The 205,555-nt window shown below is 46.2% G+C and carries 202 protein-coding genes, 6 tRNA genes, 1 pseudogene and 1 riboswitch (1 of these 210 running past the window's edge); of the genes and pseudogenes, 79 read left to right on the top strand and 130 right to left on the bottom strand.

Annotated features, from left to right (window positions below; translation table 11 throughout):
- The first annotated feature begins 190 nt into the window (after nucleotides 1-190).
- Nucleotides 191-382 (top strand): CPXCG motif-containing cysteine-rich protein, encoded by a 192-nt coding sequence (locus RJ32_RS07800; RefSeq protein ID WP_034820882.1) that lies wholly within the window; start codon nucleotides 191-193, stop codon nucleotides 380-382.
- Between the two features lie 17 nt (nucleotides 383-399).
- On the opposite strand, the pseudogene RJ32_RS07795 reads toward RJ32_RS07800, so the two are convergent.
- Nucleotides 400-959, bottom strand: a pseudogene (locus RJ32_RS07795) (FMN-dependent NADH-azoreductase).
- Nucleotides 960-1,073: 114 nt separating this feature from the next.
- Between RJ32_RS07795 and RJ32_RS07790 the strand changes: the two are divergent.
- Entirely contained in the window at nucleotides 1,074-1,985 is a 912-nt protein-coding gene (locus RJ32_RS07790) for a LysR family transcriptional regulator (protein WP_034820879.1), read from the top strand.
- A 376-nt stretch (nucleotides 1,986-2,361) separates the two neighbouring features.
- Here the strand turns inward: RJ32_RS07790 and RJ32_RS14875 are convergent, their stop codons facing one another.
- On the bottom strand, nucleotides 2,362-2,538 hold the full coding sequence (locus tag RJ32_RS14875; protein WP_158511975.1) for a hypothetical protein: 177 nt from the start codon (nucleotides 2,536-2,538) through the stop codon (nucleotides 2,362-2,364).
- A 374-nt stretch (nucleotides 2,539-2,912) separates the two neighbouring features.
- Between RJ32_RS14875 and RJ32_RS07785 the strand changes: the two genes are divergently transcribed.
- Together RJ32_RS07785 and fabA are read left to right on the top strand one after the other, a co-directional pair.
- Nucleotides 2,913-4,829, top strand: a complete 1,917-nt coding sequence (locus RJ32_RS07785) for a Lon protease family protein (protein WP_034820877.1) — start codon at nucleotides 2,913-2,915, stop codon at nucleotides 4,827-4,829.
- A gap of 83 nt (nucleotides 4,830-4,912) precedes the next feature.
- Nucleotides 4,913-5,425, top strand: coding sequence for a 3-hydroxyacyl-[acyl-carrier-protein] dehydratase FabA (gene fabA / locus RJ32_RS07780; protein WP_034820875.1), 513 nt, complete (start codon nucleotides 4,913-4,915; stop codon nucleotides 5,423-5,425).
- Nucleotides 5,426-5,499: 74 nt separating this feature from the next.
- Here fabA and rmf read toward each other — a convergent pair whose 3' ends face one another.
- The 5 genes from rmf to rlmKL form a co-directional block, all read right to left on the bottom strand.
- The gene (gene rmf / locus RJ32_RS07775; RefSeq protein WP_011234532.1) at nucleotides 5,500-5,676 is read right to left on the bottom strand and encodes a ribosome modulation factor; all 177 of its coding nucleotides are present in this window, start codon (nucleotides 5,674-5,676) and stop codon (nucleotides 5,500-5,502) included.
- Between the two features lie 174 nt (nucleotides 5,677-5,850).
- Entirely contained in the window at nucleotides 5,851-7,596 is a 1,746-nt protein-coding gene (locus tag RJ32_RS07770) for a DUF3466 family protein (protein WP_034820873.1), read from the bottom strand.
- A 3-nt stretch (nucleotides 7,597-7,599) separates the two neighbouring features.
- On the bottom strand, nucleotides 7,600-9,546 hold the full coding sequence (locus RJ32_RS07765) for an ATP-binding cassette domain-containing protein (protein WP_034820872.1): 1,947 nt from the start codon (nucleotides 9,544-9,546) through the stop codon (nucleotides 7,600-7,602).
- On the bottom strand, nucleotides 9,543-9,782 hold the full coding sequence (locus RJ32_RS07760) for a glutaredoxin family protein (RefSeq protein ID WP_011234529.1): 240 nt from the start codon (nucleotides 9,780-9,782) through the stop codon (nucleotides 9,543-9,545). The genes RJ32_RS07765 and RJ32_RS07760 overlap by 4 nt, the downstream gene beginning before the upstream one ends.
- 3 nt (nucleotides 9,783-9,785) lie before the next feature.
- A complete protein-coding gene (rlmKL, locus tag RJ32_RS07755; RefSeq protein WP_034820871.1) occupies nucleotides 9,786-11,900 on the bottom strand; it encodes a bifunctional 23S rRNA (guanine(2069)-N(7))-methyltransferase RlmK/23S rRNA (guanine(2445)-N(2))-methyltransferase RlmL in 2,115 nt (704 codons plus the stop codon).
- Between the two features lie 202 nt (nucleotides 11,901-12,102).
- Between rlmKL and RJ32_RS07750 the strand changes: the two genes are divergently transcribed.
- A tRNA-Met gene (locus RJ32_RS07750) sits at nucleotides 12,103-12,179 on the top strand.
- 112 nt (nucleotides 12,180-12,291) lie between these two features.
- On the opposite strand, the gene RJ32_RS07745 is transcribed toward RJ32_RS07750, so the two are convergent.
- The 16 genes from RJ32_RS07745 to RJ32_RS07670 all read right to left on the bottom strand — a co-directional run bounded on the left by RJ32_RS07745 (nucleotide 12,292) and on the right by RJ32_RS07670 (nucleotide 33,398).
- Entirely contained in the window at nucleotides 12,292-12,846 is a 555-nt protein-coding gene (locus RJ32_RS07745; RefSeq protein ID WP_011234527.1) for a cell division protein ZapC domain-containing protein, read from the bottom strand.
- 64 nt (nucleotides 12,847-12,910) lie between these two features.
- Nucleotides 12,911-13,915: a quinone-dependent dihydroorotate dehydrogenase gene (gene pyrD, locus RJ32_RS07740; RefSeq protein WP_034820869.1), complete on the bottom strand. Its 1,005-nt coding sequence runs from the start codon at nucleotides 13,913-13,915 to the stop codon at nucleotides 12,911-12,913.
- The gene (locus RJ32_RS07735; protein ID WP_034820867.1) at nucleotides 13,915-18,762 is read right to left on the bottom strand and encodes an NAD-glutamate dehydrogenase; all 4,848 of its coding nucleotides are present in this window, start codon (nucleotides 18,760-18,762) and stop codon (nucleotides 13,915-13,917) included. The genes pyrD and RJ32_RS07735 overlap by 1 nt, the downstream gene beginning before the upstream one ends.
- A 196-nt stretch (nucleotides 18,763-18,958) precedes the next feature.
- On the bottom strand, nucleotides 18,959-19,186 hold the full coding sequence (locus tag RJ32_RS07730; RefSeq protein WP_034820865.1) for a DUF2835 domain-containing protein: 228 nt from the start codon (nucleotides 19,184-19,186) through the stop codon (nucleotides 18,959-18,961).
- Nucleotides 19,187-19,209: 23 nt separating this feature from the next.
- Nucleotides 19,210-21,801, bottom strand: a complete 2,592-nt coding sequence (gene pepN / locus RJ32_RS07725; RefSeq protein WP_034820863.1) for an aminopeptidase N — start codon at nucleotides 21,799-21,801, stop codon at nucleotides 19,210-19,212.
- Nucleotides 21,802-21,860: 59 nt separating this feature from the next.
- Nucleotides 21,861-23,315 (bottom strand): Na+/H+ antiporter NhaC, encoded by a 1,455-nt coding sequence (nhaC, locus tag RJ32_RS07720; RefSeq protein ID WP_034820862.1) that lies wholly within the window; start codon nucleotides 23,313-23,315, stop codon nucleotides 21,861-21,863.
- Nucleotides 23,316-23,328: 13 nt separating this feature from the next.
- Nucleotides 23,329-24,714 (bottom strand): sodium-dependent transporter, encoded by a 1,386-nt coding sequence (locus RJ32_RS07715; protein ID WP_034820859.1) that lies wholly within the window; start codon nucleotides 24,712-24,714, stop codon nucleotides 23,329-23,331.
- Between the two features lie 110 nt (nucleotides 24,715-24,824).
- Complete coding sequence (gene prc, locus RJ32_RS07710; protein ID WP_034820855.1) at nucleotides 24,825-26,882, bottom strand: carboxy terminal-processing peptidase; 2,058 nt, start codon at nucleotides 26,880-26,882, stop codon at nucleotides 24,825-24,827.
- Nucleotides 26,883-26,891: 9 nt separating this feature from the next.
- Nucleotides 26,892-27,518: an RNA chaperone ProQ gene (gene proQ / locus RJ32_RS07705; protein ID WP_011234519.1), complete on the bottom strand. Its 627-nt coding sequence runs from the start codon at nucleotides 27,516-27,518 to the stop codon at nucleotides 26,892-26,894.
- Nucleotides 27,511-27,801: a hypothetical protein gene (locus RJ32_RS07700; protein WP_011234518.1), complete on the bottom strand. Its 291-nt coding sequence runs from the start codon at nucleotides 27,799-27,801 to the stop codon at nucleotides 27,511-27,513. The genes proQ and RJ32_RS07700 overlap by 8 nt, the downstream gene beginning before the upstream one ends.
- A 1-nt stretch (nucleotide 27,802) precedes the next feature.
- Entirely contained in the window at nucleotides 27,803-28,276 is a 474-nt protein-coding gene (locus tag RJ32_RS07695) for a GAF domain-containing protein (protein WP_034820852.1), read from the bottom strand.
- Complete coding sequence (locus tag RJ32_RS07690; RefSeq protein WP_034820849.1) at nucleotides 28,273-28,572, bottom strand: YeaC family protein; 300 nt, start codon at nucleotides 28,570-28,572, stop codon at nucleotides 28,273-28,275. Before RJ32_RS07690 ends, RJ32_RS07695 begins: the two co-directional genes overlap by 4 nt.
- 3 nt (nucleotides 28,573-28,575) lie before the next feature.
- On the bottom strand, nucleotides 28,576-28,905 hold the full coding sequence (locus tag RJ32_RS07685; protein WP_011234515.1) for a Zn-ribbon protein: 330 nt from the start codon (nucleotides 28,903-28,905) through the stop codon (nucleotides 28,576-28,578).
- 130 nt (nucleotides 28,906-29,035) lie between these two features.
- Nucleotides 29,036-30,712, bottom strand: coding sequence for a sodium:alanine symporter family protein (locus RJ32_RS07680; protein WP_034820845.1), 1,677 nt, complete (start codon nucleotides 30,710-30,712; stop codon nucleotides 29,036-29,038).
- 45 nt (nucleotides 30,713-30,757) lie between these two features.
- Nucleotides 30,758-31,885: a M14-type cytosolic carboxypeptidase gene (locus RJ32_RS07675; RefSeq protein WP_034820843.1), complete on the bottom strand. Its 1,128-nt coding sequence runs from the start codon at nucleotides 31,883-31,885 to the stop codon at nucleotides 30,758-30,760.
- A 67-nt stretch (nucleotides 31,886-31,952) separates the two neighbouring features.
- Nucleotides 31,953-33,398 carry a glyceraldehyde-3-phosphate dehydrogenase gene (locus RJ32_RS07670; protein ID WP_034820840.1) on the bottom strand — a complete coding sequence of 482 codons (1,446 nt, stop codon included), beginning with the start codon at nucleotides 33,396-33,398 and terminating at the stop codon, nucleotides 31,953-31,955.
- A gap of 138 nt (nucleotides 33,399-33,536) precedes the next feature.
- Here RJ32_RS07670 and RJ32_RS07665 point away from each other — a divergent pair, with 138 nt between their 5' ends.
- A complete protein-coding gene (locus tag RJ32_RS07665; RefSeq protein WP_235598929.1) occupies nucleotides 33,537-34,343 on the top strand; it encodes a DUF2989 domain-containing protein in 807 nt (268 codons plus the stop codon).
- Here the strand turns inward: RJ32_RS07665 and msrB are convergent.
- The gene (gene msrB, locus RJ32_RS07660) at nucleotides 34,325-34,726 is read right to left on the bottom strand and encodes a peptide-methionine (R)-S-oxide reductase MsrB (protein WP_034820836.1); all 402 of its coding nucleotides are present in this window, start codon (nucleotides 34,724-34,726) and stop codon (nucleotides 34,325-34,327) included. The genes RJ32_RS07665 and msrB overlap by 19 nt on opposite strands.
- A gap of 103 nt (nucleotides 34,727-34,829) precedes the next feature.
- Between msrB and pyk the strand changes: the two genes are divergently transcribed.
- Entirely contained in the window at nucleotides 34,830-36,260 is a 1,431-nt protein-coding gene (gene pyk / locus RJ32_RS07655) for a pyruvate kinase (RefSeq protein ID WP_034820833.1), read from the top strand.
- On the opposite strand, the gene RJ32_RS07650 is transcribed toward pyk, so the two are convergent.
- From RJ32_RS07650 to RJ32_RS07635, 4 genes are read right to left on the bottom strand one after another with little or no spacing between them, the layout of a single operon-like run.
- On the bottom strand, nucleotides 36,257-37,102 hold the full coding sequence (locus tag RJ32_RS07650; protein ID WP_034820830.1) for a DUF6279 family lipoprotein: 846 nt from the start codon (nucleotides 37,100-37,102) through the stop codon (nucleotides 36,257-36,259). The two genes, pyk and RJ32_RS07650, sit on opposite strands and share 4 nt — an antisense overlap.
- Nucleotides 37,103-37,104: 2 nt before the next feature.
- Complete coding sequence (locus tag RJ32_RS07645; protein WP_034820827.1) at nucleotides 37,105-37,923, bottom strand: LytTR family DNA-binding domain-containing protein; 819 nt, start codon at nucleotides 37,921-37,923, stop codon at nucleotides 37,105-37,107.
- On the bottom strand, nucleotides 37,920-39,014 hold the full coding sequence (locus tag RJ32_RS07640) for a sensor histidine kinase (RefSeq protein ID WP_034820824.1): 1,095 nt from the start codon (nucleotides 39,012-39,014) through the stop codon (nucleotides 37,920-37,922). Before RJ32_RS07640 ends, RJ32_RS07645 begins: the two co-directional genes overlap by 4 nt.
- Nucleotides 39,014-39,703 (bottom strand): flagellar brake protein, encoded by a 690-nt coding sequence (locus tag RJ32_RS07635; protein WP_034820821.1) that lies wholly within the window; start codon nucleotides 39,701-39,703, stop codon nucleotides 39,014-39,016. Before RJ32_RS07635 ends, RJ32_RS07640 begins: the two co-directional genes overlap by 1 nt.
- Nucleotides 39,704-39,779: 76 nt before the next feature.
- Here RJ32_RS07635 and RJ32_RS07630 point away from each other — a divergent pair, with 76 nt between their 5' ends.
- On the top strand, nucleotides 39,780-41,549 hold the full coding sequence (locus tag RJ32_RS07630) for a M61 family metallopeptidase (RefSeq protein ID WP_034820818.1): 1,770 nt from the start codon (nucleotides 39,780-39,782) through the stop codon (nucleotides 41,547-41,549).
- On the opposite strand, the gene RJ32_RS07625 is transcribed toward RJ32_RS07630, so the two are convergent.
- From RJ32_RS07625 to RJ32_RS07615, 3 genes are read right to left on the bottom strand one after another with little or no spacing between them, the layout of a single operon-like run.
- On the bottom strand, nucleotides 41,546-42,367 hold the full coding sequence (locus RJ32_RS07625; protein WP_034820816.1) for a M23 family metallopeptidase: 822 nt from the start codon (nucleotides 42,365-42,367) through the stop codon (nucleotides 41,546-41,548). The genes RJ32_RS07630 and RJ32_RS07625 overlap by 4 nt on opposite strands.
- Nucleotides 42,360-43,244: a 6-carboxytetrahydropterin synthase gene (locus RJ32_RS07620; protein ID WP_034820813.1), complete on the bottom strand. Its 885-nt coding sequence runs from the start codon at nucleotides 43,242-43,244 to the stop codon at nucleotides 42,360-42,362. Before RJ32_RS07620 ends, RJ32_RS07625 begins: the two co-directional genes overlap by 8 nt.
- Before the next feature lie 59 nt (nucleotides 43,245-43,303).
- Nucleotides 43,304-43,951 carry a LysE family translocator gene (locus RJ32_RS07615; RefSeq protein ID WP_227016295.1) on the bottom strand — a complete coding sequence of 216 codons (648 nt, stop codon included), beginning with the start codon at nucleotides 43,949-43,951 and terminating at the stop codon, nucleotides 43,304-43,306.
- An 80-nt stretch (nucleotides 43,952-44,031) separates the two neighbouring features.
- Here RJ32_RS07615 and RJ32_RS07610 point away from each other — a divergent pair, with 80 nt between their 5' ends.
- From RJ32_RS07610 to alkB, 6 genes are all read left to right on the top strand, one after another.
- On the top strand, nucleotides 44,032-44,916 hold the full coding sequence (locus RJ32_RS07610; protein ID WP_235598928.1) for a LysR family transcriptional regulator: 885 nt from the start codon (nucleotides 44,032-44,034) through the stop codon (nucleotides 44,914-44,916).
- Between the two features lie 108 nt (nucleotides 44,917-45,024).
- Nucleotides 45,025-45,543: an acyloxyacyl hydrolase gene (locus tag RJ32_RS07605; RefSeq protein ID WP_034820805.1), complete on the top strand. Its 519-nt coding sequence runs from the start codon at nucleotides 45,025-45,027 to the stop codon at nucleotides 45,541-45,543.
- A gap of 75 nt (nucleotides 45,544-45,618) precedes the next feature.
- Nucleotides 45,619-45,909 (top strand): PepSY domain-containing protein, encoded by a 291-nt coding sequence (locus tag RJ32_RS07600; RefSeq protein WP_034820802.1) that lies wholly within the window; start codon nucleotides 45,619-45,621, stop codon nucleotides 45,907-45,909.
- 22 nt (nucleotides 45,910-45,931) lie between these two features.
- Nucleotides 45,932-46,462 carry a cytochrome b/b6 domain-containing protein gene (locus tag RJ32_RS07595; RefSeq protein ID WP_034820799.1) on the top strand — a complete coding sequence of 177 codons (531 nt, stop codon included), beginning with the start codon at nucleotides 45,932-45,934 and terminating at the stop codon, nucleotides 46,460-46,462.
- On the top strand, nucleotides 46,446-47,054 hold the full coding sequence (locus tag RJ32_RS07590) for an N-acetyltransferase (protein WP_034820798.1): 609 nt from the start codon (nucleotides 46,446-46,448) through the stop codon (nucleotides 47,052-47,054). Before RJ32_RS07595 ends, RJ32_RS07590 begins: the two co-directional genes overlap by 17 nt.
- Complete coding sequence (alkB, locus tag RJ32_RS07585; RefSeq protein ID WP_034820795.1) at nucleotides 47,054-47,707, top strand: DNA oxidative demethylase AlkB; 654 nt, start codon at nucleotides 47,054-47,056, stop codon at nucleotides 47,705-47,707. Before RJ32_RS07590 ends, alkB begins: the two co-directional genes overlap by 1 nt.
- Nucleotides 47,708-47,712: 5 nt before the next feature.
- Here alkB and RJ32_RS07580 read toward each other — a convergent pair whose 3' ends face one another.
- Entirely contained in the window at nucleotides 47,713-49,023 is a 1,311-nt protein-coding gene (locus RJ32_RS07580) for a hypothetical protein (RefSeq protein WP_034820791.1), read from the bottom strand.
- A gap of 406 nt (nucleotides 49,024-49,429) precedes the next feature.
- Here RJ32_RS07580 and RJ32_RS07575 point away from each other — a divergent pair, with 406 nt between their 5' ends.
- Genes RJ32_RS07575 through RJ32_RS07565 form a run of 3 tightly spaced genes read left to right on the top strand, consistent with a single transcriptional unit; the run spans nucleotide 49,430 to nucleotide 52,342 of the window.
- Nucleotides 49,430-51,772, top strand: a complete 2,343-nt coding sequence (locus RJ32_RS07575; RefSeq protein WP_227016297.1) for a YdbH domain-containing protein — start codon at nucleotides 49,430-49,432, stop codon at nucleotides 51,770-51,772.
- Nucleotides 51,773-51,784: 12 nt separating this feature from the next.
- Nucleotides 51,785-51,970: a YnbE family lipoprotein gene (locus RJ32_RS07570; protein WP_011234492.1), complete on the top strand. Its 186-nt coding sequence runs from the start codon at nucleotides 51,785-51,787 to the stop codon at nucleotides 51,968-51,970.
- Between the two features lie 18 nt (nucleotides 51,971-51,988).
- Nucleotides 51,989-52,342, top strand: coding sequence for a YdbL family protein (locus RJ32_RS07565; protein WP_034820785.1), 354 nt, complete (start codon nucleotides 51,989-51,991; stop codon nucleotides 52,340-52,342).
- Nucleotides 52,343-52,580: 238 nt separating this feature from the next.
- Here RJ32_RS07565 and RJ32_RS07560 read toward each other — a convergent pair.
- The 10 genes from RJ32_RS07560 to RJ32_RS07515 all read right to left on the bottom strand — a co-directional run bounded on the left by RJ32_RS07560 (nucleotide 52,581) and on the right by RJ32_RS07515 (nucleotide 58,747).
- A tRNA-Leu gene (locus RJ32_RS07560) sits at nucleotides 52,581-52,667 on the bottom strand.
- 25 nt (nucleotides 52,668-52,692) lie between these two features.
- Nucleotides 52,693-52,766: transfer RNA gene (locus RJ32_RS07555), tRNA-Cys, on the bottom strand.
- A gap of 6 nt (nucleotides 52,767-52,772) precedes the next feature.
- A tRNA-Gly gene (locus RJ32_RS07550) sits at nucleotides 52,773-52,848 on the bottom strand.
- 96 nt (nucleotides 52,849-52,944) lie between these two features.
- Nucleotides 52,945-53,493, bottom strand: a complete 549-nt coding sequence (gene pgsA, locus RJ32_RS07545; RefSeq protein ID WP_011233905.1) for a CDP-diacylglycerol--glycerol-3-phosphate 3-phosphatidyltransferase — start codon at nucleotides 53,491-53,493, stop codon at nucleotides 52,945-52,947.
- Nucleotides 53,494-53,516: 23 nt separating this feature from the next.
- Nucleotides 53,517-55,355, bottom strand: coding sequence for an excinuclease ABC subunit UvrC (uvrC, locus tag RJ32_RS07540; protein WP_034820782.1), 1,839 nt, complete (start codon nucleotides 55,353-55,355; stop codon nucleotides 53,517-53,519).
- On the bottom strand, nucleotides 55,352-56,002 hold the full coding sequence (locus tag RJ32_RS07535) for a response regulator transcription factor (protein WP_034820779.1): 651 nt from the start codon (nucleotides 56,000-56,002) through the stop codon (nucleotides 55,352-55,354). The genes uvrC and RJ32_RS07535 overlap by 4 nt, the downstream gene beginning before the upstream one ends.
- Nucleotides 56,003-56,209: 207 nt before the next feature.
- Nucleotides 56,210-56,803, bottom strand: a complete 594-nt coding sequence (locus tag RJ32_RS07530; protein ID WP_034820777.1) for a DNA-3-methyladenine glycosylase — start codon at nucleotides 56,801-56,803, stop codon at nucleotides 56,210-56,212.
- A gap of 7 nt (nucleotides 56,804-56,810) precedes the next feature.
- A complete protein-coding gene (locus RJ32_RS07525) occupies nucleotides 56,811-57,605 on the bottom strand; it encodes a thioesterase family protein (RefSeq protein ID WP_034820774.1) in 795 nt (264 codons plus the stop codon).
- 1 nt (nucleotide 57,606) lies between these two features.
- On the bottom strand, nucleotides 57,607-58,536 hold the full coding sequence (locus RJ32_RS07520; RefSeq protein WP_034820772.1) for a DUF3667 domain-containing protein: 930 nt from the start codon (nucleotides 58,534-58,536) through the stop codon (nucleotides 57,607-57,609).
- Between the two features lie 119 nt (nucleotides 58,537-58,655).
- Nucleotides 58,656-58,747 (bottom strand) — tRNA-Ser (locus RJ32_RS07515).
- Nucleotides 58,748-58,992: 245 nt separating this feature from the next.
- Here RJ32_RS07515 and RJ32_RS07510 point away from each other — a divergent pair.
- The 5 genes from RJ32_RS07510 to RJ32_RS07490 all read left to right on the top strand — a co-directional run bounded on the left by RJ32_RS07510 (nucleotide 58,993) and on the right by RJ32_RS07490 (nucleotide 61,000).
- On the top strand, nucleotides 58,993-59,661 hold the full coding sequence (locus RJ32_RS07510; RefSeq protein ID WP_011233911.1) for a Bax inhibitor-1/YccA family protein: 669 nt from the start codon (nucleotides 58,993-58,995) through the stop codon (nucleotides 59,659-59,661).
- 66 nt (nucleotides 59,662-59,727) lie between these two features.
- A complete protein-coding gene (gene tusD / locus RJ32_RS07505; RefSeq protein WP_011233912.1) occupies nucleotides 59,728-60,072 on the top strand; it encodes a sulfurtransferase complex subunit TusD in 345 nt (114 codons plus the stop codon).
- Nucleotides 60,072-60,395, top strand: a complete 324-nt coding sequence (locus RJ32_RS07500; RefSeq protein ID WP_011233913.1) for a DsrE family protein — start codon at nucleotides 60,072-60,074, stop codon at nucleotides 60,393-60,395. Before tusD ends, RJ32_RS07500 begins: the two co-directional genes overlap by 1 nt.
- Complete coding sequence (locus tag RJ32_RS07495; protein ID WP_011233914.1) at nucleotides 60,392-60,661, top strand: hypothetical protein; 270 nt, start codon at nucleotides 60,392-60,394, stop codon at nucleotides 60,659-60,661. Before RJ32_RS07500 ends, RJ32_RS07495 begins: the two co-directional genes overlap by 4 nt.
- A gap of 9 nt (nucleotides 60,662-60,670) precedes the next feature.
- Complete coding sequence (locus tag RJ32_RS07490; protein ID WP_011233915.1) at nucleotides 60,671-61,000, top strand: TusE/DsrC/DsvC family sulfur relay protein; 330 nt, start codon at nucleotides 60,671-60,673, stop codon at nucleotides 60,998-61,000.
- Between the two features lies 1 nt (nucleotide 61,001).
- On the opposite strand, the gene serS is transcribed toward RJ32_RS07490, so the two are convergent.
- The 6 genes from serS to lrp form a co-directional block, all read right to left on the bottom strand.
- The gene (gene serS, locus RJ32_RS07485; RefSeq protein WP_011233916.1) at nucleotides 61,002-62,294 is read right to left on the bottom strand and encodes a serine--tRNA ligase; all 1,293 of its coding nucleotides are present in this window, start codon (nucleotides 62,292-62,294) and stop codon (nucleotides 61,002-61,004) included.
- A gap of 7 nt (nucleotides 62,295-62,301) precedes the next feature.
- A complete protein-coding gene (gene crcB, locus RJ32_RS07480; RefSeq protein WP_011233917.1) occupies nucleotides 62,302-62,691 on the bottom strand; it encodes a fluoride efflux transporter CrcB in 390 nt (129 codons plus the stop codon).
- On the bottom strand, nucleotides 62,684-64,024 hold the full coding sequence (locus tag RJ32_RS07475; RefSeq protein WP_034820770.1) for a replication-associated recombination protein A: 1,341 nt from the start codon (nucleotides 64,022-64,024) through the stop codon (nucleotides 62,684-62,686). The genes crcB and RJ32_RS07475 overlap by 8 nt, the downstream gene beginning before the upstream one ends.
- A gap of 5 nt (nucleotides 64,025-64,029) precedes the next feature.
- Entirely contained in the window at nucleotides 64,030-64,632 is a 603-nt protein-coding gene (gene lolA, locus RJ32_RS07470) for an outer membrane lipoprotein chaperone LolA (RefSeq protein ID WP_011233919.1), read from the bottom strand.
- A 3-nt stretch (nucleotides 64,633-64,635) separates the two neighbouring features.
- On the bottom strand, nucleotides 64,636-67,041 hold the full coding sequence (locus RJ32_RS07465; RefSeq protein WP_034820767.1) for a DNA translocase FtsK: 2,406 nt from the start codon (nucleotides 67,039-67,041) through the stop codon (nucleotides 64,636-64,638).
- A 94-nt stretch (nucleotides 67,042-67,135) separates the two neighbouring features.
- A complete protein-coding gene (gene lrp / locus RJ32_RS07460; protein ID WP_235598934.1) occupies nucleotides 67,136-67,630 on the bottom strand; it encodes a leucine-responsive transcriptional regulator Lrp in 495 nt (164 codons plus the stop codon).
- A gap of 140 nt (nucleotides 67,631-67,770) precedes the next feature.
- Between lrp and ald the strand changes: the two genes are divergently transcribed.
- The 5 genes from ald (at nucleotide 67,771) to infA (ending at nucleotide 71,680) form a co-directional block, all read left to right on the top strand.
- Nucleotides 67,771-68,898 carry an alanine dehydrogenase gene (ald, locus tag RJ32_RS07455; protein ID WP_034820763.1) on the top strand — a complete coding sequence of 376 codons (1,128 nt, stop codon included), beginning with the start codon at nucleotides 67,771-67,773 and terminating at the stop codon, nucleotides 68,896-68,898.
- A gap of 146 nt (nucleotides 68,899-69,044) precedes the next feature.
- The gene (gene trxB / locus RJ32_RS07450; protein ID WP_034820762.1) at nucleotides 69,045-70,004 is read left to right on the top strand and encodes a thioredoxin-disulfide reductase; all 960 of its coding nucleotides are present in this window, start codon (nucleotides 69,045-69,047) and stop codon (nucleotides 70,002-70,004) included.
- A 9-nt stretch (nucleotides 70,005-70,013) separates the two neighbouring features.
- Nucleotides 70,014-70,724, top strand: coding sequence for a leucyl/phenylalanyl-tRNA--protein transferase (gene aat / locus RJ32_RS07445; RefSeq protein ID WP_034820761.1), 711 nt, complete (start codon nucleotides 70,014-70,016; stop codon nucleotides 70,722-70,724).
- The gene (locus RJ32_RS07440) at nucleotides 70,724-71,452 is read left to right on the top strand and encodes an arginyltransferase (RefSeq protein WP_034820759.1); all 729 of its coding nucleotides are present in this window, start codon (nucleotides 70,724-70,726) and stop codon (nucleotides 71,450-71,452) included. The genes aat and RJ32_RS07440 overlap by 1 nt, the downstream gene beginning before the upstream one ends.
- 9 nt (nucleotides 71,453-71,461) lie before the next feature.
- Nucleotides 71,462-71,680, top strand: a complete 219-nt coding sequence (gene infA, locus RJ32_RS07435; protein WP_008489926.1) for a translation initiation factor IF-1 — start codon at nucleotides 71,462-71,464, stop codon at nucleotides 71,678-71,680.
- Nucleotides 71,681-71,749: 69 nt separating this feature from the next.
- Here infA and clpA read toward each other — a convergent pair whose 3' ends face one another.
- Complete coding sequence (gene clpA, locus RJ32_RS07430; protein WP_034820757.1) at nucleotides 71,750-74,020, bottom strand: ATP-dependent Clp protease ATP-binding subunit ClpA; 2,271 nt, start codon at nucleotides 74,018-74,020, stop codon at nucleotides 71,750-71,752.
- A gap of 27 nt (nucleotides 74,021-74,047) precedes the next feature.
- Nucleotides 74,048-74,356 carry an ATP-dependent Clp protease adapter ClpS gene (gene clpS, locus RJ32_RS07425; RefSeq protein WP_034820755.1) on the bottom strand — a complete coding sequence of 103 codons (309 nt, stop codon included), beginning with the start codon at nucleotides 74,354-74,356 and terminating at the stop codon, nucleotides 74,048-74,050.
- Between the two features lie 217 nt (nucleotides 74,357-74,573).
- Here clpS and cspD point away from each other — a divergent pair, with 217 nt between their 5' ends.
- Nucleotides 74,574-74,789, top strand: a complete 216-nt coding sequence (gene cspD, locus RJ32_RS07420; protein ID WP_011233928.1) for a cold shock domain-containing protein CspD — start codon at nucleotides 74,574-74,576, stop codon at nucleotides 74,787-74,789.
- Nucleotides 74,790-74,866: 77 nt separating this feature from the next.
- Here the strand turns inward: cspD and yejK are convergent, their stop codons facing one another.
- Nucleotides 74,867-75,910 (bottom strand): nucleoid-associated protein YejK, encoded by a 1,044-nt coding sequence (gene yejK, locus RJ32_RS07415; protein WP_011233929.1) that lies wholly within the window; start codon nucleotides 75,908-75,910, stop codon nucleotides 74,867-74,869.
- Between the two features lie 67 nt (nucleotides 75,911-75,977).
- Between yejK and RJ32_RS07410 the strand changes: the two genes are divergently transcribed.
- Nucleotides 75,978-77,612: a DUF3413 domain-containing protein gene (locus tag RJ32_RS07410; protein ID WP_034820752.1), complete on the top strand. Its 1,635-nt coding sequence runs from the start codon at nucleotides 75,978-75,980 to the stop codon at nucleotides 77,610-77,612.
- An 86-nt stretch (nucleotides 77,613-77,698) separates the two neighbouring features.
- Nucleotides 77,699-77,775, top strand: a tRNA-Pro gene (locus tag RJ32_RS07405).
- Nucleotides 77,776-77,803: 28 nt separating this feature from the next.
- Here RJ32_RS07405 and RJ32_RS07400 read toward each other — a convergent pair.
- The 3 genes from RJ32_RS07400 to RJ32_RS07390 all read right to left on the bottom strand — a co-directional run bounded on the left by RJ32_RS07400 (nucleotide 77,804) and on the right by RJ32_RS07390 (nucleotide 79,836).
- Complete coding sequence (locus RJ32_RS07400) at nucleotides 77,804-78,859, bottom strand: Fic family protein (RefSeq protein ID WP_034820749.1); 1,056 nt, start codon at nucleotides 78,857-78,859, stop codon at nucleotides 77,804-77,806.
- A gap of 68 nt (nucleotides 78,860-78,927) precedes the next feature.
- The gene (locus RJ32_RS07395; protein ID WP_034820746.1) at nucleotides 78,928-79,332 is read right to left on the bottom strand and encodes an HIT domain-containing protein; all 405 of its coding nucleotides are present in this window, start codon (nucleotides 79,330-79,332) and stop codon (nucleotides 78,928-78,930) included.
- 3 nt (nucleotides 79,333-79,335) lie between these two features.
- On the bottom strand, nucleotides 79,336-79,836 hold the full coding sequence (locus tag RJ32_RS07390) for an alpha/beta hydrolase (RefSeq protein ID WP_034820743.1): 501 nt from the start codon (nucleotides 79,834-79,836) through the stop codon (nucleotides 79,336-79,338).
- A gap of 115 nt (nucleotides 79,837-79,951) precedes the next feature.
- On the opposite strand from RJ32_RS07390, the gene RJ32_RS07385 reads away from it, so the two are divergent.
- Nucleotides 79,952-80,794, top strand: coding sequence for a TIGR02285 family protein (locus tag RJ32_RS07385; protein ID WP_034820741.1), 843 nt, complete (start codon nucleotides 79,952-79,954; stop codon nucleotides 80,792-80,794).
- Here RJ32_RS07385 and RJ32_RS07380 read toward each other — a convergent pair.
- From RJ32_RS07380 to asnA, 5 genes are all read right to left on the bottom strand, one after another.
- Entirely contained in the window at nucleotides 80,791-81,174 is a 384-nt protein-coding gene (locus RJ32_RS07380; protein WP_034820738.1) for a glutathione S-transferase N-terminal domain-containing protein, read from the bottom strand. The two genes, RJ32_RS07385 and RJ32_RS07380, sit on opposite strands and share 4 nt — an antisense overlap.
- An 84-nt stretch (nucleotides 81,175-81,258) precedes the next feature.
- Nucleotides 81,259-82,242 carry an LLM class flavin-dependent oxidoreductase gene (locus RJ32_RS07375; RefSeq protein WP_034820735.1) on the bottom strand — a complete coding sequence of 328 codons (984 nt, stop codon included), beginning with the start codon at nucleotides 82,240-82,242 and terminating at the stop codon, nucleotides 81,259-81,261.
- A 6-nt stretch (nucleotides 82,243-82,248) separates the two neighbouring features.
- A complete protein-coding gene (locus RJ32_RS07370; RefSeq protein ID WP_034820734.1) occupies nucleotides 82,249-82,986 on the bottom strand; it encodes an SDR family oxidoreductase in 738 nt (245 codons plus the stop codon).
- 20 nt (nucleotides 82,987-83,006) lie between these two features.
- Complete coding sequence (locus RJ32_RS07365) at nucleotides 83,007-83,597, bottom strand: TetR/AcrR family transcriptional regulator (RefSeq protein WP_016341287.1); 591 nt, start codon at nucleotides 83,595-83,597, stop codon at nucleotides 83,007-83,009.
- 56 nt (nucleotides 83,598-83,653) lie between these two features.
- Complete coding sequence (asnA, locus tag RJ32_RS07360; RefSeq protein WP_034820733.1) at nucleotides 83,654-84,634, bottom strand: aspartate--ammonia ligase; 981 nt, start codon at nucleotides 84,632-84,634, stop codon at nucleotides 83,654-83,656.
- Between the two features lie 150 nt (nucleotides 84,635-84,784).
- On the opposite strand from asnA, the gene asnC reads away from it, so the two are divergent.
- The 9 genes from asnC (at nucleotide 84,785) to RJ32_RS07320 (ending at nucleotide 96,931) form a co-directional block, all read left to right on the top strand.
- Nucleotides 84,785-85,255, top strand: coding sequence for a transcriptional regulator AsnC (gene asnC, locus RJ32_RS07355; RefSeq protein ID WP_034820730.1), 471 nt, complete (start codon nucleotides 84,785-84,787; stop codon nucleotides 85,253-85,255).
- A 182-nt stretch (nucleotides 85,256-85,437) separates the two neighbouring features.
- Nucleotides 85,438-88,056, top strand: a complete 2,619-nt coding sequence (locus RJ32_RS07350; RefSeq protein ID WP_034820728.1) for a M14 metallopeptidase family protein — start codon at nucleotides 85,438-85,440, stop codon at nucleotides 88,054-88,056.
- Between the two features lie 135 nt (nucleotides 88,057-88,191).
- A complete protein-coding gene (locus tag RJ32_RS14520; protein ID WP_016341288.1) occupies nucleotides 88,192-88,365 on the top strand; it encodes a DUF1328 domain-containing protein in 174 nt (57 codons plus the stop codon).
- Between the two features lie 122 nt (nucleotides 88,366-88,487).
- Nucleotides 88,488-90,167 carry a carbon starvation protein A gene (locus RJ32_RS07345; RefSeq protein WP_011233949.1) on the top strand — a complete coding sequence of 560 codons (1,680 nt, stop codon included), beginning with the start codon at nucleotides 88,488-88,490 and terminating at the stop codon, nucleotides 90,165-90,167.
- A gap of 20 nt (nucleotides 90,168-90,187) precedes the next feature.
- Nucleotides 90,188-90,460, top strand: coding sequence for a cory-CC-star protein (locus tag RJ32_RS07340; protein WP_011233950.1), 273 nt, complete (start codon nucleotides 90,188-90,190; stop codon nucleotides 90,458-90,460).
- Nucleotides 90,461-90,495: 35 nt separating this feature from the next.
- On the top strand, nucleotides 90,496-91,506 hold the full coding sequence (locus RJ32_RS07335) for an ArsA family ATPase (RefSeq protein ID WP_034820726.1): 1,011 nt from the start codon (nucleotides 90,496-90,498) through the stop codon (nucleotides 91,504-91,506).
- 73 nt (nucleotides 91,507-91,579) lie between these two features.
- Nucleotides 91,580-92,596 (top strand): zinc-binding alcohol dehydrogenase family protein, encoded by a 1,017-nt coding sequence (locus RJ32_RS07330; RefSeq protein ID WP_034820724.1) that lies wholly within the window; start codon nucleotides 91,580-91,582, stop codon nucleotides 92,594-92,596.
- Between the two features lie 69 nt (nucleotides 92,597-92,665).
- Nucleotides 92,666-93,817, top strand: a complete 1,152-nt coding sequence (locus RJ32_RS07325) for an efflux RND transporter periplasmic adaptor subunit (RefSeq protein WP_034820722.1) — start codon at nucleotides 92,666-92,668, stop codon at nucleotides 93,815-93,817.
- Nucleotides 93,818-93,829: 12 nt separating this feature from the next.
- Nucleotides 93,830-96,931, top strand: a complete 3,102-nt coding sequence (locus RJ32_RS07320) for an efflux RND transporter permease subunit (RefSeq protein WP_034820720.1) — start codon at nucleotides 93,830-93,832, stop codon at nucleotides 96,929-96,931.
- 72 nt (nucleotides 96,932-97,003) lie between these two features.
- On the opposite strand, the gene RJ32_RS07315 is transcribed toward RJ32_RS07320, so the two are convergent.
- The 5 genes from RJ32_RS07315 to RJ32_RS07295 all read right to left on the bottom strand — a co-directional run bounded on the left by RJ32_RS07315 (nucleotide 97,004) and on the right by RJ32_RS07295 (nucleotide 102,197).
- Nucleotides 97,004-98,047: a bifunctional glycosyltransferase family 2/GtrA family protein gene (locus RJ32_RS07315; protein ID WP_034820717.1), complete on the bottom strand. Its 1,044-nt coding sequence runs from the start codon at nucleotides 98,045-98,047 to the stop codon at nucleotides 97,004-97,006.
- A gap of 21 nt (nucleotides 98,048-98,068) precedes the next feature.
- Nucleotides 98,069-98,437, bottom strand: a complete 369-nt coding sequence (locus RJ32_RS07310; protein WP_034820714.1) for a hypothetical protein — start codon at nucleotides 98,435-98,437, stop codon at nucleotides 98,069-98,071.
- Nucleotides 98,438-98,512: 75 nt separating this feature from the next.
- Nucleotides 98,513-100,186 (bottom strand): M28 family metallopeptidase, encoded by a 1,674-nt coding sequence (locus RJ32_RS07305; protein WP_034820711.1) that lies wholly within the window; start codon nucleotides 100,184-100,186, stop codon nucleotides 98,513-98,515.
- A 41-nt stretch (nucleotides 100,187-100,227) separates the two neighbouring features.
- Nucleotides 100,228-100,722, bottom strand: coding sequence for a DUF192 domain-containing protein (locus tag RJ32_RS07300; protein ID WP_034820708.1), 495 nt, complete (start codon nucleotides 100,720-100,722; stop codon nucleotides 100,228-100,230).
- A gap of 68 nt (nucleotides 100,723-100,790) precedes the next feature.
- Entirely contained in the window at nucleotides 100,791-102,197 is a 1,407-nt protein-coding gene (locus RJ32_RS07295; RefSeq protein ID WP_034820706.1) for a YdiU family protein, read from the bottom strand.
- 106 nt (nucleotides 102,198-102,303) lie between these two features.
- Between RJ32_RS07295 and yvcK the strand changes: the two genes are divergently transcribed.
- Entirely contained in the window at nucleotides 102,304-103,200 is an 897-nt protein-coding gene (gene yvcK / locus RJ32_RS07290; RefSeq protein WP_034820704.1) for a uridine diphosphate-N-acetylglucosamine-binding protein YvcK, read from the top strand.
- Here yvcK and dcd read toward each other — a convergent pair.
- Nucleotides 103,197-103,784, bottom strand: coding sequence for a dCTP deaminase (gene dcd, locus RJ32_RS07285; protein WP_034820701.1), 588 nt, complete (start codon nucleotides 103,782-103,784; stop codon nucleotides 103,197-103,199). The genes yvcK and dcd overlap by 4 nt on opposite strands.
- A gap of 45 nt (nucleotides 103,785-103,829) precedes the next feature.
- Nucleotides 103,830-104,816 carry an iron-sulfur cluster carrier protein ApbC gene (gene apbC, locus RJ32_RS07280; RefSeq protein WP_235598927.1) on the bottom strand — a complete coding sequence of 329 codons (987 nt, stop codon included), beginning with the start codon at nucleotides 104,814-104,816 and terminating at the stop codon, nucleotides 103,830-103,832.
- 105 nt (nucleotides 104,817-104,921) lie between these two features.
- Between apbC and metG the strand changes: the two genes are divergently transcribed.
- The gene (gene metG, locus RJ32_RS07275; RefSeq protein WP_034820698.1) at nucleotides 104,922-106,955 is read left to right on the top strand and encodes a methionine--tRNA ligase; all 2,034 of its coding nucleotides are present in this window, start codon (nucleotides 104,922-104,924) and stop codon (nucleotides 106,953-106,955) included.
- 12 nt (nucleotides 106,956-106,967) lie between these two features.
- On the opposite strand, the gene RJ32_RS07270 is transcribed toward metG, so the two are convergent.
- On the bottom strand, nucleotides 106,968-107,270 hold the full coding sequence (locus tag RJ32_RS07270) for a PilZ domain-containing protein (RefSeq protein ID WP_034820696.1): 303 nt from the start codon (nucleotides 107,268-107,270) through the stop codon (nucleotides 106,968-106,970).
- Nucleotides 107,271-107,368: 98 nt separating this feature from the next.
- Here RJ32_RS07270 and hspQ point away from each other — a divergent pair, with 98 nt between their 5' ends.
- Entirely contained in the window at nucleotides 107,369-107,680 is a 312-nt protein-coding gene (hspQ, locus tag RJ32_RS07265) for a heat shock protein HspQ (RefSeq protein WP_011233965.1), read from the top strand.
- Between the two features lie 61 nt (nucleotides 107,681-107,741).
- Nucleotides 107,742-108,110: a histidine triad nucleotide-binding protein gene (locus RJ32_RS07260; RefSeq protein WP_011233966.1), complete on the top strand. Its 369-nt coding sequence runs from the start codon at nucleotides 107,742-107,744 to the stop codon at nucleotides 108,108-108,110.
- A 5-nt stretch (nucleotides 108,111-108,115) separates the two neighbouring features.
- Here the strand turns inward: RJ32_RS07260 and RJ32_RS07255 are convergent, their stop codons facing one another.
- Both RJ32_RS07255 and ggt (RJ32_RS07250) read right to left on the bottom strand, forming a co-directional pair.
- On the bottom strand, nucleotides 108,116-108,556 hold the full coding sequence (locus RJ32_RS07255) for a hypothetical protein (RefSeq protein WP_011233967.1): 441 nt from the start codon (nucleotides 108,554-108,556) through the stop codon (nucleotides 108,116-108,118).
- Nucleotides 108,557-108,562: 6 nt separating this feature from the next.
- A complete protein-coding gene (gene ggt, locus RJ32_RS07250; protein WP_034820693.1) occupies nucleotides 108,563-110,302 on the bottom strand; it encodes a gamma-glutamyltransferase in 1,740 nt (579 codons plus the stop codon).
- Between the two features lie 77 nt (nucleotides 110,303-110,379).
- On the opposite strand from ggt (RJ32_RS07250), the gene rrtA reads away from it, so the two are divergent.
- On the top strand, nucleotides 110,380-110,949 hold the full coding sequence (rrtA, locus tag RJ32_RS07245) for a rhombosortase (protein WP_034820692.1): 570 nt from the start codon (nucleotides 110,380-110,382) through the stop codon (nucleotides 110,947-110,949).
- An 8-nt stretch (nucleotides 110,950-110,957) separates the two neighbouring features.
- Here the strand turns inward: rrtA and RJ32_RS07240 are convergent, their stop codons facing one another.
- The 14 genes from RJ32_RS07240 to pspA form a co-directional block, all read right to left on the bottom strand.
- The gene (locus RJ32_RS07240) at nucleotides 110,958-113,441 is read right to left on the bottom strand and encodes a prolyl oligopeptidase family serine peptidase (protein ID WP_034820691.1); all 2,484 of its coding nucleotides are present in this window, start codon (nucleotides 113,439-113,441) and stop codon (nucleotides 110,958-110,960) included.
- Nucleotides 113,442-113,471: 30 nt separating this feature from the next.
- Nucleotides 113,472-114,110, bottom strand: a complete 639-nt coding sequence (maiA, locus tag RJ32_RS07235) for a maleylacetoacetate isomerase (RefSeq protein ID WP_034820690.1) — start codon at nucleotides 114,108-114,110, stop codon at nucleotides 113,472-113,474.
- Nucleotides 114,110-115,135: a fumarylacetoacetate hydrolase family protein gene (locus RJ32_RS07230; RefSeq protein ID WP_034820689.1), complete on the bottom strand. Its 1,026-nt coding sequence runs from the start codon at nucleotides 115,133-115,135 to the stop codon at nucleotides 114,110-114,112. The genes maiA and RJ32_RS07230 overlap by 1 nt, the downstream gene beginning before the upstream one ends.
- A 6-nt stretch (nucleotides 115,136-115,141) precedes the next feature.
- A complete protein-coding gene (locus RJ32_RS07225) occupies nucleotides 115,142-116,272 on the bottom strand; it encodes a homogentisate 1,2-dioxygenase (protein WP_011233973.1) in 1,131 nt (376 codons plus the stop codon).
- Nucleotides 116,265-117,338 carry a 4-hydroxyphenylpyruvate dioxygenase gene (hppD, locus tag RJ32_RS07220; protein ID WP_034820687.1) on the bottom strand — a complete coding sequence of 358 codons (1,074 nt, stop codon included), beginning with the start codon at nucleotides 117,336-117,338 and terminating at the stop codon, nucleotides 116,265-116,267. The genes RJ32_RS07225 and hppD overlap by 8 nt, the downstream gene beginning before the upstream one ends.
- A 190-nt stretch (nucleotides 117,339-117,528) precedes the next feature.
- The gene (gene tyrR / locus RJ32_RS07215) at nucleotides 117,529-119,109 is read right to left on the bottom strand and encodes a transcriptional regulator TyrR (protein ID WP_034820685.1); all 1,581 of its coding nucleotides are present in this window, start codon (nucleotides 119,107-119,109) and stop codon (nucleotides 117,529-117,531) included.
- Between the two features lie 115 nt (nucleotides 119,110-119,224).
- Nucleotides 119,225-119,566 (bottom strand): 4a-hydroxytetrahydrobiopterin dehydratase, encoded by a 342-nt coding sequence (locus RJ32_RS07210; RefSeq protein ID WP_034820683.1) that lies wholly within the window; start codon nucleotides 119,564-119,566, stop codon nucleotides 119,225-119,227.
- Nucleotides 119,567-119,585: 19 nt separating this feature from the next.
- Complete coding sequence (phhA, locus tag RJ32_RS07205) at nucleotides 119,586-120,380, bottom strand: phenylalanine 4-monooxygenase (protein ID WP_034820680.1); 795 nt, start codon at nucleotides 120,378-120,380, stop codon at nucleotides 119,586-119,588.
- A gap of 69 nt (nucleotides 120,381-120,449) precedes the next feature.
- On the bottom strand, nucleotides 120,450-121,676 hold the full coding sequence (locus RJ32_RS07200; protein WP_034820676.1) for a PLP-dependent aspartate aminotransferase family protein: 1,227 nt from the start codon (nucleotides 121,674-121,676) through the stop codon (nucleotides 120,450-120,452).
- Nucleotides 121,677-121,783: 107 nt separating this feature from the next.
- Nucleotides 121,784-122,773: a YcjF family protein gene (locus tag RJ32_RS07195; protein WP_034820673.1), complete on the bottom strand. Its 990-nt coding sequence runs from the start codon at nucleotides 122,771-122,773 to the stop codon at nucleotides 121,784-121,786.
- The gene (locus RJ32_RS07190) at nucleotides 122,770-124,143 is read right to left on the bottom strand and encodes a YcjX family protein (RefSeq protein WP_034820671.1); all 1,374 of its coding nucleotides are present in this window, start codon (nucleotides 124,141-124,143) and stop codon (nucleotides 122,770-122,772) included. The genes RJ32_RS07195 and RJ32_RS07190 overlap by 4 nt, the downstream gene beginning before the upstream one ends.
- Entirely contained in the window at nucleotides 124,140-124,523 is a 384-nt protein-coding gene (gene pspC, locus RJ32_RS07185; RefSeq protein ID WP_034820668.1) for an envelope stress response membrane protein PspC, read from the bottom strand. Before pspC ends, RJ32_RS07190 begins: the two co-directional genes overlap by 4 nt.
- The gene (gene pspB / locus RJ32_RS07180) at nucleotides 124,520-124,762 is read right to left on the bottom strand and encodes an envelope stress response membrane protein PspB (protein ID WP_011233982.1); all 243 of its coding nucleotides are present in this window, start codon (nucleotides 124,760-124,762) and stop codon (nucleotides 124,520-124,522) included. The genes pspC and pspB overlap by 4 nt, the downstream gene beginning before the upstream one ends.
- 15 nt (nucleotides 124,763-124,777) lie before the next feature.
- Nucleotides 124,778-125,452 (bottom strand): phage shock protein PspA, encoded by a 675-nt coding sequence (gene pspA, locus RJ32_RS07175; protein ID WP_034820665.1) that lies wholly within the window; start codon nucleotides 125,450-125,452, stop codon nucleotides 124,778-124,780.
- Between the two features lie 190 nt (nucleotides 125,453-125,642).
- Between pspA and pspF the strand changes: the two genes are divergently transcribed.
- The 8 genes from pspF (at nucleotide 125,643) to ggt (RJ32_RS07135) (ending at nucleotide 135,414) form a co-directional block, all read left to right on the top strand.
- Nucleotides 125,643-126,719 carry a phage shock protein operon transcriptional activator gene (gene pspF / locus RJ32_RS07170; RefSeq protein ID WP_034820662.1) on the top strand — a complete coding sequence of 359 codons (1,077 nt, stop codon included), beginning with the start codon at nucleotides 125,643-125,645 and terminating at the stop codon, nucleotides 126,717-126,719.
- Nucleotides 126,712-128,337: an ABC transporter substrate-binding protein gene (locus tag RJ32_RS07165; protein WP_034820659.1), complete on the top strand. Its 1,626-nt coding sequence runs from the start codon at nucleotides 126,712-126,714 to the stop codon at nucleotides 128,335-128,337. Before pspF ends, RJ32_RS07165 begins: the two co-directional genes overlap by 8 nt.
- A complete protein-coding gene (locus RJ32_RS07160) occupies nucleotides 128,334-129,362 on the top strand; it encodes an ABC transporter permease (RefSeq protein ID WP_034820656.1) in 1,029 nt (342 codons plus the stop codon). Before RJ32_RS07165 ends, RJ32_RS07160 begins: the two co-directional genes overlap by 4 nt.
- Nucleotides 129,349-130,242 (top strand): ABC transporter permease subunit, encoded by an 894-nt coding sequence (locus tag RJ32_RS07155; RefSeq protein WP_034820655.1) that lies wholly within the window; start codon nucleotides 129,349-129,351, stop codon nucleotides 130,240-130,242. The genes RJ32_RS07160 and RJ32_RS07155 overlap by 14 nt, the downstream gene beginning before the upstream one ends.
- Nucleotides 130,242-131,234: an oligopeptide/dipeptide ABC transporter ATP-binding protein gene (locus tag RJ32_RS07150; RefSeq protein ID WP_011233988.1), complete on the top strand. Its 993-nt coding sequence runs from the start codon at nucleotides 130,242-130,244 to the stop codon at nucleotides 131,232-131,234. Before RJ32_RS07155 ends, RJ32_RS07150 begins: the two co-directional genes overlap by 1 nt.
- Nucleotides 131,231-132,043: an ATP-binding cassette domain-containing protein gene (locus RJ32_RS07145; RefSeq protein ID WP_011233989.1), complete on the top strand. Its 813-nt coding sequence runs from the start codon at nucleotides 131,231-131,233 to the stop codon at nucleotides 132,041-132,043. The genes RJ32_RS07150 and RJ32_RS07145 overlap by 4 nt, the downstream gene beginning before the upstream one ends.
- Nucleotides 132,044-132,066: 23 nt before the next feature.
- Nucleotides 132,067-133,599 carry a sodium/proline symporter PutP gene (gene putP, locus RJ32_RS07140; RefSeq protein ID WP_034820653.1) on the top strand — a complete coding sequence of 511 codons (1,533 nt, stop codon included), beginning with the start codon at nucleotides 132,067-132,069 and terminating at the stop codon, nucleotides 133,597-133,599.
- A gap of 105 nt (nucleotides 133,600-133,704) precedes the next feature.
- A complete protein-coding gene (gene ggt, locus RJ32_RS07135; protein WP_034820652.1) occupies nucleotides 133,705-135,414 on the top strand; it encodes a gamma-glutamyltransferase in 1,710 nt (569 codons plus the stop codon).
- Nucleotides 135,415-135,482: 68 nt separating this feature from the next.
- Here the strand turns inward: ggt (RJ32_RS07135) and rssA are convergent, their stop codons facing one another.
- A complete protein-coding gene (rssA, locus tag RJ32_RS07130) occupies nucleotides 135,483-136,460 on the bottom strand; it encodes a patatin-like phospholipase RssA (protein ID WP_034820650.1) in 978 nt (325 codons plus the stop codon).
- An 80-nt stretch (nucleotides 136,461-136,540) separates the two neighbouring features.
- Between rssA and RJ32_RS07125 the strand changes: the two genes are divergently transcribed.
- The gene (locus RJ32_RS07125; RefSeq protein WP_034820648.1) at nucleotides 136,541-137,863 is read left to right on the top strand and encodes an anti-phage deoxyguanosine triphosphatase; all 1,323 of its coding nucleotides are present in this window, start codon (nucleotides 136,541-136,543) and stop codon (nucleotides 137,861-137,863) included.
- A gap of 62 nt (nucleotides 137,864-137,925) precedes the next feature.
- Here RJ32_RS07125 and recA read toward each other — a convergent pair whose 3' ends face one another.
- Together recA and RJ32_RS07115 are read right to left on the bottom strand one after the other, a co-directional pair.
- Nucleotides 137,926-139,044, bottom strand: a complete 1,119-nt coding sequence (recA, locus tag RJ32_RS07120; protein WP_034820647.1) for a recombinase RecA — start codon at nucleotides 139,042-139,044, stop codon at nucleotides 137,926-137,928.
- 99 nt (nucleotides 139,045-139,143) lie between these two features.
- Nucleotides 139,144-139,650 carry a CinA family protein gene (locus tag RJ32_RS07115; RefSeq protein WP_034820645.1) on the bottom strand — a complete coding sequence of 169 codons (507 nt, stop codon included), beginning with the start codon at nucleotides 139,648-139,650 and terminating at the stop codon, nucleotides 139,144-139,146.
- Nucleotides 139,651-139,680: 30 nt separating this feature from the next.
- On the opposite strand from RJ32_RS07115, the gene mutS reads away from it, so the two are divergent.
- Nucleotides 139,681-142,296, top strand: a complete 2,616-nt coding sequence (mutS, locus tag RJ32_RS07110; protein WP_034820642.1) for a DNA mismatch repair protein MutS — start codon at nucleotides 139,681-139,683, stop codon at nucleotides 142,294-142,296.
- 31 nt (nucleotides 142,297-142,327) lie between these two features.
- On the opposite strand, the gene rpoS is transcribed toward mutS, so the two are convergent.
- From rpoS to ftsB, 9 genes are all read right to left on the bottom strand, one after another.
- A complete protein-coding gene (gene rpoS, locus RJ32_RS07105) occupies nucleotides 142,328-143,296 on the bottom strand; it encodes an RNA polymerase sigma factor RpoS (protein ID WP_011233997.1) in 969 nt (322 codons plus the stop codon).
- Nucleotides 143,297-143,374: 78 nt separating this feature from the next.
- The gene (locus RJ32_RS07100; protein ID WP_034820639.1) at nucleotides 143,375-144,292 is read right to left on the bottom strand and encodes a peptidoglycan DD-metalloendopeptidase family protein; all 918 of its coding nucleotides are present in this window, start codon (nucleotides 144,290-144,292) and stop codon (nucleotides 143,375-143,377) included.
- Nucleotides 144,293-144,877, bottom strand: a complete 585-nt coding sequence (locus RJ32_RS07095) for a YqaA family protein (RefSeq protein ID WP_034820636.1) — start codon at nucleotides 144,875-144,877, stop codon at nucleotides 144,293-144,295.
- Complete coding sequence (locus tag RJ32_RS07090) at nucleotides 144,874-145,515, bottom strand: protein-L-isoaspartate(D-aspartate) O-methyltransferase (RefSeq protein WP_370543297.1); 642 nt, start codon at nucleotides 145,513-145,515, stop codon at nucleotides 144,874-144,876. Before RJ32_RS07090 ends, RJ32_RS07095 begins: the two co-directional genes overlap by 4 nt.
- Nucleotides 145,515-146,267, bottom strand: a complete 753-nt coding sequence (gene surE, locus RJ32_RS07085; protein WP_011234001.1) for a 5'/3'-nucleotidase SurE — start codon at nucleotides 146,265-146,267, stop codon at nucleotides 145,515-145,517. Before surE ends, RJ32_RS07090 begins: the two co-directional genes overlap by 1 nt.
- A complete protein-coding gene (gene truD, locus RJ32_RS07080) occupies nucleotides 146,264-147,316 on the bottom strand; it encodes a tRNA pseudouridine(13) synthase TruD (RefSeq protein ID WP_034820632.1) in 1,053 nt (350 codons plus the stop codon). The genes surE and truD overlap by 4 nt, the downstream gene beginning before the upstream one ends.
- Nucleotides 147,316-147,795, bottom strand: coding sequence for a 2-C-methyl-D-erythritol 2,4-cyclodiphosphate synthase (gene ispF, locus RJ32_RS07075; protein ID WP_034820631.1), 480 nt, complete (start codon nucleotides 147,793-147,795; stop codon nucleotides 147,316-147,318). Before ispF ends, truD begins: the two co-directional genes overlap by 1 nt.
- A 14-nt stretch (nucleotides 147,796-147,809) precedes the next feature.
- A complete protein-coding gene (ispD, locus tag RJ32_RS07070; RefSeq protein WP_034820629.1) occupies nucleotides 147,810-148,571 on the bottom strand; it encodes a 2-C-methyl-D-erythritol 4-phosphate cytidylyltransferase in 762 nt (253 codons plus the stop codon).
- Between the two features lie 18 nt (nucleotides 148,572-148,589).
- Complete coding sequence (ftsB, locus tag RJ32_RS07065) at nucleotides 148,590-148,871, bottom strand: cell division protein FtsB (protein ID WP_011234005.1); 282 nt, start codon at nucleotides 148,869-148,871, stop codon at nucleotides 148,590-148,592.
- 92 nt (nucleotides 148,872-148,963) lie between these two features.
- On the opposite strand from ftsB, the gene RJ32_RS07060 reads away from it, so the two are divergent.
- Both RJ32_RS07060 and RJ32_RS07055 read left to right on the top strand, forming a co-directional pair.
- Nucleotides 148,964-149,686 (top strand): sulfite exporter TauE/SafE family protein, encoded by a 723-nt coding sequence (locus tag RJ32_RS07060; RefSeq protein ID WP_034820627.1) that lies wholly within the window; start codon nucleotides 148,964-148,966, stop codon nucleotides 149,684-149,686.
- Nucleotides 149,687-149,726: 40 nt separating this feature from the next.
- Nucleotides 149,727-152,216 carry an EAL domain-containing protein gene (locus RJ32_RS07055; RefSeq protein ID WP_034820625.1) on the top strand — a complete coding sequence of 830 codons (2,490 nt, stop codon included), beginning with the start codon at nucleotides 149,727-149,729 and terminating at the stop codon, nucleotides 152,214-152,216.
- Between the two features lies 1 nt (nucleotide 152,217).
- Here the strand turns inward: RJ32_RS07055 and RJ32_RS07050 are convergent, their stop codons facing one another.
- The gene (locus RJ32_RS07050; protein ID WP_011234008.1) at nucleotides 152,218-152,484 is read right to left on the bottom strand and encodes a DksA/TraR family C4-type zinc finger protein; all 267 of its coding nucleotides are present in this window, start codon (nucleotides 152,482-152,484) and stop codon (nucleotides 152,218-152,220) included.
- 107 nt (nucleotides 152,485-152,591) lie between these two features.
- Here RJ32_RS07050 and RJ32_RS07045 point away from each other — a divergent pair, with 107 nt between their 5' ends.
- Nucleotides 152,592-152,894 carry a DUF2007 domain-containing protein gene (locus RJ32_RS07045; protein WP_034820623.1) on the top strand — a complete coding sequence of 101 codons (303 nt, stop codon included), beginning with the start codon at nucleotides 152,592-152,594 and terminating at the stop codon, nucleotides 152,892-152,894.
- A gap of 31 nt (nucleotides 152,895-152,925) precedes the next feature.
- Nucleotides 152,926-153,348: an MAPEG family protein gene (locus tag RJ32_RS07040; protein WP_034820621.1), complete on the top strand. Its 423-nt coding sequence runs from the start codon at nucleotides 152,926-152,928 to the stop codon at nucleotides 153,346-153,348.
- Nucleotides 153,349-153,374: 26 nt separating this feature from the next.
- Here the strand turns inward: RJ32_RS07040 and RJ32_RS07035 are convergent, their stop codons facing one another.
- Nucleotides 153,375-154,031 carry a Fe2+-dependent dioxygenase gene (locus RJ32_RS07035; protein ID WP_034820619.1) on the bottom strand — a complete coding sequence of 219 codons (657 nt, stop codon included), beginning with the start codon at nucleotides 154,029-154,031 and terminating at the stop codon, nucleotides 153,375-153,377.
- 88 nt (nucleotides 154,032-154,119) lie between these two features.
- Here RJ32_RS07035 and RJ32_RS07030 point away from each other — a divergent pair, with 88 nt between their 5' ends.
- The 11 genes from RJ32_RS07030 to thiH all read left to right on the top strand — a co-directional run bounded on the left by RJ32_RS07030 (nucleotide 154,120) and on the right by thiH (nucleotide 164,338).
- Complete coding sequence (locus RJ32_RS07030; protein WP_034820616.1) at nucleotides 154,120-154,914, top strand: hypothetical protein; 795 nt, start codon at nucleotides 154,120-154,122, stop codon at nucleotides 154,912-154,914.
- 135 nt (nucleotides 154,915-155,049) lie between these two features.
- Complete coding sequence (locus RJ32_RS07025; RefSeq protein ID WP_011234013.1) at nucleotides 155,050-155,442, top strand: cytochrome c; 393 nt, start codon at nucleotides 155,050-155,052, stop codon at nucleotides 155,440-155,442.
- A 33-nt stretch (nucleotides 155,443-155,475) separates the two neighbouring features.
- The gene (locus tag RJ32_RS07020) at nucleotides 155,476-156,633 is read left to right on the top strand and encodes a multicopper oxidase domain-containing protein (RefSeq protein WP_034820614.1); all 1,158 of its coding nucleotides are present in this window, start codon (nucleotides 155,476-155,478) and stop codon (nucleotides 156,631-156,633) included.
- A 10-nt stretch (nucleotides 156,634-156,643) separates the two neighbouring features.
- Nucleotides 156,644-157,396, top strand: a complete 753-nt coding sequence (locus RJ32_RS07015; protein ID WP_011234015.1) for a formylglycine-generating enzyme family protein — start codon at nucleotides 156,644-156,646, stop codon at nucleotides 157,394-157,396.
- Nucleotides 157,389-158,033 (top strand): SCO family protein, encoded by a 645-nt coding sequence (locus RJ32_RS07010; RefSeq protein ID WP_034820609.1) that lies wholly within the window; start codon nucleotides 157,389-157,391, stop codon nucleotides 158,031-158,033. The genes RJ32_RS07015 and RJ32_RS07010 overlap by 8 nt, the downstream gene beginning before the upstream one ends.
- Before the next feature lie 40 nt (nucleotides 158,034-158,073).
- Nucleotides 158,074-158,192: riboswitch (TPP riboswitch) on the top strand.
- An 83-nt stretch (nucleotides 158,193-158,275) separates the two neighbouring features.
- Entirely contained in the window at nucleotides 158,276-159,979 is a 1,704-nt protein-coding gene (gene thiC / locus RJ32_RS07005; RefSeq protein ID WP_034820606.1) for a phosphomethylpyrimidine synthase ThiC, read from the top strand.
- Nucleotides 159,979-161,493 carry a thiamine phosphate synthase gene (gene thiE / locus RJ32_RS07000; RefSeq protein ID WP_034820603.1) on the top strand — a complete coding sequence of 505 codons (1,515 nt, stop codon included), beginning with the start codon at nucleotides 159,979-159,981 and terminating at the stop codon, nucleotides 161,491-161,493. Before thiC ends, thiE begins: the two co-directional genes overlap by 1 nt.
- Complete coding sequence (locus RJ32_RS06995; RefSeq protein WP_034820600.1) at nucleotides 161,483-162,241, top strand: HesA/MoeB/ThiF family protein; 759 nt, start codon at nucleotides 161,483-161,485, stop codon at nucleotides 162,239-162,241. Before thiE ends, RJ32_RS06995 begins: the two co-directional genes overlap by 11 nt.
- Complete coding sequence (thiS, locus tag RJ32_RS06990; protein ID WP_034820597.1) at nucleotides 162,225-162,425, top strand: sulfur carrier protein ThiS; 201 nt, start codon at nucleotides 162,225-162,227, stop codon at nucleotides 162,423-162,425. Before RJ32_RS06995 ends, thiS begins: the two co-directional genes overlap by 17 nt.
- Before the next feature lie 3 nt (nucleotides 162,426-162,428).
- Entirely contained in the window at nucleotides 162,429-163,199 is a 771-nt protein-coding gene (locus RJ32_RS06985) for a thiazole synthase (protein WP_034820594.1), read from the top strand.
- Complete coding sequence (gene thiH, locus RJ32_RS06980) at nucleotides 163,196-164,338, top strand: 2-iminoacetate synthase ThiH (protein WP_034820591.1); 1,143 nt, start codon at nucleotides 163,196-163,198, stop codon at nucleotides 164,336-164,338. The genes RJ32_RS06985 and thiH overlap by 4 nt, the downstream gene beginning before the upstream one ends.
- On the opposite strand, the gene RJ32_RS06975 is transcribed toward thiH, so the two are convergent.
- From RJ32_RS06975 to RJ32_RS06965, 3 genes are read right to left on the bottom strand one after another with little or no spacing between them, the layout of a single operon-like run.
- Nucleotides 164,289-164,966, bottom strand: coding sequence for a hypothetical protein (locus tag RJ32_RS06975; RefSeq protein WP_034820588.1), 678 nt, complete (start codon nucleotides 164,964-164,966; stop codon nucleotides 164,289-164,291). The two genes, thiH and RJ32_RS06975, sit on opposite strands and share 50 nt — an antisense overlap.
- Nucleotides 164,920-166,212 carry a phosphopyruvate hydratase gene (gene eno / locus RJ32_RS06970; RefSeq protein ID WP_034820586.1) on the bottom strand — a complete coding sequence of 431 codons (1,293 nt, stop codon included), beginning with the start codon at nucleotides 166,210-166,212 and terminating at the stop codon, nucleotides 164,920-164,922. Before eno ends, RJ32_RS06975 begins: the two co-directional genes overlap by 47 nt.
- A gap of 39 nt (nucleotides 166,213-166,251) precedes the next feature.
- Nucleotides 166,252-167,889, bottom strand: coding sequence for a CTP synthase (locus RJ32_RS06965; protein ID WP_034820584.1), 1,638 nt, complete (start codon nucleotides 167,887-167,889; stop codon nucleotides 166,252-166,254).
- Nucleotides 167,890-168,048: 159 nt separating this feature from the next.
- Here RJ32_RS06965 and RJ32_RS06960 point away from each other — a divergent pair, with 159 nt between their 5' ends.
- Nucleotides 168,049-168,684 carry a cation transporter gene (locus RJ32_RS06960; RefSeq protein WP_034820582.1) on the top strand — a complete coding sequence of 212 codons (636 nt, stop codon included), beginning with the start codon at nucleotides 168,049-168,051 and terminating at the stop codon, nucleotides 168,682-168,684.
- On the opposite strand, the gene RJ32_RS06955 is transcribed toward RJ32_RS06960, so the two are convergent.
- The 16 genes from RJ32_RS06955 to RJ32_RS06880 all read right to left on the bottom strand — a co-directional run bounded on the left by RJ32_RS06955 (nucleotide 168,681) and on the right by RJ32_RS06880 (nucleotide 183,200).
- Nucleotides 168,681-169,037 carry a DUF6404 family protein gene (locus RJ32_RS06955; RefSeq protein ID WP_034820581.1) on the bottom strand — a complete coding sequence of 119 codons (357 nt, stop codon included), beginning with the start codon at nucleotides 169,035-169,037 and terminating at the stop codon, nucleotides 168,681-168,683. The two genes, RJ32_RS06960 and RJ32_RS06955, sit on opposite strands and share 4 nt — an antisense overlap.
- Nucleotides 169,038-169,067: 30 nt before the next feature.
- Complete coding sequence (locus RJ32_RS06950) at nucleotides 169,068-169,532, bottom strand: RDD family protein (RefSeq protein WP_034820580.1); 465 nt, start codon at nucleotides 169,530-169,532, stop codon at nucleotides 169,068-169,070.
- A 37-nt stretch (nucleotides 169,533-169,569) separates the two neighbouring features.
- Entirely contained in the window at nucleotides 169,570-169,806 is a 237-nt protein-coding gene (locus RJ32_RS06945; protein ID WP_034820578.1) for a hypothetical protein, read from the bottom strand.
- Nucleotides 169,807-169,943: 137 nt separating this feature from the next.
- Entirely contained in the window at nucleotides 169,944-173,075 is a 3,132-nt protein-coding gene (locus RJ32_RS06940) for an efflux RND transporter permease subunit (protein ID WP_034820575.1), read from the bottom strand.
- A gap of 10 nt (nucleotides 173,076-173,085) precedes the next feature.
- The gene (locus tag RJ32_RS06935) at nucleotides 173,086-173,991 is read right to left on the bottom strand and encodes an efflux RND transporter periplasmic adaptor subunit (RefSeq protein WP_034820571.1); all 906 of its coding nucleotides are present in this window, start codon (nucleotides 173,989-173,991) and stop codon (nucleotides 173,086-173,088) included.
- The gene (locus RJ32_RS06930) at nucleotides 173,988-175,235 is read right to left on the bottom strand and encodes a TolC family protein (RefSeq protein WP_011234031.1); all 1,248 of its coding nucleotides are present in this window, start codon (nucleotides 175,233-175,235) and stop codon (nucleotides 173,988-173,990) included. The genes RJ32_RS06935 and RJ32_RS06930 overlap by 4 nt, the downstream gene beginning before the upstream one ends.
- Nucleotides 175,236-175,284: 49 nt before the next feature.
- Entirely contained in the window at nucleotides 175,285-175,611 is a 327-nt protein-coding gene (locus RJ32_RS06925) for a hypothetical protein (RefSeq protein ID WP_235598926.1), read from the bottom strand.
- 67 nt (nucleotides 175,612-175,678) lie between these two features.
- Nucleotides 175,679-177,649, bottom strand: coding sequence for a hypothetical protein (locus tag RJ32_RS06920; protein WP_034820568.1), 1,971 nt, complete (start codon nucleotides 177,647-177,649; stop codon nucleotides 175,679-175,681).
- A 44-nt stretch (nucleotides 177,650-177,693) separates the two neighbouring features.
- Nucleotides 177,694-178,404 (bottom strand): hypothetical protein, encoded by a 711-nt coding sequence (locus RJ32_RS06915; RefSeq protein WP_034820566.1) that lies wholly within the window; start codon nucleotides 178,402-178,404, stop codon nucleotides 177,694-177,696.
- A gap of 196 nt (nucleotides 178,405-178,600) precedes the next feature.
- A complete protein-coding gene (locus tag RJ32_RS06910) occupies nucleotides 178,601-178,993 on the bottom strand; it encodes a hypothetical protein (RefSeq protein WP_034820564.1) in 393 nt (130 codons plus the stop codon).
- 47 nt (nucleotides 178,994-179,040) lie between these two features.
- A complete protein-coding gene (locus RJ32_RS06905) occupies nucleotides 179,041-179,685 on the bottom strand; it encodes a class I SAM-dependent methyltransferase (RefSeq protein ID WP_034820562.1) in 645 nt (214 codons plus the stop codon).
- Between the two features lie 34 nt (nucleotides 179,686-179,719).
- Nucleotides 179,720-180,340, bottom strand: a complete 621-nt coding sequence (locus RJ32_RS06900) for an HAD-IB family hydrolase (RefSeq protein WP_034820560.1) — start codon at nucleotides 180,338-180,340, stop codon at nucleotides 179,720-179,722.
- 206 nt (nucleotides 180,341-180,546) lie between these two features.
- Nucleotides 180,547-181,047 (bottom strand): arsinothricin resistance N-acetyltransferase ArsN1 family B, encoded by a 501-nt coding sequence (locus RJ32_RS06895; RefSeq protein ID WP_011234038.1) that lies wholly within the window; start codon nucleotides 181,045-181,047, stop codon nucleotides 180,547-180,549.
- A 66-nt stretch (nucleotides 181,048-181,113) separates the two neighbouring features.
- Nucleotides 181,114-181,566 carry an energy transducer TonB gene (locus RJ32_RS06890; protein WP_016341293.1) on the bottom strand — a complete coding sequence of 151 codons (453 nt, stop codon included), beginning with the start codon at nucleotides 181,564-181,566 and terminating at the stop codon, nucleotides 181,114-181,116.
- A 159-nt stretch (nucleotides 181,567-181,725) separates the two neighbouring features.
- Nucleotides 181,726-182,091, bottom strand: a complete 366-nt coding sequence (locus tag RJ32_RS06885; protein WP_011234039.1) for a cupin domain-containing protein — start codon at nucleotides 182,089-182,091, stop codon at nucleotides 181,726-181,728.
- An 80-nt stretch (nucleotides 182,092-182,171) separates the two neighbouring features.
- Nucleotides 182,172-183,200, bottom strand: coding sequence for a hypothetical protein (locus RJ32_RS06880; protein ID WP_034820554.1), 1,029 nt, complete (start codon nucleotides 183,198-183,200; stop codon nucleotides 182,172-182,174).
- Between the two features lie 91 nt (nucleotides 183,201-183,291).
- Between RJ32_RS06880 and RJ32_RS06875 the strand changes: the two genes are divergently transcribed.
- The 3 genes from RJ32_RS06875 (at nucleotide 183,292) to RJ32_RS06865 (ending at nucleotide 187,106) form a co-directional block, all read left to right on the top strand.
- Nucleotides 183,292-185,622, top strand: coding sequence for a glucose/quinate/shikimate family membrane-bound PQQ-dependent dehydrogenase (locus RJ32_RS06875; RefSeq protein WP_034820552.1), 2,331 nt, complete (start codon nucleotides 183,292-183,294; stop codon nucleotides 185,620-185,622).
- A 124-nt stretch (nucleotides 185,623-185,746) separates the two neighbouring features.
- The gene (locus tag RJ32_RS06870) at nucleotides 185,747-186,235 is read left to right on the top strand and encodes a hypothetical protein (RefSeq protein ID WP_034820550.1); all 489 of its coding nucleotides are present in this window, start codon (nucleotides 185,747-185,749) and stop codon (nucleotides 186,233-186,235) included.
- A 91-nt stretch (nucleotides 186,236-186,326) separates the two neighbouring features.
- Nucleotides 186,327-187,106, top strand: a complete 780-nt coding sequence (locus RJ32_RS06865; RefSeq protein WP_011234043.1) for an acetoin reductase — start codon at nucleotides 186,327-186,329, stop codon at nucleotides 187,104-187,106.
- A 58-nt stretch (nucleotides 187,107-187,164) separates the two neighbouring features.
- Here RJ32_RS06865 and RJ32_RS06860 read toward each other — a convergent pair whose 3' ends face one another.
- Complete coding sequence (locus tag RJ32_RS06860; RefSeq protein ID WP_034820547.1) at nucleotides 187,165-188,331, bottom strand: DUF3179 domain-containing (seleno)protein; 1,167 nt, start codon at nucleotides 188,329-188,331, stop codon at nucleotides 187,165-187,167.
- Between the two features lie 168 nt (nucleotides 188,332-188,499).
- On the opposite strand from RJ32_RS06860, the gene RJ32_RS06855 reads away from it, so the two are divergent.
- Together RJ32_RS06855 and yiaY are read left to right on the top strand one after the other, a co-directional pair.
- Nucleotides 188,500-190,671, top strand: a complete 2,172-nt coding sequence (locus RJ32_RS06855; protein ID WP_034820544.1) for a TonB-dependent siderophore receptor — start codon at nucleotides 188,500-188,502, stop codon at nucleotides 190,669-190,671.
- A 190-nt stretch (nucleotides 190,672-190,861) separates the two neighbouring features.
- Nucleotides 190,862-192,010: an L-threonine dehydrogenase gene (gene yiaY / locus RJ32_RS06850; protein ID WP_034820542.1), complete on the top strand. Its 1,149-nt coding sequence runs from the start codon at nucleotides 190,862-190,864 to the stop codon at nucleotides 192,008-192,010.
- Nucleotides 192,011-192,098: 88 nt separating this feature from the next.
- Here the strand turns inward: yiaY and RJ32_RS06845 are convergent, their stop codons facing one another.
- On the bottom strand, nucleotides 192,099-192,545 hold the full coding sequence (locus RJ32_RS06845; protein WP_034820539.1) for a hypothetical protein: 447 nt from the start codon (nucleotides 192,543-192,545) through the stop codon (nucleotides 192,099-192,101).
- A 90-nt stretch (nucleotides 192,546-192,635) separates the two neighbouring features.
- Between RJ32_RS06845 and RJ32_RS06840 the strand changes: the two genes are divergently transcribed.
- Together RJ32_RS06840 and RJ32_RS06835 are read left to right on the top strand one after the other, a co-directional pair.
- A complete protein-coding gene (locus RJ32_RS06840) occupies nucleotides 192,636-193,244 on the top strand; it encodes a superoxide dismutase (RefSeq protein WP_034820536.1) in 609 nt (202 codons plus the stop codon).
- On the top strand, nucleotides 193,241-194,134 hold the full coding sequence (locus tag RJ32_RS06835) for a ZIP family metal transporter (protein WP_034820533.1): 894 nt from the start codon (nucleotides 193,241-193,243) through the stop codon (nucleotides 194,132-194,134). The genes RJ32_RS06840 and RJ32_RS06835 overlap by 4 nt, the downstream gene beginning before the upstream one ends.
- A gap of 510 nt (nucleotides 194,135-194,644) precedes the next feature.
- Here RJ32_RS06835 and RJ32_RS06830 read toward each other — a convergent pair.
- The 3 genes from RJ32_RS06830 to RJ32_RS06815 form a co-directional block, all read right to left on the bottom strand.
- Nucleotides 194,645-194,881: a hypothetical protein gene (locus tag RJ32_RS06830; protein WP_016341294.1), complete on the bottom strand. Its 237-nt coding sequence runs from the start codon at nucleotides 194,879-194,881 to the stop codon at nucleotides 194,645-194,647.
- 288 nt (nucleotides 194,882-195,169) lie between these two features.
- A complete protein-coding gene (locus RJ32_RS06820) occupies nucleotides 195,170-195,772 on the bottom strand; it encodes a hypothetical protein (RefSeq protein ID WP_016341296.1) in 603 nt (200 codons plus the stop codon).
- Between the two features lie 187 nt (nucleotides 195,773-195,959).
- Complete coding sequence (locus tag RJ32_RS06815) at nucleotides 195,960-196,355, bottom strand: helix-turn-helix domain-containing protein (protein WP_011234052.1); 396 nt, start codon at nucleotides 196,353-196,355, stop codon at nucleotides 195,960-195,962.
- A gap of 79 nt (nucleotides 196,356-196,434) precedes the next feature.
- On the opposite strand from RJ32_RS06815, the gene RJ32_RS06810 reads away from it, so the two are divergent.
- Complete coding sequence (locus tag RJ32_RS06810) at nucleotides 196,435-196,926, top strand: DUF2938 domain-containing protein (protein ID WP_011234053.1); 492 nt, start codon at nucleotides 196,435-196,437, stop codon at nucleotides 196,924-196,926.
- Nucleotides 196,927-196,975: 49 nt separating this feature from the next.
- Here RJ32_RS06810 and mazG read toward each other — a convergent pair whose 3' ends face one another.
- The 9 genes in view from mazG to lepB are tightly spaced (at most 39 nt apart) and all read right to left on the bottom strand, a layout consistent with a single transcriptional unit that may run on beyond the window.
- Nucleotides 196,976-197,749 carry a nucleoside triphosphate pyrophosphohydrolase gene (mazG, locus tag RJ32_RS06805; protein ID WP_082815446.1) on the bottom strand — a complete coding sequence of 258 codons (774 nt, stop codon included), beginning with the start codon at nucleotides 197,747-197,749 and terminating at the stop codon, nucleotides 196,976-196,978.
- A 22-nt stretch (nucleotides 197,750-197,771) separates the two neighbouring features.
- Entirely contained in the window at nucleotides 197,772-199,961 is a 2,190-nt protein-coding gene (gene relA / locus RJ32_RS06800) for a GTP diphosphokinase (RefSeq protein WP_034820529.1), read from the bottom strand.
- 3 nt (nucleotides 199,962-199,964) lie between these two features.
- Entirely contained in the window at nucleotides 199,965-201,317 is a 1,353-nt protein-coding gene (rlmD, locus tag RJ32_RS06795) for a 23S rRNA (uracil(1939)-C(5))-methyltransferase RlmD (protein ID WP_034820526.1), read from the bottom strand.
- Nucleotides 201,318-201,344: 27 nt separating this feature from the next.
- The gene (gene acpS, locus RJ32_RS06790; RefSeq protein WP_034820523.1) at nucleotides 201,345-201,725 is read right to left on the bottom strand and encodes a holo-ACP synthase; all 381 of its coding nucleotides are present in this window, start codon (nucleotides 201,723-201,725) and stop codon (nucleotides 201,345-201,347) included.
- Entirely contained in the window at nucleotides 201,725-202,453 is a 729-nt protein-coding gene (pdxJ, locus tag RJ32_RS06785) for a pyridoxine 5'-phosphate synthase (RefSeq protein WP_034820520.1), read from the bottom strand. The genes acpS and pdxJ overlap by 1 nt, the downstream gene beginning before the upstream one ends.
- 39 nt (nucleotides 202,454-202,492) lie before the next feature.
- The gene (gene recO, locus RJ32_RS06780) at nucleotides 202,493-203,197 is read right to left on the bottom strand and encodes a DNA repair protein RecO (protein WP_034820517.1); all 705 of its coding nucleotides are present in this window, start codon (nucleotides 203,195-203,197) and stop codon (nucleotides 202,493-202,495) included.
- Nucleotides 203,198-203,200: 3 nt separating this feature from the next.
- The gene (gene era, locus RJ32_RS06775; RefSeq protein ID WP_034820514.1) at nucleotides 203,201-204,118 is read right to left on the bottom strand and encodes a GTPase Era; all 918 of its coding nucleotides are present in this window, start codon (nucleotides 204,116-204,118) and stop codon (nucleotides 203,201-203,203) included.
- Nucleotides 204,115-204,804 carry a ribonuclease III gene (gene rnc, locus RJ32_RS06770; protein ID WP_034820511.1) on the bottom strand — a complete coding sequence of 230 codons (690 nt, stop codon included), beginning with the start codon at nucleotides 204,802-204,804 and terminating at the stop codon, nucleotides 204,115-204,117. The genes era and rnc overlap by 4 nt, the downstream gene beginning before the upstream one ends.
- Nucleotides 204,801-205,555, bottom strand: partial view of a signal peptidase I gene (gene lepB, locus RJ32_RS06765; protein ID WP_034820508.1) — the 3' portion only. Its footprint extends 166 nt past the window's final position; the window shows 755 of its 921 coding nt (coding positions 167-921); the start codon falls outside the window, past its right edge; it ends in the stop codon at nucleotides 204,801-204,803. The genes rnc and lepB overlap by 4 nt, the downstream gene beginning before the upstream one ends.

Raw genomic sequence — 205,555 nt, 5'->3', positions numbered from 1 at the left:
CCTGAGCCAAGGCTGGGTTGCTAAATACTGCCAGCATTAATAGTAACGGAATTAAAAAAACAGACTGCCTGAACCATGATGCCATCATTCGTACTCAGCTATTTTGTTAAAAGAAGGTTGTCTGTATGTTACGCAAATTTCTTCAGATTCGATTACTATTGTAGATTACAGATGAAAATAAGAGGCTTGTATGAGCTTAACGGATCCAAAAACGTTCGAATGTCCTTACTGTATGGCAATAAATGACATTGAAATTGATTGGCTAAATGATATTGGCCAACACCAGATTGTCGATTGTCAGATCTGTTGTCAGCCAATAGAGATCGAAATTCTGCAGCTCGGGGATGATGTGCAGATTAAAGCGCACCGTGATGATGAATAAGGTGCGCTGTTAAAACCTTATATTGCTTCAATTTCCTGTTCAGCTTCTTTAAAGCCATTTTCACGCGGCTCATCACCCATGTTCATGCCCTCGGCACGAATGATGGTTACGTCAGTAATACCGATAAAAGCCAGTGCCTGTTTTAAGTAGCTTTCCTGTGATCCATAGCCTGAGCGTCACCTTGAGAGTAGATCCCCCCACGACCAGAGGCGATATAAACTTTTTTGCCATTTACCAGACCTTGAGGGCCTTGCTCTGTATATTTAAAAGTGACGCCAGCTTGCAATACACGATCAAACCAGGCTTTTAGCTGGGTTGGAATAGTAAAGTTATACATTGGCGCACCAATGACAATGGTATCTGCATCGAGCAACTCTTTAACCAACTCATCAATTAGCGGCTTCTCTTCAGCTAATAATTCATCGGCAGCCAGGTGAGGAACAGGGTTGGCAACCAAGTCTCGATGCACAAGAGTAATATCTTGTTTTTCCATAAGTTTATTAACAATGTTCTGACTAACCTGACGACTAACAGATTGTTCTAAAAAGATACCTGAATCCAAATGTAAAACTTTCATAGAAACCTCTTTGTTTTTTTAATTGATGCACGGATTATAATTCGTTCCAATTAATCTAATAAGTGGTTAAAATGGAAACTATCGTTCCAAATTCGGAACCTTGAGGTTTTCACTATGTCTTTTCCTGATGTCACAAACTACTACCTGTTCGCTCAGGTCATGGCCTGCGGCAGTATCAGCGCAGCCTCCCGGGAGCTCGGTCTGCCCAAATCCACCATAAGCCGAAAAATGGCTATACTTGAGCAAGAGCAGGGGACCCGGCTGTTTCACAGAAGCCGGTCAGGCCTCAAGTTAACCGACATTGGACGCGAATTTTTGGTGCACTGCGAGCGTCTTGTCAGCGCAGCTGAATCAGCTCAACAAGTGACACAACGTTTACTGGATAAACCCAGGGGGAAAGTCGAAATAAGCGCGCCCTACGCCTTAAGTCAAAGCTTGTTAGTCCAGGTGTTACCGGAATTTATGAGTTTGTATCCGGAAGTTGAAATTCAGCTTGTAGTGACAAACCGGCCGGTTAACTTAATAGAAGAGGGCATCGACATTGCTCTACGCGTACGAAAAAATATAGAAGACTCAAGTTTAATAGCCAGACCCATAAGTCAGGCTCCTCAAACCCTTTATATTGCTCCAGACTTAATAAATCATAACTCGATAACTGAGCCTGAGGACTTATTAACGTTCGAACATTTAAGTATGCATTACACCAACGGACGATATGGTTATGAATTGATCCACAGCTCAGGCCCGCAAAAAAATATCAGAATAAAACCCCGGCTTATCACCGACGACATGATTGTCTTACGAGAAGCTGCAATAAAAAAACTCGGCATTGTCGCTTTACCAAATTACCTCTGCAACGATGCAGTGAATAGCGGGGAACTCGTCCCCGTTTTAACTGACTGGCATCTACCCATCGGGATCATGCATATGACGTATTCACACCGACGGGGAATATTGCCGGCAGTGCGTGTTCTTATCGATTTCCTCGCTGAAAAGCTTCCGCATCTTGCACAGCAGCCGTTTTAAAAAGTAAGTGCTTCGTACTAGAGTTATACTGATATAGTTATGATTTAACATAATATACATTATACGCAATTAAGTTGTAATGAGTTTTAGGTGCTTTCCAAGCCGGTCTTTAGTTCTCTCGAGTAACTTGAGATGATTTCTAGTTTTTAGGAGGAAGTTTCATCGTGGCAACTGAATTTCAGACAAACTTTGTGCGTGTTTTCGCCTTTAACTATAAGGCTGCTGCTGACCATTTTGGCGTGAGTCTAAGAGCGCTTTATCGTTAGTTTGATGGTAATCCTCCGCTCGTCATTAAGCGTTATGTGGATGTTATGGCTCGCGGCTGGCTTCCTCAATACGAGCCTTTTTGCAACTGGCGTATTGTAGGAAATACTGGTTAATTTTCATTCTTGGTAATTTCCACTAGTTCCTTGTGAGCAACCGCTAAACTCCTAAGTGACTTCATGATTTTGTATAGACAGTATAAAACAAAACCAGAAATAATAATTGGAACTCCTGATGAAATAAAATAGGCAATAATATTGATGTAGTTATATTCTGTTTCTAAAGTCACTTTTTCCTCCTGATACTTAATAGATGCAACTATCCAGTATAAACACTATCGATCCATCTGCGGTTATCGCTAAGAGTTATAGTTAATAATCTACTAATCATATGATCATCCAAATAGTTACTTGAATAAAAAATACTAGCATACTCAGATCCAGTATCAACAAATGTAGGTAATCTGGTTCTCTATCCTTAGCCTTATAAGGTCGCTGATTAACGCAAATCAGCTTTGAATCATGGAGAGCTAACAAGAAGTTTCTCCCCAGTGACAAAACGACAAAGATCCCGCAGACCGTCGTTATTTCCCACAGCAAATCTCTCTCAATTCAGCATTTCTGTTATCATGTCGTTATTGCTAGTTAAGAGAAGAACAATTTAATGAAATTAGACTGTCTGGCGCTACAGCCACAAACCGGCGAGTGGCTCAAAGAGCTGCCTGCGGAACTGAAAGAAGATGCCTTAGTTGGGCAAAAACGTGCTGTTACAGCCTTAAACAACGCGTTACGTCAGCATGGTACATACTCTAATATTTATGCTTTATTTCCTGGTGGCCTTTTAAAACGGGACATCCTGGATGCCTACTTTACAGATAGTCGTTGGGAGTTCACTAATTGGTATGACTGGCTGTATCTGGCGAATCCGTCCGATCCTCTGCGTCCTCTATGCGTTAACTTGCCGTCAGGAACCGCCGACGCAGCAATTAAAGCGATATGGGGCTTTTTGCAGCGACCGTTAGATCAGCGCGAAGAAGCTTACAACACCATTATTGAACAGTTTGATACCCACAAGCTGCGTGATTACATGCAACAAATACGGGATAAAAAGGCAGAGGACATCCAGGGCGAAAGTCTGGCCTCTGTTTTAGTGGGACATCAGCACCCTGCCCCTTACTACTATTGCGACCGTGTTACCGAGGAACGTCTCTTTGGTCACATTGGTGTGCAATCGGTTGAAGGAACGATCAGTTCAGAGCTGCATTTGATTGAGGCCGGCCTTTTGCATAAAGCGAACGGTGGCGTTTTGGCTATTGAAGTTGCTCAGTTGCTTGAAAACATCACGCTCTGGAAACGCCTGAAAGATGTTATCGAAGGTGGAGAATTTGAGTGGCCTCGCCAGTCACCAACATCCGGCGCGGCATTCTTTTATCGACCCGAGTCTGTGCCCATTAATATTAAGATTATTTTACTGGGTTCCCGTAGCGAATACGCACAGCTGCGCGAGTATGACGAAGACTTTGATAACTTCTTCCCGTTTTTAGCAGATTTTCACGGCCATTATGCAACTCAGAATGAGCCGGTAGCGCCCTACTTCAATTACTTGCAGTATGTTTGGCAACTCGCCGATGTGCTGCCGTTAAGTACAGATGGTTACTCAGCCTTACTGCGAGTTTGCGCGCGATACACGGATTATCAGCAGGAGCTCACGTTAAACACAATACAGTTATTGCAACTGCTTCGTGAAGCCAACGACTGTGCGCTGCAGAATCAACATGCGAAGATAGATAAAGTCGCAATAGATTTAGCGCTGCAGCAACAACGGGATCGTGAAGGTAATCTGGCTGAACTGAGCCGCCGCAGCATACTCGAACAGCAGGTTCGAATAGACACTCATGGTTCTGCAGTTGGCCAGCTAAATGGCCTGACGGTAGTAACTATGGGCGGCAGTGAGTTCGGTGAGCCTTCCCGAATTACTGCGACCACTCACTATGGTGATGGCGATATTATTGATATTGAACGTAAATCTGACCTCTCCGGTAATATTCACACTAAAGGGGTTATGATTTTAAGCGCCTATTTGGCCAACCAATTTGCCCGCCATGAGCCGTTATCAGTATCAGCAACCGTGGTATTTGAGCAGTCTTACTATGAGGTAGATGGCGACAGCGCATCACTTGGCGAGCTTTGCTGCTTGATTTCAGCTCTGGCTGAGCAGCCGCTGAAGCAGTCGCTGGCTATTACTGGCGCGATAGATCAGTTTGGTAACGTTCAGTCTATTGGTGCAGTGAATGAAAAAATTGAAGGTTATTATGCGCTTTGTGCTCACAGGGGCTTAAATGGCGAGCAAGGCGTTATTATTCCTCAGTCGAATAGACATCAGCTTAACCTCAATGACGATATCATTGACGCGGTTAAAGCCGGTAAATTTCATGTGTACACGGTAGAGCATGTTGAGGAAGCGTTAGAGTTACTGACAGACACGCCGGTTAAAGAACTTTTTCAGAAAGTTCGGGAACGAACACTGGATAGTTCTGATAATGATCAACCCCGGGGTTTCTGGCGGCGCCTTTTTAGCTGAGAAGTCACTTGTCGGATTTGTCTAGCGTACAGTTGTACGCTAGACTGCTGCCTAGTTTTTTCGAACAATTAATTAGGGTATTTATGAATCAATCGAGCTTTACTCGCGAAGAATTTCTCGCCTGCAGTCGCGGGGAAATGTTTGGTCCCGGTAACAGTAAGTTGCCTGCACCTAATATGTTAATGATGGATCGCATCATTGAAATTAACGAAGACGGCGGATCGGCCGGAAAAGGTTTTATCCATGCCGAGCTCGATATTAACCCTGATCTTTGGTTTTTTGACTGTCACTTTAAAGGTGACCCGGTAATGCCTGGCTGTTTGGGTCTTGATGCTATGTGGCAGCTGCTTGGCTTTCACCTGGCATGGTCTGGTGGCCCTGGGCGCGGTCGTGCGTTAGGTGTTGGTGAAGTTAAATTCACCGGACAAATTCTGCCGGAACACAAAAAAGTCAGTTACTTTATTGATATGACACGAGTTATTAAACGTAAACTATTTATGGGCGTTGGTAATGGTCGTGTTGAAGTTGATGGTCGCGAAATTTACACAGCCAAAGACTTAAAAGTTGGCTTGTTTACCGACACTTCTACTTTTTAGTCCCTCTTTGAATTGAAAAAAACGCCGATGCTTTCGCTATCGGCGTTTCGTCTAACCTTTAATGTCTCTGACAATCAGCGGAATAAGCCGGTATTTCGGGCTTCCATTGCATCTCGCCAACCTCCCAGCCAGTGGGAACGAAAATCATCCTGGGTTTGATAAGGACAGTTGTCTTTTGAGCGACCATGCAAACCAGCTTTAAAGCCTTGAGTATGTGCTCTTTCAAAGCGATCGCGCTTTTGTCTTTTCATAAATCTATCCCTCGCCTGTTATTCACAGATTATTATTTAGAGAGTTGAGACATTTTTGCTGCCTCATTACTATTGATAGACTTATTTGGTGAGAGTTCAATTGTAAAAGCAGCACAGTATCCATTGACTTTTTTTAACGGATTGAAACTGTGCTACTTTTTATTTTAAGACCTATTATGATTTTTTGGTCTTAAGGAAGGTTCTTCTTCTTATTCCGGTAATAAGCAAACCTAAGGCGCCAAATCCAAGTAGCGAGCCAAGCCCGACAGCTGCGCCCTGACGCTCTACAGGTTCTTCATTGTCAGTACAGTTATTAAGTTCGCCTTCAATAGGATCTAGCTTTATATTGACAAGAATTTCACGAGTCTGAGTTTCCCCTTCTTCGTCTGTATACTCTTCAGTTTTGAGCGCCGTAGCAATAATCTCACCGTTTTCGGTAATATCATTAGCATCAACAATATTGTATTCGCTGTCACAGCTAATCGTATTGTTCAGGTTGATAATTTGTGGGGCTTCTGCACTCATATCATAGTAAAAACCAGCGCGTGCACGAACCTGAGAAAGTGTTGGGTCAACCTCTGCTGTACCGACCATTTCGCCATTGTCATTGATACTGCGAACCACGGTCGACGCGCCATTAAAGAAGCTGTCTAAAATCGTCAGTTCACCCGCATCAACATCATAATAGAAGCCGTAGCTACGCAGAGTTCCTGCAGGACGTTTGGTTAAATGGCCTACAGCAATATTCGAGTCATTGATGTCTGTTGCTGAGCCCCACAAATAAATAGGGTCTTCAGTTACAGGCTGTGCCTCCTGGTTCTGGAAAATTGCCGGCATACGAATAGCACCGCGGTCAGGGTGATATGTCCAGCTTTGCCCTACCGCTATGTCATTGTTATTAATGGCATAAGCGTAGCTTGAAAAGTCATTTTCATCGTCGCTTCTTCTTTCTTCTAAAGTTGGTAATTCAACTGCGTCAATGACCTCACCACTGGCGTCAAACTGCCACAACTTTCCACGAATGTCATAGATAGAACGTCCTGCATTGTAACCTGAACGCGGACGGCTATAGCGATAACGGCTGTTATTAAACGCAGCAATATTCGACGCATCGGCGTTCTGTAAACCTCTCCAGATGCCCCACACACAAACTTCTAAAGGTTGTGATGCGCTGGCAACTTCAGGATCTTCGCAGCTTTCTTCAATTCGGGTCGTTGCGGCAGGACTTAAAGCAACGCTTTCATAACCGGCAGCAAGTCCGCTGTCGTTTATATCAAAAATTGCACTTTCGCCCCCCAGGTAATCCTGAGCTTCAGGTTCAACCACACTGGCTTCGCCGTTGTTGTACCACATTCCGCGACTTAGAAAGTCTGATACGAAGTACTCTGCAGTCTCAGTTTCATCGTCAGAGTTGGTATATTCATGTTCAATAAGCTCAAACGGTGCACTGGTTACGCCAACCGCTGTATTGGAATTATTGATTGAGTACAGGAAGCTATCGACACTATTGGCGAGTTGATCCGCGGTTGCTGATACCGCGTTAACTTCACTGCTGGTTCCGTTATAAATAAAAGCCTGGTTCAATCCAATACGCTGAGTCTGAAGGCTACTATTTGCATAGTTTCCGAGGTTTTCTACAATTGCCTGATACTGAGCAATAGTCAGCTCTTCATCTTCTTCGGGATCAAAACCTATCTGCGCGAGTAGTCGCGAAGGAACTTTAGAAAAATCAATCTCCACATTTTCGGGAAAACGTGCAACACCAACAATTTGCCCACTAGCGTTAATACTTTGCGGGATACTGCTTCGATAATTATTCAAAGTTTCAATTGTTTCAATATTATAAGTGTCTGCTGCAGATGCAAAAGAGACTGTTGAAACAATTGCGATGGTAAGTGACTTCAACGTAAATGATTTCATTAACTAACTACTCTGTTCTGATAAGTTTTCCAGTTCTTCCCAGCGCTCCAGATCCTGCATCAACTGCCCTTCAATTTCGGCAATTTGAGTCATTACAGGTTCGGTTTTTTCTAATGGCTGTTCGAAGAACCCCGGTTCATTCATTAACTGTTGTAATTCTTCAAGTTTTGCTTCTTTTTCTGCAATAACTTTGGGTAACTGCTCTAGTTCGCGTTGCAGTTTATAGGATAACTTCTTCCGCGGTTTGTCTGAACCTTTGTCTGCGGTTTTTCCTTTATTTTGCGAACTTTTGTTGCTGTCAGACTCTTTAGCTACCGCTTTGGTTCCGTTGCTATGAAATGAATTTTCCGCTTTTGCCGCTAAATAGTGATTTAGCTCGGTAAAACCACCAATAATTTCCGTAATAACGCCCTCACCTTCAAAGTACAGCACACTAGTCGCGGTATTATCGACAAATTCCCTGTCGTGACTGACCAACAGAACCGTGCCTTGATAATTCGCAACTATTTGCTCGAGCAGTTCTAAGGTTTCAATATCGAGATCGTTGGTTGGCTCATCAAGTACCAGAATATTACTGGGCTTAAGCAATATTTTTGCTAGCAATGCCCGGTTCCTTTCCCCACCGGAAAGCGCCCGAACCGGAGTCCGTGATTGTTTCGGTGAAAACAGGAAGTCCTGCAGGTAACTTAAAATATGGCGGCTACGCCCCTGAAACTCTATATCCTGCTTGCCGTCACCAACGTTGTCCATAACGGTTTGTTCAGGGTCAAGCTGCGCTCGGTGTTGATCAAAGTAAGCGACTTCCAGATTAGTGCCCAGCTGAACCTTACCGCTGTCTACTTCCTGCATACCGAGAATAACTTTAATCAGCGTACTTTTACCGCAACCATTAGGCCCGACAAAGGCTACTTTGTCGCCGCGCATCAACAAGAGATCGAGGTCATTAATAATAGGCTTCTCGCCGAAGCGCAAAGCCATATTTTCGCCTTCAAACACCTTTTTACCGGAACGTGATGACTCGTTCACTGCCAGATTTGCCTTACCCTGAAGCTCGCGTCTTTGCTGACGTTGCTTCCGCAAGTCCTGAAGCGCACGAACCCGTCCTTCGTTACGAGTGCGGCGCGCTTTAACGCCCTGGCGTATCCATGTTTCTTCAGCTGCTAGCTTTTTATCAAACTCAGCGTTGTGGCTTGCTTCAACTTCCAGTGCTTCCTGCTTTTTCTGCAGGTAGGTATCGTAGCTGCCCGGGTAACTGGTTAAATGTCCGCGGTCTAAATCAATAATTCGTGTGGCCAAACGGCGGATGAATGCCCTGTCGTGACTAATAAATAACACGGCGCCGGAAAAGTTAACGATTTGCTCTTCCAGCCAACGCACCATTTCAATATCCAAGTGGTTGGTCGGTTCATCTAACAGTAAAATGTCCGGATCAACCACCAAGGCACGAGCCAGCGCCACGCGACGCAACCAACCACCGGAAAGTGCTGCCATGGTTTCATCTGCGGGTAATTGCAGCTGAGTTAAAACCTGCTCAATACGGGTATTCACTTGCCAGCCGTTAACGGCATCCAGCTGATTCTGCAGCTTGTCCATTTCATCAAGAGTTGCACTGCTGGGCGAGTCGGTAAGACTGGCAGACAATTCATGATAACGAGCCAACGCCTTGCCCGATTCAGCAAGAGCTTCTGCTACGTAGTCAAATACTCTCTGCTCGGACTGCTGAGGTGGGTCTTGCGGCAAACGGGTCACTTTAGTATCGCCCACCCACTGTATTTGGCCTGAATCTAAGACCACTTCGTTATCTATTGCTTTTAAAAAGGTAGATTTACCGGCACCGTTACGGCCAACCAAACAAACTCGTTCACCGGCTTCAATGGTGAAATCAACACCGTCTAAAATGGCGTCAGCGCCAAAGGCCAGGTGTGCATCCTGTACACGTAATAAACTCATTGCTCTACAAACTCCAGCAATTGATTAGCATCGAAAGGCCAACGCAGCTCGGCGTCGTCTTTTCCCCGAATAAATACTGGTACTAACCAGCCATACTCTTCTTGCAGCTCCTGCTGTTCGGCAATGTCGACTACTCCAAGTTCAACCGGCTCTTCCAGGTCGAGCGAATGCAGTAACTGAATAGCCTGAGTACAAAGCGGACAGTTTGGTTTCGTAAGCAAATAAAACGCAGACATTAATTAAGCCCGTGAAATAATATAATAATGATGAATACCTTTATGGCGTTTGAAGTCCTCGGGTATTGAGGCCTGGGTCTGATCATTTACCTCAAGACCGGCTTTATCCAGGCCTTCGGTGTCGATGCGGAATTTCTTTCTATTGTTAGAGAATAGAATCACGCCATCCTCTTTCAACATTCCCGTGGCGGTTTTTATCAAACCAACGTGGTCACGCTGTATGTCTAAGGTTCCGCTCATCCGTTTTGAGTTACTAAAGGTGGGCGGATCAAGGAAAATAACGTCAAACAGTTGCTTGCCACGTTGTTCCCGCATCCAGATAAAGCAGTCAGCCTGAATAAACTGGTAGTCGCCTCGTAAGCGGTTTAAGGCAAAGTTACGCTCGCCCCACTTCAGGTAAGTTTTCGACATATCAACAGAAACAACTCGTGCGGCTCCGGCTCTGGCAGCCTGAACAGAGGCTGTGCAGGTATAGGCAAATAAATTCAGCACATCCAATTCTTCGCATTTATCCAGTAGCTCTTTACGCACCAGTCTGTGGTCCATAAATAAGCCGGTATCAAGGTAATCAGTTAAATTCACCTCAAACTTGGCGCCGTATTCATTAACCGTTAACACCGTGCTGTCCTGCGATTGTCTTTCGTACTGCTGCTTACCGCTTTGCCGTTGGCGGCGTTTCAAAATGATTTTATCTTCTGACACCGGCAAGGCTGAACTCAAAGACTCGAGCATGAACCACAAACGGTCATTGGCAACGCCTTCCGGAATGTCTTTTGGAGCTGCGTATTCCTGTACAACCACGTAATCCTGATAAATATCGATAGCGGCGTTGTACTCAGGAATGTCGGCATCATAAACACGCCAGCAATCCAGTCCTTCCTTGTCAGCCCACTTGCTTAATTTTGCATGGTTCTTCTTAACCCGATTAACCAGGTCGTCAGCTTGACTCTCTGCGAAGTCAGGTTGCTCTTTAGTTAAGTCGTAAAGAGCCAAATTAACCGGAATTGCACCGTTTAATAGCGGGTATTTCTTATGGCTGCGCAGTTTCAGACGTTTAAGTAACTGTTCGTCTCCTGCCAGTACCGCTATATGCCAATTCTGGAAAGTGTCTTTTAGTTGACGGCCAAAACGGCGGTACAACAGTAAGGTTTCAACGGCCTCACCCAGACGTTCACCGTAGGGAGGATTACAGACTAACAGGCCACTTTCTGCCGGTGCTTCACAGTTTGTTGCATCCGCAACTTCAAACTCTATCACTTCATGCAATAGCACACGCTTGGCGTTATCTTTAGCTTTAGCGACCAAATGAGGGTTGTTGTCAGAGCCTTTTAAATGGCCTTTAAAGTTCTTCTTACCTTCTTTAAAGCGCTGCTCAGCCTGCTCTAGCACGTCGTGCCACAGTTGCGGCGAATGTTCATGCCAAAACAAGAAGCCCCAATGCGCGCGGCTCAAACCTGGTGCGTGGTCCATTGCCATCATGGCGGCTTCAATGACTAAGGTACCCGAGCCACAAAAGGGGTCAAAAATAACGGGCTCGTCTTTTTCCAATTCGTTTTTGATGCCGGCGCGGACTAATATAGCGGCAGCTAAGGTTTCCCGCAGCGGTGCTTCACCCTGCTGCAGGCGATATCCCCTTTTGTGCATGCCGTCACCGGTAAAGTCTAAAGACCAGGTGAGCTTGTCTTTATGTACTCGCACGGCAATACGAATGTCCGGGTCCTGCTTATCGATACTGGGGCGTTCAAATCCGCTATTACGAAAGTTATCGACAATACAGTCTTTTACTAACTGTGCGCCAAACTGAGTGTGGCGAATGTCGTCGTTACCGCCAGAGAAATCAACTACAAAGGTTCTGTTCGCATCGAAAACCTTGCTCCACGAGAATTGAGTCAATGCCAGTTTAATCTCATCCAGGCTGGAAACTTCCTTTTCACCCAGTTGTAATAGCATACGGCTTGCTAACCTGGACCACATAGCCACGGTATACGCTTGCTGCAAATCAGCCTCGATATAGCAGCCCGCAAGGGTTTGCTTAACGTGACTTAAATTGAACTCTTGCAACTCATCAAACAAAAGCCCTTCAAGGCCTTTGGAGCACGCAATAAAAAAACGATACATAGAAACTTCGCCTAAAAAATTAAGGGGACAATTATAACGGAGAGCTCAGTGGCTGTCTGTAATTCCAGCTGAAATAAGGGAATTACATAGAGAATGACTAATAAAACAGCAGTTAAACCGTATTTGTATAAATACTATGCAGTTGGTTTAAATAAAGCTTGCGCGGCACGAATTATGACTATACTATGCGCTCTCAATCGGACGCGGGGTGGAGCAGTCTGGTAGCTCGTCGGGCTCATAACCCGAAGGTCGTAGGTTCAAATCCTGCCCCCGCAACCAACGTCCGGAATTAGAATTCAGTAATGCCTTCCTGCTAAATACTCTTTCTTTGAATAAATTCCCAAGTAAGCCTGAAAATAGACTTAAGACGCAAGCTTTATATTTAAAGCCACTACGCCAACTGTTGTCCCCAGTTAGACTGAGCTGACAAAGCTAAATCGACGGTTGCCGGTAACAAGCGGTTTAAGGTGACTTTAATGACATGGTACTGACGCAGCGATTTAATCGCAGAAAGCTGCATGCCCTCACTTAATAGTAAGCAAGTCGCAAATTCATCATCGGTATCAAGAATTAAGAACAGCCCCTGATCAAAACCTGAGTTCAATTCGCATAAACGCCGCTCTAACGGCCATTCGCTAATATCAGATTTTTGAAAATGCCAACTCTGTGGCATTTGAGGACGACCAAAGCGACACCAGGCAGTTGCATTAAGAGCTGCGTTTTGCGGTGCACAAGGCATTTTATCTGCAGGGTAAGCCTCTAATGTTTCACTAACGATTTGGAAAGTTGTCGCGTCTTCAATATCCATCATTTGTTCATTAAAGTGAATATTGACTAGCTGACTCGGTTTGTAAGGCGTATCAAATACGTCGGTATCACTTAGCTTAACGCTAAGCTTGCCGCTTTCTGTATTGAATAACCATAACCAATGGGATTCCGATTCCACGATGTTAGCCTTTATTATTAGAAGAATTTAAGCTTTGCGATAAGATACTAAAGTCACTTAACCATTACAAGTGACTAACAATTGAGCGAATTAGCCTTGGGCCTTGATAGATAAACCCAGTGTAAACTTGCACCAGGCTCGCTCCAGCCTTGAGTTTGGCCTCTGCTGACTCAACTGAATCAATACCACCAACGCCTATAACCGGTATTTTTCTTTGCAAAGTTTTACACAACAGCTCTATCACTCGAGTACTTTTATCCTTAAGTGGTTTACCGCTTAGGCCCCCTGTTTCACCGGCCTGACTGCTTTGCAACCCGTCACGCGACAAAGTTGTGTTGGTTGCTATTACGCCGTCCATTTCATTCTTTAATAATGACTGCGCCATAACTTCAACTTCATGATTTTCAAGATCCGGAGCTATTTTAACCACCAGCGGCACATAGCGATCATGCTCTTTTGCCAAAGTCAGCTGAGCCGCTTTAAGGCTGGACAATAAGCCATCAAGACTGGAGCCGTGCTGAAGGTTTCTTAAACCCGGAGTATTAGGAGATGAAATGTTAATCGTGACATAGTCTGCGTAAGGATAAACCTTATTCAGACACGCAAGGTAGTCATCAATGGCCTGCTCTTCCGGCGTGTTTTTGTTTTTACCGATATTAATGCCTAACACGCCTTTATAAGAAGACGCTTTGACATTTTTAACAAGCTCATCAACCCCATGGTTATTAAAACCCATGCGGTTAATAATTGCTTCGTCTTCGGTCAAGCGGAATAAACGAGGCTTATCATTACCCGGCTGAGCTACAGGTGTCACTGTACCCACTTCAATAAAACCAAAACCCATTTGAGAAAATGCGTCTATACACTCGGCATTTTTATCAAGACCAGCGGCTAAACCGACCGGGTTAGGGAAATCAATTCCCATAACCCGAACCGGTTTGCTGGCTACGTTTTGTTTCCAAAACAGCGACAACGGTGTGCGATGCCATTTACGCAAGATCCCGAGCATTAACTCGTGCGTTTTCTCAGGATCCTGACGGAACAACAATGGCTTTATCAGGTTGTACATTAACTGATCACTTTAGGTGCACAGTTGTGGCTCAACAGCATAAGCTCGCGCAAAGCAACCGAGAATTTAGCAAACTCGTGGCTCTTCGTTGTACGGAAGTCTGATAGCATTTGCTGCCAACGAGATAATAGCACTTCGTTTTGCTCTATCCACTCGCTTATCATCTTCTCCGGATCGCTCACGTCTGGTGTTGAACGCAGTACAACTTGAGTTAATGAACGTTGCTGCCAGTCTAGCTCTTCGCGGAATGCCGCTCTTGCCAGGGCTTGCCAGTGGTTCGCCACAGGTTGGTTATTAATTTGTATTAAGAACCAATGTAGGTTTATTTCCGCACCTAAGCGGAAGTAAAGCGTACCAACCGTCTTGAACGACTGTCCCGTTTCATTAGCAACTTCAGCAAGATCCATGGCAGAAAATACCGTGCTCAGGCTCGCAATTTGTTTTGCTAACTTGGCCGGGAAGCCATGTTCTTTGTACTTCTCAATCGTTTCTTCAATGACTTTAGCTTCATCTTCAACCATATACTTAAGGCTGTTCTCGCGTAAGTCATCAAATGCACCCATGTAGAAATCTAAGTGCTCCTGAATACCACTCAGAGCTGGGTTACGGTGACGCAGGAACCAACGAGTTGCGCGGCGAACCATACGACGAAGCTGGAATAAAACCTCATTCTGAACTTCGGCAGGCACTTTATTATTCAGCGCTTCAATTTGTCCCCACAGCTCTTCAACTTTAAAACACTCGCGGGCAACGACATAAGCAGAAGCTATTTCAGCAACAGTTGATCCGGTTGCTTCTTGCTTGCGGAAAACAAAGTTTGGCCCCATATCGTTGACGATATTATTGGCAAGCTTAGTTGCAATAATCTGACCTTTCAGCGGATGAGATACCATGCTGTCAGCAAAACGCTCACGTAAGGCCTCCGGGAAAGAGTCAAAAAGTTCACGCATGTGGTACGGGTCTTCCGTAATTTCATCCGTTATCAACTGCTCTTTCAGGACCATCTTTCCGTAAGCCGTAATAATGGACAGCTCCGGACGCGTTAAGCCCTGGTTCGTTGCCTGACGCTCAACTAATTCATCATCATCGGGTAAAAACTCAAGCTGACGATTCAACGAATGTTCGCGCTCAAGATGATGAATAAACCGCGTGTATTCTTTAACTTGATCGGTGCCACGCAATGCTGTTACCGAAATTGACTGTGTTTGTCTGTTACAGTCATCCAGAACAATCTTCGCGACATCGTCGGTCATATCGTAAAGCAGTTTATCGCGTTGTTTTTTCGTCAGATCGCCACTGTTAACTAAACCATTCAATAAGATTTTAATGTTAACTTCGTTATCTGAGCAGTCCACGCCACCCACGTTATCGACAAAGTCGGTGTTAACTCGCCCACCGTTTTGCGCAAATTCAATACGCCCTAATTGAGTAAAGCCTAAGTTGCCGCCCTCACCGATGATTTTGGCGTTCAGCTCGCGACCGTTAACGCGCAACGCATCGTTAGCGCGGTCACCAACATCGCTGTCGGTTTCGGCTTTGCCTTTAACGTAAGTACCGATACCACCATTCCAGATAAGATCAACTTCCATCGTTAAGCAGGCTTTGATCAAATCATTCGGTGTCATTGATTTTTTCTGGGTACCCAGCATTTTCTTAATTTCAGGCGTTAGCTCAATCGCTTTAGCACTTCTGTTGAAGATGCCACCGCCTTTTGAAATCAATTCGCGGTTGTAATCATCCCAACTTGAACGCGGCATTTTGAATAAACGGTCACGCTCTTCCCAGGATTTCGCAGCGTCTGGCTCCGGATCAATAAAGATGTGCAAGTGGTTAAAGGCCGCTTGTAAGCGCGTATGCTTGGACAGCAACATGCCGTTACCAAATACATCGCCACCCATATCGCCTATAGCGACACAGGTAAAGTCTGTGGTTTGGCAATCGATACCCATTTCGCGGAAATGGCGTTTAACTGATTCCCAGGCACCGCGAGCGGTAATACCCATTTTCTTATGGTCATAGCCAACTGAGCCGCCTGATGCAAAGGCATCACCCAGCCAGAAGTTATATTCAGCTGAAATGCCGTTAGCGATATCAGAGAAAGTTGCAGTACCTTTATCTGCGGCAACAACTAGGTACGGGTCGTCTTCGTCACGGCGAACAACACTTTTCGGAGGAACAATTTCGCCTTCAACGATGTTATCAGTAATGTCCAGTAACGCACGGATAAAGGTTTTATAGCACTCTTTACCCTCGGCCATCATGCCTTCTCTGTCCTCCGGCAAAGCCTTACAAATAAAGCCGCCTTTTGCACCCACAGGTACAATAACGGTGTTCTTCACTTGCTGAGCTTTTACCAGGCCAAGCACTTCGGTACGGAAGTCTTCACGACGGTCTGACCAGCGCAGGCCACCACGGGCTACTTTACCGCCGCGAAGATGCACACCTTCGACTTTCGGCGAGTAAACAAAAATTTCAAACTTAGGTAACGGCAACGGCATTTCCGGTACCAGCTCAGGCAAGAACTTAACCGAAATATAAGGTTTGTCGTTGCCCTGCTCGTCTTTCTGGAAGAAGTTGGTACGCAAAGCCGCATCAATCAGTTCGACATAGCGACGAATAATACGGTCGTCGTCTAGGTTGGCAACGTTATCCAGCTCGGTATTAATGCGGGTATGAAGTGCTTCGAGCTTTTTCTCAACACCTTTTGTACCCGGTTCAAACTTGCTGCAAAACATTTTCACAACCAGCTTGGCCAGCAGAGGATATTTACTGAATGTACTCTCTATGTAGCTTTGGCTGAATGTGGTACCAATTTGGCGCATGTATTTCGCAAACATACGTAAAATAGTTGCCTGACGGCCGTTCATGCCGGCGCCTAGTACCAAACGGTTAAATCCATCGTCTTCTAACTTACCGTTCCAGACTAACGCAAAGGCTTCCTGGAAGGTTTCACGACTCTCTTCCAAGTTCAACGAGCCTGCCGTGTGAAGCATGTGAAAATCAAGAACCCAGTAGACATCACCGTCGCCTGTTTTAATCTGGTAAGGGCTTTCGCCAATAACCCGTAACCCGAAATTTTCGAGCATCGGCAGTACGTCCGACAGATGAATCGGTTCGTCTTTATGGAACAGCTTCAAATGCAGATGTTTACTGTCGTCTTTTTCTTCCTGAGCACGGTATAAGACCATACCCAGCTTATGCTCGTCGTTTAACGATTCCAGTTGTTTTATGTCTGAAATTGCTACCGACGGTAAAACGTCTTCTTTATACGCACGGGGAAATGCCGTAGCGTATCGTTTATTTAAACGGGTAGCATTCGCTTCGCCAAAAGTTGACTGCAAAATACGTTCAAAATTGTCTTCCCAGGTGCGGGCCGCTTCAATTAAATTCTGTTCTAGTTCATTCACGTTCACATCCTGATGGTCTTCGCTCAAACGCACGGTGTAATGTGTTCTCGCTAATGAGGACTCTGAAAAATATGTGGTAAAATCGACGTCATATTCAGTTTTCAATGTACGCGCCAACACACTTTGAGTCCGTTGACGTAACAAGGTGTTGTAGCGCTCTTTTGGCACATAAACCATGCACGACATAAAGCGACCGAAAATATCACGGCGCAAGAAAGCGCGGGTCATATCACGCTCTTGCATTTGCAGTACGCCGAGGCCGACGGTCAATAAGTCGTCTTCTTCTGCTTGTACAATCTCGTCACGAGGATAGGTCTCTAAAATATTCAACAGTGCTTTAGCCGCGTGAGACTGTGGAGCGAAGCCTGACATGTCTAATACGCGAGATATTTTCTCACTTACCAATGGGATATCACGAGCACTGTTGTTATAGAAGTTTGCTGAATACAACCCAATAAAGCGGTCTTCGCCTATGACTTCGCCATCTTCATTAAAGCGTTTAACACCAATGTAGTCTGAGTATGCCGGACGATGAACCCGTGATTTCGAGTTGGTTTTGGTCAACAACAAAAGACGTTCATTGTGCGTTATTTCGCGCGCATCTTCCGGTAAGCTGGAAACCAAACGTCCTTTCTCACTAACGGAGTTTTTCATTAACCCCAGACTGGAGTCTTTAACCTGTTTGAGTTCGTAGTCGCCTTTCACCGGAGTCAGCTCATAGGAACGGTAACCGGTTAACGTGAAGTTATCATTGGCCAGCCATTGTAAGAACTCTTTAATTTCTTTCTTTTCTTTTTTTGAGCCTGGATAATATTCATGATCCAGTTGCTCCGAAACCGTCTGTAGACGCTTACGCATTGCCTGCCAGTCTTCAACCGCAAGACTGATTTCTTCCATTACCGACACCAGCTCACTTTTTAACGTTTTTATCTCTTCTTTGCTGGTTTGGCGGTCTATTTCAATAAGAAAAACCGTGTCGACATAGTTATCATCGCTACGGGTACCCGGTTTCTGTAATTCGGTAACCTGACTATTTTTGTCCCGTTTATGACTTAACGGCATATGCAGTAATAAATGCGATGTAATGCCTAGGCGAGCCAGCGCCATTCGCACTGAATCGACCATAAACGGCATATCATTCTGAATAATTTCAATAATGGTATGGGGAGATTCCCAGCCGTCTGTAGGAACTTCAGGGTTATAGACTTTTATCAGTGCTTTATCACCGGGCTTATACTCATTAAAGCTGTGCCATAAACCCAAAACCGCACCGTACATATCACTATCGTGGCGGTTCGTTAAATCATCACTGGCAATATTGCGATATAAGCGCTTGGCAAAATCTGCTACTAAGTGCGCTTGAGAGGCGGGAACTTTCTTTTTTATCAATTCAACGACTTTTTCCAGTAAAACCGGAGATTGACTATCGACCAACGACATAATTGCAGAGTCCTTGAGGTTGTTGGTGAAACGTCGTAGGCAAGCCCAAATGCGGCCCACGGCCAGAGAATATATGATTGATGTTATTGTCGAACATTTACGCTGGGGTTTCAACGCTTATTCGCGCTAAAAACAGGTGTTTAGACCAGATATGGCAAGTAAAATAATATAACTATTTAGTTTAAATGAATGGACTCTAATTCAGCCGTTTTAATCCCACAAACTTTTGCTGCTCATCAACTTGTAAAAGGAAGCGTCCACGCACTCCCTGGTTATCGATAAAAGGGATTAGACGACCCGCGGGCAATGCTACCCGCGTGCCGTTAACGGTCGTTACTACAACTTGTTGATAACCCTGACTGTAATAAACATCACAAAACTCCTGATAGCTCATACTTAGGTTAAAAACATACTCGATGATCACCGTTGCTTAATACCTTTAAATAATTATTCAGTTAGACAACTTTCTACTTTTTCAAATAAGTCACTGGCCAGGTTTGGCAATTGACGTAAAGATTCAAGCTGATTGCGCATTAATTGCTGGCGATTCTCATCATACCGGCGCCAACTGACAAAAGCAGAGAGCAGTCTTGAGGCAACCTGAGGGTTGCTGGTATTCAGTTGTTGAATGACTGAGCCTATCAGTTCATACCCTGCCCCGTCAGCTTTATGAAACTGAGCTTGATTCTGAGTGAACGCGGCAAGCAGTGAATACACCCGGTTTGGGTTTTTTAACGAGAAATCCGGGTGCGTCATTAAATCTTTAACTCGCTCCACCGTTGCGTCGTTATTAGCTAGTGCCTGAGTACTAAACCACTTGTCCATTACCAGTTTTTCGCCACGCCATTGCTGCTCAAACTTATTAAGTAAAGACTCGGCTGCAGAATGATTTGCCCACACGCCGGCCTGCATTGCACCCAGTTGATCAGTCAGGTTATCGGCCTGGTCAAACTGTTGCACCAACTTATCGGTCGCGGCGTCGCCTAATTCGGCTAAGTAGCTTAAACACACCTGTTTCAGCTGACGTTTGGCTATTTCATCACCCACTAACTGGTAGGCTTTTTCTGATTTACACGCACTCAGAAGCTGGCTGAAATCATCCTCCAGGGCAACTGCCAGTTGTGTTTTTAGGGACTTCAACTGGGTATTAATTGCTTCTACCGGAATGGTTTCATAACTATCAGCAATAGTTGAGGCTGAAGGCAGTGTTAAGGCCAGAGCTTTTAGTGCCGGATCCGTATTGGCCTGAAGCAGGTTCCTGCATGCATCAATCGTTTGTGCTGATAATTCGATAGCAGAATTATCATTAATTCCCTTTTCAATCATTCGGGTAAACAACGACTGTGCCGCATCCCACCGACTAAAGTCATCTTTGCTATGAGCCAGCAGTACCCGCAATTCGTCATCGCTTATGGTGCGTTTTACTTTAACTGGCGCAGAGAAATTATCGAATAACGATAAAATCGGTTTCTCCGCAACATTATCAAAGGTAAAAGTCGTTTCACTCTCTTTTAAGTGCAATAGCTCATTATCACTTAATGACAGTTCTGCGCCCTGCTCGCTATAGGCTGACCATTTAACCGGAATATGAAAAGGTGCCTTTTGCGCTTGGCCGGGAGTAGACGCGGTTTCCTGTTTGAGCACCAAGGTTAGTTGCTTCGCATCTTTATCGTAAGACTGCTCGGCAGTTACAACAGGTGTTCCTGCCTGCGAGTACCAATGACGGAACCGACTGAAGTCTTCGCCGTTTGCATCTTCCATAGCCTGAACGAAATCTTCACAGGTTACAGCCTTACCATCGTGACGCTCAAAATAAAGCTTCATGCCTTTCTGAAAACCGGATTCTCCCAATAAGGTGTGGATCATCCGAATAACTTCGGCGCCTTTGTTATAGACCGTAACCGTATAAAAGTTATTCATTTGAACCACTTTATCCGGTCGAATCGGATGCGCCATGGGCCCTGCATCTTCAGCGAACTGGTGGCTGCGAATAACCCGGACATCCTGAATGCGGTTGACGGCTCTGGAGCCAAGGTCTGAGCTGAACTCCTGATCGCGGAAAACAGTCAGCCCTTCTTTTAAGCTCAATTGGAACCAGTCACGGCACGTCACGCGGTTGCCAGTCCAGTTGTGGAAATATTCATGACCAATAACGGATTCAACGTTAAGAAAGTCCTGATCGGTTGCCGTCGCGGGATTAGCCAAAACGTACTTCGCATTGAAAACGTTCAGGCCTTTGTTTTCCATGGCTCCCATATTGAAGAAATCGACGGCTACAATCATATAAATATCCAGATCGTAGACTAGGTCAAAACGCTCCTCATCCCACTTCATCGCGTTCTTAAGCGACAACATGGCGTGATCTGCTCTGTCCAGGTTGCCTTTATCGACAAAAAGCTCTAAATCAACGGTACGCCCTTCCCGGGTAGTAAATTCGTCACGTAATACATCGAAATTACCCGCGACAAGAGCAAACAGATAGCAAGGCTTAGGAAACGGGTCCTGCCAGGTTGCCATATGCTTTCCGTTATCAAGATCCAACTGCTTTATGCGGTTACCATTTGATAATAAGTATGGAAACTCTGCCTTATCGGCAATAATTGTGGTTGTAAATTTTGCCAGAACATCAGGACGGTCGGGGTAATAAGTGATGCGTCGGAAGCCTTCTGCTTCGCACTGCGTACAGAAGGTGTTTTCAGCCAGGTACAGGCCTTCAAGCGCCTCATTAGCCGTTGGGTTAACGCTATTTTCAATTTCAAGGGTAAACGCCTTGAGCGAAGTATTAAGTGAAAGGCTGTGCTCATTGCACTCATATACGTCCTCAGCAACCTCTTCACCATCGACTTTTAAGCTCAGTAAGGTGAGTTGTTCCCCGTCGAGTACCAAAGGCTTTGTATGATCGCCTTGCCGTACAACTTTTAAGACGCTCGTTACCCGAGTTTCTGTTGGATGAAGATTAAAGGTTAAATCGACATCCGTTATTGTGAACTCAGGTTCGTGATAATCTTTACGATATTTAGCCTTTGGTAACTGTGTCATAGCTTCCTTCTGTATTTAGTTCTTTAAGTCACTCTCTTACGTACGGCTACTGGCTCTAATTAGGCTTCAGCCGTTTTGTCTTGTGGATTCAAATACAAGATAGTCCAGCCGGTATAGGCGAGAATTATGGCAATTAGCGGTGTCAGGTAATTAAAGAACGCATAAATACCATATTCGAACGGACTTACGGCAAGTACCGAAAACATATAAGCTCCGCATGTATTCCAGGGAATAAGAGCCGATGTGATGGTACCACTGTCTTCCAGAGTACGGGAAAGCACTCTCGGATCCAGATTACGACGCTCATATTCTTCTTTGAACATGCGCCCTGGCAATACAATTGCCATATATTGGTCTGCGGTTAGTACGTTCGCACCAAAACAGGTAAAAATGGTCCCGGTAACCAGCGAACCAACACTCTTCGCTGACTTCAGCATGCCGCGGATAAAGCGTTCCAGCAGACCTACTTTTTCCATAATAGCGCCAAAGGTCATGGCACTTAAAATGAGCCAGACGGTATTTAACATTGACGACATACCGCCGCCGCTTAACAATGAATCAAGATTGGCACTGCCTGTACTCACTGTTACGCCATCAGATAATGCCAGCCAAACCACTTTTAGCGCCGGTACCCAGCCCTCTTCTCCTGCTATTTGACTGACCATTTCTGGTTGGAAAATTAACGCCCAGACTCCCCCCAACAAGGCCCCAAAAAATACTGTTGGTAACGCAGGTTTCCGGGTGGCGGCTAAATACAGCAATACAGCCAGAGGTACCAGCATTTCCCAACCCACGTTAAAGGTTGCATTCAGCTGTTCCTGCATCAGTTCAAGACGCTGTAAACTGACATTTGTGTCTGCATTAAGTCCAAGAATTAAGAACAATAATACCGAGATAACGAACGCAGGACCTGCTGTGTATCCCATGTAACGAATGTGGGCGAACAGCTCTGTTCCTGAAACGGCGGGCGCTAAGTTTGTGGTATCAGACAAAGGTGACATTTTATCACCAAAGTAAGCCCCGGAAATAATCGCACCTGCCGCTATGGCAGGCTCCAGTCCCATGCCGGAAGCCACGCCCATTAATGCCACACCGATGGTCGCTGCGGTTGTCCAGGAACTGCCTATAGAAAGCGCAACCACACCACAAATAATGCAACTTGCTGCGTAAAATAAGCTCGGGTTAAGAAGCTCAAGTCCAAAGTAGATGAGAGTAGGTACGGTACCGGATAGTAACCAGGTTCCTATCAACGAACCGACCGCAAGAATGATTAACATTGCGCCCAGAGCGACAGAAATACCTTCAGTTATACCCTCCTCTATTTGTTGCCAGCTAAAGCCATTTTTAAAACCAATAATAACGGCGATACCAGCAGCCACTAGCAATGCTATCTGGTTAGGTCCATAGGAAGAGTCTTCGCCAAATAAATAGACTGACGAAGACAACATTGCGATAAGAGCAAGTAAAGGAATTAGTGCCTGTAATAAACTGGGTGCTTTTGTTTTATGACTCATTTAACTATTCAACCTAAAGTTTTATAAAGCCGATCAGCTGTAAAAAAATAATAATAATAGCGACTGGCGAAATATACTTAACGCACAGCAGCCAGACATCAAAAATGCCTTTTTTCGTATCCAGTTCGTCTTTTGAAAACTCCGAACGCATTACCCAGCCCGCTAATAAAGCGAGCAGCAAACCACCTAGCGGCAACAGTAAGCTTGATGTTAAAACGTCAATAATATCAAAGAGTGACTCAATTGGCTTACCTAACCATTCGGAATCTAATTGAGCCCAGCCGGAGCCGGCAAATGAATGGATGGTCAACTGCCCCAGAAGCCATAGTACTCCGGCAGAAACTAAGGTTGCCGGCCAGCGGCTTAAGGAAAACTTTTCTGAAACAAAGGCAACCGATGATTCAATCATGGCAATTGCCGAGGTAAACGCCGCAATAACCAGCATAATGAAGAATACGGTTCCGACAAAGCCTCCGGCAGGCATCTCACTGAAAGCTAAAGGTAAGGTAGTGAAAATAAGGCCAGGACCTTCGCTTGGCGTTAAGCCGTAACCGAAAACCAGAGGAAATATTGCTAGTCCCGCTAACAACGCGACAAAGGTATCAATAACAGCAATCCAGACACTGGTTTGTACTATGGAAGTTTCTCTTGGTAAGTAAGCGCCGTACATAATCACAACACCGGAAGCCAACCCCAGAGTGAAAAAAGAATGGCCTAACGCGACCATAACACCGTTAACACTCAACTTACTGAAGTCCGGTTCGAACATAAAGCCAACGGCCGTAGAAAAGTCTCCAATACTGCCGGAATAAAGAGCAATACAAACCAGTAACACAATCATGCAGGGGAGTAAGAAACGTACTGATCTTTCCAGACCATTCTTAACGCCGTTGCCAACCACCAAGATGGTAGCGACAACAATCAGGCTATGCCACATCATCAATTCGCCGGGCGACGCTTGCAGAGCATCAAAGGTTTTGCCTACTGCTTCGGCAGAAGCATTGGTAAACACACCCTGTGCGGCTTTAAAGACATAAGCCAGCGCCCAGCCCGCTATAACCGCGTAGAAGCTTAAAACCAGATAGCCGGTCAACATTCCCAGCCAACCTGCAACTTGCCAGGCCGGATGCTTACCCGATTCCAGTGCGACCGATTTAGCCGCGTAGCCTGGTGAGTGTCGGCCACGACGGCCAATAACCACCTCGGCCATCATAATTGGAATGCCAATGGCTAAAATACAAAGAAGATAAACCAGAACGAAGGCACCGCCGCCGTTCTCACCCATAACGTAGGGAAATTTCCAGATATTGCCTAAACCCACAGCGGCAGCTGAGGAGGCCAGTATAAAACTTAACCGACTTGACCATCGGCTTGATATCGCCTGATTATTTGTTGTCATTATTATTAATCGTTTGTGTTCATTAACGCGCTATATGACCACAAAACTGGGGTCTATGACAAGCGCACAAAAAAATACCGCCGTAAAGGCGGTATTTTTAAAAGGTTTATTTAATTTGAGGCGAGTTGATTATTATCAATAAAATCAAATGCAACTAGAGCCGCTTGATCGAGCAAAGGGTCAATCTCGGTAAATTCTTCAGGGGCATCTTCAACGTCTTCTACAGGCTCTTTACCTGCACGTTTTAAACGTTCATTAACTCGCTTAAGCTGCCTATTCTTTTGCTGCTCTTGTTTCTCTTCACGTTCAGCTAACACCAGACTGACCCAAGTCTTATCTTTTTCCTCTCTGAAGCGTTCTATTTCCTCAAATATATAAGAAAACTCAGGGTCTTCTTCAATTCTCTGGTTTAACTGCTGTTGCAGCTCTTTTACTTCGGCGCTGCTAATTTCACCAACAGGGCTATAGCTCGCTTTATCAATTTTATCCCAGGGTAATGCGTTATCCTCTTTGCTTTCACCCCAGTCTGAAGCTTCAACAAACGAAGGGAACACAACGTCTGGTTGAACGCCTCTTAACTGCGTACTGCCACCATCTATGCGGTAGAACTTCGCAATTGTATATTGAACGCTGCCTAAAGGCTTATCGTAGAAATCGAAGCGACGAGCCAGTCCACGATGCTGCTGCACTGTACCTTTGCCAAAGGTGTTTTCGCCGATGATCAAGGCACGTTCGTAGTCCTGCATAGCGGCAGCAAAGATTTCTGATGCCGAGGCACTGTAACGGTCAACCATAACGAACAATGGTCCGTCGTAGTAAGTTTTCCCGTCTTTATCTTCACTGACATCAATACGTCCACGACCGTCGCTAACCTGAACCACCGGACCTTTATCAATGAATAAACCGCTTAAGCTAATAGCTTCGGTTAACGCACCACCACCATTACCGCGCAAGTCTACGACCAGACCTTCTACTTCTTCGCTTTGTAGATCTTCTATCAGCTTTTTCACATCAGCAGTCAGGTTATTATAAAACCCGGGAATTTCGATAACACCAAGACGACGACCTTTATACGGCCCCTCTTCAAACTCTTTAACTTCAGCTTTCGCTGCACGGTCTTCAAGTTTGACTTTGTCACGAACAATTTCAACTTCACTAGGTGTGCCACCAGCACCCTGACTGGCTTTTAAAACCTGCAAACGAACCGTTGTGCCTTTAGGGCCTTTAATTAGCTCAACAACATCATCCAGACGCATACCGATGACATCAACGAATTCTTCTTCGTCTTCGCCAGTGCCCTGACCTACAGCAATAATTTTATCTTCCGGAGAGAGCTCATCGGTTTTATCCGCAGGGCCACCGGGGACTAAGCTGCGAATAATGGTGTAATCATATTCCGACTGAAGTACAGCGCCAATTCCTTCCAGTTCAAGATTCATATTTTGCTGGAAGCGCTCTGAGTTGGAAGGCGAAAGGTAACTTGTGTGCGGCTCAACTGAACGGGCAAACGCGTTCATAACGGTTTGAAAAACATCTTCGCTTTTCGATTTTGTCAGTCGGTTTAATGCGCTGTTGTAACGTTTACCGAGTGTCTCAACTATCTCTGGCCATTCTTTACCGGCCAGTTTCAAATTAAGCGCATCGTATTTAACGCGGCTTTGCCAAAGATCATTCAGCTCATCTTTAGATTCTGCCCACTCAGCATCTTCGCGATCATAATAGTATTTGTCGCCCTCAACCGAAAAATCCATCGGTTTTTCTTCGTCCAATAAAGACAGAGCATATTCGTAACGCTGGAAGCGGCGTTCAAGACTTTTCTGATAAATGTCGTAAGCAACGTCAAGCTCGCCCCGTTTCAGCATGTCATCAAATAAATGACGATACTCCTGTGCCGCTTCTACATCTTCTTTTAGCAGAAACATCTTGCTGTAATCCAGCAAGTCAAAGTAGCGCTCATGAATTTGCTCCGATAACTCGTTATCCAGAGTCAGACTACTGAAGTGATAACGAGTAAAGTAGGACGCAATACGCTCACTGGCTGTATCATGCTGAGCTTCCTGCTCTAACTCTGGTAATTCACTGATCTTGTGCTCTGGCGGTATGGCAACCGCAGCAGGAACAACACACATCAGTGCCAATGCACATTTCTTTACAGCCCAGTGTTTCATTGACTACTCCTAAGCGCGCAGAAAAATCTTATCTGCTTTAACTTTCATAATTAAACCGTTTTGCAACTGAACCTGAACGTCGTCCTTGTCCAGCTCTAAAACTGTTGCTGACATGGGGGTGTTCCCCGCTTTTACCTGAACCTGTTGACCAACAGAAAGCTTGTTGAGTTCCACATCAGCCAATTTAACTTTTGGTTTGGCCGGTTTTTTTGCAGTTTTCGGTTTAGCTTTTGCTGTATTTTCAGGTTTATCTTTAGCCGGAGCTTTTTTAGCGGCAGCCTTGTTGGTTGCTTTGTTTTTCTCTGCAACTTTGGCTTTAGATTCTTTTAAAGTCTCTTGCGCATGCTGCTGATGTTCTTCTGTAACAGCTTCTACCTGCTCGCCGTCTAAATTCACTCGCTGAGCACCCGTTTTAACGCTGTATAGATACCGCCAGCTATTGGTGTAATGACGCAGAGCTGTTCTTAAACGTGTTTTACTTACTTTGTCATCGTCCTCAAGGCGTTTCGCCAAATCCTCAAAAATACCAATTTTTAAAGGTTTGGCATCGCCTTTAATAGTAAAACAGTCTGGAAACTGTTCGGCTAAATAGGCAATGACATCTTTACTTTTCGTCAGCTTTTCAGGTTCACTCATTCCATTCTTCTTCCTGTTCGCGGACAACTTTCATTAAGTTTCGAACATAGTCGTCCATTTCATCAAATGACAAATCTAGCAATGCAGGCTCTTCAATCCAGTCGTACAAAGTACGGCGAACCATTTCTTCAAGCTGCTCTGTTGTATCGTCATCCTCTCGTAATGCATTAATAAGATGCAGCATTTCATTTATTTTATCAGCGGCTTCTTCTTCATGCTCTTCAAAGAAAATAACATCTTGTTTGGTTACTAAATAACTGTGAATATCGAATTCAACAAACATATTATGACTGCAACCCTTGCCAATTCAGAGTTTGGCAGTGCTCAGCAATAGCCTGAATGGCTTTTGCGTCTTCTTCGCTAAAGCGCCCCACGGACGGGCTGTCGACATCCAGTACCGCAACGGTTTTGCCGTTAACAACTATAGGTGCAACAACTTCACTATTTGATGCTGAGTCACAAGCTATATGTCCGGCAAATTGGTGAACATCTTCGACTCTCTGGCAGGTTTGGGTTTCTGCAGCAACGCCGCAAACGCCCTTGCCAAAAGGAATACGAACACAAGCGACGCGGCCCTGAAACGGACCTAACACCAATTCGTTATCGGAACGGGTAAGGTAGAAACCTAACCAGTTAATGTCTTCAATGTGCTCGTAGAGTAGCGCAGAGATATTCGCAAGATTTGCAATTAAATCGGGCTCATCTTCTGTTAAGGCCCGGCTTTGGGCTAATAAGTCAGAATACAGCTGAGAGCTCATAATTCGCCTTCTTGTTGGTCGAGTTTGAAACGAGCAATTTGTTCGCCAGAGTCAGTTTTGAACTGCTCTTTTAATTGCCGTTTGGTTTTCGTAATTATTTCGCCGTTAGCACCTATAGTAAAAGCTTCCTCAGTGCTGGCGTACCGAGCCTGGTAAGCCATAACTAATTGGATGGAGTTTTCACGTTGCTCATCAGTTAAACGATTACCATCTGGCCATTTACCGGTTTCAACCGCCTGAACCAGACGCTCGTAAATGTCCTGATTCATACTTTTAATTAAGTCGTCGAATTGCATAGTTTATCGCTTTTTCTTTTTTAAAAAGACAAGCTGCACGCGGTTGATTATAAACCAAACTAATCCCCCGACCATTAAGCCAACGGCAACGCTGTATTGCCACGTTTTAGGCATAGGTTGCTGAAGGAATAAGTAAGTAAAAGCGGCAATCGATATCAGTAAGGCGAGCATTGAACGGGAAACCAGCTTGTCGGATTTTTCCTGCTTTATCCGTATGGCTTCACGCTCGATATCATCTTTAGACTGACCGGCCAGAACAAACTGGCAATGAGGGCACTCTTTTACTTTGCTTGAAATTCGCTTATTACACGAAGGACATTGTGTTAACGCCATAAACTACCTATCTCTTATGCAGTCCTTGCAATATAAGGCTTTTGCTCTCAATTTCAAGCATTGCGAGGGAATAAAAAATAAAACGGCCAACTTTGGGTTGACCGTTTTGCTTTAATTGACCGTTATTACATTACTTTTTCTTGTCGGCATCGCCAAAGTCTTTCCAATAGGACTTCACCGTCGATTTCATTTCCTTATGAAGCAAAATCATCCCCAGTAAGTTAGGTAAGGTCATTAGAACGATAGCAACGGCGGAAGCTGTCCAGATGAGAGTCGTATCTGCAAATGACGCCCAGAAAAAGCCTGCGACATAAAGTATGCGGTAAGGCATAACACCTTTTTGGCCGACCAGATAAACGACCGCCCTGTCTCCGTAGTACGACCAAGCTATTGCAGTAGAAAAAGCAAACATTAGCAGAGTAATGGGAATAATGTACTGTCCGTAGTCTCCGAAATACCCATTAGCAAAAGCCAGTGAGGTCAGAGCCGCGGAATGCACAAGTGACTTCCCGACAACTTCGATGTCTTTTTTAATCAAGTTACCATTTTCAATTTTCACCTGACCGTTGTAAGCATCTTCTCCGGCAATAATGAAACGCACGTCTTCAGCGACCGAGCGTGCATGCAAAATAGTGATTTCACCATTAGTCTGCGCCTTACCATCAACAACATTCAGCGTACCCGAATAGCGTTTAATTTCAGTATCGTCGTAGTCGTTCAGGTATCTGTAAAGCTCCTGCCGGTCTTCTTTGTCAACATCATTGTACTCACCAACAACGAAGTCCAGATCGCTTCTGGCAAAGTTATTCTCAAACTTCTCAGTCCAAACTCCGGAAGACAAAATAACCAGACCGGTTAAAGTACAGATTAAGATGGTGTCCAGGAAAGGCTCAAGAATTGAAACTAAACCTTCAGCAACAGGATCTTTGGCTTTAGCTGATGCGTGTGCAATTGGAGCAGAACCCTGACCCGCTTCGTTCGAGAATAAGCCACGGTTTACACCACGGTTAAAGGCATAGGCAAAACTAGCCCCAAGGAATCCGCCTGCAGCCGCTGAACCAGTGAAAGCGTCACTGAAAATAGAAGCAAAAGATGAGCCGATATTATCGATATTGAATAGAATTACGCTCAAAGAACCGATGACGTAAACAATTCCCATAATAGGAACGATTTTCGAGGTAACCGCTGCTATTCGCTTGATGCCACCAATAATGACCATTGCCAGTAAAATAGAAAGGATAGCCCCTGTCCAGACTGGATCAATTGAAAAAGTCTGTTCCATTGACTGCGCAATATTATTGATTTGCGGCATATTACCGGTGCCAAAGGAACTAACAATAGTCGCAATTGCAAAGATAACCGCTAACCATTTCATATTAAGGCGGCGATCCATGTAATACATTGGTCCGCCAGCCATGGTGCCATCTTCGGTTTTTACACGGTATTTATGCGACAAGGTAACTTCGACAAACTTCGTGGTCATACCGAGGAATGCCGTCATCCACATCCAGAAGATAGCCGCCGGGCCACCCAGGAATATCGCCAGTGCAACACCACCAATATTACCGGTACCTACAGTACCTGATAACGCGGTCGATAAAGCCTGAAAGTGACTGGTATCACCTTGTGAGTCTTTTTTATCGAATTTCCCTGCCAGTACTCTCCAGGCATGTCTGAAATAGCGTACCTGAGGAAAGCCAAGATACAGTGAGAAAAATAAGCCCACACCGAGCAAAATAAACGGGAAATAGGCAGCAGAGCCTAAAAACCCGTCAATCCAAAGCAAAAAATTGTTGAGCGCTTCCAAGGAAGACCCCCTTTGTTGTTATTATTTTGTGATCCAACTCTAGTTTTAACGCAATTTTGGTGAGACTGCCAATATTGCGGTTAAAACATCTTCTCCTAAACGCTGACAACGGGCGACTGACCAGCCGAAATCTTCGTCAGGTAAGTCTGCATTGTCTTTAAACGGCATTTCCAGCGTATAAGACAAACACTTAAAACGCTCACCTACCGCAGAGTTTGCGACGGTCATATTCGCTTTACCCGGCTCATCCAGTTCATAACCATACTTCGTCTGGAACTCTGGAGTTGCAGCTAAAAAGGCTGACTTGAAAGTGTCTTCTAAGTCTTTATGGCGCTCGTCATATGAAGGAATACCTTCACAGCCTGCGACAAAGTTATAAGGCAAAGCCTCATCACCATGCACATCAAGAAACATATCTACACCGGTTTCCTGCATGCGTTTTAGCACATAAAAAACTTCCGGGCTTTTTTCCAGGCTTGGCTCGGCCCATTCGCGGTTCAAGTTAGTGCCAACGGCGTTGGTCCTAAGGTGGCCACGGACACTGCCATCCGGGTTCATGTTTGGTACAACGTAAAAGACGTTTTCGTCTAACAGCTTACGGGCAACGCCATCTTCGTCGTCCAGTAAACGTGTAATTAAGCCTTCCATAAACCATTCAGCCATTGACTCACCCGGATGCTGGCGTGCAGTCACCCAAATGGTATTTTTGTGCTCAGCAGGTTCACCTATAACCAATAAGTTTAATTCACGGCCGTCTATCGTTTCGCCTAATAGCTCGTGATAACAGTCAATTGACTGTTGAGCTGATTGAACCAGATCCTGGTGACGCTCATACGAATAAGGGATGAAGTACGCATAATAAACGCTTTCTTGTTCTGGTGTATGACGAATAGTCAGCTCTTTGCCATTGTACTCCGTCGGAACCCGGAACCAGGTCTCACGGTCATATGAGGCAAGTGCCTGGTATTCTTTCCAACCGTCGGGGTAAGCAGAGTCAGATGCATTTTCAATCGTCATCACGTGCTCTTCGCCGGCTTCAGCAAACAGCTTAAAATGGAACCATTGGTAAAAATCAGACTGCTGATCTTTTTTGATAGCTAAACGAATGTTATCGGCATTGTCTGAACTGATAACCTGAATATTGCCACTGTCAAAGTTTGCAGTGATATGCATACTTCACCTTTATGTGTTGTTTCTGAGAAAGAGAGTAGAAAAAAAGCGCCCGCAGGCGCTTTTTCCATTATTTAGGTAAATTAGGAACCTTAAGTCCGGCCATAGCTTCAGCCACACGAATAACCTGGCAACTATAGCCAAATTCGTTGTCATACCAAACGTACAGTACTGCTCTGTCGTCTTCTACTATTGTTGCCTGAGAATCAACTACACCAGCATGACGTGAACCCACTAAATCTGAAGAAACGATTTCAGTCGAAGCGGTATAGTCAATTTGGTTAGCCAGTTCTGAATGCAGAGAAACCTGACGCAGATAATCGTTTAATTCCTCGCGACTTGTCGACTTTTCAAAGTTCAGATTCATAATTGCCATTGACACATTCGGGGTCGGCACGCGAATAGCATTACCTGTCAGTTTACCCGCCATTTCAGGAAGAGCTTTAGCAACGGCTTTAGCTGCGCCGGTAGAGGTAATAACCATGTTCAGAGGTGCTGAGCGGCCACGACGTTCGGCAGTATGATAGTTATCAATCAGGTTCTGATCGTTAGTGTACGAGTGAACGGTTTCTACGTGACCATTACGAATACCAAACTCGTCATTTATCGCTTTGAGCACAGGTGTAATCGCATTGGTCGTGCAGCTTGCTGCAGAAACGATTTTGTCACTGTCTTCGATCATCTTATCGTTCACACCAAACACGATATTCTTGATATCACCTTTTGATGGAGCCGTCAGAAGCACCTTATCAACACCTTTTGATTTCAGGTGCAGACCCAGGCCATCTTCATCTTTCCAGATACCGGTATTATCGATAACAATCGCGTTATTAATACCGTACTGGGTATAATCCACTTGGTCTGGCCCATTAGAATAGATCACTTTAATACTGGTACCGTTAGCTTTTATGCTCTGGCTATCATGGTCAACAGTTATTGAACCGTTGAATAAACCATGAATTGAGTCACGGCGCAGTAAGCTTGCCCGCTTTTCTAAATCACCATCGCGACCGCCGCGAACAACAATAGCACGTAGGCGCATTTTGTTGTTGCCGCCATTACGTTCAATTAACTGCCGAGCCAATAAGCGCCCTATCCGTCCAAAACCATATAAAACGACGTCACGAGGCTCGATATTATCTTCTGAGTCAATGATGTCTGCTAACTCACGTTTGACGTAATCTGTAACCGATAAACCATCAGCTTTATCACCAAACAAGTAGCCATAGGCGAGTTTACCTAAATCAACGCGTGCCGGGGACAGCTTCAGCTCCGCCATAGCCTGCAAGAACGGAAAGCTTTCGCGTAAACGAACTTTCTGCCCTTCGTGGCGAAGAATAAGACGGTGTGCCTTAATAATATTAATGGTCGACACGTTCAGTAATGAACGGCCATAAACCAAAATTTCCACACCGAAGTTCCGGTACAACTTCCCAAGCAAAGGTTGCATCTGCTCGGCGAATTCCTGACGTTCCTGCCAACTTGATAAGGTTGGATCCTGCTGGTTAGAGTTCATAGTGAGCCCTGTCCTCTATGGTAATGTCTGTGAGCTTATAAAGTGCTACGCTTAAAAACCGCGATATTGTACTGAAAAGCTTGGCATGAAGCCAATTTTACGAAACAATTGTGTTTCACTAAAAAAATGTTGATATCTATGTTTAAAAAAATTGTTATTACAAGTGCTGTTCTAGCCTTAACCGGATGTATGGAAGGGAAACCGTCAGTCAGTGAGATCTGCGAGTCTACACCTGGTATTTGTAGCGATTTAAATACCGACAACTGGTGCAGTGTAGAGCGTAGTAAACTCATATATAGTCGTTATGACCGCAGCCTGAACGATACGAACGAAAACCAGTACTTTGTCATGAGGGATCTGGAAGAGTACTCAAAATGTATCGAGTTGGCCGCAACACTTGAAATGACAAAATCCAAAGAGAAGCAGTCGGAACGTTTAGAAGCCTTTATTAATTCCCGAAAAAATATAGAGAAACTTGCTGACGAAACCACCGATTCCGAACACCCTCTATGGTTATACTGGCATTGGGCTAACCGAAGCGACCAAGGTGCACTGGACAAGCTGTTGGCGTTAGAAGGCACCAAGAAAATGGAAACGCCTGAGCTTAAACTAGCGCTAGCCACCTATTACACTAAGAAAGACTCACAAAAAACCTTTGAGCTTCTGTACAGTGCACTTCGATTGTATCGTCCCGATGACAGAGTTAACCCTGAAATACCTTCAACGTTAGTGTCTATGTATTTAAAAGAAGGCAATGGCCCTGAAGCTTATGTCTGGTCCCAGGTTGCCTGGCAGTTCGGCCAGAAAAACCTGGATAAAAACAGCATGAAATCAATTGTTAATGCCAGCGAAGACCAATACGAAGACTGGGATGAGCGCGCAGAAGACATTGTCGATAAAATTGAAGCTGGCAAATTTCGTGGTTACTACTCATCGTCTTCGTGACGCATTGCCAGTGAGTTAACGCAATACCGTTGTCCTGTTTCTGTTGGGCCATCGTCAAATACGTGGCCCAAATGCCCACCACATTGACTGCAGAGTATTTCAGTACGGGTCATGCCATGGCTTGAATCTTTTACATAGTCAATTGACCCTTTTATGGCTTCATCGAAGCTTGGCCAGCCGCAATGCGCATCAAATTGATGTCCGGCCTCAAAAAGTTTCTGACCGCAGCCGGCACAACGGTAAACGCCGTCTTTATCACAGCTCAAGTACTTTCCGGAAAAAGGCCGTTCGGTGCCCTTTTCTCTTAATACATAATAAGCTTCATCGCCCAATATTTCGCGCCACTCCTGTTCACTTTTGTTACTCCAGTCGTGTTCACTCATATTTGCTTAACTCCTTTATCTTTCAATTAAATTTCGTACTACTGTAACAGTCCATGTGCTAAACTTAAGCTTAAATTCATGGGTAAATTTGCTGAGGTCTTGCATGCTTCGTCGTACCAAAATTGTGACTACTCTCGGGCCAGCTACTGACTCTGAGGAAACGCTCAGAGAATTGATTAAAGCCGGTGCCAATGTTGTTCGTTTAAACTTTTCTCACGGCAATGGTGACGATCACAAGCAACGCGCTTCCATGGTCAGAAAAATTGCCCGGGAATTAAACGCCCATATTGCCATTTTAGGTGACTTGCAGGGACCCAAAATTCGAGTTGCCCGCTTTCAACAAAAACAAATTACGTTGGCTGTCGGTGATAAGTTCATTTTAGACGCTGAACTTGGAAAAGACAGCGGCGATCAGGAACGTGTCGGCCTCGACTATAAAGACTTGCCAAAAGATGTCAGCCCCGGCGACCTTCTGTTACTGGATGATGGTCGTATTCAATTAAAAGTTGAAGAGATTGATGGCAGCCAGGTTAAAACAGAAGTGACCGTTGGCGGTCTGCTTTCTAATAACAAAGGCATTAACCGTCAGGGGGGTGGCTTATCAGCCGCCGCATTAACAGAAAAAGATTTAGCGGATATTAAACTGGCTGCGGAAATTAACGTAGATTACCTTGCGGTTTCATTCCCCCGCTCTGGCGACGACATTAATCAGGCTCGTCATTTGCTCCGGGAAGCCGGTGGACAAGGCGTATTATGCGCTAAGATTGAACGCGCCGAAGCCGTTGCCAGCGAACATGCATTAGATGACATCATCAGAGCGTCCGATGCCGTTATGGTTGCTCGTGGTGATTTAGGTGTCGAAATTGGCGATGCGCAATTAGTGGGTAAACAGAAGCAGATTATTTCGCGTGCACGCCAGTTAAACCGTGTGGTTATTACTGCGACTCAAATGATGGAATCAATGATTGAGAACCCAATGCCAACCCGCGCCGAAGTTATGGATGTTGCTAATGCCGTACTGGATGGCACTGATGCGGTGATGTTGTCGGCTGAGACGGCTGCCGGGAAACATCCGGTAGCAACTGTAAAAACCATGGCTGAAATTTGCCTGGGTGCAGAAACACATCCAACCGCTCAGTTACGCCACCAGGATCTGGAAGAAATGTTCTCCAGCATTACCGAGGCAACCGCCATGTCTGCAATGTACGCGGCCACCCACTTAAATGGGGTCAAGGCAATTATAGCGCTAACTGAATCTGGTTTTACCGCTAAGCTTATGTCGAGAATTACTTCTCACTTACCCATATTTGCATTATCCCGCCATCCGCAAAGTCGCGACAAGTCTGCTTTGTACCGTGGTGTTTATCCTATAGATTTCGATTCTACCAGTGTCAGTAATCCGATAACTGAAGCTATTGAGGTAGTGAAAAAGAGCGGACATATAAAAGCCGGTGATTTAGTCATACTAACCCACGGCGACGTGATGGAAACCGTGGGCTCAAGTAACACCTGTAAGATGATAGAAGTTCGTTAATCGTTAAAATCATCAATTAACGAGTCTAGAAGGTCGATGTATTCATCGGCCTTTTCTATCACTTTTTTGCGTTGTTCGTCAGTCAGGCTCCGATACATATCCCACAGGAACTCTTTACGAAGCTGACTATTTTCATCCGCTTTTTCCTGCAGTTCTTCGCTTCTTAATTGTTGCGGGTCAAGAATTAATGCTGATAATCGATTTTCATCTACCGGTTGCTTCAGCAAGGCTTTCTCAAATTCACTTAACCAATTTGAGCGATAGCTTAACCATTGCTCTCGTAATTGAGGAGAATCAGCCACCCAGCTGCGTAATAGTTTATCCTGCTCTTTAGTCAGAGAACCAATAATATCTTCTAAGTCCTCTTCCACTTCAGAAATACGGTCCAGCCTTCTTAGTATCGGATTTTCTTCCTGGTCGTCCTGAAAGCGTTGATAACGCTCTTCCTGCGCCTCTTCTAATCGGCGGATAAGCTGTTGCCGCTGCTTGAGTGACAGCATCGCTAATAAATCCGCTTCTGCTTCGGCTCGTACTAAAACATTATCCCAGAACGTCCAGAGCTTATCTTCAAAGTCGCCTATATCGCTTTTACTCAGCGTCTGCTTATCGACCTTATCTCTCAGATTTTTCAGTTTATTTCTGTACAAGGGCAGCTGGGTTTGTGCATGCCAAATATGCAGTTCATCAACTTTCTCTGACAGCAGCTCTTCCTGCTCACCGGTTAAATCAACGTAATCTTTTATTTCCCACTCAACCAGAGTGTCAGCGAACTTGTAGCCAAGGTTCGCCGTGCACCCTGCTACCAGGATTAAAAAGGTTATTACTGCCAGCAGTCGATACATGATTAGCTCAGAATAAGTTGTTTAATTCGGTCTTTATAACTACGGCTTACTTTCAGTTTTTGACCATTTTTTAATTGTAAATGGTATTCGCCATTTTGCTGGTTACAGAGCTTTTCAACCTGTTTGATATTAACAATGGCCGAGCGGTGCACCCGCTGAAACAATTTAGGATTTAAGTCCTGCTCCAGTTCTTTCATTGTGCGTCGCAGAATATGGGTATCGTCACCAGCATGTATGCACATATAATCTCCGGCGGCATCAATCCATTTAATATCTTTAACAGCAACCCGGGTTATCTCACCGCTGTCCTTTATGGCAATATGGTCTGGGTATTGGTCTGCAGTGATATTTTCGCCCGAAGCCAGTTTCTCTAATAACGTGTGAGTATCTTGCCCGGTTACCTCTGCAACTAAACTGATGAGTTTGTCCTGGTGTTCGTCGTTAACCGTCTGATGTTCATTTATAACGCGATTAACGCATTCAGCCAGACGGTCGTCGTCAACGGGCTTCAGCAAATAATCCAGCGCTCTGACCTCAAAAGCTTTGATAGCGTATGTGTCATAAGCGGTCACAAAAACGACGGTTGGCAACTCATGCCCTTTTTCCTGAACTGCTTTTAATACTTCAAAACCATTAAGCCCGGGCATCTGTATATCGAGAAAAATTAAATCAGGGTTATTTTCGATAATGACATCGACGGCTTCCCTGCTGCTTTTGCACTCAGGCATTAACTGCAGTTGTTCAAACTCCTGTAAACGAATAGCCAAGCCCTTTCTGGCTAAAGGTTCATCGTCAACAACCAGGGTTTTCAATCGATTCATCTTTGACTCTCCAACATTTCCATCGGAATGGTAATACGAACACAAAAACCGCTTTCAGCACCCTTTAGCATTTCAAAGCGATACTGCTTGCCATATAAGGATTTAAGCCTTTGGCGAGTGTTATTAAGCCCGACACCGTCTTTGCGGAATAGCTTTTCCGGATCGGTTTCTATTTTCGGCCCATTATCACACACCTCCAGAATAAGATTCTCTTTTTCTGACCAGGAACGAACTCTGATTTTCCCCACCCCTTCTACATTTGAAATGGCGTACTTAATTGAGTTCTCAATTAAAGGCTGACAAATTAAACTAGGAACCAGGGCATTCTTGGTTTCATCTGACAAATGAATGTCAATTTCAAGCTGCTCGTCAAAACGTACTTTTTCGATATCCAGATACAAAAGCAAGGCATCCACTTCTTTTTCCAGAGTCACTTTTTTAATCGGTTCATTATCTAAAGAAAAACGCAGGAAGTGGCTTAGCTTATTCACCATCAAATTGGCTTTTTCATTCTCTTTGAGCAAAATAAGCGTAGAAATTGCGTTTAAGGTATTAAACAAAAAATGCGGATTGAGCTGGTATCGTAGCATTTTCAACTGCGCCTGATGCGCCATAGATGAAGCCAGTAACGCTTTTTGCTTCTCTTCCTGCAGCATCTGATAATACTTAATACCAAAATAAAGTCCGCTCCAACTAAGAATGATATAAAACTTGGCCAAACTGTTTTTCAAATAGAAAAAGGGACTGTCCGGGCGAAACCCAAATTTATAAATTTCCCAGTAAGTTGCGTTATCAACAATGGCCCAGGCTACAGCGGTAACATAAGACACCACAATGGCAATTAAAACCATAAGTGCCGGGGGGAACTCCCATATACGCCGGTACAAATAGCGAAGCGGAATCGTACTCAAAAAGCCGGCATACGCCCCCAAAATAATAATGAGGGTGTAGATATCCCGCATTTCATGCATTAGTGACCCTATGTAGTTCACTAACGCATAACCTATCCAGCCTCCCGCCTGCAGCAACCAGAAGAACCTGTTACGGTTATCCATCAATAGTTGCCACTGCGTTTTTATCGGTTTCTCCATTATGTTGAGGACTCTAAACGCGATAACTCGTCAATATCCACAAGGCTTCCGGAGAAAAGAGAGTTAACCTCATCTTTCTGGTTCCCCATAAACTGCACACCTAACTCAAGCTGGTCATCCACTTGCTTTACCTGCCGGACTATAGCTTTAAGGGTTAAGTCGCCGTTATTTTTCTGTTCTATTTTAAGAACAATTTTGCTGCCATTCTCCCAAAGCTCGTCTATTTTACCTTCAGGCTTTTCATGCTTTAGGCGACACCCACTTTCAGATACATCCAGCACGTGTCCTCTGAAAGTATTCTCTTCACCTTTTATTGACTGCCCTGAAACTGAAGCGGGCAGAAAGGCGTCGAACCGGCGCCCTTTTCTAATAACCCGGTGCTCAATCTGATTTGGCCACATGATAAAGAGCATTTTTGTTGGGTGCGAGATGACATAGCTTATTTCACTGCGAAACGCGCAAATTTCACCACTTTCGTTTTCCAGAACAAAGCGGACAATGACCGGGGTTTTTTCCTGCAAAAGATCACGCATGTCATTGTATTTACGTGCGTCAGGCATATTAACGATAACCCAGCGCTCGTTAACCGCGCCAATAAACTCTGAATAAAACCGAGCAGGAACGTTCGAACTGGACAGCTGAACTTCTATTTTCTGACCTGTAACGAGCTGCGAAATTTTGCTTGGCATAGGGGTCTCTTTGCGATGAATCAATATGTTACTATGATCGCTAGTTGTCAGGCTGTGTCAAGCAAAGGAGAGTCTCTTGATCGCTTACGATATAACACCCATCGATTTACATGGGCATTTATTTAATGTCACTCTCACTATTGAACAAACCAATGATGAGCAGGAACTCTGGTTACCAAACTGGATTCCGGGCAGTTATTTAATACGGGATTTTAGTAAACACATTATTGGCTTGCACGCCGAGAGTAACGGCCATTCTCTGGCGGTTAAACAAATAAGTAAGAACCGCTGGCAACTGGCTCGTTCGAAGCATCCTGTTACTGTGCACTATCAGGTATACGCCTGGGACTTATCGGTTCGTTCGGCTTATCTGGATCAGTTTCAGGGCTTCTTTAATAATACCAGTCTGTGCCTTGCTGTTGAGGGGCAAACCGACCTTCCCTGCGAGCTACATTTGCATGCGCCGCCAGAAGCTCCACAGTGGAAGGTCGCAACCGGGATGCCCCGGAAAAATGGGCAAGCACATTCCTGGGGATGCTTCCGGGCCGATGATTATGACGCGTTAATTGACTATCCTTTTTTAATTGGTGACTTAACCATCGAAGAGTTTATTGCTCACGGCATTAAGCACTCTCTCGTCTTAAGCGGCCGCCATTATGCTGATACCTCGCGTATAACGGCGGATTTAGCCAAAATTTGCGAAACTCAAATTAGCTTGTTTGAGGAAGCACCTTTTCAGTCTTATACCTTCCTGACCATGGTGGTAGGAAGTGGTTTTGGCGGACTGGAGCATAGAAATTCAACCGCATTGCTTTGCAGCCGTAAAGATTTAATCAGCGCTCATCAATACGAAATGAATGACAACTATCAGACCTTTTTAAGCCTGTGTTGCCACGAATACTTCCACAGCTGGAACATTAAAACTCTGAAGCCACAGGCTTTTCTTCCTTATCAGTTGGATAAAGAGTCGTACACTGAGCAACTCTGGTTCTACGAAGGTATGACATCCTACTTTGACGACTACCTTTTGCACACCAGCGGCATTATTGACGAAAAGCGTTATTTAAAGCTGTTAGGCGACACTCTGTCGCGGGTTGAGCGTGGTGCCGGGCAATACCAACAAAGCGTGACAGAGTCGAGCTTTCTGACCTGGACTAAGTTTTATCAGCAGAACGAGAATGCACCGAACAGTATTGTTAGCTACTACGCGAAAGGTGCATTAATAGCACTTAGTCTCGATCTCATGTTGCGTTTGCAATCCGATCATAAACTGACTCTGGCAAGAGTTATGAAAGAGCTTTGGCATGAGTTTGGTAAAACATCCATTGGCACAGCTGACGACACGGTCATTAATTGGCTGAATCAGTATCCCGGCATTGATGTTTCCGACTTTTTGAAAGATGCCCTATACAACAAAGAACCGCTGTCGCTTGTGGAGTTGCTGCAAAACTTTGGCGTTATGGTTCAGAAACAGGTGCCCGTTGATGATAACAGCGTCGGTGGAAAAGCGTCAGAACAGCCTGCGCGTGTCAACTTTGGAGCTAAGTACAAAGCGTCGTCGCAGGGTCTGGACGTTATTAACGTGTATCATGATGAAAGCGCTTATCACGCAGGTCTTTCTGCAGGCGACAAAATCATCGCAATTGACCATTTGCAGGCAACCGAGCAGTCGGTTAAACGAATTCTGGAGCGATATATTCCCGGAGATACGGTTACGATTCATGCGTTTCGCCGCGACGAGCTAATGACACTGGAGCTTACCTGGCAAGAACCGGCTAAAAGCAGCTATGTTTTAAGCGTAGAACAACCAGATAAGCTGAAAGGCTGGTTAACGCCTCCCGGTTAATCCATATAAAGCTGGGGAAGTAAGGCCGGATCTAACCGTTCATTTCCCCAGTTAACCCGCCAGTCCAGGTGAGGTCCCGTAGCACGGCCTGTGGCACCGATAGCACCAATTGAGTCGCCCTGCTCAACTTTGTCACCAACCTCGACATGCAGCTCACTCAGGTGCAAATACGTTGTGTTCACTTTATAACCATGTTCAATAATGATGGTACCGCCTGAGTAAAATAAATCAGGTTCAGCCAGCACAACCTCACCCGGCCACGGCGCTTTAACCGGAGTCCCTGTTGGCCCGGCGATATCTTCCCCATAGTGTGGATTGCGGGGCTCGCCATTAAAAATTCGCTGACTGCCGTAAACACCACTAATGCGACCTTCGGCGGGCTTAGTAATTGCAGTCAAAAAGTCCGTTCGTGTGGTTTCTTTTTGTCTGGCTAACCAAACCTTTTCCGCTTCTTTTCTGGCTCGTTTTACCTGTTCAGGGTCTGGTGTCACGGTCTTTTGCGGTACACCATCGACACGATCAATCTTGTATTCACGAGGCTCTAGTTTGAGCTCTTTAGTGATAGTTTTCTCGCCTTTACTGACAACTAAGGTGTTTTCTAATTCAGCCTTGCGCGGAAAACCAAAAACAATATATCCCTGCTCGGTTACCTGCAGAGCTTCGCCGTTCAGTGTTGCAGTAACACCAGGCTCAGATTTAGCCAGAATTAAAGCCCCCTGAGTTAAAGACCCTTTTATTTCTAACGATAAAGGCTCATCGGCTGAGGCCACATTCGCCGAACACAGCGCTAAAGCAGCGGCAACAATCATTTTACGCATAGGCTATTGCTCCTTTTCCTACCCCTTCGAAGGCGCGAACTTCTACAGCCTGACCCGCATGCTTAGATTTAATTTCTGCAGCGAGAAAATCCGCAATACACTCAACTGTTGAGTCTGTCTCTATAACAAAGTTCTCTGCATTCGGAACAATAAGCTCAAACAGCCCCTGGTCGGCAACATAGCTGTAATAGGTATGAGTCGAGTCGCTGGTTACAGACGTTGCAGCCTCGGACAGCGTCAGTTCTTTCTTTGAACGAACATCTTCGGTAGTGCCTAGATAGATGTCTTCCCACTTATCTGACCATTCTTTTTCCAACACCGGTTGGCGAATGTTATCCAGTCGAATTTGAATTTTTGAACGATGACCATGAGCAATACGTTGGCAATTACCGTCGTGCTTTTTCAAACCATGTGTGTAGTGATAGTAAAAACCGTCGATATTTTCTGGTCTCAGAAACAATTGCAGACCTTCGACATTAACCGGTAATTCGCGCTTTATAACAGCTTTCAGGTAGTCCGTTACTGTCTCTATGGAGACAACATCTGCATCGATAAAGGCAAAGGCATCGGCCGGGCAAAACAGATGAATAGAACCTTGTTCCGGGCGCAGAAAATCGACCCAGTTAGCGCTGTCATCAGAGTTGTGCGTTACTTTTGTATACGAATGCTCTGCCGGTACGACCAATTTATGGTCAACCGAGTTATCGATAATGGCTTTAACCTGCTTTTTAACCCGACCAAAGTCGAGCACCATAGATTGCTCATTTAACGCGCCATCCAGCACGATATCAACAATCCAGCTCTCACCAACTATCCCCCTTTCCGGGCATAAGTAAGAGCAATCAATAACGGTCAAATCATTCACAAATAACTGCATAGTGAGCTTTTCTCATCTCTTCTTCGGTAACTGTCACTAGTATAACCTGAAACGCTTTATCAGATAAGCTCTATCAGGTTTGCCCACTCCCATAATAATTTTAACGACAATAAAATAAGGGCAGCTCCCATGGTACGGTCGACCCAATGACTGTAGTGCCATAGTGTTTTAAAAATGCGGGGTTGAGTCAGCAGCCAGGTGAGGAATAAAAACCACATACCGGTCGCAACAATTAGGTAAATACCATAACCAAACTGGATAGCAAAAGGCGTTTCCGGGGCAATAATAGTAGTAAATAAAGTTAAAAAGAAAATAGTCGCTTTTACATTTAAGCCATTAGTAATAAAGCCGACAATAAACGCTTTCCGTTTACGCGGCTGGGTAGCGGCCAATTCACTATCGGACATATCCTTTCTGGGTTTAGCTTTAATAGCCTGAGTTCCGATGAAGCCTAAATACAGTGCACCGGCACAAAGTAAAGTCTGATAGAGCCAGTCAGTCTGGTGAATAATCAGCGCCACACCAATAAGCGAATAGGTAACATGAATAATGATTCCTGATGCCACACCTAAACTCACCCAATAGCCTGCCTTACGACCAAAACTCAGGCTATAACGTGAAACCACCGCAAAATCAGGCCCCGGGCTCGCGACCGCAAACAGGTGGATCAAAGCGATAGTTAAAAACTCACTCCAGTAAGACAACACAAACTCCTTATTGCGCAATTTAACTTTAGATGCCAGAATCAAAGTTACTTTTTATTAATTACAGATTACTATTAATCAACATGAAAAACACTAAACTCCCCTCATTAAATGCATTGAGAGTGTTTGATGTCGCCGCCCGAAGTGGCTCTTTTAAACAAGCCTCGCAAGAGCTTGGAGTAACTCAGTCTGCCGTCACCCGACAAATACAAACTCTGGAAGAACAGCTCGAAGTTCGCTTATTCCAGCGAGACAACCGGGTTCATTCGCTCACTCCTGTCGGTCTGGAATTAGCACCTCAAATTGAGCAAATATTTGAACAACTGGAGCGTACCATTGAGCGCACCCGAAACCTCAGTGACAATACAACAACCCAGTTAACCGTCGCAATCAGTTCTGAGCGACTGCGCTTTTGGTTAGCAGCAAAGCTTGCCGATTTTCATTCTCTGTACCCGCACATTCAACTTAGCTTCAGCCGTTGCAATGAGTACTTTATTAATGAAAGCGCCGCAGAAATGGCGTCAGCAATACAACATCAAAGCTGGGATCTTGCCATTGGTTATGGAAAAGTCACGGATAAGCACATTCAGTCCATTGTGTTACAGAAAAATCAAATGATCCCGGTTTCTGCCATTAAGACCAATGAGTCACCTTTCCAACTGCCCTGGTTAGTAAACCCTGAGAATCCCGATCATCAGGCAATGTTAAAGACCTACAGTCAACAATTGAAATCCACACGTATTATTCATTGCAATGATGTACAAATGTCGCTGGACTTGTCATTCGCAGAACAAGCTGTGGCATTAATTGACAGTAGTCTTATTACGCCCGGACTGTCTAATTTAAAAGTCTATAACGACTCCGCACAGCCCTGTCAGTATCCGCTAAGCATCTATTATCGCAAACGACAGAGGCAGCCCGTAGCCTTGGTAGCGTTCATAAAATGGCTGCAAATGATTACTTCTTGAATAAAGACTAAAAAACGCGCAGTCAGTTAGCCAAAGTTCATTTTCCAGTTTACATACATTCATGTTTGTATGTAAAATATCACCCCTTTTTGGTTATTGGAGAGTGATATGTGGTTAAGAGCATCACTGGTTGTACTAATAATATCGAGTTTTTCATCTTTTGCGGACGAGGTTCACGTTGCCGGAGCCTATTCCACAGACCAACTGCGTGGTGTAAGAGCGGGTTATAGGGTCACCAACCTGCCGATCGAAATGCCTACCTGGTTAGGCTCACCCAGCCTTCATTTAGAAGCTGCTTTAAACCACTGGCAGGATTCAGATAATACAGCGGACAATATTACCGCTTTTACCATTAGCCCTATCCTCTCCTGGCAAATAGCCGGAACAGAGCGGCCACTGTACGTAGAAGCAGGTATTGGCGGCAGCTACTTCGACAAAACCCAGATAGCTAACCGACGCTTATCAACTCAGTTTCAGTTCGAAGATCGGGTATCGCTTTCGTGGCAATACAGCCAAAGTTCCAATGCTCGCATCGCTTTAGGGTATACCCACTACTCAAATGCTGATATTAAGCGTCCAAATGACGGACTGGACTTTTTATGGATGAGCTGGGTTTTGCCATTTTAATGTTTGAAGAGCGTTAGCGTTATTCAGTTGAAGTTGCTACATTTGATTCTAAGTTTTATTTAAAATGGAGAACTTATGAAAAGCCAACTTATTAAATTATCTGCAATTGCAGCCAGTGCTTTATTTGTCACCGCTTGCGGAGCCCCTGAATCAGGCACCACACAGTGCACTATGGAGCCGAAGGAAAACTGGTTGGATCAAGAGCAGTTCCAACAGTCGTTGAAAGAACAAGGTTACAAGATTAATGAGTTTAAGGTAACTGACGGAAATTGCTACGAAATTTACGGTCAGGATAAAAGTAAACAGAAAGTTGAAATTTACTTTAATCCTGTAGATGGCAGTATCGTCAAGCAAGAAACCGAGTAACTCAGTAAGGAAGGCAGTACCAATGATCATTTGGGATAGATTTATCAGAACTTTTCATTGGTTGTTGGTGCTGTGTTTTTGTCTCAATTACTTTTGGCTTGAACCCGGAGGCAGTTTTCATCAGGCCGTGGGTTATACTGCCGCAACCTTAGTTATTATAAGGATTATCTGGGGTTTTACGGGGCCGGCAAAAGCACGCTTCCATAACTTCCTCCCTTCTGTTGCTGGAGTTAAAGAGCACGTCGCAGAACTTAGCCACAGAAAAGTAAACCAGGCTCAGGGGCATAACCCGCTCGGTGGCCTTATGGTGTTCTCTTTTTTGGCTTTATTCTTACTGCAAGCCATTACTGGCTTCCTCCGCGAAGAAATTAATGCGCTCTATGGAGACAGTTTTCTAACCTCCGTTCATTCTGTTTCTGCCAACATCATTTTTGCTCTGGTCATTATTCATATTATAGCGGTAGTTGTTACCGCATATATTGGTAAAATAGAGCTTATTCGTCCTATGATCAGCGGCAAACGCCGAACCAAACACCATGACCGAGCAAAATAAAAAGCGAGAACGTGTTTATCAGGTATCCAGTAACAGGGAGAAGTCCTCTCATAAGCTGCGTTACGTTGAGGCATCTGCGCCTCATGAAAGCGACTGTCGTTTATGCGTAGGTTCCCTTGCAACAACAGATGCGGAGTCTAACGATTTTACAGTAGCCAATACCAGCTATAACGACATTTCCAAAATTGCATTTTTAGAAAAACAGCTTTACTCAAATGACGCTTATTCTGCTGCCTTTTTCTATCAGGCATTAAGACAATGGCCACACACTTTTTTAACTCTAAAGGCGGGAGAAAAAACGGCAGGTTATAGTTTAATGGTTCCGGTTTCAGACTCTGGTTTATCTCTTATGTCGCTATTGGTAGGAAAAATATTCCAGGGCAAAGGACTGGGCAAGTTGCTATTAAGCGATTCCATAGCACTTGCGCGCAGCCTAGGTTATAAACAAATGGAGCTTAGTGTCGCGCCAGAAAACGCCTCAGCAGTTTCGCTTTACCGGAGCTTTGGTTTTAACACCACCCAAACGGTGCGTGACTATTTAGGGCCAGGCCAGGATCGCTTGCTAATGACGCTTTCACTCCTGGAAAACTGATGTCGTCTCTTGACCTCTTTGCCAACAATGGCTCAGAACCATTAACCACCGAAATAAGTGAGCAAGCCACTCTGTTTCACCAATTTTTGTTGGCGGATGATGAAGCTTTGCTCAATGATATCCGTGGCGTTTTAAAGCGAGCACCGCTGCGTCACTTAGCAACCCCTGCAGGCCATAAAATGTCGGTAAAAAGTAGCAGTTGCGGAAGTTACGGGTGGCTCAGCGATAAACACGGTTATCGTTACGAGAGCATCGACCCTCTAACAGGTCAGCCATGGCCCGACATTCCCCAGAGTATTTTAGTAAAAGCAACGCAGGTTTCACGGTTAGCTGGTTTTCAGAATTTTCAGCCAGACTCTTGTCTCATCAATATTTACACGCCGGGGGCAAAGATGGGGCTCCATCAGGATAAAAACGAAACCGATTTCTCAAAGCCCATCGTCTCCTTTTCTTTTGGCTTACCTATAACCTTTATGTGGGGCGGTTTTAAACGTTCTGATAAGTATCAGAAGTTCAGTCTTCAGCATGCCGATGCGCTTGTCTGGGGAGGAAAAGATCGCTTGAGATATCATGGAGTTCAACAGCTTAAAGAAGCTATGCACCCGTTAACCGGACGCTGTAGAGTAAATTTGACTATACGTCAGGCTGGTTAGCCCAATCAGCAGCTCCCCAACTTTTCCATATAATCGAAGATATCGTACTCTTTTGCTTTTGCCATAAGTTCATTGCGCTTTTCACTACAGAGGCTCTCTGTCGCAACGTGAAACTCCTGAAATAGCTGAAAACTTTGTTGCAGCAAAGCGCTATCGCGCTGATTAAAAAAGCCGTGATGTTGACTGCCCCAATAATGGGCATGATGAAACAACTGCTCTGCTACCTTGGCAAAAACTAAAGGATTAAGTACTCGGTAATGGCGGTATTGCTGAAACAACTGATAATTGGCTTTCCCCTGCTCTGTTAACAGATCCATAGGCTCGTCCATCAGCATATAATTGTATAAATAGCTATTATTGAATGATGCTAGGCGTTGCCAGTATTCACGCTCATCATCGTTTTCGCTACTATCAATTCGAGCGCTTAATTCCGAGATATCGTAGAAGCGAAAGTTTTTTAATAAATGGCCACGCATAAACCGCACGAAGGATTCAGACTGCTGCACCGCGAAATTCTCAAAGGCCTCGAAAAGCTCCGGCGTAACATAGTTAAATTTCGGCTTTAATGACTGGTACTGATTCGACAAACAACGAAACCGCGGATGATCTTTAAGACCATCGAGATCCTCATCATGTAAAAGGCTTTCCATGCCGGTGTAACGAAAATCTAAAGCAAGCTCAATACAGTCAAGGGCACGGTCCTGCTCTCCGGCTAACCAGTACACACAAGCGGCATTGTGCAAAATAGATGGGTTTAACCAACTGAATTGCGCCATGCTTAAGTAAACCTGAACTCCTGCATCCAGAAATGCCTGATCCTGCTTCTCTTTGTATGCATCACAACACAGTGCCAGATAGTACTGAATAAGATTATAGAACTCAGGACTTTCCTGATAGGTTTCCCACTTCACATCGAAGTCTTCATTAAACCAATGCTCAATTAAAGCTAACGACTTTATAGGTGATAAATTTTCGACTTTCGGAAGCGGTACACGTTCATCAACTTTATTGTCATTTGCGGCATTCACATTGGGTAATACACTGCGGGCTTTCTTAGCTTGTGCTTGTGAGCGGAAAAGCTTATCGCCAATAACGACATAGTGTTTGTCAACTAACCCAAAAGACTTCACCGTAGCGGTTGCGACATCGAGCTCTGTAAAACACGTGCAATGCCCAGTTGTATGATTATACGAATAGATAAAACAACCATTAAAAAAATAGCTAAACTGAACATCACTTTCCAGAGGTTTACTGCACCCCATAAACACCGGGGTATCCGGCGTCACATTGACTGCTGTATTGGTTATAGTGCTCACGGATAGCTCCTGTCGCAAGTTATTCAAAAGCCATTAATGGTGAATTAATAGACAGCGTTTAGACTATCTGCGTAACTCAGCGTATAAAAGAGGCTTTACAGAACTTTAACTTTCAAAGTGCAATTTCTGACTAGAAGCTAGAACCAATAATGACGAAATGCCTGCAGTCAGCGCTTTTTATAATTATGATAGTTATCATAATCGAAATTAAATGAAGGTAAAGCTTTTGTTTGTTTTTTAACCAACTAAAGTAAAAGCTTTTAAAGAGAGGCCGCGAAGTTGGTTTTGCCTTGAAGGGTTCATCCGTGCTAACTATAGTTATAAAACAGCAAGTTAAAGAGCATCGTTTATTAAAAGGACTAATATCTAAATGAAGCTATGGCGGTTAATATCACTCGGCAGCTCCATGCTTCTCACACTTCTGCTCATTGCATTTGCTATAGCATTGTTCGGCTACTTCTATTTAAACCAGCAACTGAAATTGGCTGGTGTTACTGACTGGGAAGTGGAATTTGAGAAACTGACTACCAGCCACATTGTTATTAAGCAGCTGGAAATAACAATTGATTCCTTACCCGAATCGTCAGGAGCAAGTTCCACCGCAGCGGTAAACCTCACGCAGATATTCTCCATGGAAATGCCGGCTTTATTACCAGAACGTATCGATATTAAGTCGCTACAACTGAAAGGCAAGTTACTGCCTGAAAGCGTCTCTGCAAGTCTTTCACTGATAAACAAGCAGCAATTGCGGTTAGAGCTCAATAGCCAGGAGCCACTTGTCGCCGATGTGAGAGTTATTCGACACGATAACCAGGTAAAACTAAAAGCTCGCTACGACAACGCCCTGTTACAAGCTAATTATGACTATAACTCAGGGAAGCTTATAGCCGGTGGTAGTTATCTTTTAGCGGCACAGCAATTTGCAGACAAGGTAACGACCGAGCCAGTGTCGGTTGATGCAAAGTGGAACGGTAATCTTTCACCTTATATTGAGTCAGCGACAGTGGAGAGTCTTATAGCTGAATTGTCCGGCGAGCTTGTTGTGTCAATTACGCAACCCACTTTAATCGAAATTACCAGCAGTACCACAACAGCAACAGGTGAGCTTCAGCTAAATTTGAATAAGGGTATTATGGACTCTTATCAGCTCGAGCTGAAAGGTGATACTGAAAACTTAGCGTCATTAATCGAGTCCGATCTACCACTACAATTGTCGTCGTTGTCCTGGGAGCTGAACAGCCGCGACAGTTTGGGTGTTTCATTGCTCAGTGCTCAACAGGCTGTTAATAAAGCCCGTTGGCCTCTAAAGCTAAATGCTGTAGCTAAAGGTGAAAAAAACGAGACGATTCGCCTCGCGTCTGAGTTATCGATACAACAAAAACAATGGCAATTTAACTCGCTTGAACTCGATTATGTGCAGCTGAATGCGGACAGCATTAAGCTTCCTGTTGCCGGGCAATCAATGACGATAAGCAAACTCATATCGAAGTTTTCCGGAACAGTCTCGACCACAGTTGCCGAACTCCATAGTACTGAGCCAACCCGCATTGAGCTTAAAGCTTTAGACAACGACGCCTTAGCCGTACTCAACTTCAATCAAATTTATTATCCGTACTCCGAACCTCATAATGCGCTTGCAGAGTTTGACCTTAACATTCACAGCAACGCAGTTAATTTCGACCCCATACGGAACCTCAAAGCCGTTTTTGACAGTAAGTTTCAATATCAACAGCAGCAACTGACCGGTGACGGAGAGCTCGTACTCGGTGATCATATAAAAGTGGCACACCATAGCCAGGTTACTTCTGATCAGTTAAAAAGCAAAATTGAAGTTGCCGATTTTAACTGGCAGCAAATTCCGCAACTGGATGCCCTGCTAGCAACTATGATGCCTCAACTTATTGTCAGTAAAGCGGCTATTAGCGGCCAGACAGATGTAACTTACTCCATAAATAATAACCGCTGGCGCCTCGACAACGGGCAATTAGAGATTCAAAAAGGTGACTGGGTTTTTGATACCTTATCCGTGGTTAATAGCAATATTGATTTTGGTTTCACCGCCAATAACGAACAACTTAATATGAATAATGCAAAGCTCCACATTGGCAGCGTGCAACAAGGCTTTGCGCTGGGGCCAATCACCGCTGAATTTAGAGCCCAACTGCCCTTTCAACAACCTATGCAATCCACTCTCGACTTAACCAGTCACACCATTAAAGCTCTTGGTGGCAGCATAAGCATTCCCAACCAGCGTTACTCTTTAACCGACAGCTTTGCACTACCCATTGTGTTCGAAAAAATTTCGCTGGGTGAACTCATGCGTCAATATCCAAGCAACAAAATTTCCATAGATGGTGAGGTTTCAGGAACCATCCCTGTTTACTGGGACTCTAACGATTTAACAGTAGAAAGAGGTTATCTGGATGCGCTGGCGCCCGGTGGTCACCTGCAGGTAGATTCGTCCGCCCTGGTTCAACTTGCCGGCAGTAACCCCAGCTTACAAACTTTGGCAGGCGTATTGGGTAACTTCTATTATAATCAACTGTCTACGACCGTTGATTATAATGACAATGGTAAATTGACCTTAGCAGTACAACTAAAAGGCTCGAACCCTGAGCTTGAAAATGGACGTCCGGTTGAGCTTAACGTAAGCTTGGAAGAAGACTTACCCGCATTGATAAAAGGACTACAGATAAGCAACAGTCTGAACGATGTTATCCGTAAACGAGTACAGCAAAAAATCAATTAATCAGGGGATGGTATGAAACGATTATTGCTACTAATAAGCGTGCCTTTATTCGTTCTGGGGTGTACCCCAACGGTACAGGTCGCAGCACCTAAAGAGCCTATTACTATTAACTTGAACGTTAAAATAAAGCATGAAATTTACGTTAAAGTTGATAAAGCGCTCGACGACGTAATTTCTGAATCCAGTGGCCTATTCTAACGACAAAGGAATGCAACGATGAAATATTTACTAACCGCAATTTTAGTTGCTTTTATTGGCTTATCAAGCCCTATGACACAAGCACAACAGCTAAACTTAGAGCAGTCAATGGCACAGTTAAGTGACGCCAAAGAGCAGGGCCTGGTGGGTGAAAAACCCGACGGTTACCTGGGAGTCGTAAAGTCCACCGAAACAGCCGAACAAATTGTTAAGCACATTAACGAAGCTCGTCGTCAGGAATACACGCGCATTGCTAATGACAACGACATTGCTGTTGCCGATGTCGAGCTGTTAGCCGGAAAGCGCGCCATTGAGCGCAGCAAGTCAGGTCACTATGTAAAAATTGACGGAGAATGGAAGCAGAAGCCTTAATTGGCTTCTTCTTTGGGTTCTGTTCTAGTAGTTTTTACCTGTATGTTCCGACTTCAGCCATTTTAACTTGGCTCTATGCATCTCACCTGCGGCTAGCCGCAGGCTACAACATCAGAAGTAGCACCAAGTGGTCGTATTTTTCAATAGATTTTAATAGACAAGGGGAATCAATGAATCGCCTGAGAGGCTTTATTTATAAGGCTTTGTAGACTTTCAGATACTACTGTAAATTCGGAATTGGTGCCCGGGGCCGGACTTGAACCGGCACGAAGTTACCTTCGAGGGATTTTAAATCCCTTGTGTCTACCAATTCCACCACCCGGGCACTACATAGAAGTGTTCTCGAATAATGGAGGCGGGTCCCGGAGTCGAACCGAGATCCACGGATTTGCAATCCGCTGCATAGCCATTCTGCCAACCCGCCAGAATTTGGAGCGGGAAACGAGATTCGAACTCGCGACCCCAACCTTGGCAAGGTTGTGCTCTACCAGCTGAGCTATTCCCGCACCGTCATCTGCCGTGGCATTCTACTGTTTAATCGTTTTCAGTCAATGACTTTTTATCATTTTAATGACTGTTTGCACAAATTTACGGCAAAGCAGTTAATTTCTGGTCAATTCGCTCTTGGCGCCGCGTAAATATTCCCACATGGACCACACAGTCAAAACAAAAGCCGAATAGAATAAGAACATTGATAACCAATAAATATAAACGTTCGCATTCCAAAGCAGTCCAATTAAGGCCAGCATCTGTGCCACTGTTTTCCATTTACCTAAATTCGAAACAGCAACTTTTGCTCTGTGGCCGCTTTGTGCCATCCATTCCCGTAGCGCACTGACTATAAGCTCACGGCAAATCATCGTCAGCGCCGGAATGGTAATAAAGGCAGAATTATAATCTTCAACAATGACAACCAGCGCAGCGACTACCATCGCTTTATCTGCTACCGGGTCAAGAAACTCGCCGAACTTAGTAAACTGGTTAAAACGACGGGCAATATAGCCATCCAGAGCATCTGTGATTGCCGCTAACCAAAAGATAAAAGCAGCCCAGAAACGCGCATCTTCCATTGGTAAATAGAAAACCACCAGAAATACCGGAATAAGTACTATCCGGAAGCTGGTCAAAATATTAGGGATATTCCACTTCATTATCCGCTGATTCCTTATTGTTTTTACTCATCACGAAATGAGTAATAGATTTTCTCTGCCAATGATCGGCTAATGCCAGGTACGCTAGCTAATTTATCAATACTAGCGTTTTTTACCTCTTGTAATCCACCTAGATTTTTCAAAATGGCCTGTCTGCGCTTCGCTCCTACCCCGTCAATCTGCTCTAACGTCGAGGTTTTCTTAACTTTAGCCCGCTTCTGGCGGTGCCCGGTTATGGCAAAACGGTGCGACTCATCACGTATGTGCTGAATCAAATGCAACGCACTGGCGTCTTTACTTAGCGGAATGGTTTCATGACTACCGGCCATGATCAAAGTTTCCAGACCCGGTTTGCGCGACTCGCCTTTCGCCACGCCAATTAATACCGGCGCTTCTTTCCCCCAGTCGTTAAAGTAGTTCTCCGCCTGAGCTAACTGTCCTTTACCACCGTCGATAAACAGGATATCCGGTATGTTGCCCTGCTCTTTAGCATTGTCGTAACGCTTAGCCAAGGCTTTAGACATGGCAGCGTAATCATCGCCCGGCGTTATACCGGTAATATTATAACGGCGGTAGTCTGACTTTTTGGGCCCGTTTTGATCAAACACAACGCAGGAAGCCACCGTTTGTTGACCCATTGTGTGGCTAATATCAAAACATTCCATGCGCTGAATAGGTACACCAAATTCCAGCACCTGCTGTAATGCTTGAGTCCGGCGGTTCATTGTACTTTGCTGATTCAGGCGACTCTCTAGCGCATTAACCGCGTTCTTTTGAGCCAGTGACTGATACTGACGCTTGTCTCCGCGCACCGAGCTCTGCAGCTTAACTGGCTGCGACAGCGCATCACTCATGACTTCAGCGAGCACGTTATCAGGCTGAATATCGACAGGAAGCACCACTTCTCTTGGAATTTTCCGTCCAGCCGTATCTGACAAATAAAACTGCAGCAAAAAGGCTCTGAGCACTTCATCGTCAGGAGTATCTGTCGGCACTTTAGGAAAGTAGCTGCGGCTTCCCTGCAAATGATTATCCCGGATAAACAACATTTGCACTGTCGTCATTCCGTTACCACGCGCCAAACCAATAACATCCAGCTCTTGTTGGCTTCCGGTAACCGAGTTACGTTCCTGAGTTTTTCGTAGCGCTGCTATCTGGTCACGAAATCTAGCGGCTCGTTCAAAATCGAGATCTGTACTCGCCTGCTCCATTTTATTTATCAGCTCGTCAATAACCTGCTGATTCTTGCCCTGCAGGAACTGTTTTGCCAGCACCACCTGTTCATTGTATTCGTCGTCAGTGCAGACATTAACGCAGGGCGCGAGGCAACGTTTTAACTGATATTGCAAACAAGGCCTGGTGCGCGCACGATAGTAAGAATCATCGCACTGTCGAATTGGAAACAGTTTTTGCAGCAGGTTCAGGCTTTCGCGTACAGCCGAGCCATTAGGAAAGGGACCAAAATAATCGCCTTTCGCACGCCGGGCGCCCCGGTGAAAACCAAGCTTCGGATGCTGATGTGAGGTTAAAATAATATAAGGATAGGATTTATCGTCACGCAACAAAACATTGTAGCGTGGCCGATATTTTTTTATAAAAGTGTTTTCTAATATTAACGCCTCAGCTTCGGTGTTGGTAACGGTAACGTCCATAGACGCAATTTGTTTAACCAACACCTGTGTTTTCATCCGGTCTACCTTCTCACGAAAGTAACTGGACACACGCTTTCTTAGATCTTTTGCTTTTCCGACATAAATCACGTCACCCGACTCATCGTACATCCGGTAAACGCCGGGCTGATGAGTCAGGTGACGAAGAAAGCTGTCGCTGTCAAAATGCTTTTGTTGATTACCTTCTGTCATCTACCTTCAAACTGAATTAGGTCAACAAGACCTGACTGAATTGCAAGATGAGACAATTGTACATCACCATCGATACCGAGTTTAGAGAAAATCCGATAACGGAAGGTATTTATTGTTTTACTGCTAATACATAAATGCCGGGAAATTTCTCTTACCCGAATACCCCGACTGAGCATTTGTGCCACCTGAAGCTCGCGTTCACTCAGCATATCAACCATTGTTTTTTGCTGCTGCGAACGCGGATTCTGTGCAAGATAAGCGGCAACCGGCGCTGCGACAAAAACATTGCCCTGTTTCAACGAACGAATAGCCTGAACTAAGTCAGCACTGTCGCATGAGTCCAGTAAGTATCCGTCGACAACACTAATACCACACTGAAAATCAAGTATATCTTGTTGGCTGCTACCCCAGACAATAAGTTTTAGATCGCAGTGACGGCGCTTCAAGCGACGCCAGTGTTCAACTGTTGCAGCACCACCAAGTCGACTGCATAAAACAACCACAGCGTCTTCATACTCGTAGCAAGCGCGGCGTAAATCGGCAATACCCGTTACAGTCAATATTTGATCACTGAAGTGTTGCTGCAGAACAGAGGCCATGCCGGCGCTAATAATGGGGTTGGGGATCGCTAAAATAATACGGTTCATTTTCACATTCCTTATTTGTATACCTTGTTAGTCTTCCTGATTAGGTTAAATCCGTACCACCCTGCCCGAATTCGAATAGAATATTCTGAGCTTTTAAAGACAATAACAAGCGGCTTTTACAGAACTTTACAAAAACTCTGAAAAAGCCAATTCAAAGGTGTGAAAATAACATTTGAAGGCTAGCTTCAAAGTGAATTTTTATACTGACTACAAGCGTGCCTGATCCAGCATGTCCCACAAATAGCAGGCTAAATAACTGCGGTAAGGCTGAGCTCGTTCGGGGATGATCAAAATATCCTGATCCTTCAGCAGACTCATAGCTTTACGCAACGAGCTGTCCTGAATGGGAAAAAGATCTTCGTGGGCAAAATGAAACATAGCTAAAATAGACGCCGTCCAGGGACCAATACCCTTAAGCTGAGTCACATCCTTAATCAGGTCAGCTGAATTCATCTGCGACCAGGCATCTATTCTCGCGGGCTGGGTCTGATGACAGTGAGCAACGCTGTTAATAGCTGCAGCTTTGGAACGACTGACACCGCACCCGGTTAATTCCTCCGCAGGAAGATAAGCAATGCGACCTACTCCTAATGCTTTTGCCTTTTGCTCCGCTCTTTCAATAATGGTTGCGGAGGCTTTTAAAGACAGCATTTGACGAATAATAATTCGTGGTAAGGCTTCAATAACAGGTGTTTCAGATGCCGCCAATAAGCCCCGCTCGGGCAACTGGAGCAGCAACAAGTCGATACCCGGCTGGGTATCGATTAGGTGTTGTCTGACAATTGCTGGTGTCGTTTTCATACAATTATTACGCAAATACTGTAAAAGTCTGTCGACTTATAGCTAATAACTCGCCCTTTTCACTCCACAGACCCGCGCGGCTGTGCCCGTAACCATGTTCAGCATGCTCAATAAAAGCTTCGTACTGAAACCAGTCGTGGCTACTGAAACTTTGTAGAGAAATATCAGGAAACTCAATAGTCCAGGTTAAAGACGAGGCCGGCGCAGGGCTATCCAGATGAGGCAACACTGCCGGCGGCCAGGCATCGACTAAAGCCAGAATCGTTGCTGTTGTCAGCGATTGTTGCTCATTCCGGAAACGTATCCAGCCACCAAAGGTTCTTCCTGGCTGTCCGCTAAATGGCATGCCACCTGAGGTAATACGGTAATCGAAGTTTTTCGCAAACTCTGGGACGATATCCGCTTCAGGTAAACCTGGTCCGTCTTTTATGGTTTTAAGATCGGGTGGTGTTTCACCTGACACTTTAACTGTTGAACTGCGGGCTTTGCCGAGGCTAGCCAGACAAGACAACATAATCTGCCCTTGCTGCTGCAATTCGACTGCTACCTGAATAACCGATTTTCCCTCGCGCAAAATTCGGTAACTTAACTCAGCCTCACCCGGTTCAGCAGGCGCAACAAAAGAGATACTCATGGAACGAAGATGATATTCAAGCGGAAATTGTTTCAACAAAAACTGAGCAGCCAATGCTCCGCTGAATCCGCCGAAAAACGCGCGGCCCTGAGCCCAGCCGGAAGGTAGTTCAATGACTTGATTGTTCTTATCCGCAACGATTTGTTCTACAGCTGTGTGGAAGTTCATACTATTCCCTATTTAAACGACTGTTTGATTTAAGAATACCAATTATCACCATTAATACAAAAGAAGCGCTTAATAAAAGAAAATAACCAAAAACACAGGCTAAAAATTTGAATACAGTTAATGTCCAGCTTTGCTGATAGAAGCTCTTTTGCGTCAATAGCAGATAAGTGAACATCCACCCAATAAGAATATAACCTAACCAGTCGGATGGTAAGGTTAACCAGGTCCAGCCAAAGTTATCAATCAGCGGGTTAGTTATATAGCCTAATGTCGACAACAACATCAGGGAAAGCAGTAAAAAAGCATGTGTATGCAAAGCTACAGTTAAGTGCTCTAAGTAGTAACGGTTACTGAATAAATAAAGGACTTTTAAATACAGTGCCCAAAAAGGCAGCATCAAAAGCATCATCTGTGGTGTCATTGAAATCAGTTTTTGCGTAAACAACTGGGGGTTTTGCTTTAAATGCTGAAGTTTCTGTTCAAGCATCCGCGTTTGCTCTTCATTCAACCAGGGGATATCACCAAACTCCAACTCAAATCCGCGCCGTACGGTACTTTCGTTAGAGTCACTTTCAGATACTTCTGTTTCAGACTGTCGGGCCTCGCTCTTTGACTGTGAATCATTAAAGGTTATCTGTGATGTCAGCACCATAAAAGATATCAACGAGATAAAGAAATAGAGCCTGAGCGGAGGTACATAAGAGGCATGACGTCCTTTCATAAACTCAGATGATAGAAAACCAGGTTTTAGAAAGAGTCCTCTGAGAGTACGGTAGAATCTGGAGTCCCAGTGCCCTAACTCACCAAAAAGATCGCCGACAACGGCAAAAACGCTGCGTATGCTTTGTTTATCCTGTTGGCCGCATTGATGGCAGTATTCACCGGTAAGAGGTGTATTACAGTTCTTACAATTACTGACGGTCGATTCCATGGCAAAATTCCATTTTTGCTTAATATAACAGGAGGTTTAAAGTTGCGCTATCGGCTAGAACAAAAAGCGGCGGGAACAAAAAAAGCCCTACTCAAATGAGCGGGGCTTTTTTCTGAATTTGGCGGAGAGGGAGGGATTCGAACCCCCGGTGGGTATGAACCCACGCCTGATTTCAAGTCAGGTGCATTAAACCGAGCTCTGCCACCTCTCCGTATTTTTGTTCTCTGCAACTGCGTTGTTGAGAACGAGGCGAATATTAAAGACCTAAGTTACGCTTGTAAAGTAAAAATTTGAACAAAGTGTTCGTTTGGGCGTTTATTAAACAAACCGACCAAAATTCGCCAGAAATTACTACCTTCTGCTCTACCCAACGCCCCCATTAATGCTGTAGTATCGAGGAAACTTTTTAAATAAAAAACAGTCTTAACAGACAGTAAGTTCAACACGGAGAAATCTATGAACAATCGCAGTCAGACTTATGTCGGTCAGAACGAATCGACGCTGGCCGTTAATAAGGTATTACGCAACACCTACACTTTATTGGCAATGACATTAGCCTTTAGTGCTATTGTTGCTACTATCAGCACGATGATGAACTTGCCCTATCCGGGTTTCATTATCACTTTAGTTGCTTACTTTGGCTTACTTTTTGGTATTCACAAAACCAAAGATAGCGGCATGGGCATTGTACTAACCTTCGCTCTAACAGGCTTTTTAGGTTACACCCTTGGCCCTATCCTTAACATGGCATTATCAATGCCTGGTGGTGGCGAGATGGTTGCTACTGCGTTAGGCGGTACAGCTCTGACCTTCTTTGCAACTTCGGCTTATGTGTTAACCACGAAGAAAGACATGTCTAAACTGGGTGGTCTGGTTACTGCCGGTATTATCATGGTTTTTGTGGCGATGCTGGCTAACCTGTTCTTCCAACTGCCAGCATTACAGCTTGCAATATCTGCTATCATGATTCCATTGATGGCAATGCTGATTATGTGGCAGACCAGCGACATTATTAACGGTGGCGAGCGTAATTACATCCTTGCAACAGTCACTTTGTATGTTTCGATTTATAACTTGTTCCTTAGCTTGCTACAATTGCTAATGGCGTTTAGCGGCGATGATTAATCTCTCCTGCTAAAATAATAACAAACGCCCCGCCATGCGGGGCGTTTTTGTATAAACGGACAGTTTATGGCTAAACTTACTCTCATTCTTCAACGTTCTGTTAAAGAACGAGCTCGTTCTTTAGACGCTCTGGCATTTGCAAAAGCGGCTATCAACACCGGCCACACCATAGCCTGTGTGTTTTTTTATCGGGAGTCGGTAAATCACGCGGAATTTCCCACTCCAGCAGAAAATGAAGACTTGATTACGCAATGGGAAGAGTTTAGCCAGCACCACCAAGTCCCCCTGGTGGTCTGCCATACCGTAGCTGAACGCAAAGGAATGGAGAAATTCCATCCCGGTTTTGAAGCCTCAGGTTTAACCGCTCTGGCAACTGCCATGGCTAACAGCGACCGGACCTTACAGTTTTAATGACCATGAAAAAAATTGCTATTTTACAATGCAGTGCCGCTAGCGACTCGGCGACCGAAGCACTCGATATTGCTTTAGCATTGGCCAGCTTTGATTATCCGGTGCAATTAATATTGTCCGGTGAAGCCGTTAAGTCTCTACTGAACCAACCTTCTAAGCGTTATGCCATGCTGGAATTACTGGATGCTGAGCCTGTTGTAATAAGTTCAGAAGAGTTAACCGATACAAGCGCCCTGCCCGCAAACATTGATACGGTTATCGTCTCGCCAGAACAATTAAAGCGTCACCTAAGCCAATTTGACGAGGTATTACAATTCTCATGACCTCTACTTTACACTGGTTAAGAAATTCGTCTTTAGTGCCTTGGCTGGAACAACATGGCCACCTGCTGAGTGACACTGATGCCTTGCTTATGTCGGGCGTAGCACTCAACGAACTGCCACCTGAGTCACCTGTTGAATTACCGGTTTATGCGCGCAAACAGGAAGCTAACGCTTTGGATACTGCACTGCCTGACTACGTCATGTTAAAATCGGACGAGCAGTGGGTTGAGCTGGTGCTTAGCTTCCAACAACAAATAACCTGGTAATATCACGGCATGATTGAATTTAACGGTAAAGAATACGAAACCGACAAACACAACTACCTTGCAAACTTAGACGACTGGAGCGAGGAGCTGGCCCTTCACTTTGCAGAGTTAGAAAATATCGACATGACCCCGGCACACTGGGAAGTCGTGACTTTTGTGCAGGATTTTTACCGTGAATTTGATACCAGTCCGGCAATGCGCGTACTGGTTAAAGCCATGAAAAAGCAGTTAGGCGAGGATAAAGGCAACAGTCGTTATTTGTATAAGCTGTTCCCTAAAGGCCCGGCAAAGCAGGCCACACGAATTGCGGGCCTGCCTAAACCGGCTAAATGTATTTAATTTAAGCCTTAAGCACTTCTACACCGCCCATGTAAGGACGTAATACCTCAGGCACAACAATTGAGCCGTCTTCCTGTTGGTAGTTTTCCAGCACGGCTACCAGCGCACGGCCAACAGCCAGACCAGAGCCGTTTAATGTGTGCATAAGTTCAGGTTTCTTCGCGCCTTTACGACGGAAACGAGCCTGCATACGGCGCGCCTGAAAGTCCTGCATGTTCGAGCAAGAGCTGATTTCACGGTACGCTTCCTGCGCCGGCAACCAAACTTCCAGGTCGTAGGTTTTAGCTGCCCCAAAGCCCATATCCCCAGTACACAGCAGTACTTTTCGATACGGCAGCTCAAGCTTTTGCAGCACAGTTTCGGCGTGGCCTGTTAATTGCTCCAGCGCATCCATCGACTGTTCAGGTTTAACCAACCAGACCAGTTCCACTTTATCAAACTGATGCTGACGAATAAGCCCACGAGTGTCGCGACCGTGAGAACCGGCTTCACTGCGGAAACACGGCGTATGCGCGGTAAACTTAAGCGGTAGCTCTTCTTCGTCAGCAATTTCATCACGGTATAAGTTTGTTAACGGCACTTCAGCCGTTGGAATCAACGACATAGGAATTTGATCCTGAGACTCGCCTTCAATATGGAATAAATCCTTACCGAACTTAGGTAACTGACCGGTTCCGTATAATGAGTCCTGGTTCACCATATAAGGCACATAGGTTTCAAGATACCCATGCTCGTCAGTATGTAAATCCAGCATAAACTGAGTCAGAGCGCGATGCATGCGGGCGATACCACCACGCATAACCACAAAGCGTGCTCCAGTGAGCTTCGCGGCCGTTTCAAAGTCCATACCTTTGGCTAATGCTTCGCCTAAATCGACATGATCTTTCACTTCAAAGTCGAACGACTTAGGCTTGCCCCAAGTCAGGACCTCCTGATTTTCATCTTCATCCGCACCTTCCGGGACTTCGTCTGCCGGCAAGTTCGGAACACCCATAATAATATCGTTAAGTTCTTGCTGGATAACTTTTAGCTCTTCTTTAGCGTTATCCAGTTGCTCGCCTAAATCGCTTACCGCATCTAACAAAGGTTGTATGTCTTCACCTGAAGCTTTTGCCTTACCAATGGCTTTCGAGCGGCTGTTACGCTCTGCCTGCAACTGCTCGGTGCGCACCTGCACCTCTTTGCGCTGCTCTTCCAGCTTTTGTAATTTGGCAACGTCTAAGTCAAAGCCTCGCGTTGCTAGCTTTTTTGCGGTCTGGTCTAATTCCTCTCGGAAGTATTTTGCGTCTAGCATGAGTGTCCTATTTAACCGTTGTTGAGTACAACATCATTGCCGCGAAAACTGCAGCAATACAAATAATTACATTAAAGGCAATGTGCAGAGCGGCTTTAAGCAGCTCACCCTGACTGGCTAAGGCCACAACTTCGACAGAGAATGTCGAGAAGGTTGTAAAAGCCCCCAGTAAACCAACGCCTAAAAATAAACGAGTTGTTTCAGAAACAGGTTGTTGCTCTGCGTAAGCCAGCAACAACCCTAAGAAAAATGAACCTATTATGTTAACGGTCAACGTGGCAAAAGGGAATGCCCGAACCCCAAATGATTGCATAGCAAGAACCATAGCAAAACGTGCCGATGCACCTATTGCGCCCCCCACTGCAACGCAAAAGAAATGAAGAAGAAGGTTATTCATCAGGTTCCCTGTGCCAGTCTGACTTTGAATCCATATCTTGCAGCCAACGGAGCTTTTCCTGCAACTTTATTTCTAAACCACGCGGCTCAGGGGCGTAGAACTGGGTATCGGCGATTTCCGACGGTAAGTAACGTTCACCCGGAACGTAAGCGTTAGGATAATTATGTGCGTACTGGTAGTCAGCACCATATCCCTGAGCTTTGTGCACCTTGGTTGGTGCGTTACGCAAATGTTCAGGCACCGGCGCATCGCTGTGTTCTTTTGCGGTTCTTAGTGCGCTTTTAAAGGCATTATAAACGGCATTACTTTTCGCCGCACAGGCGCAATAAATAACCGCCTGAGCAATGGCTCGTTCACCTTCGGCGGGGCCAACTCTGTGGTACGTATCCCAGGCGTTTAATGCCAACTGTAATGCCCTGGGGTCAGCATTACCTATATCTTCAGAGGCGATAGCCAATAGCCGGCGGGCAATAACCAAAGCGTCCCCACCACCGGTCAATAAGCGCGCGTACCAATACAAGGCTCCGTCTGGAGACGAGCCTCTGACAGACTTATGAAAAGCGGATAAAACATCGTAGTAATGGTCGCCCTGATGATCAAAAGCCGTGGCTTTTTCGCCAATAGCCGCGGTGATCAATTCTGGTGTAATTGGCTGGCTGCTGCTCTCAACAAAATCAGCAACCACTTCAAGATAGTTTAATAAGCGACGCGCATCCCCGCCGGCTAAGTCCAGAAGCTTTGCCCGGGCTTCACCTTGCAGTTGCAAGTGGCGTTGACCAAGACCTCGTTCTGCGTCCGTTAACGCGCTTTCCAGAGCCTGTTCAAGATCCGTTTTGGACAATGTTTGTAACCGGTAAACCCGCGCCCGCGAAAGCAGTGCGTTGTTAAGCTCAAAGCCGGGGTTTTCTGTGGTCGCGCCAATAAAGACAATAGTGCCGTCTTCAATGTGGGGCAGAAAAGCGTCTTGCTGGCTTTTGTTGAAACGGTGCACTTCGTCCACAAACAAAATGGTGCGGCGGCCCTGCTGTTGAGCCAGCAACTTCGCCTCTTCAATGGCTTTTCGAATGTCTTTAACACCGGAGGTTACCGCGCTAATGCGGCTGACCGTAGCATTTGCCTGAGTCGCGATAAGTTCCGCTAAGGTGGTTTTACCGGTACCCGGAGGCCCCCATAAAATCATTGAATGCAGATGTCCCTGTTCTACCGCTACCCGCAAAGGTTTACCGGGAGCAAGAAGATGTTGCTGACCTACATACTCGTCAACCGTACGCGGGCGCATTCGCGCCGCAAGAGGTTTGAAATCGGGTTGAAAATCTAAGTCCAGACCTGCCACAACAATTAACTTTGATCGTCGACGTCGACATCAGCGGGCACATCAAAAACAAATTGTTCGTCGCTGATGGTTTCATTTAACGCCACATTATTCAGCATCAGTTCAGTCCGCTCGCCCTGAGCCTGAACCATAGTTATCTCTGTGAGTTTTTCATCAGTAAATCTTAACTCCAGCTTACTGCCATTCGTTTGATGCTCAACAAAGTAGCGGTTATCGCGAAAGCTGACATTATAGTTCTGCCACTGATTACCGTTGCTGTTCAACACCAGCAGTAAAGGGCTGTCGTCAACCATGTCCTGCTGTGCATAAATGGTTACTTGTTCAACAAAAGGATTGTAGTACCAGACCTTTTTGCCGTTAGCGACCATCACGCTTTCGTCCGGCTCTTTCGTATGCCAATACAAATTAGCGGGTCGTTTTAGCTTTAACGTACCGCTTAATGTTTGTAGCACTTCGCCCTGTTCATCTTTTACTTGCTGTTCAAACTCTGCCGATAAGCTTTGCGTTTGTTTCAGTAAACTTTGCAGAGCCTGCTTGTCTGACTCGTCGCCTGAGGCAAACACATTAAACGAAACGGCCATGACCATGGCAAATACAACTGCTTTCATGAATTAATCCCTTGGAGCTCGTGGAGCCAGCACTTCGCGCTGACCGTTATTGCCTGCACTGGTTACGACACCACTCACCTGCATTTGTTCGACGATACGGGCAGCGCGGTTATAACCGATACGGAATTTGCGCTGTACACTCGATACTGATACCCGCTGGGTCTCAGTAACAAAAGCAACGGCTTCATCGTACAGAGGGTCAGATTCAGCATCATCAGATTCCTGCTGTTCCCCCGGTAGCAGAGCTTCTTCGCCCTGATCGCCCGATAAAATTTCTTCCAGATAGTTAGGTCGACCACGTTTCTTCCAGTCCTTAACCACCGCATGAACTTCATGGTCATCGACAAAAGCTCCATGTACACGCACCGGAGAACCGCTACCCGGTGGTAAATAGAGCATATCGCCCTGCCCTAACAACTGGTCAGCACCCGGCTGGTCCAGAATGGTTCTCGAATCTATTTTTGATGATACCTGAAACGCAATTCGGGTTGGAATATTCGCTTTAATTAAACCGGTAATAACATCCACCGATGGGCGTTGAGTTGCCAAAATGAGATGAATACCGGCAGCACGGGCTTTCTGAGCGATACGAGCTATTAGCTCTTCGACTTTTTTACCGACAATCATCATCATGTCGGCAAATTCGTCAATCACCACGACAATGTTCGGTAATTTTTCCAGCAACGGCGGTAACTCATCCATAGAGTCGCCCGGCTTCCAGATAGGGTCACGCAATGGTTCACCAGCGTCTTTAGCCGCCTTCACTTTCGCGTTGTAGCCTTTTAAATTACGTACCCCTAAAGATGACATGAGTTTGTAACGACGTTCCATTTCTCCCACACACCAACGCAATGCATTGGCGGCATCCTTCATGTCGGTTACGACCTCGGTCAATAAGTGCGGAATGCCCTCATAAACCGACAGCTCAAGCATTTTCGGGTCTATCATAATAAGGCGAACGTCTTCCGGCGTGCTCTTGTAAAGCAGGCTCAGGATCATAACATTAACACCAACAGATTTACCGGAACCGGTTGTACCTGCCACCAGCAAATGCGGCATTTTTCCTAAGTCGACAACGACTGGAGTGCCCGCAATGTTTTTGCCCAGAATCATCGTTAACGGCGAGCCGCTATGGGTGAACTGGTCGCTATTAATCACTTCGCTTAGCTGCACAATTTCGCGGTGTTTATTAGGCAGTTCCAGACCAACATATGACTTACCCGGAATAACTTCTACCACACGTACAGCAACAGCAGACAAGGTGCGGGCAATATCTTTTGCCAAATTCGAAATTCTGGAGACTTTAACGCCCGGCGCTAAGTCGAGCTCAAAACGGGTGATGACCGGACCAGGTTCAACGTGCGCCACGCGAACATCCACCCCAAAATCTTTCAGCACTGTCTCGACCGTGCGTGATACCTGATCCAGTTCTTCCTGGGTTACCGGGTGCTCTTTTTTATTCGGTCTATCCAGAAGCTCTATTGACGGCAACGGCGGAAGTAACTCGCCCTCGCCTGAATCAGCCGCTGATTGCGGTTCGTCTTCCGCAGAGCTTTCTGAAGAAGACGCCACAGCAGGTTTCTTAGGTGTGTCTTTTTTCGCAGCCGCTTGCTTGCTAAATTTAGGCGCATCGCTGTCTACGTCATCATCTTCATCAACAGAGCTCATTGAAGGCAGGCTCAAAACAGGTTCTTGTTTGTCAGTCCCGAATAAGTCGCTACTGAGCGTTGTGGGTTTCTTTTCTTCAAGCGTTTGCTCACGCTCGTTGTCATCATAAGCTTCTGAGTCGTCTTCTTTATCTTCCGCTTCTGAGCTTCCGCGACTTTGCCAAAGAATTTTAATTTTTTCGGTTAGCCACAAAGCCCCGTCAATAACCCACTCACCGAGTTTGTCAGCAACCTGCAACCAGCTAATACCGCTGACCAGAGTGATGCCAGTAAAAAAGAAGGTTAACAAGAGTAAGGTTGTACCAACAAAATTCAGATAAGGAAGCAAAGACGCCGCAATAACATCGCCAATAACACCGCCGGCAGAAAAGTAGTAAATATCGTCGAAATTAATAGAGGACAGTGCGGATGCACCAATAAGCGCGAGCATAGCGCCTATCATACGCAAACTGACCGCAAGGTAATCCATTTCTAATAAATGGTAAGTTTTACGGAACAGTAAGTAGCCAAGGCCAACAAAGCCGAAAGGAATAAGGTAGGCAACGAAGCCAAAAGCAAACAAGAGTACATCTGCCATCCAGGCACCTACGGCACCGCCGGCATTATGTATGCTTCCTTCATAACCGGTCTGTGACCAGCTGGGATCAGCGGGATTAAAGCTCACCAATGACAAAAAAATGAAAATGGCCAGCGCACCACTTATTAGCAACCCTGCTTCTAAAACTCTTTGTACACCTGTCATTATCTTATTGCAGCGCCTTCGTTGGTATTCTTGTTACGATAAAATATCGAGATAAATTTTATCCGCATGATTGTAGCGAATATCAGCCCCAATGTTACCCCTTTACTAATACTTTATTTTCTTGTTTGACCTCTTCCATAACCACATAGGTTCTTGATTCATCAACCCCCGGCATCATTAACAGGGTTTCACCCAATAATTTGCGGTAAGCACGCATATCCGGCACCCGTGCTTTTATCAGGAAGTCGAAGTCACCCGCCACCAAATGGCATTCAAGAATTTCATCTGTTTTACGTGCAGCCTCGCTAAATTCGGCAAAAGCGTCGGCTGAGGTTCGGGTTAAGGTAATTTCAACGAAAACCATCAGGTTTGCACCTAACTTAGCAGGATTAATCCGGGCATGATAACTTTCAATTACTTGTTCCCGCTCAAGCTTACGAACCCGCTCTAAACAAGCGGTTTGACTCAGTCCAACCCGCTTAGCTAACTCGACATTAGACATGCGGCCATCGTCTTGCAGCAGGCGTAAGATCTTCCTGTCTATTTTATCAACAGTGATTTCTGTGGGAATTTCAGCATTAAACATAATAAATCTCTGAAAAAGTAATTGTTAATAGAATATCACACTAAAAAATAACTTAAAAAAAGTAACTCATGCACTTAGGTTTGCGTCTATAATTTGCGCCAAATTATTTCACCGAAAACCGTTAACTAAGTAAGAGGCAGACAATGCTAATTGGTGTACCAAAAGAAATTAAAAACCACGAATATCGCATCGGATTAACCCCTGCTGCAGTTCGTGAATATGTTGAAAATGGCCACGACGTTATTGTTGAAAATAATGGCGGCGCCGCTATTGGTTTTACGAACGAACAATACACAGAAGCGGGCGCAAGCATTGTCGATACGCCTGAAGAAATTTTTGAACGCGCTGACATGATTGTTAAGGTCAAAGAACCTCAGCCAAACGAGTGCAAAATGCTGCGCGAAGGCCAAATTCTTTATACCTTCTTACACTTGGCTCCTGACCCAACTCAAACTGGGTTATTGGGTAAAGCTGGTTGTACCGCTATTGCTTATGAAACGGTTACCGACAACCGCAACGGGTTACCTCTGTTAGCACCGATGAGTGAAGTTGCTGGCCGTATGTCAATTCAGGCAGGCGCGCACTACTTAGAAAAAGCTCACGGCGGTAGCGGCACCTTGTTAGGTGGTGTACCTGGCGTTGCTCCGGGCAAAGTCTTAATTATTGGTGGCGGTGTTGTCGGTACTAACGCAGCGAAAATGGCGATTGGCCTTGGCGCAGAAGTGACTATTTTAGACCGTTCACTGCCTCGTCTGCGTGAACTGGACGATATTTTCGCTGGACGCGTACAAACGGTTTATTCAACCGTTGATGCTATCGACAAATACTCGCGCGAAGCAGATTTAGTCGTTGGCGCGGTACTGATTCCAGGCGCGGCGGCTCCGAAGCTACTCACTCGTGAAAACATTAAAAACATGAAGCCAGGCTCTGTCTTGGTTGACGTAGCTATCGACCAAGGCGGTTGTTTTGAAACGTCAAAAGCGACGACTCACCAAGACCCAGTTTATGTCATTGATGATGTGGTTCACTACTGTGTTGCAAACATGCCGGGCGGCGTGGCTCGTACCTCAACTATCGCGCTGAATAATGCGACCTTGCCTTATGGTATTGCGTTGGCCAACAAAGGCGTGAAAGCAATGCTGGAGAACGATCACTTGCTGAAAGGTCTGAACATGCACAAAGGTAAAATCACCTACAAAGCGATTCACGATGATCTTGGTCAGCAGTTAGGCCTGGATTACCAGGACCCACGCGAAGCGCTGCAAGCGTAATTATCAGGTTGTTCTGAACAAGCCCGTGAACAAAAGTTTGCGGGCTTTTTTATTGCCAGTTCTTGTTCGCCAAGCTTGTAAACCCTACAATCAATCCCCATAGCTAGAGAACGAACAATCAAAAACGAATTAATGGAGTTTTCCTAATGGCTGAAGCCAAACACTGCAAGTTACTTATTCTGGGATCAGGTCCTGCTGGTTACACGGCTGCCGTTTATGCTGCACGCGCTAATTTAAATCCGGTTATGGTAACGGGCATGCAACAAGGTGGTCAGTTGACCACCACGACCGACGTTGAAAACTGGCCGGGCGACGCCGAAGGTTTAACCGGGCCTGACCTTATGGTCCGCATGCAAAAGCACGCTGAGCGCTTTGATACCGAAATTGTGTTTGACCATATTAGCAGCGTCGACTTTTCTAAGCGCCCATTCCGCTTAAAAGGCGATGTCGGCGAGTACACCGCAGACTCTGTTATTATCAGCACTGGCGCCTCAGCTAAATACTTAGGCTTAGACTCAGAAGAAGCCTTTATGGGTAAAGGCGTTTCGGCTTGCGCAACCTGTGACGGGTTTTTCTACAAAAAGCAAAAAGTCTGCGTTGTCGGCGGCGGTAATACCGCAGTTGAAGAAGCTCTGTACCTTTCAAATATTGCCAGCGAAGTGCACGTTATTCACCGTCGTGACACTTTCCGGGCAGAGAAAATTCTGGTCGACCGTCTGCATGAAAAAGAGCAGAACGGTAATGTCACTTTCCATCTGAACAAAACCTTAGATGAAGTGCTAGGTGACGATGCTGGTGTTACTGGCGTGCGTATTAAAGATACGCAAGACGGTAGTACTGAGGAACTGGAAGTTGCGGGCTGCTTTATTGCTATTGGGCACCAGCCTAATACCGGTATTTTTGACGGCCAGTTGGAGATGCAGGACGGTTACATTCAGGTACAAAGCGGGCTTCAGGGTAATGCGACAGCAACCAGCGTTCCGGGCGTTTTTGCAGCCGGTGACGTAATGGATCATATTTACCGTCAGGCAATTACCTCTGCCGGTAGTGGCTGTATGGCTGCGTTAGATGCCGAGCGTTACTTAGACGCACTGACTAAATCTTAGTCTTTTAACGTGATTGTCCAGCTTGATCCGGCATCAATAAGTTTTCCGCCTGCAGCGACCGCTTTGCATGAGCCGAATGGGCTACTCGCTGTTGGTGGAGACTTATCGCCGGGTCGGCTGATACACGCCTATCAGCAAGGTATATTTCCCTGGTTCTCAGAAAATGACCCTATTCTGTGGTGGTCCCCTAACCCCAGAGCCGTATTCTTCCCCGACCAAATCCATGCCAGCCGCTCTTTAGCTAAAACCAATCGTAAGCCAAACTGGCAAATGAGCATCAATTGTAACTTTGCTGAAGTGGTTCGCGCCTGCGCAGACGAGCGTGCCGACAAAGAAGGTACCTGGATAACGGAAGAGATGATTGAAGCTTATTGTAAGCTTCATCAGTTAGGTCACGCCCATTCGGTCGAAATTTGGTTCGACAATCAACTTGCAGGCGGTTTGTACGGTATTTCAGTAGGCCGTGCTTTTTGTGGAGAAAGTATGTTTCACTACAAAACCGACGCATCAAAAATAGCCTTGTTACGTTTCGCTCAATATTTCAAAAAGCATGGCGGCCAGCTAATTGATTGTCAGGTGGGTAATCCGCATTTATTTTCATTAGGTGCTGTTAACCTGCATCGCGAACGTTTTTTAATGAAGCTCAATATTGCGCAACAACAAAAGATGCCAGATACTTTTTGGCAAGCTCGTGAGCTTTCTCATTCTGGAGAACTGTAGTGCAATTTGGCGTGACGAAAGAGAGCCAGTGTCACTATTTAACCGACCAGCAAGAACGACTTGTTGTTGCCCTCCCTAATGATCTTGAAAGCCTTAATACAGACGCGTATCAGCAACTCATGCAATACGGCTTCCGGCGTAGCCATAACGATGTTTACCGCCCTCACTGCCTGTTATGTAGCGCTTGTCAGTCGCTCCGTGTGGTCGTCCCTGAATTTCGCTTTAGTAAAAACCAAAAACGAATTCTAAAAAAGAATGACGACCTAACGCTGCATATTAAACAGCAGCCGGAAGCCGAATACAGTCAATTGTTTTCGCAGTTTATTGAACAACGACACGCGGATGGAGAGATGTACCCGCCCGACCCGGAAAAATTCTGGAACTGGATAGATTGCGACTGGTTAACTCCGGAGTTATTAGAGTGGCGCAATGGCAGCAATGAGTTAATGATAGTTTCGATAGTTGATCGCACTGCTGACGCAATGTCCGCGGTTTATACCTTTTTTCATCCCGATGAGGAAAAGCGTTCGCCGGGTACCTTCGCTGTATTAGAAATGATCCGACTGGCTCAGGAGCGGGATGTTGCCAGACTCTATTTGGGTTACCAAATTGCTGACTGTAAAAAGATGAATTATAAGACTCGATTTGCCCCATATGAACGACTGGTTGGCAATCATTGGAAAAAAGAGCTAAAATCGCACACACTTAAAGCTCAAAACAAAGATTAGAGGATTTTAATGGCGAAAGAAGACAGTATTGAGATGCAGGGAACGGTTCTTGACACCCTTCCTAACACTATGTTCCGAGTAGAATTGGAAAATGGTCACGTAGTTACTGCCCATATCTCAGGAAAAATGCGTAAGCACTATATCCGCATCCTGACCGGCGATACCGTGACTGTGCAGTTAACTCCTTACGACCTGACCAAAGGCCGCATCGTCTTCCGCGCACGTTAATCCGCACTGAGGATTAAAAAAACCGGCTTCATTTAATGAGCCGGTTTTTTCATTTCTGCCGAAGGCTTATTAACCTTCTACGGTTTCATTTTTGCTGTCGTAATCAAATTGCAGTCCGTCCTTTCCATCAGCAGTCACTTTCACGCTGCCACCGCTGGACAGTTTCCCGAACAGAATTTCGTTGGCTAAGGTTTTCTTCAGGTGTTCCTGAATAACCCTGCTCATTGGACGGGCGCCCATTTCCTTGTCGTAGCCTTTTTCGGCAATCCAGGCATGAGCTGAAGGATCAACCTCAAGCGACACACCTTTTTTATCTAACTGAGCCTGCAATTCACAAATGAATTTATCGACAACCTGTTCCAGTACTTCCGGTGTCAGATGGTTAAACCACACAATACCATCCAGGCGGTTACGAAACTCAGGAGTGAAAATATTATTGATTTCCGCCAGCGCATCGAAGCTGTGATCTTGTTGCTTAAAGCCAATAGACTTACGCACAGTTTCACGAACGCCCGCGTTGGTTGTCATAACAATAATCACGTTACGGAAATCAGCTTTACGGCCGTTATTGTCCGTTAAAGTACCGTTATCCATCACCTGCAACAGAATGTTAAATACATCGCTGTGCGCCTTTTCCAGCTCATCTAACAGCAGCACACAATGTGGCTGCTTGATTACGGCGTCGGTCAATAAACCGCCCTGCTCATAGCCTACATAACCCGGAGGCGCACCAATTAGGCGACTGACCGCATGGCGCTCCATGTATTCCGACATATCAAAACGCACCAGCTCAATGCCCATAGCTTTGGCCAGTTGCTGTGTAACCTCGGTTTTACCAACACCTGTTGGTCCGGCAAAAATAAACGAACCTATTGGTTGGTTATCGTTGGCAAGACCTGAACGCGACAACCGTATAGCACCGGTGAGCTTATCGATAGCTTCATCCTGGCCGAACACTACCATTTTCAGGTTACGATCCAGCTGCTTCAGTAAATCCTGGTCGGACCGAGAAACTGATTGTTCCGGAATACGGGCTATTTTGGCGATAATGGTTTCAATATCCGACACCCCCACCGTTTTACGGCGTTTGGACGGCGGCAATAAACGCTGGGAAGCACCGGCTTCATCCATTACATCAATGGCTTTATCGGGCAAATGGCGTTCATTAATGTATTTAGCAGAAAGCTCCGCTGCCGCTTTAATAGCAGGTTGCGTGTAACGAATACCATGGTGGCTTTCGTAACGCTCTTTCAAACCCATTAGAATCTTAGTGGTGTCTTCTACAGAGGGTTCAACCACATCGACTTTTTGGAAGCGACGAACCAGCGCTCTGTCTTTTTCAAAAACATTTTTGAATTCATTGTACGTAGTGGAGCCAATGCACTTAAGCTGGCCACTTGAAAGTAACGGCTTAATCAAGTTAGAAGCATCTAAAACGCCGCCGCTGGCAGCTCCGGCACCAATAATGGTATGAATTTCGTCAATAAACAGAATAGCGTGTTCTTTTTCCTGCAACTCTTTTAAAAGCATTTTAAAGCGCTTTTCAAAGTCCCCGCGGTATTTAGTGCCAGCCAGCAGGTCGCCCATATCTAATGAATAAATTGTGGCATTGGCTAAAATCTCTGGTACTTCGCCTTTAATGATGCGATACGCCAAACCTTCTGCAATAGCGGTTTTACCAACACCCGCTTCCCCGACTAACAGCGGATTATTCTTACGACGCCGGCAAAGAATTTGCGCACACCGTTCCAGTTCAAAATCGCGGCCAATTAGAGGGTCAATTTTTCCTTCCTTTGCCTGAACATTCAGATTGGCACAAAAACGCTTTAAGTAGCTCTCTTGCTCTTCGCCACCCTTAACGGCCTCCTCTTCCGCCATTTCTTCGTCCATAGGCTCATCGTCATCGATACGAGAAATACCATGAGAAATGAAGTTAACGATATCCAGTCGGGTAATATCGTTTTTACTGAGCAGATAGACGGCTTGAGATTCTTGTTCACTGAAAATGGCAACCAATACATTGGCGCCCGTTACCTCAGCGTTACCGGATGACTGAACATGAAACACCGCGCGCTGCAAAACTCGCTGAAAACCAAGCGTAGGTTGAGTGTCCGGACTTTCTTCTTCCGGACCAAACAGCGGGGTACTGCGGTCAATATAACTTAATAGTTCTTCTTTCAATTGTTGAAAGTTTGCCCCACAAGCTCGAAGCGCTTCCGATGCATCTGGGTTATCCAGTAATGCAATTAGCAAGTGTTCAACTGTCATCAATTCATGATTACGTTCGCGCGCTAGCCGAAACGCATCGTTCAGCGTTAATTCAAGGGCTTTATTCAACATAGACCACTCCTTACCAGCCAACCCGGATCATTCTTGCTCCATGGTACACAATAATGGATGCTGATTTTCCCGAGCATACTGATTTACCTGTACTACTTTAGTTTCGGCGATTTCCGCAGAATATACACCGCAAACGGCCTTTCCTTTATAATGCACCTGTAACATGGTGTCCGTGGCGCGCTCCTGATCCATCTTAAAAAATCTCATCAATACTTCAATCACAAAATCCATAGGGGTGTAATCGTCATTGTTAATAATGACTTTATACATGGATGGTGGCTTGAGCTCCTGCTTTTCCTCTATATCGCTAAGGTGCTGGTGATCAAACTGACTCATTTATTAACAACCTGCCATAATAATAGTTTTAAATTTACCAGAAAATATAAAAAAACAACCAAAATGTTAACAATCTAGGTTATTTTTTAAACTTTAGGGCTTGACTAATCACTCACGTCACCTAGAGTTAAACATGGTGCTAAATCGGCGATTTTTCAAGCCGCCGCACCTAATAATAATAAACTATCTATCTGTTGCAGAAGAAGGATGTAGAAGTATGGCTACCGGAAAAGTCAAATGGTTCAATAATTCGAAGGGCTTCGGCTTTATCGAAAGCGAGGACCGCGAAGGTGATATTTTCGCTCACTATTCAACCATTGAAATGGAAGGCTATCGCACACTTAAAGCGGGGCAACCCGTAGAGTTTGAACTCGAGGAAGGCCCCAAAGGCTTGCATGCCAATAACATTGTTCCCGGTGCTGCCGATAAATAACATCGGCTAAACCAAACAATTTAAGTACTTTCAAAACGCCGGCTTGTCCGGCGTTTTAATTTACTTAATCACTTCAACTAACTATCTATACCAAAATAACGCCGTAATTGATCACGTAAATTTGGCGGAGTTCCATTAATTGTTAATGTATCCGTCGCCGCGTCATAGTGCACTCTCTCTCCCAGGGCAGTGTGATCAAAGCCAACGCTGACTCCTCCACCTTGTCCCTGAAACTTAACCAACTTACGTAATGTCGACTTATCTGCCGGAAAATCATCAACTAATTCGCGTGAATTCTGTTCAGCAAAATCCTTTGAGAAACTCTCAAAGCTCTTTTCTACCGGGTACTGCTCTGCAAATTGCTCTGATAGATCTTTGATTTTTACCGTGTCGCCCTGCTTCCATTGATCGTCACAATACTCATAAGCCGCTTTATTCAGGGCTTGGCGTTGTTCCGTTTCCAGCTCCGACTGTTTCGCATATTCTTGAACAGAATCGACTAATTGTTGTGTGTGAGCTTTTGAGTTTAAACGCTCGGTACACCCCAGGAAATCCAGGAAAAAGTCTGAAACCTTGCGACCGGCGCGTCCTTTAATAAAAGAAATATAGCGCTCACTTTCCGGAGATGTTTTCCACTCGGTTAAATCAATACGAGCCGCCAATTGGACTTTTGTTATATCTAACTGCGACGAGCGATCAACAGCCAGCTCAGGGTTTATTGTTACCCCTTCTTTAACGGGTAAAAAGCAGACCAATAAATACTCGGTGCTAATGTGTTGGTACCGTGTGACTAACAAAAAGCCCGCTTCTAACAAGTTATAGTTTTGCAGTTGTTCCAGCAATAGCTTGGCAGACTGCTGACTGAATTCGACAAAGTCCAGTTGCCCGTCATACCAGGAGGTTAAATGTTCAGGAAAAGGGCCTGGTTCGCCCTCTTCTTCATCTTTAAGAAAACTCGCATAACCTTTCGCCGGTTTGCTGGTATACACGTCCGTTAATTCGACTAACAAATCGTGCAGCTGGTCATCTTCGGTTAACGCCGAAGGAGCCAGCCGAAGCCCTACTTGTCCGTCATTTTGATAAAACTGGTGAATAATGCTTTCTTCTATCCGCAATTGCATAACGGGGACTATCCTTGCTGTTTTGCTGTGTTACTATAATGCCATTGTAACACGGGACTGACGAACGATGGGAAAGTACCAACGTAGGGATAAAATTGCCCGATTAATAAGCTGGGGACATTGGTTTACCTTTGCCAATATCGTCCTTTGCCTGTTTATTGGACTTTTGTATATTGAAGCGGCCCCGAAGCCCTCCACGGCTATCGGTAATCTCTACATGCTTGTCAGCTGGATAGGTCACTTTGCCTTTCTGCCTTTTATATTCTTCATTATTCTGATATTCCCGTTTTGCCTGGTTGTGCCCTACTCCAAAATATTACGAGGGTTTGCCGCTCTGATTGCCTCATTCGGCCTGATAGCACTTATCGCCGATGCGCTGTTCTTTCGACAGTACGGGTATCATTTAAATACCTACTCTATGGCGCAAATGACCCGCGATGCAGAAGCGGTTTTCACAGGAGCAAGTTTCGTTATTATTTCCGGCGTTCTGCTCGGTTTCTTACTGACTGTCGGAATACAGCTGCTGTTGGCTAACCTAGCCTGGAAACGTCTGGAAGATTTACAGCAACGAAAAATTGGCGCTCCGGTTACAGCCATTTTCCTTTTATGCTTTTTCGTTAGCCACAGTATTCATGTTTGGGCTGACGCGGTGTTGTACGACCCAATTACCCAACAAGACGATATGTTTCCGTTGTCCTATCCAACAACGGCTAAAACATTAATGGCTAAACACGGAGTCATTGATGTTGAAAGTTACCAGGCCAGACAACAAATGCTGATGGCTACCGATAAAATAAAACTTAAGTATCCTCAGCACCCTCTTTTATGCTCTAAGATAAACTCTCAGCAATCAACAACTCTGATTTTATTTGAGCGTAGTAGTAGCAAAGTTCAGAAAGAGCTGGAAACTCTGGCAGCCAAGCATCAACTAGAGCGGCCGGAGCTAAAGCTACTGGCTCATCCGAACCGCGACGGCGGATTATTTCAGGTGCTTTATGGCTTGCCCGACTTTTATCAGGAATCCATTGAGCGACAGCAACTGAAACCCGCTTACCTTAAGCCGCTTAACGACTTTAATTTTGATGTGCGCTGGTATCACAGCAAAAATTGGAACGACTCTCTGCATTTAAGTCAGTTTCATCCCGAATGGCAAAGCCAGGAGCTGGCAGAGTTTAGCGCTCATCCGCAAAACCAAATTAATGTCATTCTAATTGCTGAAGACGATATTTCTACTTTAGATAAAGTACTTCAGCAAACCGAAGACCAACAATTGCTGCTGACGGCTTTGTCTCCTGCACAAAGCGAAGAGTTATTGGGTAACAAGCAGTTTGCGCTTGAAAACATGCAAGTTCCTCTTTGGCAGCGAAATTACCAGTTGGCAGACCAACCTATAGCCGGACTTATGGATTTGGTTCCAACCATGCTTGAAGATCGTATCTCCTGCGCAGGTTCTCATAAAAATTACACCAATGGCGAAAGCTTACAGACATCTAAGCGTCGTTGGCCGCTGGTTGAAACCTACAGTCCTTATATTGTTATTTACGATCAGAAAGAGATTACGATTCTAGATAATAGTGGTCAGTTTAGCGTATACAGCAGCAGCGATTTTGAACTGAAAAAACAGGCCGAACCGCCCGTTCCGGTGCTTATCGACGCCCTGAAAGATTTAAAACGCTTTAGCGAAACGGAAAACAAGGATTAATTGTCGAAAATAGCAGCAGTCGAGCATCGGAGAGCTTGTTGAGACTTGCTAATTCGGCTTAATCCAGTAACATAGCAGTCCTCGGTCGGCGTGTGGCGCAGCTTGGTAGCGCACTGTCATGGGGTGTCAGGGGTCGGAGGTTCAAATCCTCTCACGCCGACCAATTCTTCTAGTGACACTCAATAAAGCATTCACTGGTTCCATTCTGGTAAGCTAAGTTGCTCTCCCATTTCAGTTGCCACTCGCCAGTAACCTCCTCTGGCAGAACCTTTTCGAATTAATACTCCTTGTTCTTTCAATTTAGAAATGTGTTTTTCTACCGCGCGCGACGAAATATTCAACACTTCAGCGACTCTGGCGGCACTCCATTCGGGTTGCTCATTTAATAGTCTAAGAACCATATTTCGTGTGCTCGAGCCCGAATATCGACCTTTACCCGAACCGTTATCCGAACCTAACAGCGAACTTTTTACCGAACTCACTGCCGTTTCACTAGAAAAGTCATGTGAAATATTCGCTTCTTCCAGCACCGCTGCTTTGTCTTTTTCTTCTTTCACTGTGGTTGAAATACTCTGTTGCAAACAATCCAGAATAAACTCAACCATAAGACCTCTGTCATTTTCACTAATTGAGCGGCGCAAGCAGTCAAGGTATTCATCTTTGTTGAATTTAAAAGTTTGTTCAAAGCTTAACCAGGCAACTGCCGGATGCCATTTGGCAAGAATGAGGCTAAACCAGAGTCTGCCAACACAACCGTTGGCAACAGAAAACGGCTGAATGAACTCGAACTGCTGTAAAAAAATAGCGGCTTTAATTAAAGGGTGCTCGGTACTTTCGTCTAACCAGGACAATAAACTTCTTACCGACTTACCGGCCTGCCCCGCCGGAGCAGTCATATGAACCAGTTTGTTGTTTCGGTAAACGCCCATTCCCGTTGCACGATAACTTCCGGCACTAGGCGTTACTGCGGCGCAAATCATCTGGTGAGCGTTTTTAAGATCCGACTCTGAATGTAAATCCCACTCATCCAGCTTTTTATAGGCTTCGTCTAAACGAATACCCTCCAACGGTTGTGACTGCTCATCCAGGCCTACCGACGCATGAGCTTTAATTGGCAATTGTTGAGACTTAAAATCTTCTAAATTGCTTTTATCGGATTCAAGTAATGCTAACCAACGGCCAAAGTCGGTGCTTATTTGCGCCACTAAATTCACGCATTTACTGGTAATCAAATAATCTGCTGCCATTTGTTATTAGTAGCCTCTGGGGGTTACTCTCCGTTATTTTGTTAACGCATACACTCAGTCTAAAACACTTACACTGTAATATCAGCGAATACCGATTGCAGCCTTGCCACTTCACTTTCTTCCAGCGGAAGCATAGGTTGTTTCCCCCAGACGGGAGCAGGCCAGGCAACGTCAGTTTGAAACCGCGCTATATGATGAACATGCAACTGCGGAACCTGATTTCCTAAAGCAGCGACATTAAGTTTATCGGGTTGGTATTCAGCCTTTAGCCAGTGGCATAGAAATCGGCTTTCTTTTAACAACTGCAGTTGATCGTCTTCAGAAAGGTCTATGGCTTCGCGCACGTCTGCCACTTTAGGAACCAACAAAAACCACGGAAATTGCCTGTCATTCATGACTCTGACTTCGCATAGCGGCCAATCGGTTAAATGATAACTGTCTCTGGCTAATTCCGGAGCTAATGTATATTCCATAACCTACCCTTTTAATAACGTTTCAAGAAACCGTTTAAACAGTGCATTAGTTTGCGGCAAGCTGTCAATTAAACGGTGGTCATCATTCACCAGGTGTAACTCTGCCCTGGTTCTTTCCGCATAACGCCAACTGTTCTCAACAGGAACAATATCGTCGTTCCAGCCATGAACAATTTGAGTCTCACAAGGCGGTGTCAGTTCATCAAAATTTGCCTGACCACCTAAGTAAAAGGCCGGAGCCATTAAGAACAGCCCCCGGCTCTTTGTTTTAGCTGCAGCTACCGTTGCCACGTAACCGCCCATGCTGGAACCGACCAGTAAGAAATTTTCCGTTAGTGCTTCAATATATGTTGTGAGTTTTTCCACGCGCTGATCAGGATCATCAATACCCTGATAATCGACACTGATTACGCTAAACCCCAAAGCTTCAGCGGTTTTTGCTAAAACTTTAATTTTTCTGCCCCAGGGGCCGCTCTCTTTTCCGTGATTAAAAATAACCAGCATTTAGCAATTACCTATATTTTGTGCTTAGATAAAACTATTAGATATAACAATTAAGTAACAATGTAAGCTTTTATCATGATAGTCAAAACGTTCATTATAAAGAAAGGCGGTTACTATGACCTTTAACAAGCAACTTGTTGCGCTGTACACCGCATTATCTATAGTGGCTCTGTTTAGCTCAAGCAGCCTTGCCGAGCATGAAGACATTATCTGGGGAGTAAACTCCTCCCCGCCGTTTCATATATTTGATGGTAAATACGAAGAACAAGGCTTTTGCGATGCTTTAGTCAGCAGCTTTCAGCGCCAGCTACCGGAACTGTCGCACAAGGTCAGAAGGCTGCCCTCCCGCCGTATTACCATGCTTATGAAAAAGAACAAGAACCTCTGCTTTCCCTGCCTGATTAAAGGAGCAAGTTACAATTCCGAGTTTAATTACACCGACACAACTCACCGGTATCAACCTCACGGTATCATCACCCGTGCTGACACCGCGGCCAGAATCATTGGAAAGTATGGCCAGCCAGTAGATTTTTCCAGCCTGGTTCAGGACTCAAATTTACGCTTTGCGCAACCGGCTGAACGCCGTTACGGCCGCCTGCAGCCTCTACTGGAAGAGCACATTATCGATTCAGATAATTTCAGTTTTATCAGCGGCGACAATGCCCACATCAACTTGCTGACTATGATAGTCAACAAGCGTATTGATTACACTATCGATTATGAAATGATTATGACTTACTACAACGAAACTGAATTTAAAAACAGCGGACTGGTGTTCTTGCCTATTGAAGAGTACGAGGGTGTGGTTATTGAGGGCGCGGTTGGTTGCAGTAATAATGAATGGGGACGTAAAGCTGTGCGACACCTTAATGAAGTCATCAACGAACTTAAAGCTGATCCGGACTTTCAAAAAAGCCTGGATCAGTGGTTAGGAACTAGTCGCCCAATGGTTGATTAAGCAAAGCGCTGTTGTAAATACTGGTTAATGTCATCGGACTCATACATCCACTGTACTTTATCGTCCTGCTCAATGCGCAAACACGGCACTTTAACTCTGCCGCCGCCATCTAACAGCTCTTGTCTGTGCTGCTCATTATTTTTTGCATCTCTTAATTCTATATTTAAATTAAGGCGGGCAATTTCCTTACGTACCTTGACGCAAAAAGGGCAAGCGGCAAATTGATAAAGAGCCAACGACTTGCAGGCTTCATCTACCTGTTGTTGAGCCTCATCACTGCGGTTCTGGCCTTTTGGCGTGGTCAATTTTTCGACCAGTAAAACAATAGGCGTCAAAATAAGCCGTAGAGTACGAAAAAAGTAACGAATGATAATTCTCATAGAAATACAACCAGACTGCCTGTTAAAGATGCCGCTATTCTAACGTGTTTAAGGTAAAGCGTCAGTCTTTTAACTAAACGCTTTTCACTTTCCGTTTAAAGCTTCCGCGGCAATTTCGAACGACCTTAAACGAGCCTGATGATCAAAGGCATGACAGGTAAGAATAACTTCATCTATACCGGTATCATCAATAAACTGATTAATATGCCGTTGAACTGAATCCTTAGTACCAACCGCCGTATAGGTTAATGCATGATTCGCCCCGGCCAGTTCATGAGGCGCAGCAACCGTTCTTATGTCATCCACCGGTGCTTTTAAAGGCCCGGGTGTACCGCGCCGCAACGCAATAAACTGTTGTTGCATTGAACTCATCATTTTTCGCGCATCGGTTTCGCTGTCTGCCGCAAAAACGTTCATTGCCGCAGCAACATAAGGCTTGCTGAGGTAACGCGACGGACGAAAGTTCTCGCGATACGCTTTTAACGCATGCTGCAAATAGTCTGGTGCAAAATGCGATGCAAAGGCATAAGGCAGACCTAAATGCGCAGCAAGCTGAGCGCCAAAAGTGCTTGAGCCGAGCAACCACACCGGAATTTTCTGTCCAAACCCGGGCACCGCTTTAATTGGGTCGCTTTCCTGCGCTTCTTCCAGATAACCTAAAAGCTCCTGAACATCGTTAGGAAACTGCTCGGCGTCGTCGGGTTTACGTCTTAACGCGCGTAAAGTTCGGCCGTCTGTTCCCGGCGCTCTGCCCAGACCAATATCAACACGCCCGGGATACAAAGCATCCAAGGTGCCAAACTGTTCGGCGACCACAAAAGGCGCATGGTTAGGCAACATAACACCGCCTGAACCTACCCGAATTTTATCGGTTTTGCCGGCGACATAACCTAAAGCAACCGCCGTTGCGGCCGAGGCAATTCCGGTCATATTGTGATGTTCAGCCATCCAGAAGCGGTGGTAACCCCACCGCTCTGCATGCTGGGCTAAATCAGCAGAATTATGCAATGATTCAGCCACAGACCCACCTTCGGTAATAGGCGCTAAATCAAGAACTGAATATTTCATAACAAATTACAGCTCTTGCTTGGTTGGGCGAATGATCATTTCATTCACGTCAACTTGCTGAGGTTGCTCAATCGCAAACGTAATGGCACGGGCAATAGCCGCAGAATCAATAGCGTCTGAATACAAACTGTCAGCCATTTCTTTCGCGTCTTTGTCACTAATGTGGTCAGTCAGTTCTGTTGCTACAGCGCCCGGTGAAATATTGGTTGCGCGAATTTCACCATTAGATTCCTGACGAATGCCTTCAGAAATGGCTTTTACCGCAAACTTAGTTGCGCAATACACCGTTCCGCCGGCAAAGACTTTCTGACCTGCAACTGATGACAGGTTGATGATATGACCGACATGCTGTTCACGCATAACCGGTAATACAGCAGCTACACCATACAAAACACCTTTAATGTTCACATCAATCATGGTGTCCCACTCGTCCACTTTTAGCGCGTCGAGCGGAGCCAGTGGCATGAGTCCGGCGTTATTAATCAGCACATCAATACGACCAAATTCAGCCTTAGTGTCGTCAGCCAGTTTTTGAACTGCCGCTTTGTCGGTTACATCAACCACACGGTAAGCTGCCTGACCACCTTCTTTCTTAATTGAGTCAGTTAACTCTTTCAAACGATCTTCGCGACGTGCCGCTAACATAAGTTTTGCGCCTTTTGCCGCAAGCATCCGAGCAGTTTCTTCACCTAAGCCGCTGCTTGCACCCGTAATAATTACAACTTTATCTTGTACTTCTGACATAGCTTTACCTCCGGTTAGTGCTATTGGTCAACTGCCCCTAACTGCTTTAATATCATCTCTTCAAAACGCAGTAGCGGCAGCATAGAACGCTGAACTTTGGCTCGCAGTAACGCTCCCTGCCAACCAGAAAGAATGAAGGCTCCCATCTGTTCGGTGTCAATGCACTGCTGAATTTGCTGTGCGTCCTGCGCAGCTTTTAAACACCGAGCAATACGCTGCTCCCAGTCAGAAAAAATGTCATCTAACCGTTCGCGAAATAAGTCACTCTGAGATGCCATTTCCTGACCCAGGTTGCCTATCAGACAGCCTTTGGAGAAATCACACGACTTTAAGTCCTCTACCGAGCGACGCAAATAGCTGCGCAAACGATCAACCGGCTCCAACGTCTCGTTAGCCAGAGTTTCGTCCATGCGTGCTTCATAATCCTCGGCGTAGGTTTCGATAACAGCCAGGCCAAAATCATTCTTACTTTTGAAGTAATGATAAAAGGAGCCCTTGGGCACCTGCGCCTCGCTCAGAATTTTATTCAAACCGGTGCTGCCGAACCCATGTATGGATATCAGGTCAGCACCGATTGTTATGATGTTTTGTCGTGTGTCATTCTTAGTCATGCGATCTATATTAGACCAGTCGTCTAGAAACTTCAAGATCAGTCTGTTAATTGCAACTATAGGGCTTCAGCAATGGGTTCCGGCCAGACACCGCACTGAACTTTAGCAATGTGGTCACTTTGTAAAATTTGCATAACCACCCGTGACTGACCTATTCCCCCTCCAATAGTTAAAGGCAATTCACCCGCTAACAAGGACTGATGCCAGGGTAGCTTGAGCTTTTCCTCCTGTTGGCTAATAGCCAACTGACGCTTTAATGCCTGCTGGTCAACACGTATCCCCATAGAAGAAAGTTCCAGCGCGTCATCTAATACCGGATGCCAGACAAGAATATCGCCGTTTAAGCCCGTACTGCCCTGCTCGTTAACCGAACTCCAGTCATCGTAGTCCGGCGCTCTTACGTCATGTGCATGACCATGACTCAACTCCCCGCCAATACCGACCAAAAATACTGCGCCATGTTGTTTAACCACTTTGCGCTCACGTTGTTTTGCAGTAAGGTCTGGATAGGCAGTAATTAAATCCTCTGCATGCACAACCTGTATTTTCTCCGGTAAGGTTCCGGTTCCACCGTGTTGTTCAATATATTGCTGCTCCGTTTGACGCAAAGCAGCGTAAATACGCTCGACGGTCTGGATCAGAAACGCCAGCGAACGCTGCTCTTCAGTAATGACTTTTTCCCAGTCCCACTGGTCAACGTAAACAGAATGTACGGAACTCAAAGCTTCTTCGTCAGGCCGCAAGGCTTTCATCTGGGTAACTATGCCCTCACCTGCACCAAAGCCGTAACGGCCAAGGGTAAAGCGTTTCCACTTAGCTAATGAATGAACTACTTCATAATCTTTGTCGGGCACGGCTTTTACTTTAACTGCAACCGCGTTTTCCCAGCCCGACAAATCGTCCTGAACACCACTGCCCAACTCACTTAGTAGTGGCGACTGCACTTCAATAAGCCCAAGCTGAAGCTGTAACTGCTGAGTAAAGCCGGCTTTTACGAATTGAATTTTCTGTTGCTGTAACATGTATTGTGACTTCATAAATACTCCGAATCGTTAATAAAAGAATAGAAACACAATTCAATTAATACCTTTTAGAACTATTTATTCAATAACGTTTAACAAAAATAGCTTTACTTATTATTTTCCGTTAATTTATACCTAACTTAATTAACGAAGCTTTAATAAAACATGAAAAAATTACCTGAAAATTATCAAATCGATGATCTGGACCGTTCCATACTAAAAACTCTGATGGAAGACGCACGTATTCCTTACGCTGAGCTGGCCAAACGCTATAAGGTGAGTCCGGCCACTATTCACGTACGGGTTGAAAAAATGAAGCGTGCCGGGATTATTGAGGGTACGCGTTTACAGGTTAACGCCAAACGCTTAGGCTACGATGTCTGTTGTTTCATTGGCATTACGCTGAAAAGCGCGGGTGACTACCCGGCCGCAATTGAAAAACTGGAAAAGCTCGAAGAAGTTATTGAGGCTTACTACACTACCGGTCAGTACAACGTCTTTATTAAAATTATGACACCGTCAATAAACGAGCTACAACACACGCTAATCAATCGAATTCAGGCTATTGATGAAATACAATCGACGGAAACGCTCATTTCATTACAGCAGCCAATTAACCGGGACATACAGCCATGACAGCGCAGAACTGCATAAACAGTGGATAGAAGGCTTACTGGTTGACTACTACGACCCCATGTACGACTACCAAATGAAAAAGCGATAAGCATCGCTAAAAATCTGCGACCCGCCGAAAACAACAGTCAATGCGTTAAGCTTTTGTTATGGTATTGGCATAATTACACCAAGGGGATCTATCTATGTTGAAACGAATGTTAAGCCGTGTCACCGCGGCCGCATTGGTCATCGTTGCCCTGCCTTCTATGGCAGCAACAAAAGACCTTTCTTACTATCTACCACAGGATGTCAGTTACAACCCGGAAATTACCAAACCCAAAGATGTACTTGGTTATCAGGTTGGTGAATGGCATGCCCGCCCCGAACAAATTGTAAAGTATATGGAAGTTCTGGCCGAAGAGTCAGATCGCATTACGCTGGAAGTGACCGGTCGCACACATGAGCAGCGTCCCTTGTTACTTCTTACCGTCACCTCAGAAGACAACCACCGCAATATTGATGACGTTCGTGAGCGTCATTTGGCCGCAGCTGATCCAAACCGCGATGCCGACCCGGACAATACGCCGGTCGTAATGTACATGGGCTACAGTATTCACGGGGACGAATCGAGCGGCAGTAATGCAGCAATACTGTTTGCTTATTACCTTGCCGCGGCAGAAGGTGAAGCTGTGGATGAACTTTTGAGCGATTCAGTTATTCTGCTTGATCCGGCGTTTAACCCTGATGGACTAGCTCGCTTTGCACAATGGGCAAACCAGCACCGCAGTCAAAATCTGGTTGCCGATCCACAGCATCGTGAGCACGTGCAACCTTTTATTCGTGGCCGGGTCAACCATTACTGGTTCGATATGAACCGCGACTGGCTGTTACTGCAACACCCTGAATCGCGCGCGCGTATCGCTAACTTTCAGAAATGGAAGCCTAACGTACTGACCGATTACCACGAAATGGGAACCAACAGCACGTATTTCTTCCAGCCGGGTATTCCGTCTCGTAAAAACCCATTAACGCCAGATGAAAACGTGCGCTTAACCGAAATTCTGGCAGCAGAACACGCTGACTCGCTGGATGATATTGGCAGCCTGTATTACACCGAAGAATCATTTGATGACTTCTATTATGGCAAAGGCTCTACCTACCCTGACATTCAGGGCGCCGTAGGTATTTTATTTGAACAAGCCTCCAGCCGAGGACACTTGCAGGACTCGGTTAATGGTGAGGTCAGCTTTCCGTTCACTATTCGTAACCAGTTTGTCGCCTCACTCAGTACCATTTACGGCACGCACAAAAACAAAAGTCGTTTTATTGAGTTTCAGGAGCGTGCTTACGACGAAGGCATGGAGGCCGCACAAAAAGCCAAGTTTGAAGGTTATCTAATTGGTGACTCAAGCGATCCGTCGCGTGTAGAAGGTCTACTGGAAATCTTTAAACAGCACGGTATTAAAGCTTATCGTGTAGAAAAAGATATTGAACAGAACGGCACTCAGTTTAAAGCCGGAAGCAGTTATTATATCCCTCTGGCTCAGGCTCAGTACGGTTTAATTCAGGGAATATTCAGTACGCGCAAGAACTTCCCGAACAATACCTTCTACGATGTTTCGGGCTGGACTCTGCCATTAGCCTTTAACGTGCCATTTGAGACTCATCGCGGTCGTATTCAAATAGCGGATAACGCCTGGGATGCGCCAAAGCGTAAAACATCGGCTCTCACTGATGCCTACGCTTACGCATTTAACTGGAACGATTACTTCGCTCCGGGTTTATTACAAGAGTTGCTGGAGCAGAACATTCACGTTCGTCAGACAACAAAACCCTTCACTGTAGAAGGTGAACAAGGCCGTCAGGAGTTTTCAGCCGGTTCTATTGTTGTACCTAAAGCCTATCAGGAACGGGAATGGCGCGATGTACAACGTCGTCTGGCTACCGCAGCAAAAGAAAAAGGTATTCAGGTAACCTCTATCGAGACAGGATTAACACCTGAAGGTGTTGACCTGGGTAGCCGCAATATTCAACCGGTAGAAAAGCCCAGCGTAATGATGCTGACCGGCGAAGGGGTTAACCTTTACGAAGCCGGGGAAACCTGGTACTACCTTGACCGCCACGTAGGTATTCCATTGTCGATGGTTGATACTGAACGTCTGCCCAGCGCTGACTTAACCCGTTATAGCCATATTATTATGGTGGACGGACATTACAGCAATTTAGATAAACAACTGCGTAAAAAAATCCAAAACTGGGTAAGCCAGGGTGGAACAATAATTGGTCAGCGTGGTGGTGCTGAATGGTTAGCAGAAAATGGTCTTCTGCAAACTCGCTTTATTGATGATGCCGTCTTCCAGAGCGCTTTTACTAAAAAGCAGCTAAGTTACGAAGAGCGCGACGACTTCTACGCTGAACAGCGAATTGCCGGAGCGATATTCTCAATGGATGTCGATACTTCTCACCCACTATTCTTTGGCTTCCCGCGTGACCAAATGCCAGTATTCAAGAATTCGACTGCCGCCATGGAAGAACCCGAGTCGCCTTTCGTTTCAGTCGCTCGCTATTCGGAGCAGCCTTTAATGAGTGGTTACACTGATGAGCGCAATCGCGAAATACTAAAAGGTAAAACCAATATTGCCGCCCATCGTTTAGGCAACGGTCAGGTAATTGGTTTTGCCGACAACATTAATTTCCGCGCCTATTTTTGGGGGACATCCAAGTTACTCAGTAATGCTATTTATTTAGCTCCCCGTATTCAGGTTTACGCGAAAAAACTGGACGATAAAGCAGCAGCGGATGCCGCCGCTGAAGCCCATTAATTAATAAATTAATAGAGATAAAACCGCTAGGATTTTTTGTCTTAGCGGTTTTTTTACACTTGGATATATTGGTTGTTTTTCGAATAATGGTCTACCTTACTAATTGAATCTTCTAAATTAATCAGTGAGGTGTATATGTTACGTTGGGTTCTAATCTTTCTAGCCGTGGCTGTAGTTGCCGCTATTTTAGGCTTTGGCGGAATTGCCGGAACAGCTGCCGGAATAGCTAAAATTATCTTCTATATCTTTATTATCCTCTTTGCGATTTCTTTAGTCGTTCGCCTGCTTCAGGGGAATAAAAGGCTTTAAATGTTTTAGCCTTTGTTAGATATTAGACATTGGTCGTATGCCAACCGTTATTGAGTTTACGCTACAATAACGGTTGGCATTTTTCGTTATCTGTCTAACACTACAACAATGAGGCTCTTGCCATGAACGCAATCGTAATGATGGTTCTGGGTTTAGGCGCAATGTTTCTCGGTTATGTTTTTTACTCTAAATTTATTGCTGAGAAAATTTTTAAGCTTGATCCGAACTTCAGAACACCCGCTCACGAATTAGAAGACGGAGTCGACTTCGTCCCTACCAATAAATACGTTCTGTGGGGCCACCACTTTACTTCTGTAGCCGGTGCGGCACCTATTATTGGTCCTGCCATTGCGGTTATCTGGGGTTGGGTACCTGCTTTCTTATGGGTTATTTTCGGTACCATATTTTTTGCTGGCGTACACGATGCTGGCGCGATCTGGGCAAGTAACCGTAATAAAGCCAAATCTATTGGTAACTTGACTGGCGATGTTGTTGGCAAACGCTCTCAAACGCTGTTCATGATCGTTATCTTCCTGGTGTTACTAATGGTCAACGCGGTTTTCGCTACTGCTATTTCAGGTCTGTTGATTAAATTCTCCAGCTCAGTAGTGCCAGTTTGGGGGGCTATTTTTGTCGCACTGATTATCGGACAAATTATTTTCCGTAAATGGATGGGCTTAGGGGCAATATCCATTATCGGTGTACTGGCACTGTACGCACTTATCTGGGCAGGTCCCTCATTTCCAATAGAATTGCCAGAAACGGTAATGGGTATCAGTGACAACGCGCAATGGGTTCTTATCCTGTTTGGCTACGCCGCTATCGCTTCATTACTGCCTGTTTGGATGTTGCTTCAGCCACGTGACTACATCAACGGTCTGCAGCTCTTCATTGGTCTTATTTTGCTTTACGGTGCCACGTTATTACTGGCTCCGGAAATTTCAGCTCCGGCCTTCAACAGCAATACCCCGGAAGGCACCCCGTCAATGTTGCCGCTGTTATTCGTCACCATAGCCTGTGGGGCAATTTCGGGCTTCCACGGTCTGGTTGCATCGGGTACAACCTCGAAGCAACTTGATAAAGAAACCGACGCCCGTTTTGTCGGATACTTTGGTGCGGTTGGTGAAGGCTCATTGTCGCTGGCGACTATCATCGCCGCCACAGCCGGTTTTGCAACATTAGCCGACTGGGAAGCGGTCTACTCATCTTTCGGACAAGGCGGCGTATCAGCCTTTGTTGAAGGTGGCGCCAACATTATTAGTCAGGGGCTTGGCCTGGACATTGGCGTATCAGAAACCTTATTGACGGTTATGGCGGTACTTTTTGCCGGTACCACAATGGATACTGGATTACGTCTGCAACGCTATATTTTCCAGGAATGGGGAAACTTGTATAACATTAACTGGATGCAAAAAGCCTTTCCGGCAACGATGCTAGCTGTAGGAAGCTGCTTATTGTTAGCCTTCGGTGCTGGCGGCGCAGACGGTTCCGGCGGCTTAGTTATCTGGCCTCTGTTCGGTACCACAAACCAGTTATTAGCAGGGTTGACCTTGTTGGTTATTACGGTCATGTTGGTGCGCTTAGGCCGACCAATGTATTACACCTTAATACCGTTAATTTTCCTGTTGATAATGACAGTCTTCGCTCTTATTGTTCAGCTTAAAGATTTCTATAACAGCGGTGACTGGTTCTTAATGGGTCTGGATTTAGTGGTGCTGGTTGCCGCTATCTGGATTGCTCTTGAAGCTAGCGCAGGCTTAACTAAAATCCGTAAGGAACAAAAAGCCCAGAAGCAGCAATAAAAGTAACTGGAGTAAGTAGCATGAATATACAGTCAGTGCGCCGTTGGTTCAGCCGGGCAAGTGATTTGGCCAATGAGTTTTATAATGCGCCCTATCGCTCTGCTATTGCCCGGGCAAAGCGCGACGAAGACGATTTATTCATGCTACTGGTTTTTTCTGAAATGATGGGCGTGCCGAACCCGGCCGCCTATTATACTTTAGAGTTACAGCCATTAATGCTGGAACGTTTCCACGAATGGCATCAACGCATGGGGATGGAACACTCACCTCTTGATCACTTCCGTTGTTGCTAATTTTATAACCCGACCAAAAGCAGGGTTCATTTCTCATGTTGTTAAGCGATAAAAAAGTTTTATTAATTGGTGGTAAAGGCGGAGTTGGTAAAACAACCGTTTCTTCGGCTCTGGCAGTTCTTGCCGCCCGACAAGGCAAAAAAGTGCTGCTGGTTTCAACCGATCCGGCACATAGTCTAGCCGATGTATTCGACAAGAAAATTGGCGATAAAAAAACTGTTATGCGCGAAAACTTAACCGCATTAGAAATTGATCCTGACCACGAAGTTAAGGCTCATATTGAACGCGTCAGTTCTCAAATGAAGCGCTTTACAAACCCCGATCTCTTTCCCGAAATTGAACGCCAGATGCGTTTAACCCAGCAGTCTCCGGGAGCCCAGGAGGCTGCTTTGCTAGAGCGCATTTGCAACGTCATTGATGAAGCAGAGAAAGACTACGATTTGTTAATTTTTGACACAGCCCCGACCGGTCATACTTTGCGTTTACTGACATTACCCGAGGCTATGGCAGCCTGGACGCAGGGAATGCTGCGCTCGCAAAAGCGCTCTGAAGACTTTGATTCAGTCCTTGAGCATTTATCACCCAAAGCTGGTAAAGATATTAATAACCCAATGGCGGACCCTCAAGACAATGCCAGCGACGGTATGTCCGACCGCACTAAAGCAATTACAGAACAACTATTAACACGACAGAGGCTTTTTCAACGAACCCGACGCTTACTGCAGGATAGCAGTTACACATCCATTCTGTTTGTGCTAACACCAGAACGTCTCCCTATTCAGGAAACTGATCGGGCACTGCAGTCGTTAACCGCGGAGAAGTTACCCGTTGGTGGTGTTGTTATTAATAGAATATTGCCTGAACAGGCCGACGGCAGCTTTTTGGCCAAACGCAGGCTTCAGGAAAAAACTTACATAGAAGACATTCACAAACGTTTTAAAGCATGGCGAAACTACTCTCTTTATCTGTTAGAAGAAGATGTACAGGGTCTCGAGGCATTAGAAGCTTTTGCAAATAATCTCGAACAAGCAGGATTTTCTTCTTAACTGCCATTTTTTTGTCATCGCTTTCTTTAATAATACGTATACAGTGTGATTGTTATTAATTAAGGAGAAGACTATGCGCGCTGTAGGATACAAAGAGTCACTGCCGGCTGAAGATCCAAATTCACTGCAGGATATTACCGTCGATGATCCGGTTCCCGGAGCCAACGATTTACTGATTAAGGTGAAAGCTATCGCCGTTAATCCGGTTGATACTAAAATCCGGATGCGCATGGCGCCTGAATCCGGCCACAAAATTATTGGCTGGGATGCTGTCGGCGAAGTTGTCTCTAGCGGCGATAAAGTAACGGGATTTAAAACTGGGGACAGAGTCTGGTACGCAGGAGACTTGACTCGGCCCGGCTGTAACGCGCAATTGCAAACGGTTGATTATCGCATTGTCGGCAAAGCTCCGGCGAATCTTGATGACACTCAGGCTGCCGCCCTTCCTCTGACCAGCATTACGGCCTGGGAAGTTCTGTTCGACCGCCTACAGGTTGATAAACCCTCACCGCATAACAAAAGAACCTTATTAGTCATTGGCGGAGCCGGTGGTGTTGGTTCTATATTAATTCAGCTTGCCGCTCAGTTAGCCGATGCCACTGTTATTGCAACAGCATCACGAGCTGAATCTCAACAATGGATAAAAGCGCTCGGCGCCGATCATGTTATCAATCATTATGACGATTTAGCCGAGCAGCTCGAGGCAATCGGCATCTCCGCGGTAACAGACGTCGCCTGCCTGACCCATAGTGAACAATACTTCGCTCAATGTATGAAGTTTATGGCACCTCAGGGACGCTTCTGCCTGATAGATGACCCTGCGGAAAGTATCGATATTACGCTGATGAAACAAAAAAGCATCAGCCTACATTGGGAATTTATGTTTACTCGCTCTATGTTCACTACGACCGATATGATTAAACAACAAGAATTACTCAATTATATCGCCGGAATGGTTGAGAAGGGTCAGATCCGCTCGACTCTGGGTGCGACCTTCGGCGAGATGAATGCGGATAATCTTCGTAAGGCACACGAAGCGATGGAAAGTCAAAAAACCATCGGAAAAATAGCGCTAACTGTCGCCGAATAGTTTTACAAACATACATGAATGTATGTATAATTCAGGATTGATATAAATTAATAGGTCAGAGGTAATTTAATGAACACGCGTTTTAAGTTTGCCCCCATTTTTGCCGCGGGTCTTCTGTTAACGGGAGCACTAACTGCATGCAGCGATCAACAGCAACAACAAGGTCAGCAGCAAGCAGCCCAGGTTGAAGTAATTACCGTACAACCGGAATCAATCAACCTTAGTAATGATTTACCCGGTCGTACAGCTGCCTACCGAGTTGCTCAGGTGCGCCCACAAGTTAGTGGTGTGTTACTAAAACGAACTTTTGAAGAAGGCGCCTTTGTCGAAAAGGGACAACAACTTTATCAAATCGATCCGGCAGTGTATGAAGCGGAATTGGCCAGTGCAGAAGCGGAAGTTGAAAGCGCAAAAGCCGTGTTACGCAGCTCAGAGCTTCGTTATGAACGTTTTCAGGAATTGCTTGAAGAAAACGCCGTAAGTCAGGATGAGTTCGATAGTGCAGAAGCAACTTTCTATCAAAATAAAGCGGCGGTTTCCGTAGCAGAAGCCCAATTAAAAAATGCCCGTATCAACCTTGAATACACCAAAGTTAACGCACCTATTAACGGTGTCATTGGTCGTTCTAACTTCACTGAAGGCGCATTATTAACCGCATCTCAGACCGAACCTTTGGTTACGATTAATCAACTGGATCCAATTTATGTTGATATCAACCAGTCCAGTAAACAGTTTATGGAATTACAGGCCGATATAAAGTCTGGCCGTATTCAAGCGAACGAGAAAGGTAACGCCCCGGTTCGTTTAAAATTAAATGGTCTGGATTACGATCAAAAAGGTGAACTGCTTTTCTCTGAAGTCAGCGTTGATCAAAGTACTGGCGCCATTTTACTGCGGGCCGAGTTCCCTAACCCGGATAAAACACTTTATCCCGGCATGTTCGTTCGCGCTGAAGTCAGCGAAGGTACTATCAGGAATGCCATTCAGGTACCACAAGAAACGGTCACCCGTGATCCACGCGGTCGACCTTATGTCATGCTGGTGAACGATAATAATATCATTGAACAACGCATTATCAGCACCGAAACCGCGATGGGAAGTAACTGGTTAGTTTCTGATGGCCTGAACGAAGGTGATGTCATCGTTACGTCTGGTTTTCAAAAAATTCGCCCTGGCGATGAAGTTACTATCGATTCGTCCAGCTCTGAACAGCAGCAATAAGGGAAGTCAGTAATGGCCACGTTTTTTATTAATCGCCCGATATTTTCATGGGTTATTGCGCTGCTGGTTATCATGGCCGGAACCATCGCCATGTTACAACTGCCCGTAGCACAGTATCCGACCATTGCACCACCTGCGGTAGAGGTTCAGGTAAACTACCCGGGCGCTAACGCCGAAACAGTCGCTAATACGGTAACGAAAGTCATCGAGCAGAACTTAACGGGTATCGATAACCTGCTTTACTTCTCGTCTCAGAGTAACTTTGGTAATGCCAGTATCAGTCTGACTTTTGCTTCAGGTACGGACCCTGATATCGCTCAGGTGCAAGTGCAGAATAAGCTGTCACAGGCAACCCCCCAGCTACCTCAGGAAGTGCAGGCTCAGGGGATCACCGTCAGCAAATCAAGCAGTTCTTTCTTAATGGTTGTCGCACTGATTTCAGCCAGTGGGGAACATACAGTAACTGACCTCAGTGATTATATTGCCTCTAATATGCAGGACCCTATTGCACGTACCAATGGTGTTGGTAATGTTCAATTGTTTGGTTCGCCTTATTCCATGCGTATTTGGGTTGACCCATCCGCTTTGGTGAACTACAGCCTGACAATGAGCGATATTCAAACGGCTATTCAAGCGCAAAATGCTCAGGTTGCAGCGGGTGAGCTGGGTGGAACGCCTGCCATTGACGGGCAACGCCTGAACGCCACCATTATTGCTCAAACACGCATGTCCTCGGTGTCTGAGTTTGAAAATATTACACTAAAAGTGATGCCTGACGGCTCACAGGTTCGTCTTAAAGATGTTTCGACCGTAAAGAAAGGTGCCGAAAACTATTCTATAGCAGGTCGTTATAACGGCCAACCCGCAACCGGGCTGGCTATTAACCTACAAACAGGCGCTAACGCACTTGAAACGGCTGAGGCTGTAAACGAGCAGTTAAGCCAGCTAGAGCAGTTTTTCCCGGATGGGATGGAACTCGTCGTACCTTATGACACCACCCCTTTTGTCAAAATATCCATTTCAGAGGTCGCCAAGGTATTAATCGAAGCCATTGTTCTGGTCTTCCTGTTAATGTTTTTGTTCCTGCAAAACTTGCGGGCAACGATAATCCCGACTCTGGCCATTCCGGTGGTTATTTTAGGAACCATGGGGGTTTTATCTCTGGCCGGTTTCTCAATTAACACCCTGACCATGTTTGGTATGGTGCTTTCCATAGGCCTATTGGTTGACGATGCGATTGTTGTTGTCGAAAACGTTGAGCGTGTCATGGCCGAGGAAGGCTTGTCCGCTAAACAGGCAACCATTAAATCGATGGGGCAGATAACCGGTGCACTGGTTGCTATTGGTGTTGTTATCTGCGCCGTATTCGCTCCTATGGCGTTCTTCCCCGGCTCTACCGGGGCGATTTATCGACAGTTCTCATTGACCATTATTACCTCTATGAGTCTGTCGGTATTAGTGGCTATTATTTTCACCCCGGCACTCTGTGCCACAATGTTGAAGCCGGTTAAACACGATAAAAGCAGTGGCTGGGGGCCGCTGGGATGGTTCAATCGCACCCTGGAGAAATGGACCCTTAAGTACACCAATGCGGTGAGCTCAATCTTGCGCCGCACGGTACGTTTTGGCTTACTGTATTTAGGCATTATCGGTGTCCTCGGTTTCTTATTCGTGCAGTTACCGGCAGGCTTTATACCGGAAGAAGACCAAGGCGTTTTCCTCACTCAAATCCAATTACCGGTGGGTTCGACTCTCGAACAAACAACCGAGACAATGGATAAAGTAGAGGACTATTACCTAAATCAGGAAGATGCGGTTAAATCTATTTTTTCTGTCGTCGGCTTTAGTTTCTCTGGACGTACCCAGGCAAACGGTATGGCGTTTGTAAGCTTAAAACACTGGGACGAACGTGATGAAAGCCAGCATGTTGATGCCGTTATCGAGCGCTCATTCGGATTCTTTGCCGGCATTAAAGAGGCAATGGTATTCGCGTTTAATTTACCGGCTATTCCGGCACTCGGCATATCCAGTGGTTTCAACCTGTTTTTACAAGATCGGGGGGCTCTCGGACATGAGGGTCTGGTTGACGCACGTAACCAGCTTCTGGGTATGGCAGCTCAGAACGACAAATTAATTCAGGTACGGCCAAACGGCCTTGAAGATGCGCCGCAATTACGCATTGATATTGACTTTGAACAGGCTCAGGCGCAGGGGCTGACCATTGCCAGTATTAATAATACCCTCAGTTCTGCCTGGGGCTCTTCGTACGTGAATGACTTTATTGACCGGGGACGTGTTAAAAAGGTCTACCTGCAGGGCAAGGCTGAGTCTCGTATGTTGCCACAGGATATTAATAACTGGTATGTCAGGAATAACCAGGGCGAAATGGTACCGTTTAGCTCTTTCGCTAGCTGGGAATGGACTTACGGTCCTCAGCGAATTGAAGGTTACAATGGCGTTTCTGCTATGGAAATTCAGGGCCAGCCTGCTCCGGGAGTCAGTACCGGTGAAGCAATGATTGAAATGGAGAAGATGATTGCAAAACTGCCCCCGGGCATTGGCTTTGAATGGACGGGCATTTCACTGCAAGAACGGCAGTCAGGTGACTTTGCGCCGATTCTTTACGCCGTATCGCTCATAGTTGTATTCCTATTACTTGCCGCCCAGTACGAGAGTTGGTCCATTCCATTCTCTGTTATGCTGGTGGTGCCTTTAGGTATTTTAGGAGCGGTTATCGCCGTCAGCCTAAGAGGTATATCCAACGACGTATACTTCCAGGTGGGTCTGCTGACCACAGTGGGGGTATCCGCAAGGAACGCGATACTGATTGTTGAGTTTGCGAAAGACTTACAGGCCCAGGGCAAAGACTTACTGGAAGCCACACTGGAAGCCGTTCGCATACGTCTGCGTCCTGTTTTGATGACATCGTTAGCCTTTATTTTCGGTGTTATGCCACTTGCGTTAAGTGACGGAGCAGGTGCAGCCAGCCGTAACGCTCTTGGCACCAGTGTTATCGGGGGAATGCTCGGCGGTACAATACTGGCAATCTTCTTCGTACCATTATTCTTCTATGTTGTACGGCGAATATTCCCGCCAAAGCAAGCTGAAGAATAAAAATAACAGACACAAAAAAACCCGGAGCTCAAACTCCGGGTTTTCTTTTTAAAGTAATGAATTACTAAACCTTTAAGCCGCTTTTTTGAAGACCAATCTTTTTTGCCCACCATAACTTAGCAAAAAGACTAAACCTTCCGACAATGGCTTACCTATAAAAGGTGTCACCCCGAGATACCGGAAAGCCTCCGTAAGACCGTAATTAGCAGCCACCAGGGTAACGGCCAGACAACTGTACTTAGTTGCATCCCAGGCAATATGAGCGCCCTGTTTAAATACCCACTGGCGATTCAAAGAGAAGTTGAATACCCCGGAAATGAGTCGGGCCAGAACAATAGATTCCAGTACCTGACCAGAGAAAAAGTAAGCGGTCGCAAAAACCGAATAGTCGAGGCCGGCGGACACAATGCCAATACTCGCAAACTTTAAAAACTTTTGATAAATTTTTATCGAGTCAATGATAGGTCGATAATGACTGGTTTCGTTGCCCTCTTCATAAACTGTGGTTATTTCCTGGGAGTTTATGCGATAGCCGCAACGCTTAGCCGAAAGCAGCATTTCCAGCTCGAATTCATAACCTGAACTCGTAAAGTGAACAAGCTTTTCAAGAAAGCCTAACGGAATTCCGCGTAATCCTGTTTGGGTATCTTTAATATCCTGCCCCGTTACCAGTCGAAAAATAACCCGGGTAAATTTATTACCCAGTCTGGAACGGAAAGGTATGTCTTTTTCATCGAATGTGCGGCTGCCCATCCATAATTTATCCGGGTAGCCTTTTAGGCAGGTGCAGATGGCAAGAATGTCTTTCGCCATATGTTGGCCGTCTGCATCAGCGGTAACTGCGCCAGAACAGCGTTCATCTCTTTGCTCAAGAATCCAGTTAAATGCCGTGCGCAACGCCGCGCCTTTTCCCTGGTTTTTCTCATGCTCCAGAACATGGATGCGATGGCGACTAGACAATTGCTGAAAAACGTCTGAGAAGCGACTACCGTCATCAACAACAATAATACCCAGATAATGATTCCATTCTGGATCTTCAGTGGTAATTCTATCAACAAGCTCCAGCAAGTGCTGGTCGGGATCCAGTGCCGGAATAACAATATAAGGTTTTTTCATTCCAGCACTGAGCCTTTTTCTCTATGATCTTTTGTCCTGATCGTCTTTGATTTCGTACTCCCCGTCAATAACCGAACCACGGTCTTGCTGATTATTTTCATAATGTTCTTGTTGTTTTTGATGCTGCCGTTGTTGTTCCTGATAATGCTGTTTCGCCTGTTTGCGCATGCGCCATACCTGTTTAATGGTATGACGCTGACGCCACATAACCGGAATCATCAGCACGAATAAGACAGCTGCGATGACCATGCCAAAAGCTAGTCCAAGGCCTATCAGAACCAATAACAAAAAAAGGCCCAGCAAACGGCTGAGCCAGTTACCGGAGGATGACCCCCCGGTACGCGCACCCTGGTTGAAACGGACATAAACTTTATCTCGTTTATGAGTCATAACTGCTCCTAAAAAATGACTACAAAGCTAAGACAACATAAGGCACTGACCGTTCCTACAAGGTTATCTTAACGTCTATTTACGCATATCTTCTGTTGCTTTACGTGCCGCTTCAAATTCATTACCCGGTGCCCATTGCGGCCACTCCCGTGAGTTTGCTAACTCATTGCCAATTGAATAAAAAACGGACATATCCTGCTGTACACCGCGTAAGTCCCAGTTCTCATCAAATTCATCAGCGGGTTTATGATATGCATCACGAACATATATGGCTTTTTGCTCTTCGGTCCATTCACGGCCTTTTGTAATATGGTCATTGCCGCCTTCCGCATAAAGCATCGGCACTCCCTTTTTCGCCAGATTAAAATGATCAGAGCGATAGAACATACCAGCTTCTGGCGTTGGTTCAGGTGCTATATAACGATCTTGGGTCTTTATGTAGCGTTTCAAGTAGTCTTCCATAGAAGAATTGCCATAACCGACAACAATCATATCTTTCATCGGTCCATAAACATTCATCATGTCCATATTAATCCCACCTACAGCTTTACCTAATGGCAGCATAGGATGATTTGCATACCAGCCTGAGCCAAGTAGACCACTTTCTTCCGCGCCCACCGCGGCAAAGACAATAGAACGTTCTGGTTGTTTTCCTTTAGAAAATTCTTCAGCAAGTGCCATTAACGCCGCAGTACCCGATGCATTATCCTGAGAACCATTATAGATAGGATCATCTTCACGCACCGGGTCGGTTCCCAAATGATCATGGTGAGCCATGTAAATAACGTGCTCTTCCGGGTATTTTGAACCTTCAATGTAGCCAATAACGTTATTGGTATCTAAATACTCAAACTTATTTTTAACCGTCAGTGACGCTTGAATATTCAGTGGCTCAGGCTTGAATTCACCGCTTAGTGCCAGTTCGCGCATTTGATTTAAATCTTTACCAACACTAGCAAATAAAGCGTTAGCGCTTTCTTGTGTTACCCAACCCTCAATGGCTGAGCGATCCATGTTTTTATTTTCACGTTTTAAGTCAAAACGCACAGGAGAACCACCCGCAACAACACCCCAACCGTAACCGGCAGGACCTGTTTCATGTATCACAAATGCGGCTTTAGCCCCCTGACGCGCGGCTTCTTCATATTTATAGGTCCAACGCCCATAATAAGTCATGGCATTACCGTTAAATAACTCTGAATCACCAGTTGCATAACCTGGGTCATTCACCAGCATAACAACGGTTTTACCTTCAACATCCAGCCCTTCGTAGTCGTTCCAATCGTATTCAGGAGCAACAATACCGTATCCGACAAAAACAACGTCGCTGTTTTCGACTTTAACTTCGTCAACCACTCGCGGTGTCCACGCCATCATTTCAGTACGATACTTCATTGACTCTGGTGCTGCCTCTCCATCAAAGCTCAGAGAACTTACTTTATACGGCATCAATTTGACTAGAGGGACGGGTTGACGATAGCTGTCATTTTCCTGGTCATACGGCTTTAAACCCCACTCACGGAAATTATTCTCAATAAAGCTAACCGCTTTCTCACCACCGGCTGATGCCGGAGCACGTCCTTCAAACTCATCAGAAGATAACGTCTTCAGATAATCCCGGTAATTGGGATTAAAAGCTGAGTCCTGTATATCGGCAACCGCTTTATCGGTTTCTTTGTTTGATTCGTTTGCCGGCCCGCAGGCAGCCAAGACACTTAAGCTCAGTGCCCCCAATATGACGTACTTCATGGTTTCTCCTTTTTTATGACTCTTCATTATTATTTTTTACCTTATTTCTGCTTACAGCTTTCGCCCTCAGCTTCTCTTAATTGATCGCCCATACGAATATCATGCTCAGCAAAGAATCCGCCATTAACTTCAAGCACACTCCAGTATTTTTTTTCTGGAGAATAGCTGCGGCATTGTGTTGGATCATCGCTTCTGCAAGGCTTCATTGTAAAGGTTTTAACAATGCGGCCTTGCCGATCAAGGTAGGCTATATCTAACGGAATTAATGTCTGGTACATCCAGAAACCACTGTAGCCCGGGCGCTCATTTTCATAACGGAACCACATTCCGTTGTACTCACCCAATGACTCGCGCTGCATTAGACCCCGGGCTTGCTGCCGCTGATTATCCGCCAGTTCAACGGTCAACGGTTGCTCAAGCTCACCTAAACAGACCTCAGTTTTATCAAACTCTTGTGGCTCAGGAACATTCCACTGTTGCGCCATACTGCAAAAAGGTAAGGCGCTGATTAACATAAAAAGCACTCGGTAGTTCATTCGCTTAATCCTGTCTTCATTAATGATTCTGATTTTGTCCTATCCAGTGAGAGATCGCAATTCAAACTTCAGCTTGAGCAGGACAGTTCAGACACTTGTTCCTCCGCGGTTGGCGGTTTAGCCCATGAGCTTTCACGTAAACTTTCAGAAAAAGGCTTCATTAAGGCCTGAATGTAGTCGTGTAATAACGAGTCATCCCCGGCTTCTGCAGCCTCAATCACCCGCTGTGCGAGATGCGTTCTGACAATAACCCAGGGGTTCACTTGCTTCATGACGTCAATATCACTCTTTCCACTCACCGCGTTATTGTATTCCAGCCACCAACTTTCACCGCTCTGTGCCAAGAATCCTTTCGGCTCTCTCGCTTCAAGCGAATCAATTAAGTCGCGGAACGCCAATTGATAATCGACCTTGTTCACCTCCAACAGACTTAACCAGCCGCCTACCAGCTGCATTCTCTCGTCGGCAGGAACTGATGACATCCCCAAACGTTCTGTCATTCGTGTTAGGTAAGCCTTTCTGAGTTCAGGTTCGTAGGTTTCCAATGCAGACCGCAATTCATCCGCTTTAATTAAGGGGCTAATCGCCTGAGCCAGTCGCTGTAAATTCCAGAGTCCTACTCCTGGTTGCTGCAAAAGCCCGTAACGGCCGCCTGCGTCTGTATGGTTAAAAATCTTTTCCGGCTGGTAATCATCCAAAAAGGCATAGGGGCCAAAATCGAAGGTTTCGCCCGCTAAACTCATATTGTCAGTATTCATTACACCATGAATAAACCCATAAGCCTGCCAGGCCGCAATCATTTCTGCGGTACTCTTTACCACCTGAGAAAATTGTTCCGCAATATCGGCATCCGCTAAATGCGGCCAGGTCACTTCTATGGTGTCCTGCCAGAGATTTTTCATTGTCTCTTCCAACACGCGGTGAAAACAGTATTCAAAATGACCAAAGCGGACATGCGTCGTCGCGGTACGAGCCAGCATCGCGCCGGGTTCAACCCGCTCGCGCTGTATCGTCCCTTGTGTCGAAATTAGTGCCAGAGCGCGCGTTGTCGGGATATTGAGCGCATGCAACGCTTCACTTGCCAGCAACTCTCGTATAGAAGAGCGCAACACCGCCCTGCCATCAGCGCCCCGGCTGTATGGAGTCGGTCCGGCACCTTTGATATGGATATCCGTTATTCTGTCACCCACGACCGCCTGACCCAGCAAAAGGCCGCGGCCGTCACCTAAATAAGGATTAAAATGTCCAAACTGATGCCCGGCGTATTTTTGCGCAACAGGGTCACTTCCCGGCCAGGACTCAAGACCTCCTAACCACTCAGCCAATTTAGCTGGCGGCGTTTCTTCACTGGCTAATTCGGCCCATAACGGGTTGTTTAACCAACGTAAATTCGCCCCACCGTCAGGCTTAATTGGCTGTCGAGTTGTAATTTCGGGGAACTTACGGGCATAACGGTTATCAAAAACTATTGGCATACATCCTCCTGCTCATTAGATTGTTACACAGTCAGCGAGGCTTGCATAACTCATAATAAATCAGCTAAGGTCGCAACGTTTGGCCATTGGCAGCATAGGAAGCCGCATGCAACTACATTCTTTACGACGTATTACCGCAATAGGCGGTGGTCACGGACTCGGCCGGGTACTGTCGACTCTGTCGTTTATGAAACATAAGCTCGTCGGTATTGTAGCAACCACAGATAACGGTGGTGCAACCGGTCTGTTACGTGAATCTCAGCACTGCATTGCCTGGGGCGATATCCGCAACTGCCTGTCACAACTGGTTGAACAACCACTGGCTGCCGAAGTCCTGAATTATCGTTTTGACTGTACATCCTCACTGCACGGTCATAACTTCGGTAATTTGCTGCTTTATACGCTGGATCAACTCAGTGCCCGTCCGTTAGATGGCATACAACTCTTAAGTCGTTTGTTGAATATCGACAACCGCATACTGCCTATGTCGGAATGTCCGACCGATCTCATTGCCACAACCAATGACGGCATTCAGTGTCACGGTGAAATACGTATTGATAAGCTGCCGGTTATGCCACGCAAGCTGTCTTTATCCGGCACGGTTAAAGCCACCCCCGAAGCTATACGTCATATTCGCAGCAGTCAGTTAATATTACTGGGACCGGGAAGTTTCATGACCTCGGTAATGCCGCCGTTGCTCGTTAGTGGTATTCGTGATGCTTTGCTGACCACGCAAGCCAAAGTAGTGTTTATCGACAACCTGGTGGATGAAAACGGCCCCGCCGGCAAACTCAGTTTAGCTGAAAAAGTCGGTTTTATTGAGAAGCAATTGGGTAAACAGATTGTCGACTTAGTGCTAAGTAACAAAGAAGAAAAAGGCCTGAAGTTACCCGTTATTGGCGGTTTGCAGAGCGATGAAGATGTCTACTACCGCCATAACACAGGCAATTTACTGACGAAACTGGAAGAAGCGACAAAACAGCTGTTAGTTGAGAGCGCTTAACCACCGTCAGCCGAAATACGCGAAGCAACTGCGCTGTGCTGATCACGATATTTCGCGTCTTCACGTTTGTTATAAGGTCTTGCACAGGGACCACTGAGCTTTTCAAAGCTAATTGCCCCTATTTTCATACCTGCCCGCAGTGCTAATGGCAATTTACCACTGTTGTAAAACTCCAGAACAATTTGTCCGGACCAACCTGGATCAATGCGGTGCGCAGTCACATGCACCATCAATCCAAGACGCGCTAATGACGAACGGCCATCTAACCACCCCACCATATCGGCCGGTAACGTAATCGATTCATGAGTTACGGCTAGAGCAAACTCGCCGGGATGAATAAAAAAGGCCTGGTCACCCTTAAGCACAATTTCATCACTCATCACTTCACGAATGGCCGCTTCAATGGCTTCTCGTGAGCCGCTGATATCAATAAAAGGTGCCGCATGATCCTGCAGCACACGAAAATCATTGCCTAAATGAATATCCAGAGTCACGCCTGAGATATTGCTGGTTTGGGGTGCAGGTTCGACACCTATAATTCCATCTTTCAAATGCTGTTCTATTTCAGTGTCATTTAGGCGCATCGTTCATCAATCTCCGTGTTGTCATTTAAGACCTTAAGGCCAGTACTATAACGAATTTTCTTGCTGATAATAGAGGTTTGCTGCAACTTGTTGCGCTGAATTTAAAATTAGCTGACTTAACGGGTGTTCCGGCTGTGCTAACAATAGTGGTGTATCGCCATCCAGACTCTCGCGCAGCTCACTGTTCAAAGGCCACTGCCCCAATAACGGTAAGTTGTGTTCAGTTGCCATAACCGCCCCCCCGTTTTTGCCAAAAACCGCATCTTCATGCCCACACGACGGGCATTGGTAAAAACTCATGTTTTCCAATATGCCTATAAGCGGAATATTCAGCTTTTCAAACATAGCCACGCCTTTCTCAGCGTCTTTAAGTGCAACGGTTTGAGGTGTGGTTACTACCACCGCGCCAGTTACCGGTAATTTTTGTGCCATGGTCAACTGAATATCGCCAGTACCCGGCGGCATATCCACAATAAGATAGTCAAGCGCTGGCCAGGCCGTGTCTTTGTAAAGCTGCTGCAGAGCGCCACTTGCCATAGGACCGCGCCAAATAGTCGCATCGTTGTCCTCAACCAGGTATCCCAGCGAATGTACATGCAATCCGTGGCGCTCTAAAGGCATCATTTTATTGTTCTTGGTCAGCTCCATCTCTGAGCCGCCACCGCCAAGCATGGTCGGAATTGATGGCCCGTAAATATCGGCATCCAGCAAGCCAACCTTGGCGCCTAGCTGTGATAAAGCTAGTGCCAGATTCACACTGACAGAGGATTTCCCCACTCCGCCTTTGCCTGAGGAGACAACAATGACATTACCCGTGGTAAGCGGTAATTCCGGCTGTGAGTTCTTCAATTTTTTGATCTGACAATTAAGCTGCCAGTCAAACTCGCCCAGTTCAGAATCCTCTTGTATGGCTTTCAGCAAGGACTCGCCAGCAACAAAAGGCAAATTCAATACCCGTTGCTTACCGGAGCCAGTTACCCAGTTATCGGGTATGCCATTAGGCAATAAGGGGTGAGTAAAATCTTTCATCATCAACCTCGGGGATCTGTGTATCAGCCAAGAGCTATGCTAACATGAGCGGCATAAAACTTTAGGGTTTACATTCGATTAATCAACAAAACGGAAGCAGATTTTCGCATGAGCCAATCCGCACGTAAAATACTGGTTACTAACGCACTGCCTTACGCAAACGGCCCTATCCATATCGGTCACATGTTGGGCTATATTCAGGCCGATATCTGGGTACGCTTTCAGAAGCTGCGCGGTAACGAATGCCACTTCGTCTGTGCTGACGATGCGCATGGCACACCGATTATGCTGAAAGCCCAGCAGCTTGGTATAACGCCTGAACAGATGATTGGCGACATGCAACGCTCGCATGAATCCGATTTTAGTGACTTTTTAGTCGGTTTTGACCACTACTACAGCACGCACAGTGACGAAAACCGTGAGTTGGCTGAGACTATCTACACGCGTCTTGATAAAGCCGGACATATTAAAACCAAAGTCATTGAACAGCTGTATGACCCGCAAAAAGAGATGTTCCTGCCCGATCGCTTCGTTAAAGGCGAGTGTCCGGATTGCGGCGCAGAAGACCAGTACGGCGACAACTGCGATGTTTGTGGTGCAACATACGCACCAACCGACCTGAAAAACCCCAAGTCGGTGGTTTCTGGCGCAGAACCCGAACTGCGTGAGTCTGAACATTACTTTTTCGACCTGCCTGCATTTGGTGACATGCTAAAAAGCTGGACGCGCTCTGGCTCATTGCAAAATGAAATGGCGAACAAGCTCAACGAATGGTTTGAACAAGGCTTGCAACGGTGGGACATTTCCCGCGACGCGCCCTACTTTGGCTTTAAAATTCCCGGCACCGAAAATAAATACTTCTACGTATGGCTGGATGCGCCTATAGGCTACATGAGCAGTTTTAAAAACTATTGCTCAACCACAGGCAAAGCAGACTGGGACACTTATTGGCAAGCTGACAGCGAAGCCGAGCTTTATCACTTTATTGGCAAGGACATTATCTACTTCCACAGCTTATTCTGGCCTGCCATGTTAAAAGGTGCCGATTTCCGTCAACCAACCAATGTCTGGGCACATGGCTTTATTACGGTTAACGGGACTAAAATGTCCAAATCGAAAGGGACATTCATTAAGGCTCGTACCTACCTTGAGCATCTTGATCCGGAATATCTGCGTTATTACTTTGCAGCCAAACTGACAAGCCGTATTGACGATTTAGACCTAAATCTGACCGACTTCGCTCAACGGGTCAATTCAGACCTTGTTGGCAAGGTGATTAACATTGCCAGCCGCTGCGCCGGTTTTATTCAGAAGAAGTTCGATGGAAGACTTTCAGCTAACGTAGCTGACTCAGCACTGTTAGAAGACTTTCAGCTAGCCGGTGACAACATCGCTGAGCTTTATGAAAAACGAGAGTTCTCACGTGCCATGCGCGACATTATGGCGTTGGCTGATCGTGCGAACCAGTACATTGCGGATAAAGAACCCTGGCAGTTAATTAAGCAGGAAGGCAGCGAGCAGGAAGTTCATGAAATTTGCTCGTTGGGTATCAACCTATTCCGAGTGTTAATGGTTTATTTAGCGCCAGTTGTACCAAAACTGACCGAAGAAGTGCAGAGCTTCTTAAACGACAACTTCACCTGGGACAGCCACAAAATGGCTTTAACAGACCACCCGATAGACAAATTCAAAGCGCTCATGCAGCGCGTTGAAATGGATGACGTAAACGCCATGATTGACGCATCAAAAGAAGAGCAAGCTTCACAAGCTCCGGCTGTGGAAATCAATGACGAATTGAAGAAAGAACCCATTGCCGATGAAATCAGTTTTGACGATTTTGCTAAAGTTGATTTACGCGTTGCCCGCATAGCAAATGCTGAGCACGTCGAAGGTGCTGATAAGTTATTGAAACTGACATTGGATCTTGGCGGTGAAACTCGTCAGGTATTTGCCGGCATTAAATCAGCTTATGATCCGGAAGCATTGAAAGGTCAATTAACCGTTATGGTTGCGAACTTGGCACCTCGAAAAATGCGCTTTGGTTTATCTGAAGGCATGGTGCTTGCAGCAGGCCCGGGTAAAGATGAAATCTACATTCTGAACCCGCACGATGGCGCCAAACCCGGTATGAGAATAATGTAATCAATCGGGCAACTAGTCCATTGATATAATACGACACCCCAGAATAAAGTCGCCGCTGTTGTCTTCCAGTCTCTGACTGCGAACAACTTCAGCGGTAACTTTCAACGGGGCTATGGAACCAGACGAGCCAATTTCCGCAAATAAGCTATCGCCAATTTCTGCGTTATCAGGTAATTGCAAAGATAAACCAACCGCACTTAAATCAAGACAAATCCCCTGTAACTGCTGCTCTCCCTTTTCATTTTTAAGAGTAACCTTTACATCTGCATTGACTGCCATTCGCATGAAATTTCGATTTTCCGGGGATTCCAGCATGTTGTCCTCTTATTTGTATATTAAGTGTAAATCTTACTTAAGTTTTAGCACGCCTTAGCCGATAAAAAAACATTATCGGATAACATGGAACCGTCATCATGGTAGAAGCGAAGTTTTCAATTGGTCAACTTATCACACACAGCCTTTACGGTTACCGTGGCGTGATTATTGATGCTGACCCGTGCTTCACGCTATCTGACAGCTGGTACAATAAAATGGCAACCTCTAAACCGGCCAAAGATCAGCCGTGGTACCATATTTTAGTTAACAACTCGTCAATTCAGACTTATGTCAGTGAAAGCAGCTTAGAAGCCGACTTTTCAGAGCAGGCAATTCAACACCCAATGGTTGACCTTTTGTTTTCGGGAAAATCCGCCAGCCAATATAAGCTGTCCGAAAACCTCAACTGAATTTGCCGATGCCCAATGCTATAGTTACCATAGACTAAAATAGCGTAATAAGGGTAAGACAATGGCAGAAGAAACAATTTTCACAAAAATTATTAACCGTGATATCCCTGCGGACATTATCTACGAAGATGACAAAGCGCTTGCGTTTAAAGATATAAATCCACAAGCCCCGTTCCACTGTTTGATCATTCCCAAACAACCTATTGCGACAGCAAACGACATTAATGAAGACAACGCCGGTTTGGTTGGCCACTTGTACGTGGTTGCAGCTAAATTAGCAGCGGAACATAATTTTTCACAAGACGGTTACCGGTTAGTCATGAACTGTAATGAGTATGGTGGCCAGACGGTGTATCACATCCATCTACACATGCTGGCTGGAAAACAAATGGGCTGGCCACCTTATACCGATAAGAAAAAAGAAGCGTAAAGCAATTAAGGGCGATACCGGGTATCAAGAATTTTATCAACGACCCAGGCATCGTCCCTTTTAATCAGTACCACATCACGGCTGTCCTTCGCTCTCTCACCGTTGTGATAGCCGTCAAAAATGACCGTTACTCGTAAATCTTCCGAATTATTTAAGTAATCGGTAAAAGAGTTGGTTTCCACTTCAATTTCAACGGTTTCAAAATAGCGGCCAAGAACGTACCTCTGAACCGCACTAACCGCACCATAATGATCAATTAAGTCAGCCATACGCTCTGAAGACAGCTGTTTCGCCTGCTCTAAGTCTCCGTCTTTATAAATTGAGTCATAAAAACCCTGGATAACTTCTTCCGGCTGGGCTTGTGCATAATTTATCGGCTCGTCGTCTCCACACGCAGATAACGTCACTATAGTGAAAGCCACTACCAATAAGTTTATAATTTTCATCACCTGCTATTCTCCTTTTGCCACACCTTCGCGACGTGGGTCAGCACCGCCAATAAGAGTGCCGTCTGAATCAATGCTAACTCCGTGTAAGCCACTGTTTAAATCAATAACCTTAACGTCATGTCCGCGCTTCTCTAAATCTGCTTTGAGTTCACTTATGTCCCGACCTTTTTCCAGCGAGGTATAATCATTACGGTTAGTTACGTGACCAAGATTGATAGCGTGCTGGACGTTTAGGTTCCAGTCCAGCATGCCAACTAATGTCTGGCTGACATAATTAATAATTCGGCTGCCGCCGGGGGAACCTAACGCGTGTAAAACCTGTTCACCCTTCTCGTCCAGTACAATAATGGGATCCATTGAACTACGGGGGCGTTTACCCGCCTCAACTCTGTTCGCATACTTTTCTTTGCCATCGCCCGGCGCCAGAGAAAAGTCCGTTAATTGGTTGTTTAACAAGAAACCGCCGGCCATGACTGTTGAGCCGAAACCCATTTCAATACTGGTGGTCATAGACAATACATTACCTTCGGCGTCGACTATTGAGACATGGCTGGTATTTGGCAGTTCATAAGCAATATCCTGCTCATACTCGGGCTGTAACTGAACTCCCGGTTTTGCCTTGCCCATGTCATTTTCGGTAATTTTATCTGCCCGGCTCGACAAGTAAGTTTTGTCCAGCATGGCTTCAACTGGCATCTCTACAAAGTCAGGATCCGCAATCCATTGGTTCCTGTCGGCATAAGCCATGCGTGACGCCTGAGTAAACAAATGAACGAATTGTTCTGAATTAGGTTCAAGCTCACCTAACTCAAAGTTTTCCAGCACGCCTAGTGTTTGCAGTGTTGTAATCCCCCCAGAACTTGGAGGTCCCATGCCACAGACTTGATATTGTCGATATGCGCTGCATACTGGTTCGCGCAGTTTGGCTTTGTATTGGCTTAAATCTTTAAGACTTAATGCGCCTGGCTCGATAGGGCTGTTTTGTACCGCATCCACAATCTTTGCTGCCAGTTCCCCCTGATAAAATGCATCAGCCCCCTGCTCAGCAATAAGACTTAAGCTCTTTGCATAGTCAGGGTTCTTGAGAATGGACCCCGCTTTCAATGGCTCTCCGTTAGGGAAAAAGTAGTCGCTGGCTTCAGGCATTTTTTTCACACCAGGGTTAATCTCCATCTCAACCAGCTTGGCCAGTCGCGGAGATACTTCAAAACCCTCTTTTGAAAGTTCAATAGTTTGACTGAAAAGTGACGACCAATCCGCTTTGCCCCAACGTTTATGAGCTAATTCCAGGCCACGAATGACTCCCGGTGTCCCGACTGAACGGCCACCGACGACGGCGTCAATCCACTTAGGCGCATTACCTTCTTCATCCAGAAACAAAGACTCAGTAGCGTCCATAGGAGCAGTCTCACGCGCATCTATGCTGTACAGCTTGTTCTCTTCGTTATCCCAATACAGAATAAACGCACCGCCCCCCGGCCCCGATGACTGAGGTTCAACCAGCCCGAGCATAGCCTGTACAGCAATAGCGGCATCAACTGCAGAACCACCACGCTTTAAAACCTGATAGCCAGCGTCAACCGCGTGCGGGTTCGCTGCAGCCACCATAAAGTTATCGGCAGTTACCGCACTCTTCTCAACAAAGCCAGTTGCGGCTTCCGGTTCACGGGTTTCTTGTTCGGATGCAGGCGTACAGGCAGTTAATACGCTTGCAGCAATTATTGTCGGTAGCCAGAACTTCATAAGGCCTCATTCATATTGGGAGGAATTTCCCCTATCATACGAATCAGAAACCAATGACGCAACGAAAAGGAAAACGAATGGAGAGGTTTAATCAATACTGGGCAGGGCTTGCCCTTGTTCTGATTTTATCCATTTTTTTACAACTGATGCCTCAGTGGCACTCGTTACTGACTTTTAACTCAGAAACAGTTATGGCTGAAGGCTGGCCATTGATTAGCGCCCACTTTATTCATTTAGACTGGTGGCATGCGTTGTTTAACTTCATTGGGCTGGCGCTCATTGTTCTCATTTGGCGTGAATACTGGAGCACTCGGTGGCTAATAAACGCTCTGCTGATAAGCGGTGTTGCAACCTCTCTAATGCTCTGGATTATGCCGGTTAATTTAAGCTTTGTCGGTTTATCTGGTGTGTTACACGGACTGCTTGCTTATTGCTTAATTAAGGACATTCGTGCGGGTAAAAAATGGATGTTGCTTATTCTAATTGCACTTGTCGCAAAGGTCGTTGCCGAGTTACTTGGCTGGCAGCCGGAGCATTTTGTTGGCGAGCATGTCAGCTATATTCACGCTGCAGGTCTGCTGAGCTCATTACTGATTTATAAATTAGAACGGCGCCGCATTAGTGACGCCGTTCCCTTCGATAAGTAAAGTTCGTTTTACTTCAGGTTTTCTTCAAACAACTTAAAAATCCGACGGTATTCGTTCAGCCAACTTTCAGGCTGACGGAAACCGTGCGGTTCCACCGGATAAATTGCCGTTTCCCAGTCTTCTTTCTTCAGCTCAATTAAACGCTGCACAAGGCGAACACTGTCCTGAAAAAACACATTGTCATCAACCATCGGAGAGTTGATAAGCAGCGCATCTTCTAAACCTTCAGCAAAGTAGATAGGGGAACTGCGACGATACGCAATAGTATCGTCCTGCGGTAAATTCAGAATGTTTGAGGTATAGCTGGTGTTATAATGAGCCCAGTCAGTCACCGGACGCAAAGCAGAGCCAGCCTCGAATAAACCAGGCTCTTTAAACAAGGCCATAAAAGTCAAAAAGCCACCATAAGAACCGCCATAGGTTCCTAACTTGTCGCCATCAACGTTCAAGTCATTTTCTAAGTAAGTAGCAACGTCGACCAGGTCTTCAACTTCCGGCGTTCCCATTTGACGATAAATAGCGGTACGCCAGTCGCGTCCGTAACCTTTTGAACCGCGGTAGTCGAGGTCTGCAACCACATAGCCATTTTTATTCAGTAAGCTGTGGAACATGAACTCGCGGAAATAGCCTGACCAGCCCATGTGCGCGTTTTGCAAATAGCCGGCACCGTGAATGAACACAACCGCAGGATATTCTTCGGCTCTGTTTTCATCAAAACCTTCAGGCTTATAGATGCGGGTATAAATAGGCTCATCAACATGAGAAGACTCAACCCCGACCAGTTCCGGCGCAGTCCAGTCAATACTCAGGAACTTCTCCGAAACCGTATGTGTCAGGCGCTTAGCTGTTTGAGATGAGTCTACAGCTTTATGATAAAGCTCAGGTGGCATTAACGGTGTTGAATGAGTCAGCAACAGCTCGTCACTTTCAGGGCTGAGCTCAAATGCGGTCATACCATCAAGGTCAGTCAAAGCTTCCGGTTCGCCGCTACCATCGGTTTTCACCCGGTACACTTCGTAGATACCAGGATGTTCAATGTTCGCCTGAAAATACAGATAGTCTCCGCTACGATTTAAGTCGGCAGACTCGACAACATAATGACCTTTAGTTAACTGGCGCGTACTGCCATCAATGCTCGTCGCATACAACTGTGAATAACCATCAGCCTCGGACATGAACCACAACTCACTGCTGTTTAACCAACCAAACTCGTTGTGAGTGTAATTGATCCATGCATCGTCGTGTAAGCGGTCTTGAGAAACCAGTTTTTTACCGGCAGTATCAACAGTAGCAAGCCAGCGATCTTTGTTATCCCAGGCTTCCAGCATCACCGCAACTTCAGTTCCTTCAGCGTTCCACTGAATAGCACCGTTATCCCAACCCCAGTCGGACATCAGAGTTATTGGGCGCGGCTTCTCTTCAGAGGTGTAGCTTTCGCCTTCTGCCTCAAGGTTCTCGCGCTTCACTTCTGCCAGTACATCTTCGTTCCAGCCTGGTAAAGTGTTGTAAGTTAAGGTGGACTGGCTACCGTTAGTTAAATTCAGCAAAACCAACTGATGTTCAACCGGCTTAGCATCAGCCACACGGCGACGCACGTTCTCACTTTTTACGCGGCCGTCTTCACTGATGTAGTTCGGCATAATATCGCCTTCATCACGCCAGCTTTGCGGTTCAGTAATAGCTACCAGTAAAAAGTCACCTTTTGGTGATAAGCTGGCCGATACCAACTCTTTATTCTCAGGTAGATAGAAAGGCTCTGGTGCCAGGGTTGCGTTTTGTGCTTGTAAATCGGAACGCTGAGCAAAACGTTCTTCTGATGCCTTACGCTCTTTTTGCACATACTCAAGAAGTTCTTGCTCTTCGCGAGCCAGGTAATCTTTAGGTTCTTCGTTTGCCTTAGGCTTTTCTTTAAACGCTAATGAAGCAACCTGGCGGCTTAACCCTGAGTTCACGTCAATGACGAAGAAGTTATTGTCCTGCTGGTAACTTAACTGACCATTAGTCATGGGCTGCAGGTTGTGCTGGCGGGCATCGTCACGAGTTAATTGCCGAAGGCTACCGTCATTGAAACGAACAAAGATATTGCCTTCAAAGGTATAAGCCAAAAAGCTGTCATCAGCTGCATGAACTTTTTCATCGGCAACGTACTGATGCAGGTTTTCTATCGCCACTTTCTGTGGCTCACCTGCACCATTTTCCAGCATCATCAAATCGCGAATGTCACTGCCTTCGCGCTTTTGATAAAAAAGAATGTCCTCACCATCCATACTCCAGAAAGCCTGCTCCGGGAAACGTCCCATCCAGTCCGGATCAGCCATAATTTGTTCCATGGTGAGCTCGGCTGTTCCTTGCGCACTGGCAAGAGAGTTAGCTTGTATGGTTGGTGTGTTTTTCTGCGTGTCAGCAGTATTCGTATTCTGAGGAGAGGTTGATGCGCAAGAGGCGACAAACAATGCCGCCCCAATGGCAATCACCAGACGTGACTTCACCATATTATTATTTTCCTTTTTTGGATCCCTGGATTACTGTGCATCCGCTTGATTTTCAGGCCGAGCCTGTTGCACTGCGTCAAGCGCCTGCAAACGTTCATGCACCGCCATTAAAGTTGGATATGAAGTTAAATCCAAATTAAAGCGTTGCGCATTGTATACCTGAGGTATCAAACAGATATCAGCCAATGTTACCGAATTACCATAGCAATAATCACCTGCATACTCGGTAAGCCGCTGTTCAAATGCGGTAAAACTTTTTTCCACCCAGTTTGCGATCCAGGCTGAGCGTTGTTCGTCACTGCAGTTCAACTCACCGGTTAAATACTGTAGCACTCGTAAATTGGTAACAGGTTGCAGTTCGCAGGCCAAATCATAAGCCAGCGCTCTTGCCTTTGCTTTATCCGTGGGAGCGGAAGGCAGTAAAGGCGTGTCCGGATAGCACTCTTCCAGATACTCAATAATGGCTAAAGACTGATTTAACCTAACGTCACCATCTATAAAAGTAGGAACCAAGCGCGCAGGATTAAGCTTTCGATAAGCCTCACTGTGCTGTTGTCCACCGTCTTTTACTAAATGCACCGGTTCGTACTCGTACGCCAGCCCTTTGAGGTTTAACGCAATACGAACCCGGTAACTGGCGCTTGAGCGCCAGTAGCCGTAAAGTTTCATCACTTTTCAGGACCTTCGTATTGAACAACTTTTTGGTTAATGGTGCCGAATATTGACTGGCCACCATCATCTTTCATTTCCATTTTGATGGTGTCACCAAATTGCATAAACTGCGTCGCCGGCTTGCCATCACGAATGGTTTCAATCATACGCACTTCGGCAATACAGCTGTAGCCAACACCACCTTCTTCAATAGAGGTTCCGTGGTCAGTTCCCTGTTTATTGGAAACTGTACCCGAGCCAATAATAGCACCAGCCCCTAAATGACGAGTCTTCGCTGCATGAGCAACCAACTGGCCAAAGTCAAAGGTCATATCTTCACCGGCATTAGGTTTACCAAAAGCTTTACCGTTGTACTCTGACAATAGTGGTAAATGCACCTTGTTGGCTTTCCACGCGTCGCCCAGTTCATCTGGTGTTACCGCGACCGGCGAAAAAGCTGAGGATGGTTTACTCTGGAAAAAGCCAAAACCTTTTCCCAGCTCGCCCGGAATAAGCCCGCGCAATGAAACGTCATTAACCAGCATCAATAACTTAATGTGCTGCCCGGCGGTCTTAGCATCAATACCCATTGGAACATCGTCAGTAATAATGGCAATTTCGCCTTCAAAATCGATGCCCCATTCAGTGCTGCCCATTTCAATATCGTCGTAAGGCGCTAAGAAATCATCAGAACCGCCCTGGTACATTAAAGGATCTTCCCAGAAGCTCGGTGGCATCTCGGCACCACGTGCACGCCGAACTAATTCAACGTGGTTTACATAGGCACTGCCATCAGCCCACTGATACGCACGAGGTAGAGGCGACTCACATAAAGCTTCATCGAACTGGATACTGCCATCCACGTCGCTGTCGTTAAGCTGCTGATAGATTTTTTCGAGCTTAGGTGCAATGCCGTCCCAGTTGTCGAGCAACTCTTGCATACAAGACGCAATGGCCGGAACCGCTACTGCCGAATTTAAGTTTCTGCTGACGACCATTAACTGACCGTCACGAGTACCATTTCTGTATGTGGCGAGTTTCATAAGTTGTTATTTCTCCTGCCAACTGTAGACGTAGTCCGGGTTTTCAACCGCTAAAGCCTCATCACTTGCTTGCAAGGCATCGCGGGTATCAAGCATAACCGCAACTTCGTCTGTGAATTTCTTTTTATGCTCACGCCCGGCTTTAAACGCTTTCGGGTGTGGGCCATGAGTAAATCCTGCCGGATGGAAGGTTACCATACCGCGGTCGATATTATCACGACTGAAAAAGTCACCTTCATGATAGAACAGCACTTCGTCGTAATCGTCGTTGTTGTGGTAGAAAGGCACCTTCAATGCGCCCGGATCTGACTCGATAGGACGCGGAACAAAAGTGCAGACCACAAAACGATCAGCAACAAAAGTTGTATGCGCTGAAGGCGGCAAATGATAACGATGGCTCATTAACGGCCGGATATCGCGCCAGTTTAAACGAACCGGAGCTAATTCTCCGTGCCAGCCTATCGCATCCAGCGGGTTATAAGGGTAAGTGATAACCGACACCTGCTGATGACGTTTTACATACACCTGCCACTGTTCTTCGCTGTATTGCGCCTGAAACGCCTCATCGATATCCGGTGTATCCAGAACTGCCGGGTCAAAAATAGCATGATTACCCACCAGACCTTTCTCCGGCAGGCTATAAGAGCCATTTGTTGCTTCAATCATCAGCAACTGCATGGTTTCATCGGGCTCAAGACGCCAGTTAGTAGAACGGGGAATTAAGAAGTAGTCCCCTTTCACCAGGTGAATATGCCCGTAGTCACAATGCAGATGACCACTGCCTTCATGAACAAAGAGCAAGTCATCGCCGTCGGCATTACGCACTAAATAATCCATTTTGCTATGGCAATGCCACAAGCGAAAACGGCAGTTATTATTGTGCAATAAGTCAGGCGTTAACCAGGGGTTTTCCGGAGCTATGGCTTCTAGCTTGTTAAAATCGAAAGCCCGTGGGCGCAGAGGCCCACGCCACTCCGACCAACCGGTCGGAGCATGCTGATGGTGAAAATGCGTGGCCGGACCGAAAAAGCCACTACGACCAGCTTCACGTTCATAAATGGCTTGCTCCGGAAAATCAGCGTGGGCCTGTCGAGATGACTTGCCCACCTGTTTCGGAAAGCTGATCCATTTACGCATCGCTTAACACTCCCCGGCGGATCTGATCTTCTTCAATGCTTTCGAATAGCGCTTTGAAGTTACCTTCGCCGAAACCTTCGTTGCCTTTACGCTGAATGATTTCAAAGAACACCGGACCAATTACGGTTTGAGTAAAGATTTGCAGTAAAATGCCATCTTTCATTGGCGCACCGTCGATTAGAATACGCTGTTCACGTAGTGCGTCTAAATCTTCCTGATGCCCTTCAACGCGGTCATTCACTTTCTCGTAGTAAGTTTCCGGCGTATCCATGAAGTCCATGCCAATAGAACGCAGGTCTTTTACGGTTTTGTAGATATTGTCACTGGTTAAAGCAATGTGCTGAATACCCTCGCCTTTGTACTCTTTTAAGTACTCTTCGATTTGCGATTTATCATCGTGAGATTCATTAATTGGAATACGGATCTTACCGCAAGGCGCTGTCATCGCGCGGCTTAACAGGCCTGTCAGTTTGCCTTCAATGTCAAAGTAACGAATTTCACGGAAGTTACCAATGCGCTCATAGAAGCCAGCCCAGGTATCCATGTTGCCGCGGAATACGTTGTGCGTCAGATGGTCTATTTCAAACAGACCAGCGGCGTGCCCGCTCATTTTCGCTTCCCAGTTTTCATAGAAGTCGAAATGCTGCTTATAAATTTCATGGTTTTCGTAGTTGTCGACAAAATACAACGCACTTTCGCCAATACCAAACACTGCCGGAACACCTTCAACAACGCCTTTATCCGCAGGGAATGCTTTGGCACCGTTATCAAGTGAATGCTTCAATGCATGAGCCGAATCTTCCACACGCCATGCCATACCACAGACACTCGGACCATGGTCTTTCGCAAACTCTTCAGCCTGCCCACCCGGTTCAGCGTTAATAATGAAATTAATGTCGTTCTGTTTGTACAACCAGGCCTGCTTGCTCTTGTGCTTAGCCACTTCAGTGAAACCCAGTTTGTCGAACAAGTCTTTTAACGCATCAATGCCTTTCTGATCCGGAGCGGTATATTCAACGAACTCAAAACCGTCTGTATTTAACGGATTAATCATTTTATCTGTCATGGTTACTTCCTCTTATTATTCGGTTGTTAACACCATGACTGTAGCGGTAGTTGTGGGGAAAAGGCGAATAAGAGGAGAAGATAGCAAATTACTGAAGTTAAGGTTAAAACGTAAAGTTTAATGTACAGGCTGAACACTTACTCTGGATCAAGGTACAGCCTGTTTGACTTGTAAAGCTTTTGTTACAAGGCTACTTTTTTGTCTGTTCTGCTTTACGGGCACGACCACTACGTTGCTTACCAATGCCATAATCGCGTAATTTATTGGCCACTGCGGTATGGGAAAGCCCTAAACGTTTTGCCAGTTGCCTTGTACTGGGGAAGCTTGGGTACAAACGACGTAAAACGTGGCTTTCAAAACGACGAACTGCATCGTCCAGGCTCATATCGTCAATATCCAACGCTAACTGATCATCTTCCTGATTCAACTCAGGCAAACGGATATCCGCGGGCTCCAGCGTATAACCTTCTATCATTGAAACCGAGCGGAACATAGTGTTCTCCAACTGGCGCACGTTGCCCGGCCACTGGTAACGCTTGAGCCGCTCTTTCGCCGCCCGACTTAAACTTACCTGACTGCGCCCGAGCTTTTTACAGGCCTGAGTCACAAAATGCTCTGCCAACAATAAAATATCGCTTTTGCGTTCACGCAGTGGCGGGACATTCAGTGCCAAAACGTTAAGCCGATAATACAAGTCTTCGCGAAATTCGCCGTTTTCAACGAGTTCGTATAGATTACCCTGAGCAGTACAAATAACTCGCACGTCTACGCTCACTTCCTGCTCTTCGCCAATGCGGCGAAACACACCGTCTTCTAAAAAGCGTAGTAATTTTGCCTGCAGGCCAATAGACATTTCACTGACTGAGTCCAGTAATACTGTGCCCCCGGCAGATTGTTCCAGAACCCCGGTTTTACGAGTGCTCTGGCTACTTATGCTGCCTTCGCCATGACCAAACAGTTCGCTCTCAGCAACATTGTCCGGTAGTGCCGCACAATTTATGGCCAAAAAGGATTTATCCTGACGCTGGCTGGCTAAATGACAGGCTTTTGCCAGCAGCTCTTTACCGACACCCGTTTCACCTTCAATTAACAGCGGCGCGTCAAGCTCTGCCATACGCTGGGCATCTTTAATCACGCGTTTCATAGTGCTGTTATCGGTCAGCAGGCGCTCAAAGGCTTTTTCATTGTCCTGACTTTGCCAGGTTGCCGTAACCGGCTCAGACTTACAGGTCATTACCGCACCGGCAAACGCCGTACTGCCTTCTTCGTCGTTAACCCAGATAGGCAGTAATTGAGCGTAGTACTCTGAATTGCCTATGGTCACGGCCTCGTAAATAGGGTCACGAGGCTTTTTATCCAGCCATCGCTGTAACGAGATGCCATGCACATAATGCATCAGCGGCTCGCCTTTAAGGCTGTCTTCCTGACCCGCTAATAAACGTAAACCGGCGTCATTGATAATATCGATATGACCTTTGCTATCAATGGAAAGAACCGGATCCGGCAAGGTACTTAACAGCAAACTAAATTCATAATGCTCGCGTTCAAACGGCATGTAAGGAATGGTTTTTACGTCAATAATATTGGGAATGCGACGAATCTGAGGCATCAAATGCCGAAAATCATCGAAGGCTAATTCAGGAAAATTGAGGAAGATTTTTCCTTTAGGATCGACTTCAATGCCACGTAAATCAATTTCGTGGTCTCGCAAAATTTGCAGAACATCCTGACAGATACCCAGACGGTCATCACACGTTATCTCAAGTCGCATAAACCCTACTGCATTGAACTAAATGTAAAGCAAATAGTACACTATTGTTCGCGCTTAAAAAACAAAAACCCCGGCCAATAGACCGGGGTTCCATGCAGTTCATCGACAAAGCTGGCTAAGCGTCAAGTACACTGTCGGTTTTTGCCGCCATAATAAAGTCATTTTTATGCAAACCGTTAATGGCGTGGGTCCACCAGGTAACCGTTACTTTGCCCCATTCAGTCACCAGCTCAGGGTGATGTTTTTCTTCCTCAGCAAGGTCACCTACGCGGTTAGTAAAAGCCAGTGCCTGCTTAAAGTTTTTAAACTTAAATTCGCGCTGCAACATCATAACGTTGTCGTTTGTTACCGGCGTCCAGTCAGGTATCTCACGCATCAGCTCTTTCAGTTCTTCATCGCTGACTTGTGGCGCGTCTGCATGACACGCTTCACAACGTGCATTTTCCAAGTTTGACATTCTTTAATACTCCTTTGCCTTAAGCTGCATCTTTTGGTGGAAATTTTGGCTCAAACAACCCTAACTCCATAGCTTCATGAACCAGCGACATGATATCCATATCGGATATCTTAAACAGCTCGTCCACACTCTCTATGGTGTAGTAGATAGGTTGAATAATATCAATTCGGTACGGTGTACGTAGCGCATCTAATGCTTCCAATGGTTTGCGCTCTGGCGTATCGCTGTTAACGGCGTATTCCGTTTCAGCCGGAGACGATAAAATACCGCCACCATAAATTCGGATACCCTCTTCGGTTTTCAATAACCCGAACTCTACGGTAAACCAATACAGACGAGCCAGGTAGACCCGCTCTTTAGGTGTAGCTGCATAACCCAATTTACCGTATTGGTGAGTAAAATGCGCAAACGCCGGGTTAGTTAATAGCGGGCAGTGTCCGAATATTTCGTGAAAAATATCAGGTTCCTGTAAGTAATCAAACTCTTCCCGTGTGCGAATAAAGGTTGCTACCGGAAACTGCTTGTTTGCCAGTAAGCGAAAAAACTCGTCAAATGGAATTAACGCTGGAACTGCTGCAACTTGCCAGCCTGTCTCTCTCTCCAGCACATTATTAATTTCATGCATTTGTGGCAAGCGATCCTTCGGCAAGTCGAGTAACTCCAGTCCCTTCATATACTCATCGCAAGCTTTACCCGGTATGCATTCCAACTGACGTTCGACCAAATCCTTCCAGACCTGATTTTCTTCGTCACTCCACTGAATAATACCGTTTTCATCCGGTTGCCTTGATACGTATTGACTTTGTTTACCCATAATTCAGCCTTGTTGCTTCCTCATTAATGTTTGATCGTTTTTGTTATTATTAGTTCATGTTTTGCAGAATTACGCGGACTTCTGCCACTGCACGCGGCAGGCCTCCAGCGCCTGTTCAAGATCCGCAATAATATCGTCTGCTGCTTCTAAGCCTACAGCAATTCGAATCAATGTATCCGAAATCCCAGCTTTAAGACGAGCCTCCGGCGTATAAGGGGAATGCGTCATTGACGCCGGGTGCTGAATGAGAGTTTCAGCGTCGCCCAGACTCACTGCCAGAGCTATCATCCGCAATTGATTCAGAAAGTAACGTGCTTTCGCTTCATCGCCTTCCAGTTCAAAAGCGATAACCGCCCCATTACGGCTCATCTGTTTACCCATTAAAGCTTGTGCCTCGTGGTCAGGAGCTCCGGGGTAGTAAATCTTCTTTATATCATTGCGCGCATCAAGAAAATTATAAACCGCATCGGCGTTTTCGCAGTGACGCTGCATGCGCACATCCAGGGTTTTCAGACCACGCAGTATAAGCCAGGCGTCGTGTGGACTGATGGTCGCGCCCATATCTTTTAAGGTCGTACTTTTAATGGTGTTAATATCGTCGTCACTGCCACAAATAATCCCGGCGACCACGTCACCATGACCATTAAGGAACTTAGTTGCACTGTGCACAACAATATCGGCACCATGTCGTTTGGGCTGCTGCATCAGTGGCGTCATAAAGGTATTATCTACCACCAGACGAATGTCTGAGTCAGCGATTACTGCATGAACTTTTTCAATATCGACCACTTTCAGATGCGGGTTAGCCGGGGTTTCCAGAAAAACTAAGCGGGTATTTTCGCGCAAGGTTTCTTTCAACAGGCCTTCGTTGTTTAAATCAATAAAGTCGGCTTCGACGCCGAAGCGCTCAAACAACTCACTGAACAATGCAAAACTGCAACCGTAAATGGCATCAGATACCACAATATGATCACCGCTGCGCACAAAAGCCATAGTAGCAGCCGCAATAGCACCCATCCCGGTCGCTGCCGCCGCAGCAGCTTCATAGCCTTCCAGCGATGCCATTCGGCGCTCTAGTTCTGCTGTTGTCGGGTTACCTAAACGGCTGTAAATATAGCCTTCTTCCTCGCCGGCAAAGCGACGAGTGCCCTGCTCCGCAGAAGAAAACCGAAAAGTCGATGTCTGATAAAGTGGCGCAGTTAACGCCCCGTGAGGGTCGTCATGCGCGGCTCCTGCATGAATGACCTGAGTCGCTGGCTGCCATTTATTATTATGTGGTTTTAAATCAGAAGACATGCGTTTTGGCTCGTTTGTCAGAAATTTGTTAACGAGCAACAGAGTGCAACGAGCTTACCTTAGTTGGCAATCTTTGCGCTGTGTCAAACCTATAAACAACTGTAACGCTAGTTTTCCACTTCCTGATCAGATGTCGTTGTAGCCTTTGCCTGACGCGATTTATAAACAAAAGGTAAAACGCTCTTTAGTTGGCTTAGTAAGTCTTTTTGCAGTTTTAAATAGCCCGGCTTTTTAACCTTTTCGAACGGCATAGGTCGGCATAATTCAATCACTTGGTAGCCCAGTCTGGCGGTGAGCAAACCGGCTCCTAAACCTTGTCCCGCCCGGGTTGATAAACGTGTTAATAGTTCAGCGCTAACCCATTGAGCACCTAAATCTACCGCAACTTCGCTAAGCCCGGCATAAACAATATTGGCAAACACCTGACGCCATAAGCGAACTCTGGCCCAGTAACCCAGTTTAACGCCGTACAACTCGGCAATACGCGATATCATGCGCTGGTTACGCCACATAACGATGAGCATATCCAGTAAAGCGAAGGGGCTCACTGCCACCATGGCGGCGGCTTCTGCCGACCAGCGACTGATAATACGAGTAGCCTGCTGGTCTATACGACTTAAGACGTCCACTTCAAAACGTTCACGTTCTTCATCCGCGGACCAATACGGTTGTTTAATTTGCTGCCAGCGATGTTCTAAATCCGGATGTTGCAGAAGCTGCAACTGTTGCTCTGGTTTGGGATCTTCAGACTGTTTTTTCCAGCGCCGTTTCAACTTTTGCAGCAACCAGATTTCGCGCACCATAAAGCTCAGTAACGCCAGCGCGATAACACCAAAACCAACAGCCCATAAACTGCCTAAAAATATATTCTGCTGAAAACGCTCAATAACCATCAGTACCGATTCAATAACGGCGGCGGTTAAAGCAACCACTAAACCCAGTGCCAGCCACTTACCCCAGCGACCAGGCTTGGAGTTCGCAGCGGCTTGTGCGGCTCCCGATTCATGTCCGGCTTGTTCAGGAATATTATCGATATTAGAAACTTCAACTGCCGGTTCATCCACCGAATAGTAAGTTAATTTGCGCGGATCACTCATTTGAGTTTATCTCCCAGAACGTATTCAAGTAGCTGATCCAGCCGGATATGCGGCAGAGGTGAATTCTGCGCGGTGAAGCCGGGATAAAATTGCGGATAAATATAGCCTTGTTGCCAGTCCGCAGCCGTTGGTATGGCATCAGGTACCTCTGGTGCACCAACCCGGACAAACTCACGGTTCTCATTAATACCGTCCAGAACTGTCGTGCCGTTATTTAATTTCTTAATTTGACTGGTAGCAATACCGGCAACACTAAATACCCGGTGCGGTATTTGATCAAACTGCAGCTCCTGACGCTGTTTCTGCGTCATAACACGCAGTAAATCCGTCAGTTTTTGATGGTCTTGCGGGGCAATACTGTCAGCTTTTGTTGCAACCAGCGCGACTTTATCAATAACCGGCGACATCAACCGCTTAAGCAAACTGTTATTGCCATATGAAAAGCTCTTCATCAGTTCATTTATTGCCAACTGTAATTCAGCAAAATGATGCTCACCATTCTGCAACGCCTGCAGGACATCAACTAACACAACCTGCCGATTAAAGTGCTTAAAGTATTTTTGATAAAACGGAGTCACCACATGCTGTTGATAGTAGCGGTATTTCTCGCGCAAACGTTTCCTCCAGGCATCGGGTATTGGTTGTGACAACGGCCAGGGGAAAAACTCCAGCGCCGGAGCTCCCTCAAGCTCTCCGGGTAACACCATTCGTCCGGGTTGCAACAATAATAATTTTTGCTCCCGGCACTGACGTAAAAAAGTGCGATAACCCGATGCCAGTTCACGTATTTGCTGCTCAGCTTTATCCTCTGACGCGGCGTTTGCGGCCGTCTGTACCTTAGTCAACCAGCTCGCTGCCAGTTTATGTCGTAACTCAGCTTTCAGTAAGCGCTGCTGTTGCTGACTCCACTCGTCATAGCTCAGTTTTAATAACGGCAAATCCAGTAGCCATTCGCCCGGATAATCAATTAAATCCAGGGTTAAGCGACGAGTATCGAGCACTCTCCCGGCTAAGCCTCGATGCGGCTTATATTTTATTTCGACACGTATTTCACTCACATCGCGTGTCGACTGTGGCCACCGGGGCACATCTCCGGTTAAACAGTCTATTGCCCCTTCGTAGTCAAAACGCGAGACTTGCCAGTTACTACTGGTGTGCAAACGACAGCCATTAAGACGCTGTTGTTGCTTCACTTTAAAATAAGGCAATTGCTGGGTTTCGTTCGCATATAATAGCTGCTCAAGTAAACCGGTAATTAACGCGGTTTTTCCCGCTCCACTTAACCCCGTTACAGCCAGGCGTATATGACGATCAAACCCGCGATGAATAACGTCGCGGGTTTGGTGTTGTAGCTTTTGAAAACGGCTCACAGACGATTAAATTCTCGTTGAAGATTATAGTGATTTGAGGTTACGTACTTTTCCATTGATTGCAACTGTTGCTCCAGTTCATCAAACTCTCGCTTTATGTCGCGAAAAGCTTCACGCGGCGGTTCTCCGCCCTGCCAGACCTTAGTCTTTACATCAACATTATGACGCTCAGTATTCGGTAGCTTTTTATCCAGAATTAACCAACCGGCGATATAAAGTACAAAGAAAGAGCCGTTAGTAAAAATCACTCCAGTAACAAAGGCCACTCGTATTAGCCAGGGTTCCAGATTCAGGTAATCTGCAATACCAGCACAAACACCTGCAATTTTTCCTCGCTCTGAGTCACGACGCAGTTCTCGTTTGGGTCTTCTCTCGCTCATTGTCTGTCCCTCCAGCCCGGAGCGTCAGCATCCAGAATACGTTCCAGTGTCTGTACACGCTCACGGATGCGTTTTGCCTGATTCGCCAGTAACGCTAAAGATTCCCTTTCTTCCTCGTTCAATCCCTGATTCATTTGTCGTTTACTGCGGTAATGAAGGATGATCCAGATAGGCGCGACTATAATGACAAACAAAATAATCGGCGCCATCAACATCCCTAGTATTGCTTCAATATCCATTTTTTTAAGCCTGTTTTAAGAGTCTTGTTTGGTTTTTGAGCTCATACGAGCACGCAATGCTTCCAGCTCGTCATTCACTTTACTCTCGTTTTCCAGCTCTGCAAATTCGTCACGTAATGTCCGTTTACCCATATCATAAGATTCAACCTGGGCTTCCAAATCATCGATTTTGGCTTCGTAGCGGTCAAACCGCTGCATCGCGTCATCTACTTTGCCACTATCGACCTGTTGCTTAACCTGCAAGCGGCTGCTGGCTGCCTTCTGGCGCATCAGAATCGCTTTCTGGCGAGACTTCGCATCAGCCAGTTTTTCCTGAAGTTGGCCAATTTCGTCATTTAGCTTGTCCAGATTTTCGTTAACGCGATCCATTTCCTGCTGCAACGAGTCAACGCCCTGCTGCGCTTTTTGCTTTTCAATTAATGCCTGGCGCGCTAAGTCGTCACGCTCTTTGGTTAACGCCAGCTCAGCCTTTTTCTCCCAGTCCTGAACTTCGTTTTCCATCCGTTGCTGCTGGCGCTGAATGTCCTTCTTTTCAGCCAGCAGGCGCGCTGACGTAGAGCGTACTTCAACTAACGTATCTTCCATTTCCTGAATAATCAGGCGTACCATTTTTTGCGGATCTTCGGCTTTATCCAATAAAGAATTGATATTGGAGTTCACGATATCGCTAAAACGTGAAAAAATACCCATAATAATGACCTCATACTGGTTTAATAAACAACTCGATGATTTATTATTCAAGTATCAGGCCAACTTTTATTTATGCCATAACAACTTGTTTTATAAATACTTTTTATAGTTTATGTGAATTACACCCTTGCGGGAGTTCGTAAAATAAACTAATAATTAGCAAAAATAACTATAATATAAGGCATTCGACATGCGCCCTGAGCGAAAACCCGACAACCTCATCGGACAATCCAACAGCTTTTCCGATGTGCTGGAACAAGTGTCGCAGATTGCTCCCCTCGATAAGCCCGTATTAATTATTGGTGAACGTGGTACAGGCAAAGAGCTTATTGCGGCGCGTTGTCATTATCTTTCCAGACGCTGGCAACAGCAATACGTTACCCTCAACTGTGCCGCACTTAATGAAAACTTACTCGACAGTGAACTCTTTGGTCATGAAGCCGGCGCTTTTACCGGCGCAGCTAAAAAGCACGAAGGTCGTTTTGAACGCGCTGACAGTGGTTCGCTATTTCTTGATGAATTAGCCAATACGTCCCTGCGGGTTCAGGAAAAGCTGCTGCGGGTTATTGAGTACGGAGAATTCGAGCGAGTAGGTGGCCGCCATTCGGTTAAAGTCGATACTCGCCTCATTGCCGCTACCAATGAAGACCTGCCGTCATTAGCTGCCAAGGGCAAGTTTCGTTCCGACCTGCTGGATCGCCTGGCATTTGATGTTATTACCCTGCCACCGCTACGTGAACGCCGCGACGATATCATGTTACTTGCTGAGCACTTTGCTATTTCTATGGCACGCGAAATGGAACTGGAGTTATTCAGTGGTTTTTCCGAGAAAGCCCGTAAAACCTTGCTTGAATATCATTGGCCCGGTAACGTACGCGAGCTTAAAAACACAGTAGAGCGCAGCTTATATCGGCTGGGAAATGGTCATGTCCCTATTCATGACATTATTATTGACCCATTTAACAGTCCGTTCCGGCCAAAAACTCCGGTTACGGAAAAAACAGTAGCGCAAGAGCCATTGGCCAATGAACAAAGCAATACTGAAAGTAATGAAGTAATTGATATGCCGAAACTCAACGCCGATCAACCAATAGACTTTAAGCAAAAGTCGCAAGAGTATGAAATTGATGTCTTGTCGCAAGCCTTGCGTTTATGTCAGTTTAACCAAAAGAAAACAGCTAATTTTCTTGGACTGACTTATCATCAGTTACGAGGCTACTTAAAAAAGTATCAGTTATTGGAAGGGGCTTCTGCAGCTAATGATTAAAGCGTACGCCAATGTGCTTGTTATTGCAGCAGTGTTTCTCTCAGGCTGTCAGTCTGAGGAGCCAGAGCCTGCTCCCCTGGCCAACGGTATTATTTACTGTTCAGAAGGCAACCCCGCTTCTTTTAATCCACAGCTTGTTACTTCGGGCACTACCGTTGATGCAACTGCAGCTCAACTCTACGACCGGTTAATTGATTACGATGCTGAGCAACAAAAATTTGTACCTGCACTTGCGAAGCGCTGGGAAACTCTGGATAACGGCACTCGTTATCGGTTTCATTTGCGCGAAGGCGTAAAGTTTCATACCACCAACTACTTTCAGCCCAGCCGCGAACTAACCGCTGAAGACGTTCAATTCAGCTTTAACCGGTGGCTGGATGAGACCAGTCTTTATCATCAGGTCGGAGGGAGCTATCCCTTTTTCAGAGCCACAGGGCTGGATCAACTAATAAATAAAGTTGTCAAAATTGACAAAATGACGGTCGATATTGTGCTGAATAATGCCGACAGTTCCTTTTTAGCGAACCTTGCAACAGACTTCGCCATTATTTTATCCGCTGAGTACGCCCAACAACTTTTGATTGACGACCGGCCCGGGCAAATTGATGCTTTACCCATAGGAACCGGCCCCTATCGTTTCGAGAGTTATCGCAAAGACGTGTTAATACGTTACTCCCGACATCCTGGGTATTGGCGGGAAGGCCCGGGAATTGAACATCTGGTGTATTCTATTACTCCGAACGCGAACAAGCGTATGCTTAAATTGGTCACCGGCGAATGTGACATTATTCCTTATCCGCTAGTGAGTGAGTTGCAGGCGCTCAACAGGGAACAGTTAATCGTCACCGATGAAGTAAGTCCAAACGTCTCTTTCTGGGCATTTAATACTGAGAAAGCACCTTTTGATGACCCCAGGGTTCGTCAGGCTCTGAGCCACGCCATTAACCGCGAAGCAATTATTCAGACCATATATTACGGTAATGCTGAGCTCGCACAATCAATACTACCGCCAACATCCTGGGCTTATGATGACCGTGGCATTCAGTATCAGTATGACCCGGAAAAAGCCAAACGTTTATTGGAAGAAGCCGGTCATTCAAATTTGAATATTAACATCTGGGCTATGCCGGTACAGCGCGTCTACAACCCTAACGCCCGCAGAATGGCGGAACTGATGCAGTCAGACTTAGCTCAAATTGGCGTTTCTGCTAGCATTGTTTCTTATGAGTGGAACACCTTTCGCCGACGCCTTTCTCGTGGTGAACACGATACCGTGCTCATTGGTTGGTATGCCGACAATGCTGACCCTGACAACTTTTTCAGACCACTGTTGAGCTGTGCTGCCGTAGCTACCGGTGGCAACCGGGCTAACTGGTGCCACCCGGGTTTTGACCAGTTGCTTTACAGCGCCATAGCAACCACGGTTCCGGAAGAGCGTAAAGCTCTGTATCAGTCAGCTCAGCACTTACTGAATCAGCAGCAACCTTTATTACCTATTGCCCACTCAAAACGCTTTCAGGCACAGCAGAAAAACATCAGCGGCGTAGAACTTCCCCCTTATGGCGGTATTAACTTTCGCCTGGCCACCAAAGATACCGCGGAGGAAGAGTCACAATGACCCGCTATCTTATAGGCCGTTTAAGCGTTTTTATTATTGCTGTGTTTTTACTAACGGTGTTTAGTTTTAGCCTCAATTACTTGTTTCCGGGCGACCCAATAACCAATATGAGCGGCATCCGGTCGTTCCAGAGCAGTTATCCACTCATGGTTGAACTGCGTGGCGGTGACCAGAACCTGGCCATTCAATACATGCGTTACCTGCAACACTTGTTTGCCGGCGACTGGGGGCTATCGCTGAGTAATGGTACACCGGTATTTGCCGATGGTATTCAACACTTTATGGCCTCAATGGAGCTCATTCTTCTGGCCTTACTGGTTGCCATTATTTTTGGTTTACCATTAGGTGTATTTGCTGCCTCCCGCTTTCGTCAGCGCTCCGATCAGACGGTAATAAGTCTGGCTATGGTTGGTTACTCTATCCCGGTTTTCTGGTTAGCTCAGTTACTGATACTACTGTTTGCCATAAAACTCGGTTGGTTCCCTATTACCGGCCAGATAAACCCTTTATATGGTGTCGAACCACAAACCGGTTCAATTCTCATCGATGTATTTTTAAGTGACTCGGAATATAAAGCCGCGGCGCTTCAGGACGCTTTAAATCATATTGTTCTGCCGGTGATCATACTGGCTATCATGCCAATGATGCTGTTACTGCGCTTAATGCGAAATGCAACCCAGGAAATGCTGCAAAAACCTTTCGTAAAAGCGGCTCGTGCCCGCGGGTTAAGTGAATTTAGAGTACTGGTAAAACACGCTATTCCTAATGCCGTGCAATCGGTACTGCAACAGACCACCCTAATTTTCAGTTTACTGTTAACCAACAGCATTGTGGTTGAATCCATTTTTAACTGGCCGGGAATGGGCAATTGGCTTATCCGCAGTATTTTTGAACGTGACTACCCTATTATTCAGGCAGCTGTATTAATGTTCGCTTTCGTTATTTTGTTCTTTAACTTACTGGTCGAGCTATATCATGGCTGGCGATTCCCAATAGTGAGGCACGAACAATATGCCACACGTTAATCTTTACCATCACGATGAAACCCCGTCGCCACTCAAGCTAGTCTGGAAGAGCTTCCGCTCAAGGTTTCTCTCCATGGCCGCCTTGTATGTTCTGCTGGCAATGATATTGGTTGTGTTGCTGTCCCCCTTGCTCGCACCCTTTAATACGTCAGCCCAGTTCTCTGATGCCATTGCACTTCCCCCTTCATGGGTCGAAAGCGGCAATATGAATTATTTGTTTGGCACCGACGATTTAGGTCGGGACATGCTATCGCGGCTATTAATTGGTGGACTATACAGTCTGGGACTCCCCATACTTATGGTTGCTGTATCCTCACTAATTGGCATGAGCATAGGGGCTCTTGCCGGTATCGACCGAACTATAAAATACCAAAGCTTATCGCGACTTTTTGATACTTTGCTGTCCATTCCTTCCTTCTTGATGGCGCTTATCATCATTGCGATTCTCGGTACCGGTTTTAATAACGTAGCCTTTGCTATAACGCTTTCGTTAATTCCACAGTTTATCTTCGTTACCCGTAATGCGGTGCACGAAGAATGGCATAAGGACTATGTTACCGCCTCGAGACTCAATGGTTGCTCCAAAGCCTACTTGCTTTACCGGGTGATATTACCTAACGTGACCCCCACATTGGTCATGCAACTTACGGTATCGCTTTCCGTTGCTATTATGGATATTGCGGCTCTTAGCTTTCTTGGGCTGGGTATTCAGGCTCCAACTCCTGAATGGGGCAGCATGCTGGCACGCAGTCTGGACGAGGTTTATTTATCGCCCTGGTCCATGGTGCTGCCGGGCGTAACCTTGTTTATTACCATTATGGCCATTAACATTGTCGGAGACAGCCTGCGCCGTGCATTAAAAGAAAGGGTTAACAGCTAATGCAGTTACTCGATATACGCAATCTGACAGTAGAGATGCAAACAGCGCACGGCATCGTTCGAGTATTGGATAAAGTCAATCTGCAGCTTACCGAGGGAGAAATTCACAGTATTGTGGGCGAATCCGGGTCGGGGAAAAGCTTGCTGGCAAAAGCCATTATGGGTTTTATCAACCCTAACTGGCAAGTTACCGCCGACAGACTTTGGTGGAACGGACAGGATTTACTGGCAATGACGCCAAAGCAGCGCCGGCAAATTACCGGCCGCGATATGGCTATGATTTTTCAGGACCCTAATGCCTACCTCGATCCTAACAGCACAGTAGAGCAACAAATTGTGGAAGCTATTCCACAAGGGGATGTTCGGGGTACATTCATGCGTCGCCGGGTTGATCGTAAAACCCGGGTCAAAAGACTGCTTCACCGAGTGGGCATTCGCGACCACGAATCTATAATGGAAAGCTACCCTTTTGAATTGTCTCAGGGCATAGCGCAAAAAGTGAGTATTGCTATAGCCATTGCTCACCGTCCCAGACTCCTTATTGCCGACGAACCCACCACCGCGATGGAACCTTCAACCCGTTTACAGATCCATCGTTTGCTGGCACGACTGGCGGTTAGCCAAAAAATGTCCGTGGTGCTAATTTCTCAGGATGTCGGCTCCATTTTGCCTGAGACCAAACGCTTAACCTTGCTTTATTGTGGGCAGCTAATGGAGACCGGTCCTGCTCAGGACATTTTGTCGGAACCGGCGCACCCTTATACCGACTCGATGCTTCGCATGTCATTGCAAACGCAACAGGAGTTGCCTCACAAAGCGCGTTTACCGACCCTGCCCGGCTCCATACCAACCTTGCGGCATATGCCAATTGGGTGTCGTCTGGGGCCCCGGTGCCCATACGCTCAAAAAACTTGCGTTAAAGCACCACGGGCCACTCACGACCGACAACGTGTGTATCATTGCCATTTCCCGCTACTGGATAGCAGCTCATGAGTCACTTACTGGAAGTTCGAAATCTCGGCAAAACGTACCGCTCCCGAAAAGGCTGGCCATGGACTCCTAAGTCGGTAGCGATAGAGCCTTTGTCTTTCACCCTTGAAGCTGGCGAAATACTGGCAGTAATGGGCGAGACCGGATCGGGAAAATCGACCCTGGCACAAATTATTGGTGGTGTAGACACCGCAACCAGTGGCGAAATTCTGCTTAATGGCCAGAAGCTTCATAGCAATAACTACCCTCAGCTATGTAACAACATTCGAATGATATTTCAGGACAGTGAAAACTCTCTGAATGCGCACCTCAACATAGGTAAACAGCTGGAAGAGCCTCTGTTATTTAATACCCAGTTAACAGCCGCCGAGCGCCAGGAGCGGGTCAATTTAACCTTGCAACGCGTTGGTATGCTGCGGGAGCACTGGGAGTTTTATCCTCATATGCTGTCCAGTGGGCAAAAACAAAGAGTCTGTATTGCGCGGGCCATTATTCTGGAACCGCAGATTGTTGTCGCCGACGAAGCTCTGGTTGCACTTGACCCATCAATTAGAGCTCAAATCATTAACCTAATGCTCGATCTTCAGAAAGATATGGGTATTTCTTACATTTTAGTGACACATTCGCCGCAAATAGTGAAACACATTGCGGATAAGATCTTAATTTTATATCGTGGTAAAATGATCGCGTTTGATAAAACAGACATAGTACTAGAGGACACGCAGCAAACTTACGTTCAACAATTGCTGCACGAACATTTAAAACAGAACATTCAATATAACAGCGACAGAAGCGCTAAGATCGCTGACTAAAAACTAAAAAACGGGAGTTTAATGTGGAAACAGGTACTCTGATATCACTAGCGCTGTACTTTATTGTCATGCTAGGTATTGGGCTTTACGCCTATAAAAAGTCTACCGACTCAGTTTCAGGCTATATGCTTGGAGGACGAGGCTTAGGCCCTGCAGTTACGGCATTATCAGCAGGTGCATCCGATATGAGTGGTTGGATGTTGATGGGCTTACCCGGTGCAATTTACGTCTCTGGCGTATCGCAGTTGTGGATTGCAGTGGGTCTGGTCATTGGTGCATTCTTAAACTATGTCATAGTGGCGCCCCGCCTCAGAACCTACACCGAAGTTGCTAACGACTCAATTACGATACCAGGCTATTTCTCTAATCGTTTTAACGATAAAGGTCGACGTCTACGTATCTTTTCTTCAGTTGTTATTATCATCTTTTTCACCTTGTACACGTCTGCCAGCTTAGTTGCGGGAGGAAAGCTGTTCGACAGCTCCTTCGGCATGGATTACACCACAGGGCTCTGGGTAACGGCCGGTGTTGTCTGTGCTTACACCCTGTTCGGGGGCTTTTTGGCGGTGAGTATGACCGATTTTGTGCAAGGCTGTATTATGTTTGTCGCTTTGGTACTGGTGCCTATCGTGGCTTTTGTCGACCTCGGTGGATACAGCAGTGTAGTTGGACAGGTTAACGACATTGATACTAACTTCCTCGACTTTTTCTACAACGTAGACAAAGGCGAAGCGATTGGCTTTCTGGGTATCGTCTCACTGCTGGCATGGGGTCTTGGCTACTTTGGCCAACCACACATTATCGTACGCTTTATGGCAATACGTTCAGTTAGCGATGTAAAAGCCGCTCGTCGTATTGGCGTGTCGTGGATGGTGGTATCCATCATCGGCTCTATGGCAACCGGTTTTGTTGGTATCGCTTATGTGGCAACTCAGCCAATGGGAATAGCTGATGCTGAGACCATCTTTATTGAGTTCTCTCAGGTACTGTTCCACCCACTTATTGGTGGTTTCCTACTTGCCGCTATTCTTGCCGCAATTATGAGTACAATTTCTTCTCAATTACTGGTTAGTTCCAGTTCATTAACTGAGGACTTTTATAAAGCCTTCCTGCGTAAAGACGCAAGTGAAAGAGAGCTTGTAATGGTCGGTCGATTGTCAGTTTTAGTAGTGACCCTGGTCGCTATTTATCTAGCGTACGGTGAGACAGAAACGGTACTCGCTCTGGTATCTAAAGCCTGGGCAGGATTCGGGGCTGCCTTCGGTCCGGTCGTTATTCTCAGTCTATTTTGGAAGCGTATGAACCGTAACGGCGCACTAGCGGGCATGCTTACCGGAGCAATTACCGTTCTACTTTGGATTTTCAGTCCAATACTGTTCGGTATCGACCTTAGTGACGAAGTTGTCTATGAAATGGTGCCTGGCTTTATTCTGTCGACTCTGGCGATTATCATCTTCAGTAAGCTGACAGATGAACCGGCTCAGGAGCTTCAGGACAAGTTTGTTGAAATGGAGAGCGTCATTGACGGTTACTACCATGGTGACAAAAAAGGCTAAACTATTTACGACTTGTAACTGATAAAAAGACCAGCCCATCGTGGCTGGTCTTTTTTGTTTTAGAAGTCCGGCCTATAGTGGTAGAAAAACAAAAAGGTAACCACTATGGCTAAATTAAATATTATTGCATCCGCGGCGCTCGCATTTTCCTGCGCGGCAACAACCTTACCCAGTAATGCCAGTGACCGTATTACCGGACACCACTTTGCTACCCGCTCAGAAGCGATGGCACCAACGGCAATGGCCGCAACAAGTCAGCCATTAGCCACGCAAGTTGCATTAGATATTATGCAGGATGGCGGCAATGCAATAGATGCCGCTATTGCAGCTAATGCGGTATTAGGTCTGGTTGAGCCAACCGGAAACGGCATTGGTGGTGACCTCTACGCCATTGTCTGGGATGCTGAAACTAAGAAACTTCATGGTCTCAATGCCTCTGGCCGTTCCCCGCAAAGCTTAACGCTCGACTATTTTAAAGAAAACGGATACGAGTCAATTCCGGCTCGCGGTGTACTTCCCTTATCCGTACCTGGGGCGGTAGATGGCTGGTTTGAGTTGCACGACCGCTTCGGTGAGTTAAGCATGGAGAAAATATTGCAGCCAGCTATTAACTATGCTGAATCCGGTTTTCCGGTTACTGAAGTTATCGCTTATTACATGAAGCGTAACGCCGAAGTACTAAAAGATATCCCCGGCTTTGCCGACGTCTTTATGCGTGACGGCAATGTTCCGGAGAAAGGCGAACGTTTTAAAAACCCCGACCTTGCCAATACATACAAAATATTGGCAAATGAGGGTCGCGACATCTTTTACAAAGGGAAGATAGCCCGTACTATCAGCGACTTTGTCGAAAAGCACGACGGTTTTCTCTCATATGATGATTTAGCGCAACATAGCTCTACCTGGGTTGATCCCGTATCCACTAACTATCGCGGCTACGACTTATGGGAATTACCACCCAATACACAGGGCATAGCAGCACTGCAGATTCTGAATATACTTGAGCAATTTGATATCAAAACCATGGGTCACGATAGCCCCGAGTACATTCATCATTTTGTAGAGGCCAAAAAGCTGGCGTTTGAAGACCGTGCTAAATACTATTCGGATCCGGCGTTCAATGACGTACCGGTTCAGGGTCTTATCGACAAAGAGTACGGCAAAAAACGCTCGCAGCTAATTAACTCTGAACGCGCCGGACGCTCCTTTGAGCCGGGTAACCCGCCAACAGAGGGCGACACTATTTATCTGACCACTGCCGATAAAGATGGCAATATGGTGTCACTAATTCAAAGTAACTATCGCGGTATGGGTTCAGGCGTTACTCCAACCGGTTTAGGTTTCGTTCTGCAAAACCGGGGCGAGCTCTTTGCGTTAGACCCAAACCACCGTAACGTATTTGAACCAGGTAAACGCCCTTTCCACACCATTATCCCTGCTTTCGTCACTAAGGACGGTAAGCCGCTTATGAGCTACGGAGTTATGGGAGGAGCTACGCAGCCACAAATGCACGCACAAATTCTTATCAACCTCATTGATTTTGATATGAACTTGCAAGAAGCCGGTGACGCGCCGCGTATTCTGCATACAGGCTCAAGTCAGCCAACAGGATCGATAATGGAAGATGGTGGCGTTGTTAGTCTGGAAAATGGTTTCTCAAAAAACACTCGCCGTGAATTAATAAAAATGGGGCACACACTACAGGAAGCCGTGGGACCCTACGGTGGCTATCAGGCTATCTGGAAAGACCATGAACAAGATGTCTATATTGGTGCTTCTGAAAGCCGTAAGGATGGGCACGCCGCTGGTTATTAAGAATAATAGCCGTCTCGTCTCAGCGCAGGCGAGACGGCTTTATCTTTTCAACTCAGAAAAAGTTCTGACTAACCTCTGCGCTCACGATAAAGTTCAATTTCTTCCATAATCAAGTCACGCATTCTAGTGGTTGTATCGTAACCCAGATCAATGGCTTCCTGACCCCGATAAAACTCCATAATACCGATATGGCCAAGCTTAGGCTGCACTAAAATATCCGGCGGATCACCCGCCATACGGGCCTTAGTAATACGCTCCTGCATAATGTCTATGGAGCTTGCCATAACACTGAACATACCCGGTGCTTTTTCACCATTATTTCTAAAGCGTTCTTTAAAACTGTCCAGATACTCTTTACTGCCTGACCAAAGGCTGTCAAAAAAGCCGTTATCATCCTCTCCGTGCTCTTCCATATCAGCTTTTTCTTTTTCAACCTGCTCGGTTTCCGTCTGAGGTGGGATGCTTCGCCCTCTGCGTTTCAACGCTTTTGAATTTAATTGCGAATTAAGATGCACAGCAATAACAAAATCTGCCCCCAAAGCTCGGCACAACGACACAGGCACTGGGTTCACCAAGCCTCCGTCTATTAGCCAGCGTCCGTCAAGAGACTTCGGTGACAACACGCCCGGCATGGCACAAGATGCTCTGGAAACATCATAAAGGTCGCCCTTACGTAACCAAATTTCGCGACCGCTGTATAAATCGGTCGCAACTGCACCATAAGTAACAGGCAAATCTTCTATATTGCGTTGACCAAATTCTTCCCGCGCGCGGTTAAAGACTTTTTCTCCACCAATAATGCCGCCATGGTTAAAACCAAAATCCAGCAAATTAAACACTTCCCAACGGTTCATGCCCTGAACCCATTGCTCTACTTCGGCCAATCGTCCGGACGCATAGCCGGCTCCTACTAACGAGCCAATTGATGTACCGGCCACCATATTGATGCGCACGCCCATCTCTTCCAATGCCTTAATGACACCAATGTGAGCCCATCCTCTGGCCGCTCCAGAGCCCAGAGCTAAAGCGACTTTCACTTCCGACATGTGCTGTTTCCTACTTTTCTTAATAATGTATCTATCGTACTATGATTACTCATTCGTCAACAACATCACTGAGCAGTTAGATGATTTGGACAGAACGTCAGTCAGGTACCTCGGAACAGCGCCCTAACGATACCCGCACAAACTTTCAACGGGACAAAGCCCGAATTCTTCACAGTGCGGCATTCAGGCGGCTGCAGGCAAAAACTCAGGTTATGTATGTTGGTATGCACGACTTCCCCCGTACACGACTGACCCACTCGCTGGAAGCCAGTCAAATTGGTGCCAGCCTGGTAGTTCATTTAAGTAACCAGCATCCGTTACTGGCTGAACAACTGGAGCTTTCAGAACCTTTGCTCGAGTCTTTATGTCTCGCGCACGACATAGGCCATCCGCCATTTGGCCACGGTGGTGAAATTGCCCTTAATTATATGATGCGAAACAACGGCGGATTTGAAGGTAACGGCCAGACATTTCGTATTGTCACTCAGCTTGAAGCATACACGCCTGAACATGGCATGAGCTTAACCCGAAGAACTCTGCTGGGGCTGTTAAAGTACCCGGTATTAGCCAGCGCAATCCGAAGACAAGAACTCCCCCCTGAGGTAACAAACTTTCGTCATTTACCCACTCGCGAATGGTTGCCACCAAAAGCCTTGTATGACGACGACTCAGAGCAGTTAGACTGGGTACTTCAGCCGCTAAGCACTAACGATAAGAAAAATTTCCAGTCCTTAGTGCATGAACCAGCACAAACTACCCACGGAAAAAGTGCTCTAAAAAGTATTGATGCATCCATTATGGAAGCGGCTGATGATATAGCCTACGGCGTTCATGATCTTGAGGACGCCATTGTTGTCGGCCTTATCCAGCGGCATCACTGGGAAGAACACATGTTCTCTGACCTGCAGCAGCTTGAAGCAGAGCTTTCCGACTTTAACGCCCGAAAGTTAACCGAAGATCTTTTTTCTGGCAGCCATCACCTCCGCAAACAGGCAATAGGAGGATTAGTTAACCGGCTGCTTACCTCAGCAAGACTGAACTCTACTGAGTACAATTTTGACTGTCCTTTGCTGCAATATGAAGTTCAGTTAGGAGCAGCCGAAAAAATTCTGCTGAACTCGTTAAAGCAATTTATTTTTAAATGGGTCATTCGAAAGCCCGAAATGCAGGCACAGGAATTTAAAGGGCAGCAAATTGTTATGGAGCTGTTTGAGGTTTTAGCTGTAGAGCCGGAACGTTTATTGCCTGAAAATACCCGTTTGCGTTATCTGCAACAGCAACAAAAAGGCGGGAATGCTCTGCGCGTAATTTCTGATTACCTTTCCGGCATGACTGACGGGTATGCCGCTAAACTTTACCAGGAACTGTTCTCAGTCAGCTCACCCAAAAGTGCGTTTCAGTAACTTTTACTCATAAAAAAACCGGAGCAATAAGCTCCGGCTTGTTATTAAGAAAAATAAATCCGTTATGACAAACTGATGTCGTCTTTCTCGTTACCTTTCTTTTCTGCTTTCTTGTCAGCCTTAGCTTCGCTCTTCTCGTCTTCTTTCGCAGCAGCGCGCTCAGCTTCACGAATTTCTTTTGTTCGCTTTTCTGGTTTCGACAACAACAGTTCGCGAATACGACCTTCTAATTCATCGGCAATTTTAGGGTTGTCCTGCAAAAACTTCATTGAGTTAGCTTTACCCTGACCAATCTTGTCGCCGTTATAGCTGTACCAGGCACCAGCTTTATCAACCATTTTGTGTTTAACACCCAGGTCAATAAGTTCACCTTCTTTAGAAATACCTTTGCCGTATAAAATTTGGAAATGTGCTTCTTTAAACGGTGGAGCGACCTTGTTTTTAACCACTTTCACGCGGGTTTCGTTACCAACAACTTCGTCACCTTCTTTCAATGCACCAGTACGACGAATATCCAGACGGACTGAAGAATAAAACTTCAGTGCGTTGCCGCCAGTAGTCGTTTCAGGGTTACCAAACATCACACCAATTTTCATCCGAATTTGGTTGATGAAAATACACATGGTGTTGGATTTCTTAATGTTCGAAGTTAGCTTACGCAGGGCTTGAGACATTAAACGAGCCTGCAAGCCAACATGGCTATCGCCCATTTCGCCTTCAATTTCCGCTTTTGGTGTTAGCGCTGCTACCGAGTCAACAATCACAATATCGACTGCGCCGGAACGAACCAGCATGTCACAAATTTCTAAAGCCTGCTCACCGGTATCTGGTTGCGATATTAATAAATCATCAACGTTAACACCTAAAGCTTCGGCATAAATCGGGTCTAACGCGTGCTCAGCATCTACGAAGGCACAGGTCTTACCCATTTTTTGCGCTTCGGCAATCACTTCCAGAGTCATGGTCGTTTTACCACTGGACTCAGGACCGTAAATTTCTACAACCCGCCCAAAAGGCAAGCCACCAATACCAAGAGCAATATCCAGCCCTAACGAACCGGTTGAAACAGAATCGATATCCAGGGTCTGGTTATCGCCCAGACGCATGATAGAACCTTTACCAAATTGACGTTCGATTTGTCCGAGCGCTGCATCTAACGCCTTTTGACGATCATTGCTCATTATAAGCTCCGTTATTAATCACTGGTTTTATAAACAGTATACTGTACACATTTACAGTATCAAGCGTTGTTCTTATTTTTTCATTAAAACAAAAGTAAGTTATTGTAATTCAATTAGATTTATAAGTTTATCCAGAACTGTATCTAAGGTTTGTAAGCGCACCTGAGTGCGGTCACCTGCAAATTGTTCAGACCAGCACCAACAGCTTTCACTATTTGCTATTGCCATCCACACCAAACCCACTGGTTTATCCGCTGTACCGCCTGCGGGGCCTGCCACACCACTCACAGCAATACCCCAATCGGCATCACATGCCGCTATGGCTCCAACGGCCATTTGCCGAACACAGGCTTCAGAAACTGCACCATGCTTTTCCAGTACGTCAGACTCAACCAGCAGCAACTTTTGCTTAAGGGCATTAGTATAGGTGATTAATCCACCATTAAACCAAGCAGAACTTCCCGCAACTTCGGTAATAGCGTATCCTATCCCTCCTCCGGTACAAGATTCTGCGGTGCATAATGTCTGCTGCTTCTGCTGTAGACTCGAACCCACTTGTTCCGCGAGTTTAAAGGTTTGCGGCGCGATTGCCGTGGTTGCTAACATAACACTGGCTCCAGATAAGAATAATCAATTATGCCTGAATTCTCTGATAAACAGATCCAATCACATACCCCAATGATGCAGCAATACCTACGGATAAAAGCGGAGCATGCTGACATGCTTTTATTCTATCGTATGGGGGACTTTTACGAACTGTTTTTTGAAGACGCGAAACGCTCAGCCCAACTGTTAGATATCTCCCTCACAGCGCGGGGTCAGAGTAATGGTGAACCTATTCCAATGGCAGGTGTTCCCTATCACGCAGTAGAAAACTATCTGGCGCGCCTCGTCAATATGGGCGAATCCGTTGCCATCTGCGAACAAATTGGCGATCCGGCAACCAGCAAAGGTCCGGTTGAAAGAAAAGTCGTGCGTATTGTCACGCCGGGAACCGTCACTGACGAGTCGCTGTTAGCGGAAAAAAGACAAAATCTGTTAGTTGCGATTTGTCCGCTGAATCCAAAACAGCCGGAAGCGGAATACGCAATATCCAGTCTGGAGCTAAGTAGCGGCCGTTTCTGGCTAACCAAAGCTCATTCCAGTGAACAACTGGCTGCAGAAATGCAGCGTTTAGAGCCAGCCGAACTGCTCTATCCCGAGTCTATTTCCTTGGCCGGACTACCTTTAGCAAAAGCGAAATGCAAACGCCGACCGGCCTGGGAGTTTGAACAACAAACCGCTTTTATGCTGCTTACTCGCCAGTTTGGCACTCAGCATTTAGAAGGCTTCGGTATCAAAAATAATGAGCCTACCCTGGCAGCCGCCGGTGCTATTCTGCATTATGTAAAAGAAACTCAACGCGCCGCCCTGCCTCACATTCAGGCGCTAATAACGGAACATCCGCAAGACGCTATTATTCTCGACGCAGCAACACGCAGAAACCTTGAGCTGCAGCAAAGCATGGGCGAAGGCGATACACACCTTTCGGCGGTACTGGACAAAACCGTTTCAGCTATGGGAAGCCGCCAATTCCAACGTTGGCTGCAGCGCCCTATTCGGAACCATCAGGAACTTAACCAGCGTTATGATGCTGTCGACGCATTAAAAGAAAATCTGAATTTTGAAAATATACAGCTAACATTAAAACAGTTAGCCGATATTGAACGTATTGTTGCCCGTGTGGGCTTACGAAGCGCGCGTCCGAAAGACTTTGCTCGTTTGCGTGACAGCCTGGCTAAAATACCGGAAGTCAGAGCGTCTTTATCTCACCGTTCGCTGAGTTATCTGCACGACATTATTGCTCCCTTTCCAGAAGTGGTCGACTTGTTGACTAAAGCCGTTATTGAGCAGCCACCTTTATTGATTCGCGACGGCGGTGTTATTGCCGAAGGATATGATAGAGAGCTTGATGAATTGCGCGATCTTGCAACGGGTGCTACCGACTACCTGAAACAACTGGAGCAGCGTGAACGTGAGAGAAGTGGTATCGCCACATTAAAAGTTGGCTATAACAGAGTTCACGGCTACTTTATTGAGGTCAGCCGGCAGTCGTCAGAAGCGGTACCCGATGACTATCAGCGTCGCCAGACACTAAAAAATACAGAGCGCTATATTATTCCAGAGTTAAAGGAGCACGAAGACAAAGTTCTGAATGCTCAGGCGCGTTCTCTGGCCAGAGAAAAATGGCTTTACGACCAACTCTTTGAGCACTTACTGCCGCAGGTGACTGCATTGCAAAAAAGTGCTTCGGGTCTGGCTCAACTCGATACCTTGTGCTGTTTTGCACGGCTGGCTGACAATTATCGTTATTGCCGCCCGCAACTGCAAAAGGAAACCAGCTTAATTGAACTAGAAGCTGCCCGTCACCCGGTTATCGAGCAATTGAGTGACGCCCCCTTTATTGCTAACCCCATGTCGCTAACGCCGCAGCAACGCATGCTCATGATTACAGGTCCGAACATGGGGGGTAAATCAACTTACATGCGACAAGCCGCGTTAATCGTTATTCTCGCGCACATGGGCTGCTACGTACCAGCTGATAAGGCCGTTATTGGCGACATTGACCGTATCTTTACCCGTATTGGAGCCTCTGACGATTTAGCCTCAGGCCGCTCGACTTTTATGGTAGAAATGACAGAAACTGCGAATATTCTGCATAACGCCACAGCAAAAAGTCTGGTGCTTATGGATGAAATTGGTCGTGGCACTTCAACTTATGACGGCTTGTCACTGGCGTGGTCTTGTGCCGATTACCTGTCCCGACAACTCCAGTGCCTGACCTTATTCGCCACTCATTACTTTGAGTTAACGGAATTGGCAGAAGAGTTACCAGCCACGGTAAACGTTCACGTCGATGCAAAAGAGCATGGCGATACCATTGCTTTTTTACATAAAGTCAGCCCTGGAGCAGCTAGTCAGAGCTTTGGTTTGCAAGTGGCTAAACTGGCAGGAGTCCCCGATCACGTCATAAATAAAGCAAAGCAAAAGTTGTCCGAACTGGAGCATACTCACCATGGTGGTTTAAACGAACCCAAACAAGCCACTATGGAGCTCACTCCTCCACCTGAAGCTATCCCGTCTCATACAGAAAAACGCAACCCACTGCTTGATGAGCTGGAACAACTGGACATTAATGATCTGACTCCGAAGCAGGCGCTTGATATTCTTTACCAATGGCAGCAAAAACAAAAAGGCTCAACACAAAGTTGAGCCTTTTTAGTACGTTTAGTAACTGCTACTTTTACTGAGCAGTAAATAGTGAGTCTAACGTTAGGCCTTGCTGTTTTAACGAATCGCGTAATTTACGCAGAGCTTCCACTTGTATCTGCCGGACTCGCTCACGCGTAAGGCCTATTTCACGACCAACATCCTCCAGAGTCGAAGGCTCATAGCCCATCAGCCCAAAGCGGCGAGCCAGCACCTCACGTTGTTTCTGATTTAGCGACTGCAACCATTCGGTGATATTCCCTTTCAGGTTTTCATCCTGCAAGACACCTTCCGGTCCGGTATCAGCATCATCGGTGAGGATATCCAACAAGGCTTTGTCGTTATCACCGCCTATAGGCGTATCTACCGAACCAATGCGTTCATTCAGACGCAACATTTTAGTGATATCACCCACGGGCTTATTGAGGCTTTTAGCAATGTCTTCGGCGGTTGGCTCGTGATCCAGTTTATGCGCAAGTTCACGGGCAGCACGAAGATACACGTTAAGCTCTTTAACGACGTGAATCGGCAGTCTAATGGTGCGCGTCTGGTTCATAATTGCGCGCTCAATAGTTTGTCGTATCCACCAGGTAGCGTAAGTTGAGAAGCGGAACCCGCGTTCAGGGTCGAATTTTTCAACCGCCCGGATAAGGCCGAGGTTACCTTCTTCAACTAAATCTAATAAAGGCAGTCCCCGATTAGAATAGCGACGGGCAATTTTAACAACCAACCTCAGGTTACTCTCAATCATACGACGGCGGGCTGCCTTGTCGCCTTTTAACGCACGACGGGAATAAAAGACTTCCTCTTCAGCAGTCAGTAATGGAGAGAAACCGATTTCTCCCAGATATAGCTGCGTCGCGTCCATCTTCTTTTGATATTGAGTTGAAGACGAGGATAGCGCCTCTTCTAACTCTTCTGCTGCACTGTCCGTGCTATCTACAATAGACTCATCTTCATTAGCTTCGACGTTTTCAACTGCTTCTTCCTTTATGCGGCTCATAACAAGCTCCTGTTATACTGAACACCGTGTTACAACACACGTCGACTTCCTTATCTTGTTATTATTATTCCCACATGACTAGCGAGATTTGGGTAAGTAATGCCTCGGATTGACCGACTTACCACGGAAACGAACTTCAAAATGCAATTTCACCCGAGAACTACCGGAGTCTCCCATACGTCCGATAGTCTCACCTACGTCCACCCATTCTTTTTCCTTCACCAGAATGTCTTCGTTGTGAGCATAGGCAGTAATAAAATCATCGTTATGTTTCAAAATGATTAAATTACCAAACCCGTGTAATGCGCTTCCGACATAAACCACTTTCCCTGCCGCCGCAGCATTAACTGAATCTCCCCTGCTACCGGCAAAGTCTATTCCTTTATTGCCTTGTTCACGCAACGAGAAATCGGCTATTACTTTCCCCGATGAAGGCCAACGCCAAACAATATTATTGTTGCTCGGTAGCACCACTTCAGGCCGCTCAATTCGCTGTCTCGGTTGGCTATTGCTACCCTTATCGGTTTGTTTTGCAACCGTTTTTCTTGTGCTTGTTTTTTGACCATACCCTTTCTGTTTCTTATTAGCAACGGGCGTTTTTATATTATTTTGTGCGTTATCAGAGGCTTTTTTATTCTGTTTAGCACTAGCTGTTCGCTGCGCCTTTCTGGCTGTGGTGGCGCCCCGTTGCGGCGCGCTTTCCAGACTCAATTTTTGTCCCGGATAAATAGTGTAAGGTTTTTGTAAATTATTGATTTGGGCAATATCCTGGACATCCAGGTTAGCCCGAAAAGCTATTGAATAGAGTGTTTCTCCGGGCTGAACTTCATACTCTTTTTCGTTAATGGAGTTGGCTTCAAAATCGAGGTAAGTTTTACCAGTATAAAGCTCTTCGACTGGAGCAGGTGCCGACCGACCACTACAAGCCTGCAGTAGAGTTATGGCAAACACCAATAATACAGATTGCTTAATTGCCCCGGACGATACCAACATCATTTATACCAACTGCGCTATTACGTACCCAATAATAACCAGTATTACCAGTGTCCAGCCAATGCGGTCAACATATTCACGGAGTTTTACGCCCATTTCCGGACCACCAGTACGTAATAACCAGGCCACCAGATAAAAGCGCATGCCGCGACTAATAGCCGATGCAATAACAAAAGGAAAAAACGCTATCTGCATAACACCGGCAGTTACCGTAAATAATTTATAAGGAATGGGAGAAAAGCCTGCAATAAACACTATCCAGACGCCCCAGTCCGCAAACCAACCCTGAACAGTAACTAGCTTCGACTCGTAGCCAAGTGCCTCAACCGCTGGCAGAACTAATGATTCATAAGCCCAATAGCCCAGAAAGTAGCCTAAAATTCCGCCTGCTACTGAGGCAACTGTCGTCAGAAACGCTAATCGCCAAGCTCTTTTAGGCTGAGTCATTGCCATTGGCGCCAGCATGACATCGGGTGGAATAGGAAATATCACCGATTCCGCAAAACTCAACACACCAAGAATAATGTCTGCTCTGGGATGCTGAGTCCAGGATAATACTTTATCGTACAGTGCGGAGAACAGCTTCAAACGACATCTCCCTTAACTAAAGGCACGAAACGCACATCACCAATACGCTGTTGCTCCAACGAATCACCAAAGCGACGCATAACGACAAGGCTCTGCGATTGGTGCTGCTCGCCGACCGGAATAATCATCACGCCGCCGTCGGCAAGCTGATCGACTAAATCCTGAGGTATGTCGCTGGCCGCGGCGGTAACAATAATGCCGTCGAACGGACCTTTGCTGCGCCAGCCCTTCCAGCCATCACCATGACGCATAGCAACATTATGTAAATCCAGCTGACGCATGCGGCGCTTGGCCTGATACTGCAACGTAGCAATGCGCTCAACACTAAAGACTTTATCAACCAACTGAGCCAGAACCGCCGTCTGATAGCCTGAGCCGGTGCCTATCTCCAGCACATTTTTACAATGATGCTGCATTAATAACTGCGTCATTGTTGCCACCATTAATGGCTGCGAAATTGTCTGCCCATTACCAATGGGCAGCGCCGTATTTTCATAGGCTTTGTGAGCTAACGACTCGGGCATAAACAGATGTCTTGGGGTTTCAGATATCACCCGTAAAACCTCTTTGTTGGTAATACCGAGATCCTCTAATTGTTGAATCAGTCGCTTAACCCGCGACTGCCCATTACTAATCATCATTTTTGTTGTTCTAACCAGTCTGTCAGTGTATCGGTGTGGCGTTGAGCCGTCATATCCAGGCTTAACGGTGTAATTGAGATATAACCTTCATGAATCGCGGTAAAGTCGGTATTAGGCTCATCACTTGCATGATGCCCAATGGGTCCATACCAAAAGATTTCGCTGCCAAAAGGGTCACGGTCGTGAACCATAGTCTCTGCGCGATGCCGACGTCCCAATTTAGTCACCCGGGTACCTTTTAACTTATCGTAGGTCGTGTAAGGCACATTGATATTCAGTACCGTATCAAGCCGCAGCGGATCGTTTTCCATATTTGCGACAATTTCTGCCACGACCCGCCCGGCGGTATCATAGTAGTCGTGTCCACGACCACCCATCGATACTGCAATGGCAGGCAGTCCCATAAAGCGCCCTTCCATCGCGGCCGCCACCGTGCCTGAGTACAACACATCGTCACCCATATTAGGGCTGTCATTAATACCCGACACTACTAAATCTACGTCTTCAGCCATCGGCGAGTTAGTGCCTAAATGAACACAGTCTGTGGGCGTACCATTAACAGAATAGAAACCATTATCCAGCCGACGCACCCGCAAAGGATTATGTAAGGTTAACGAATTACTGGCACCACTGCAGTTACGGTCCGGAGCTATCACTCGTACATCTGCCACTTCTTTTAAAGCCTGGTACAACGCGAGAATACCCGGCGCATGCACGCCGTCATCATTACTTAATAAAATTTTCATCATCTGGATTCACCACTTAAGTCGACAATTTCATTCAATACGGTTGTTGCATAAGCACCGGACGGAAGCGTAAAGCGAAGCTCTGCGTCCTTGCCCTGCCAACTAATTTCGGGGTTTTCTACGCGCAACAGAATAGTCCGGCGAGCCGCCTCTACGCGCAGCTTTCTGAGCGCCTGTAACCAACTATCGAACGGTTGTAATAAACTTTGTTCAAAGGCGTCGGCTTCCCCTTTCACTAAGGGTTTATTTGTGCTTCCTGCTAGAGGTGCCGTTAAGTAAATATTGTTATTTGCCAGCCGCTGTTTAAGTTCGTCGTCCCATTGCTCTACGGTAAAAACCGACTGCGAGCCTTCCAGCATGACACAATCACCAGTCAAAGTTCCTTCTATACCAAACTGACGTATTCGCTCAGCTACTATCTCGTTGAATAAATAGCTGCGCAGTGCAGACAAATAGAGGCTTCGCTTGCTGCGGCTGATACGCGGGGGGCGGCTAGCCATAAGCCAGCGCTCAGCTTGTGCAACGTTATCTCCGCTGCGGCCAAAGCGCTGTTCGCCAAAATAATTTATTACGCCCTGCTCACTCACACCTTGCCAGAGGTTTTCAAGTGCCTCGCGGGAGCTGACATTAGCTAACCTGATAACGAAGCGGTTCGCACGGTGAAACCCCGTCTTTAATTTCTTGGTTCTGCGTATTACCCGCTCAACCGACATTTCTTCATCGGTTAACTCATTCCAATTGAGCGTTTCTTTGCCGGGTAGTTGAATGGAAAACCATTGCCAGGTCACTGCCTGGCGATCTTTTAATCCGGAATAACTGACATTTCTTTCTGATACTCCGGCAAACCGGGCTATTTTTTCTGCACAAAAATTTGTATTAGCCCCGGTTTTTCTAACCCAAAGCCACTGGTGCTCACCTTCACCGTCATCAATAACATCCAACTGCTCAATAACCTGAAAATCTTCCGGCGTCTGTTTAAATTCGGCCTGCGGTCTGTCGCCTTTATGTAAACGCGGTAAATCAGCCAAAGACACTTGTGAGGGTGCCAACATTAAAATGACTCCATCAGAACCACAGCATGACAGGCAATACCCTCTTCACGCCCCACAAAGCCTAATTTTTCTGTCGTTGTCGCTTTGACATTCACATTGTCGATGCAGGTTTTTAAACACTGGGCAATGCTGGCCCGCATATCGTCAATATGTGGTGCCATTTTCGGAGCCTGAGCTACAATGGTTACGTCAATGTTACCCGTCTTAAACTCTTTTTCCTGACATAGACTTACGGCATGACTCAGCAATTCGGTACTATCCGCCCCGGCATAGCGTTCATCGGTATCAGGAAAGTGCTGGCCAATATCACCTAACGCTAAAGCGCCTAATACCGCGTCGGTGACAGCATGCAGAACAACATCTCCGTCGGAATGAGCGACAAGTCCCTGATGATGCTCAATTTCAACACCACCTAAAATCAAAGGCTTATCAGAGCCCCAACGATGAACGTCATAACCATGACCAACACGGATTTTCATGAACGATGCCCTCTTTAATTTTTATGATCATTATTGTCCGCTAATAACCAGTCGCGAACACATTCAAAATCTTCCGGGTGAGTCACTTTTAAGTTGCGGATAGAGCCAGGAATAAGCGCCGGCTGGAAACCACACCACTGCATAGCAGAAGCTTCATCAGTTAACTGAGGGTTTAATGCCCCCATATGCTCTATGGCTTGTTGTAAACGCTCTGCATTAAAAACTTGTGGTGTCTGCGCCTGCCACAAGGCCTCCCGATCAACACTGGATTCTATATGGGTAACACCGGTTTCATCATTGACAGAGATAACAGCGCGTTTTAAGGAATCTCTTACCGGAATGGCAAGAATTGCGCCTTGAGGGTCCTTTAATCCGGTATTAATGACCGCTGTTAATGCTTTTTTTGGTAGGCATGGACGTGCTGCGTCATGTACCAGCACATGGGTAGCCCCTTGCGAAACAGCAACTTCAACTCCAGCCAATACGGATTCAGCGCGGCTGTTGCCGCCTGTCACAAAATGAACCTTTGTTGGCAGGCTCTTTTTAAGTTCAATAAGGTATTCAGCATTAGAGTCAGAAACCGCAACGAAAACCTGTTCAACCCGCGCATCCTTTAATACGGCTTCGATGCTGTACTCCAGCAAAGTCCGGTTACCTACCATCAGAAACTGCTTAGGGATGTTAGCCTGCATCCGGCTTCCGCTGCCAGCTGCAGGGATCACAGCCATTAACGAATCAATCTGGCTTTGTGCGTGGCTTTCAGACTCACTCTTCATCTCGCTCACCCGCTCAGGCTATGGATTACGATCAGGTACAAGACGGAAGAAAACTTCATCCTTTTTTACCATCCCTAGTTCGTTACGGGCACGCTCTTCCAGCGCATCTTCCCCTTCGCGCAAATCTTCAATATCTGCGTAAATGAGTTGATTACGTCTTTCCAGATTTTCATTTGTATTTTTCTGATTGCTGACTTCTTGCTGCAACCGCCAATAATCCGGTAGGCTATTTTTGCCAAACCACAGACGGTATTGTAACGCAAGGAACAAGGCCAACAACACGACCAGAGTCACCCGCATGCTCAGCTCCGTTGTTTTTCCTGTTATCATTATGAAGACTATTGACGTGACTGAAAAGCCGTTTTCAGCATTATAAGACAAAAGAGGTTCATTTGGAGTATTTCGCTGCCGCAATAGTATTTTTCTTCGCAGCTTTGGTTCAGGGGATAAGCGGTTTTGGCTCCGGTTTGTTAGCCGTCCCAATTCTGGCGCTGTGGTTCCCTATTAGCGTACTTACGCCTGCACTGTCTGTCATTAATATCGTGATTGGCGGCTGGATCTACTGGAAAAACAGAGAGGCGGCTCGCCCATCTCAGTGGAAATGGTTAATTTTTTCAGGCGTCATTGCTTCTCTGGTATCGGGATCTTTGCTGTTAAGCGTAAACGAACAGTTTATTAAACTGATTCTTGGTTTTGTCATACTGGCTGTTGCGCTCGCTTTGGCTAGCGGTAAACAACTCCCTACGGCTGAACATGCGCCCGGACATATTGCGGTAGGTACAGGCTCTGGCTTGCTCAACGGGTTAATGACATTAGGCGGGCCTCCTATTGTTTTATTTCTGGCCAATGCCCGTATCCCAAAACAACAGTTTCGCGCTACACTCAGTCTGTTTTTCTGCTGCATTGCCATGGCAAACGTCGCGAATTTCTCACGCCAGTCTATTTACGCAGAGCCCCATCTCTATCTGGTACTCACTTTACTACCTTGTGCGCTTATTGGCGCCAGCGTAGGACAAAGACTTCAACAGCATGTATCAGAACAACGTTTTCGACAATTTACGCTGGTACTAATGATACTTTCGGGACTCAGTGTCGTATTGCAAAGTATTAAATAGTTTTAGTACTCCAGCCAACGGCTCTGGTAAAATTAAATTTATGCTTGAAACCCTGTACGCATTTTTCGATTTGGGTCAATTTTCCCAGTCCCCTATAAATGGCTCCCATAACCCGGGGTTAGTCATACTCTCCTATTGTGTCGCGCTGCTAGCTTCTTATACCGCGATACTCACACTGGAACGTGTACAAATATATCAGGCTAAGGTTGCTCGCTACAGTTGGTTAATTGTCAGCGCAGTTATCTCTGGCGTTGGTGTCTGGAGTATGCATTTTATTGGCATGCTGGCTTTTGAGCTTCACCTGCCCATGAGTCATGGCGTGTTGTTAACGCTTATTTCAGTTGTTCCGGCCATTGTCGGCAGCTTTATAGCAATGAAAATTCAAATGTCTTTGTCATCGGTGCGTGCAACACTCATCGCCGGAACTGTTTTGGGCGCCGGTATTGGCCTGATGCACTATACCGGAATGGCTGCAATGGAAATGTCAGCCCACCTTCGTTATGACCCTCTCTGGTTTGTACTTTCGGTATTTGTCGCCGTATCGTTGGGCATCATAGCTTTATTGGCATATCGCCATTATAAAAAATCGGAAAGAACCAGCTGGTTCAGGCGCAGAAGCGCACAAATTGTTGTTGCCGCCATTATTGCTCTGGCTATTTCTGGTATGCACTATACCGCCATGATAGCAGCCAATTTTTACCCTACCCGGGCACCCGATGCGGTATTCAGCGGCCATGGCAACTGGCTGGCTTACGTTGTCGGAATTGGCTCGTGCTTAACCGCTATAATGGCCATTATAGCCTCTCAGATAGACAGACGCTTGCAACAACAGCAAAAGTTAGCCCAAATGTCTGCAGAGCAACTTTATGAAGTTATTAGTGCCATAGATGACGGCTTGCTGCTATTCGACGAACACAACCGTGTTTTGTTAGCGAATCAGGCATTTACGCGACTTACCGGAGATGACCTGGAACGAATAAAAGGCAGTAAACTCAATATTGAAGACTATATTGAGCGCTCAGATAAGTTACTGGAGAATATTAAGAACTCACTAGCCCGCAGAGTTGCCTGGCAAGGTAAAGTTAATGTAAGAAAACGTTCTGGTACGACTTTCCCTGTTCGCTTAAGTATTTCAGAAGTACGCTATAACCAACAGAAAGAACGACATTTTGTAGCAACGGTCACAGACATTAGTGCAGAAGTTGAATCCAGTGAACGTATTCGTTATCTGGCTTACAACGATGCGTTAACCGGGTTAGCGAACCGCCGCTCTTTGTTGGATCATTTGCAAGATCAGCTCGCAACTTATAAAGAAGCAGGCCAAAACGGTGCGTTAATTCTCTGTGATATCGATAAATTTAAAATACTGAATAACACCCTGGGTTCGGATATGGGTGATTTACTGTTAAAACGCGTGGCAGAAAGGCTGCAAAGTTCGACGAAAGCCAACTCATTCCTGGCGCGTTTGAGCGCGAACGAATTCGCGGTCGTGCTAACCGGACTTGAGCGTGGTAATTCAGTCAATATAAAACAGCAATTGCTGACCCGAATTTATCAATTGCTGGATCAACTGCAACAGCCCTATCAGCTCAACAGCTACACGCACCTTTGCTCCTTTAGCGCAGGCGCCTCCCTGTTTGACGACAGCGAATCAAATGCTGAAACCTTAATGACCCAGTCAGGCCTGGCATTATCTCACTCAAAACGCAAAGGTGCGGGAGAAGTCTCACTGTTTCGTCAGGAGTTTGCTGATGCAGTAAGTAAGCGAGTCAAACTGGAAGAGCAACTGCGTAATGCAATAAAACAGAACGAATTCGAACTTTATCTGCAACCTCAGGTAAATATTGAGTCAAAGCCCACCGGAGCTGAGGCGCTCATCCGCTGGAAACAAAGTGATGGCCGCTTTGTTTCTCCTGCTGACTTCATTCCTTTAGCCGAGGAAACCGGCTTAATTGTTCCTTTAGGGTACTGGATTACTGAGCGTGCCTGCCAAATTCTCCAGCAATGGCAACAGAGCCCTGAAAAAGCAAAGATGCAACTGTCGATTAACGTCAGTGCCAAACAGTTTCAGCAGCCCGAGTTTGTTGAGCAGGTTCAACTTCTGGTAGAGAAGTACGAGATACGGCCTCATCGATTAAAGCTAGAGCTCACTGAGAGTTTGCTGATGGACGACATTTCCAGCGTAACCAATAAAATAAAGCAATTAAAGCGCCTTGGTATTGAGTTCGCGCTGGATGACTTCGGTACGGGTTACTCGTCGCTTTCTTATCTTATGCAAATTCCGTTCGACACCCTGAAAATTGACGTATCTTTCGTACGTAACATGCTGGATAGTATGGAAAAGGCTCAAATTGTTTACACTATTATTCAGCTAGGAGAAAGCCTTAAACTGAATATTGTTGCTGAGGGAGTAGAAACCGAAGAACAGTTTAATTATTTGGCGCGACTAAATTGCGATACCTTTCAAGGTTACCTGTTCAGCAAACCCGTACCTGAGTCTGAATTTCTGGCAGATAAGACAGCCCCATAGCTTAACGTAACTGGCTGTCTTTACTTCCACGCCGGTTAAAACCCGCTTTGTTTGAGTCCTGCTTGTCGAGTTCCGCCTGACATTCCACACACAGACGAACACCAGGAATCGCTTTGCGCCTGGCCTCCGGAATAGGCTCGCCACATTCTTCGCAAAACTCCAGACTTTCCCCGCCGGTAAGTTTGCTGCGTACACGTTTTACTTCATCTTCGGTACTGGCATCAATTTGTTCCTGTACGGCACCATCGTGCGACCAGCCACCCGCCATATACAACTCCTTAGAAAAATGGAGAACACAAACAGACGCTGAGTCTGATACATTAACTATAACGTAAAAATACATTGCTATTCAGGTTTTACCTATAAGAAACGCCTATGAAACTTATTTATACCCATGAAAACAAACTATTAGTGGAAAACGCCCGTAACCTATTACAAATGGAAGGCATTGAAACAGTTATGAAAAATGAGTTTTCCAGTGGCGCCGCTGGTGATTTAGCGCCATTGGATACCTGGCCTGAATTATGGCTTGTTGATGATACTCAACTCGCTGTCGCAAAAACACTGATTGAAAATATGGAAGAACAAGCGAACGGCCCGGACTGGCGTTGCAATAATTGTCAGGAAATTAACGGAGCCGCTTTTGAAGTATGCTGGAGTTGCGGTAGCCCAGCTTAACCAAATCATACGGAACAAAAGGAGACATAAAATGAACGGAAGTGAAACTTATACAATGGCTTATTGGGGCGTACTCATTGCTCTGGTCATTTTGCTGGTTCAATGGGTTATTGCCAGCGGTCAAAAAGCGAAACAACCCGGTGCCGTTCCGGGTAAAATCGACGACTCACTGAGTCATTCATTTTTTGTGTTTCGTGCTCACCGCACGCTAATGAACTCGTTAGAAAACTATCCGCTGATGCTGGGCACAGTATTTCTGGCCTTCTTCATAGGTGTCAGCGCTTTCTGGACAGGGATATTTATCTGGATTTTCGCTATTGCTCGCTTAATTCACATGGTTCTTTACTACGCCATAGCAACGGAGAAAAACCCCAGCCCCCGCAGCTATTTCTTTATGATTGGGCTAGCAGCTAACGTTGCTTTGCTTATTTTGTGCGGTGTCACTCTGGTTTAAAAGCCGTTAAATTTTTTCTGGGCTGATCACACATCAGCCCATTCTCTTAACAGGTTATGAAACACCTTGGTCAGGCGATCAAAGTTTTCAGACTTACCGTTTGCATCAAATTCAGCTTTCAACGATTGCTCTATATCAAAGAGTAGCTCCCGGTAATTCGGCTGTTTAACCAAGCTTTGCACCCAGCCTATCATTGCCAGCCGGGAACCTTTAGTCACCGGATTAACCCGATGCAGGTAATGGCTCGGATACATAAGAATATCCCCCTGCCCAAGCCGCCAGCTCCGCTCACCACTGGCATCCTCAATAACCAGCTCTCCGCCTTCAAAATCCGATAAGGGTGACAAACCCAGCGTAAAAGAAATATCGGTTCTTACCCCGTTCATTAAGGAGTCGTCCATGTGGGTACCGTAGTACTCTCCCTGCTGATATCGGTTTATAGTCACCCGCGCCACCTGCTTTGGCCGCATAACCGATTGCACCAGAGCGTTTTGCTGAAGCCTGTCCAGCAGCACTTGTGTAGCTGCCTCAGACTTTTTACCCGACAGTTGCTGGTTATTTTTCACATCTTTCGCTGCCCAGCCTGCGGTTTTCTTACCATCACTAAACTGCCCGGCATCAAGGCCTGCAACAATACTCTTTACTGTATCTGTATCTACGGCATTGCTAATTTGTAATATCATTATTCCACACTTCTAACTTGCGAATAGTTATCATTTCTGCAAATATACATGAGTTAACTCTCTCAAAAAAGCATACTAAGGTCTTTATATGTTTGAAAAGAAAAAAGTTTGGCTTGGCGTTGGCAGTGTTCTGGCCACCACCGTAGCAGCATCACAGGTAACAGCAGCGCCACTGACTCAACCGGGCGCGGCACCTTCCATGTTCATGGCTGCCCCTATGGCAGAAGGCGAAATGGCCGCTCCTGAAATTGATTTAAACACCAATGACACGGCTTTTCTGGCTCAGCTCGGTTTTATTCGCGGCCATTTATGGGTGGGAATGAAACTGTACGAGCAAGGCCACATTGAAATGGCTAAAACTCACATGAAACACCCGGGTGACGAGCTCTATAGTGGTCTCACTGAAGCATTTGAAGCACGCGGCTTACCCGGATTTGCCGAACCGTTAAATACCCTGGCGGAAAGTGTCATTAATGATAAAAATGAAGGCACGGTCATGAGCAACTACAAGGCTCTGCTGGACTCTATCAGCGCTAATGAACCTATAGCTGACATGTCAGCTAAAGACGTCATATTGAGTGTTTCATCAATGCTAATGGTAGCCGCCGACGAGTACGCTATAGGCATTCAAAATGGCGAAGTCGCTAACGTGCACGAATATCAAGACGCCATGGGCTTTAAAGAAATTGCGCTTGAACGCTTAAACCGTATTAATTATAAAGAAGCAGAAAAAGCTGAAGAAGCCATTAGCGAAACCCGCAAGGTCATCAGTAACCTTGAAAACCTCTGGCCTACTACTACCCCAGAAGGTGAATTTGAGGGAGATCCTAGTAAAATTTACGGTGCTGCCTCTCGTATTGAACTGGAAGCACGCAGCATTTAATACCTACCAACCTGCATTCGGCTTACTTCTTTTACACATAAAGGAGTAGGCCTGAGTTACCCCTTCATTTCACTCGCAAAAGCTCATTAAAGCAGTATTCTAAAGGCATCTTAAGTCAATTACGAAGGTGTCGTTATGAGCATTCAGTCTCTTTGCAAAATTTCAGTCATTGCCGTGTCATTAGCTGGCTTGTTTATGAGCCAGTCAGCCAACGCAGGCGAAGGCGAAAACGTTTACAAAAAATATTGTCAGGCATGTCATCAACCAAATGGCAAAGGCATGCAGGGCGTATTTCCTCCGCTGGCAGGAAATACAAATATCAAAGATAACCCCGACTACATAGCTAAGACAATTATCAATGGTAAGTCCGGCGCGCTAACCGTTAACGGAACAAATTACAACGGAGCTATGCCGCCCATGGGTTATCTGAAAGACGCCGATATAGCGACCTTAGCTAACTACATCAATACCGATCTTGCAGGCGGCAGTGAGACTATCACAGCCGAAGCCGTTGCCAGTTTGCGTTAAACCTATTTGTTATCAGTTAAAGGAAAAATCATTATGAAAACTCTAAGCTTATCAATTATCAGTGCCTCTCTTCTGGCTGCTATGGCGTCAGCGTCAGCTCCGGTTAATGCGGAAGAGCTCAGCCTTAAGCACGACAGCGAATATGTCATTGATGGTAAAATCTTTGGATTACCAGAAGCTAAAGTCTACCGCGAAGACTACAACGGCCCGGCGGTTGTTGGCGACTATCTGACTCAGGTTCCAAACATAGCGAAACTTGACTACGAAGGTAACAAAACTCATGACATACGCATGGATGTTTTCTCTCAGAAAATAGAAGTAGCACCGGGAGTAACCTATTCGGCCTGGACATTCGGTGGCTCAGTACCCGGACCGGTATTGCACGTACGTGAAGGTGACCGTGTTATCTTCAAAATGAAAAACCGCTCTGACGAAGAAGTGACTATTACTAAGCCAGTTAAAAATGGTGCTCCGTTCATTCAGCAACTGCAGGCCAACGGTTATCAGAATAACCAGCCAGTCGTTAATCCAATGCCCCACTCTATGGACTTTCATAGTGGCACAGTAGCAGCGGAAGACAAATGGCGTACCATTTCTCCGGGTGAAACTATTGAGTTCGAATGGATAGCCAACTACGCGGGTACTTATATGTATCACTGTGGTACTTCCAGCGTACTCATGCACACAGCTATGGGCCAATACGGCGCCGTTGTGGTATCTCCTAAAGATGGCTACCCAACTGACAAAGACGTTGATAAAGAATTCGTTCTGGTTCAGTCAGAGCACTATTTGGAAGAAGCCTCAGAAGGTAACTACATCTATAACCACGGTGCAGCTTTAGACCGCCAGCCAAGTCATGTGACCTTTAACGGACATGTTGCAGCACTTAGCGACAACCCTTTACGAGCGAACGAAGGTGACCGTGTGCGCTTACATGTTTTAAACGCAGGTCCTTCAGGCACTTCCAGCTTCCACGTAATTGGTGCGATTTTCGACCGCGTCTGGTACGAAGGTGATCCGCGTAACGAATGGTATGGCATGCAAACCGTGCTGCTGGGTGCCAGTAACAGCGCAACCATTGAATTTATTGTTCCGGAAGAAGGCATCTATAAGTTGGTCGATCACGAATTTGCTGATGCAGAGCGTGGCGCAGCTGGTGCATTAATTGCCGGTCCGCGTAAAGAGAAATAAGGGGAAACTTATGGTTAAGTGGCTTGGAGTTGCAGGTGTTTTATTGTCACCCTTAGTGCTCGCTGATCCAGTTCTGATCAATGGTGGTACTTTCGAACCTCCGGTCTTACTGGACAAAGAGCGCCTCAGTATAGAAATGGAAAGTTTCATGCTGGACGCAACCCCTGTCACTAACCAAGAGTTTCTGGAATTTGTCATTGAACAACCTCAGTGGCAGCGAGACAACATCGCTGCCCTATTCCATGATGGAAATTACCTGAAGCATTGGGATGATAATACTGAATTTGCTAAAGGCAAAGACAACGAACCAGTCACTTATGTGTCTTGGTTTGCCGCACGCGAATACTGCTCCGCACAAGGTGGCCGTTTGCCTGGTCTTAACGAGTGGGAGTATGCGTCGGTCAAATATCGGCAACAGCAGAACATCAGCGACGATGATTATGCCCGTAACCTGTTTGCCTGGTACAGCCAGCCACACAGTGCGAAACAACAAACCGTCGACCCAAATGCTGAGCAATTGATGCACATGCACGACCGTGTCAACGAATGGGTAGACGACTATCAATTATTATTAACCAACGGCGATGACGTCGATTTGCTCTCCGGCTCATGTGGCGACGGAGCGCGCTTTATGTCGAGTTTTAGTAACGCCAATTACGCCACATTTTTCCGTTATCAGTCACGCAGTGATTACGCCCCGCAAAGTGCGACCAGCACTATGGGTTTTCGTTGCGCATACGACCTGGAGAACGACCATGAATAAATTGCTAAAATTGACCGCCCTGGCCTCTTTGATCTTTGCTGTCCAGTCTTTTGCGCAGGATCACTCGCATCACAATATGCACAAGAATCAGACAGCTAACGACCACAGCAATCATACGGCAATGAACGCAGCAGAGGTCTCTCACTCCGAGTCGGTATACCAGGTGGATGCTACCTGGAAAACACATAAGAATAGCGAACTAAAACTTTCAGAACTTGAAGGTCATCCCGTTATCCTTTCCATGATTTATGGCAGTTGCACTACCGCCTGCCCGGTATTGGTCCATGATATAAAACGCTTATACAGCAAGCTGGACGAAGACATTAAACAGCAAGTTAAGCTCGTTATGGTGAGTTTTGACACCGATCGCGATACACCCGAGGCACTCGCTGACTATGTTAAGCAGTATCAGCTTAACAACGACAACTGGCTGTTTCTGAACGGTTCCGAGCAGGATATCAGAACCTTAGCTACAGTACTTGGCGTGAGGTATCGACAGCGCCCGGACGGTGATTTTGATCACAGCAATTTGATTACTATTCTCGATAAACAAGGGCTTATTGTTGAACGCATAGAAGGCTTAAGCCAGCCAATGGAGAAACCAGCTAAAGTTGTCGCTAAACTGGTTAACGATTAACAGCGGTTGCATTCGCTCTAAGATTTTGTTCCACTAAAAAGGAATCTTGTCGGAGTGCCGGTAGCTTTCTTAATGAAGCTACCGGCTGAGACCGCAATTGCGGGATCCGTTGAACCTGATCAGGCTAATACCTGCGAAGGGAACAAGAGAACATCAGCATGACACAACCGTCGTTTCTGCGCTGGTGTTCCTTTCAACACTCCTGACAAGCATCTCTAACATCGACAAAATGAGAGAATGCTATGTCAACTGCACCATCGAATAACCGTTTAAACCGCCAACAGGCTGAATCCTTTTTATCATCGCTATCCGGGCATTATTACCCTAATTCCAGCCGTGAATTTCTGTCTGGCAACAACGATATCCAGGTACCCTTTCGCCGCATTCATTTAAGCGAAACTTTGCACCAGCCCACGCCGGGCGTAAAGTTGCCACCGAACGAACCAGTGGATGTCTATGATACCTCCAGCGTCTACGGTGACCCGAAAGCTAAAATTGACGTGAAAGCAGGTTTGAAAAAGGTTCGTGAAAACTGGATTCAGGATCGCCATAGCGAGAACCAGCAATATAATCACGGCATTACGCAGTTAGCTTACGCAAGACGCGGCGTGATCACCCCTGAGATGGAGTTTATTGCACTGCGTGAGAATATGGGTCGGGAGCACCTGGATAACCCCATAACGCCAGAATTTGTACGCGATGAAGTCGCCAGTGGGCGCGCAATTATCCCCGTTAATACCCACCATCCCGAATCTGAACCGATGATTATTGGCCGCAACTTTTTAGTAAAAGTGAACGCCAACATTGGTAATTCTTCGGTCAGTTCGTCCATTGAAGAAGAAGTTGAAAAGCTGGTATGGGCGACTCGCTGGGGCGCTGATACCGTAATGGACTTATCTACCGGCCGTAATATTCACCAAACCCGGGAATGGATCTTACGCAACAGTCCAGTGCCTATTGGTACTGTGCCTATTTATCAGGCTTTAGAACGGGTCAATGGCGTTGCTGAGGATCTGAGCTGGCCAGTATTTAAAGACGTACTGCTGGAACAGGCTGAGCAAGGTGTGGACTACTTCACGATTCACGCGGGCGTGCTGCACGACTTCATTAAACTGACTGCAAAACGAGTTACCGGCATTGTCTCCCGTGGCGGTTCAATAATGGCGAAATGGTGCATGGCGCACCAGCAAGAAAGCTTTCTTTACCAACACTTCCGCGATATCTGCAAAATTTGTGCGAAATATGATGTGTCGCTGTCTTTAGGTGACGGCCTGCGCCCCGGCTCCATTGCCGACGCCAACGATGAAGCTCAGTTCGCAGAACTTCGGGTACTAGGCGAGCTGACTCAAATTGCCTGGGAGTACGATGTACAGGTGATGATAGAAGGCCCCGGCCATGTGCCCATGCATAAAATTCAGGAAAACATGGATGAGCAGTTAAAACACTGTCACGGCGCGCCGTTTTACACCTTAGGGCCGCTAACCACAGATATCGCCCCTGGTTACGACCACATTACCTCAGGTATTGGTGCCGCCATGATTGGCGCCTTTGGCTGCGCCATGCTTTGCTATGTTACCCCGAAGGAACACTTAGGCCTGCCCAACAAAGAAGACGTAAAACAGGGGATGATCGCCTACAAAATAGCTGCTCATGCGGCCGATTTAGCCAAAGGACACCCAGGCGCTCAGGCGCGGGATGACGCTATGTCAAAAGCCCGTTTCGAATTCCGCTGGGAGGATCAGTTTAACCTGGCATTGGATCCTGTAACTGCCCGCAGCTATCACGACGAAACTCTGCCGCAGGATTCGAACAAAACCGCGCAGTTTTGCTCCATGTGCGGTCCTAAGTTCTGCTCCATGAAAATTTCGCACGAGGTACGTCAGTACAACCCGGACACTCGCATTGATGTAAAAGTGAAAGATGCGGCGACCGAAGGAGCAGACTAATGCCGGTACCTGTCGTATGGACCGTCGCGGGTTCTGACAGCGGCGGTGGCGCGGGCATTCAGGCGGACTTACACACCTTCCGCAGTCTGAATGTACATGGCTGCAGTGTCATAACCACAGTAACAGCGCAGAATTCGGTTGAAACCACCGGGTTATTCCCGTTAGCTGCTGACGCCATTCGTCAGCAGTTGGAATGCCTGCAACAGGACATGCCTCCTGCTGCGATAAAAATGGGGTTGCTTAGTAATGTGCAACAGCTTCAGTGTGTGGCTGACTTTTTAAAGCAGTGGCCTGATACCCTTCCCCGACCTTTCGTGGTCTGGGATCCGGTGGTTGTCAGCACTCAGAAAGATAGGCTGTCAGAGCTGACCCCGGAACACTGTGCAGAGTTACTCTCGCTGGTTGATATTATGACACCGAATTTGGATGAGCTGAGTTGGTTGAGCGGCGTAGAGGTTACTAATGAGAACTCAATGTGTCACGCCGCCGAAAAACTCATTCATGCCGGGCTAACTCAGCTCCTTATCACTGGTACTGAGTTTGGACACGTCGATGAAATCTCTGACTATTACCTTAGCGCCGATGGACATACCCAGTACATTCAGCAGAAGTTGAGAACAAAACACAGCCACGGAACAGGCTGCACCTTGTCTTCAGCCATTGCCGCGGCGTTAGCACATGACTATCCACTTGAGAATGCCATTACGGTCGCTAATGCCTACGTGCATCAGGGTCTCATTCAGGCGAAAGGTATAGGCCGAGGACCAGGCCCTGTTGCTCATACACACTGGCCACAGCAAATTGACCATTTTCCAAAGATTAATACGCCGGAGTTGCCCTGTGTTGACCTCCAGTTTCCCAGGCTGGGCCAGGAACCCGGATTGTATCCGGTAGTGGATTCTTACGAGTGGATAGAAAAGCTCTTAAAACTGGGCATTAAGACACTGCAACTGCGTATTAAAGATCCTGATGCTCCTCAGTTGGAAACCGCTATTAAACAAAGCATTCAGCTGGCGGAACAATACTCAGCGCAGCTGTTTATTAATGATCACTGGCAACTGGCAATTAAGCACAACGCTTATGGCGTGCATTTAGGTCAGGAAGACTTAACCGAGGCTAACCTTCACGCTATTCAGCAAGCAGGGTTGCGGCTGGGTATTTCCACTCACAGCTACACCGAGTTATTGATCGCCCATGTGTATAAGCCCTCTTACATCGCGTTAGGTCATATTTTCCCAACGCAGACCAAGGCTATGCCCTCTAAACCGCAGGGGCTGCAGCGACTACGTCTCTATGTGGCGTTACTAGCGCCAACGACTATACCGACAGTCGCTATTGGCGGTATTTCTTTAGAGCGCGTAGCTCCCGTAACAGCTACCGGCGTTAACGGCATAGCGCTTGTCAGTGCGATAACTGCTGCGAACGACGTCGAGCAAGCTGTTCGTCAGCTACTAAAGGAAATGAAAGCTGACGTTGAGGTTAAATCAGCAATGGAGGTTGCTCATGCTGAGTAACGAACAGCTTCTGCGCTACAGCAGTAACATACTGATGAAAGAAATAGGCGAAGTTGGACAACAGCGTTTGCTCAAAAGTCATGTGCTGATTATTGGCTTGGGTGGTCTCGGCTGTCCTGCCAGCCAATACCTGGCGTCATCGGGCGTTGGGCAAATCACACTGATCGATCACGACACCATAAGTCTCAGCAACTTACAGCGGCAAACACTCTATTCCAGCGATGATATTGGCTTGTCCAAGGCGCGGCAAGCTGGTCATTCTTTGTCGCAGTTAAACCCAGACATCCGTATAACCGCTCTTGAAGAGCAAGCCTTTGAAGGTAATCTGGACGCGCTCGTCGAGCAAGCCGATTTAGTCCTGGACTGTACCGACAATCGCGAAACCCGATACCTGATCAACCAAAGCTGCTACCGGCTGAACACACCTCTCATTTCTGCTGCGGCGCGAGGCTTTAACGGGCAACTTATCGCGTTAAATCCGGCGCAATCCCACGGCTGTTATCAGTGTCTTTATCCCGACGATGTCACTGAGCCACTGAACTGCAGTAACGCAGGTATAGCCGCTCCTGTTGTGGGCATTATGGGATCCAGTCAGGCGCTACAGGCAATTAATTATTTTACCGGCCATAAGCTTGCCTGGGGGTACCTGCACACCTTCAATGGCTTATCGCAAAACTGGCAAGAACTCTCTTTACCCCGGGCCGCATCGTGCCCTGTATGCGGAGGTCAAAATGCGCATTCAAATTAATGACAAACACTTTGATATCACTGAGAAAAGCAATTTATCGCAGCTACTGTCTGCTAAGAATGTCGATACCTCGGCCGTTGCCATAGCTTTAAACGGACAGATTATACACCGGGAACAATGGCAACAAACCGAGCTTAAAAAAAACGATACCATTACACTTGTTCAGGCTGTGGCCGGAGGTTAAACCATGCTGAGAATAGCCGATCGCGATTTTCATTCCCGCTTACTCATAGGCTCAGGCAAATACAGCAGCGCTGCCATTATGCAAAAGTCTCTGGCAGCTTCCGGTAGCGAGTTGGTGACACTGGCATTAAAACGCGTTGAACTCGAACGCCCCACCGACGACATTGTCACACCCATTAAAAATTTGGGTTTACAGCTACTACCCAATACCTCCGGCGCAAAAACCGCACAGGACGCTATTTTTGCTGCACGCCTTGCCTGTGAAGCTTTAGGTACCCATTGGCTTAAACTGGAAATACACCCCGACCCCAACTATTTGCTGCCGGATCCGATAGAAACCTTAAAAGCTGCTGAAGCATTGGTAAAAGAGAGCTTTACCGTACTGCCCTACTGCGGCGCTGATCCGGTATTGTGCAAACGCTTAGAGGAAGCTGGCTGCGCAGCTGTAATGCCGTTAGGTGCGCCCATAGGTTCAAACCAGGGCCTGATTACTCGAGACTTCCTACGGATTATTATTGAGCAAGCTTCGGTGCCGGTCATTATCGATGCAGGCATTGGAGCGCCAAGCCACGCCGTTGAAGCCATGGAAATGGGCGCAGACGCCGTATTGGTAAATACCGCGATAGCTACTGCGAATGACCCTGTCGCTATGTCAAAAGCCTTTCGCGATGCGGTTATTGTTGGACGTCAAGCCTTTGAAGCGGGGGTAAATCAGAGTGCTTCGTTAAAAGCCACAGCGTCCAGCCCGTTAACGGAATTTCTGGAGTCGTTATGAGCTTTTACACTGTCTGGGAGCAAACCAGCTGGGACAATACGCGCCTGCAGCTTTACAGTAAAAACGCGGCTGACGTTGAAACCGCTTTAAACAAAAAACATCTGAATACAGACGATTTTATGGCGTTACTGTCGCCGGCGGCGGAGTCCTATCTGCCCCTTATGGCTGAGCGCTCAAAACAACTGACCCGGCAGCGCTTTGGTAATACCCTGCACCTGTTTATCCCGCTGTATTTATCGAACCTGTGTGCTAACGATTGCAGCTACTGCGGCTTTTCCATGAGTAACCGCTTAAAGCGTAAAACGTTGTCACCAACTGAAATCGAGCAGGAATGTCAGGCCATAAAAGCCAAAGGTTTTGACACCCTGCTGATAGTGACTGGCGAGCATGAAACCAAGGTAGGTATTAATTATTTTCGTCACGCGCTACCTATTATCAAACGCTATTTCAGCTATGTCATGTTTGAGGTGCAGCCATTGGCTACCCAAGAATACGCTGAATTACGCACGCTGGGTCTGGACGCCGTTATGGTCTATCAGGAAACTTATCAGGCCGCTACGTATGCTAAACATCATTTAAAAGGCAAGAAACGTGATTTCCGCTGGCGGCTTGAAACACCCGACCGCCTGGGCGAATGCGGTATCGATAAAATTGGCCTGGGCTCGCTGATTGGACTGGAGGACTGGCGTATCGACAGCACCTTTACCGCCATGCATCTGGATTATCTGCGGCGACGTTACTGGCGCAGTCGTTACTCGCTGTCATTTCCACGGCTACGTCCTTGCGCCGGAGGTGTCGATAACGCACTCACAATTTCCGATAGACAGCTGGTTCAATTAATTTGCGCGTACCGGTTGCGGTTCCCGGATGTAGAACTCAGCCTTTCTACCCGCGAACAGCGAGCGCTTCGTGATGGTTTATTCCGTTTAGGTGTGACCTCGGTCAGTGCCGAATCGAAAACTCAGCCCGGCGGTTACGCCAACGAGCAACAAGAGCTGGAACAGTTTTCCATAGATGACGACAGGCCAGTAAGTGAGGTGGCGCAGGCAATAAAAAAGAAAGGATTACAACCGGTATGGCAGGACTGGCTTAACGAGCTATCCGCAATGCCACCTGAAACTTTTTCCAGTCCAGAGTAGCCACCAGCAAAAGCTCACGCAGCGTTAAGGTGCGTGGGTTAATGCGCCCTTTGTGATTCCACTGATGCCCGCAGCTGGCTGCGGTCATAATGCGTTTATTGGGCTTGAGTAAAGTATCCTGACTGTGTTCACCCTGCCCGGAAAAATCAAACCAGCCACGGTAATTCAGATGCAGGCGCTTTTTATCAGGGTCCACACGGTCGATGCTGTCGAGCATTATGGTCGTAAATTCAGGAGTTTGATAACGAACAGGAACCACCAAACCCAAAGCCGCATGTTTAGCAAACCATTGGCTCTGCCCTTCGGCAGATATACCGGCTAAAGGAACTTTTGTTGGCTGAGGGGCCTGCCAGCTGGCGTTCTGAACATCCAGCTTTAACGGCGAATACTGCACTGCATTGAGGCAACCGTGCGCGGCGTGACGAATATAATGCGGAAGACTGGCTAAACGACGTTGCAGAGCCGCAACAGGCATATCATTAACCTGCGCCAGTTGCGGTAATTCGCGTTCATACAGCGCTGAGCACAGCTCGGCAAAATCGCCCTGCTGTGCCAGCGGCTGAAATATGTCCGCCTGTTGATTAGCCAGCGTTGACTTCCTGTCGTCCGCGGTAAGGCGCTTGGCCATTCAAATCGCCCTCTATACGCAATAATTGGTTGTACTTAGCAACCCGGTCAGAGCGACACAGTGAGCCAGTTTTAATTTGACCCGCTGCGGTGCCTACTGCCAAATCGGCAATAGTAGCGTCTTCGGTTTCACCCGAACGGTGAGAAATAACCGCAGAATAACCCGCTTCACGCGCCATCGCGATAGCTGCTAAGGTTTCTGTCAGGCTACCAATCTGATTGAATTTAATCAAAATTGAATTGGCAATCGACTTGTCGATACCTTCTTTTAAAATACGCGTATTGGTCACAAACAGGTCATCACCGACCAACTGAACTTTGCTGCCCAGTTTTTCGGTTAAGACTTTCCAGCCGTCCCAGTCGCTTTCGTCAAGGCCGTCTTCAATAGAAATAATTGGGTAACGGTCGCAAAGCTCTGCCAGGTAGTCGGCAAACTCTCCGGCGGTAAAGGACTTACCTTCGCCAGACAATTCGTATTTACCGTCACGGTAAAATTCAGAGGCCGCACAATCCAAAGCCAGGGTAATGTCGTTGCCCATTTTGTAGCCCGCGTTTTCAACTGCTTCGACAATAACCTGCAAAGCTTCTTCGTTAGACGACAAATTTGGCGCAAAACCACCTTCGTCACCAACCGCTGTGCTTAAACCGCGTTTCTGCAGAACCTTTTTCAGAGCATGGAACACTTCAGCGCCCATGCGCAGGCCTTCTTTGAAGCTTTCAGCGCCAACTGGCTGGATCATGAACTCCTGAATATCCACGTTATTATCTGCATGTTCACCGCCGTTTAAAATGTTCATCATTGGCAATGGCATGCTGTATTTACCGCTGGTGTTATTCAGGTTGGCAATATGTTCGTAAAGCTCAATGCCTTTACTCAAAGCCGCTGCTTTCGCCGCCGCCAGAGACACAGCTAAAATAGCGTTAGCACCTAACTTTTCTTTATTATCGGTACCGTCAAGCTTCAACATAATGTTGTCGATAGCTTCCTGATTAATTGCATCAATACCGCTTAAGGCTTCAGCAATAGCGCCATTAATATTGGCGACCGCCGTTTCAACACCCTTACCCAGGTAACGAGAAGTGTCGCCGTCACGTAACTCCAGAGCTTCACGTGAACCGGTTGATGCACCGCTTGGTGCTGCCGCACGGCCCATATGGCCAGATTCCAAATAAACGTCGGCTTCAACCGTCGGGTTACCACGGGAGTCCATAATTTCACGACCAACAACTTTAACAATCTTACTCATGCTTAAATCCTGTTTAATGCTTAATCATTAGCCGGGTTATTAACCCAAACGCTCTTTATGAAATTCGCCAGCAGCTTCTATAAAGCCTTTAAATAACGGGTGCCCGTCACGCGGCGTTGAAGTGAATTCCGGGTGGAACTGTACAGCCACAAACCAGCGATGTTTCGGGTTTTCCAGAATCTCAACCAACTGCTTATCGTGCGAGTAACCGGTAATTTTTAAGCCAGCTTTCTCCAGTGCTTCAACATAATGGTTGTTCACTTCGTAACGATGACGGTGGCGTTCTTCAATGGTCTCTTTACCGTACATTTTAAGTGCTTTAGAGCCCTTTTCTAAATGACATTCTTGTGAGCCAAGACGCATGGTGCCACCCAAATCAGAATGCTTATCGCGCAATTCTTTCTGGCCGCTGGCGTCCATCCATTCAGTGATAAGTCCCACCACAGGATCGCTGCAACTCTCATCAAATTCAGTGCTGTTAGCGCCAGCTAAACCAGCCACATTACGAGCGAATTCAATCATTGCGACTTGCATACCTAAACAAATGCCCAAATATGGAACATTGTTTTCACGAGCGTATTTCGCCGCAATTAGTTTTCCTTCAATACCACGACCGCCGAAGCCGCCGGGAACCAAAATAGCGTCCACGTCGTCAAGCTTAGAAGTGCCTTTGGTTTCTAAATCTTGCGAGTCTATGTAACGAATGTTCACCGTTAAACGATTCTTAAGACCAGCATGCGCTAAGGCTTCGTTAACTGACTTGTAAGCGTCCGGCAGTTCAACGTATTTACCGACAAAACCAACCGTGACTTCACCGTTCGGATTCGACTCCTGATAGAGAACCTCTTCCCACTCATGCAAGTCGGCTTCAGGACAGTCCAGACGAAAACGTTTGGTCACTATGTCGTCCAGGCTCTGAGCCTTTAGCATAGAAGGTATTTTGTAAATACTGTCAACGTCGCGCAGACCAATAACCGCGCGCTCTTCTACGTTGGTAAACAACGCAATTTTCGAACGCTCAGTTGCCGGTAAAGAACGATCTGAACGGCATATCAATATATCGGGTTGAATACCAATAGAACGCAGTTCTTTCACTGAGTGCTGTGTTGGCTTAGTTTTCACCTCACCCGCAGCGCCTAAGAATGGCACCAGGGTCAGGTGCATAAATAAGGTGTGGTCACGACCAATTTCCGTGCCCAATTGACGAATGGCTTCAAGGAAAGGTTGTGACTCAATGTCACCCACCGTGCCGCCAATTTCAATAATGGCAATATCGAAGCCTTTACTGCCTTCAATAACACGACGCTTAATTTCGTTGGTAATGTGAGGAATGACCTGAATGGTCGCTCCTAAAAACTCACCTTTACGCTCACGGCGAATAATGTCTTCATAGACACGGCCGGTGGTAAAGTTGTTGCTGCTGGTCATACGGGTGCGGATAAAACGCTCGTAGTGACCAAGGTCAAGATCGGTTTCAGCTCCGTCTACAGTGACAAAAACTTCACCGTGCTGAATTGGACTCATGGTACCCGGATCTACGTTAATGTAGGGGTCCAGCTTCATGATAGTAACGTTAAGGCCCCGTGCTTCAAGAATTGCCGCCAGGGAGGCTGCAGCAATGCCTTTACCCAGCGAGGATACAACTCCGCCGGTTACGAAAATATAGTTTGTCGCCATGTGATACCTAGTTGGTCAGGTCAAATTTGGGATTGCATTCAGACGGGAAAGTAGTATACCGAAAGACGACCCTAACAACAAATAAAAAGCACGCCACCTGTCTCCAACCAAGCACTTTTGCTAGTATAGCGCCAGCTAAAACCTATTCGGAGTTACTTTATGTCATCCTGCTGTGGCACCACCGCACAACAACACATCGACAAAGCACAAAGGACATTATTATGGACCGTGCTGGTTCTTAACGGAGTGATGTTTTTCGTTGAATTTATTGCGGGTTGGTTAGCAGAGTCCAGTGGGCTTATTGCCGACTCATTAGATATGCTGGCGGATACTCTGGTTTATGCAGTTAGTTTGTATGCTGTTGGTAAAGCCATAAAATACAAAGCCAACGCCGCCATTCTTAACGGCACACTGCAAACCGTGCTGGCACTTGTGGTTTTGGCAGATGTGTTACAACGTTTAATTTTTGGCAGCCAGCCTAACGCCAACATGATGCTCTGGGTTGCCCTGCTCGCTCTTGCCGTTAATATCGCTTGTTTCGCTTTGCTGTACAGCTCGCGCAATGGCGATATTAACATTCGTGCCAGCTGGATATGCTCGCGCAACGACATGATAATGAACGGCGGGGTAATTCTCTCAGCTCTGCTGGTTGCTAAGCTTAATATGGCCTGGCCGGACTTAGTCATAGCCACAGTCATTGCTTTAATTGTGCTGCGCTCTGCAATACGCATTATTCGCGATGCACGAGCAGTAAAAGCGGGTGAGAAAACTGACATTTCGGGGTGTTGCGGCTAACGTTCAGCGAGTTCCAGCCAGTGGGATAAGTGATTTCTTCGCGCACTGATGCGGTAGTAACAAGCCATAAAAAGGCCAAATAACACCCCGGCTAATAACGAAACTGCAATAGTCGCCGGGAAAGAAAGAGCGGTTGAGTTCCAGACAAAAAACCACATAATTAAGCCCCAGCCAATAGCAAAAAGAGAACCGAAACTCAGAGCATTACGCATAAAGCTATTATAATGCGGTGGTCTTGTTTTTTTTCCTAACCACCACATAAACAATAAGAACGGCGGCTCATAGTTAGGCCGCCAGATTTTGGAGTTTTCAAGTTCAGCCAGTGCGGCCTGCTTTTTTGCTTCAAAAGACATATTAAAAGTAGCCCTCTGTCAGTTTCTCTTTTATTCAGATCTAAACTCAAAAGGCCCTTTAGATTCGCTGCGGATCACTACGGTACCAGCTAATATATCGTGCCAGCCCTGCTTTTTGTCGCTAAAACCTATCCAGAAGAAGCCTAGAAAAACCGGAAGGATAGAGAGAATATAAGCAAAATAACGGCCGATGGCTTTCCCTATACTCAGGGTCCCCCCTGTATGCTCATCCACTACCCGTAATTTCAATATCATTTTACCGGGTGTTCCTAAGAACTTAATCCAGAAAAAGATAGTCAGTATGGCCGGTATAACGTAGTTAATCAGTACGTCCCAGAAGCCGTATATCAGCTTTTCACCTTGCCAGTACTCCTGACCGTAGATAAATCCAACGGGTATTGAAAACAAAATCACCAAGATAACAACGTCAATTAACATCGCTGCAAAGCGAATTCGAAACCCGGCGTACTTAGCGTATTCTTTTTTATCTTCCATTATTGTCCCTTTCCAATCCGTTTTTAATGATCGAGGCTTAATCATCAAACCGTTTTAGATAATGAAAAAGAACATATGTCCAAATAACAGCTGCGGGTATCAGACTAAAAGCAAGTTTAGGGTACACTTCAGAATTGCCGGTAAACTCAACCATACTTATTGCCAACCCTAGCCCCACACCGAAAAGTAAACTTAGAACGGAAAATAAAATGGTAAAGGCTTTGCGGTCGAATTTAGTTTCGCTAGCAGCTAATGCCTTCGCGCCTGAGTTCATGGTGTTTCCTTAATAGTCGCTTATAATCGGAACTTGATGTTTCAAGCATGTTAATAAAGTTAAACTTGCTTGTTAAGGGTAAATCAATAAAAAAGCGCGTTCGAGGTGAACGCGCTTATTCGGAAGCATTAATAAAATTACGTTTTCGCCTGTTTAAATCGATTTACCAAATAAAACAACGCGGGTAGAACAACCAGCGTCAGAAGCGTTGACGAAATAATACCGCCAATAACAACGGTGGCCAGAGGCCGTTGAACCTCTGCTCCGGTACCAGTATTAAATGCCATAGGAACAAAGCCCAAGCTCGCGACAAGAGCCGTCATCAATACCGGTCGCAGACGTTGTTGCGCACCCTCAAATACAGCGTCTTTCAGCTGTAAACCATCCCGAAGCAACTGTCGGATAAAAGACAGCATAACAACCCCGTTTAACACCGCGACGCCGGACAAAGCAATAAAACCGACCGCCGCAGAAATAGACAGAGGCATCCCTCGCAATGACAAAGCGAAAATTCCGCCAGTTAATGCAAGCGGCACTCCGGTAAAGATGATCAATGCGCTGCTTAAAGAACCGAAGGCGCTATACAGCAGACCTAAAATAAGCAGCAGAGTCAACGGAACCACCAGGCTTAAGCGCTGTGACGCTGACTGCAACTGCTCAAAAGTGCCGCCATAATCAATCCAATAACCAGTCGGAATATCCAGGTTTATGTTTAAACTCTCCTGAACCGCATTAACGAATGAGCCCAAATCGCGGTCAGTAACGTTGGCACTGACAATGACATTCCGTTTACCACTTTCGCGGTTAATTTGATTAGGCCCATTAGCTAAAGTCAGTTTAGCCACTTCACCTAACGGCACGTACTGTAGCTCTGGGTTATTTGCCGCAGGTACATCTACCGGCAGTTGTTTCAATTTTTCAATGTTCTGCCGCCAGTCATTGTCCAGCCGAACCAATAATTTGAAACGTTTGTCACCTTCATAAATAACCCCGGCCTGAATACCGCCTACAGCACTCTTCAGTGTACTTTGTACATCAGCAACCGTAAGCCCCAGCAACGCCAAATGGTCTCGCTTAGGCTCAACAGACAAGATAGGTAAGCCGGTCATTTGCTCAACGCGCACGCCGGAAGCCCCCGGAACCTCTCTGATAATAGCCGCCGCTGAGTCACCCAGTTGTTTGAGTTGTTCAAGGTCATCGCCGTATATACGTACACCAAGATCGGCCCGCACTCCCGCAATCAGCTCATTAAACCGCATTTCTATCGGCTGGGTAAATTCGTACTTGTTACCGGGTAACTCTTGTACCGCCATACGAATTTCACTGACCAGTTGCTCTTTCGTTTTATCCGGATTGGGCCAGTCTTTGCGTTCCTTCAGCATAATGAAGGTATCGGCCACGCTCGGTGGCATCGGATCCGTTGCCACGTCCGGTGTACCAATTTTAGAAAAGACGCGCTTTACTTCGGCAAATTCAGCAACCACGGCTTCTACATCTTTTTGCATATCGACCGACTGCTGTAAGCCTGTGCCCGGAATTCGCAGCGCATGCATGGCAATATCGCCTTCGTCCAGTTGCGGCAAAAACTCCGTTCCCATACGGCTTGCCTGAAACAAAGAAACCGCAAATAGACCGAAACCGATAGCAATAACAAACACCGGAAGTTTTAACGCACCTCGTAACACCGGTTGATAGGCTTTACGAGCGCCGCGCATGACTTTGTTCTCGCCGTGCTTAATATTGCCACGGACAAAGATAGCCACAGAGGCAGGAACAAAAGTGACCGAGAAAATCAAGGCACCCAGCAGCGCTGCAACTACGGTGAAAGCCATAGGATGGAACATTTTTCCTTCCACGCCGCTTAATGCAAATATAGGCAGATACACCAACATAATAATGAGAACGCCAAATACTGCCGGGTTAAATACCTCACGCGTGCTTTTTGCTACCTCAATCAGGCGTTCCTGAGTTCTTAACACCCTTCCTAACCGCTGTTGCGCATTACCCAGTCGTCGCAGAGCATTTTCCACTACAATAACGGCCCCATCGACAATAATGCCGAAGTCTATTGCGCCAAGGCTCATCAAGTTGCCGGACACCTTATTCGTGACCATTCCGGTAATAGCAAACAGCATACTAAGCGGGATAACGCATGCGGTGATCAAGGCCGCTCGTATATTCCCGAGCAGAATAAACAGAACCACAACAACCAGAACCGCGCCTTCAAAAAGGTTCTTCTCAACCGTGGCAATGGTTTTATCCACCAAGGTAGTACGGTTATAAATGGGCTCGGCGACCACGCCATCCGGCAAGCTTTGCTGAACTTGTTCCAGTTTTTCTGACACGGCTTGTGCCACTATGCGACTGTTCTCGCCAATCAGCATCATGGCGGTGCCCAGAACCACCTCCTCCTGATTCGAAGTAGCCGCACCGGTACGCAGTTGTTTACCCAGTTTGACTTCTGCGACATGGCGAACCCGAACCGGCGCATCGTCCCGCTTGGATACCACCACATTGCCAATTTCTTCCAGAGATTTTAACTGGCCCGGCGAGCGTACCAGCCATTGTTCCCCGTTCTTTTCTATGTAACCGGCACCAGCGTTTCGGTTGTTCAAATCCAAAGCTCTGAGTAAGTCCTTCATGGTCACTTTGTAAGCCAGCATACGACCCGGGTCAGGTGCCACCTGGTACTGCTTCTCATAACCACCGACACTGTTTATTTCGGTAACCCCAGGTACTTTTACCAACTGCGGTTTAATGATCCAGTCCTGTATGGTGCGCAGGCTTTCCGCAGTGTAAGGGTTACCCTCTGCGCCGGTTGCCCCGGGCTTTGATCTGACAACGTAGTTAAAGATTTCTCCCAAACCGGAGGCTATGGGTCCCATTGCGGGTTCAACGCCTTGCGGCAGCTCACCCCTAACTTGCTGCAACCGCTCGCTGATTTGTTGCCGGGCCCAGTAAATGTCAGTGCCTTCTTCAAATACCACGGTTACCTGAGACAAGCCATAACGAGAAATTGAGCGGGTATAATCCAGCTTCGGAATACCCGCCATAGCCGTTTCTACCGGGTAAGTGATACGTTGTTCTGTTTCCAGCGGTGAGTAACCTGGTGCTTCGGTATTTACCTGTACCTGCACATTAGTAATGTCCGGCACCGCATCAATTGGCAGTTTCATGGTGCTATATACACCAACAGCCGCAATCAAAAAGGTAGCGGCCACCGCTAACCAGCGGCGTTCAACCGCAAAGCGAATGAGTGCATCAATCATGATAGTCCCCTTAGTGGCTGTGCCCTGCACCCTGTTTGAGAATGTCGGCTTTAATCAAATAACTGTTGCCAATGACATACTCTGCGCCTGGCTCAAGCCCCGAAAGAACCTCCACGTAGTCACCCGATTTGCGACCGGTTTTAATTTCACTGGCTTCAAACCGATTGCCGTCGCGGATAAAAACCACGGTTTCTCCGTTCAAGTTCTGAATCGCATCGGACTCAACCGCGACATTGGCAGTAAAGGTGTCAGTTGTGACATCCGCTTTAACATGCATACCCGGCCGCCAATGTCCTGACTTATTGGGCAACACGACGCGTGCCCGAGCTATGTGACCGCCGGTCATCTGAGGTGCAATGTAAGATACTGTACCGCTTACCGTTTTATGGTGGTGTAAGTCATATACCTCGGCAGTCTGACCTTCCTGCATTGCTTCCACGTTTTCGGGAAAAGCTGACAACTCTACCCAAACTGAAGCGGTATTAATTACTTGAAATAAAGGTTGCTGATCAACCAATTCACCAACATTGGTAGAACGTTCAGAAACCTGGCCACTAATGGGACTGACTACATTAAACTTGGTACCTGTACTGACGTTTTCGACTACGGCAAGTACCTCGCCCTTTTCAACTGAGTCGCCGATATTGGCATTAAGCGAACTCACAATGCCTTTATAGCGGGCGCTAATATGCGCAATATTGTTATTCTCCGGGGCAATTACACCGAATACGGTTTGAGTCACAGCCATGCGTTGAGAGCTAACTTGCCCCATGCTCAGGTCGGCGTTTTCAATGGCTTTATCACTCAGTTCGGTATGCGACTTTTCATGGTGGTCATCTTCCGACGCGCGGGTTTGTTGGGTGTAACTACAGACAGCCAACAAAGCAGCTGCTAAAAAGTAAGTTGATAGTTTCACTGCTGTTCTCCTAAAAATGCTTGTCCGGTCATACGTTCCAGCTGAATGACATCGCTGTATATGGCGTGCTCCCGCGAAATTCTTTGATACTCGAGCTGAGCTAGCTCATTTTGCGCATCCAGCACCTGCAATAGCGAATGCGTACCGCGCACATAGCCCTGGTTCGTTTGTTCGACCAGTTGCTGTGCCAATGGCAATAGCGTGTCTTTCACTTTTTGTCGGTAGTTTTGATGGGTTTGCAGGCTGTTTATTAGCGCCAGTGCCAGCGAGCGCAACTGAGTTCGCACAAGTTTCTGCTGCTGCAGGTTCGATTGATGCAAAACCCGACGCTGCTGAATACGCCCAATATTAGGATCTTGCAGTTGCAATGGCATCGAAGCTTCAACCACAAAACCGGTATCATCCGACTGATTGTTGTAACGCAAGCCAAATCCGAGACTTAAGTCAGAGGTAGAGTCTGCTTCCAACGCCTTTGCCTGAGCCTGCAATAAGTGTTCGGAATCTAACAGGCGTAAATATTCAGGTGCCTTATTCACTGCATTTAGAACGTCGGATTGCTTCGGCAACTTTAAAGGGAAATAAAAAGTCCCCGAAACTTGGTTAAAGTTTGGCTGCTCAGCCCACATTGCACTGAGCTTTGCCTGCGCTTTAGCCAACTGGCCTTTCAGTTCTTCTATATCAGCCCGTTGGCTCTCTCGCTGAAGTTGGATACGGGTTACCTCAGAGTTTGGAACCGCGCCGGCATTTGCCCGCTCCTGTGCTGTTTCTAACAGACTCTCCGTACGATGGAGTTGCTGCTTGCTAAGGCTAATAAACTCCTGCAGCTTGAGTACCTGGTAAAAGCGTTGTGTTGTTTGTGCCAGCACCTCAATGCGCTGGTATTCAAACTCGGCCCGTTGCACTTTTTCTTCGGCTGTTGCCGCATTAATGCGCTGCTGGCGTTTCTCTCCTAACTCAATGACCTGAGAGAACGATAACGTCATTTGCGCATTATCCAAACCGGAGCTTTCACCAGAGCCAGCAAAGTTTTCAACTTCCAGTCCAACTCTCGGGTTAGGTGAAAACTCAGCCTGCAGAGTCAGTGCCTCGGCGGCCTGCTGTTGGTAATCGTACTTTTGTAAATCGGGGTTACTCTTCAGTGTGCGGTTTAATGCATCACTTAAAGTTAAATCTGACGCGGCAGCACTAACCGGAAACACCAATATGGCACCCAGAAAGACCACCACGAAGCTCAAACGCTTCATGTTTTTTCTCCAATTGTTCGCTATTTAAAAATGACGGTAGAAATGGAGATTAAGCGTTTGGTGGGGGAACCGGCGGTTGATGAGCTAAACCCTTATCAAAAATCACAGCGGTAGGTTGAGCTTCGGTAATAACGGGACAAGCAGAGACACTAATGCCATAACCAGTAATGCAACTAACGTGCGCATGAAACTGGTGGTCGTGCCCCTGCTCAAGATCTAAAGATGAAGAATTCGGGCTATGTTCCAAACCATGGTTTACATCAAAAACAACATCCACACTGCTGTGGCTTGCGTCTTCCATATGGCCAACCACAGACGCACAGGTAAAAAAGCTGTGTATCAGGATGACTGTAATGAGTAACCATGAGATTTTCATGCCCGCTACTTTATCGAACTTAAGCCGCGAACGCTAGCGCAGAGCAATAAAGCTATAAGCCTATAAATTACTTTGCGTTCTGCGTGCCAGTAGAATTCAAGTCAATATCTACGTCATAGTCGATAAATTTAGCCTCCCCCATATACCAAATTTCAAAGGTTTCGGGCTCGCCATAAAAATAGTAAACATCTACCGGTGGCTTGTTCCGACCATGAGCATACACAAAAGACTGCCTCGTTATTTCCTTGAGGTATCCCTTGTTATCCTTAACAAAAACCTCATTCCGACGACGTTCTTGTTCGTACGCTTTTCTTTTTATCGTTTCGCGCGGCTCAAACTCCGCGTAGTCAATAATGAGTCGGTTACCTTTTAGACTTACGCCTTGCGGCAATTCGTCTTTAGCATAGCTTTCTTTCGTCAGATTAGGTGCGATAAGCACCGGAAGCGCAGCTTTAAAGCGAGCAGGTTTAGTTGTGAACCTTTTTGGATAATAATCAATACTGTGCGCTTTAAAGTCATAAGCAAATTCAATACTCTCTAAGTCCGTGTTTTCGAGGCTCCCACTTTTCTTTAACTCAACTTCAGCGGCATCCTGCACTGGCTCATTATTTTCATCAAAGAACTTATGACCGGCCATTGCAGATGCCGCGACCCGGTTGCCACTTTCAATAAACACATCGCTTTGTACATTGGAGTAAAACCACCTTATAACTCCAGGAGTTTCAACATCCTGTCTTTTCGGGTCGTCGAACTCATATCCCCGGAAATGTAGTAGTGTCATTAAGTCTGAAATTTCTTGTGCATTTAATTCGGTACGGGATGCTGTAACAGGCAGACGATCATTGTAAACAGGAGCCGTTAGCTCAATCTCTGGTATATCACCCGAGCTAATCTCATAAGTCCGGGAATATGGCATATCAAGCACAGGAAGCTCTAACTCACGTTCCACTTTTTTGCTTTCTTCACCGTACACTAATAGCGTTAACAACCCTTTTTCTACTTGTCCGTTAAAGGCTCTGCCTAAGTATATTTTACCAGCGCGCGCCTCTTTACTGTCTTTTTGCCAGGCATCAAATTCTTTTTTTACAGCTTCTAAATCGATATTTCCCTGTTTAGCCTTTTCTATCACCTCTTCCAGCAGGTCGTTTTCCTGATAAACTTCAGACATAGGCCGACGTCGAGTTGACCGCCAGGCAAGATAATCCCCATTGGCTGTAACGGCCTCAGCAAGAACATCTTCATTCCCAAACAATTTAGCGGGGGCAGTGCCGTCTTCAGTACTAATTTCAACTACGTAATAGTCTTCCCCAAACTCCAGCACGTTAATTAAAAAGCCGTCCCGCTCCAGAGTTTCTCCAACATCTTCAGCGCTGAGTTCAAATGTAATTATCTGTTCTGGCAACTCTGCATAAAACTCTCCCTTTACAGCAACGGGTCTAGGGGACTTCTCATCGCGTGCCTCGGTGAAACAGAATTCTTCACGTGTATCGACAATATCGCCCAATGCCTGCTTATTATTTGCCATATCAGGAAAGCTCGCATATTCAGGGAAGCCCAGGGTATCACCGTTGTCGAAAATCATATTGGTGTATGTCAGACTGTAACGAAACGGAAACTCAAAGCCAGGCTTCAGAGTAAAACCCTGTTCGTTTGAATATTGCATGCAAGAGAGGTGTTTCCAACTGTTTACCGCTACCATACTTTGCAAGTACGCTTCGATCATTGTGTCTCTGTCACTGTATTGGTTTAAATGGAAAAACTCCGTCTGAGTGTATTCAACTTTTTCTATCCCAGCATAAAAGACAAAAACGTCCATCATCCATTGGAAGTTAGACATTTCCTGACCGTACAGTGCACGTCCGAGCTCTTCGTCCTCAAGCCCTTTTAATATTTCAAAACGGGCGTCGTGAAGTTCATCGCGTTGCTGAATTTGCTCATACACAGTTCGACCCTCCTGCTTAGCTTCCTTGCTGTCTGCACAACCAGCACTCAGCATTGCGCTGACAAAGGCAACACCCAAAACTTTGTATATATTCACTGCTTCCCTACCTACTTTAGTGACATAATCAATTTAAGTTACTGCTATTTGCCGGGTTGAAACCACCAGAACAAGTACGGATATTCTTCTAAAGCTTCCGGCGGCGGTTGCTGTAAAAAGCCATGACCCGGGTCAAGATCAAGCGCCCCGGTTTCCTGAACAATATCTCTAATTGCCTTAATGGATGTATCCGACTTAGCCTCTTCCAGCTGCGCTTCCTCGTGAAAAGACCATAAATATAAGCCTAATGCGGAATACCACAGGCTGACTAATTCAGGGTTACTCTGCTCTTTTGCCTCAACAATGACTTCTTTTGCCGTATCCTGAATAGCCATTTCCACCGGCGGCAATGCATCGTCGCCCGTAAGCAAGCCTGCTTCGACGAATTTCTGCCAGAGCGGTGAGCCGGCATCGCAATATAGGTAAGGTGGTTCAATGTAGCCGACGGTGGGGTTTGTCTCGCCGTTCCACTTTTCTTCAGGGTGAAGTCCAACAAAAGTAAACTCGCGTGCGCTATCGAAAAAGGCTTTATGCGCGGCGTAGTCAGGGTGTTGAGTGAGTTTAAATTGGTAAACAAAGTTGTGTTTCAACAAAGTGTCAATAACACGAAGATGAGTAAAACCAGTATCCCAACATTCCTGAAATTGATAGAGGTTGCAGAATAGCGAGCGCAGTTCCTGGCTCGTCTTTGTTTTCGACTGAGCCAGACAGTTAACCGACGACTCAACCAGGTCTTCAAACTCGTGCATCGACATAAGACATTCCCTTATTAGTAATAGCGCGGCTCTTCACAATACAGCTAACGGAAGAAAACTTACTATGCACCTTCCATTGGTACCGTGTTGTCATTTTGTAAACTGAGTTTACCCAACTTAATACCCAGCTCCAATACAGTTGTGGACACCTTTACAGAAACTTAACCCTAAGTTTCTGCATAACGGCCTGGAGGAACTAACGTATGCGACGAGCGCCCTCGTCCATTCCGGTCACTCTAAACTTCTTTCCAAGTGGTGCCCTGACAACGGGGTTTGATATCAATTCATCACCACAATAAATTCGCATGGGTAAACCAATATGCTCTTTACTCGCGGCTTTCCATTTACTCAGCGCATGGTCGGCCACTTCTATTGTCCATTGAACCGTATTATTGTCGGTAGTTGTATTTAACGAACTAAGGTCAGAACGCTCTAACAGTAAGGTATCCGGGGCTCCCTCACTCTTTGCTGGTAAATATAAGTTAAAATCACAGTACTTTTCTTTGTCCTCTGCGATCGCAGTATCGTCCGCATACGTGAAAGCACTTACCAATAAAGCAAGAACCAGAATGTATTTAAAATTGGTCAAGTTTTGTCCCTGTAACTGAGTCGGTAAAAAGTTTTCCAGCTTTCTAATTAAGCTTTGCAGATAATAATATTTATTATTTTATCAACGACTTCACCTGTATTACTCACGCCCTGCTCTGCATAATATTCCGCATTGAGTAATCTGAACCCCGCGTCTTGCAACAAGTTACAGGCGAGTTCCCTATCGTAGAGCTCAAAGCCATAAGGCACGAAGGGCAAATCTTTCATAAATGAACTATCGCCAAAAGCGAGACAGAATAGCCCCTGAGGTTTAAGAACACGTCGAATTTCCACTAAGTGCTCAAGTGGTTTGTCCCAAAAATAGAGAGTATGAACGGTCAGAACTTTATCGAATACATTGTTATCAAAATTGAGTTGAGAGGAATTGCCCTGCTGAAATGTTGCCTGCCCCGAAGTCACTATATCTTCGTTCATGCGTTTCGCTTCGGCAACCATATCTGCTGACCAATCAACGCCAGTATAGGAGAGGTTATCAGCCCGTTTGATTATGTCAGCAGCAAAAACTCCATTGCCGGGACCAATTTCCAGCAGTGACTCCGAATTTTGTAGGTTTAAAAGATCTATGCACTTTACGTTCAACTGACCGTTTGCACTGTTCATGTTTAAAGCGACTTCAGAGGCGTGCTCTCCACTAGGATGACGTAGTTGTGAAGCCAGAATTTGTGGATCCATTTGAGGTTACCCGTTAACAAATAATATTTTTATTTTACAAAGCATCGGAAGGCTCTGCTAATTCAGACATACGCTGCCACCTAAAATACTTTTCATCCGCTAATGCCAACATGGGCATGTCTTCTTCGGTATCACCATAGGCAAATATGGTTTCAAACGCGGACAAATCGAGGGTACGTTTAATCCCTTTCACTTTATTATCCAGACTGCAGTCGCCGGAGACATAACGGCCTGTCAATTTATTGTTTTTAAGCTCCAGTTCACTGCATATGAACTTAATACCCTGGGCATTACACCAAATCGATAAATATGAATTTAACGATGCTGACACCACATAAATTTCGTCGCCGCGCTGTTTATGCCATTCAATTTTTGCAAGCGCTTCTTCCCTTGTAACACTGGGCAAATAGTGTTCAGCAAACTCTTTTGCCGATTCTAAAACTTCAGGTGCCCGGCGGTTCCAGAATACAATTCTGGATAACGCAGGCCTCGTTCGTGAGGCTTTTAAAAGCCCCAATTTATGCAGAATAATAATTGGTGAGGCTAAAATCAGAGCAGCTATAACGCGGTGCTTAGGGGTTGCGTAAAGCAGGAACTTTGTGTAAGTGTCTTGGTTAGTTATTGTGCCGTCAAAGTCAAAGAGGGCTAAGTTCATAGTAACTTTATACAATTATTTTAGGTTTAAAAAATAATACAGAAAGCCAAAAGCTGCGGCAAAGCCAATCAGTACCATAGTTAATAAGAGTTTTGACTTCATAACTGATTTAAAGAAGGCAGCAAAAGTGGCAAGACCACTTACTCCAAGTGTATAGTTCACAAACTCGTCTTTTTCTCTCCGCTTCATCGTATACATAATGTCAGTTAAACCGTGATGATAGGTTTTATAAGCTGCCAGTACCCTACATCCCGCCATTCATTAAACTTAAAACCAACTTTTTCAAAATGAGCCACTTTTTTCATTCCCATTTTCTCATGTAGCGCGACACTTGACGGATTTGGAAGTGCTATACCGCCAATTACCGTATGAATTCCGTGTTCTTTGAGTCTGAGAAAAAGGGCTTCATAGAGCTTTTTACCAAGCCCTCGACCTCGCATCTGGTTTGCAAGATAAACAGTTACTTCTACTGAAAACCGATAGGCGCTTCGATCTTTCCATTTTGTCGCATAGGCATAACCAACGATAATCTCGTTGTCCAACACAACGAGCCAGGGCAAGCTGCACTCCTGAACGTCTTCAATTCTCTGCTGCATCTGGGAGCCTAAAACCGGTGTTTCTTCAAATGTAATCGATGTATTTTCGATATAATAATTATAAATATCGGCAATAGCATCTGAGTCACCTTTATTAGCATCTCTAATCATGTCTAGCGTCTATTCACTGGTAATTAATCCAACTTAATTAGTCGGTATTTTTCTAACTTCAATTTACTATTTAGCCTGCTTTTTCGGTTGGCAATTTTCTATATACTCGGAATCATCAGGCGCGACCTCTGTAGTAAAATCGAGCTGAATCGAAGTTACTACGGGAGTGCGTTCTATATTTTCCTCAGATGCTTTCCATTCCCATTGAGAAAGGGCTGCCGCTGCGTAATCATCAAAAACCCCTTTGGGATAAGACGATCGAATTTTATACCCCTCGGCACGGCCGTCAGAGCCTATGCCCACGATTAGATCAACACAGCCGGACACTCCATCTCTGGCCGCTGAAGCTGGATATTGGGGATTAACGCGCTTAGCTACAGTCCAATAGTTACCAACGAGCTCGCTGTGTTCAGCGCTGGATAAATCTAAAAACTGAGTATCTATCTTGTCTTCTTCAGTATTTGATGAACAAGAAATGACAAATAATGCAGATATAAAAACAATGGCAATTCTTTTCAATGTCCTCTCCCTAGGCTCAACTAACTTTCTCTGTTGCAGAACAGACTAAAATATACATAATTTATACAATATACTATACCTAAATAAAAGGAAGTTGACGTCATTCACCTATCATTCAGGTTGTTTATCGTGGTTCGGTGAAATAATTAAAAAAAATGCCTAAACCCAAACATCGTTCTTCGCCTTAAGCTCACCACCGGCCTCCCCTGTATTGATAACGCCACTTGGTTCAATCAGGAGTACCTGGCATTCACTCTCAGCAAAGGGTTTATGCTCTACACCTTTAGGTACCACATACATTTCGCCTTCCGCTAGCTGCACCACACTATCTCTGAACTCAATACCCATTTGTCCCTTGAGTACCAGAAAAACTTCATCGGTGTCTTTATGATCGTGCCAGACAAACTCACCCTGAATTTTAACGACCTTAATTTGATAATCGTTCATTTCGGCAACCACCCGCGGCGACCAGTGTTCAGAAAACTTACTCAGTTTTTCGGCAAAATTAACGACGTTTGATGACATTGGTATCCCCCTTAACCTTCTTTGTTTTACCGCAAACTGTTAATAGTGAATCACTCGATGGCTATTTCAACTGCCAATCATTAAGACCTTGCCTCCAACAGCTCCCGTAACGCCTCAGGAAGCAACTCACGCGACTTTTTGGTAATAGCTTTCTCATGCTTTTGCCAGAGGATGCCTAAGTAAATAATCCCCAGACCAATAGCAGTTAAAGCGGCTGGAAATAGCCAACTGTCCTGGAAAACATCCTGAGCTAAATAGCCAAGATAAAAACAACCGCCAAGGGCTCCAAGCACCACAAATACCCGACGAACCAGTAATACACCAACACCTATCATCAGAAGGTTTACGCAGAAATAGACAAATTTTGACAGTTCACTGTCTGATTCCATAAAAGATAGACCGCCCCAAAAAGCCAAAGCACCGAAGAGATAAATCCAGAAAGCGTAGTCAGCGGTATCGCGCGAACGAATGTCCACCCAGAATGCAAGACCTATCATTAATAACCCGGTGTACAGCGATACGAGTTTTCTTAGTTCCCAACTGATGTCACCGCCAGCAATCATGACGGTAATATCCATAGTCATATACCAAAGCGTCACAGCTATAGGCATAACTAAGAACGGATATTTGTATCTCCACGCCATAATGACACCCACAGCCAGGGTAGCCAGTTCCATGTATATCCAGTGCCACTTTATGTACCGGTGATACTCACGATAGACAGTTTCGTCGGGCCACACTCCCAACCATTGCTGGAGGCCATAAATAGCCAACGGCGTTAAGCAGACCACAAAGGTGGCACAGATTCCTGCGGGAATAGACAAGCTTTTAGCGGAGAAAACATGAGTAAGCTTTAAGCCAATAGCGGCATAAAGAACGGATATCAGAACAATGCCGGCGCCACCGAAAGATTCCCACCCCAGGTTCATAAACAGCGTCATTGCGCCAATAGCAATCAGCCCGCCCAGATAATACAGCACATGATTGAACGTAAACTGAGGCTTGTCCTGATGTTGCTCTTTAAAAAACTCAAAAAGAGCGTCGGCTTGCGAAGTAGAGATAATGTTTTTATCTGCCGCCTCGCTTAAGTTCTTCCTTGTAATGTTCATACTGTTCCTTCAAATTCAGCGGTGACTTGGTATTCCATCTGCTAGAATATCGCTCACATCTGTATGCATTTCAACATATGGAATCATTGCTATGATTTTATTCGCTATTCTAATTGCACTTCTTGGCCTCGCCTTAACAGTAGGCGGTATTTACCTGCTTACATTGGGTGGCAGCTTCTATTACGCTCTAGCAGGCGTGATTTTACTATTTAATGCCTGGCTTGGTTACAAACGGCATCCGTTAACCCGCACTTTGTTCGCTGTATTCCTGATCCTCACCATGCTGTGGTCATTATGGGAATCTGGGTATGACTGGTGGGCATTAGCACCCCGCATAGGTTTATTTTTGGTGCTTGCCATACCTTTGCTACTTTCCAAAGTGGCAGACAATGGCAGGCGCAAAGTATTGCTCCCCGTTTGGGCCGTTCTCGCGTTAATGACACTGGGCAGCCTTTTCGCGAACCCGCATGACTTATCCGGCAAATTGGATACTCAAGTAGACAGCGAGTCACCTAAACTGGGCAACTCTCCGGAAGGCAGTTGGTACGCTTATGGCCGGACGAATATGGGTCAGCGTTATTCGCCACTGGATAAAATCACCACCGAAAATGTGGGGCAGTTGGAAGAAGCCTGGCGTTACCGCACCGGCGACATGAAAGGGCCTAAAGACGTCGGTGAAACCACCTATGAAGCAACGCCATTGAAAATTGGCGATACACTCTATTTGTGTACACCGCACAATTGGTTAGTGGCACTGGATGCCGACAACGGCTCTAAACGCTGGGTATTTGACGCCAAAGTACCACCGGAAAGCCAGCGCCAGCATCAGACCTGTCGCGGCGTGTCCTATTTGCCACCCAGCTCCGGTGAAGCACCGTCTGCTGAAAAGCTGGATATAGCAGCCGAAACTCTGGCACCAGTTCAGTGTGACGCCGAACTCTTTTTGCCAACTTCTGATGCCCGCTTAATTGCGATTGACCCAACCAGCGGCGCACGTTGTGCAAACTTTGCCGATAACGGTGAACTGGATTTAACCCACAATATGCCCTTCAAACAAGCCGGTTATTATTACTCTACGTCGCCGCCAGTTGTAGCCAATGGCGTAGTGGTGGTTGCAGGCTCCGTAAACGACAACTACGATAAAAACTCACCTTCCGGCGTTATTCGTGCCTATGACGTAAAAACTGGCGAGCTGGTATGGAACTGGGATTCCGGTAACCCGGATGAAACCGCTCCTATTGCCGAAGATGAAGTTTACACTACCAGTTCCCCTAACAGCTGGTCGGTAGCCAGTGCTGATGAAGAGCTGGGTCTTATTTACTTTCCTATGGGGAACCGCACACCCGATCAGCTGGGTTGGTACCGCTCTGAAAATGAAGAGAAATATTCCAGCTCTGTGGTTGCGCTAAGCCTTGAAACCGGACAGGTAGAGTGGGTACAACAATTTGTTCATCATGACCTGTGGGACATGGATACCCCTGCCCAGCCGGTATTGCTCGACTTAGACACCGTAAGCGGAAGACAACCAGCTCTTGTGGTACCCACTAAGCAAGGCGATGTGTATGTGCTGAACCGCGAAACCGGCGAACCTATCTTCCCTATTACCGAAAAATCAGCACCTCAGGGAACGGTGGCTCCAGATAATGCCTCGCCAACACAGCCAATTTCAGCGCTAACCTTCCGTCCACCCACCATGACTGAAAAAGACATGTGGGGAGCGACGCCGCTGGATCAGATGATGTGCCGTATTCAGTTTAAGTCTCTACGCTATGAAGGCCAGTACACACCGCCATCAGAACAAGGTACATTGGTGTATCCGGGTAACTTCGGGGTCTTCAACTGGGGCAGCATTGCAGTAGACCCAAAACGTCAGGTTATGTTCGGTATGCCTTTATACCTGGCCTTCACACAAACGCTGGTTAGAAAAGACGGCTCCGACATGGGTCCGGCCAACCAGGGAGAACAAGGTCTGAACTCAAACGAAGGCGCGCCTTATGCGGTGGATATGAAACCTTTGCTTTCTCCTGCCGGCGTCCCCTGCCAGCAGCCCCCCTGGGGCTATGTGGCCGGTGTTGACCTGAAAACGGGCGAAACCGTGTATAAGCATAAAAACGGTACTGTTCGTGACCTGACACCGCTCCCGCTGCCAATTAAAATGGGCGTCCCCGGTATTGGTGACCCTATCATCACCGAAGGTGGTGTGGTCTTTATGGCAGCCGCTGTCGATAACTATCTGCGCGCTTATGACTTATCCACCGGTGAAGAACTTTGGCGTGCACGTTTGCCAGCTGGCGGACAAGCCACACCAATGACCTATCTGAACAGTCAGGGTGAACAAATGGTGGTTCAGGTAGCCGGTGGTCACGGCTCTATCGGCACCACTATTGGCGATTATGTAATTGCCTATAAACTCAAACGCTAAGCATTATATAGCAGCGAGTTGTAAGCTAAAGGCTATTTCTAAAGACGAACTAAAGTATTGGCAAACGTTGCCGATACTAAGGCAAATCTACGGAAATAGCCTTTAACCTTCTGGAGAGAGTGCCATGCCCATCTCTTTATACACGAAGACCGCCTCTTCCAGTGTGCCTTCGGTTAGTACTAAGCCGCTCAACACCACAACGAATAGCCAACCTGCGAGCGACAAAACCAGTAGCAGCGCCAGTTTTTATGTTGACCTGTCACCTTTGGTTAAAGAACTTACCTCTGCCTCTGAAAAAGGGGAAAGTTCCCTGCTTTCTAAGAAGGAAAAAATTGACGAAAGTAGCCTTCCCTCAGGGCTAAAAGACTTACTAAAACGGATAGCGGAGTACAGAGAAAAGCTTAAGGAGAAACAGCAGGAACTGCGGGACGTTATGAACGATAGTGCCCTGAGCGATGAAGAACGCAAGGCTCGAATAGACGCTCTGCAAAAGGAAATCAGTAGCTATAATACCGCACTTAGCCAGGCCATGCTCCAACTCGGCGAAACGGTTGATCAAATGGACTTAGATGACAAAGCAGTTGCGGAAGTGATGTCCTTGGTTATGTCTTAATGAAAATCCTCACTTTTTGATCTGCATTTGCGAAACTTAACCGCAGCGCATATACTCTAATTGAAGTGCAATCTTCAAATAGGAGTACGTTATGTCTATACAAAATAAAGTAGCTTTAGTGACTGGAGCTGGTCAGGGCATTGGGCGCGCTATAGCTTTGCGATTGGCAAAAGATGGTGCCGACATTGCCATTGTGGACCTAAACGAAGACAAGATGAATGAAGTCTCCCGAGAAGTAGAAGCATTAAACCGAAAAGCAACAACATTCAAGGCTGATGTAAGTGACAGAGAGCAGGTTTACGCTGCCATTGATCACGCTGAAAAAACGCTTGGTGGTTTCGACATCATGGTGAACAACGCGGGTATTGCCCAAGTTCAGGCAATTGCGGATGTCACTCAAGAAGAATTAGATAAAATTCAGAAAATTAATGTTGATGGTACTCTTTGGGGCATTCAGGCAGCAGCGAAGAAGTTTATTGAGCGCAAACAAAAAGGCAAAATTATCAATGCCTCCTCTATCGCGGGTCATAACGGTTTTGCATTATTGGGTGTTTACTCATCAACTAAGTTCGCCGTGCGCGCGTTAACTCAAGCCGCAGCCCTGGAATATGCAAGCCAGGGTATTACGGTAAACGCCTACTGCCCCGGAGTCGTTGGCACCGATATGTGGGTTGAAATTGACAAACGCTTTGCTGAACTTACTGATGCGCCCGTAGGCGAGACATATAAAAAGTATGTTGATGGCATTGCTCTTGGCCGCGCGCAAACACCAGAGGATGTAGCAAGTTTTGTATCTTATCTGGCTGGCCCCGATTCTGACTACATGACGGGTCAGGCTCCGTTAATTGATGGCGGTATCGTTTTTCGTTAAGAGAGTCATCGTATTCCACATACCGATGAATCGCTAAATTTCCGGTATTTGCTGGTGCTTATTTGCAATGCACCAGCTTACTGCCGGGGTGAAACAGCTTCCAGGAGAACCAATATTCATCGGAAATAGCTACAGGAACCAGGTTCGATTCTATTTCGCCTTTTATAAACTTACCGCGAACATCCCATACCGTTCCGCTTTTAGTGTCGCAAAGCGTGCTGTTAGCACCGGGTTCAATGCTCACCGGCTTTTCCTCGACTGAGCTTTTAAAACCAAGAACTGAGCCGTTCACAGCGACAAGCACAACACCTAACTCTTCGTTGTTAACCACGCCCTGCTTTAGTAACTCGTCTTTAAGGTACATAACCTGCGGGTTAGCGATTTTATCGGTAATGCCCACCACATGCGTTCGGGGCGAAAAGGTATTATCCCGGTTTTTTGATGACAGTCCTGGGGTCAAACCATTCGCTATAACCTTTTTCCAAAGCCCTTTAACGGGAAGCTCAAACGCTTTAAAGTCCTGTTTCGTTACTTTTACTACTTCAGGGCAAGGGTTTAGCTTTTTCACCTCACTCCAGGTTAAAACCTGAAACGGGATCATTGTTAGTGTATACGGGTGTAACTTGCCAATAACCGATTCACAACTGGCTTGCTGAAAAAAGGTTTTAGTTTTCTTGTCAGCCACAATCATATTCGCGTTTTTAAACGAGCCGACAAATAAAGGGCCAATATCGGTGACATCGAAAGGAATAATACTGTGGCACATGGCGCAGTAAGTTAACGCCACCAGTTTGTCCTCGAAACGGTCATTAATAATGTGGTGATGTATTACATAGTCCAGCGGGTACGCCTTAGTAACACCATTATACTCAATAACAGCCAGCTCCATGTTGTCCTGAAGAGAAAGCTTCAGCGGATCATCTGCCATGGAGGGAAAATCAACAGCTTTAAACGCGTTTTCCTGATGCATTCGGTGCGCTAATACAACGGCCAACGCCATTAGGATAAGAGGAGGAAACGTCCATAATGGCAGCGCGTCAATTTGCCAGCTCATTAGCAAAGTACCGATAACACCAGCAACCAGCACAGCCCAGGTAAAAGGCTTTCGAATAAAGTAATGGTAATACGACCACTGAACAGGAAACGACTGGATAAGCGTCATATATACGGCAGCAGCGCTCACTGCCAGAGACAAAATTGCGAATGCATAAAAGATAAATACCATAACGGTCTCTCAGTTAAAGCAAAAAAGCGGCGCATGCGATTACCGAAGTAAACATCATCTCATTAAATAAAGCCATAGCGGCAATAGCTCACCTTAAATACAATTGATAATAGTTATCATTAACATTATAGTAACCTCTCTACACTTTACACAGGCGAGGATATAAAGGTGATAACTCAGCATTTAAAAAAATCCCCTCTTCACTTAGCGGTATTACTGGGCATAGGCGCAGCCTCAGCTGCTTTGCCGTCTTACGCTCAGGACGAAAGCAGCAAAAGCGAAGAAATGGAAAGAATTGAAATTAAAAACTCTTACACAACACGTGTTATGGATTATTCCACCGGGCTTAACCTCTCACTTAGAGAAACCCCGCAGTCAATGACCGTAATTACCCAACAGCAGATTGACGATTTAGCAATAACAGAAATTGCTCAGGCACTCCGATACACCACCGGCATTAACGTCAACCGAGCCGAAACAGATCGCATTTTTCCGACCGCACGCGGGTTCTCTATTGATAACGTGCAATTTGACGGTGCTAATGTGCGCGGTGCTTACGGTGGTGTTGAAGGCGACTTTCTCTCTGACATGGCCGTTTATGAGCGTGTAGAAGTGATTCGGGGCGCTGCAGGTTTACTCCAGGGGGCGGGCAATCCATCAGCCGCTATCAATTTAATTCGTAAAAAACCAACGGAAGACCTCCGCTCTTCTATTAACATTAAAGCCGGTCGATGGGATTTAACCCGAGCGGAAGCCGATGTCTCGTCAAGTCTTGGTTTTGACGACAAGTTAAGGGGACGCTTTGTTGCGGCTTATCAGGATGCCGGTTCTTACATGGACAGTGTAGAGCGTGATAAAACGATTCTTTACGGTATTCTGGAAGCTGACATAACGCCCTATACCGAAGTCAATTTCGGTGTCGACTACCAGAAACATCATGTTGATGGAATAAGTTACGGTGAGCCCGTACCTTTATATTACAACGACGGTACACGTACTGATCTCCCCCGCTCCAGCAATACCGGAAGTGACTGGACCTACCGGGATCGTGATCGCAACATTACTTTTGCCTCACTGGAGCACCGTTTTGCCAACTTTTGGCAATTTGATTTCTACGCCAGCCATATTGACGGGCATTATGATGACAAAAGAATGTATGTAACCGGATTTCTTGATCGGGACACCGGCCTCGGACTTGGAGCCAGCCCCAGCTCGACCAGAGGTGACTGGAACCAATATACTCTGGACTTTAGACTAAGCGGTCCGTTTGAGCTTTTAGGACGCCAACATCAAATGGTTGTCGGCTGGAACAGTAACCTTGAAGAAAATGACCGAAGCAGACGACCTGCACTGTCAGCAATTGAGCCATGGAGCTTTTACCAATGGGATTCTGTCTCTGAACCAGAATTTGCATCGGCATCTGACTATATCTGGGGCTGGGAAACTAAGCAAAGCGGATTTTACAGTGGTGCGCAATTTGACCTAGCGGAGCCTTTGTCCCTAATTGTAGGACTTCGCACCAGTTCATGGTCGCATGAAGAGTACAACTACACTCCCGAGGCTATGAGCTCCCCTGTCACCGCGGTGGATGAATCTGACTCCGGTGTTATTACCCCATACGCAGGCATTGTTTACGACATTAATGATCATTTCTCCACCTACGCCAGCCTGACCGATATCTACAACATTCAAACTCAAAAAGATCGGTATGGTAATTTGCTTGACCCTGTGCACGGCGAAAACTATGAAATAGGTCTGAAAGGCGAATTCTTTAACCAACGACTGAATTTTTCAACCGCTGTATTTCAGGTTAAACAAAAGAATGTCGCTATTCCGGATATTGAAGTTATTGTTAACGGTCAGCCAGAACAGCGCTATAAAGCTGAAGACGGTGTAGAAACAAAAGGATATGAAGCTGAACTCTCAGGTGAACTTATGACCGGACTTCAAGTTTACGCCGGTTATACACACCGGGTAGCCCGCAACAATGAGGGTGAAAAAGTCAGCCGCCAGGCGCCTGAAGATATGGTAAGAATAACCAGTTCTTATAGCTTTGCAGAGAATTTGCCGGGGTTTACTCTGGGTGGCGGGCTTCGCTGGCAGAGTGAAGTATTTCCGTCAAGAAACCAAGGTGTGGGCCCTAATGGTGAAATTCCCCGTCAGGAAAGTTATACGGTTGCCGACCTGTTTGCCCGCTATCAGATCTCTGACAGCCTTACTGCGTCATTAAATATTAACAACCTTTTTGATAAGAATTACTTTGAAAGTGTCGGCGTGTACAACTACGGCTCTTATGGCGAACCACGTAATATCAGTGCCAGTGTGCGCTGGGACTTCTAAGGTATTGCCCTTTCATGATCTAAAAAATCGATATAGCCCTGCTACTACGTATGATAGCGGGGCTATATGCAGACTCTCTGGTGTGCTGATTTTATCTTTACGCCAAATTATTGATTCAGATCAAGCTATTCGGCGAAACAAAGGAACACAATAATAGAATATAAATTCACTGACAGAAAAGGCTAATGCCATGAGCAGTACTTTTTATATTCCAGCGGTCAATATTATTGGCGAGAACGCCCTTAAAGATGCGGCTACGCAAATGGACAACTATGGCTTTAAACAAGCCTTGATAGTCACCGACCCCGGCATGACCAAACTGGGCGTTACTGCCGAAATCGAAGCCCTGCTCAAAGAGCATGGAATAGACAGCCTAATTTACGATGGCGTACAACCCAACCCGACAGTAACGAACGTGAAAGCCGGGTTAGATGTTCTGCAGAAACATCAATGCGATTGTGTTATTTCACTAGGTGGAGGTTCAGCTCACGACTGCGCCAAAGGTATAGCCCTGGTTGCCACTAATGGCGGGCATATTAGTGACTATGAAGGCGTTGATGTCTCGAAAAAGCCACAACTGCCACTCATTAGTATTAATACCACCGCAGGCACAGCGTCCGAAATGACCCGCTTTTGCATCATTACCGATCCGGAACGCCATATTAAAATGGCAATTGTCGACCAAAATGTGACACCAATTCTGTCGGTTAACGACCCAAGGTTAATGGTCGGTATGCCTGCCAGCTTGACTGCAGCAACAGGCATGGATGCGCTGACCCATGCCGTTGAAGCCTATGTATCTACCGACGCTACGCCGATTACCGATGCCTGTGCCATAAAAGCCATAGAGATTATCCGGGACAATCTGCACGAAGCGGTTCATAACGGAGCGAATATGGAAGCTCGTGAGCAAATGGCTTACGCACAGTTCCTGGCGGGTATGGCGTTTAACAATGCGTCTCTGGGTTATGTACATGCCATGGCGCACCAACTCGGCGGATTCTACGACTTGCCGCACGGTGTCTGCAACGCGGTTTTATTGCCTCATGTGCAACGCTACAACAGTCAGGTTGTCGCACCGCGCCTGAAAGACATTGGTAAAGCACTGGGCGCAGAAGTACAGGGATTAACAGACAAAGAAGGGGCTGACGCTGCTATTGCCGCCATTGTAAAACTATCTCAAAGCGTCAATATTCCGGCTGGTTTGGAAGAATTAGGGGCAAAAGAAGAGGACTTTAATACATTGGCAGACAATGCCATGAAAGACGCTTGTGGCCTGACTAATCCAATTCAACCCAGTCACGAAGACGTTGTTACTATTTTTAAAGCGGCTTTTTAACCGGAGTCTTTTAAGCTTAGCCGTCCGACATCGGACATAGCTAAAGTTTATTGTACTGTGCTAACAAAATCCTATACCTGCGGCTACATTAATGTAGCCGCGAATACGCTGATGTATCATATCCAGCAACGGTAGTCCCATTCATAGGCATAGTTTGTTCCTCTGTTTCCTTGTACGTAAACATGAGTTGTCGCAACTTGCAGCCTTCGCGAAGCATAGCTATAGCGGCCGGATGATCTGACGAAAGCGTATTCTGTAACTGCTGAAAATTGTGTAATGCCCGACTTAACAGAGAAACGCAGCAATTCACGCGATTTTGACGATTATATGTCTCAGACAGATTCTGCACCGCAATTGACAAGCAAATAATAACCTCGCCAGCCTGCTCATGCTGGTTTTTCAGGATATCACTCAAATGTCCTCGTAACAGAAGAATACTATTCATGTAGTAATGATTGGCATTTTGCCATTGTCCCTGCTCAAACTCATAATTCCCCATACGCTGTAACATTTTCCAATTCTGTATCAGTTCCATAATAACCTCCTGCGTTACTCATCAGCATGCCTTGCAATTTAATTAAATGATAATGATTACCGTTAACTTCAAATTAATCAGGAGTAAACTATGTGCTTTAAATTACCTGCGTTACCCTACAACTACGATGCACTTGAGCCTCATGTCGATGCCATGACAATGGAAATTCACCATCAGCGACATCACCAGACCTATGTCAACGGTCTGAACCAGGCACTGGCCGAAACCCGTTACGAAAAATGGGACTTATCTGAACTGTTACGACAAATTGAGAGTATACCTAGTAATATGCAGTCTGCTGTGCGTAATCATGGTGGTGGCCATGCTAACCACTCATTGTTCTGGGAGGTAATGTCGCCTGACGGTGGCGGCGAACCAACAGGCAATCTGGCTAAAGCCATAGAGACCGACATTGGCGGCTTTAAGGCCTTTCAGGAACAATTCACTCAGGCTGCGGTCAGTCGGTTTGGTAGCGGCTGGGCCTGGTTAGTGATTAATGCCAACGGACAACTTGAAATAACCAGTACAGCGAATCAAGATAGTCCATTAATGGATGGACTGACTCCCATACTCGGGCTGGATGTTTGGGAACACGCTTACTATTTAAAGTATCAGAACAAACGTGCAGACTATATTGCAGCATTTTATGAAGTGGTTCACTGGCCGGAAGTTGCCAGGCGTTTTGAGGAACATGAATGAAGGTAATGGAATTATTTCAACCGGGTTGGCGTCTTGGAAGCAAGCTAGTCGGTTGGTTCGTCCTGGTTTTGGGCGCTGGCTATGGTTTATATCAGCTCATTCTGTTAATGCAGAATCAGGACCATGTACGCTACGCGTTTTATGCCGGAATGGTAGCGGCTGGAGCCACGGCTGCGGGTACCCTTCCCGCTCTTTTCTCTCGTGGATTATCAACTCGTTTACATGCTGCAATATTGGGGTTTGGCGGCGGAGTTATGCTGGCAGCCAGCATTTTTTCTCTCATTGTACCGGCGTTAGATCTATTTGAAGTAGCGACACAAACCGCTTGGCATGCGCCGCTAAAAGTGTCTGCGGCTATACTTTTGGGCTCTTTTTTAATGATGGCTCTGGAGCGCAGTGTCCCACATGAGCACTTTATTAAAGGTACTGAAGGACGCCAGGCACTGATATTGAAGCGCAGTTGGTTGTTTGTTTTTGCAATTATTCTGCACAATATTCCTGAAGGGTTGGCAATAGGCGTAGCTTACGCCGGCGATGACACAGTCGGAGCGTCCACTCTGGCAACCGGTATTTCTGTGCAAGACATACCTGAGGGCTTTGTCGTAGCCATGGCTCTATTGGCCGCAGGTTATAGCCGTAAGATAGCAATTGGTGTCGGGATGTTATCCGGTTTGGTGGAGCCATTAATGGCTGTTATTGGCGCCATTGCATTAAGCAACTCAGCTGTGCTGCCCTGGGGGCTGGCTATGGCCGCGGGTGCTATGTTATTCGTCATCAGTCATGAAATGATTCCCGAGTCACACAAACAAGGCCACGAAATGTCTGCAACGAATGGTCTGATGCTGGGTTTCGTGCTGATGTTTGTGCTGGATACAGCCTTGGGTAGTTAGCGCTCAGCTTAACTACCTGAAGCGAATTCGCATTTTCTTTTAAATAAGTAACAGTTTCCGTTTTCATAGCATTTTTCACAAAGCTTATTTATCAAGTAACCACATGACAAAGGCGTACAAGTTGGTAAAAAGGTAAAAAGCACACAGACACAGTGTCACAAAATAAACTGAAAACAGCACCACTTTGGGTACTACTTCCCTGACTAGCCACAGGAAGCCTGATGCGGCTAGCCAACAAGGCAATGCCGCGGTCAATGCTAAAATCACAACTTGCATATACTCGTGGCGATACTCCGCAGCGGAGTTAGCGTAATACCCGAATGTGTATTTTCGTTAAATCGACTACTTTCGAACAAAGCGACACATACCTTTCCCGAGGTTTTCGCCGTCTCGCGCAATAAACTCGTAATGCTGATAAAAAGCCTCTTTTCATTTTGTGACTCTGGTCACCCATTCAGCAAGGAACTGTCTAACGACATTCCCTCTTACTGACAGGGTCATTATATTCAACTACTGGGACTCAGTATTTTCAGACAAGCTCTCTTTAACAAATAGCTCTACGAGTACTTTCTGAAAAGTGTACAAACAAGCACCTATAGAGAAAAACGCTATCAATATCGGTGAAACAGGAGCACCTTCAAAAAGATAGCCGTTTAGAATTTGGCTTGCAACTACTAGTAAAATAACGGCAATGGCTGGTTTTACGCTATGTTTATTTATCAATTTTGAGATATCTCTTTTTGTCATTCTGTTTTCTCCATAAATCCAACTAAGTAAACCATTTCATTTTCTTGATGGACTCACGAACTGATAATTCTTAAACAAAATATAGCCAGCGAAAAGTATCATCAATAAAATAAAACTCGAAAACATCAAAGAAAAATCACGTTTCGCCAAGCTTATAAAGGTAAAAACTCCTAACGGAAAACAGCAAACCAGAATCTCAATAAAAGCTATTTTAAACCATGGCTTTTTAACCATACTGTTCATTAACCCTCCCCATTAACTCATAACTCTTGAACACATCCAGATCACCTACTCGGCCTCCCCACAATTAGGAATAGCATTAATATTGCGCTGAATATCGCCGTCTAATTTAGTGATATCCATGTCCTCAAGGAACAAGAAAAAATCTTCATCGTCTTGAGTCTTTAAATAAACATCCAACTCTGAATTACTCCATGAGAAGTTATCGCCACGGCAGGCAGAGACTAGTCTCACGTTCATACTGCCAGCTCCTCCGGCCTCATTCTTACTACGATACTCTTTTACAGCTTTCTGCCCTTCATACATTGTCTGTGCGTCTTGTTTTGATAACTGCATGATCGTTATTTTCTCGTTGTCCTCAATATCTTCTTTTAAGTTATCAGGAACGAGGTAGTCATCATTAATTATTACCGGAAAATTATGACTAAAACTGTATTCAGGATCGTCAGTTCGAAAATCAAAATCAATAACCACGTCGCCATCGCGCACGTCAACGCCTTCCGGGGCCTTTACCGCAACAACCAACTGCTTCGGATCAGTCTCTAAAGGATTTAGATCCATCAGTTTTATCATGGTGCTAAGTGGAATGTTACTGCATGCCGTTGCCAGAGTTAGAATGCTGGCTAGTAAAATTATTTTTATTTTATTCACAATGAATCCTAATTGTAAAAACCAAATGTAGAATTACATCTTATATTGTTGAAAAAATGTAACTCCTGCAAATAACTGACTATGGTTATGCAGTAAAGTTTCAATCTTGGTTTAGGAAATTAATTTTCAGTGAACACCGATAAGATAGGCAAGAACCGGAAAGTTGGTTGTTATTTTGGCGAAACGGTTATTTAGACCATGCCCCATCTGCCGCTAATCCAAGCAGACGACGAAATTTCGGGCACTCCATATGGCTTGGCGCGGAACAAGCGGCAGCATGTCGAAGGCCGTCGCGCATTCCTGTTAACTTTTGAATCGTTCTATCCAGTTCATCGGCCTTATTCGCTAATAACTCTCTATCTATATTGGGTTTTCCCTTTGAGCCGATCATGCGTGCAATTTCATCAAGTGAAAAACCTGCCGCCCGCCCAAGAGCGATCAATGCCAATTGATCGAGTATGTTCGCGTTAAAAACCCTACGCAACCCTTGCCGCCCGACAGAAGTGATCAGTCCTTTCTCCTCATAGAAGCGCAAAGTAGAAGCTGGAACTCCAGAAAGTTTGGCAACCTTAGCAATATCCATAAATTCCTCTTGACCTAAAGTTAACTTTAAGTTGTACGCTGTCATTGGTTCAAAATCAAGACGAACAAAGGAGATAATTATGAGCAATTTTCTAGTTATAGTATTAATCGGGTTTGGAGCAACTGCAGTGATGGATTTGTGGAGTATCGTGCGTAAATCGCTGCTTGGTATCCCTCTTCCAAACTATGGAATGGTTGGGCGCTGGATTACCCACATGACTCACGGTCAATTCAGACATAACGCCATTGCGAAGTCCCGTAAGGTAACCGGGGAGCATTTTATAGGATGGACGGCGCACTATATAATAGGCGCTATTTTTGCTGCGTTACTCATTACTATTTGGGGAGAGTCGTGGCTTCACAATCCGACAATTACCCCGGCACTACTAGTCGGTATAGCTACCGTTTTAGCCCCTTTTCTCATTATGCAGCCAGGTATGGGAGCAGGTATTGCAGCGTCCAAAACACAACACCCAGCCTCTGCCCGACTACAGAGCTTAATAACACATACAATTTTTGGTCTCGGCTTATATGTATCCGGCTGGGTAGTAAGACTTTTTTACTCAATATAGAAATACCCGAACCGCTGGTTCAGCCGCATTTCCGATCGCAGGCTTGCCCTTACGCCTTCTTAGCTTGCTGCCAGAGCGTTTCAAGCTCTTCAAGATTGCAGTCGGTTGGGTGCTTGCCTTGCTGACTTAAGCTTCGCTCTATGTGCTGAAAGCGGCTTTTGAATTTGTCGTTAGCGCGTTGTAGCGCGGCTTCGGGGTTTACTTGTTTGTGGCGGGCTAAATTAACGACGGCAAACAATAAGTCACCAATTTCCTCTTCAATATGGTCTTGGTCGGTGGCTTCTTTTACTTCCTGAATTTCTTCGTCAACTTTGGCGTAAACGGGCTCGGCTTCGGTCCAGTCAAAACCTACTGATGCAGCGCGTTTTTGCAGTTTGGCGGCTTTTAAAATGCTGGGCAGTTGGCTGGGTATGTCGTCAAACACAGAGCCTTTGGCATCTTTCTTTGTGCGCTCCTGCTGTTTTATCTGTTCCCACTGAGCTTTAATTTCAGCGTCAGACAGATTGCGCTCCGCATCGGTGCCGAATACATGCGGGTGTCGGCTTATCAGCTTTTCGGCGGTATGTGCAGCTATGTCATCCAGCTCAAATTGCTGCTCTTCGCGCGCTAACTGAGCATAAAACACCACCTGAAACAGTAAATCGCCCAGCTCATCTTTTATCGACTGCCAGTTACCCGACTGAATGGCATCTACCACTTCATAGGTTTCTTCTATGGTGTAAGGAATGAGCGAGGTCATGTTCTGCTTTAAGTCCCAGGGGCAACCGCTTTCGGGGTCACGTAATCGGGTCATTACCTGTTGCAGTTGTTGCATGCCTTTCACTGAGGTACCTCTATTGTTTCAACTAAAGCTTTAAAGTAATGCGCTGAACTTGCTCAACACCATGAACCTGGCGCAGTCTGTCTGTAATGCGGCTAAGCGCGTCGCTGTCTTTTACGGTCAGAGTTAACACTACGGTGGCCGACTGTGACTGAGCATCGCTTTCGCTGTCCATTTGCGCCACTGCCGCCTTTTCATTCGACAGCACGCTGGTAATGTCATGCAACAAACCGTTACGGTCTAAAGCCGACACACGCAGGCTTGCTCGGTATTCCTGTTTGGAATGCCCCGACCAGGACACTTCAATACCGCGCTCGGGGTGCTGATGCAATAAATGCTTCAATTGATCGCAGTCGCTGTGGTGCACGGACACGCCCCGCCCCTGAGTAATAAACCCGGTAATAGGTTCACCCGGCAGCGGCTCGCAGCAGTTAGCAAAGTGCATCATCAGATTACCAATGCCCTCTACCGTTACGTCAGACTTCGGTGTTTTTGGCGACTGCTTGGCTTTACGACGTTTAGTTAAGCGCTCTACTTTGTCGGCTTCGGTTTCCTGCGGTTTCAGGAAATTCACCACCTGATGCAGTCGCACATCGCCCGCGCCGATAGCAGCTAACAAATCATCCAGCGTAGGCACGTTAAAGCGCTCGACCGCTTTACTAGCATCTGCCACATGCAGTTGATACTTCTGCAGTTCGTTTTCCAGTAACTCTTTACCGGCCTGCAGGTTCTTTTCTCTGTCTTCTTTTTTGAAGTAGGTGTGAACCTTGGCCCGCGCTCGCGAGGAATGCAGATAACCCAGTTGCGGGTTCAACCAGTCGCGCCGTGGCTGGGCGTTTTTCTGAGTCAGAATTTCAACCCGGTCACCGTTTTGCAACTGGTAAGTAAAAGGCACAATGCGGCTGTCGATTTTAGCGCCAATGCACTTGTGCCCTACCTGGCTGTGAATGTAGTAAGCAAAATCGAGCGGGGTTGAGCCCATGGGCAAATCCACTACCTCGCCCTTCGGGGTAAACACGTACACACGGTCTTCAAACACCTGCGAGCGAATTTCATCTACCAGAGTTTCGCTGCCGGCCATGTCTTCGTGCCAGGCCAGTAGCTTACGCAGCCAGGCTATTTTGTCTTCAAAACCGTGGCGTTTACCGGCGGCTGCGCCCTCTTTATACATCCAGTGCGCGGCCACGCCCAACTCGGCGTCGTCGTGCATGTCGTGCGAGCGTATCTGAATTTCAACGTTTTTGTGCTCAGGCCCTATAACCACCGTGTGAATGGATTGGTAGCCGTTGGGTTTAGGCGTTGCCACGTAATCGTCAAACTCGGACGCAATATGGCGCCAGCTGGAATGCACCACGCCCAGTGCGGCGTAACAGTCCTTCAGGTTCTGCGTCAGAATGCGTACGGCACGAATGTCGAACAGTTGGTCAAACTGCAGGTGCTTTTTCTGCATTTTGCGCCAAATAGAATAAATATGTTTGGGGCGGCCATAGACATCGGCATCAATACCCTGCTGCTTCAGTGACTCCTGCAGACCCGACACAAAGTTATCTATGTAGAGTTCACGGTCGGTACGGCGCTCATCCAGACGCTGAGCAATGGTTTTGTAAGTTTTAGGATGCAGGTAACGGAAAGAAATGTCCTCCAGTTCCCACTTCAGCTGCCCTATACCTAACCGGTTAGCCAGTGGCGCGTATATTTCTGCGCACTCTTTAGCGGCCAGTACCCGGGTTTCTTCGTCGGCTTTCTTCACTTCACGCAGGTAGCAAATGCGTTCGGCCAGTTTTATCAGCACCGCGCGCACATCTTCCACCATAGACAGTAACATGCGTCGCACGTTGTCTATCTGGCTGCCGTCTGGCTGGCCGTGTTGGAAGTGTTGTAAGTCACCAATGCTTTGCATTTGCTGCACATTACGCAGCAGCACAATCAGGGTTTTCGATTGTTTACCGGTGAGTTTGTCTAAATCGAGCTTGCCTGCTTCCAGCAACGGCACATACAACGCCGCCAGCAAGGATTCTGCATCCAGCTTTAGTGGTGCCAGTATTTCGACCATTTCCTGGCCTTTCAGCAACGCATCGGCTTCCTCAGGAAACTGCTGCTTCAGTTGCTGAAAAGCACTTTCTAACGGCTCAGGATCACTCACAGCGTTCAGCCAATGCTGTTCACTGTCTTTGTATTTGGGGTCATCCACGTGGGTACTGCGTACATGGACCATGATTTACGACGCTCTCTCCAGACAAACCATAGTTTCAATGTGATGGGTTTGCGGAAACATGTCAACTGTACTCAGGCCAATTATGCGGTAATTGCAACCTTTGCTTTCGGTTAGCATGCCGGCAATATCCCGCGCCAAAGTATCCGGTGCGCAGGAAACATACAAAATGCGTTGCGGTCTGTGTTCGGGCTTCAGCTTATGCAGCAACTTCACCACACCTTCAGCCCCCGGTCTTGCAGGATCTAAACACCACAAATCGGCGGGTTCGCCTAAGTCTGAAGCGATAATTTCGTTTAAGTCGGCGCTAAGTGAACTCAGGTTATCCATACCGTTGTTTTCGGCGTTAATGCGCGTCTGCTCGGCCATGCGGTAAACACCTTCTACCGCCAGTACCGACTTTGCCCGGCGCGCCAAAGGCAGACTGAAGTTACCAATACCGGCGAAAAAGTCATACACACGCTGTGTTTTTTCCGGCTTAAGCCAGTCCATAGCCTGTTGCACCATGCGCTGGTTAATACTGCCGTTAACTTGTAGGAAGTCACCCGGCTGAAAATACAGTTTATCACCGTCAATGCTGGTATCAAAAGGCATTGCGGCTCCGGCTAAAGGCTGCAGATCGTTCTCGCTCTGTAACCAAATATCGGTTTTATTGGCTGTTTGCCACTCCTGCAACGCCTGCATGGCGTCGCCCGGCAGCGCTTCCGTTATACGCAGCAAAATAATGGGGGTATTGGTATTAATAGCCTCAATATGGCCGAGCTTGCTGGCAACAGCCGCTGTATTTAACAAAGGGTATAAGGCATTGACACGTTGCAGCAGAATTTCATCGGCTACCAGGCAGTCCTGTATGGCGACAATATGGTGGCTTTGTGCTTCTCGGAAGCCAATCAGCAGTTTTTGTTCTTTGCCCAACCAGCGCGTTGCCAGCCTCACTCTGCGGCGGTAACGCATCGGTTCACTAACAAGCGGTTCCTGCCACGGCAGACTGCTGGTTTGGGGATTAAATACGCCGAACTTCAGAAACAGCTCTTCCACCACTTGCCGCTTATGAGCCAGCTGTTTTTTCTCGTCTATGTGCTGAAAGTCACAACCTCCACAGCTAGCATAATACTGACAAGGCGCTTCGCGACGGTCGCTACTGGGCTCCAGAATACGCTCTAAATTACCACTGTGTTTGCCGGCAGTTTTGTACTCTATGATCTCGCCCGGCAAGGCGCCCATAATAAAACGAGTGGGCTGACCTTTTACGGCTGCACGTACAACTGCACGCGCCTGATGGTCAAGTGCTGACACCTGACCTTTTAGGGTTTTACTTACGGACTTATTGCGCTTCTGCGGCTTAAAAAATTGCGCCATGTTGGTTTTACTTTACCTAATTTATTTCTAGTCTGTTTCTAAAATAACCGTTGCTACCGCGTAGTGCTTTTCGTCACTAATGGATAAATGGCTGCCGATGATACCCTGCTCTTTTACCCATTGTGCCGCGGTTTCGGTGAAATACCATTCAGGTTTACCGTATTCGTTATGTATTACCTGCATATGCTGAAAAGACAATCCGGCGGAAATACCACGACCAAAAGCCTTAGAGCAGGCTTCTTTGGCAGCAAAACGTTTGGCCAGAAAAGCTGCTTCATCAACCGAGGCTGTCATTTCTTCCTGTTCTTTTGGCGTTAACACGCGTTTCACTAAACTGTTGCCACGCGCTAACGACTGCTCTATACGGGCTACTTCAACAATGTCAGTACCTAAGCCCCAAATTGCCATTAGCGTGCCTTATCTAAAATATTGCGCATATCGCGCACAGCCTGATCCAGGCCAACCAATACCGCACGGGCAATAATCGAATGACCTATATTCAATTCACAAACTTGCGGAATTTCCGCCACTTCTAATGTGTTGTGGTAATGCAGACCGTGTCCAACGTTTACCTGCAAGCCAATAGAATGCGCGTATTCGGATGCTTCCATTAAGCGAGCCAGTTCAACGGTGCGCTGCTCTTCAGTTTCGGCCTCTGCGTATTGCCCGGTATGAAGCTCGACAATGGGGGCGCCGGCTTCTTTAGCAGCGTCTATTTGCTTATGGTCAGCGTCAATAAACAACGAAACCTGAATACCGGCATCGCTCAAGCGACGGGTGGCATCGGTTATAGCCTCTAATTGACCGGCAACATTCAGGCCGCCTTCAGTCGTCAATTCCTGACGTTTCTCCGGCACCAGACAACTGTAGGTAGGCTGAGTTCTTATCGCTATGTCTAGCATCTCTTCGGTAACGGCCATTTCCAGATTCATGGGCACATTAAGCGTTTGCTTCAACATAGCAACGTCGCGGTCAGTAATATGACGGCGGTCTTCACGCAAATGAATCGTAATGCCATCGGCACCCGCTTGTTCGGCAATAGCTGCGGCAGCTACCGGGTCGGGATAACGTACACCGCGTGCATTACGCAACGTGGCCACGTGATCAATGTTAACGCCCAGGCGTAAACCTTTCATTATTCAGCTCCTTTCGCTTTTCGGCTAGTTCTTTTCAATTCACTGACGCTTAGTGCCTCGGAACAATTCACGACTGCGCAGCGGTTTGTCACCTAAATAAACCGCTAAGGCGTCACGCATAATATATTTTAGCAGTCTTAAGCGGTTTTCGTCGTCAACGTCCCACGCAGCCAGCTTTTCAATATCCGCCACTGAATACGCCCGTTGTTGATTGTCTCTGGCTTGGGTCACAAAGCCATGGTCGGGAATAAAATAGCACCACTTAGAGTCGGACAGCGCCTTACCGGTGTCGGCGTCATAATGCCAGTCAAACGCCGCTCCCAAATGCTGCAATAACTGCCATTCAAACTGACGCAAAGCAGGCTCTACACGCTTGCTGTTGGTCATGTTTTGTAAGGCTGACGAATAGCTTTCAAAAAGCTCAGGGGCTTCAGCTTCTGCCGGCACCAGCCGTTGGATTAACTCGTTGAGGTAAAAACCACTGTAAAGTTTATCGCCCTGCAACAGCAGTTTTTGGGTTGTCTGCTGCGGTTCCAGCAAGGTTAAGGTTTTTAAGTCGCTGCGCCCCTGAAACTCGGCCAGCAGTGGCATAAAAGGTTGTGCTAAACCGCGCCAGGGGCTTTTCGGGCGCTTAGCCCCTTTTGCCACCACCCGAACCCGTCCCTTATCTTCAGTGAACAGATCCAGAATGAGACTGGTTTCCTGATAGTCCCAACGATGCAACACCAGTGCCCGCTGCGCCACCGGTTAATCTTCCCGGTAGCCCAGACTTTTTAACGCTCGTTCGTCGTCCGACCAACCAGATTTGACCTTAACCCAAAGTTTCATCATGACTTTGTTGTCCAGCAGTTTTTCTAAATCGCGCCGTGCTTCAGTGCCTATGGTTTTCAGTTTACTGCCACCCTGGCCGATGATCATCCGCTTCTGCGCTTCACGCTCAACCAGTATTAAAGCATGAATGTGAGTGGTACCTTTTTCAGACTGACCAAACTGCTCAATTTCCACCGTAGTTTCATAAGGCAGTTCGTCGCCGGTAAAACGCATAAGTTTTTCGCGTACAATTTCAGCCGCCATAAAGCGTACAGAACGGTCGGTTACATAGTCTTCCGGGTAATAGTGGTAGCCTGGCTGCAAATGCGAGCGAACAATTTTTCTCAACTCGTCGACATTGTCACCGTGTGTTGCCGATATAGGCAGAATGGCATCAAACTTATGCTGTTCATTAAGCCACTGCAAGTGCGGTAATAAACGCTCTTTGTCTTTCAATTGGTCAACTTTATTAACCAATAACACCACAGGAACTTTACTACGCTGAATTTTCTCCAGCACCATTTTATCGTCTTCTAACCACTTTAAGTTTTCAACCACAAACAGCACTAAGTCTACGTCTTTTAACGCAGAGGAAGCAGTCTGGTTCATCACGCGGTTTATGGCACGAGGTTCTTCTTTGTGCATACCCGGCGTGTCAACATAAATGGCCTGACAGCCATCGTCGGTGTCCACACCTAAAATACGGTGGCGGGTAGTCTGAGGCTTATTCGAGGTAATGCTGATTTTCTGCCCCAGCAACCGGTTAATCAGTGTGGATTTCCCCACATTCGGACGACCAACAATGGCGACAAAGCCGCTGTGTTTATTCTCGTCCAGTTCTATATCCAGCGTCATGCGCTCTCCTGCAAATGTTCTAATGCGGCCGTTGCTGCAGCCTGTTCGGCTTTACGGCGGCTGGTACCTGTGCCTTTAAAAGGGCTTTCGATACCTTCTACAGAACAGTTTACGGTAAATTGTTGATTATGCGCCTGCCCCTGTGTAGCGACCACGTCGTACTCAGGTAGAGGCTTCTGACGCGCCTGCAGTAACTCCTGCAAGCGTGTTTTCGGATCTTTCTGGCTGGTACCAGGTTCAATCAAGGTTAACTGGGGTTCGAACCAGTTAAGAATGACCTGTCGAATGGTATCCATGTCACTGTCCAGATAAATGGCACCAATAATGGCTTCTACTGCATCGGCAAGAATGGACTCGCGACGATAACCGCCGCTTTTTAACTCGCCCTGACCCAGCGACAAAAAATCGCCCAGCCCCATTTTTTTTCCAAGCTTCGCCAAAGAACGACCACAAACTATGGCAGCGCGCATACGGCTTAAATCGCCTTCTGCTACTTTGGGGAATTTTTGATACAAAGCTTCAGCTATCACCAGACCTAAAATAGAATCACCCAGAAACTCGAGGCGTTCATTGTGCGTTGATGAAGCACTACGGTGGGTCATTGCCTGACGCAATAACTCCTGCTGTTCAAAGCTATGACCAACAATTTTTTCCAGTTCCGTTAAAGGTGGTTTGGGCAAACTCACTCAATACTCCCTAGCCTTTCAAATCGAACTCCCGTAGGAACCCACGACGGCAACCAACTATCGCTACTGCGATCCATTTCAAAACTCATCCAGATGAATACCGCTCTGCCAACCAGCAGCTCTTCGTCAACAAAGCCCCAATAGCGGCTGTCACGAGAATTATCGCGGTTATCACCCATAGCAAAATACTGGCCTTCAGGCACCACCCACTCGTCTTTCTGTGTGCCCGGCTGATTAAAATACGACATAGTCCGTGGCGCAACACGTGGGTCGATAAGAATTTCGTGGCTCACATCGCCTAACTGTTCTTCATAGGTACGCAATGGCGACGAACCAGAGAAATACTCACCATCTTCTTTTAATGAGGTGGATACCACCTTCATTTCTTCACAATCTTTCTCGCCAGCGGCACACGCAGGCTGAATATAAAGTGACTTATTACGGTAAATAATACGGTCGCCAGGCAAGCCAATAACACGCTTGATGAAATCTATACTAGGTTCTTCCGGATATTTAAATACGGCAATATCGCCGCGTTCAGGCAACGAGGTATCCACCAACGTCTTTTGAAAAAGTGGATCTTTAATACCGTAGGAAAACTTTTCTACCAGAATAAAGTCGCCCTTTAGTAAGGTTGGCATCATTGAGCCTGACGGTATCTGAAATGGCTCATACAACAAAGTGCGTACAACCAGTACTAAAGCAATAACCGGGAAAATAGACTCGCTCAGCTCCATAAGTTTAGGCTGAG

The sequence above is a fragment of the Idiomarina sp. 28-8 genome (assembly GCF_000320945.2).
GTDB classification, from domain to species: Bacteria; Pseudomonadota; Gammaproteobacteria; order Enterobacterales; family Alteromonadaceae; genus Idiomarina; species Idiomarina loihiensis.
Note: the sequence above shows the minus strand (reverse complement) of the source record. Positions and strands in the feature narration are given on the sequence as shown.

Bases quoted from the DNA above. Each gene is read 5' to 3' on its own strand.
- RJ32_RS07800 (WP_034820882.1), top strand. From the start codon at position 191: ATGAGCTTAACGGATCCAAAAACGTTCGAATGTCCTTACTGTATGGCA.
- RJ32_RS07790 (WP_034820879.1), top strand. From the start codon at position 1,074: ATGTCTTTTCCTGATGTCACAAACTACTACCTGTTCGCTCAGGTCATG.
- RJ32_RS07785 (WP_034820877.1), top strand. From the start codon at position 2,913: ATGAAATTAGACTGTCTGGCGCTACAGCCACAAACCGGCGAGTGGCTC.
- fabA (WP_034820875.1), top strand. From the start codon at position 4,913: ATGAATCAATCGAGCTTTACTCGCGAAGAATTTCTCGCCTGCAGTCGC.
- rmf (WP_011234532.1), bottom strand. From the start codon at position 5,676: ATGAAAAGACAAAAGCGCGATCGCTTTGAAAGAGCACATACTCAAGGC.
- RJ32_RS07770 (WP_034820873.1), bottom strand. From the start codon at position 7,596: ATGAAATCATTTACGTTGAAGTCACTTACCATCGCAATTGTTTCAACA.
- RJ32_RS07765 (WP_034820872.1), bottom strand. From the start codon at position 9,546: ATGAGTTTATTACGTGTACAGGATGCACACCTGGCCTTTGGCGCTGAC.
- RJ32_RS07760 (WP_011234529.1), bottom strand. From the start codon at position 9,782: ATGTCTGCGTTTTATTTGCTTACGAAACCAAACTGTCCGCTTTGTACT.
- rlmKL (WP_034820871.1), bottom strand. From the start codon at position 11,900: ATGTATCGTTTTTTTATTGCGTGCTCCAAAGGCCTTGAAGGGCTTTTG.
- pyrD (WP_034820869.1), bottom strand. From the start codon at position 13,915: ATGTACAACCTGATAAAGCCATTGTTGTTCCGTCAGGATCCTGAGAAA.
- RJ32_RS07735 (WP_034820867.1), bottom strand. From the start codon at position 18,762: ATGTCGTTGGTCGATAGTCAATCTCCGGTTTTACTGGAAAAAGTCGTT.
- pepN (WP_034820863.1), bottom strand. From the start codon at position 21,801: ATGACACAGTTACCAAAGGCTAAATATCGTAAAGATTATCACGAACCT.
- nhaC (WP_034820862.1), bottom strand. From the start codon at position 23,315: ATGAGTCATAAAACAAAAGCACCCAGTTTATTACAGGCACTAATTCCT.
- RJ32_RS07715 (WP_034820859.1), bottom strand. From the start codon at position 24,714: ATGACAACAAATAATCAGGCGATATCAAGCCGATGGTCAAGTCGGTTA.
- prc (WP_034820855.1), bottom strand. From the start codon at position 26,882: ATGAAACACTGGGCTGTAAAGAAATGTGCATTGGCACTGATGTGTGTT.
- proQ (WP_011234519.1), bottom strand. From the start codon at position 27,518: ATGAGTGAACCTGAAAAGCTGACGAAAAGTAAAGATGTCATTGCCTAT.
- RJ32_RS07700 (WP_011234518.1), bottom strand. From the start codon at position 27,801: ATGTTTGTTGAATTCGATATTCACAGTTATTTAGTAACCAAACAAGAT.
- RJ32_RS07695 (WP_034820852.1), bottom strand. From the start codon at position 28,276: ATGAGCTCTCAGCTGTATTCTGACTTATTAGCCCAAAGCCGGGCCTTA.
- RJ32_RS07690 (WP_034820849.1), bottom strand. From the start codon at position 28,572: ATGCAATTCGACGACTTAATTAAAAGTATGAATCAGGACATTTACGAG.
- RJ32_RS07685 (WP_011234515.1), bottom strand. From the start codon at position 28,905: ATGGCGTTAACACAATGTCCTTCGTGTAATAAGCGAATTTCAAGCAAA.
- RJ32_RS07675 (WP_034820843.1), bottom strand. From the start codon at position 31,885: ATGCATATCACTGCAAACTTTGACAGTGGCAATATTCAGGTTATCAGT.
- RJ32_RS07670 (WP_034820840.1), bottom strand. From the start codon at position 33,398: ATGAACTCTAACCAGCAGGATCCAACCTTATCAAGTTGGCAGGAACGT.
- RJ32_RS07665 (WP_235598929.1), top strand. From the start codon at position 33,537: ATGTTTAAAAAAATTGTTATTACAAGTGCTGTTCTAGCCTTAACCGGA.
- msrB (WP_034820836.1), bottom strand. From the start codon at position 34,726: ATGAGTGAACACGACTGGAGTAACAAAAGTGAACAGGAGTGGCGCGAA.
- pyk (WP_034820833.1), top strand. From the start codon at position 34,830: ATGCTTCGTCGTACCAAAATTGTGACTACTCTCGGGCCAGCTACTGAC.
- RJ32_RS07650 (WP_034820830.1), bottom strand. From the start codon at position 37,102: ATGTATCGACTGCTGGCAGTAATAACCTTTTTAATCCTGGTAGCAGGG.
- RJ32_RS07645 (WP_034820827.1), bottom strand. From the start codon at position 37,923: ATGAATCGATTGAAAACCCTGGTTGTTGACGATGAACCTTTAGCCAGA.
- RJ32_RS07640 (WP_034820824.1), bottom strand. From the start codon at position 39,014: ATGGAGAAACCGATAAAAACGCAGTGGCAACTATTGATGGATAACCGT.
- RJ32_RS07635 (WP_034820821.1), bottom strand. From the start codon at position 39,703: ATGCCAAGCAAAATTTCGCAGCTCGTTACAGGTCAGAAAATAGAAGTT.
- RJ32_RS07625 (WP_034820816.1), bottom strand. From the start codon at position 42,367: ATGCGTAAAATGATTGTTGCCGCTGCTTTAGCGCTGTGTTCGGCGAAT.
- RJ32_RS07620 (WP_034820813.1), bottom strand. From the start codon at position 43,244: ATGCAGTTATTTGTGAATGATTTGACCGTTATTGATTGCTCTTACTTA.
- RJ32_RS07610 (WP_235598928.1), top strand. From the start codon at position 44,032: ATGAAAAACACTAAACTCCCCTCATTAAATGCATTGAGAGTGTTTGAT.
- RJ32_RS07605 (WP_034820805.1), top strand. From the start codon at position 45,025: ATGTGGTTAAGAGCATCACTGGTTGTACTAATAATATCGAGTTTTTCA.
- RJ32_RS07600 (WP_034820802.1), top strand. From the start codon at position 45,619: ATGAAAAGCCAACTTATTAAATTATCTGCAATTGCAGCCAGTGCTTTA.
- RJ32_RS07595 (WP_034820799.1), top strand. From the start codon at position 45,932: ATGATCATTTGGGATAGATTTATCAGAACTTTTCATTGGTTGTTGGTG.
- RJ32_RS07590 (WP_034820798.1), top strand. From the start codon at position 46,446: ATGACCGAGCAAAATAAAAAGCGAGAACGTGTTTATCAGGTATCCAGT.
- alkB (WP_034820795.1), top strand. From the start codon at position 47,054: ATGTCGTCTCTTGACCTCTTTGCCAACAATGGCTCAGAACCATTAACC.
- RJ32_RS07575 (WP_227016297.1), top strand. From the start codon at position 49,430: ATGCTTCTCACACTTCTGCTCATTGCATTTGCTATAGCATTGTTCGGC.
- RJ32_RS07570 (WP_011234492.1), top strand. From the start codon at position 51,785: ATGAAACGATTATTGCTACTAATAAGCGTGCCTTTATTCGTTCTGGGG.
- RJ32_RS07565 (WP_034820785.1), top strand. From the start codon at position 51,989: ATGAAATATTTACTAACCGCAATTTTAGTTGCTTTTATTGGCTTATCA.
- pgsA (WP_011233905.1), bottom strand. From the start codon at position 53,493: ATGAAGTGGAATATCCCTAATATTTTGACCAGCTTCCGGATAGTACTT.
- uvrC (WP_034820782.1), bottom strand. From the start codon at position 55,355: ATGACAGAAGGTAATCAACAAAAGCATTTTGACAGCGACAGCTTTCTT.
- RJ32_RS07535 (WP_034820779.1), bottom strand. From the start codon at position 56,002: ATGAACCGTATTATTTTAGCGATCCCCAACCCCATTATTAGCGCCGGC.
- RJ32_RS07530 (WP_034820777.1), bottom strand. From the start codon at position 56,803: ATGAAAACGACACCAGCAATTGTCAGACAACACCTAATCGATACCCAG.
- RJ32_RS07525 (WP_034820774.1), bottom strand. From the start codon at position 57,605: ATGAACTTCCACACAGCTGTAGAACAAATCGTTGCGGATAAGAACAAT.
- RJ32_RS07520 (WP_034820772.1), bottom strand. From the start codon at position 58,536: ATGGAATCGACCGTCAGTAATTGTAAGAACTGTAATACACCTCTTACC.
- RJ32_RS07510 (WP_011233911.1), top strand. From the start codon at position 58,993: ATGAACAATCGCAGTCAGACTTATGTCGGTCAGAACGAATCGACGCTG.
- tusD (WP_011233912.1), top strand. From the start codon at position 59,728: ATGGCTAAACTTACTCTCATTCTTCAACGTTCTGTTAAAGAACGAGCT.
- RJ32_RS07500 (WP_011233913.1), top strand. From the start codon at position 60,072: ATGACCATGAAAAAAATTGCTATTTTACAATGCAGTGCCGCTAGCGAC.
- RJ32_RS07495 (WP_011233914.1), top strand. From the start codon at position 60,392: ATGACCTCTACTTTACACTGGTTAAGAAATTCGTCTTTAGTGCCTTGG.
- RJ32_RS07490 (WP_011233915.1), top strand. From the start codon at position 60,671: ATGATTGAATTTAACGGTAAAGAATACGAAACCGACAAACACAACTAC.
- serS (WP_011233916.1), bottom strand. From the start codon at position 62,294: ATGCTAGACGCAAAATACTTCCGAGAGGAATTAGACCAGACCGCAAAA.
- crcB (WP_011233917.1), bottom strand. From the start codon at position 62,691: ATGAATAACCTTCTTCTTCATTTCTTTTGCGTTGCAGTGGGGGGCGCA.
- lolA (WP_011233919.1), bottom strand. From the start codon at position 64,632: ATGAAAGCAGTTGTATTTGCCATGGTCATGGCCGTTTCGTTTAATGTG.
- RJ32_RS07465 (WP_034820767.1), bottom strand. From the start codon at position 67,041: ATGACAGGTGTACAAAGAGTTTTAGAAGCAGGGTTGCTAATAAGTGGT.
- ald (WP_034820763.1), top strand. From the start codon at position 67,771: ATGCTAATTGGTGTACCAAAAGAAATTAAAAACCACGAATATCGCATC.
- trxB (WP_034820762.1), top strand. From the start codon at position 69,045: ATGGCTGAAGCCAAACACTGCAAGTTACTTATTCTGGGATCAGGTCCT.
- infA (WP_008489926.1), top strand. From the start codon at position 71,462: ATGGCGAAAGAAGACAGTATTGAGATGCAGGGAACGGTTCTTGACACC.
- clpA (WP_034820757.1), bottom strand. From the start codon at position 74,020: ATGTTGAATAAAGCCCTTGAATTAACGCTGAACGATGCGTTTCGGCTA.
- clpS (WP_034820755.1), bottom strand. From the start codon at position 74,356: ATGAGTCAGTTTGATCACCAGCACCTTAGCGATATAGAGGAAAAGCAG.
- cspD (WP_011233928.1), top strand. From the start codon at position 74,574: ATGGCTACCGGAAAAGTCAAATGGTTCAATAATTCGAAGGGCTTCGGC.
- yejK (WP_011233929.1), bottom strand. From the start codon at position 75,910: ATGCAATTGCGGATAGAAGAAAGCATTATTCACCAGTTTTATCAAAAT.
- RJ32_RS07410 (WP_034820752.1), top strand. From the start codon at position 75,978: ATGGGAAAGTACCAACGTAGGGATAAAATTGCCCGATTAATAAGCTGG.
- RJ32_RS07400 (WP_034820749.1), bottom strand. From the start codon at position 78,859: ATGGCAGCAGATTATTTGATTACCAGTAAATGCGTGAATTTAGTGGCG.
- RJ32_RS07395 (WP_034820746.1), bottom strand. From the start codon at position 79,332: ATGGAATATACATTAGCTCCGGAATTAGCCAGAGACAGTTATCATTTA.
- RJ32_RS07390 (WP_034820743.1), bottom strand. From the start codon at position 79,836: ATGCTGGTTATTTTTAATCACGGAAAAGAGAGCGGCCCCTGGGGCAGA.
- RJ32_RS07385 (WP_034820741.1), top strand. From the start codon at position 79,952: ATGACCTTTAACAAGCAACTTGTTGCGCTGTACACCGCATTATCTATA.
- RJ32_RS07380 (WP_034820738.1), bottom strand. From the start codon at position 81,174: ATGAGAATTATCATTCGTTACTTTTTTCGTACTCTACGGCTTATTTTG.
- RJ32_RS07375 (WP_034820735.1), bottom strand. From the start codon at position 82,242: ATGAAATATTCAGTTCTTGATTTAGCGCCTATTACCGAAGGTGGGTCT.
- RJ32_RS07370 (WP_034820734.1), bottom strand. From the start codon at position 82,986: ATGTCAGAAGTACAAGATAAAGTTGTAATTATTACGGGTGCAAGCAGC.
- RJ32_RS07365 (WP_016341287.1), bottom strand. From the start codon at position 83,597: ATGACTAAGAATGACACACGACAAAACATCATAACAATCGGTGCTGAC.
- asnA (WP_034820733.1), bottom strand. From the start codon at position 84,634: ATGAAGTCACAATACATGTTACAGCAACAGAAAATTCAATTCGTAAAA.
- asnC (WP_034820730.1), top strand. From the start codon at position 84,785: ATGAAAAAATTACCTGAAAATTATCAAATCGATGATCTGGACCGTTCC.
- RJ32_RS07350 (WP_034820728.1), top strand. From the start codon at position 85,438: ATGTTGAAACGAATGTTAAGCCGTGTCACCGCGGCCGCATTGGTCATC.
- RJ32_RS14520 (WP_016341288.1), top strand. From the start codon at position 88,192: ATGTTACGTTGGGTTCTAATCTTTCTAGCCGTGGCTGTAGTTGCCGCT.
- RJ32_RS07345 (WP_011233949.1), top strand. From the start codon at position 88,488: ATGAACGCAATCGTAATGATGGTTCTGGGTTTAGGCGCAATGTTTCTC.
- RJ32_RS07340 (WP_011233950.1), top strand. From the start codon at position 90,188: ATGAATATACAGTCAGTGCGCCGTTGGTTCAGCCGGGCAAGTGATTTG.
- RJ32_RS07335 (WP_034820726.1), top strand. From the start codon at position 90,496: ATGTTGTTAAGCGATAAAAAAGTTTTATTAATTGGTGGTAAAGGCGGA.
- RJ32_RS07330 (WP_034820724.1), top strand. From the start codon at position 91,580: ATGCGCGCTGTAGGATACAAAGAGTCACTGCCGGCTGAAGATCCAAAT.
- RJ32_RS07325 (WP_034820722.1), top strand. From the start codon at position 92,666: ATGAACACGCGTTTTAAGTTTGCCCCCATTTTTGCCGCGGGTCTTCTG.
- RJ32_RS07320 (WP_034820720.1), top strand. From the start codon at position 93,830: ATGGCCACGTTTTTTATTAATCGCCCGATATTTTCATGGGTTATTGCG.
- RJ32_RS07315 (WP_034820717.1), bottom strand. From the start codon at position 98,047: ATGAAAAAACCTTATATTGTTATTCCGGCACTGGATCCCGACCAGCAC.
- RJ32_RS07310 (WP_034820714.1), bottom strand. From the start codon at position 98,437: ATGACTCATAAACGAGATAAAGTTTATGTCCGTTTCAACCAGGGTGCG.
- RJ32_RS07305 (WP_034820711.1), bottom strand. From the start codon at position 100,186: ATGAAGTACGTCATATTGGGGGCACTGAGCTTAAGTGTCTTGGCTGCC.
- RJ32_RS07300 (WP_034820708.1), bottom strand. From the start codon at position 100,722: ATGAACTACCGAGTGCTTTTTATGTTAATCAGCGCCTTACCTTTTTGC.
- RJ32_RS07295 (WP_034820706.1), bottom strand. From the start codon at position 102,197: ATGCCAATAGTTTTTGATAACCGTTATGCCCGTAAGTTCCCCGAAATT.
- yvcK (WP_034820704.1), top strand. From the start codon at position 102,304: ATGCAACTACATTCTTTACGACGTATTACCGCAATAGGCGGTGGTCAC.
- dcd (WP_034820701.1), bottom strand. From the start codon at position 103,784: ATGCGCCTAAATGACACTGAAATAGAACAGCATTTGAAAGATGGAATT.
- apbC (WP_235598927.1), bottom strand. From the start codon at position 104,816: ATGATGAAAGATTTTACTCACCCCTTATTGCCTAATGGCATACCCGAT.
- metG (WP_034820698.1), top strand. From the start codon at position 104,922: ATGAGCCAATCCGCACGTAAAATACTGGTTACTAACGCACTGCCTTAC.
- RJ32_RS07270 (WP_034820696.1), bottom strand. From the start codon at position 107,270: ATGCTGGAATCCCCGGAAAATCGAAATTTCATGCGAATGGCAGTCAAT.
- hspQ (WP_011233965.1), top strand. From the start codon at position 107,369: ATGGTAGAAGCGAAGTTTTCAATTGGTCAACTTATCACACACAGCCTT.
- RJ32_RS07260 (WP_011233966.1), top strand. From the start codon at position 107,742: ATGGCAGAAGAAACAATTTTCACAAAAATTATTAACCGTGATATCCCT.
- RJ32_RS07255 (WP_011233967.1), bottom strand. From the start codon at position 108,556: ATGAAAATTATAAACTTATTGGTAGTGGCTTTCACTATAGTGACGTTA.
- ggt (WP_034820693.1), bottom strand. From the start codon at position 110,302: ATGAAGTTCTGGCTACCGACAATAATTGCTGCAAGCGTATTAACTGCC.
- rrtA (WP_034820692.1), top strand. From the start codon at position 110,380: ATGGAGAGGTTTAATCAATACTGGGCAGGGCTTGCCCTTGTTCTGATT.
- RJ32_RS07240 (WP_034820691.1), bottom strand. From the start codon at position 113,441: ATGGTGAAGTCACGTCTGGTGATTGCCATTGGGGCGGCATTGTTTGTC.
- maiA (WP_034820690.1), bottom strand. From the start codon at position 114,110: ATGAAACTTTACGGCTACTGGCGCTCAAGCGCCAGTTACCGGGTTCGT.
- RJ32_RS07230 (WP_034820689.1), bottom strand. From the start codon at position 115,135: ATGAAACTCGCCACATACAGAAATGGTACTCGTGACGGTCAGTTAATG.
- RJ32_RS07225 (WP_011233973.1), bottom strand. From the start codon at position 116,272: ATGCGTAAATGGATCAGCTTTCCGAAACAGGTGGGCAAGTCATCTCGA.
- hppD (WP_034820687.1), bottom strand. From the start codon at position 117,338: ATGACAGATAAAATGATTAATCCGTTAAATACAGACGGTTTTGAGTTC.
- tyrR (WP_034820685.1), bottom strand. From the start codon at position 119,109: ATGCGACTTGAGATAACGTGTGATGACCGTCTGGGTATCTGTCAGGAT.
- RJ32_RS07210 (WP_034820683.1), bottom strand. From the start codon at position 119,566: ATGTCAAACTTGGAAAATGCACGTTGTGAAGCGTGTCATGCAGACGCG.
- phhA (WP_034820680.1), bottom strand. From the start codon at position 120,380: ATGGGTAAACAAAGTCAATACGTATCAAGGCAACCGGATGAAAACGGT.
- RJ32_RS07200 (WP_034820676.1), bottom strand. From the start codon at position 121,676: ATGTCTTCTGATTTAAAACCACATAATAATAAATGGCAGCCAGCGACT.
- RJ32_RS07195 (WP_034820673.1), bottom strand. From the start codon at position 122,773: ATGAGTGATCCGCGCAAATTAACTTACTATTCGGTGGATGAACCGGCA.
- pspC (WP_034820668.1), bottom strand. From the start codon at position 124,523: ATGAGCGAGAGAAGACCCAAACGAGAACTGCGTCGTGACTCAGAGCGA.
- pspB (WP_011233982.1), bottom strand. From the start codon at position 124,762: ATGGATATTGAAGCAATACTAGGGATGTTGATGGCGCCGATTATTTTG.
- pspA (WP_034820665.1), bottom strand. From the start codon at position 125,452: ATGGGTATTTTTTCACGTTTTAGCGATATCGTGAACTCCAATATCAAT.
- pspF (WP_034820662.1), top strand. From the start codon at position 125,643: ATGCGCCCTGAGCGAAAACCCGACAACCTCATCGGACAATCCAACAGC.
- RJ32_RS07165 (WP_034820659.1), top strand. From the start codon at position 126,712: ATGATTAAAGCGTACGCCAATGTGCTTGTTATTGCAGCAGTGTTTCTC.
- RJ32_RS07160 (WP_034820656.1), top strand. From the start codon at position 128,334: ATGACCCGCTATCTTATAGGCCGTTTAAGCGTTTTTATTATTGCTGTG.
- RJ32_RS07155 (WP_034820655.1), top strand. From the start codon at position 129,349: ATGCCACACGTTAATCTTTACCATCACGATGAAACCCCGTCGCCACTC.
- RJ32_RS07150 (WP_011233988.1), top strand. From the start codon at position 130,242: ATGCAGTTACTCGATATACGCAATCTGACAGTAGAGATGCAAACAGCG.
- RJ32_RS07145 (WP_011233989.1), top strand. From the start codon at position 131,231: ATGAGTCACTTACTGGAAGTTCGAAATCTCGGCAAAACGTACCGCTCC.
- ggt (WP_034820652.1), top strand. From the start codon at position 133,705: ATGGCTAAATTAAATATTATTGCATCCGCGGCGCTCGCATTTTCCTGC.
- rssA (WP_034820650.1), bottom strand. From the start codon at position 136,460: ATGTCGGAAGTGAAAGTCGCTTTAGCTCTGGGCTCTGGAGCGGCCAGA.
- RJ32_RS07125 (WP_034820648.1), top strand. From the start codon at position 136,541: ATGATTTGGACAGAACGTCAGTCAGGTACCTCGGAACAGCGCCCTAAC.
- recA (WP_034820647.1), bottom strand. From the start codon at position 139,044: ATGAGCAATGATCGTCAAAAGGCGTTAGATGCAGCGCTCGGACAAATC.
- RJ32_RS07115 (WP_034820645.1), bottom strand. From the start codon at position 139,650: ATGTTAGCAACCACGGCAATCGCGCCGCAAACCTTTAAACTCGCGGAA.
- mutS (WP_034820642.1), top strand. From the start codon at position 139,681: ATGCCTGAATTCTCTGATAAACAGATCCAATCACATACCCCAATGATG.
- rpoS (WP_011233997.1), bottom strand. From the start codon at position 143,296: ATGAGCCGCATAAAGGAAGAAGCAGTTGAAAACGTCGAAGCTAATGAA.
- RJ32_RS07100 (WP_034820639.1), bottom strand. From the start codon at position 144,292: ATGATGTTGGTATCGTCCGGGGCAATTAAGCAATCTGTATTATTGGTG.
- RJ32_RS07090 (WP_370543297.1), bottom strand. From the start codon at position 145,515: ATGATTAGTAATGGGCAGTCGCGGGTTAAGCGACTGATTCAACAATTA.
- surE (WP_011234001.1), bottom strand. From the start codon at position 146,267: ATGATGAAAATTTTATTAAGTAATGATGACGGCGTGCATGCGCCGGGT.
- truD (WP_034820632.1), bottom strand. From the start codon at position 147,316: ATGTTGGCACCCTCACAAGTGTCTTTGGCTGATTTACCGCGTTTACAT.
- ispF (WP_034820631.1), bottom strand. From the start codon at position 147,795: ATGAAAATCCGTGTTGGTCATGGTTATGACGTTCATCGTTGGGGCTCT.
- ispD (WP_034820629.1), bottom strand. From the start codon at position 148,571: ATGAAGAGTGAGTCTGAAAGCCACGCACAAAGCCAGATTGATTCGTTA.
- ftsB (WP_011234005.1), bottom strand. From the start codon at position 148,871: ATGCGGGTGACTCTGGTCGTGTTGTTGGCCTTGTTCCTTGCGTTACAA.
- RJ32_RS07055 (WP_034820625.1), top strand. From the start codon at position 149,727: ATGCTTGAAACCCTGTACGCATTTTTCGATTTGGGTCAATTTTCCCAG.
- RJ32_RS07050 (WP_011234008.1), bottom strand. From the start codon at position 152,484: ATGGCGGGTGGCTGGTCGCACGATGGTGCCGTACAGGAACAAATTGAT.
- RJ32_RS07045 (WP_034820623.1), top strand. From the start codon at position 152,592: ATGAAACTTATTTATACCCATGAAAACAAACTATTAGTGGAAAACGCC.
- RJ32_RS07040 (WP_034820621.1), top strand. From the start codon at position 152,926: ATGAACGGAAGTGAAACTTATACAATGGCTTATTGGGGCGTACTCATT.
- RJ32_RS07035 (WP_034820619.1), bottom strand. From the start codon at position 154,031: ATGATATTACAAATTAGCAATGCCGTAGATACAGATACAGTAAAGAGT.
- RJ32_RS07030 (WP_034820616.1), top strand. From the start codon at position 154,120: ATGTTTGAAAAGAAAAAAGTTTGGCTTGGCGTTGGCAGTGTTCTGGCC.
- RJ32_RS07025 (WP_011234013.1), top strand. From the start codon at position 155,050: ATGAGCATTCAGTCTCTTTGCAAAATTTCAGTCATTGCCGTGTCATTA.
- RJ32_RS07020 (WP_034820614.1), top strand. From the start codon at position 155,476: ATGAAAACTCTAAGCTTATCAATTATCAGTGCCTCTCTTCTGGCTGCT.
- RJ32_RS07015 (WP_011234015.1), top strand. From the start codon at position 156,644: ATGGTTAAGTGGCTTGGAGTTGCAGGTGTTTTATTGTCACCCTTAGTG.
- RJ32_RS07010 (WP_034820609.1), top strand. From the start codon at position 157,389: ATGAATAAATTGCTAAAATTGACCGCCCTGGCCTCTTTGATCTTTGCT.
- thiC (WP_034820606.1), top strand. From the start codon at position 158,276: ATGTCAACTGCACCATCGAATAACCGTTTAAACCGCCAACAGGCTGAA.
- thiE (WP_034820603.1), top strand. From the start codon at position 159,979: ATGCCGGTACCTGTCGTATGGACCGTCGCGGGTTCTGACAGCGGCGGT.
- RJ32_RS06995 (WP_034820600.1), top strand. From the start codon at position 161,483: ATGCTGAGTAACGAACAGCTTCTGCGCTACAGCAGTAACATACTGATG.
- thiS (WP_034820597.1), top strand. From the start codon at position 162,225: ATGCGCATTCAAATTAATGACAAACACTTTGATATCACTGAGAAAAGC.
- RJ32_RS06985 (WP_034820594.1), top strand. From the start codon at position 162,429: ATGCTGAGAATAGCCGATCGCGATTTTCATTCCCGCTTACTCATAGGC.
- thiH (WP_034820591.1), top strand. From the start codon at position 163,196: ATGAGCTTTTACACTGTCTGGGAGCAAACCAGCTGGGACAATACGCGC.
- RJ32_RS06975 (WP_034820588.1), bottom strand. From the start codon at position 164,966: ATGGCCAAGCGCCTTACCGCGGACGACAGGAAGTCAACGCTGGCTAAT.
- eno (WP_034820586.1), bottom strand. From the start codon at position 166,212: ATGAGTAAGATTGTTAAAGTTGTTGGTCGTGAAATTATGGACTCCCGT.
- RJ32_RS06965 (WP_034820584.1), bottom strand. From the start codon at position 167,889: ATGGCGACAAACTATATTTTCGTAACCGGCGGAGTTGTATCCTCGCTG.
- RJ32_RS06960 (WP_034820582.1), top strand. From the start codon at position 168,049: ATGTCATCCTGCTGTGGCACCACCGCACAACAACACATCGACAAAGCA.
- RJ32_RS06955 (WP_034820581.1), bottom strand. From the start codon at position 169,037: ATGTCTTTTGAAGCAAAAAAGCAGGCCGCACTGGCTGAACTTGAAAAC.
- RJ32_RS06950 (WP_034820580.1), bottom strand. From the start codon at position 169,532: ATGGAAGATAAAAAAGAATACGCTAAGTACGCCGGGTTTCGAATTCGC.
- RJ32_RS06945 (WP_034820578.1), bottom strand. From the start codon at position 169,806: ATGAACTCAGGCGCGAAGGCATTAGCTGCTAGCGAAACTAAATTCGAC.
- RJ32_RS06940 (WP_034820575.1), bottom strand. From the start codon at position 173,075: ATGATTGATGCACTCATTCGCTTTGCGGTTGAACGCCGCTGGTTAGCG.
- RJ32_RS06930 (WP_011234031.1), bottom strand. From the start codon at position 175,235: ATGAAGCGTTTGAGCTTCGTGGTGGTCTTTCTGGGTGCCATATTGGTG.
- RJ32_RS06925 (WP_235598926.1), bottom strand. From the start codon at position 175,611: ATGAAAATCTCATGGTTACTCATTACAGTCATCCTGATACACAGCTTT.
- RJ32_RS06915 (WP_034820566.1), bottom strand. From the start codon at position 178,404: ATGTCGATGCACGAGTTTGAAGACCTGGTTGAGTCGTCGGTTAACTGT.
- RJ32_RS06905 (WP_034820562.1), bottom strand. From the start codon at position 179,685: ATGGATCCACAAATTCTGGCTTCACAACTACGTCATCCTAGTGGAGAG.
- RJ32_RS06900 (WP_034820560.1), bottom strand. From the start codon at position 180,340: ATGAACTTAGCCCTCTTTGACTTTGACGGCACAATAACTAACCAAGAC.
- RJ32_RS06895 (WP_011234038.1), bottom strand. From the start codon at position 181,047: ATGATTAGAGATGCTAATAAAGGTGACTCAGATGCTATTGCCGATATT.
- RJ32_RS06885 (WP_011234039.1), bottom strand. From the start codon at position 182,091: ATGTCATCAAACGTCGTTAATTTTGCCGAAAAACTGAGTAAGTTTTCT.
- RJ32_RS06880 (WP_034820554.1), bottom strand. From the start codon at position 183,200: ATGAACATTACAAGGAAGAACTTAAGCGAGGCGGCAGATAAAAACATT.
- RJ32_RS06875 (WP_034820552.1), top strand. From the start codon at position 183,292: ATGATTTTATTCGCTATTCTAATTGCACTTCTTGGCCTCGCCTTAACA.
- RJ32_RS06870 (WP_034820550.1), top strand. From the start codon at position 185,747: ATGCCCATCTCTTTATACACGAAGACCGCCTCTTCCAGTGTGCCTTCG.
- RJ32_RS06865 (WP_011234043.1), top strand. From the start codon at position 186,327: ATGTCTATACAAAATAAAGTAGCTTTAGTGACTGGAGCTGGTCAGGGC.
- RJ32_RS06860 (WP_034820547.1), bottom strand. From the start codon at position 188,331: ATGGTATTTATCTTTTATGCATTCGCAATTTTGTCTCTGGCAGTGAGC.
- yiaY (WP_034820542.1), top strand. From the start codon at position 190,862: ATGAGCAGTACTTTTTATATTCCAGCGGTCAATATTATTGGCGAGAAC.
- RJ32_RS06845 (WP_034820539.1), bottom strand. From the start codon at position 192,545: ATGGAACTGATACAGAATTGGAAAATGTTACAGCGTATGGGGAATTAT.
- RJ32_RS06840 (WP_034820536.1), top strand. From the start codon at position 192,636: ATGTGCTTTAAATTACCTGCGTTACCCTACAACTACGATGCACTTGAG.
- RJ32_RS06835 (WP_034820533.1), top strand. From the start codon at position 193,241: ATGAAGGTAATGGAATTATTTCAACCGGGTTGGCGTCTTGGAAGCAAG.
- RJ32_RS06830 (WP_016341294.1), bottom strand. From the start codon at position 194,881: ATGACAAAAAGAGATATCTCAAAATTGATAAATAAACATAGCGTAAAA.
- RJ32_RS06815 (WP_011234052.1), bottom strand. From the start codon at position 196,355: ATGGATATTGCTAAGGTTGCCAAACTTTCTGGAGTTCCAGCTTCTACT.
- RJ32_RS06810 (WP_011234053.1), top strand. From the start codon at position 196,435: ATGAGCAATTTTCTAGTTATAGTATTAATCGGGTTTGGAGCAACTGCA.
- relA (WP_034820529.1), bottom strand. From the start codon at position 199,961: ATGGTCCATGTACGCAGTACCCACGTGGATGACCCCAAATACAAAGAC.
- rlmD (WP_034820526.1), bottom strand. From the start codon at position 201,317: ATGGCGCAATTTTTTAAGCCGCAGAAGCGCAATAAGTCCGTAAGTAAA.
- acpS (WP_034820523.1), bottom strand. From the start codon at position 201,725: ATGGCAATTTGGGGCTTAGGTACTGACATTGTTGAAGTAGCCCGTATA.
- pdxJ (WP_034820520.1), bottom strand. From the start codon at position 202,453: ATGAAAGGTTTACGCCTGGGCGTTAACATTGATCACGTGGCCACGTTG.
- era (WP_034820514.1), bottom strand. From the start codon at position 204,118: ATGACGCTGGATATAGAACTGGACGAGAATAAACACAGCGGCTTTGTC.